This window comes from Bacillus sp. AFS077874 (genome assembly GCF_002566505.1).
In the GTDB taxonomy this organism is placed as follows: domain Bacteria; phylum Bacillota; class Bacilli; order Bacillales; family Bacillaceae_G; genus Gottfriedia.
Genome location: NZ_NUYF01000007.1, coordinates 447,584 through 618,868 on the forward strand (window position 1 = coordinate 447,584; position 171,285 = coordinate 618,868).

The 171,285-nt window shown below is 34.0% G+C and carries 140 protein-coding genes, 4 tRNA genes, 1 pseudogene and 1 riboswitch (1 of these 146 running past the window's edge); of the genes and pseudogenes, 40 read left to right on the forward strand and 105 right to left on the reverse strand.

Annotation, left to right across the window (positions count from 1 at the left end; genetic code table 11):
• The 4 genes from icmF to COJ46_RS08215 form a co-directional block, all read right to left on the reverse strand.
• Nucleotides 1–2,741, reverse strand: partial view of a fused isobutyryl-CoA mutase/GTPase IcmF gene (icmF, locus tag COJ46_RS08200; protein ID WP_097974855.1) — the 5' portion only. It extends 499 nt beyond the left edge of the window; only the first 2,741 of its 3,240 coding nucleotides appear in the window; the start codon lies at nt 2,739–2,741; the stop codon falls past the left edge of the window.
• 128 nt (nt 2,742–2,869) lie between these two features.
• The gene (locus COJ46_RS08205) at nt 2,870–4,000 is read right to left on the reverse strand and encodes an acyl-CoA dehydrogenase (RefSeq protein ID WP_097974853.1); all 1,131 of its coding nucleotides are present in this window, start codon (nt 3,998–4,000) and stop codon (nt 2,870–2,872) included.
• Nucleotides 4,001–4,403: 403 nt separating this feature from the next.
• Nucleotides 4,404–5,585 (reverse strand): acetyl-CoA C-acetyltransferase, encoded by a 1,182-nt coding sequence (locus COJ46_RS08210; protein ID WP_097974851.1) that lies wholly within the window; start codon nt 5,583–5,585, stop codon nt 4,404–4,406.
• Nucleotides 5,586–5,754: 169 nt separating this feature from the next.
• Nucleotides 5,755–7,863, reverse strand: coding sequence for a (Fe-S)-binding protein (locus COJ46_RS08215; RefSeq protein ID WP_097974849.1), 2,109 nt, complete (start codon nt 7,861–7,863; stop codon nt 5,755–5,757).
• 214 nt (nt 7,864–8,077) lie between these two features.
• Between COJ46_RS08215 and cls the strand changes: the two genes are divergently transcribed.
• On the forward strand, nt 8,078–9,271 hold the full coding sequence (gene cls, locus COJ46_RS08220) for a cardiolipin synthase (RefSeq protein WP_097974847.1): 1,194 nt from the start codon (nt 8,078–8,080) through the stop codon (nt 9,269–9,271).
• A gap of 43 nt (nt 9,272–9,314) precedes the next feature.
• The gene (gene uvsE / locus COJ46_RS08225) at nt 9,315–10,271 is read left to right on the forward strand and encodes a UV DNA damage repair endonuclease UvsE (protein WP_097974846.1); all 957 of its coding nucleotides are present in this window, start codon (nt 9,315–9,317) and stop codon (nt 10,269–10,271) included.
• Between the two features lie 500 nt (nt 10,272–10,771).
• On the opposite strand, the gene COJ46_RS08230 is transcribed toward uvsE, so the two are convergent.
• From COJ46_RS08230 to COJ46_RS08250, 5 genes are all read right to left on the reverse strand, one after another.
• Nucleotides 10,772–11,767 carry an anti-sigma factor domain-containing protein gene (locus COJ46_RS08230; protein ID WP_097974844.1) on the reverse strand — a complete coding sequence of 332 codons (996 nt, stop codon included), beginning with the start codon at nt 11,765–11,767 and terminating at the stop codon, nt 10,772–10,774.
• A gap of 2 nt (nt 11,768–11,769) precedes the next feature.
• Nucleotides 11,770–12,498, reverse strand: a complete 729-nt coding sequence (gene sigI, locus COJ46_RS08235; protein WP_286133487.1) for an RNA polymerase sigma-I factor — start codon at nt 12,496–12,498, stop codon at nt 11,770–11,772.
• Nucleotides 12,499–12,681: 183 nt separating this feature from the next.
• On the reverse strand, nt 12,682–13,971 hold the full coding sequence (locus COJ46_RS08240; RefSeq protein WP_098565819.1) for a DUF5667 domain-containing protein: 1,290 nt from the start codon (nt 13,969–13,971) through the stop codon (nt 12,682–12,684).
• A 254-nt stretch (nt 13,972–14,225) separates the two neighbouring features.
• Nucleotides 14,226–15,896, reverse strand: coding sequence for an arginine--tRNA ligase (gene argS / locus COJ46_RS08245; protein ID WP_097974840.1), 1,671 nt, complete (start codon nt 15,894–15,896; stop codon nt 14,226–14,228).
• Nucleotides 15,893–16,330: a YwiB family protein gene (locus tag COJ46_RS08250; RefSeq protein ID WP_176522480.1), complete on the reverse strand. Its 438-nt coding sequence runs from the start codon at nt 16,328–16,330 to the stop codon at nt 15,893–15,895. Before COJ46_RS08250 ends, argS begins: the two co-directional genes overlap by 4 nt.
• A 386-nt stretch (nt 16,331–16,716) precedes the next feature.
• On the opposite strand from COJ46_RS08250, the gene COJ46_RS08255 reads away from it, so the two are divergent.
• Nucleotides 16,717–16,971 carry a hypothetical protein gene (locus tag COJ46_RS08255; protein ID WP_097974836.1) on the forward strand — a complete coding sequence of 85 codons (255 nt, stop codon included), beginning with the start codon at nt 16,717–16,719 and terminating at the stop codon, nt 16,969–16,971.
• 113 nt (nt 16,972–17,084) lie between these two features.
• Here the strand turns inward: COJ46_RS08255 and COJ46_RS08260 are convergent, their stop codons facing one another.
• From COJ46_RS08260 to speE, 5 genes are all read right to left on the reverse strand, one after another.
• The gene (locus tag COJ46_RS08260; RefSeq protein WP_097974835.1) at nt 17,085–18,311 is read right to left on the reverse strand and encodes an MFS transporter; all 1,227 of its coding nucleotides are present in this window, start codon (nt 18,309–18,311) and stop codon (nt 17,085–17,087) included.
• Nucleotides 18,312–18,334: 23 nt separating this feature from the next.
• Nucleotides 18,335–18,757 carry a MerR family transcriptional regulator gene (locus COJ46_RS08265; protein ID WP_097974833.1) on the reverse strand — a complete coding sequence of 141 codons (423 nt, stop codon included), beginning with the start codon at nt 18,755–18,757 and terminating at the stop codon, nt 18,335–18,337.
• Nucleotides 18,758–19,035: 278 nt separating this feature from the next.
• Nucleotides 19,036–20,157 (reverse strand): PepSY-associated TM helix domain-containing protein, encoded by a 1,122-nt coding sequence (locus COJ46_RS08270; protein ID WP_097974831.1) that lies wholly within the window; start codon nt 20,155–20,157, stop codon nt 19,036–19,038.
• A 222-nt stretch (nt 20,158–20,379) separates the two neighbouring features.
• Nucleotides 20,380–21,252, reverse strand: a complete 873-nt coding sequence (speB, locus tag COJ46_RS08275; RefSeq protein WP_069033703.1) for an agmatinase — start codon at nt 21,250–21,252, stop codon at nt 20,380–20,382.
• 12 nt (nt 21,253–21,264) lie between these two features.
• On the reverse strand, nt 21,265–22,092 hold the full coding sequence (gene speE / locus COJ46_RS08280) for a spermidine synthase (protein ID WP_025671010.1): 828 nt from the start codon (nt 22,090–22,092) through the stop codon (nt 21,265–21,267).
• A gap of 313 nt (nt 22,093–22,405) precedes the next feature.
• On the opposite strand from speE, the gene COJ46_RS08285 reads away from it, so the two are divergent.
• Nucleotides 22,406–24,424: a transglycosylase domain-containing protein gene (locus COJ46_RS08285; protein WP_176527929.1), complete on the forward strand. Its 2,019-nt coding sequence runs from the start codon at nt 22,406–22,408 to the stop codon at nt 24,422–24,424.
• 155 nt (nt 24,425–24,579) lie between these two features.
• On the opposite strand, the gene COJ46_RS08290 is transcribed toward COJ46_RS08285, so the two are convergent.
• Together COJ46_RS08290 and COJ46_RS08295 are read right to left on the reverse strand one after the other, a co-directional pair.
• On the reverse strand, nt 24,580–25,092 hold the full coding sequence (locus COJ46_RS08290) for a YwhD family protein (protein WP_097974827.1): 513 nt from the start codon (nt 25,090–25,092) through the stop codon (nt 24,580–24,582).
• 10 nt (nt 25,093–25,102) lie between these two features.
• Nucleotides 25,103–25,771, reverse strand: a complete 669-nt coding sequence (locus COJ46_RS08295; RefSeq protein WP_097974824.1) for a site-2 protease family protein — start codon at nt 25,769–25,771, stop codon at nt 25,103–25,105.
• A 164-nt stretch (nt 25,772–25,935) separates the two neighbouring features.
• On the opposite strand from COJ46_RS08295, the gene COJ46_RS08300 reads away from it, so the two are divergent.
• Nucleotides 25,936–26,121, forward strand: coding sequence for a 2-hydroxymuconate tautomerase (locus COJ46_RS08300; protein WP_025671006.1), 186 nt, complete (start codon nt 25,936–25,938; stop codon nt 26,119–26,121).
• Nucleotides 26,122–26,249: 128 nt separating this feature from the next.
• Here the strand turns inward: COJ46_RS08300 and COJ46_RS08305 are convergent, their stop codons facing one another.
• The gene (locus COJ46_RS08305; RefSeq protein WP_097974822.1) at nt 26,250–27,563 is read right to left on the reverse strand and encodes an HD domain-containing protein; all 1,314 of its coding nucleotides are present in this window, start codon (nt 27,561–27,563) and stop codon (nt 26,250–26,252) included.
• Nucleotides 27,564–28,068: 505 nt separating this feature from the next.
• Nucleotides 28,069–28,296 (reverse strand): YuzB family protein, encoded by a 228-nt coding sequence (locus tag COJ46_RS08310; protein WP_025671004.1) that lies wholly within the window; start codon nt 28,294–28,296, stop codon nt 28,069–28,071.
• A 220-nt stretch (nt 28,297–28,516) separates the two neighbouring features.
• Between COJ46_RS08310 and COJ46_RS08315 the strand changes: the two genes are divergently transcribed.
• Entirely contained in the window at nt 28,517–29,365 is an 849-nt protein-coding gene (locus COJ46_RS08315) for an RsfA family transcriptional regulator (protein WP_097975185.1), read from the forward strand.
• Nucleotides 29,366–29,460: 95 nt separating this feature from the next.
• Here the strand turns inward: COJ46_RS08315 and COJ46_RS08320 are convergent.
• Nucleotides 29,461–30,383 (reverse strand): annotated as a pseudogene (locus tag COJ46_RS08320) (iron-hydroxamate ABC transporter substrate-binding protein).
• A gap of 184 nt (nt 30,384–30,567) precedes the next feature.
• On the opposite strand from COJ46_RS08320, the gene lipL reads away from it, so the two are divergent.
• Nucleotides 30,568–31,413, forward strand: a complete 846-nt coding sequence (lipL, locus tag COJ46_RS08325) for an octanoyl-[GcvH]:protein N-octanoyltransferase (protein ID WP_097974821.1) — start codon at nt 30,568–30,570, stop codon at nt 31,411–31,413.
• A 102-nt stretch (nt 31,414–31,515) separates the two neighbouring features.
• On the opposite strand, the gene pta is transcribed toward lipL, so the two are convergent.
• Entirely contained in the window at nt 31,516–32,487 is a 972-nt protein-coding gene (pta, locus tag COJ46_RS08330) for a phosphate acetyltransferase (protein WP_097974819.1), read from the reverse strand.
• A gap of 235 nt (nt 32,488–32,722) precedes the next feature.
• Between pta and hemQ the strand changes: the two genes are divergently transcribed.
• From hemQ to gerQ, 3 genes are all read left to right on the forward strand, one after another.
• Nucleotides 32,723–33,469, forward strand: a complete 747-nt coding sequence (gene hemQ, locus COJ46_RS08335; protein ID WP_097974818.1) for a hydrogen peroxide-dependent heme synthase — start codon at nt 32,723–32,725, stop codon at nt 33,467–33,469.
• Nucleotides 33,470–33,690: 221 nt separating this feature from the next.
• Complete coding sequence (locus COJ46_RS08340; protein ID WP_097974816.1) at nt 33,691–34,119, forward strand: cell wall hydrolase; 429 nt, start codon at nt 33,691–33,693, stop codon at nt 34,117–34,119.
• 28 nt (nt 34,120–34,147) lie between these two features.
• Nucleotides 34,148–34,534 (forward strand): spore coat protein GerQ, encoded by a 387-nt coding sequence (gene gerQ, locus COJ46_RS08345; protein WP_286133486.1) that lies wholly within the window; start codon nt 34,148–34,150, stop codon nt 34,532–34,534.
• A 51-nt stretch (nt 34,535–34,585) separates the two neighbouring features.
• Here gerQ and COJ46_RS08350 read toward each other — a convergent pair whose 3' ends face one another.
• A complete protein-coding gene (locus COJ46_RS08350) occupies nt 34,586–34,951 on the reverse strand; it encodes a DUF423 domain-containing protein (protein WP_097974814.1) in 366 nt (121 codons plus the stop codon).
• 18 nt (nt 34,952–34,969) lie between these two features.
• A complete protein-coding gene (locus COJ46_RS08355) occupies nt 34,970–35,257 on the reverse strand; it encodes a YwdI family protein (protein ID WP_141437768.1) in 288 nt (95 codons plus the stop codon).
• Between the two features lie 139 nt (nt 35,258–35,396).
• Between COJ46_RS08355 and COJ46_RS08360 the strand changes: the two genes are divergently transcribed.
• The gene (locus tag COJ46_RS08360; RefSeq protein WP_097974810.1) at nt 35,397–36,209 is read left to right on the forward strand and encodes a Cof-type HAD-IIB family hydrolase; all 813 of its coding nucleotides are present in this window, start codon (nt 35,397–35,399) and stop codon (nt 36,207–36,209) included.
• Between the two features lie 57 nt (nt 36,210–36,266).
• On the opposite strand, the gene COJ46_RS08365 is transcribed toward COJ46_RS08360, so the two are convergent.
• From COJ46_RS08365 to COJ46_RS08390, 6 genes are all read right to left on the reverse strand, one after another.
• Nucleotides 36,267–36,935 (reverse strand): uracil-DNA glycosylase, encoded by a 669-nt coding sequence (locus COJ46_RS08365; protein ID WP_097974809.1) that lies wholly within the window; start codon nt 36,933–36,935, stop codon nt 36,267–36,269.
• 76 nt (nt 36,936–37,011) lie between these two features.
• On the reverse strand, nt 37,012–37,995 hold the full coding sequence (locus COJ46_RS08370; protein WP_097974807.1) for a YeiH family protein: 984 nt from the start codon (nt 37,993–37,995) through the stop codon (nt 37,012–37,014).
• A 112-nt stretch (nt 37,996–38,107) separates the two neighbouring features.
• Entirely contained in the window at nt 38,108–39,034 is a 927-nt protein-coding gene (locus COJ46_RS08375) for a glycosyltransferase family 2 protein (protein WP_097974805.1), read from the reverse strand.
• A gap of 108 nt (nt 39,035–39,142) precedes the next feature.
• Nucleotides 39,143–41,290 carry a YhgE/Pip domain-containing protein gene (locus tag COJ46_RS08380; protein ID WP_097974803.1) on the reverse strand — a complete coding sequence of 716 codons (2,148 nt, stop codon included), beginning with the start codon at nt 41,288–41,290 and terminating at the stop codon, nt 39,143–39,145.
• Between the two features lie 198 nt (nt 41,291–41,488).
• Nucleotides 41,489–42,586 carry an ABC transporter permease gene (locus COJ46_RS08385; protein WP_097974801.1) on the reverse strand — a complete coding sequence of 366 codons (1,098 nt, stop codon included), beginning with the start codon at nt 42,584–42,586 and terminating at the stop codon, nt 41,489–41,491.
• Entirely contained in the window at nt 42,583–43,503 is a 921-nt protein-coding gene (locus COJ46_RS08390; protein WP_098565821.1) for an ABC transporter ATP-binding protein, read from the reverse strand. Before COJ46_RS08390 ends, COJ46_RS08385 begins: the two co-directional genes overlap by 4 nt.
• A gap of 361 nt (nt 43,504–43,864) precedes the next feature.
• On the opposite strand from COJ46_RS08390, the gene COJ46_RS08395 reads away from it, so the two are divergent.
• Nucleotides 43,865–44,914: an acyltransferase family protein gene (locus COJ46_RS08395; RefSeq protein WP_097974798.1), complete on the forward strand. Its 1,050-nt coding sequence runs from the start codon at nt 43,865–43,867 to the stop codon at nt 44,912–44,914.
• A gap of 578 nt (nt 44,915–45,492) precedes the next feature.
• Here the strand turns inward: COJ46_RS08395 and COJ46_RS08400 are convergent.
• Nucleotides 45,493–46,032, reverse strand: coding sequence for a PTS sugar transporter subunit IIA (locus tag COJ46_RS08400; RefSeq protein ID WP_335448690.1), 540 nt, complete (start codon nt 46,030–46,032; stop codon nt 45,493–45,495).
• 274 nt (nt 46,033–46,306) lie between these two features.
• On the opposite strand from COJ46_RS08400, the gene COJ46_RS08405 reads away from it, so the two are divergent.
• The gene (locus tag COJ46_RS08405) at nt 46,307–46,804 is read left to right on the forward strand and encodes a precorrin-2 dehydrogenase/sirohydrochlorin ferrochelatase family protein (RefSeq protein WP_097974796.1); all 498 of its coding nucleotides are present in this window, start codon (nt 46,307–46,309) and stop codon (nt 46,802–46,804) included.
• 38 nt (nt 46,805–46,842) lie between these two features.
• On the opposite strand, the gene COJ46_RS08410 is transcribed toward COJ46_RS08405, so the two are convergent.
• Nucleotides 46,843–49,023 carry a DNA topoisomerase III gene (locus tag COJ46_RS08410; protein WP_097974794.1) on the reverse strand — a complete coding sequence of 727 codons (2,181 nt, stop codon included), beginning with the start codon at nt 49,021–49,023 and terminating at the stop codon, nt 46,843–46,845.
• A gap of 347 nt (nt 49,024–49,370) precedes the next feature.
• On the opposite strand from COJ46_RS08410, the gene COJ46_RS24440 reads away from it, so the two are divergent.
• The 3 genes from COJ46_RS24440 (at nt 49,371) to pepT (ending at nt 53,081) form a co-directional block, all read left to right on the forward strand.
• On the forward strand, nt 49,371–50,954 hold the full coding sequence (locus COJ46_RS24440) for a L,D-transpeptidase (RefSeq protein WP_176522478.1): 1,584 nt from the start codon (nt 49,371–49,373) through the stop codon (nt 50,952–50,954).
• Nucleotides 50,955–51,086: 132 nt separating this feature from the next.
• Entirely contained in the window at nt 51,087–51,722 is a 636-nt protein-coding gene (locus COJ46_RS08420; protein ID WP_097974792.1) for a lysoplasmalogenase, read from the forward strand.
• 117 nt (nt 51,723–51,839) lie between these two features.
• On the forward strand, nt 51,840–53,081 hold the full coding sequence (gene pepT / locus COJ46_RS08425) for a peptidase T (RefSeq protein WP_098565822.1): 1,242 nt from the start codon (nt 51,840–51,842) through the stop codon (nt 53,079–53,081).
• 37 nt (nt 53,082–53,118) lie between these two features.
• On the opposite strand, the gene COJ46_RS08430 is transcribed toward pepT, so the two are convergent.
• The 5 genes from COJ46_RS08430 to COJ46_RS08450 form a co-directional block, all read right to left on the reverse strand.
• Nucleotides 53,119–54,315, reverse strand: a complete 1,197-nt coding sequence (locus COJ46_RS08430) for a class I SAM-dependent rRNA methyltransferase (protein ID WP_097975178.1) — start codon at nt 54,313–54,315, stop codon at nt 53,119–53,121.
• A gap of 357 nt (nt 54,316–54,672) precedes the next feature.
• Nucleotides 54,673–55,404, reverse strand: coding sequence for a trehalose operon repressor (gene treR, locus COJ46_RS08435; RefSeq protein WP_217993257.1), 732 nt, complete (start codon nt 55,402–55,404; stop codon nt 54,673–54,675).
• Nucleotides 55,405–55,421: 17 nt separating this feature from the next.
• Nucleotides 55,422–57,098: an alpha,alpha-phosphotrehalase gene (gene treC, locus COJ46_RS08440; protein WP_097974787.1), complete on the reverse strand. Its 1,677-nt coding sequence runs from the start codon at nt 57,096–57,098 to the stop codon at nt 55,422–55,424.
• 69 nt (nt 57,099–57,167) lie between these two features.
• The gene (treP, locus tag COJ46_RS08445) at nt 57,168–58,586 is read right to left on the reverse strand and encodes a PTS system trehalose-specific EIIBC component (protein WP_097974785.1); all 1,419 of its coding nucleotides are present in this window, start codon (nt 58,584–58,586) and stop codon (nt 57,168–57,170) included.
• Nucleotides 58,587–59,038: 452 nt separating this feature from the next.
• On the reverse strand, nt 59,039–60,253 hold the full coding sequence (locus COJ46_RS08450) for an ROK family protein (protein WP_097974784.1): 1,215 nt from the start codon (nt 60,251–60,253) through the stop codon (nt 59,039–59,041).
• A gap of 242 nt (nt 60,254–60,495) precedes the next feature.
• Between COJ46_RS08450 and COJ46_RS08455 the strand changes: the two genes are divergently transcribed.
• The 3 genes from COJ46_RS08455 (at nt 60,496) to COJ46_RS08465 (ending at nt 62,985) form a co-directional block, all read left to right on the forward strand.
• Nucleotides 60,496–61,314 carry a purine-nucleoside phosphorylase gene (locus COJ46_RS08455; protein ID WP_025568336.1) on the forward strand — a complete coding sequence of 273 codons (819 nt, stop codon included), beginning with the start codon at nt 60,496–60,498 and terminating at the stop codon, nt 61,312–61,314.
• A gap of 160 nt (nt 61,315–61,474) precedes the next feature.
• On the forward strand, nt 61,475–62,386 hold the full coding sequence (locus COJ46_RS08460) for an EamA family transporter (RefSeq protein WP_097974782.1): 912 nt from the start codon (nt 61,475–61,477) through the stop codon (nt 62,384–62,386).
• 185 nt (nt 62,387–62,571) lie between these two features.
• The gene (locus COJ46_RS08465) at nt 62,572–62,985 is read left to right on the forward strand and encodes a CBS domain-containing protein (protein WP_286133484.1); all 414 of its coding nucleotides are present in this window, start codon (nt 62,572–62,574) and stop codon (nt 62,983–62,985) included.
• 49 nt (nt 62,986–63,034) lie between these two features.
• Here COJ46_RS08465 and COJ46_RS08470 read toward each other — a convergent pair whose 3' ends face one another.
• The 4 genes from COJ46_RS08470 to pgaC all read right to left on the reverse strand — a co-directional run bounded on the left by COJ46_RS08470 (nt 63,035) and on the right by pgaC (nt 66,990).
• Nucleotides 63,035–63,637 (reverse strand): hypothetical protein, encoded by a 603-nt coding sequence (locus tag COJ46_RS08470; protein ID WP_097974780.1) that lies wholly within the window; start codon nt 63,635–63,637, stop codon nt 63,035–63,037.
• Between the two features lie 9 nt (nt 63,638–63,646).
• Nucleotides 63,647–64,846, reverse strand: a complete 1,200-nt coding sequence (locus tag COJ46_RS08475; RefSeq protein WP_097974779.1) for a ParM/StbA family protein — start codon at nt 64,844–64,846, stop codon at nt 63,647–63,649.
• Between the two features lie 483 nt (nt 64,847–65,329).
• Nucleotides 65,330–65,794, reverse strand: a complete 465-nt coding sequence (gene pgaD, locus COJ46_RS08480; RefSeq protein ID WP_097974777.1) for a poly-beta-1,6-N-acetyl-D-glucosamine biosynthesis protein PgaD — start codon at nt 65,792–65,794, stop codon at nt 65,330–65,332.
• On the reverse strand, nt 65,755–66,990 hold the full coding sequence (gene pgaC / locus COJ46_RS08485; protein ID WP_097974775.1) for a poly-beta-1,6-N-acetyl-D-glucosamine synthase: 1,236 nt from the start codon (nt 66,988–66,990) through the stop codon (nt 65,755–65,757). The genes pgaD and pgaC overlap by 40 nt, the downstream gene beginning before the upstream one ends.
• Before the next feature lie 363 nt (nt 66,991–67,353).
• On the opposite strand from pgaC, the gene queC reads away from it, so the two are divergent.
• The 9 genes from queC (at nt 67,354) to COJ46_RS08530 (ending at nt 75,105) form a co-directional block, all read left to right on the forward strand.
• The gene (queC, locus tag COJ46_RS08490) at nt 67,354–68,019 is read left to right on the forward strand and encodes a 7-cyano-7-deazaguanine synthase QueC (protein ID WP_097974774.1); all 666 of its coding nucleotides are present in this window, start codon (nt 67,354–67,356) and stop codon (nt 68,017–68,019) included.
• Entirely contained in the window at nt 68,012–68,488 is a 477-nt protein-coding gene (queD, locus tag COJ46_RS08495) for a 6-carboxytetrahydropterin synthase QueD (RefSeq protein ID WP_097974772.1), read from the forward strand. The genes queC and queD overlap by 8 nt, the downstream gene beginning before the upstream one ends.
• Nucleotides 68,481–69,197, forward strand: coding sequence for a 7-carboxy-7-deazaguanine synthase QueE (queE, locus tag COJ46_RS08500; protein ID WP_097974770.1), 717 nt, complete (start codon nt 68,481–68,483; stop codon nt 69,195–69,197). Before queD ends, queE begins: the two co-directional genes overlap by 8 nt.
• Nucleotides 69,198–69,202: 5 nt before the next feature.
• Nucleotides 69,203–69,700, forward strand: coding sequence for a preQ(1) synthase (gene queF, locus COJ46_RS08505; RefSeq protein ID WP_088012612.1), 498 nt, complete (start codon nt 69,203–69,205; stop codon nt 69,698–69,700).
• 131 nt (nt 69,701–69,831) lie between these two features.
• Nucleotides 69,832–70,518 (forward strand): response regulator transcription factor, encoded by a 687-nt coding sequence (locus COJ46_RS08510; RefSeq protein ID WP_097974768.1) that lies wholly within the window; start codon nt 69,832–69,834, stop codon nt 70,516–70,518.
• Nucleotides 70,518–71,522 (forward strand): sensor histidine kinase, encoded by a 1,005-nt coding sequence (locus COJ46_RS08515; RefSeq protein ID WP_097974766.1) that lies wholly within the window; start codon nt 70,518–70,520, stop codon nt 71,520–71,522. The genes COJ46_RS08510 and COJ46_RS08515 overlap by 1 nt, the downstream gene beginning before the upstream one ends.
• A 104-nt stretch (nt 71,523–71,626) precedes the next feature.
• On the forward strand, nt 71,627–72,388 hold the full coding sequence (locus COJ46_RS08520; RefSeq protein ID WP_025568323.1) for an ABC transporter ATP-binding protein: 762 nt from the start codon (nt 71,627–71,629) through the stop codon (nt 72,386–72,388).
• Nucleotides 72,378–74,321 (forward strand): FtsX-like permease family protein, encoded by a 1,944-nt coding sequence (locus COJ46_RS08525; RefSeq protein WP_097974765.1) that lies wholly within the window; start codon nt 72,378–72,380, stop codon nt 74,319–74,321. The genes COJ46_RS08520 and COJ46_RS08525 overlap by 11 nt, the downstream gene beginning before the upstream one ends.
• Before the next feature lie 112 nt (nt 74,322–74,433).
• Entirely contained in the window at nt 74,434–75,105 is a 672-nt protein-coding gene (locus COJ46_RS08530; RefSeq protein ID WP_097974763.1) for a YdeI/OmpD-associated family protein, read from the forward strand.
• A gap of 198 nt (nt 75,106–75,303) precedes the next feature.
• Here the strand turns inward: COJ46_RS08530 and COJ46_RS08535 are convergent, their stop codons facing one another.
• The 3 genes from COJ46_RS08535 to COJ46_RS08545 all read right to left on the reverse strand — a co-directional run bounded on the left by COJ46_RS08535 (nt 75,304) and on the right by COJ46_RS08545 (nt 78,751).
• A complete protein-coding gene (locus COJ46_RS08535; protein WP_056469068.1) occupies nt 75,304–75,507 on the reverse strand; it encodes a YbdD/YjiX family protein in 204 nt (67 codons plus the stop codon).
• The gene (locus COJ46_RS08540) at nt 75,497–77,575 is read right to left on the reverse strand and encodes a carbon starvation CstA family protein (protein WP_098565823.1); all 2,079 of its coding nucleotides are present in this window, start codon (nt 77,573–77,575) and stop codon (nt 75,497–75,499) included. Before COJ46_RS08540 ends, COJ46_RS08535 begins: the two co-directional genes overlap by 11 nt.
• Before the next feature lie 285 nt (nt 77,576–77,860).
• A complete protein-coding gene (locus COJ46_RS08545) occupies nt 77,861–78,751 on the reverse strand; it encodes a TetR/AcrR family transcriptional regulator (protein ID WP_097976504.1) in 891 nt (296 codons plus the stop codon).
• A 211-nt stretch (nt 78,752–78,962) separates the two neighbouring features.
• Here COJ46_RS08545 and COJ46_RS08550 point away from each other — a divergent pair, with 211 nt between their 5' ends.
• Together COJ46_RS08550 and COJ46_RS08555 are read left to right on the forward strand one after the other, a co-directional pair.
• A complete protein-coding gene (locus COJ46_RS08550; protein WP_097976502.1) occupies nt 78,963–80,498 on the forward strand; it encodes a DHA2 family efflux MFS transporter permease subunit in 1,536 nt (511 codons plus the stop codon).
• A gap of 301 nt (nt 80,499–80,799) precedes the next feature.
• A complete protein-coding gene (locus tag COJ46_RS08555; RefSeq protein WP_097976500.1) occupies nt 80,800–81,627 on the forward strand; it encodes a hypothetical protein in 828 nt (275 codons plus the stop codon).
• Between the two features lie 122 nt (nt 81,628–81,749).
• Here the strand turns inward: COJ46_RS08555 and COJ46_RS08560 are convergent, their stop codons facing one another.
• From COJ46_RS08560 to COJ46_RS08615, 12 genes are all read right to left on the reverse strand, one after another.
• Entirely contained in the window at nt 81,750–83,354 is a 1,605-nt protein-coding gene (locus COJ46_RS08560) for a glycoside hydrolase family 43 protein (RefSeq protein ID WP_097976499.1), read from the reverse strand.
• A 46-nt stretch (nt 83,355–83,400) separates the two neighbouring features.
• Entirely contained in the window at nt 83,401–84,384 is a 984-nt protein-coding gene (locus COJ46_RS08565) for an aldo/keto reductase (RefSeq protein WP_097976497.1), read from the reverse strand.
• A gap of 39 nt (nt 84,385–84,423) precedes the next feature.
• Nucleotides 84,424–85,923 (reverse strand): xylulokinase, encoded by a 1,500-nt coding sequence (gene xylB, locus COJ46_RS08570; protein ID WP_097976495.1) that lies wholly within the window; start codon nt 85,921–85,923, stop codon nt 84,424–84,426.
• A 95-nt stretch (nt 85,924–86,018) separates the two neighbouring features.
• Nucleotides 86,019–87,353, reverse strand: a complete 1,335-nt coding sequence (gene xylA, locus COJ46_RS08575; protein WP_098565824.1) for a xylose isomerase — start codon at nt 87,351–87,353, stop codon at nt 86,019–86,021.
• Nucleotides 87,354–87,386: 33 nt separating this feature from the next.
• Nucleotides 87,387–88,358 carry an aldose 1-epimerase gene (locus COJ46_RS08580; RefSeq protein ID WP_097976492.1) on the reverse strand — a complete coding sequence of 324 codons (972 nt, stop codon included), beginning with the start codon at nt 88,356–88,358 and terminating at the stop codon, nt 87,387–87,389.
• Nucleotides 88,359–88,390: 32 nt separating this feature from the next.
• The gene (locus tag COJ46_RS08585; protein WP_097976490.1) at nt 88,391–89,026 is read right to left on the reverse strand and encodes a YesL family protein; all 636 of its coding nucleotides are present in this window, start codon (nt 89,024–89,026) and stop codon (nt 88,391–88,393) included.
• A gap of 46 nt (nt 89,027–89,072) precedes the next feature.
• Nucleotides 89,073–89,888, reverse strand: coding sequence for a carbohydrate ABC transporter permease (locus COJ46_RS08590; RefSeq protein WP_286133568.1), 816 nt, complete (start codon nt 89,886–89,888; stop codon nt 89,073–89,075).
• A gap of 102 nt (nt 89,889–89,990) precedes the next feature.
• Nucleotides 89,991–90,866, reverse strand: a complete 876-nt coding sequence (locus tag COJ46_RS08595) for a carbohydrate ABC transporter permease (RefSeq protein WP_097976489.1) — start codon at nt 90,864–90,866, stop codon at nt 89,991–89,993.
• A gap of 85 nt (nt 90,867–90,951) precedes the next feature.
• The gene (locus COJ46_RS08600; protein ID WP_097976487.1) at nt 90,952–92,259 is read right to left on the reverse strand and encodes an extracellular solute-binding protein; all 1,308 of its coding nucleotides are present in this window, start codon (nt 92,257–92,259) and stop codon (nt 90,952–90,954) included.
• 94 nt (nt 92,260–92,353) lie between these two features.
• A complete protein-coding gene (locus COJ46_RS08605) occupies nt 92,354–93,148 on the reverse strand; it encodes a response regulator transcription factor (protein ID WP_097976486.1) in 795 nt (264 codons plus the stop codon).
• A gap of 1 nt (nt 93,149) precedes the next feature.
• Complete coding sequence (locus COJ46_RS08610; RefSeq protein ID WP_098565846.1) at nt 93,150–94,826, reverse strand: sensor histidine kinase; 1,677 nt, start codon at nt 94,824–94,826, stop codon at nt 93,150–93,152.
• 333 nt (nt 94,827–95,159) lie between these two features.
• Nucleotides 95,160–96,842, reverse strand: coding sequence for a long-chain fatty acid--CoA ligase (locus COJ46_RS08615; RefSeq protein ID WP_098565825.1), 1,683 nt, complete (start codon nt 96,840–96,842; stop codon nt 95,160–95,162).
• A 449-nt stretch (nt 96,843–97,291) separates the two neighbouring features.
• Here COJ46_RS08615 and COJ46_RS08620 point away from each other — a divergent pair, with 449 nt between their 5' ends.
• Complete coding sequence (locus COJ46_RS08620) at nt 97,292–98,203, forward strand: Gfo/Idh/MocA family protein (protein ID WP_098565826.1); 912 nt, start codon at nt 97,292–97,294, stop codon at nt 98,201–98,203.
• A 56-nt stretch (nt 98,204–98,259) separates the two neighbouring features.
• On the opposite strand, the gene COJ46_RS08625 is transcribed toward COJ46_RS08620, so the two are convergent.
• Both COJ46_RS08625 and murQ read right to left on the reverse strand, forming a co-directional pair.
• On the reverse strand, nt 98,260–99,672 hold the full coding sequence (locus COJ46_RS08625) for a PTS transporter subunit EIIC (RefSeq protein WP_098565827.1): 1,413 nt from the start codon (nt 99,670–99,672) through the stop codon (nt 98,260–98,262).
• A gap of 21 nt (nt 99,673–99,693) precedes the next feature.
• On the reverse strand, nt 99,694–100,584 hold the full coding sequence (gene murQ, locus COJ46_RS08630) for an N-acetylmuramic acid 6-phosphate etherase (RefSeq protein WP_098565828.1): 891 nt from the start codon (nt 100,582–100,584) through the stop codon (nt 99,694–99,696).
• A gap of 412 nt (nt 100,585–100,996) precedes the next feature.
• On the opposite strand from murQ, the gene COJ46_RS08635 reads away from it, so the two are divergent.
• Nucleotides 100,997–102,298, forward strand: a complete 1,302-nt coding sequence (locus COJ46_RS08635; protein ID WP_098565829.1) for an O-antigen ligase family protein — start codon at nt 100,997–100,999, stop codon at nt 102,296–102,298.
• A gap of 39 nt (nt 102,299–102,337) precedes the next feature.
• Here COJ46_RS08635 and COJ46_RS08640 read toward each other — a convergent pair whose 3' ends face one another.
• The 17 genes from COJ46_RS08640 to COJ46_RS08720 all read right to left on the reverse strand — a co-directional run bounded on the left by COJ46_RS08640 (nt 102,338) and on the right by COJ46_RS08720 (nt 131,787).
• The gene (locus COJ46_RS08640; RefSeq protein WP_097976475.1) at nt 102,338–103,633 is read right to left on the reverse strand and encodes a nucleobase:cation symporter-2 family protein; all 1,296 of its coding nucleotides are present in this window, start codon (nt 103,631–103,633) and stop codon (nt 102,338–102,340) included.
• Between the two features lie 209 nt (nt 103,634–103,842).
• A riboswitch (purine riboswitch) is annotated at nt 103,843–103,946 on the reverse strand.
• Between the two features lie 92 nt (nt 103,947–104,038).
• Complete coding sequence (locus COJ46_RS08645) at nt 104,039–104,851, reverse strand: ABC transporter permease (protein WP_098565830.1); 813 nt, start codon at nt 104,849–104,851, stop codon at nt 104,039–104,041.
• Nucleotides 104,848–105,879, reverse strand: a complete 1,032-nt coding sequence (locus tag COJ46_RS08650; protein ID WP_098565831.1) for an ATP-binding cassette domain-containing protein — start codon at nt 105,877–105,879, stop codon at nt 104,848–104,850. The genes COJ46_RS08645 and COJ46_RS08650 overlap by 4 nt, the downstream gene beginning before the upstream one ends.
• Before the next feature lie 170 nt (nt 105,880–106,049).
• Nucleotides 106,050–108,401, reverse strand: a complete 2,352-nt coding sequence (helD, locus tag COJ46_RS08655; RefSeq protein ID WP_097976470.1) for an RNA polymerase recycling motor HelD — start codon at nt 108,399–108,401, stop codon at nt 106,050–106,052.
• 341 nt (nt 108,402–108,742) lie between these two features.
• A complete protein-coding gene (gene nagA, locus COJ46_RS08660) occupies nt 108,743–109,894 on the reverse strand; it encodes an N-acetylglucosamine-6-phosphate deacetylase (protein ID WP_097976468.1) in 1,152 nt (383 codons plus the stop codon).
• 90 nt (nt 109,895–109,984) lie between these two features.
• A complete protein-coding gene (locus COJ46_RS08665; RefSeq protein ID WP_176522541.1) occupies nt 109,985–110,917 on the reverse strand; it encodes an ROK family protein in 933 nt (310 codons plus the stop codon).
• A 1-nt stretch (nt 110,918) separates the two neighbouring features.
• Entirely contained in the window at nt 110,919–111,854 is a 936-nt protein-coding gene (locus COJ46_RS08670) for a 1-phosphofructokinase family hexose kinase (protein WP_097976464.1), read from the reverse strand.
• Nucleotides 111,855–111,858: 4 nt separating this feature from the next.
• Nucleotides 111,859–112,710, reverse strand: a complete 852-nt coding sequence (gene gatY, locus COJ46_RS08675) for a tagatose-bisphosphate aldolase subunit GatY (protein ID WP_097976462.1) — start codon at nt 112,708–112,710, stop codon at nt 111,859–111,861.
• Nucleotides 112,707–113,918: an SIS domain-containing protein gene (locus COJ46_RS08680; RefSeq protein WP_098565832.1), complete on the reverse strand. Its 1,212-nt coding sequence runs from the start codon at nt 113,916–113,918 to the stop codon at nt 112,707–112,709. The genes gatY and COJ46_RS08680 overlap by 4 nt, the downstream gene beginning before the upstream one ends.
• A gap of 149 nt (nt 113,919–114,067) precedes the next feature.
• A complete protein-coding gene (locus COJ46_RS08685; RefSeq protein WP_097976459.1) occupies nt 114,068–114,787 on the reverse strand; it encodes a GntR family transcriptional regulator in 720 nt (239 codons plus the stop codon).
• Between the two features lie 100 nt (nt 114,788–114,887).
• Complete coding sequence (locus COJ46_RS08690; protein WP_097976457.1) at nt 114,888–116,153, reverse strand: Gfo/Idh/MocA family protein; 1,266 nt, start codon at nt 116,151–116,153, stop codon at nt 114,888–114,890.
• Nucleotides 116,154–116,180: 27 nt separating this feature from the next.
• The gene (locus COJ46_RS08695) at nt 116,181–116,939 is read right to left on the reverse strand and encodes a carbohydrate ABC transporter permease (RefSeq protein ID WP_098565847.1); all 759 of its coding nucleotides are present in this window, start codon (nt 116,937–116,939) and stop codon (nt 116,181–116,183) included.
• Between the two features lie 89 nt (nt 116,940–117,028).
• Complete coding sequence (locus COJ46_RS08700; RefSeq protein ID WP_176522542.1) at nt 117,029–117,967, reverse strand: carbohydrate ABC transporter permease; 939 nt, start codon at nt 117,965–117,967, stop codon at nt 117,029–117,031.
• Between the two features lie 83 nt (nt 117,968–118,050).
• A complete protein-coding gene (locus COJ46_RS08705; RefSeq protein ID WP_097976454.1) occupies nt 118,051–119,301 on the reverse strand; it encodes an ABC transporter substrate-binding protein in 1,251 nt (416 codons plus the stop codon).
• A gap of 407 nt (nt 119,302–119,708) precedes the next feature.
• On the reverse strand, nt 119,709–121,208 hold the full coding sequence (locus tag COJ46_RS08710; protein ID WP_097976452.1) for a malate:quinone oxidoreductase: 1,500 nt from the start codon (nt 121,206–121,208) through the stop codon (nt 119,709–119,711).
• A gap of 626 nt (nt 121,209–121,834) precedes the next feature.
• The gene (locus COJ46_RS08715; protein WP_098565833.1) at nt 121,835–129,880 is read right to left on the reverse strand and encodes a S8 family serine peptidase; all 8,046 of its coding nucleotides are present in this window, start codon (nt 129,878–129,880) and stop codon (nt 121,835–121,837) included.
• A gap of 443 nt (nt 129,881–130,323) precedes the next feature.
• Complete coding sequence (locus tag COJ46_RS08720; protein ID WP_286145496.1) at nt 130,324–131,787, reverse strand: WD40/YVTN/BNR-like repeat-containing protein; 1,464 nt, start codon at nt 131,785–131,787, stop codon at nt 130,324–130,326.
• 769 nt (nt 131,788–132,556) lie between these two features.
• Between COJ46_RS08720 and COJ46_RS08725 the strand changes: the two genes are divergently transcribed.
• Nucleotides 132,557–134,044, forward strand: coding sequence for a DNA/RNA non-specific endonuclease (locus COJ46_RS08725; protein ID WP_176527930.1), 1,488 nt, complete (start codon nt 132,557–132,559; stop codon nt 134,042–134,044).
• A gap of 124 nt (nt 134,045–134,168) precedes the next feature.
• Here COJ46_RS08725 and rlmH read toward each other — a convergent pair whose 3' ends face one another.
• The 22 genes from rlmH to COJ46_RS08835 all read right to left on the reverse strand — a co-directional run bounded on the left by rlmH (nt 134,169) and on the right by COJ46_RS08835 (nt 151,568).
• Complete coding sequence (rlmH, locus tag COJ46_RS08730; protein ID WP_097976445.1) at nt 134,169–134,648, reverse strand: 23S rRNA (pseudouridine(1915)-N(3))-methyltransferase RlmH; 480 nt, start codon at nt 134,646–134,648, stop codon at nt 134,169–134,171.
• Nucleotides 134,649–134,707: 59 nt separating this feature from the next.
• A complete protein-coding gene (locus COJ46_RS08735; protein WP_387325021.1) occupies nt 134,708–134,899 on the reverse strand; it encodes a CxxH/CxxC protein in 192 nt (63 codons plus the stop codon).
• Between the two features lie 206 nt (nt 134,900–135,105).
• Complete coding sequence (locus tag COJ46_RS08740) at nt 135,106–135,900, reverse strand: MBL fold metallo-hydrolase (protein ID WP_097976443.1); 795 nt, start codon at nt 135,898–135,900, stop codon at nt 135,106–135,108.
• A gap of 2 nt (nt 135,901–135,902) precedes the next feature.
• Nucleotides 135,903–136,700 carry a two-component system regulatory protein YycI gene (locus COJ46_RS08745; protein ID WP_097976441.1) on the reverse strand — a complete coding sequence of 266 codons (798 nt, stop codon included), beginning with the start codon at nt 136,698–136,700 and terminating at the stop codon, nt 135,903–135,905.
• A complete protein-coding gene (locus tag COJ46_RS08750) occupies nt 136,687–138,039 on the reverse strand; it encodes a YycH family regulatory protein (RefSeq protein WP_097976439.1) in 1,353 nt (450 codons plus the stop codon). The genes COJ46_RS08745 and COJ46_RS08750 overlap by 14 nt, the downstream gene beginning before the upstream one ends.
• Nucleotides 138,036–139,871 (reverse strand): cell wall metabolism sensor histidine kinase WalK, encoded by a 1,836-nt coding sequence (walK, locus tag COJ46_RS08755; RefSeq protein ID WP_097976437.1) that lies wholly within the window; start codon nt 139,869–139,871, stop codon nt 138,036–138,038. Before walK ends, COJ46_RS08750 begins: the two co-directional genes overlap by 4 nt.
• The gene (gene yycF, locus COJ46_RS08760; RefSeq protein ID WP_097976436.1) at nt 139,871–140,575 is read right to left on the reverse strand and encodes a response regulator YycF; all 705 of its coding nucleotides are present in this window, start codon (nt 140,573–140,575) and stop codon (nt 139,871–139,873) included. The genes walK and yycF overlap by 1 nt, the downstream gene beginning before the upstream one ends.
• A 338-nt stretch (nt 140,576–140,913) precedes the next feature.
• A tRNA-Phe gene (locus COJ46_RS08765) sits at nt 140,914–140,986 on the reverse strand.
• 6 nt (nt 140,987–140,992) lie between these two features.
• Nucleotides 140,993–141,068, reverse strand: a tRNA-Asp gene (locus tag COJ46_RS08770).
• Between the two features lie 23 nt (nt 141,069–141,091).
• A tRNA-Glu gene (locus COJ46_RS08775) sits at nt 141,092–141,163 on the reverse strand.
• A gap of 19 nt (nt 141,164–141,182) precedes the next feature.
• Nucleotides 141,183–141,255, reverse strand: a tRNA-Lys gene (locus COJ46_RS08780).
• 153 nt (nt 141,256–141,408) lie between these two features.
• On the reverse strand, nt 141,409–142,698 hold the full coding sequence (locus COJ46_RS08785) for an adenylosuccinate synthase (protein ID WP_097976434.1): 1,290 nt from the start codon (nt 142,696–142,698) through the stop codon (nt 141,409–141,411).
• Between the two features lie 265 nt (nt 142,699–142,963).
• Complete coding sequence (gene dnaB / locus COJ46_RS08790; protein ID WP_056467182.1) at nt 142,964–144,322, reverse strand: replicative DNA helicase; 1,359 nt, start codon at nt 144,320–144,322, stop codon at nt 142,964–142,966.
• A gap of 27 nt (nt 144,323–144,349) precedes the next feature.
• Entirely contained in the window at nt 144,350–144,793 is a 444-nt protein-coding gene (rplI, locus tag COJ46_RS08795) for a 50S ribosomal protein L9 (RefSeq protein ID WP_097976432.1), read from the reverse strand.
• Nucleotides 144,790–146,766 (reverse strand): DHH family phosphoesterase, encoded by a 1,977-nt coding sequence (locus COJ46_RS08800; RefSeq protein ID WP_097976430.1) that lies wholly within the window; start codon nt 146,764–146,766, stop codon nt 144,790–144,792. Before COJ46_RS08800 ends, rplI begins: the two co-directional genes overlap by 4 nt.
• A 92-nt stretch (nt 146,767–146,858) precedes the next feature.
• Nucleotides 146,859–147,785 carry a YybS family protein gene (locus COJ46_RS08805; protein ID WP_176522539.1) on the reverse strand — a complete coding sequence of 309 codons (927 nt, stop codon included), beginning with the start codon at nt 147,783–147,785 and terminating at the stop codon, nt 146,859–146,861.
• Nucleotides 147,786–147,917: 132 nt separating this feature from the next.
• Nucleotides 147,918–148,151: a 30S ribosomal protein S18 gene (gene rpsR / locus COJ46_RS08810; protein ID WP_025568960.1), complete on the reverse strand. Its 234-nt coding sequence runs from the start codon at nt 148,149–148,151 to the stop codon at nt 147,918–147,920.
• A gap of 80 nt (nt 148,152–148,231) precedes the next feature.
• Nucleotides 148,232–148,717, reverse strand: coding sequence for a single-stranded DNA-binding protein (gene ssb / locus COJ46_RS08815; RefSeq protein WP_025568959.1), 486 nt, complete (start codon nt 148,715–148,717; stop codon nt 148,232–148,234).
• A 34-nt stretch (nt 148,718–148,751) separates the two neighbouring features.
• Nucleotides 148,752–149,042, reverse strand: coding sequence for a 30S ribosomal protein S6 (gene rpsF / locus COJ46_RS08820; RefSeq protein ID WP_025568958.1), 291 nt, complete (start codon nt 149,040–149,042; stop codon nt 148,752–148,754).
• Nucleotides 149,043–149,172: 130 nt separating this feature from the next.
• On the reverse strand, nt 149,173–150,273 hold the full coding sequence (ychF, locus tag COJ46_RS08825; RefSeq protein ID WP_025568957.1) for a redox-regulated ATPase YchF: 1,101 nt from the start codon (nt 150,271–150,273) through the stop codon (nt 149,173–149,175).
• Nucleotides 150,274–150,436: 163 nt separating this feature from the next.
• Complete coding sequence (locus tag COJ46_RS08830; protein ID WP_056467168.1) at nt 150,437–150,634, reverse strand: DUF951 domain-containing protein; 198 nt, start codon at nt 150,632–150,634, stop codon at nt 150,437–150,439.
• A gap of 37 nt (nt 150,635–150,671) precedes the next feature.
• Nucleotides 150,672–151,568: a mechanosensitive ion channel family protein gene (locus COJ46_RS08835; protein ID WP_097976425.1), complete on the reverse strand. Its 897-nt coding sequence runs from the start codon at nt 151,566–151,568 to the stop codon at nt 150,672–150,674.
• Nucleotides 151,569–151,761: 193 nt separating this feature from the next.
• Here COJ46_RS08835 and yyaC point away from each other — a divergent pair, with 193 nt between their 5' ends.
• Nucleotides 151,762–152,349 (forward strand): spore protease YyaC, encoded by a 588-nt coding sequence (gene yyaC / locus COJ46_RS08840; protein ID WP_049813552.1) that lies wholly within the window; start codon nt 151,762–151,764, stop codon nt 152,347–152,349.
• A gap of 105 nt (nt 152,350–152,454) precedes the next feature.
• Here yyaC and COJ46_RS08845 read toward each other — a convergent pair whose 3' ends face one another.
• From COJ46_RS08845 to rpmH, 10 genes are all read right to left on the reverse strand, one after another.
• Nucleotides 152,455–153,291 carry a ParB/RepB/Spo0J family partition protein gene (locus tag COJ46_RS08845; protein ID WP_097976423.1) on the reverse strand — a complete coding sequence of 279 codons (837 nt, stop codon included), beginning with the start codon at nt 153,289–153,291 and terminating at the stop codon, nt 152,455–152,457.
• On the reverse strand, nt 153,284–154,045 hold the full coding sequence (locus tag COJ46_RS08850; protein ID WP_025568951.1) for a ParA family protein: 762 nt from the start codon (nt 154,043–154,045) through the stop codon (nt 153,284–153,286). Before COJ46_RS08850 ends, COJ46_RS08845 begins: the two co-directional genes overlap by 8 nt.
• Nucleotides 154,046–154,172: 127 nt before the next feature.
• Complete coding sequence (gene noc, locus COJ46_RS08855; RefSeq protein ID WP_097976422.1) at nt 154,173–155,015, reverse strand: nucleoid occlusion protein; 843 nt, start codon at nt 155,013–155,015, stop codon at nt 154,173–154,175.
• Between the two features lie 85 nt (nt 155,016–155,100).
• Entirely contained in the window at nt 155,101–155,820 is a 720-nt protein-coding gene (gene rsmG, locus COJ46_RS08860; protein WP_097976420.1) for a 16S rRNA (guanine(527)-N(7))-methyltransferase RsmG, read from the reverse strand.
• A gap of 21 nt (nt 155,821–155,841) precedes the next feature.
• Complete coding sequence (mnmG, locus tag COJ46_RS08865) at nt 155,842–157,728, reverse strand: tRNA uridine-5-carboxymethylaminomethyl(34) synthesis enzyme MnmG (RefSeq protein ID WP_097976418.1); 1,887 nt, start codon at nt 157,726–157,728, stop codon at nt 155,842–155,844.
• Nucleotides 157,729–157,748: 20 nt separating this feature from the next.
• Nucleotides 157,749–159,125 carry a tRNA uridine-5-carboxymethylaminomethyl(34) synthesis GTPase MnmE gene (mnmE, locus tag COJ46_RS08870; RefSeq protein ID WP_097976417.1) on the reverse strand — a complete coding sequence of 459 codons (1,377 nt, stop codon included), beginning with the start codon at nt 159,123–159,125 and terminating at the stop codon, nt 157,749–157,751.
• A 166-nt stretch (nt 159,126–159,291) separates the two neighbouring features.
• On the reverse strand, nt 159,292–159,930 hold the full coding sequence (gene jag / locus COJ46_RS08875) for an RNA-binding cell elongation regulator Jag/EloR (RefSeq protein WP_097976415.1): 639 nt from the start codon (nt 159,928–159,930) through the stop codon (nt 159,292–159,294).
• Complete coding sequence (gene spoIIIJ / locus COJ46_RS08880) at nt 159,927–160,712, reverse strand: YidC family membrane integrase SpoIIIJ (RefSeq protein WP_069033639.1); 786 nt, start codon at nt 160,710–160,712, stop codon at nt 159,927–159,929. The genes jag and spoIIIJ overlap by 4 nt, the downstream gene beginning before the upstream one ends.
• 39 nt (nt 160,713–160,751) lie before the next feature.
• Entirely contained in the window at nt 160,752–161,132 is a 381-nt protein-coding gene (rnpA, locus tag COJ46_RS08885) for a ribonuclease P protein component (RefSeq protein WP_088012678.1), read from the reverse strand.
• A gap of 141 nt (nt 161,133–161,273) precedes the next feature.
• Nucleotides 161,274–161,408 (reverse strand): 50S ribosomal protein L34, encoded by a 135-nt coding sequence (gene rpmH / locus COJ46_RS08890; protein ID WP_097976413.1) that lies wholly within the window; start codon nt 161,406–161,408, stop codon nt 161,274–161,276.
• 744 nt (nt 161,409–162,152) lie between these two features.
• Between rpmH and dnaA the strand changes: the two genes are divergently transcribed.
• The 6 genes from dnaA (at nt 162,153) to gyrA (ending at nt 170,945) form a co-directional block, all read left to right on the forward strand.
• Nucleotides 162,153–163,499: a chromosomal replication initiator protein DnaA gene (dnaA, locus tag COJ46_RS08895; RefSeq protein ID WP_097976411.1), complete on the forward strand. Its 1,347-nt coding sequence runs from the start codon at nt 162,153–162,155 to the stop codon at nt 163,497–163,499.
• A 156-nt stretch (nt 163,500–163,655) separates the two neighbouring features.
• Complete coding sequence (dnaN, locus tag COJ46_RS08900) at nt 163,656–164,801, forward strand: DNA polymerase III subunit beta (protein ID WP_097976410.1); 1,146 nt, start codon at nt 163,656–163,658, stop codon at nt 164,799–164,801.
• 218 nt (nt 164,802–165,019) lie between these two features.
• A complete protein-coding gene (gene yaaA, locus COJ46_RS08905; protein ID WP_069033635.1) occupies nt 165,020–165,238 on the forward strand; it encodes a S4 domain-containing protein YaaA in 219 nt (72 codons plus the stop codon).
• Between the two features lie 17 nt (nt 165,239–165,255).
• On the forward strand, nt 165,256–166,377 hold the full coding sequence (gene recF / locus COJ46_RS08910) for a DNA replication/repair protein RecF (RefSeq protein ID WP_097976408.1): 1,122 nt from the start codon (nt 165,256–165,258) through the stop codon (nt 166,375–166,377).
• Between the two features lie 98 nt (nt 166,378–166,475).
• Nucleotides 166,476–168,395 carry a DNA topoisomerase (ATP-hydrolyzing) subunit B gene (gyrB, locus tag COJ46_RS08915; protein ID WP_097976508.1) on the forward strand — a complete coding sequence of 640 codons (1,920 nt, stop codon included), beginning with the start codon at nt 166,476–166,478 and terminating at the stop codon, nt 168,393–168,395.
• Between the two features lie 69 nt (nt 168,396–168,464).
• Complete coding sequence (gene gyrA, locus COJ46_RS08920) at nt 168,465–170,945, forward strand: DNA gyrase subunit A (RefSeq protein ID WP_141437791.1); 2,481 nt, start codon at nt 168,465–168,467, stop codon at nt 170,943–170,945.
• Nucleotides 170,946–171,285: the final 340 nt, after the last annotated feature.

Consider the following 171,285-nt stretch of genomic DNA (forward strand, 5'->3'; position numbering starts at 1 on the left):
TTTTCCTTTTGAATAATAAGCTGAATCGCCATTGCACGACGCACAGATTCCTCAGTAGGAGTTGTAACAGCCTCATCATATGCATTTGTATGAAGTGAGTTACAGTTATCATATAAAGCCAGTAATGCTTGTAACGTTGTACGGATATCATTAAATGCCATCTCTTGAGCATGTAATGAGCGACCAGATGTTTGGACATGGTATTTAAGTTTTTGACTACGTTCAGATGCACCATATTTTTCTTTCATCGTAACAGCCCAAATTCTTCTCGCTACACGGCCTATTACTGAGTACTCTGCATCAAGTCCATTACTAAAGAAGAACGATAAATTATGTGCAAAATCATCAATTTTCATTCCTCGACTTAAATAATATTCAACGTAAGTGAATCCATTTGATAAAGTGAATGCAAGTTGTGAAATTGGATTTGCTCCAGCTTCAGCAATGTGGTATCCAGAAATAGAAACTGAATAATAATTACGAACACTATTATCAATAAAATACTGTTGAATATCGCCCATCATTTTTAAAGCGAATTCTGTTGAGAAAATACATGTATTTTGCCCTTGATCCTCTTTTAAAATATCAGCTTGAACAGTACCACGAACTTTTTGTAAAGTTACTCGCTTGATTTCTGTGAATTCTTCAACTGTTAAAATTCGGCCTAATTCTTTTTCTTTTATTTCAACTTGTTGATGGATAGCAGTATTTAAAAACATAGCTAAAATAATTGGTGCTGGACCATTAATTGTCATAGAAACAGATGTTGAAGGACTACATAAATCAAAACCATTGTAAAGTTCAATCATATTATCTAAAGTACATACATTTACTCCACTCTCACCAATTTTCCCAAAAATATCAGGACGAATTGCTGGGTCTTCTCCATATAGAGTTACTGAATCAAATGCTGTACTTAAACGTTTAGCTGGGTCATTCTCACATAGATAGTGGAATCGTTTATTCGTTCTGCTTGGAGGTCCCTCACCAGCAAATTGTCTCTTCGGATCTTCATCTTGACGCTTGAATGGGAATACTCCAGCTGTAAATGGGAAATATCCAGGCACGTTTTCTTTCGCTACCCATCTTAATAAATCTCCATAATCTCGATAAGTAGGTACAGATACTTTCGGTATTTTTGTACCCGATAAAGTTGTCGTTGTTAATTCAATTTTAATTTCTTTATCTCTAATTTTTTGAATTAGTTGATCTTGTGAATATGCTTCCTTAATCAATTTAAAATGATTAAGAGCTTGTTTTGTAGATGGAGCAAGAGATTCTTCAAATTTATTTTTCAAATCTACTAGTGTATTTTTTGCATCTTCAATATTTAGTGACTCTATTTCAGACAGTGTTCCTTCAATTTGATAAAGCTTTGAAGCTTTTGCTGCCTCGACTTCAGTATTTTCGTGATAGTTTCTTACAGTTTCTGCAATTTCTCTTAAATAGAAACGACGATTACTTGGAATAATGACATGTTGTTTCTCCACATTACCCGGCTTAATATATGTCGTATTCCACTCATTTGTAGTGTGTTTTTCAATTGATTTTGTTAAAGCTAAAAATAAATTATTAGTTCCTGCATCGTTGAACTGGCTAGCTATTGTTCCGTATACAGGCATTGTAGCGATATCATCATGGAAAAGATGGCGACTACGTTGATATTGTTTTTGAACAAGGCGTAATGCATCTTCTGAGCCTTGACGTTCAAATTTATTAATTGCAATCAAATCAGCAAAGTCAATCATATCAATTTTTTCTAATTGAGAAGGTGCTCCAAATTCACTTGTCATAACATACAGGTGAATATCACTGTACTGAGTAATTGCAGCGTCACCTTGACCTATACCACTTGTCTCAACAAAAATAACGTCAAAATCAGCTGATTTTAAGATTGAAATAGTATCCTCTAATGCATTTGAGATTTCAGATTGACTATCTCGAGTAGCTAAACTTCTCATATACACATTTGGATGGTGAATTGAATTCATACGAATACGATCACCTAATAATGCCCCACCTGTTTTACGTTTTGTTGGGTCAATTGAAACAATACCGATTGTTTTTTCTGGAAACTCTTGAATAAAACGGCGTACTAGCTCATCTGTTAATGAACTCTTACCCGCTCCACCAGTACCAGTCATACCAATTACTACACTTTTACTAGTTTCTGATTTTTCTAATGTTGCGGCCATCTCTAAGCTTGAATCTAGAGAACCTTTATTTTCAGCTAAAGTAATAAATCTAGCAATTTCTTTATGATTTGTAGCAGATAGTTTTTGAATGTTTTCTAAGTCCTTCAAAGGTGGAAGAAAATCTGTGCTTTGTAACATATGATTAATCATTCCTTGAAGTCCCATTATACGTCCATCTTCAGGTGAATAGATTTTAGTAATCCCGTATTCTTCTAACTCCTCTTGCTCTTTAGGCAGAATTACGCCACCGCCGCCTCCAAATAACTTGATGTGAGAAGCGCCTCTTTCTTGAAGCAAGTCGTACATATATTTAAAGTACTCCATATGTCCACCTTGGTAGGAAGAAATTGAAATACCTTGTACATCCTCTTGAATTGCTGCGTTAATAATTTCTTCAACAGAGCGGTTATGGCCTAAATGAACAACTTCAACACCATTTTCTTGCAATAATCTTCTAATCATATTGATTGACACGTCATGGCCATCAAATAAGCTTGATGCAGTAACGAAACGAATCTTGTGCTTAGCTTGATACTTTTCTACCATACTAATCATCCCCCAGAATTATAATTGCCTTTTTTTGTAAAAGAAAACTTGGTAAAGGGCATCCCATATTCCTTGTACCAAGCGATCATAATCATTCGTAATGCGAATAGAAGAATAAATATTATTTTTTATAGCATTCTTGAGATTACTAGTCTTTGAATTTCTTGTGTTCCCTCATAGATTTGAGTGATTTTAGCGTCTCTCATAAAGCGTTCCACCGGATAATCCTTCGTATATCCATAACCACCAAAAACTTGTACTGCCTCTGTTGTAACCTTCATCGCAGTATCTCCTGCAAGTAATTTAGACATAGCAGATTCCTTACCATATGGAAGTCCATTAGATTCTAACCATGCAGCTTGATAAGTTAATAGACGAGAAGCTTCGATACTTGTAGCCATATCTGCAAGTTTAAATGAGACACCTTGTTGAGCAATAATTGGTTTACCAAATTGAACACGCTCTTTAGCATAATCAACTGACGCATCTAAAGCACCTTGTGCAATACCTACTGCTTGAGCAGCGATTCCATTTCTACCACCATCAAGAGTTTGCATCGCGACTTTAAATCCTTTACCTTCTTCACCTAATAGGTTTTCAGCTGGGATACGGCATTCTTCAAAGATAATTTCAGTTGTTGGTGATGAACGAATACCTAATTTACTTTCTTTCTTACCAACTGAAAAACCTGGTGTATCACTTTCAACGATAAATGCAGAAACACCGTGTTTATTTGTAGGATCAGTCACCGCAAATACTACGTAAATTTCCGCTTCTCCACCGTTAGTAATAAATATTTTTGAACCATTTAATATAAATTCGTTTCCTTCTTTTCTAGCAGTCGTTCTCATACCACCAGCATCTGATCCAGATCCTGGTTCAGTTAATCCATAAGCACCAATTTTTGTACCTTGTGCTAACGGTTTTAAGAATTTTTGTTTTTGTTCTTCCGTACCAAATTTATATATCGGCCAACTAGCTAATGAAGTGTGAGCCGATAAAGTTACACCCGTTGAAGCACAAACTCTAGAAAGCTCTTCAACCGCGATAACGTAAGCTAAATAATCACTACCGATTCCACCATATTCCTCTGGGAATGGAATACCTGTTAATCCCAACTCAGCCATTTGATCAAAAATTGAACGATCAAATTTTTCATGCTCATCACGCTCAGCAGCTGACGGAGCAACCTCATTTCTAGCAAAATCTCTTACCATTTTACGAATCATTTCATGTTCTTCACTTAAACGAAATTGCATAGATCATTTCCCCCGATTTTTGCTAGGACAAGGATCACAATCAAATAAGAGGTTTTAATTAAAGATAATTATTTTATATCCTATTCCCCTTAACAAAATTGCTCCCTTATCACTGCCATGTTGTTTTTGTCGATATTTGTAAGCGTTAACAAAATATTTTGTACTTTAACTAAAAAGATAGTCTACTTCGTATAATATTAGACAAAAATCTGAAAATTCCTGTTATTTTTTGTAGAAAAATTTTTAAGTCTGGAAGGAAGGAAAAACAAGATCAAGTTAATAGGCAAAAGTAGAAAAGCAAAAAAAATAACAGCTTAAGGGAGGCAGTACTTAGACAGAAGGATATATTTCCCTCCATACCTTTCCTGCTCTTCCCATACCCTGCTATTCTTGCGTTCCCCTCTTATCGTACCTCTACTAAGACTGCGTCTCCTTGGCCACCGCCGCTGCAGATTGCAGCAATTCCTAGGCCTCCGCCTCTTGCTTTTAGAGCATTAATTAAAGTTACGATGATTCTTGCACCACTTGCTCCAATTGGATGCCCTAGAGCAATAGCTCCACCATTTACATTTATTTTTTCTAAAGGTATATCCGCTATTTTCGCACTTGCTAAAATTACTGCTGCAAATGCTTCGTTAATTTCAAATAAGTCTATATCTGACATCTTTTTATTTGTTTTTTGTAATAATTTTTGAATGACATATCCTGGAGTTTTAGGGAAGTCCTTTGCTTCTACAGCCATTGATTCTGTTGCAACGATTGTAGCTAAAGGTAAGTAGCCATTTAGTTTTGCTTCTTCCTCACTCATTAATAAAAGTGCTGCACCTGCGTCATTTAATCCAGGTGCATTTCCAGCTGTGATTGTTCCGTCGCGATCAAATGCTGGTGATAGCTTAGCTATTTTTTCAATCGTAGTATCTTCCCTTGGACACTCGTCTACTTCTATTTTGGTTACGACTCCTTTTTTGCCAACGGACTCAACCGCTACAATTTCTTCTTCAAATTTACCTGTTTTAATTGATTCAACCGCAAGTTGTTGACTACGAAGTGCCCACTCGTCTTGTTGCTCACGAGATATGTCTTCGATTTTAGCAACTTCATTTCCATATGTACCCATATGAACACCAGTAAATGAACAAGTTAAACCATCTACTAGAAGACCATCTTTTAACTCTGTATTCCCCATTTTATTTCCCCATCTTATAGAGGTTTGATAATAAGGTGTATTACTCATGGATTCCATTCCACCTGCAACAATCCGTTTACTTTCGCCAGATCGAATCAATAAATCAGAAAGCATAACACTACGCATACCAGATGCACATACTTTATTTATTGTTTCTGATCTTGTTTCCCAAGGTAATCCTGCATTACGAAGTGCTTGTCTTGACGGTAATTGTCCTTGTCCACCTTGTAAAACTGTTCCCATTATTACATCATCAATCATTTCTAATGGATGGTTAACACGGTTCAATGACTCTTTAATTGCGATACCACCTAACTGGGCAGCAGTAAAGCCTTTTAAGGCACCTCCAAAACGTCCGATTGGTGTACGAACTGCACTTACTATAACTGTTTTACTCATCCCATTTTCCCCCTTAAAGTTTGATCTATTTCTCCTTTATAATAAAATCCTATAATCAATCAATTCACTAAATAAAAGGCGGTTTAAAACGTTGCCGGGCAGTCTGAAAGGTGTACAAGTTGCACACCTTTCATTGCTATTTTATGAAGATTGAAAAGTTATAGAACTTTTATGAAGCTTGGTTTTGTTTGTCACCAAAAATCGATAACTCTAAAAGCTCTGCTATATCTAGTGTTTTAACATTCTCTTCGACTTCTTTTGCTTTTGTTCCATCTGATAGCATTGTTAAGCAATACGGACAACCTGTTCCAATTACATTTGGACTAACTGCAAGTGCTTGTTCAGTACGTGTTACATTAATACGATTACCAACATGCTCTTCCATCCACATTAATCCTCCACCCGCTCCACAGCACATACCTGTTTCACGCTTACGCTCCATTTCAACTAGTTTGACACCAGGAATTGCACGAAGAATATCCCTAGGAGCTTCATAAACTTCATTGTATCGACCTAAATAGCATGAATCATGGTAAGTAATCACTTCATTTACTTGATGAACCGGCTTTAACTTACCTTCTTTAACCAATTGAGATAATAATTCTGTATGATGATAAACTTCTATTGATAAACCAAAATCAGGATATTCATTTTTAAATGTGTTATAAGCATGTGGGTCAATTGTTACTAATTTAGTTACTCCCGCTTTTTCAATTTCTGCGATATTATTACTTGCTAACTCTTGGAATAAGAATTCTTGACCTAATCGTCTAGGTGTATCGCCAGAATTTTTCTCTTTATTACCTAAAATTGCAAACTTAACTCCAGCTTCATTCATTAGTTTCGCAAATGCTAATGCGATTTTTTGGCTACGGTTATCATATGAACCCATTGCACCAACCCAGAATAAGTATTCAATTTCTTCTCCTGCTTTCTGAGCTTCTTTTACTGTTGGGATATGGATACTTTCGTCAAGTTCTCTCCAGTTTTCACGGTCTTTACGATTTAATCCCCATGGGTTTCCTTGACGTTCGATATTTGTCATTGCACGTTGAGCATCAGGTTGCATCTTACCTTCTGTTAAAACTAAATAACGACGTAAATCAATTACCTTTTCAACATGCTCATTCATTACTGGACATTGATCTTCACAGTTGCGACAAGTTGTACATGCCCAAATCTCTTCCTCAGTAATTACGTCACCAATTAAACTTGGACTATATTCTAATGTTGCTGCTGATTCTTGTTTTCCTTGTGAAGCAAATGCTAATTGATTTCCTTTTGTTTTAGAAAATGCAACTGTTGGAACCCAAGGTGCACGAGACGTTACAACAGCCCCTGTTTCAGTTAAATGATCACGAAGTTTTAAAATTAAATCCATCGGTGACAGCATTTTTCCAGTTGCAGTAGCTGGACATACATTCGTACAACGACCACATTCTACGCAAGCATATAAGTCAATTAACTGTGATTGACGGAAGTCGCTGATTTTTCCAACACCAAATGTCTCTTGTGTTTCATCCTCAAAATCTATTTTTTCTAATTTTCCTGCTTTCGTTAAACGATTAAAATACACGTTCGCTGGACCAGCAAGTAAATGTGCGTGTTTTGATTGAGGTACATATACTAAGAACGTTAAAAGTGAAATTAAGTGAGTCCACCAAGCAACATAAAATAACGAAATGGATAAAGGCTTACTAATACCATTAAAAATCGTTGCAATTAATGATGCGATTGGTTCGTGGAAACTCGTTGCTTCACCATGCCAAATGATTCCCATGCCATTACCAAATAGTGTTGATAACATTAATAAACCAATAAAAATAAGAACTAAACCGCTTTTCCAACCTCTTTTTAGTCGAACTAACTTTTCAATATATCGTCTATGGAAGGCCCAAACAACTGCCACCAATATTAGTAACGCAATGATTTCTTCAAAAAATGTAAATGCACCATACAAAGGTCCAAGAGGTAAATGTGCGCTAGGAACAAGACCTCTTATAATAAAGTCTAAAGCCCCTGCTTGAACTAAAATGAATCCATAAAAGAATAACAAATGAATAAATCCACTTTTCTTATCCTTCAATAGCTTTTTTTGTCCAAAAACATTGACCCAAATTTTTTGAAAACGTTCTTTCAAGTTTCTTTCAAATTCTTCTTTTTTACCTAATTTAATGTAGGCAAGTCTTGTTTGAATCAGGTAAATGAATAAATAAATTGCATAAACTGTAATTGCCACAAACCCTAGTGCGTTCAAATACAAAAGTGCATGATTCATGATGTATTCCTCCCCCAATTTTCCCGGTTATAAAAGAAAACGCTTACTGTTTAAAAATTTATAACCATAATAATATTCAGAAAATATATAATTTAATTATATTATGAATGACTATTCAGTCAAATACTTTTTCATAATAAATTGGCTCTTTTTCATATTCTTCAATGGAAATGGTCATACTATCAACACGTAAAAGGTAAAGGAGTTTAATTATATGATTCTTTGCATTTGCTTAATTGCTCTACTCTTTCTTATACTCCTTGCTAGCTTAGATCTTTATTTTGGCTATAAAGCCTTTCATAAATATGATAAAACTTGTCCATTTAAAAAAAGATATAGCGAAACAATATTAATAACAGATGGTAATGATTTGTACAAGCATCTTCTAGACGACATAACAGAAGCAAGTAGTAGCATTTCTATGCTTTTTTATATTGTTCGAAATGATGATACATCTGAAAAATTTTTATCATTACTTGAAAGAAAAGCTCGGGAAGGATTAGAAGTACGCCTCCTTGTTGATTGGATCGGAAGCTTTAGACTAAAGCGTAAAAGAATAAAAAAACTAAAAGAAAATAACGTGGAAGTACTTTTTAATCGGAGAATTGGATTTCCATATACTCTCTATCGGTTTCAACATCGTAACCATCGTAAAATTACAGTAATAGATCAAAAAATCGGCTATTTTGGTGGTTTTAATATTGGCAAAGAATATATTGGCTTTGATGAAGACTTAGGTTATTGGAGAGATTATCATATTCGAATGACAGGTGAAGGTGTAAAAGATTTACACATTCAATTTTTAATAGACTGGGTTAGAAGTGGCGGAGAATCCTTTGCGCTAATTAATGACGATGAATTAGTAAAAGGAGAAATCGAGCACCACTTCTATTCGTCGGACTTTGTACGCATTGAGAACCTATATAAAGATTTAATAGATCAGGCAAAAAATCATATTTACATTGGTACACCTTATTTTATTCCAACAAAAAAATTGATGAACGCACTTCTTGCAGCTCTTAATCGAGGCGTCCACATATGCGTAATGGTGCCGGAAAAAGAAGATCACAGACTAGTTAAAGAGGCGAGTTTTCCACATCTCCTTTTAATTTTAGAAGGTGGTGGGGAAGTTTTTCATTATCAGAAAGGGTTCTTTCATGCCAAAGTACTACTAATCGATGATCATTACTGTGATGTAGGTTCCGTTAACTTTGATCGTAGAAGTCTTTGCATAAATGATGAATGGAGCTGTATTTTTTCGAGTGAATCTTTCATAATGAAGATTAAAGAAATATTTACAAAGGACTTAGAACGCTCAAAAACTTATCCTACCCAGCATTATAAAAATACAACATTCTTATGGAAGTGTCGTAAGCTTTTATCTAAGCTTCTTTCTCCATTAATGTAGTCCTTTGTACGTATACAAAAATCAAGGAAGAGGTGAACAAAATATGATCATTCGATTTGGGTACGTATCACATGCATTATCATTATATAATTGTTCACCTGCAAAAACTCTTACATATACACGTTATAAAGCCCTTGACCTGGACGAACGTTTAGAGAAATTAATTTATGTTACATCGCAAAATATTGAAAATACGTATAGAGCACTTCATTATAATGTGGGACAACAAATCCCCTTATATAGAATGTCCTCTTCAATGGTCCCTTTGGCGACTCATCCAGATGTAGAATTCGATTATATAAATATTTTTCACAAACAATTTAAAGAAATAGGCGATTTTATCAAAAAGCATGAATTAAGAGTTAGTTTTCATCCTAACCAATTCACGCTTTTTACAAGTGATAAACCTCATATTACTGATAATGCTGTGATTGATATGGAGTATCATTATAAAGTTCTTGAAGCGATGGGTATTTCAGACCAAAGCGTCATTAATATACATATTGGAGGAGCTTATGGCAATAAAGAGCTTGCGATCCAACGTTTTTATGAAAATATAAAAAAGCTCCCTACTCACATAAAAAAACAAATGACGTTAGAAAATGACGATAAAACGTATAATACCGCTGAAACACTAATGGTTTGTAAAAACGAAGGTATTCCGCTCGTATTTGACTATCATCATCATATGGCAAACTTATGCGAAGAACCGTTAGAGAGATTATTACCCCTTATATTCTCTACTTGGGAACATACATATTTGAAGCCTAAAATTCATATTTCATCTCCGAAATCCGATAAAGAGTTTAGAGCGCATTCAGATTTAATTGACCTTCATTTTATTAAGCCCTTTTTTGACATCGTCAGATCAATTGGAAAAGATATCGATATAATGATTGAATCGAAAAAAAAGGATTTAGCTCTATTGCAATTAATGGAGGATATGTCGAAATGGAGAGGTTATAAGCGAATAAGTGGTGGGATGATCGAAGTTATTTAAGTTGAGTTCCAAAGACATAACAGCAAAAATAATGGTGTTAAGAATTATTCTAACGCAGCCCTTAAGGAAGTTTAACTTACCTTGAGGGTTTCTCTTTTGGCTTTAAACTAACTGATTAATTATGGAAAGAAACAATGATATGATGGTTTATAGATGAAATTAAACAGTATTTTTTAAAATGCTTGGAATGTAATTCAAGATGAAGTGTACTCAGCTACAAATGTAAAATGGTTAACTACCGATCATACTTCTGCAACATGTACTTATCAATTGAAGGCTATTTGAAAGGAAACTTTGTAGTCGGCATGGTAGAGCTACCAATGTATTTAGAAAGCCATGGTGTTTGGCTGGTTATTCATGAGCATTTGAACGGTATTTCCTAAGCCTTTATTCTTTTATGGGGTTAGTAATGTTATTTGTATAAAAAAACACTCAGATTATTAATCTGAGTGTTTTTCATTACTATTTTGCCAGCCATCAGTGTTATGTTATCGTTTCCATTATTTTTTATAACGATTATTGCACCCATGACATCCTTCATTATTTTTTCGTTGATCATTATTACTTTTTCTTAATCCGCCGACATCATTATAGTCATTTTTTTTTTTGACTTGATGCTTTTCATTGTTGTTGTATTGTTTGTTTTGATTCAGTGATTCATGATGTTCAACTTGATTTTTATGATTCCATTGACGTTGCTTATTTCCCCAGTGCTCATCTTGATGTCTATTGTTCTGAACTTCTTTTGAATGACCATTAACATTATTTTTTTCTTTTTCGATTGTAGGTGACTTTAAACTAGATTTATTGTTATTAGTTTCGCCTTTTGTCACTTTCGTTGAATTAGAATTAAAACTTTTTTCTGGTTTATTTTGATTTTGGCTTTGGTTTTGAGTTTTAACCTTTGGCTGTTCTAAATTCTTAGAATTTGGGATATTAATATGATTATTACTATCTTGAATATCCTTCAATTCATGATTTAGCTCACTTTGTTTATTTTCAAATTCTTTTCTCATCTCACCAGTTAATTTGATTATTTCATCTGGTTTAATTACTTTAGATTTCTCCATTTCATCAACTAAATCATCCATAACTAAATGTAGGGACTCATTTTTCCAGTTATCCATTTTGTTGATCAATTGTTTACCTTGTTCATTGTGACCTTTTAATGCAATGACCTTTAACTGTTTGTCCAATATTAAAGATACCTTTGCTTCTGAGTCAATTGTAACCTTTCCTGCTGCCAATGCTTCATTGATGTTCAAATTGACAAATATAAAAGAAAAAAGAATCAATCCACTCGCAATTACGACAGGTATCAATTTAGGGATGCTCAATTTCATTTTTTTATTTAAAATGATTGCATTGTTGGGGAACTGAATTTCTTCACCGATCGAATAGGATGACAATAATTTTTTACATTTTAAGTATTCACCGTTAGCTGTTAGTACAACTACGGAAGAATGATTAACTTTTAAAACGATACCATTGTTCATCTTCAGTTCCCCCTCTTTAAATAGTTTTTTAAATAAATATACTCATTGACGATAATGATACTCATGGCAATTATATATTTTCTATGTTTTTCTAGCGATTTTCGACTTATATTAACTTTAGTTTCTAGTTTTTTCATCGGTAATTTTTTCTTTTTATATAGAAAAGTTAACATTTCTTCATCAGATGTAACTAGGTCTACAACTGAAAAAATATGCTCCCTAGTATCTTCATGTTTAGGCGAAACCTCTACTAAAGTTTCTAATGAAATTCCAAATTGTTTAAGCATCTCACTGAAATGAATAATTTCTTCTTTACGATTTACTTCATCAAAGTTTTTTATATAAGAGCTATACACATGGTCATCATATTGTTTATGTATATCATCTGAACCGGTTTGTTCTGAGGTCAACGATTGGTATTTAGATTCCTTGCGAAAATAATCGATTAATTCTCGTTTTATGATCAACTTTGCAAAAGATAGAAATGACGAACCTTTTTTGTATGAATATAGTTTAATAGCTTCATGAAATGCATTTAAACCGATACTAAATTCATCTTCTTGATTAGTAATATATCTTCCACAAATAGTGGAAACAGTTTTGTTTATAAAAGGAGTATATTGAACGATAAAATCATCTAATTCTTTTGATGAAGACTGTTGTATTGTTAATACAATATCTTCAATTTTTTCTTTTCTTTTATAAAGCGTCTGAAAAATTGTAAGTAACAAGACCCGATCTCCTTTCAAAAGAGGATTGCTTAGCCATAAAAACTTAAAGGCGCCTCCACTCATTATATAATTAAATGAATGTATGAGGCACCATTTTAATTTTAACCGTTAAACTTAAGCATATCGCATCTTATGAAATGTTTCATATGATTTTATTGAAAGGTTAATGGAAATAATTACTTATTAGTTTTTACCATGTCCATTTCCATGGTTTTCACCTTGGTTATTTGATTTATTATTCTCTTGCTTTTGATTTCCCTTGTGGTTTCCACGATTTTCATGTTCACCTTGATTTCTATGGTTTGTACCATTTTCGTGCTTTACTACGTGTTTTACTTCATGCTTTACTACATGTTTTTCTTCTTTTTCAACTTTTACTTTTTTAACTTTAACTGGTTTTACTTCTTTTGACTTATGTTGATGTTCTTCCTCATGCTCTACTGTTACAGGTTTTGTAGCAACTTCAGCAGCATCATCTTTGTCATCATTTTCACCTTGTTCGTCTTCATTAACATTTTTCACGTCTGTATCATTTACGTCTTCAATTTTAGTCACTGTTGTAATAACTTCTGGCGTAGCTGACTGATCTGTAGTTGAATCTGGGTATTGAACTGTAATAACTGGTTTTAGAGCAGTTGAATCCTGTTCTGTATGTTTTAAGACTTTCTCTAATCTTTCAGAAATTTTGTTAAAGCTCTTTTCAATATTTTTAGCAATCGCAGCTTTTGCTTTTGGATTTTTAACTTGATCTAAAACATTTGCTAAAACAAGTAAATTGTTATTTAAATGATGCTGAATTTTTGCAATTTCTTTTTGCTCTCTTGTTAATTTTTGTTTTTCATGCTTGTCTGTCTCAGCTTTATCTTGATCTTCTTTTTCTGTGTCTTGTTTGTCTGTTTCAGCTTTATCTTGATCTTCTTTTTCTGTTTCTTGTTTGTCTGTCTCAGCTTTTTCTTGGTCTTCTTTTTCTACTTCTTGTTTGTCTGTATCTTGTTTATCTGTCTCAACTTTTTCTGTGTCTTCTTTTTCTACTTCAGTTGAATCTTCTGCTGGTTTCGTAGTAACAGTACCTTCTGTTGTTGTTTCTGAAGTCGTTGGCTCAGTAACAGTTGGAAGTTTACCATCAATTTGGCCTTGAGCATTGTCCATTTGACTTAAAGCTTCTTTTAATGTTTCTTTTGCTAAATCTTCTTTACCTTCTTTAATTAATTCTCTTGCTTCATGAATGCGCTCTTGAGCAAATTGTGCTAAAAGATCTGCTTCTTTAACTTTGTCTGTTGTTAGTAACAATTGAATTTTTTCTACTGTTGTTTTAACAAAATAGAAGAAATCGCCTTTAACTAATGCTGGTGCTTCTTCCTTTTGATCAGTTGGTGAAACTGTATCATTTTCAGCAGCAAGTACTGAACTAGAGAATCCTAGCTGAGATAATAATAGTGCTGTAGCAGTCGTATGTACTAATAATTTTTTCATTAATTTTTTTCCCCTTTATAAAAAATTTCTTAAATTATTCTCACTATAACTATTCGTAGAGACTTTCATTTTTTAGGGGGTCGTTTTTAAAAAAATTTAAAAAAATGGTGAAACTTGTTATTTTTCCCTATTTACCGACAAAGTTTTATAAAATAACTTACTAAAAAAATACAAAATAATACTTTGGAAATTAGATTAAGTTAACAAAAAAGTACCATACCCTAAATTAGGGCATGGTACTTTTAATTTACTATTTACATTTTTTCTGGTGCAGAAACTCCAACTAAAGCTAATGCATTTTGTAATGTAACTTGAACTGCCTTCATTAAAGCTAGTCTAGCTTTTGACTTTTCAACATTTTCAGCATCTAATACTTTTTCTGCATTATAGAAGCTGTGGAATGTACCCGCTAATTCAAACACATAGTTTGTAATATGATGAGGAGTGCGTTTTGAAGCAGCTAATGAAACCGCTCCTGGGAATTCTCCTAATTTCTTTAATAACTCATATTCTTTTTCAGACGAAACAAGGCTGTAATCCGCTTCACCATTGTAAACGATACCCATTTCTTCACCTTGACGAAGAATACTACATACACGAGCGTGAGCATATTGTGAATAATACACAGGGTTTTCATTTGATTTAGAAACTGCTAAGTCCATATCAAAGTCTAAATGTGAATCACAACCGCGCATTGCAAAGAAGTAACGAGTTGCATCAGTACCTACTTCTTCCATTAAATCACGTAACGTTACAGCTTTACCTGTCCGTTTACTCATTTTAACTTTTTCACCATCTTGATATAACTGAACCATTTGGATAATTTCTACTTCAAGCGTATCAGCATTATAACCTAATGCTTGAATTGCTGCTTTCATTCGAGGAATGTATCCGTGATGGTCAGCCCCAAGAATATCAATTAATTTATCTGCACCACGACTAAGCTTGTCTCGGTGGTAAGCGATATCCGGAGTTAAATAAGTATACGAGCCATCGCTTTTAATTAGTACACGGTTTTTGTCATCACCATATGTTGTAGAACGGAACCAAGTCGCTCCTTCTTCTTCATATGTTTCACCACGTTGGTTTAAATCATCAAGAGCCTCTAACACTTTTCCATTTTGATATAATGAAGTTTCTGAATACCACACATCAAATTCGACTCTGAAATTACGTAGATCTCGTTGTAGTTTTTCCATTTCTAATTTTAAACCGTACTCACGGAAGAACTTGTAACGAGCCTCTTCTGGTTCATTCACATAACGATCACCGAATTCAGCAGCTAATGTTTTACCAATCTCAATAATGTCTGCACCATGGTAGCCATCTGCAGGCATTTCTTTATCCATTCCAAGTGCTTGCATATAACGTGCTTCTACCGAAAAAGTTAAATTATTAATTTGGTTTCCAGCATCATTAATATAATATTCACGAGTTACTTCATAACCTGCTTTATCTAAAATATTGCATAATGAATCTCCAAATGCAGCTCCACGAGCATGACCTAAATGTAAATCTCCAGTCGGATTTGCTGAAACAAACTCAACTAAAATCTTTTCACCGTTACCAAAGTTTGTTTGGCCATATTCATTTCCCGATTTAATAATCGTTGGAATTAAATCAGTAAGATAACTATTATCCATATAAAAATTGATGAAACCTGGTCCAGCAATTTCTACTTTTTTAATGCTTGCTTTACTTTGGTCAAAAGAATTAATTAACTCCTCTGCAATCATTCTAGGAGCCTTTTTAGCAACACGCGCTAATTGCATTGCCATATTTGTTGAAAAATCTCCGTGCGCTTTATCTTTAGGTGATTCTAATACGACTTGTGGTAATTGTTCCTCCGTTGCTAATCCTGCTTTTATTACCGCAGCTTCGATTTCATTTTTCAAACGGCTTTTCACTTGTTCTAATGTATTCATATCGTTGCCTCCTTAATTGATACTGTAATGTTATACGACCCAGCATTTTCATCTCCTACGAATAACTTATATCCTAATTGAAGTACCCCTTTCAAAGGACCTTCAGATACTAGAAATTGTAGTTTTTTTGTATATGCCTTAGTTTGAAATACGCCTAATTCATTTGAGAAAGTACCTTCAGTTGTTTCATTTACTCGGTACTGATGACGCATCATAACTCCGCCATTACGAATAATTGTTACTTCCCCTTTACCTATTTTCATAGTAGCCTTTACTTTTCGGTCCTCGTGATTTTCATCAAATAATAAATATGAAATATCATCTTTTTTATAATATAGGCCATTTGCTTGAAAACTGATTTTATCACGCCCGTGTGGATCTTTTATTAAAGTCTCAAAGTCAATTGAGACAGGTATGCCTTGTTGTCCTTTCACTTTTACACGTCCTTTTCTCCCCATGAACGTAACGAATCACATCCAAAAATCATCTTTTCCCATTTTAGCATAATCTAATAAAAAAAATAAAATAGGTAACAAAAAAATTGTGAAAAATATTCATTAAAGTGAACAAAATAATATGGCTATCTGAAAAATTGGGGTATTTTCTTGTTTCAAAAATATAATGATGAATTTCGGTCATATTTATTTCGACTCATCAAATCTAAAAATGCAGGAACTATTACTCATTGATCGTCATCTGATGTCAGTAGCATCAACATACTAACAAAATAATCTTGCCTTGAAGTAAGGAGGATTTTTGTTTTCAATTGAAAACTGTTTGTGAGACAATAAAGAACATATGAAGAATAAAAGGGGATTTTATGAAAACAATCGCACAACTATCATCTAGCAAACTATTTTTCATTGGACTAGGCATTGGAATCATTTCGTTATCCAGTATTTTTCTCATTTATTTGTACGCCTTTTTCGTGCCATTTGTTGTTGGACTCATTTTGTGGTTCATTTTCAAACGAAAAGCAATCATGTTCGGCAGTTTTACAGCAGCATTAATCGGATTACTCGCACTGATCGGCTTCATCGTTTATCTGATGATGTTCGGTCATTTCGGACCATGAAACCAGCTCGTAAAGGGCTGGTTTTTGTTTGTTTATATTCAAAAAAAAAAAACCGCTAGGAATACGTAATTCCTAGCGGGTTTTCACCAATTATCGAGAAATACACGATCATATTAATGTGCAGACTCTGCTTTATCTATATGAATTAAATGCTTTTTATTAATAAATAAGAAAATTACCGATAGTAATACAAAACATCCACCTACATAGAAAGGTACATGTGGATTATACCATTCAGCTAGTTTACCTGCTAAATATGGTGCAATTGCTCCACCAAGGAAACGTAAAAAGCTATATGCAGCTGATGCTGTTGAACGTTCAACTGGAGCTGCTTGCATTACTGCTGTTGTAATTAATGTATTGTTATTTCCTAAAAATGCACCAGCAATTATTACACAAACAATAATTACACTATTCGTATCAGTTCCAATTCCCATTACGATAAGTGTAATAGCGAAAAGTGCTAACATAGCATACATCGATTTAAGTGTACCGAATTTTTTTTGTAATTTTGGAGCCATAAATACAGATGTAATTGCTAATAAAAGTCCCCATCCTAAGAATACAAATCCTAAACCATGTTCCTTTAATCCCATATAGAATGGTGAGAATGCTAATAAAGTAAAGAATCCAAAGTTATATAAAAATGCTGTAATCCCTAAAGTTAATAATGATCTATGTTTAAGAGCACGGAATGGATCGAGAAACGATGCTTTTTTCGTACTTTGTGTAATAGGTGTTTTTGGCATCATAATGGATAGAGATAAAAATGCAATGACCATTAAACAAGCAACGCCAAAAAATGGACCTCTCCAAGAGATTGAACCTAATTCTCCACCTAATAATGGACCAACTGAAATCCCAAGACCAATCGCAGTTTCGTATAAAATAATCGATTGTGCAACACCTGATCTAGATAATGAAACAATAGCAGATAATGCAGTTGCAACGAATAATGCGTTACCTAGACCCCAACCTCCACGTAACCATACTAATTCCCATATACTGCTTGAGCTACCTCCAAGACCAGCGAAGACTGCAATAATCAGTATGCCTAAAAGAAGTGTCCATTTAATTCCGATACGTGAGGAGATAAAACCTGTTATTAACATCGCGAATGCCATTACTAAATTGTAACTTGTAAAAAGAAGCGTTACATCACTTTTAGAAGCATGCATTTTTTCAGCAATTGCTGGTAAAATTGGGTCAACTAATCCAATTCCCATGAATGCGATAATACAAGCAAAGCCAACAGCCCAAATAGCTTTTGGCTGATTCAAAAGACCAGATTTTTGATTTGCATGTGTCTTTTGATTTTTACGATCTGCCAAGTTTGACATATTTCATCCATCTCCCATATTATTTATTGTTCTAATGCATTTTTCACCCTCTGATACATCTCATTCATTTCATCTCGAATATCGTTCATTTTTTTAAGTTTCTCATCAATCATTTTTAATTGTTGAGCAAGTATCGCTTCTGCTCCTAAAAGATTTTCTTTTCTTTCATCATCATTCATCTTTTCTTTGTTTTCTCTATACTGCAATCGGAATTCTTCAAACGCCTCACCAATTGCCATATATTCCTGTACCTCCTGCAAAGAAAAACCAAGAACATCCCGAACATTCATTATTTTCTTCAATCGTTCGATATGCAGGTCTGAATAAAGTCGAAATCCTCCTTCACTTCTTTCAGGTGGGGAAATTAAACCAATTTCTTCATAATAACGAATCGATCGCTTTGTTAATCCACATTCTTTCGCTACTTCATCTATCTTGTAAAGCAAATCATTGCCTCCTTTCGAAATGAATTTAACTTTTTTATATCACTTATTTATCTTACTCCTAATATATCGTTAACGTCAACGTTAACTTTGTACATATTTCTATTTTTATCTTTCTACAAAATTGTTGTTTTAGTATAAAAACAGTACAAATAATCATATTTTTGCCCTATACAAAAAACCCGAAAGATAAATACGTCTTTTAGCGCATTTTCTTTCGGGTTCTAACAAATGATTCAACCAATGTCGTTAAATCATACCCATATAAAGTTTTGTTCTTCTTATGCTGTTTGCTGTAATTTACTCATTTTTTTAACTTTATTTTTTCGTTTTAACGCCCACATTGTAATTCCAGTTATTCCTAAACCGAGTGGAGCTATTCCAACTAAGGCATAAATTATTTTTACGAACACACCACCAAAAGTTCCTCTATGTAAACTTTCTCGCCAAATAAAGAATTTATCATAGACTGTTTCTGTATTTTTCGAAAAAGTTCCTACATGCTTTCCAGAAAATTGATCGAAAAATTCGCTTGTATTTCCTTTACCTTCAGGGTCGTAACTGCCATCACTTAATTGGGCTTCTATAACCCCTTCTTTATCCGATGGAAGTCTTAACTTGTATAACTCACCTTCCGGGTGTAATTTATTAATTTGGGCAACGATCGTATCCAGTTCTATTTGTTGTTTACCATTATCAACTGATTTAAGTTCTTCAGGATAATTCGTTGTAAATTTCAATTTCAAGGATTCTTCAATCTTTTCTTGGAATGGAAATAGCATTCCTGTTATTGCTACAACAAGCAAAAATGGTAAAGTTATAACCCCTATAAAATTATGTATTGATAGATTTTTTGCCATTTGACTTTTATTCCATTTAATTTTTAGGCTTTTAAACATTCGCTTAATACCTGGATACCATAAATAAATACCTGTAATAAGAATGATAATAAATGCAATTGCAACGATACCAATAATTGTTTCACCAATATCATCTAATAATAAATGTGTATGTAACTCCTTAAAAAAAGAAACGACTGATTTCTCTCTATCGAAATTGCCTAATAATTTGCCATTGCTAGGATCAACATATGCATCAATTTCATTATGTCCTTTTGACATACTTGCATGATATACGTCTGTTAACTTTGAAGGCACATCCATCCTCGAAATTTGAAAACCTTTGTAATGTTCAAGAAAAATCTTTTCTGCTTCTTTAATTCCAATATTTCTTTCACTACTTGCAGGCTTAAAATACTGCGGATTTAATACATGTTCAATCTGATTCCCAAACACTAATACACTACCCGTTGCACAAACAGCAATAATAAAAAGGCCAAAAACTAAGCTGCACACCAAATGTAGAGTTAAAATAAATTTTCTTACCCCTTTTTTCATTTTCATCTTCTATTCTCCTATATTATGATAATAATAATCGTTCTCAATTATAAAGGTAATGATTATCATTATCAATAACATTTTTACATTTTTACATTTTTACATTTTTACATTTTTACATTTTTAGTAAATTATTATTTTAGTGGCCTCAATTGTTTCAATTTCAAATTCAATATAAAAAGGCGATTCTCGTCCTAACGAACGAAAAATCGCCTTTAACAAATCTTATTATTTTACCCAGCCTAATAAGATTTCACGAATAAATTTACTTGCCGCAACTTGAGTTTGCTCTGCATGATCGTAAACTGGAGCTACTTCTACTAAGTCTGCCCCAACAACGTTAATATCACTGTTCGCGATTGCTAAGATGCTATCAAGCATTTCTTTTGATGTAATACCACCTGCTTCAAGTGTTCCTGTTCCAGGAGCATGTGCAGGATCTAATACATCGATATCAATCGTTACATATACTGGACGTCCAGCAAGCGTTGGAAGTACTTTCTTTAACGGCTCAAGCACTTCGAATTTGAATAAATTCATTCCAACTTCTTTAGCCCATTCAAATTCTTCCTTCATACCAGAACGGATTCCAAATGAATAAACATTTTTTGGTCCAATTAAATCACAAACTTTTTTAATTGGTGTTGAGTGAGATAATGGCTCACCTTCATATGAATCACGTAAATCAGTATGAGCATCAAAGTGAATTATAGCTAAATCTGGGTATTTCTTATACATAGCTTTCATTACTGGCCATGATACAAGATGCTCTCCACCCATTCCTAGTGGAAATTTGCCTTCAGCTAATAAGCCGTCAATATAATCTTCAATCATATCAAGGCTTCTTTGAGCATTACCAAATGGTAATGGAATATCCCCTGCGTCAAAATACTTAACTTCTTCAAGTTCTTTATCTTGATATGGACTATATTCCTCTAATCCAATTGAAACTTCACGAATACGCGCAGGACCAAAACGAGAGCCTGGTCTGAAACTTACAGTCCAATCCATAGGCATACCATAAATAACTGCTTTACTTTCTTCAAAGCTTGGATGACTCTTTATGAATACATTTCCAGAATAAGCTTCATCAAAACGCATAATAAAGCCCCCTTATTTAGTAAGATCAGCTACAAATTTTGGTAATACGAACGCTGCTTTGTGTAGCTCTTTAGTATAATATTTTGTCTCAATATCGAAGAAACGATTCTCTTCTACTTCAAGTGGATCATGTTTTTTCGAACCGATTGTAAATGTCCACATTCCACTTGGATATGTTGGAATGTTTGCAATGTATAAACGAGTGATTGGGAAGATTTCTCTTACATCACGTTGAACTTGTGTGATTAACTCAGGAGTAAACCATGGATTGTCCGTTTGAGCTACAAAAATACCATCTTCTTTTAATGCTTTAGAGATACCAGCATAGAAGCCTTTTGTAAATAAGTTAACTGCAGGACCAACTGGTTCAGTTGAGTCTACCATAATTACATCGTATACATTTTCACTATTTGCAATATGCATAAATCCATCGTCTACTTTTACTTCTACACGTGGATCTTCTAATTTCCCTGCAATTTCAGGTAAGTATATTTTAGAGTACTCAATTACTTTTCCATCGATTTCAACTAGAGTTGCTTTCTTTACACTTGGGTGTTTTAATACTTCACGAATAACACCACCGTCACCGCCACCGACAACTAATACGTTTTCAGGATTTGGGTGTGTGAATAAAGGTACATGCGCTACCATTTCGTGGTAAACAAACTCATCTTTTTGAGTTGTCATAACCATACCATCTAAAATAAGCATGTTTCCGAACTCTTCTGTCTCTACCATGTCAAGCTTTTGAAACTCAGTTTGCTCTGTATGTAAAGTTTTATTAATTTTAGCAGTAATTCCAAAGTTTTTTGTTTGTTTTTCAGTAAACCATAATTCCATTTAATGCATCTACCCTTCTTTATCAAGATTTAGTTTGAAACATAAGGATCGTTTTGTTTGAGTTGAACAAGGCGCCTCCACTTTTTCGATTATGTTTCGTATTATCCCCACTCTTCCTAATTCCTATCGGATTTGTGTTGTTACGACAATTTTTTGCCGTACAAAAGAAAAGTATAGAGTAATTTTTGTGAAATGCAAGATTTTTAAAGCTAAATTTTTTGATATTTTTTACTACGGTAATTTGAATAAAATTTCTCCTAATCTACCATACTAGTATTAAATTAGAGAAACGAATCGAGAGGAGGATACATTTTTGTATAATATCAACTACTCTTTTCATTGGCGTACACTTCAAAAGGTCGGTATTTTGCTTACGATTATTTCAATTTCAGGTACACTATTTTTATCTTGTGTCTATCTGTTTGCAGTTACGTCTACAAAACCTTCGTTATTTATTGAATCAAATTCCAGTTATTATGATCACAATCAAAAGCTAATTAGTAAAACTAAGTTACTTCAAAATCGTAAAACACTTAAAATTGCAGATGTCCCTCCAATTGCGATCAATAGTATTTTAGTTTCTGAGGATCGTAATTTTTTTCATCACCATGGCTTCGACTTAAAAAGGTTGGGTTCTGCTATCTTAATTAATATAACAAAGGGACAATACGCTCAAGGCGGAAGTACAATAACTCAGCAACTTGCAAAAAATTTATATCTTTCACAAGAGAAAACGATTAATCGTAAATTAAAAGAGGCTTATTTAACGATGAGACTTGAGTCAGCCTACAGTAAAAATAAAATATTAGAAGCATATTTAAACACTATCTATTTTGGACATGGTATTTATGGTCTAGAAACTGCGGCGAATACCTTCTTAGGAAAAGAGACAAACGAGCTTACAGTTGGTGAATCTACATTTTTATTAAGTATTCCAGCTAATCCTTCAACATATGATCCTTACGTTCATTTTTCATCTGTAAAGAAAAGGCAGCAACGAATTTTATCAGCACTAGAACAGAATAAATTAATCAGCTCAAAAACTGTTAAAAATGCAATTGATGAAACGATAAAGTTAAAACCGATTAAACATACTTCAAATTCTTCATTTACATCCTATTTTCAACAAAGCGTTCAAAAAGAGATTACAACTTCAATTGGACAATCAATCAATAATAATGGTAGTCAAATTTATACAACATTTAATCCCGCTATTCAAAAGCATATTGATCAAGCATTTGATAAATATATTAGACCAAAATCTGATTTACAGGCTAGTGTAGTCGTATTAAATAGTCAAACTGGTGAAGTATTAGGGATGACTGGAGGCCGTGAGAAAGGACAGTTTTTATTTAATCGAGCAATAGCGTCGAAACGACAAGTAGGAAGTACAATAAAACCAATTCTATATTACAGTGCACTTGAAAATGGTTATACCCCATCAACAAGACTTCAAAGTAAGCCTACTATATTTCACTTTGAAAATGGAGATTCATATAGCCCGAAAAATAGTGGCAATCTATACGCACATGATTCAATTACTCTAGCTAAAGCTATTGCTGTTTCAGACAATATATACGCTGTAAAAACCCAACAGGCAGTCGGTACTGACGAATTTATTAAAGCACAGAAGTTATTCCATTTAACCACACCGAATAATAAACTACCTTCAATGGCCCTTGGCACTCAAGATGCTTCATTGCTCGATATGACAAGAGCATATGCTTTAATTGCGAATAATGGTAAAGATGTTATTCCTCATTTCGTAAAAGAGATTAAGACTCAAAATGGAAAGACGATTTATAAAGAAAAGTTTGATAAAAAACAAAGATTAGATAAAGATCAAACCATTATACTGAAACAACTAATGAACGGAATGTTCAACACAAATTTTTCAAGCTACTTGCCAGTAACAGGTACTAGTATTATTCCTGAACTATCAAAAGATTATTATGGTAAAACCGGTACTACGAAAACGGACAGCTGGATGATAGGATTCCATTCAAATCTTATTGTTGGGGTATGGGTTGGGTATGATCATTCAAAAAATTTAACCGTAGAGGAGGGTACACTGTCGAAGAAGGTATGGGCATCAGTTATGACAAATTTATTGGATAAAAATATAGACGCTAAATTACCAAATGATCTAGTTAAAGTTGCTATAGATGAAAAGACTGGTCTTTTGTTTAAAGAAGGCTGTGGCGATAAAATTTCACTTTATTTTCGTAAAGGGACACAACCTACAAAACCTTGTATAAATAAAAAAATAAACCAAAAACATAAAAATGAAAATAAGGACAGTAAGCCTTGGTATTCACAATATTTACTGTAAAAACAAAAGACCTCACCAAATTGGTAAGGTCTTTTGTTTGTCCTAGTCCTAGCTTTGTCCAAGCTATTATTAGTTTACTTTATTTAGTCTTAAATGTAAAAAGATTATTCGACGATTTCTTCAAATTTTTTATATAATTTACCAAAAAAAGTATACTAACCTAAAAGTTCAGTTTTTAATTGTTCAGATGAATTATTCCACATCTCTTCATTGTGCGATTTTAAGAAATTGGCTAATAATTTACGAGACTTTTCATCCATCTGTTCAACCATTATTTTACGTTTCATCGCTTTATCCATTTTATTTACGTGGTCAGGAAGAACCTTATATCCCCTTCTAGCTTCACGATCAACAGTCATGTAGCAACCTGTTACTCCAGCGTAATAAGGACCGCTTTCAGTTCGCTCAGTTGCGACCCACACTAACCAATAAGGTTTTCCATTAGGAACCTCATCCTCATTCGTTAAAAACTTGATCCCCTTTTCAACTGAACTTCTTGCGTGCATTGCACCGATATCTACAAAAACATCATTCTCTTGTATATCAATAAAGACTGGCGAAATATTTTCTAAACTAATTGCTCCAACACCAAATCCGCCATGCCCACTCGTTGAATCATTTTTTAATATATTAAAACCTAGTGATTTCTTTTTTGGTTGATCAGACATTGTGCCCCTCCTAAAAAATTAATGGTGTAACGATTGAATTAATCCAGTGGAAAACTGACGGTATAGCAACCTGGAAAATTGGTTGAATTGTATAGTTATCTAATGGAGTTAATACTAAAACTAAAAATACAAATGCTCCATACTGCTCATATTGTGACATTTTTGCACGAAGATCATTAGGAGCTAAATCCTCTAAAATTCGATATCCATCTAGTGGTGGAAGTGGAATTAAGTTAAATACAAATAATACTATATTCATTTGAACGAAAATATTAAAAAAAGAATCTAAAGTAAGTGATAGTGCTTGTGGGAAAGAATGAAAAAATCCGAATTTATATAATAATGAATAAGCGATTAAACCAAGTGTCGCTAGAATTAGATTACTAATCGGACCCGCTGCAGTAGTTAAGATTCCTGCTATTCTCGGATGCTTAAAATTATGGCGATTTACAGGAACTGGTCTTGCCCAACCAAAGCCTAAAATAATAATCGCAATTGTACCGAAAATGTCTAAATGTCTAAATGGAGAAAGCGTTAATCTACCTTGTCTCTTTGCCGTGTCATCTCCAAATTTATAAGCTGCATAAGCATGTGCAAATTCATGGACTGATAACGAAATTGCAACAACTAATAATATTAATGGTATATCTTTTAATGGATATTGAAAAAATGATCCCATTCTTTGCTCCTTTCGAGAAAAATTGCTGTTTTATGTAACCGAACAGTTAATTTATTAATAGTTTAATTTATTCTTTATGATTTCTTCAATGTTAATTGATTTAATCGTTATTTTTCTGACTTCCTGAGTTATAATAAAAATGATAAAACGAAGGAGGTCATAACATGCCATACGTTACAGTAAAAATGCTAGAAGGTCGCACTGAAGAACAAAAGAAAGCATTAGTTGAAAAAGTTACTGATGCTGTAAGTGAAACAACAGGTGCTCCAACTGAAAAGATTGTTGTTTTCATTGAAGAAATGACAAAAAATCATTATGCAGTTGCAGGCAAACGCCTTAGTGACGAATAGAAATCCTTACATACATCAATAGTAAACGTCAGACTGCCTGCCAAACGCTTTCAATCAGTCTGAAAATCAAGTTTTTAGTACTTTGTCTAAATAATGAGTAAACGGGGGATAACTTCCGTTTACTATTTTTATCTTCTTTTAGCCCCTGCTATTTCTTCAATCATTTCGATTACTTTCTTTTTCTTTTCATCAGGATCGTTATAAATTAAATCGTGAGGAAAATATAACTTAGAATCGAATAACTTTTTACCAGTTATTCCATCTACTAGTTCTGATTTACGCGAAATTTCTTTTAAATCACCGTTCGTTTGTAATAGTAAAATCGGCTTCTTCCCACCTTCTTCACCATACCTAAAGTAATCATAAGCCTCGTCTGAAATTGTATCGATAACTAAATAGTATTCCGGATCTATCTCTATTTCTAAAAATAACTCTTTTAATACAGCAAACTTTTCAGTATGTTTTTGTGTATCAAAGTCTACATATTGAAATAATTTTCGATTTAAGAATCGTTGACATAGATCACTCAAGATTTGGTCAGATTCCTCCTGCCATACTTGGAAATAATACAAAAGGACCGATTCATCTAATTTGATATATTCATCTAAATCAACTTTCCCTTCAAATAAATGACCAAAATGCACTGGTACATAATTAAAATGATAACCTGTTTCATGCAAATATTTAGCCCTTTGTAATATTTTTTGTAAAATGGCTTCCGCACTTCTAGACACAGGATGAAAATAAACTTGCCAGTACATCTGGAATCGACTAATTAAGTAGTGCTCAACAGCATGCATACCTGATTGTTTAATAACAACTCCATCTGGACGAGGACGCATAATTCTCAAAATACGTTCCATATCAAAATTGCCGTAACTTACGCCAGTGTAGTATGCATCTCTAAGGAGATAATCCATTCGATCTGCATCAATTTGGCTTGAAATCATGCTCGTAACTAACTTATTCGCCGATGTTTTCTCAATGACTTCTGATACTTTCTTAGGAAAGTCATCCCCTACTTTTCTTAGGATTTCGTTAATTTCTGTTGAACCCTCAATAATTTCTCTCGTTAATTCCTCATGATCTAAATTAAATATCTTCTCAAATGTATGCGAAAAAGGACCATGACCAACATCATGTAATAATCCAGCACAAAGAGCTAATAAGCGATCATCATCATTCCATTCAGGACGACCAGAAAAAACATCATCTACCATACGTCTTATAATTTCATAAACGCCAAGCGAGTGAGTAAATCGACTATGCTCAGCTCCATGAAACGTCAGATAGGTAGTACCAAGCTGTTTAATTCTGCGTAGTCTCTGAAATTCTTTCGTACCGATTAAATCCCAAATAACTTGATCTCTTACGTGAATATAACGATGTACAGGATCTTTAAATACTTTTTCCTCATAAAGCTTTTGGAAACGATATGACATATCTTGGCCCCCTTTCAATATGTATACTAATTCTTTATATGCTAATTGATTTACTTTCTGAACAGGACTCTTTTATCTTTCCTTTTGTAGCTCGAGGCATTAACCCATCGAGTCATAAGCCAAATTCCAATGAAGGTTAAAACCAACCTTCTGCATTTATTATCAATTTTTATCTCTCAACCCTTAGATATCAAAGTTAAAATAGGTATTTCATGGTGTCTAGTTCCGAAAGCTAGCTCTTCGGTAATATTCCATCCATCTTCGAAGTGGAAAGATCACCACTTCTTCAGCTGAATGGAGATACTCCCTTCAGAGCTGGGCAAGCTTTCTCCACATTTCATATTGTCTAGCTCCAGGCGTTAGCCCCTCGAGGTCATAAGCCAAAGCCCAATAAAGGTTAAAAACCAACCTTCATCGTTCTTCGTCTTATGCTTGTCGGGGCTGAGCAAACGCCTTCCGCATTTCTTATTATATCAAAAAAACGCTCCTAAAGATGAAGGAGCGTTTAATTCTTACCTAGTTTTGACTTTATCTTTACAAGTAGATCATCTTCGTTAGGTGCAGATAGGGGACGATTGTTTACGAAACAAAATGATTTTTTTCGTCCTGGTCCACAGTAAGATTGACAACCAATTTTAATCTCTGCTTCATCATCTATTCTTTTTAAGCGAGGGACTAATGTTTTAATATTTGTCGCCTGGCAGTCATCACATATTCTAAATTCGTTTGACATTTTTTTACAATCCTTTCTGTTCTAAATTGAACATACTCAGCAGTAATTTTACTCGTTCCAAAAAGGACATGCAAGTTTTCCAATTAAATCACTCCAAATAGTATTCTACTATTTTCTATTTTTTGTATAGTTTTCTATTTTTTTGTCCAAACTTCTATTAATTAGCTAGGAAATTAAATCAATTAATTGAATAAAAGAAAGTTGAGGGGAAATTTATATGATGAAATTAAGACAGGATGCTTGGACTGAAGAAAATGATTTACTTTTAGCGGAAACCGTTTTACGTCACGTACGAGAAGGTAGTACCCAATTAAATGCCTTTGAAGAAGTAGGCGATGTTTTAGAACGAACTTCGGCTGCATGTGGTTTTCGTTGGAATGCTGTAGTTCGCTATAATTATGAAAAGGCACTTCAATTAGCTAAGAAATTCCGTAAAGAAAAGCTTCGACACGCTAAAGGTGAAGATGCTAAGAAAAAGTTATTATATACACCTTCTGAATCTAGTTATATACAAACAGATGTATCTAGTAATTTTGATCGTTATTTAAATGATGAACAAGATTTAGAATATGGTGTTGAACTCGATCAAGAATTTGGGTCTTTTGTGGAAACTGATACTGAAAATGATGAGAGTGTAGAAGTAACACATAACGAGGAACCAACGACTGAGATCTATTCAAGTATTCCTTCCGTTCAAAATCAGTATCAATCACAGATTCAGACTCCACCAGCTTCACCAATGAATACAAGAAAAAGTTCAATTACAATGTTTGATGTCATCCAGTTTTTACAAGGTCTTTCAAGCAGTCAGATTGGTAGCGATCGTTTAGTCCGTGAAAATGATCAACTAAAAAGAGAGCTTATGCAATTACAGGAACGAAATTCACAGTTACAGAGACAAGTAGAAAAGCTTGAAAAAGACGCTACTACTGTTCAAGAAGACTATGAAACAATGATGAAAATAATGAACCGTGCTAGAAAATTAGTATTATTTGAAGAGGAAGAGAAACCAGCAGCAACATCCTTTAGAATGGATAAAAACGGAAATTTAGAAAAAATTGCAGAATAACATTGTCAGTTATATTATAGAGGAACTAAATCTTAATTAAGATTTAGTTCCTCTATTTTCATGCATACTAAATTTGAAAATCCCGTTACAATCTATTAATTTCCTAAAAATGATCTTTTAAAGAATGCTAGCTGTTTTTCAAGTGTAACTGGGTCACTGAACGAAGCGCCATTGCCAAGCATTTCATATACACGATTATTTTTTACAGCTGGAATAGATTTATATGTATCTGTTTTCTGGAACGATATATCTACATCTGCATATTTACTTAAAATAATGTAATCTCCAGCATATTGTGGTAGCACTTCTGTAGAAAGTGTATAATAACCATCTTTTAAAGCCACTTCTTTTACTTTCTCAGGCATTTTTAATTTCATTGCTTGGTAGAGTATTTCAGTTCCGCATGCCCAATTATTACCGAATACATATAGCTGTTTATCATATGATTCAAATACTGATACAGTTGCATCTTCACCGATTTTAGCGCGAATTTCATCTCCGGCTTTTTCCGCACGTTGTTTAAAGTCATCAACCCATTTTGTTGCTTCCTTCTCTTTGTTTAACTGTTTACCAATTTCGATATGCTGTGCTAAATAATCTAATTTACCCCTGTGTATGTTACCGTTGGAGCAATCTCTTTCAATTTATCTATATTTTTAATATTTGATAATTCAATTATTAAATCTGGTTTTAATTCAATTATTTTTTCAAAGTTCTCATCCGATACTTCCGCTACATCTTTTAATTCCTTCTTAAAGGTTGGATTATTCTTTGACCAAACATCTACCCCAACAACATTTACTCCTAAAGAAATGACATTACCCGTAAAACCTGAAAGTAAGATTACTCGTTTTGGATGTGTTGGTACTTCAACGGGGCCAGTTTCCGATTGATATGTAAATGTTTGAGGTTGATCGTCCATCTTTGAAGTACTCGCCTTCTTATCTGACGAATTATGGCTACATGCACTCGTAATTAAAACAAAAATAAGAATCAATGGTAATATTAACTTTTTCATTCGAATCTCCTTTTTTTATCGATTTATAATTGATAACGATTATCATTTCCATTAATTTATTTACTATATGTTTGATTCGAATTATTGTCAACTTATATTTACATTCAGAATATGAAGTTTTTTTATTTAGTTTAAAATCATGCTAAAATAGGAAAACAAAAGCAAAACGCAAGGGGCTTATTTAATGAATCAACATTTGAATCGGTTACAAACAGATGAAATACGTTTTATAGACGGATCAACTTTAGGGCCATCCTTTGAGGCGATCCAATCTTTTGCATTAGATGACACATTATGTACAAAAATTGGGAAAATGGAGTCTCCAACGACAATTCGAACTTGGGTACACCACAACACAATAGTTCTAGGAATACAAGATACTAGACTACCGAATTTAACGAGTGGGGTTAAATTTCTTAATGACCATGGATACAAAGCAATCGTGCGAAATTCAGGTGGGCTTGCTGTTGTTTTAGATGAAGGGGTTCTAAATATATCTATTCTCTTTCCAGAGGCTGAACATAAACTGCAAATTAATGATGGTTATGAAACGATGTATGCACTAATACAAGATATGTTTAAGGATTTAACAAATAAAATAGTGGCAAAAGAAATAGTAGGATCATATTGTCCTGGAGATTTTGATTTAAGTATTGATGACAAGAAATTTGCTGGTATCTCTCAACGTAGGATACGTAAAGGGGTTGCTGTTCAAATTTATTTATGTATTAACGAAAGTGGTTCAAAACGTGCTTCAATTATTAAAGATTTTTATGAAATTGCGATTGATAACAAAGAAACTTCATTTAAATATCCTACAATTATACCTGATACAATGGCATCGCTTTCCGAACTACTATCATTAAATCTTACAGTGACGGATGTAATGACAAGACTACTTCAATCATTAATTAAATTAACTCCAAAATTAACACCGAACTCCTTACTTGATGATGAAATAGAATTATATAATTATCATTTGCAACGAATGATTGATCGTAATTCGGATATTAGTTCTATGCAAGAGTGATTATGACATTAATTAAACTAACAAAAAGTGTTCCAATAAAAAAAGAGTGCTCAAAAGTTCATTGACTTAAGAGAGCACTCTTTTTCCTTAACTCTGTCCTAATTATAGTGACTGAGCAGCTGTGATGATTGATAGTTTATAAACGTCTTCACTGTTACAACCACGAGACAGGTCGTTAACAGGCATATTTAAGCCTTGTAGGATTGGTCCGATTGCTTCAAAGTTACCTAAACGTTGAGCAATTTTGTAACCAATATTACCTGCTTCTAAGCTTGGAAATACGAATGTATTAGCATCTCCTTGAATAACTGAATCAGGAGCTTTGCTTTTTGCAACAGATGGAACAAATGCTGCATCAAATTGGAACTCGCCATCTAAAGTTAATTCAGGAGCAAGCTCTTTTGCAATTTTAACAGCCTCAGCAACCTTTTCAGTTTCAGGCGATTTTGCAGATCCTTTAGTTGAAAAGCTTAACATTGCGATTTTAGGGTCAATGTCAAATAGTTTAGCTGTTTTTGCACTTTCAATTGCAATTTCAGCTAAATCTTGGCTATTTGGGGCAATATTAATCGCGCAATCTGCGAAAACGTATTTCTCATCCTCACGAACCATGATAAATACACCAGATGTTTTTGTAACGCCTGGTTTTGTTTTAATGATTTGAAGCGCTGGTCTTACTGTATCGGCTGTTGAATGTGTAGCACCACTAACTAAACCATGAGCAATGTTTGCATATACTAACATCGTTCCAAAGTAGTTTGGATCTAATAATGCTTTACGAGCTTGCTCTTCTGTTGCTTTTCCTTTACGGCGTTCAACAAATGAAGCAACTAATTGATCCATTTCTTCATAAGTAGATGGGTCTAAAATTTCTACTCCTTGAAGTTCTAAACCTAAGCTACTTGCTTTTTCTTTTACGTTTTGTACGTTACCTATTAAAATCGGTTTTAATACATCTTCTTTCGCTAGTCTGTCAGCTGCTGTTAAGATTCTCTCATCTGTACCTTCTGGTAAAACAATTGAAATACCTTTACCTGATACTTTTTGTTTAATGCTTTCAAATAAGTTGCTCATAATTGCCTCCAAAATCTTTAAAATTATTTTATTTGTACATAATTAGAATAAAACCTTTTTAGAATAATGAAAAATATAATATATTTAATAAAGCGCTATCATTTAAAGTAAATTAATTCCTAATTTTCTAACTAAATTTGGATATTGTATAATTTTGTATGTTTTTACAAAATACTTTTATTTGTAGTATGCTATATAAATGAAAATCAATACGATAACGTTTGGGGGATTTAAAATGAGTGAAGCTGCAAAAACTTTAGATGGCTGGTATTGTTTACATGATTTTAGAAGTATGGATTGGCATGCTTTTAAACAATTAGGTAGTGATGAGCGTCAACTAGCGATTACAGAGTTCCAACAAGTTTTCTCAAAATGGAATCAAGTTGCTGATTCTGGTGAAGGTAGCCATGCTATTTACAATATTTTAGGTCAAAAAGCAGACATTATGTTTATGGTTTTACGACCTACAATGGATGAGTTATTACATATTGAAACAGAAATTAATAAAACTACATTATCTCAGTATATGATTCCAACTTATTCATACGTTTCTGTAGTTGAATTAAGTAATTACTTAAGCGAAGAAGATGGCGATCCATATCAAAATCCGCATGTTCGCGCTAGACTTTACCCTGCTTTACCAAAATCTCAATACGTATGCTTCTATCCAATGGATAAAAAGCGTGAAGGCGAAGATAATTGGTACATGCTTCCTTCAGGTGCTCGTAAAGAAATGATGTACAGCCATGGAAAAATTGGTCGTGGTTACGCTGGTAAAGTTAAACAAATTATTACTGGTTCTGTAGGTTTTGATGATTATGAATGGGGCGTTACTTTATTCTCTGAAGACGTACTTCAATTCAAAAAATTAATCTATGAAATGCGCTTTGATGAAGTAAGTGCTCGTTATGGAGTCTTTGGTTCATTCTTTGTTGGAACAATTCTAAAAGAAGATGCATTCTCAAAATATCTTTACGTATAATTGAATACTTAAGAGTATCCACTGAATACGAACAGTCATAGTATATAAATTAAAAGACTTCTCTTTTTTGAGAAGTTTTTTTATTTTCCTGTTGGAAAAGAAGTCATATGTTTCTTTCAATTTTAATATAGTTACAGTAGTGAACGAACTAATTAGTCCTCGCTTTCCGATCACCAATGGGATTCATGCAGAATATTTAATTCGGATGAGGAGGCTTTTTTATGGCTGTAATTCGTTATACTGACGCTGAGGTTGCTTTGCTTGCTAGATTAATGCGTGCTGAAGCTGAAGGCGAAGGTGTAGAAGGTATGTTAATGGTTGGTAATGTATGTGTTAATAGGGTTTTATGTGATTGCTTAGATTTTAGAGACATTCGAAGTATAAAAGATATGGTTTATCAGAATCCAGGTGGATTCGAAGCTGTTCAAAAATCTTACTTTTATCAACGTGCCAGGGACCAAGATATTGAGCTATCTAGAAAAGTAATAGCAGGACAGCGTTTTTGGCCAGCAACTTATGGCCTATGGTTCTTCAGACCTGCAGGTTCATGCCCAGGAACTTGGTTTAACCAAAAACTAGCAGGAAGATTTAAGTCGCATTGCTTTTATCAACCAACTTCTGAAGATTGTCCTAAAGTTTACAGTGTTTAATTTGATTTAACTAAGGGAGGTTTTTTCTTTGAGTAATCCTTACGAATATTATCCAAATCTTTATCGTGCGGCGCAACCTGCCCAAGGGCAAGGACAACAAACCGGACAGGGGCAAGGATTTGCAGCCCCATCAGGCGGTATGATTACCCAACAAGGTCAAGTTACCACCCCGGCTGGTCTTTTTGAACAATCCTATGTAGAAAATATACTTAGAGCCAATCGCGGGAAAATTGCTACGGTTTATATGACTTTCTCTGGTCACCAACAACAAGTATTTGTAGGGTATATTATGGGAGCTGGACGTGATCATATTGTACTCAGAGATGTAAATACAACCAAAACTTTCATACTGTTGACAATTTACTTAGATTACGTCACATTTGACGAAGAAATAGCATTGCCTTATCAACTTTAAAAAAAAGTGTTCAATATAGTGCAATAATTGCACTTTTATTGAACACTTTTCTTATTTCATTACTGAAATTCCTACTAATATCCAAGCTACTAAAAATGCTAAACCACCTAGTGGAGTAATCGCACCTAATATTTTAATTCCAGATACACTTAATATGTACAAGCTTCCTGAGAATAAGATGATTCCAATTATAGATAACCATCCCGCCCACATTAATTGAGTTGTTGAACCAAATTTATCAATTAAAAATGCAATGATAAATAGTCCACCTGTTTGGAACATTTGATATTGAACAGCTTTTTGCCAAATTTGAAGTGATCTTTCGGAAATTTTCCCCTCAAGTCCATGTGCTCCAAATGCACCTAATGCGATTGCTAAAAATGCAAAAATACTACCAAATAAGAAAAATAGTTTCACTTCTTCTCCCCCTTTATCTTAAAAATCTAATAATGATCCACTTTGTTCCGAGTCATCCAATTTAGGCATAGCAGAAGGTCTGGACATAATAGGCTGACTTGGTATTGATTGTACGATACTACTAGTTACTATATTCTTTGGAACCTCAACATTGCTCTCGTCTTCAAGAAGTAACTCACATAAAGAACGAATACTGGCAATTCTTTCTCGAAGCTGTCCAGGTTTTTGCGTACTTACTTTTGCCTTATGTAACTCATTTTCAATTTGCTGGATTACTTTTTCTACACTGATATTCAGATAAATCACCACCAAACTTTATTAACACAATCCAATAAACCCTATTATACTATGGCTTTTTTCTGAAAGCGAATACCAACCAAATTAAGCACTATTTTAATCGAACGGTGGTATACTAAAAAAGTTAATTTTTAGGAGGTAATATAATTTGAACTATAAAATGATCGTTTTGGATATCGATGACACACTTTTAACGGATCAACATGTTATTTCGCAAAAAACGAAGGAAGCTTTACTCAAAGCTCAAGATATGGGTGTAAAAGTAGTGTTAGCTTCCGGTAGACCAACCTTTGCTATGCATAAGTTAGCTGAGGAACTATTACTACATGATTATGGTAGCTATGTCCTATCATTTAACGGAGGAATCATTACTGACTATCGAACAAAAAATAATGTTTATGAATGTACGCTAACAAAAGAGCAAGCACATGAACTTTATGAGATTAGTAAGAAACATAATGTCTTCGTTCATACATATGTTGAAAATGATATTATTACAGAAAAAGGGAATCAATATACTGATATCGAAGGCCAGCTCACAGGCATGCCTATTAAAGAAGTAAGTAGCTTTACTGAGCATGTTCAAAATGACGTTGTAAAATTGTTAATGTTGGAGGATCCAGAAAAATTAGCTCAAGTTGAAAAAATACTTCAAAAAGAGCTGGAAGGTAAAATTAGTGTCATGCGCTCAAAGCCATTCTTTTTAGAACTAACGAACAGTGAAGTAGATAAAGGTAAAAGTCTAAATCACTTAATTCAAATTTTAGGAATTCGACAAGACGAAGTAATCGCTGTAGGAGATGGATATAATGACCTACCGATGATTAAATTTGCTGGACTAGGCGTTGCGATGGGAAATGCTCCTGAAGAAATTAAGCAACAGGCAGATTATGTCACTTCTACAAATAATGAAGATGGTGTCGCTAAAGTTGTTGAAAAGTTTATATTGAGTAATAATTAATAAACACAAGAAAGGGCTGTCTATTAAGACAACCCTTCTTTAAATCTCATTTATTGATTACTCTACTGTCCAGTCAATCGGTTCTAGTTGAAGTTCTACTAGTTTTTGGTTAATTTGTGAAAATGGTTTACTTCCAAAGAATCCTCTACTAGCTGACAATGGACTTGGATGATGTGATTTTAATATTACGTGTTGGTTACTCGTAATCAATTCTTCTTTAGCTTGAGCATGTTTACCCCATAAAACAAAAATAACCGGACGATCTTGCTTATTTAACTCGGATAAGATCGTATTCGTAAATAGTTCCCACCCTTTATTTTTGTGGGAATTTGGTTCCCCTTCCCGAACAGTTAAAACAGTATTTAATAATAAAATCCCCTGCTTCGCCCACTTAATTAAATAACCGCTCGTTGGTATTTCTAACCCTAAATCGCTATTTAACTCTTTATAAATATTTCTTAAAGAAGGAGGTATTTTTACTCCCGGTAATACTGAAAAACTTAACCCATGCGCTTGACCTGGCTGATGATAAGGATCTTGTCCAATAATCACAACTTTACAATCTTCATATGAACACTCGTTTAAAGCCTGAAATAAATGCTCTTTGGCAGGGTATATTGTTTGTTCCTTGTATTCTTTTTCAAGAAATTGCAATAAATCTTTAAAATACGGTTTTTCAAACTCTGGTTTTAATTTTTCTCTCCAATTTGATGATAGTTGAAGCAATGAAATACCACCTTTCCTGACGAAATTTCCCGAGAAATAGCTCTGTTTTGTTGTTTCTTGTCGTTGTTCGCGATTTTTAATAGATTACTTGAATTAGCAAAATTGCGATGATGATTTGAAAACCTACGATGCTTAATGCATAAAGTGAAAGTGACTTCCCTTGTTTAATGATCATTTTTAGATTTACATTTAAACCTATTGCGGCAAGTGCAATAATTTCAAATAAGTGACTGGTCTTATTTGAAATATTCGCAGCCCAACCTGGTAGCAATCCTAAACTATAAAAAACACAAAGGATGACAAATCCAATTACATACCAAGGAAATTGGATTTTTACTTTTTCAATAGATTCCTCTTCTATGTGTCTTCTTTTTATAGTAGATAAGCTAAAAACTACAAAAACTAAAAAAACTACTCGAATTAGTTTAAATAAAGTGGCATAATTCTTTACTTCATCATTCACTAAACTACCACTAGCAACTACTTGTCCCACTGATTGTAATGTACTTCCGATAAGTGCAGAGGTCGGCAATGTTTCTGAGTGATATAATACAGATGCTATTAAAGGCAGAATAAACATTAAGATTGTTCCCATCATATTTACAAGTGTGACAGCCAGTCCCTTTTCTTCTTGTGTGGCTTGTATAGCTGGGGCTGTTGCGCCAATTGCTGATGAACCGCAAACTGCATTTCCACTTGCCATTAAATAGCTAAAATTCAAACCAAAACCTAATTTTTCGCCTAACCAAATCGTAAAAATGATGACTAAACACATTTGTGTCACGATTAACAAAATTCCTTTTAATCCTAGTAGGCTAATCATTTGAATGCTGATCGTTGCTCCTAATAAAAATATTGAGACCTCTAATAATTTACTTTCTGCAAACTTTCTACCGCCTTCAAAATAAGAATTTAAGTGTACTGTATTACCGACAATCAACCCGATTAATATTGAAAATGTTGCTGCTCCAACCGGCAATATATAAGAAAGTGATTCACTAATAAGTGCAATTAAAAGGCAAAGAACTACCCCCGGAATAGCTTTATAAATATTCCCCATTTTATTCTCCAAGCTTTCATAAAAATATTATTCTATCTATGAATATTATGTAACGAAAAAAGAAATTCGACAAGATTCTTGTCGAATTTCCAAATTTATCAAATCGTAAAATTTAATTTTCATCATAGCTTGAAGCCTCAATAATGTATTGGGGTCTTCTTTTGGTTTCGTAATAGATCTTACCTAAATATTCGCCTAAAACTCCAATCATCAAGATTTGAACTCCGCCAAATAACATAATGAAATTGGAAATGGTATATAAACCAGGAATTCTAATCCCAACTAAAAGAACTTTAAAGCTCATCATAATAAAGATTACAATACTTATACCAATTAATAGTAATCCGACTTTCGTTAACAACCTCAATGGTCTTGTATTAAAGCACAGTATATATTCAATGGATCTTTTTATCGAATCTAGTCTTTTTACTTCTGACTCTTTGTTAATGATTCTTGATGTTATTTCATACTCAATCGTTTTTATTTTGTAACCAATCCAGTTAAAAATACCTTTTGAATAGCGGTTTGATTCAGGCATGCTTAAAATTGCATTTACTACTTTTCTGCTTAACAAACGAAAGTCTGATTCGTTTTGCAAAATATCAGGGTCCACAAATTTTTTAATAACCTTCTCAAAAATGCCTTTTTTTGCTTTTTTTAGAACTGAATTCTCTATTTTTTTCGATGCAACTACATGGTTATACCCCTTTTTGTATTCATCCATCATCTCTAAAATAACATTCGGTGGATGTACAAAGTTTCCATCCATTAGGATGACTACATCGCCTTTTGCATGTTCAAGTCCAGCACAAATTGCTCCCTCTCTTCCGAATCGGCGAGTAAACGAGATATATTTTAAATGACTGCTATGATTTGCAACGACTTGAAGTGCTAGTAGTGTATCATCATCACTTCCGTCGTTTATATAAATAATTTCATAATCTTCTTTAAGTAACTTTACTGTATTTGATAAATTAACGTGAAATCTCTCAAAATTTTCTCCATTGTTATAGCAATATACAACAACTGATAATTTCATACAAAACACCTACTTCTCCTAAAGCTATGAAGATATAACTTTTATCTATGTTATAGCACTTGGCAAAACAGTTCAATGATTTTTATATGAATTTATTTTTTCAAACGACTAATGGATGAGTCTACTCTTCTTGGAAAGATCCGCAATTTTACTTGCTCTTTTATTAATAGTTGCTTTAAGAACTCCCCCCACTATGATTGCAATAATGACAAAAAGAACTAGTATTGGAAGGTCCTTATAAATGGTTTCCCAAACGATCCCACCAGTCGCCTCCCTTAATAAGCTTAATGCATAGGTAAAAGGTAGAAACGGATTTATTTTTTGGAAAAATGGCGGAGTTACTTGAATCGGATAAACTCCTCCCGCTCCAGATATTTGGAGAACCAAAAAGATAATACCGATGCCTTTCCCGATATTACCGAAAACTGAAACAAGCGTATAAACAATAAACGTAAATACAATGCTAATCAATAGTGCAAATAAGATAAAATAACCTTTACTTGCTGCATATGTTCCTAGTATTAGGAAGTTACCGGTAGTCACTACTAATGTCTGTAATACCCCAATAGTTATAAAGGTCAATAGTCTTCCAAAATAAACTTCTCTACTTTTATATGGTTTTTCTTCATGAACTTCAGTAGTTAATAACGATACCATTAATAAAGCTCCTACCCATAACGACAAGGTTGTATAAAAAGGAGTCAAGCCTGTGCCATAATTCGGTATCGGAAACATTCGCTCCTTTTTTATTGCGATTGGGCTGGAATAAAAGTCGCTTACCTTTTCGATATCTGTTCGTAGAAAATTTATTAAATCCTCGATGCTTCCTTTTTCTTTAGCCTTTCTAATCTCATTCGCTATTTTTTTTATTTTCGCTTCAATCATTGGTAACTCATTTACTAATTGTTGTATATCACCCTTTTTGGTTGCTAATAAATTTGATGTGTCCTGGAGTACACCTTTTATTGTAGGTATACTCGTTTTTGCATCAGCCAAAACAGTCTGGGTATTTTTTAATGATTCATTCACTAATCTTGAAGCTTCACTTATTTTTGGCGCTAAATCTTGGTCAAAATTTCCAGTTAGATTGTTTATTTTGTTATTTATACTTGCCGCGCTCTCATTCATTTTTTGAAGTAAATCATTCGGTACACCGTTTCCACTTTGTATTGCACTTTTTAATTGAGCATTCTCATTTTGAATCATCATTAAATCTGATTCTAAATCTTTTAATGAACTTACATCTTTACTAAAATCTGCTTTAGTACCTAAGTTACTAAACGATTGAAGAACTTGATTTAAAGAAGTAACCATATTTCTTGAATTCGGTAGTACTTTTCCGATATCATTCGATAGCCTCATGGATTCGTCTTGACTAATCGTTTGATTCTGTAATTGTGATAAAGTACTTTGTATAACAACAGACTGGTTCTGGAGTAGGTTAAGTGTCTCTTTAATAAAAGGAGTTGAATCTTGAATTGCTTTGTTAATTTGATTAAAAAACCCACTTAAGCTAGCCGTTAATTTTTCACCATTTGCTACGTTGTTATTAATCAATTCCATGTCTTTTTTTGTAGATTTAATAATACTCTGTACTTTTTTATAGTCATTTAAGGCTGTATTCACAGTTGTCTTTATTTCGGGTAAATCTTTTTCAAGCTTAAAAACCATTTGCTCAAATTTTTTTATTTCAGGTAAATTTGCTTGTAAATCTATTCCTATTTTATTAAATTCCTGCAATACTTCCTTACTTACGGTCTTTTCAAATTTCTTTGTAATCTCACTCCCAATACCGGTTGCACCTTTTTCAGTATATTTAGGCGCAACAATATTTAGTTTTTCGTTAACTTGATAAACTAGTTCCGGTTTTTGAGGATGATCTGTTAAAACTGTGCTAATTTTAGTTGAAAAATCATTCGGAATTAAAATACTAGCGTAATATTTTCCTTGTTTAACGCCTTCATTTGCGACTTTTTTACTTGTAAATCTCCAGCCTAAAGAAGGATTTTGTTTTAAAGAATGTATTACTTCGTTACCGATATTAATTTTATTGTTTAAGACAGTAGCACCACGATCCTCATTTACTATTGCAATTTTTAAACCCTTTGTATTGCCGTACGGATCCCAAGAAGACTTTATGTTAAACCATGCATACATTGAGGGCATGATAATTAAACCAATGATAATCATCAATGCAGCCCAATTTGTTACAACCCGCTTTACATCACGAAAATAGATTTCAAATATTGAACTCACCTATAACTCACCTAATCTTAATTTTTAAATAGTATGCAATAAATAATGCCTAACTATTCTTAAAGGCAAGAATGGGAGTTGGGATAAAGAAAAGGGAAAATAAAAAAGACTTTCACTAAAATTAGCGAATGTCTTTTCTGATCAAACACTTTAATTTACTTTGTTTCATCTACATTATTCATTATCTAGTTTCTGCAGTTACTCCCATCTAAATGTACGTGCAGCGATTAAGAAGCTTACGACCATCCAGACACATAACCAACCGAAATCTGGAAGTAAATCACCAAATGATGCTCCGACATTCATGATGTCACGCATTGCGGTTGATAAATGCGTAATTGGAATTGTCTTTATAATCGGTTGTAAATATTCGGGCATATTATTTACAGGGAAAAATACTCCACCTAAAAACATTAGTGGGAACGAAATGAAGCCTGCAATTGGTCCAGCACTTTCTGGACTTTTCGCTAAACTTGCTATAATAAATCCAATGCTCATAAATGTTAATGTACCTAATACTACTAACAATACTACTAATAGGAATGATCCTCGAATACTTACGTCGAATCCAAAGTAGCCAATTAAAATTGTTAAGATGGCTTGTAAACTATTCAATATTAGCCTTGCTGTAATTTGCGCGGCAATAAAGGTTGAAGCTCTTAATGTGGTGCCTTGCATTCGTCTTAGTACGCCTCGTTCTCTCCAAGAGGCAATTTGGCCAGCGACACCATTCATATTATTATTCATGATTTGCATTGCAATAATTCCAGGCACTAAAAAGTCTAAATATGAAAGAGTAATACCAGCTACACCTTTAAAGTCTGTTACGATTTTAGGTGTATATCCTGCCATTTGTTTACTAGCGGCATCAACATATGCTGTGATTGTTGCTATTCCACCTTGAAGCTGGCCTGCATTACTTTCATTATAAAGTACTTTTATTTGTGCAGGAGCGGATTTTTGTTTAGTTGTAACTTGATTTTGAAATCCTTTTTTAATGACGATTACAAAATCGGTTTTACCATCAGATAATAATTTCCTAGATTTTAATTCATTTGTTTTTTTATGAATTTTAAGTGACTTTTGTTTCTCTAAAACAGTCGTAATTTGTTTACTAACTTGAGTGTTATCATAATCAATTAGGTTTACTGAATAACTAGTTGTATTCCCATCGTTAAACATTAATCCGAAAATAATCATAAAGAAAAAAGGAAATAATAGTGTCCAAATTAGTGCTTGACGATTACGTACATAAATCCGGAGTTGCGCTAAAGTCAATTGATAATAAGCCTTCATTCTTCACGTAACCCCCTTCCAGTCATATGTAAGAATACGTCCTCAAGAGTCGCAGATCTAGTCGATAAATCCGAAATCGTCATATCTTGTTCTTTTGTATACTCAAGTAAAGCCATTAATGAAGCTTGTAAGTTACGGGTATACAATGTTACGAAATCATGGTTAATCACGACATTCATTACATTGTCTAAGTGTGCGAATTTTTCTTCTTGCTCTGGTACTTTTGTCTTAAATTCAATCGCACTCTCTGCAGAAATTGAACTAACTAGATTATTTGGTGTATCTAATGCAATTAATTTACCTTTATCCATGATACCAATGCGATCTGCTAGTACATGCGCCTCATCCATATAGTGGGTTGATAAAACGACTGTTTTACCTCGTTCTTTTAGTTTTAAGATGATATCCCACAACGTTCTACGAGCCTGTGGGTCAAGTCCTGTAGTTGGCTCATCTAAAAATATGATTTGAGGATCATGAATTAATGCTAATGCAATCGCTAATCGCTGCTTTTGTCCTCCTGATAATCCTTTTACTAGACTATTTTGTTTTTCAGATAAAAGCATTTCATCGATCAACGGTTGAATCGGGATATGACTTGGATAAAAGCTTGCATACATTTCAATGATTTCTTTTACTTTTAACAGTTCAAATAATGATGTTGATTGGAGTTGAATTCCAATCTCTTGTTTGATTTTATATGAGTCTTTACCAATTACATGCCCTGCAATTGTAGCCGTACCTTCATCTGGTTTTCTTAATCCTACAAGCATTTCCATTGTCGTTGATTTACCAGCTCCATTTGGTCCGAGTAATCCAAATACTTCACCTTTTTCAACTTCAAAACTAATTCCATTTACAGCGTAAAAATCTCCATATCTCTTTTTAAGATTTTCAACTTTAATAATTGAGCCCATTGTTTTTCCTTCACCTCGACTAATGAAATGATTATTTAAAAAGTGCACTATCATTTTTAATTCAGCCTGCTAAGTATATAATGTAAAACTTACTATATTTGTCGAAAGAACTGGTTATTAATAATTTTTAATAAAAATTTACATTTTTTACCAATACGTATTATTCAATGCTACACCTAATATCAAAATTTATTTGTTGCATTTATGAAATATTCATTTACATTTTATAACTTGATTGTAACGTCCATGTTGTCACTTTGTAATACTCATCGGTTACAATATGTTGGACATTATTTTTTAAAAAATTGGCTATGGTTGAAGTTTTTTCTCTTTAAGCGAGCCATAAAAACAAGGTGATAAAATGAAAATAGAACGTGAAAAATGGTTGGATGTTGCCAAAATGATCGGCATCTTTTTGGTTGTTTATGGTCATTCTACAGAAGGTCCGAATTCTATTACATTTATTTACTGGTTCCATATGCCTCTATTTTTTATTATTAGTGGCTACTTATTTAAACCGGTCAATTCAATTAATGAACTCAAATTTTTTATAAAAAAACTAACATGTAGATTGCTTGTACCTTACTGTACGTATTTGGTTTTATTTAGTTTATATAACATGACAATGGAGGTAATAGACGGAACCATTAACCAATCAAATTTATCAAAAGAAGTCCTTTCATTGTTAATTGGTGGTAGATTTATTACTGGAGTCCATGGCGTATTTTGGTATGTGACATGTTTATTTATTACTCAAATATTATTCGCGTTAATTTGTTTATACTTTAAAAAGAATAGTACCCGTCTATTCATCATAATTGCTTGCTACTTGCTTGCACATTTTGAAACAATTAAATTAATTCCACAAATTGGTAAAAATACTTTTAATCAAATTTCGATTCCGTGGAATATGGATGTTGCTCTACTAGCTATTTTCTTTTTAGGGTTAGGATTCTTTACAAAAAAATTGATAGCATCCATTTCTAACTTCCTTGGAATATTTTGTATTGCGCTTAGCATCGTTTATATGACCTTATATGAGATGAATAAATTAGACTACCATCTAAGCCTTAAATATTTAAGATATAACCATTTATTTTTAGATGCCTTAATTCCAATAACAATGACGATTGCCGTACTTTATTTATGTCAAAAGCTAGCAAAACTACAATTTATCCAGCCTTGCACAATCTTTGGTAAAGAATCATTAACAATCATGTACATCCACATTTTTGCGAATGCTGTTTTTTCACAGTTTTTCGATTATGGACCGTTATTGTACACAATGATTGGTTTAGCTGTGCCTATGATTGCGAAGAAATTTATTATTGAATCACAACCTACTATAAAACCATTGTTCATTGGTTTAAATGTAAAGCGAAAACAACATTTAAAAGTAAGAACTGCATAAAAAAAATAGCCCTAGGGGCTATTTTTTTTCACGCTGTTGAAAAACAACCATGTCAATTAAATTATCAAATTTTCGTAAAAGGAGTAGAGTGTTGTTGATTTCCACTACAGGATGCTCGCTTTCCATGGGGCGAGACCTGAGCCTCCTCGGCAAGCCTGCGGGGTCTCAGCCTTCCCGCTTATCCCATAGGAGTCGAGCACCCCTCCGTTCCAATCAACTTTATTCAATCAAAAAAAGTCTGCAATAAAAATCTAATCAAATATCCTTTACTTAGAGTATCCTAACAGTTTAATCTCTTTGTAGGTCAATTCAAATGGAACATTAATTAAACTAATCAATTGAATTTGTTTCTCTATAAATTAGCTCATATTATTTTTAACTTCTAAAAAAAATCATTACTAGTATTATTCGAATCATGAAATTGCTCAAACATTTAACCTTTAAAACCATTAATAGATCATCCAAAAAATGATAATTGCGTCATTAAATAGATTAAATGTTCATTTAATGACCATTTACCCTATTGACCATTTTATATTTCAACACTCTGAAAAAAAATAGCCCTAGGGGCTATTTTTTTATTTTAATGTAGCAACAGCTGCATCTGAACCTCTTTGAATTGAGCCAGTTGCTGTAACTTTAATTGTTTCTAGCGCATCTCCATTTGTAAAAATAACTGGAGTAATTGTGCTTTTTGCATTTTCTTTTATATAGTCAATATTGAATGTTAATAAATGATCTCCAGCATTAACTTTTTGTCCTTCTGTTATATGAGCATCGAAACCTTCACCATTTAGTTTAACTGTTTCTAGTCCAACATGAATTAAGATTTCAACACCTTCATTTGAACGGATTCCAATAGCGTGTTTCGTATGGAATACTTGTACGATTTCTCCATCAAAAGGAGCTACTACAACACCTTCTGAAGGTGTAATAGCAAATCCATCACCCATCATTTTTTCTGCAAATACAGGATCTGGTACTTCAGATAGTGGATGTATTTCTCCAGTTAATGGCGCTTTAATGATAACATCCTTAGTTGCTTCTTTAGTTACAGGAGCAGATCCTTGTTGTTGTTCTTCCTCTAAACCGAACATTTTTTTTAATTTGTTAAACATAATACTCACCTTTTCTTTAATTTAGATTCCAGTCTTATCATTATCTTTTCAGAAAAAATAATACTAATTATCCTAACAGAAAAAATACTTTTATGCTAAAGAAAAGATGAACTTTTATTGAATTATTAACAAAACTGTATCATTTTTACAATAAAAGACATAAATAACCTCTAATGGTTCATTAATTAGCTAGTTCTAAAAATTGGTTATACATATGATAAAATGATGGTGCATAAATATTTGTCCCATACAATTAATAGATAGGAGCGATTAGATGTCTGAAATGGTTCCATTAGTTTTCTCACTTCAAAACAAAAAGATTACGATCATCGGTGGAGGAAAAATCGCTTTTCGAAAAGCAAAAGCATTTATAAAAAGTGGTGCTACGATTACGATTATTAGTCCTCAATTATGTGATGAATTTAAACAGTTACCAACAATAAAATGGATAAATAAGTATTTTGAAAAAGCTGATCTAACTGGAGCTCACATCGTTATTGCAGCTACTGACGATAAAAATATAAATACATTCGTCAAAGATTGTACATCTGATTTCCAATGGTTTAATGATGTAAGTGATCAAAATAATAGTGATTTCCATACACCGGCAGTGGTTCGTAGAGGAGACCTTATTGTGTCAGTCTCAACTTCAGGTAAAAGTCCAGTCCTATCCAAAAAGATAAAAAAGGAACTGGACACTTATTTTGACGATCATTATAGTAATGTCGTGGACGAATATGCTATTGAACGAAAAAAACCAGTCATAGAGTAAACTCATATGACTGGTTAGGAGTGCAGGGTCTTTAGCCTTTATTGTTTTTTCAGCTTTGCTAAGGCTTCTGCAAATGGGTTATTAAATGGTTCATCATCTTGTTTGTTCTGTTGCTTCAAATATTTTTGAACGTCTTTTTTAGAAACTTTACTATTTTTTTCTTTCGAACGTCGATCTTTAAAAGTAGAAAGTTTTTCTCTATGTCCACATGCACATGCAAAAATTTGACCTTCTCCTTCGCCTCTTAGCTCTAAACGTTTGAAGCAATTAGGACATCTGGCGTTAGTTGACTGTGAAATTGTTTTACGATGACCACATTCCCTGTCCTGGCAAACTAACATTTTTCCACGTTTACCGTTTACTTCTAGCATAAGCTTTCCGCAGTCGGGACATTTAGTGCTAGTCATGTTATCATGCTTAAATTTTTGTTCAGTTTGTTTTATTTCTTTCACAGCATCTGAAGAAAAACTAATCATTTCACTCATAAATTTAGATTTAGCTAATTTACCTTTGGAGATCGCTTGAAGCTTCTGCTCCCACTCGGCTGTTAGGGCTGGTGACTTCAAGGCTTCTGGAACAAGGTTTAATAATTGTTTGCCTTTATTTGTGATGAAAATATCTTTTCCCTTTTTTTCAATTAAAAAGCTACTGAAAAGCTTTTCAATAATATCCGCTCTAGTTGCAACTGTTCCCAATCCGCCTGTTTCACCTATTGTCTTCTTTAAATCATTACTATTGCCAGACATAAAATGGACTGGGTTTTCCATTGCACTTAAAAGTGTTGCTTCATTAAAGTATGCTGGTGGTTTCGTATGCCCTTTAGTTTCAATAACTTTAGCGATTTCAAAACGCTCATTTTCGTTAATAATTGGTAATCGTTGATCCTCTGTACTCTCAAGATCATCTTCGTCTTTAAAGACTTCTTTCCAACCCAGTGAAATAACCCTTTTACCTTTCGCAACAAATACCTCGTTATCAATTTCTGCGATAACTTTTTCTTGTTCATATACGTACGGAGGTAGTAAGACTGCTAAAAATCTTCTTACGATAAGATCATATATTTTAAATTCTTTTGAAGAAAGTTCACTTATTATAGGTGCCTGCTCTGTTGGTATAATCGCATGGTGATCTGAAACCTTATTGTCATCTACAAATGATTTATTTACTTTAATCGGTTGATTCGTTAACTTCATAATGATTTTTCCATAAGGTTTTATGTTACATGCTAATAAACGTTCTTTTAATGTATCAACTAAATCTGATGATAAGTATCTAGAATCAGTTCGTGGATACGTAACAACTTTATGGTGCTCATATAGCTTTTGCATGATGGATAATGTCTCTTTAGGTGAAAAGTTGAATCGTTTATTCGCTTCTCTTTGGAGCTCAGTTAAATCATAAAGCTGCGGAGCAAAAGATTTTTTTTCAGCAGTCGAAACTTCCTTAATCTTTAGCTGTTTTCCTTTTATCGCTCCAATAATTTTTTGTAATTCATCAGTCGTTTTAATTTTTTGGTCATTGGACTTACGATTTTGCCACGTAAAAGTTACATTATTTGCTAATACTTGTAAACCATAATAAGTTTGTTGCTTAAATTCTTTTATTTCCTTTTCACGCTCTAAAATCATCGAAAGTGTCGGAGTTTGAACCCTACCGCATGAAAGTTGAGCATTATGCTTACAAGTAAGTGCTCTTGTTGCATTAATCCCCACGATCCAATCTGCCTCAGCTCTTGCTACAGCAGAAAGATATAGATTTTCATATTCCTTACCACTGCGTAAGTTTTCAAAGCCTTTTTTTACAGCCTGATCTGTTGCAGAAGAAATCCACAATCTTTTAATTGGTTTATTAACCTTAGCCAATTGAAGTATCCATCTTGCAACAAGCTCACCTTCTCGCCCTGCATCTGTTGCAATAACGATATCAGAAACATCTTTTCTTAATAATTGAGTTTTTACAGCTTGAAATTGCTTGCCTGTCTTTTTAATAACAACAAGCTTTAATTTATCTGGAATCATTGGTAAATCTTCTAAATTCCATGACTTATATTTATTATCATATCCCTCCGGATCAGCCAAAGTCACAAGATGCCCTAATGCCCAGGTCACAATATACTTTTTACCTTCTAAAAAACCGTTACCTTTTTGATTGCACCCTAGCACTTTAGCTATATCTCTAGCAACTGAAGGCTTTTCCGCTAATACTACTGTTTTGCTCATATCATACTCCTTAGTTTATTTACAATTTTCTTATTAACTAACTTTAACATTAAGAACAGGGGAAAGGGAAGTGAACCGAATATAATCAAGGAAAACCTAAATTACAGGATTAGAGAGTGAGAACAAGTTATATGAATATAACATCTTAAAATTACATTAATTCTACAAAATTTTCTATTTTCTCTTTTATTCTACCTAATTTCACTATATTCCCTGTTCTTCCTGTTTTTTCAACAAATGTTCTTTTTTTGCTGAAAATTGACGTTTTATTTTACTAAGAAAACAAAGGAATTCACTCTCCATATGGCAAATTTAGTAATTAATTCCATATAATAAGGAGAGAGACAATGATTAATAAGATTGTATCAGTAATTTTAGGGGTATTTTTAGTACTATTACCCACAGCCAACGCGACTTCTTTTTCACAAAGTTTTAGTGATGATGAATTATCAAATTATATAGATAATCTAAATTTAAACACTACTGAAGCCACATTTGGACAATCTATTGAAGTTGGATTAACGACTAAAGAACATTTCAACAATGTAACTCTCACATTTAAAAACGGGACTAATTTGACGGAAGTTTTACTAAAAAACCTATCGTCTTCAGATCTTTACTATGCTGGAAAAATCGGTGTTACAGCTTCTTTTATAAAAGGTACTTATCAACTAAGTTCAGTTACTCTAGATGATCAAACTCTAGCCGTTTCAGACCAGACGATTAAATTTATGATTAAAGATTTACCAACTCCAAAAATTAACCCAATTACAAATAAATCTACATCCATTACAGGAGCCTTTTTAGCAAACAGTAGCGTCCAAATTTTCAACAATAATAAACTTGTAAGCACTGTACAAACGGATGCAAAAGGTAATTTTCAATTCAATACTAAACCTCTAAAAGAATTTACTAAAATAAATGCAGTTGGTGTTTCAATTGGATTAAAAAGTAAAACTGCTACATCATATGTTTCAGATGTAATCGCACCTTCTATCACTTCCATACCTTCAATATCAGATCAATCACAAAGCATATCAGGTAAATCGGAACCGAATGCTGATATTCTCATTTACTTAAACAAGAAAGTATTAGCAAAAGGTAAAGTTAACTCAGCAGGTAAGTTTACTATTAAAATGGCGAAGCAAAAGGCAAACACAGTTCTTCAAGTCGTTGCAGTTGATAAGAGTAAAAACCAAAGTAAACCTGTTTCAATTCGTGTGTTAGATCGTACTGCACCATCAGCACCTACAATCCAAACGGTTAAAGAAAATGCCACTGTCATTAGTGGAAAAACAGAACCTAATGCTTCCGTTAAACTATATCTAAGCGGTAAATATACAGCTAAAACGGCTGCAACAAAGAATGGTAGTTATACTTTTAAGGTCAGTAAATTAAAAGTATTTACTCCTATAAAGGTACAATCAATTGATGCTGCTGGAAATCAAAGTAAGCCTTCATTTACTGAGGCAAAGAGCTCCCAACCTCTTTCGAATGGGCAGCTAATTATTGTTAATACAAAAACAAATAAACTTTCATATTATAACAAGGGAAAACTAGTAAAAACATTTAGTGTAGCAACAGGAAAAGCCTCCTCGCCTACACCTACTGGAAAGTTTAAAATCTTAAACAAGATTAAAAATAGACCTTGGTATAAGGAAAATATTCCTGGTGGAGCTCCAAATAATCCACTAGGTAAAAGATGGATGGGCTTAAGTATGGGTAGTTCCCCAGGAAACTCATATGGAATACACGGAAATGCTAATGAGAGCTCAATTGGTAAATCAGTTAGTCACGGCTGTATTCGAATGCATAACAGTGAGATTGAATGGTTATTCGATCAAATAAATGTTGGAACGACAGTTATTATTGCAAAATCTTCTAGTACAAATGGGCAGATTGCTCACTCATATGGAATAGCGATCGCGTAAAAAGCAAACCTTCCCGGTTTGCTTTTTTTATAGTTTAATAGATTGTTCTTTCGTTTTTCTAATAGCATTCTTTTCACTTTTCACTGATAATATTTAGTAAAAAGGAAATAGTTAGAAAGGGGTAATTTTATTTTGAAGAGGTATCTACCTATACTTATTTTGTTTTTTGGTATTCTCTATATCTTTTTTATTCCTTCAGAGCCTGTAAGCATAAAAATACTATTTAAGCTTATTCCAATGGTGTTGATTATTAGTTATGCCTTTTCACAAATTCCTTATCAATCAACTAAATATCGCGCTCTTATACTTTTAGGTCTTATTTTTTGTATGATTGGTGACGGAACGTTAATATGGTTTGTTGTCGGTTTAAGTGCTTTTCTAATTGGGCATTTGTTTTACGCTGCTGGTTTTATATCAGGATGGAAATTTTCAATTTATCGTGTACTATCAATTATTCCAATTGCAATTTATGCGTTTTTTCTATGCTCTAATTTAGTAAGCTCTTTAAACGAAAATGGTCAGGAAAATTTAGTTATTCCGGTAATAGCCTATTCAGTTGCAATTTCAATGATGGCATTTACTGCCTTAATGACTGGAAACAAATGGGCTATTTTGGGGAGCCTATTATTTATCATTTCAGATTCGATCTTATCGTGGGACCTATTTGTAGAAAGCGTTAAATTTGGTCACGAATTAATCATGATCACCTACTACTCAGCACAGTTTTTAATCGCTAAAAGCATTTTAAATAGAAATAGAGTTGCGTAATATTTTACTTTCAAATTAAGAAAGAACTACAATATAAATATAGCCTCTTTTCACTAAAAACAAAAAATGAAAGCGCATTACATACAGATTATGAAATGTAAAAAAGGAGATTTTCATATGAAAAATGAGTTAATTAATCGTTTAATTAGTTATGCAAAAGTTGATACACAATCAAATGCAAGTAGTGAAACATGCCCTTCTACACCTGGCCAATTAACTTTGGGCCGCATGCTAGTGGAAGAGTTAAACAAAATTGGATTAGTTGACGTAACAATGGATGACAATGGTTATGTAATGGCTACACTTCCGGCAAATTCCGACAAAGATATTCCGACAATTGGATTTTTAGCACATTTAGACACGGCGACAGACTTTACGGGAAAAAATGTTAACCCTCAGCTAGTTGAAAACTATGATGGAAATGACATCGTTTTAAATGAAAGTTTAAATGTTGTATTATCACCAAGTCATTCGCCAGAGTTAACTAAATATGTAGGTCATACATTAATGACTACTGATGGGACAACATTACTTGGTGCAGATAATAAGGCTGGAATCGCTGAAATTATGACTGCGATGGAGTATTTAGTTCAACATCCTGAAATCAAACACGGCAAAATAAGAGTCGCATTTACACCAGATGAAGAGATCGGTAGAGGCCCACATAAATTTGATGTAAAAGCATTTGATGCTAAATATGCTTACACAATGGACGGTGGTCCACTAGGAGAGCTTCAATACGAGAGCTTTAATGCTGCAGGTGCAATGATTACAGTAAAAGGTAAAAATGTGCACCCAGGTACTGCTAAAGGTAAAATGATAAATTCTATGAAAATTGCCATGGAAATAAATAATTTATTACCTGTAGAAGAAGCGCCAGAATCAACTGAAGGTTACGAAGGCTTTTATCATCTAGTATCAATTGAAGGTGATGTAGAGTTAACAAAAATGCACTACATTATTAGAGATCATGATAAAACAAAATTTGCTAATCGAAAAGAGACATTGTCGAATATTGTAAATCAATTAAAAGAAACACATGGTGAAAACAGCATTATTTTAGAGTTAAAAGACCAATACTATAATATGGGTGAGAAAATCTTACCTGTTAAAGAGGTTGTTGATATTGCTCACAAGGCAATGACAAACCTAGAAATTACACCAATTGTAGAACCAATTCGTGGGGGTACAGATGGCTCTCAGCTTTCATATATGGGACTACCTACTCCAAATATTTTTACAGGTGGAGAAAACTACCACGGCAAATTTGAATACATTTCAATCGACAATATGATTAAAGCAACGAATGTTATGATTGAAGTGATTAAATTATATGAACAAAAAGCAACTTCAAAGTAAAAAAGTAGGACTGACATCTATCTGTCAGTCCATTTTTTCACTTAATTTTACGAATGAATACGACCTTTAAATAGTTACCCTCTTTAAACTGTTTAGTTGTTTTAAAATCATTAGGTAGGCTGAATTCTTCCATTAATTTATATTGCCCGCCTAATTCTTTAAACGCTGTGTCAATAAACCCTTTAAATTTATTCATTCCAAAAGTACTACAGTTCGTTGAAGCAACAATTACACCATCATTTTCTGTAATCGTAATCGCTTCTTTCAACAGGTTCTTATAGTCCTTTTCGGCACTAAAAGTATGTTTTTTAGATCTTGCAAAGCTAGGTGGATCTAAAATAACCATATCAAATGAAAGGTTCTTTTTAACTGCATATTTAAAGTAATGAAATACATCCTCAACGACTATGCTCTGTGTAGCAGGGTCAATTCCATTAATTTTAAATTGTTCTTTTGTTTTATCTAGGCTCCGATTTGCTAAGTCAACACTAGTAGTCTTACTTGCCCCTCCAACAGCTGCAAAGACTGAGAATGCCCCTGTATAAGAGAAAGTATTTAAAACTGTTTTATCGTAAGCATATTTATCTCTAATTAGTTTTCTAACTTCACGTTGATCCAAAAATACCCCTACCATTGCGCCATCATTTAAATAAATAGCGAAATTAACTCCATTTTCCTTTACGATAATAGGAAATTGACCTCTTTCCCCCATCACAAAATCATCTTCTTCAATATACTGCCCTTTTGTATCAAAGCGCTTTTTCTGATAAATCCCTTTGAATTCGACAATATTCTTTATTGCTTGAATAACCCAATCTTTGAATTGATAGATTCCTTCGCTATACCAACTAATCAAATAAAATCCATCAAAAAAATCAATTGTTAACCCACCAATCCCATCGCCTTCTCCATTAAATACTCTAAATGCTGTCGTATCAGAGCTATTGTAAAAATGTTGGCGGTCTTCAATTGCTTGTTTAATTTTATCTTCAAAGAACTTAGGTCCAATCTTTTCATGCTCCTTCAGGCTAAGAATCCAACCTAAACCTTTATTTTGCTTTCCATAGTAACCCTTTCCAATAAAACCATTGCGTTCATCTATTAGATTAATTATTGTTCCTTCATTAATGAAATCTTTACTATTCACGATCGATTCTTTTGAAATTAGTGGATACCCGTTTTTATAATCTTTTACAAACTTTTGTTTAATTTTTAGATTCATTTCTTTATCCATAAGCCCATCCATTCATTCTCTTTTTTACTCATTATTTCCATATTTTTTATATTGTGACCCTTTTAGATAAATTGTTGTTTTAAGTAATCTCTTTATTTTCCTGGGAATACCTACTAAATCTATTTGTTATAGCTTGTTTGGAGACATTATTTCCAGATGAAGATCGCGAATTTTATCTAAAAAACATTATAAAAGGCATCGGTGTAAACCTAGTTCACTCGAATTTTTATGGTACTAATGAGTTATTCGTTTATTTCCTTTATAAACCTGATTAAGCATAGTATACACTTGAATTAATAGCAATTTTTAGCTTAGAAATAATAAAAAAACCTTATCCAATTGAATAAGGTTTTTATTTCATTCATTAACCTGTTGAATTCTCCTTGCAAAATCAACAAATTTGAACTTATCAGGGCGATGTCTCGATTGACCGTATTGTAATAGAGAACCATCATCTAAATAGACGAAAGTATTTACAACTACTACCATATCATAGCCATCTAAATCTAAATATTTTTGGTCATCTTCTGTGCAAGCTTGTACTACAATTTCTTTTTTCGCAAAGCCAATATTTAAGTGTAGAGTATTTTCTATATAGTCAAAAATTGACCCTTCGCAGATTGATCTTGAAAGTTTTTCGACATATGAACTATTGTAATACTCTTTGTCTAAAATTATTTTTTTCCCGTTGATTTTTCGAGCCCTAACCACTTTCCAAATAGCTGTTTGGTCATCTATTTCTAGTTGTTCTTTTATAAATTTACTAGGCCACTTCTTTTCAAGAATTTCTACAATCGTTTCTGCTTCTCTACCAATTTGGTTTGATAATTCTTTAAAACTAATTAAACCTGTTACTGGGAAATTTAATTTTGCAGTGTCTAAAATAAACGAACCTTTACCTTTGACTTTATTTATATAACCGTTTTGCTCAAGCATTTGTAATGATTTTCTAATTGTATCTCTAGAAACATCAAATTGCTCCATTAATGACTTTTCAGAAGGTATTTTACTACCAACAGTAAAAGCCCCTTTTTCAATCTGTTCAATTAACTTATGATAGATTGAAATATACTTTGCGTTCATTTTCATCACCTAGAAAAATTTTATTATATTCTCACATTTTTCTCAAGAAGGTAACAAATAGACTCATATGGGCGCAACGTTAATTCGGTTAAATTCTGACTTGAATCATTATAATTTGAAATTAATATTTGCTTGTCATATTCCTCAATAGCAATATCTTCTGGTAATTTAAAAAGAGTATCTTCACCATAAAAATTATTAACGACTAACAACATTTGATTATCCAGCTTACGAGTGTATGCAAAGATTTGTTCATGATTTAGTAATAAAGAATCATACATACCTGTCGAAATAATGTCGAATGTTTTTCTTAAATTAATTAGTTTTTTATAATGATGAAACACTGAATCTTCATCAACTAGAGACTTTTCAACATTTATTTGTTCGTAATCTTTTCCTGTTGAAATCCAAGGTGTCCCAGTTGTAAATCCTGCATGTATTGAATCATTCCATTGCATAGGCGTACGAGAATTATCCCTTGATTTGCTCTTTAAAATGGCTAATATTTCTCTTTCTGGAACCCCATTTTCTTTTAATATTTTATAATAATTTAAACTTTCTACATCTCGATAGTCTTCAATTGAGTCAAATTTAGGATTAGGCATTCCAATTTCTTCACCTTGGTAAATATATGGAGTTCCCCTTAATAAATGCATTGACGTAGCAAGCATTTTGGCTGATTCTTTATGATATTTTTGATCGTTTCCAATTCGTGAAACAATACGCGGTTGATCATGGTTACACCAAAATAAGGCGTTCCATCCAGTTCCTGATTGCATACCTTTTTGCCACGAATCCAGAATTGACTTAAGTGACATAAAATCAAAATCCATTAATGACCATTTTTGCCCATCTTTATAGTCAATTTTTAAATGATGAAAGCTAAAAACCATCGATAACTCATTCTCAGACGGATTTGAGTATCGAATACAATGGTCGATTGAAGTTGAAGACATTTCACCGACAGTAATGATTTCTTCGTTCTTACCAAAGGTCTCATTATTTAATTTCTTTAAATACTCATGAATTCGAGGTCCGTCTGTATAATATTTTCTGCCGTCACCTGTTTCGTCATCAACCATAACTTCTGGCTTAGATATCAGATTAATTACATCCAAACGAAATCCTTTTACTCCTTTATCAATCCAGAAATTAACGATATCGAATATTTCGTTTTGCACCTCAACATTTTCCCAGTTTAAATCTGGTTGGGTTTTATCAAAGAGATGCAGATAATATTCATTTGAATTCTCAACTTTTGCCCAAGTTGAACCACCAAATTTGGAGATCCAATTCGTTGGCTCTTTTCCATCCTTTTCTTCTCTAAAAATATAATAATTTTTATATTTTTCATTTCCATCGAGGGCTTTCTTAAACCACTCATGTTCTGATGAAGTATGATTAAATACCATATCCAGCATTATTTCTATATCACAACGTTTTGCAGCCTTCACCAGTTCATCAAAATCTTCCATTGTTCCGTATGCTGGATCAATATTTCGGTAGTCCGCGACATCATAACCATTATCATTTTGAGGAGATACATAAAATGGAGTAAGCCAAATGTAGTCAACACCTAATTCTTTTAAATAATCAAGCTTTTTTGTAACTCCTCTTAAGTCTCCAAAGCCATCTCCATTCGAATCATAAAAAGACTTAGGATAAATTTGGTATACGACACTGTTCTTAAAATCCTTCATTGTGATAATCTCCTTGATTTATAAATAAATTCGAAAGGAAGGAAAATAAATTTCCTTCCCCTTAAATAATTATGAGTTTTTCACTAGCAGTTTTTTCTTGTTAAAGATAATCGTTAAAATGAATGGTACAACGACTGCAACTAGCATAGCGATTGAAAACATACCAAAATGCTTAGGCTGAATAGATAAAATTGCAGGAAGACCTCCAACACCAATTGAATTCGCCATTACACCTGAACCAACTGAAACAATAGCAGCTATACCAGAGCCAATCATGGCAGCTAAGAATGGATAAGCATACTTTAAGTTAATACCAAACATTGCTGGCTCTGTAACCCCTAAGAAACAAGAGATAGCAGCAGGAATTGATACTTGCTTTTCTTCTTCATTCTTTCTATTCAAATAAATAATTGCTAAAACAGCTGAGCCTTGTGCGATATTTGATAAAGCGATCATCGGCCACAGATTCGTTCCGTGAAGCTGACTCATTAGTTGAAGATCGATTGCGTTTGTCATATGATGCAATCCAGTTATAACTAGTGGTGCATAGAAGAATCCAAAAACTAAGGCAAATAGCCATCCAAATGAAGACGTTAATCCTGAATAGACTAAATGTGAGATAACTGAACCGATTTTCCAACCAATCGGACCTAATACTACATGTGCAATTAACACTGTTGGTACTAGTGCAAAGAACGGTACCACAATCATTGAAATTGCACTTGGCACGATTTTTCGAAGATTTGTCTCTAAAATCGCTAAAGTGAAACCGGCTAAAATCGCTGGAATAACTTGCGCTTGATAACCAATCATATCGATTTTAGCAAAACCAAAGTCCCAAACTGGTGGTACAGCCCCACCTGCTACTGCGTATGCATTTAGTAGTTGTGGTGAAACAAGTGTAATACCTAAAACAATCCCTAGAATTTGAGTCGTACCCATTTTCTTTGTAATTGACCATGTAATACCAACTGGTAAGAAATGAAAAATGGCTTCACCGATCAACCATAAAAAAGAATGTGTACCTGCCCAAAATTGAGAGGTTTCGACAAGTGTTTTAGTACCATGATCTAGTAGTTTAATATCCCCAATTATGTTACGGAATCCTAAGATTAGACCCCCTACAACAATAGCTGGAATTAATGGTGAGAAGATTTCCGCTAAGTGAGCAAGTATTCTTTGAATCCATGTCATATTTTGCCTTGCAGCTATTTTAGCTTCATCTTTTGAAGTTTCCTCTACCCCAGCTAATTTTACAAATTCATTATAAAAAATAGATACTTCATTACCGATAATTACTTGAAATTGCCCGGCTTGCGTAAAAGTACCTTTAACTATTTTAATTTCTTGAATCATTTTTTCATCAGCTTTTTTAACGTCTTTCAGCACAAAACGCATTCGTGTTGCACAATGAGTTACTGTAGCGATGTTTTCTTTACCACCAATGTACTGAAGTAATTGTTTTGCTTCATCACTAAATCGGCTCATGATATCCCCTCCTCGAGCAATCTATTCTTTATTTAATAATGTTTAAATTCATCCTGTACGTACAAGATTAGTATATTCTTGTACGTACAGGATTGCAAGCGTTTTTTGTAAACGTTCTCACTTCTTATTAATTTCCATGGAAATTGCTAATCAAATTACTAATAAACTTATTAGACTAGTAGCGCATTTTTTCCGAATAAGCAGTATAACGTCTCAAACTCAAGTTCTTGGCCTCAATTTAAAACAACTGTCCTTCATCTAAGTGAAAATTACTATAACCAAGTACTAGCAGACTATACTTTATTTAAGGATTAAAGTCATACTGGAAAGGTACAATCAGGAAGGGTTTATACTATTTATTTTTGAATGTGCCATAAATCATTTTGAGGAATAAAAAACCGTTTAATGCTTATCTGTTCCCAGGTAGAGCATTAAACGGTTTTTAGTTTTTATTAAATAGTTTCCTCTGTAAAGTGATCAAATACGATACATCCAGCTCCTTGTGCAACGATGTTATACGCTGTTGATGATTTAATGATTTGAACAGGACTGTTTGGATAATTTTTCAATCTTCCTTTTGCTGTTTCGCATGCCACATCAAAGAATAATGGCTTTGGAACTAATGTACCTCCACAAATTACAATATCAGGGCGTACGATGTAAATAAGATTAGTCAGTCCAATTCCAAAGTAATTAGCCGCCTCTTTTATGACCTCTAAACAAAGTGGATCTTCCATCTCTAAAGCTTCAAGAATTTGATGATAGCTAATATTTTCGACATCGTTTACTTCAACCATCAAAGAAGTAATCTCACCGCGCTTAACTCGTTTGATTACCTCTTCTCGAATCGCAGGTAAACTACTGTACGCTTGAAGACAACCATATGAACCACATGAACAAAGTTTTCCATGAATATCAACGATCATATGTCCAAAAGCATCGTCCATTTCGTTCTTATTACTTATTAATTTACCTTGTTGAATAATTCCACAACGGATTCCCATATCACTCGAAACAAAAACAATATTTTCGTTTTCTTTACTGAAATTTAGTCTGTACTCTGCTAGGGCAGCTAAATTTGTACCATTATTTAATAATACAGGGCAATGATTAGCTTCTTCTAAGTGCCTAACAATATTTAAATCGTCCCATCCATCTGCTAAAAATGATCCAGATTTAATCATTACGCCCTTTTCTTGATCAATTTGGTCTAACACTCCAATACCAATACCTAATAATTGTTCTCTATTAATCTTATTTTGATTTAATAATTCACTTACACTTTTGGTTACAAAATTTAAAGTGTATTCTCCAGTACTCATGTTGCTCATTTTTAATTTTTTTGATTCGACTATTGTTAGATTTAAGTCAAGCAATAGTACTGTTGTAAATAAATTTGTGATTTCGACACCGACTAAGTAAAAAGCAGTTGGGTTAATCACATACATTGCTGGTCTCCTTCCACCACTAGAAACCCCTAAACCACTGTCGTATATAAGTCCTTCCTGCACTAATTCATCTAATAACCGAACACAAGTAGTATGCTTATACCCCGTCATTTCAGTTAATGTATTAACTTTAATTGGCCCTAATTTTCGTATTAAGCTATATAAAAGCTTTAAACTTTTGATTTTAGGCGACTGATAGCCTATAAATTGCCTGATCATTGACTCCTCCAAAACTCTTATCTTATTTTATATCTATTTAACTTTTTATATTTTATGAATTAAGTATAGCTATTTATACACTATTTTACAGCATTTTAAGTAAAAATGAATAAACTTTTTACCAAAATGATTTTTAGTCTGTTTACAAGTAGTGAGTTATCCATTAGACTTATGGTGAAAGCATTATTATTTATTAGAATTCTTATTACAATCCCTATCGCACATTTTAGGAGGAAAAATAAATGCATAAAACTGAACATATTTTAGAAACAAGAGATTTTATATTAAGTAAAACAAACTACCGTCCAACGGTTGGATTAATATTAGGTTCTGGCTTAGGTACTCTTGCAGATGAAATCGAAAACTCTGTTGTAATCCCTTACAGTGAAATTCCTCATTTTGCAAAGTCTGAAGCAGTTGGACACGCAAATGAATTAGTAATCGGTGAATTAAAAGGCCAAGCTGTTGTAGCAATGAAAGGCCGTTTCCATTATTATGAAGGCTTCACTTTAGATGAAGTAACGTTCCCTGTGCGTGTAATGAAAGCTCTTGGAGTAGAAAAATTAATCGTAACAAATGCTTGTGGCGCTGTTAACACTAGCTTTAATCCAGGCGATTTAATGTTAATTACTGATCATATTAATTTAGTTGGAACAAATCCTTTAATTGGACCAAATAACCCAGAACTAGGAACTCGCTTCCCTGACGTTTCTGAAGTATATAACAAAGAATTACGTAGCCTTGCATTAAATGTTGCTGCAAAACAAGATCTTAAATTACAACAAGGTGTTTATGCTTGGTGGAGTGGCCCTTCATACGAAACACCTGCTGAAATCCGTATGATCCGTACGCTTGGTGCTGACTCTGTTGGGATGTCAACGGTTCCTGAAGCAATCGTTGCTGTTCACGGAAGTATGAAAGTTTTAGGTATCTCTTGCCTAACAAATATGGCTTGTGGCATCCTAGACCAACCATTAAACCACGAAGAAGTAATTGAAGTAGCAAGCATGGTTAGAACGAAATTCGTTAACTTAGTTAAGGGCATTTTAGAAGAAATGTAATTCGAAATACGAAATGCGCAAGGCGTTTGAGTAGCTCTGGAAGAAGTATTACCGGAGAAATATCTCGCTCAACTAGACAGTAACAAAATATGAAATTAGAGATAAGTAAAGAGGTTTTGGTTTTCCCTCTTTACTTCTTTTTATTAAACGGGGTGTTATTTTGAAAGGTATACTATATATCATTATCGGATCTGTTTGTTATGGCGTTTTGTCTACCTTTGTAAAATTGGCTTATGGTGATGGTTTTATTGTAAATGATGTAGTCGGTATGCAAATGTTTGTCGGGGCTATATTGTTATGGTCGATCGTACTTTTTAATAAAAGTAGATCCGCTAAGTCAAATAATCAACAATATTTAAAGCCTACTAAGAAGGATGTTTTATTGCTTGTTGTATTAGGGTCTACTACTGGCTTAACAGGGATGTTTTATTATTTGGCTTTGCAATATATTACTGCATCATTAGCAATTGTGCTGCTATTCCAATTCACTTGGATTGGCGTTTTATTAGAATCAGTAGTCAATCGAAAACTTCCTGAAAAAAGTAAATTACTCTCATTGATTCCGCTCATTATCGGCACGATTTTTGCGACAAATGTTCTAACAGATGGTATTGGTTCATTGAATTGGTTAGGAGTTTTATTTGGGGCGTTTTCCGCGGTTTCGTACAGTACTTTTATATTACTTAGCGGTAGAATCGCTTTAAAAGCAAATCCAATAACAAAAACGGCATTAATGATTACAGGTGGTTTTCTAATTTGTGCTATCTTCCTCCCACCAACATTTTTCACAAATTGGCACTTGTTTGCAGAACTTTCATTAAAGTACGGGCTGATCCTTGGCTTTCTAGGTCCATTTTTTTCTACTTTAATGTTTTCAAAAGGCGTTCCTTTAACAGGTTCTGGTCTTGCCTCTATTTTAGGGGCAGCAGAGTTGCCGACAGCTACGTTAATGTCAGCGATTGTATTAAAGGAAACGGTTGGAGCTCCACAATATTTTGGTATCATTTTAATATTAATCGGGATCGTTTTACCTGAGTTCCTTAAAAGAAAGTCACTTCAATCAGCAAAATAAACTCGTAAAGATACATTATGCAACATAAATTTGATAATGCTCCGAATAATTAAATAGATATTCCAAATAATATTTTAGATGCCAGCAAAGAACTAGCATCAGTCTGAAGATCAATTTATTTGGACTTTATTTAAAAACAAAGATATTCAAAGTTATATCTTTGTTATTTTTTTGGAGGTGTTTTTATGAGAGTAAAAGACGTCATGTCAAGTAATGTTGAATGTTGTTCAAATCAGGATTCTTTACAATCAGTGGCAAGTAAAATGGAAACCTTAAATGTTGGAGCAATTCCAGTTGTTAACAATGGACAAGTAGTTGGAATGATTACAGATCGAGATTTAGCTTTACGTGGTATTAGTCAAGGGGGAAATGCAAATGCTTCCCAAGTAATGTCTAATAATATTGTGACGATTGATTGTAACGCAAGTCTTCAAGAAGCATCAAATTTAATGGCACAGCATCAAATAAGAAGATTGCCAGTCGTAGAAAATGGTAACCTCGTTGGAATACTTTCACTTGGTGACTTAGCAGTACAAGAGCAGTCAGATGAAAGTGCTGGGGAAGCATTGTCTCAAATCTCTCAAAACGATATTCAATAACTAGAAAAATGGGACCGCTTTATATGGTATTCGGTCCCATTTTTATTTTTTATTTATTCATTTGTGCAAGAAAATCTCCGAGTAGACTATCCATATCTTCCTCTTCAATTTCTTCTTTGGCTGCCGAGATTTCGCTTTTGCTTGCAGCTTCCCAATTAAAGTTATCTAAATCATCATCATGATCGGCTTTTCTTACAATATTATCTAAATTCGTTACATTCTGTTCGCTTGTGCGAATTTTTGATTGAACGGGTTCCAATTCTGGCTCTAATTCATTCATTTCTTCTTGAAGATATAGAGCTTCTTCAATTGCTAGACTATTACTATTTAGCGATGTAATAAGAGAAGCAGTTCGAATCGGGTTAGATAATAGTTGGTACACAATACTACCTAATAGTGCCTCAGAATGTTCATGTTTTAACCAATCTCTTTGAGCTTTATCTAGGCTTTTTGGTAGTGGAATTGTTATTGTTTGCCTTTGCTTTGATAATGAGTCATTAACTCCGCTTATTACGTACTCAGCAATCTTACTTGAAAAGTTCCGTCTTTCGCTTTGTTTAAGCTGCTGCAAATGTTTAATTATCTGATCAGGCGTATCAGAAGGGATACGAAATGTAATAGGTTGTCCCCTCGTCAATTCTTTTTCCTTCATGGAATCACCTTATTTTGCTTTAGACATTTTTTGTTCTTCTTTTTCAGCTTGTTGTTCTCTTCTAGATTCTCTTACTCTTTTTATTTCATAATCAGCGATTAGCTTATAATAAGCATTCGCCATCATCCAGATACTTTCCTTCTCATCCTCAAAGAAATCAATATTATAGCCATCTAGGTTATTATTAAGAGTTTTAAGATACTCTTTTAAGATTAGCGATCCCCCACCAATGAAATAGCATATTTCAGTTTGTGAGTTCTTCTGCCAAATATTTCTTAAATGACGATATTGTTTTTTTGCTAATTCTAACAGAATTCGGTCTACAATATCATGAACACTTGTCCGACTACCCTTAACCATAATATGATTTCGATCACTTTTCTTAGTAATGATCTCTACAACGTCTCTTCGACTATCAAGTTCCACTCCATGTCTTGAACGAATCTCTTCACGAATTGCTTCTAGGGACTCTGCCACACCAAGGTTAAAACCTTGAGCTTTATCGTCATCTACCTTTCGATTCCTAATGACCGCAATATCAGTTGATAACCCTCCGATGTCTTGAATAAGGATTTTTTTATCTATAAGGTCTTTATTAATTATGTTTAAATGATTGTCCATAACTAAGTTAATAAAAGCTGCAAATCCTTCAGGATAGACTTTAACTTCTTCAAACTTAATATTAACTTTTAATCCTTGATGTCTTGGTGTTACTAAAAACTCTACTTGGTGAACTGAACCTAGTAATCGGGAACGATAACCAACGTCCTTTCCTTCCTTTACTTCTCTAAGCGGAAGACCAGTTCCTAATACGTATGTTGCCTCAATTACATTATTAGAGTTCTTTACAATCTGCTTATTATCTTCTCTAGCTGCATCTAACGCTAAAGCTGCAAATAACATAATAAGTGTTTGATCCTCTTCAGACTTATTACTCCCAGGATCTAGTTCTGTTGCATTACCACTTTTAGTTGCTAAATTTCCTACACGATAAACAGTATTATTCTCTTTTAAAGTAGGGGAGTGAACGCGAATATGTATTCCATCAACTGGATCTTGGTTGTCTAATTCTTCTATCCCAATGATTGGACGATCTTCTGTATCCCTTGCAATAATATTAGGAATATTAATCTCAGATTCCATCTTCCCAAAAATTCCTTTGAGTGAATCATTTCCTACATCAATAGCAGCTATACGAGCATTTACCACTTAAATCATCCCTTTCGCTAATAGGTTTACATATTAATAGATAATTCTGATATTAGATTATCTAACTTTAGCCATCCGGTCAATGTCCCATGCTGAACTATTATAAAAATGTAACTGAATTGTCATCTTGTATACAAAATTGTAAACACATAAACTTGTATACATTTCTGTGTACATGTGTACAAAAATGCATACAAATGTTTACAAAAACGTTTACTTGTATACAAAAGTGTATACATTCCTTTTTCATTCTAGAATTAATTTCAAAACAACTGTCTCCTACCTGCAAATAAAAAGTATACGTTTTTGTGTACAAGTATACTCTATCGTGTACAACCGTTTACATAATGTATTCTTGTGTACAAATATGTGTACAACTCCTATAGATCGGTTTTCCTCTAAAAATTAAAAAACAGGTAGATGGCTTCTACCTGTCAATATGTGTGTGGATAAGTCCCTTAAATAAACATATCCACATGTGGATTACTTATTTTTATTATGATTAACTAACTCTTGAATAGGATTATTTTCAAAAATTATTATTTTTGAATCCTGTAATTTATTATAATCCTCTTCAGACATAAGCTTTAAATTTAATAGGTCCTCCTTTGTTGTAAATTTTGGATATGACCTTCTCCGTAATGATCCAAATCTTTTTAGATTATAAAATTTCCAACCTAAAAGACCAAAATAAAAAACAATCCACAAAAGGATTACAAATAAAATAAAAAAACGTATGTCATGATTTGTCATTTTGAAATAGGACTTTACTATATTTATATATCGATTATTGTAATTTATTAGCGAAGTAATGAAAAAAGCAATTACAATCATGCAATAGATCCAAACTACTAATGTTGTAATGGTTATCATCACTTCACTTAGCCAATTTTTCTTTGAATGAACGATTACTCCACTTTCCTGTTTCCCCTGTCTGGACTTGTCCATGTTGCATAACCACCTTTTATTCTTGATTTAATTGCTTTAGGTAATGCAAACATTACAATCATTGCATTTAAAACCCAATAAATAACTGGATACCATGCAGCCCACAAGTAATATTTTTTTATGTTATCGTATGTGGAATCCACTCTTATCGACATCCAAAGCTGTATAAGACTCATGAAAACAAGTGAGAAAGAAGAAAAAGTCATCCATATTATTAACTGTTGTACACTGTTAGCAGTTAATAAATAGTAAATTGTCACGAATACCCAAGAAAATGACCATATTAAACTAACCCATTGTTCAAGATAAATTGGCCAGATCCTTCTATGCCGATAGTCCAATAATAAACGCCAATACCGCATAATTACCTCTTGTCCACCCTGTGCCCAACGAATTCTCTGATTCCAAATTCCTTTTAATGTTTCTGGAACTAACATCCAACAAAGAGCACGAGGTTCATAGCGAATATCCCAAAATCTTTCTTGTAGCTTCCAGGATACTGCGATATCTTCTGTAATCATATCTCGGTCCCATAATCCTACATCTACAAGTGCCTTTTTGCGAAATGCAACGACTACGCCTGATACAGTCATTATTTTACCTAGCATTCTTTGGGTTCTTTTTATGGCCCCAATAATAGAAGAATATTCTACTATTTGTAATCTACTCAGTAGCGTATCACGATTTCGAATTCTTGGATTTCCCGTTACAGCACCTAATCTTTCCCCACTATGTAGAAAATGATAAATGAGATACTGTGCAGCTTTAGGCGCTAAAATGGCATCCGAATCAATACAAACTAAAAACTCCCCTTTAGATGCATGGCAAGCAATATGTAAGGCATTTGCTTTCCCTCTATTTTCTCTACAATCAATAGCTTTAACTTCGTGATATTTCTTTGCCATTTTTTCTAAAATTTTAAAGGTTGAATCCTTGCTGCCATCGTTTACAGCAATGATTTCTTTTAATGGATAATCTAGTTCCACTAAATATTTAATTGTCTCTTCAATTGTTTCTTCTTCGTTATAACAAGGTATTAAGATGCTAATTAATGGCCACTCAATCCCTTCAAAATTCACATCTTTTCCTTTTTCTCGGTATCGGAAAAATAGACTGGACCCGGCAACCCAAAATAAAGACATAACCAATGGATACCAAAATACAAACTCCGACAAAATGCTTATGAATTTGTTCAATTTTAATCACCTAATTTATTAAATTCAAAAATGTAACTCCCATGTAAAAACTAGTATCAGCAAATACAAATAAATTAACAGTGTTTTTCTAACCCATATATGTAATTTTTTACTTTCTTACAAAAGTTTTTGTTCTTTTAACATGAAACGATTATAATGGGAATGGTGATTGTACTTCTCTAGTACAATTTATTAGATAGAAAATTTAATAGAAAAAAATCCATAAGCTTAATTGCTTGTGGTAGAGGTCGCAAACTCCCCTCTACAAAAAAATAAGGCGAAAAACAATATTTGTCGTATTGTTTTTATTTTTGTTATTCGGGATGCCCTCTTCTTTTTAATCATGTAAAGGAGAGAAGAAATATGAAAAATGAAAAAGCAATCGTTGTATTTAGCGGTGGCCAAGACAGTACTACTTGTTTATTCTGGGCAATGCAACAATTTGGTGAAGTTGAGGCTGTTACGTTTAATTACAATCAGCGCCATAAACTAGAATTAGATGTAGCTGCAGATATTTGTAAGGAATTAAATATTCCTCACCATATCCTTGATATGTCCTTGTTAAATCAGCTTGCACCAAATGCTTTAACAAGATCAGATATTGATATAACTCACGAAGAAGGCGAACTTCCTTCTACATTCGTTGATGGACGTAATTTATTATTCCTATCTTTTGCAGCAGTACTTGCTAAACAAAAAGGAGCAAAGCACATTATTACTGGTGTTTGTGAGACTGACTTTAGCGGATACCCTGACTGCCGAGATATCTTTGTTAAATCATTAAATGTAACTCTTAATCTATCAATGGATTATCCTTTTGTTATTCATACTCCACTTATGTGGATCGATAAGGCTGACACATGGAAATTAGCTGATGAATTAGGCGCATTTGAATACGTAAAAGATAAAACATTAACTTGCTATAACGGCATTATTTCTGATGGTTGTGGAGAATGTCCGGCTTGTGAGCTTCGTCAGGCTGGATTAGATCGATACCTACAATCGAAGGGAGCCACAAAGCATGTTTGATTTTCGCATCGTAGACAGACTTCATAAAATTGATGAGCATATTAAAAAAGAAGACTTAAAATATCACCATAAACGTGTTCTTGTTAATAAAGAATTTACCTTTGATGCTGCACATCACTTACATTGCTACGAAGGTAAATGTAAGAATTTACATGGACACACATATAAAGTTATTTTTGGAATTAGTGGTTTTGTTGATGAAATTGGCTTAGTAATCGATTTTGGTGATATTAAACAGATTTGGAAGGAAAAAATTGAAATCTATTTAGATCACCGTTATTTAAATGAGATGCTACCCCCGATGAATACAACAGCCGAAAATATGGTTGTTTGGATTTATGAGCAAATGGAAAATGCACTTAAGGATCACACAAATCCTGCGCAAGATATTCGAGTAGAGTTTGTTCGTTTATTTGAAACGCCTACTTGCTACGCAGAAGCTCGTAGGGAGTGGATGATCAATGAGTAAAATTCCAGTACTTGAAATATTCGGACCTACTGTACAAGGTGAAGGAATGGCAATCGGTCAAAAAACGATGTTTATTCGTACTGCGGGTTGTGATTACTCTTGTAGTTGGTGCGATTCTTCGTTCACTTGGGATGGTAGTGAAAAAGAAAATATAAAGTGGATGACCGCGGAAGAAGTTTGGAAGAATTTAACCAACTTAGGCGGCGATACATTCTCTCATATTACGATTTCTGGTGGAAACCCTGCCTTACTTCCATCTTTAGGCCCTGTAGTTGAGTTTTTAAAGGAAAAGAATATGACTTTAGCTCTTGAAACTCAAGGTAGTAAGTGGCAACCATGGTTACCTTCTATTGATGAAGTTACTTTATCGCCTAAACCGCCTAGCAGTGGCATGAATACTGATTTTGATATGCTAGGAAGCATTATTCAAAATTTAGAAAATCATCCAAAGTTTTGCTTAAAAGTTGTTATTTTTGATGAAAAAGATTTAGCTTATGCGGAAACTGTTCATCAAAAATTCCCACATGTTCCTTTCTTTTTACAAGTCGGAAATAGTTGGCTAAATGCGGATGATCGCACTTTATTACAATACATGTTAAATCGTTACGAATGGCTTATAGATGAAGCAATGAAATCAAAAGTCTTTAAAAATGTAAAAGTTTTACCTCAATTACATGCATTTGTTTGGGGAAATAAGAGAGGAGTTTAACCAAAATGGTAGGAAGATCAAAGGGTTCACTAGAAGATGTATCATTACTTGGTAGCAACAACACAAAATATTTATTTGAATACGATCCAGGAATATTAGAAACATTTGATAATACTCACCCAGATCGTGATTATTTCGTAAAATTTAATTTCCCTGAATTTACTTCACTTTGTCCAAAAACAGGTCAACCTGATTTTGCGACAATTTATATAAGCTATATTCCTGAGAAAAAAATGGTTGAAAGTAAATCATTAAAATTATACTTCTTTAGCTTCCGTAATCATGGTGACTTCCATGAGGATTGCATGAATATTATTATGGATGATCTAATCAAATTAATGGACCCTCGTTATATTGAGGTTTGGGGGAAATTCACTCCACGTGGCGGAATTTCAATTGACCCATATTGTAACTATGGTCGACCAGGTACAAAATACGAAAAAATGGCTGAACATCGTATGATGAACCATGATTTATATCCTGAGAAGATTGATAATCGATAAGAACTAAAAGTGCACTGTATAAAATACAGTGTACTTTTTTTATTCAAGTAAATACTATATTCATTTATAGCACTTAATTTGTTTTTAATTTACAATTAATGGAAAGTAAATAAAAAGTGTGGTGCAACCATTTGTTTAAACTATTACTCATTGAAGATGATTCTTCTTTATTCACTGAGATTAAAGATCGCTTATCTGGATGGTCTTACGAGGTATTTGGGATAACAGATTTTAGTAAGGTAATTCAAGAGTTTACAGAAATAAAACCAGATTTAGTCATCATTGATATACAACTACCAAAATACGATGGTTTCCATTGGTGTCGTATGATTCGTTCCCATTCAAATGTACCAATTATCTTTCTATCTTCAAGAGATCATCCCTCAGATATGGTCATGTCGATGCAGCTTGGAGCAGATGATTTTATACAAAAGCCATTCCATTTTGATGTACTAATTGCGAAAATCCAGGCTACCCTTAGACGCGTATATAATTACAATACCGAAAAAATTGCTCTTAAAACTTGGTGTGGTGCAACCGTCGACTATGAAAAAAATACTGTATCGAATGAAACTGGTGCAATTGAACTTACAAAGAATGAGATTTATATTTTAAAACTGCTAATTGAACAAAAAAATAAAATCGTAAGTCGTGAGGAATTAATAAATGCCCTATGGGATGATAAACGATTTATTAGTGATAACACCTTAACAGTAAACGTAAATCGATTGCGTAAAAAACTAGATGAAATAGGATTAGGTCAATTTATTGAAACAAAGGTTGGTCAAGGATATATTGCTTTAGAAGAGGCGATTTAATGATAAAAACATTTCTAATTGAGCGATTTAGTTGGATTCTCTTTTTTCTACTAACACAAGTACTCGTTGTATTTGTTTCATTTATTGATTCGTCAATTCCTTTAAAATCACTACTTTACATTGTCTTTCTATCACTGTTATTGTTTATCATTTTTTTAGTCATTCGATATCCTAAAGAAGTAAAATTTTATAAAAGTCTTATTGAACGTGAAGATAACCTTGACTTGACTGGTGTTGAAGAATCAAATAGTCCATTTGAAGAAATTGTTGAAAACAGCTTAACCAATCAAACGAGCTTATTAAAAAAAATAGCGATTCAAAATCAAACTTATTTAGAGCAAGAAAAAGATGAGCTCCTATCATGGATCCATGAAGTAAAAACTCCTTTAACAGCAATGCACTTAATGATTGAACGTATGAAGGATGAAAAGTTGAAATCAAATTTAACATATGAATGGCTACGTATTCACCTATTATTAGATCAACAGCTTCACCAAAAAAGAATACCTTTTATTGAAAATGATCTTTACATCGAAAAAATTCAACTGGAAGATGTCATTTATCCAGAGATTAAAACTTTGCAATCATGGTGTATACATAAAGGGATTGGATTTGAGATTGAACTAGAGGAGCTAGAAGTATTCAGTGATGCTAAATGGCTATCATATATACTACGACAACTATTAACAAATGCAGTGAAATATAGTCCATCTTCAGACATTCGGATTATAAGTAGGCAAAAAAATGAGCAAGTGATTCTTGAAATTGAAGATTTCGGTCGTGGTATTCATACAAAAGATTTGCCGCGAATTTTCGAAAAAGGATTTACTTCAACGGTTCAGCATCAAGACAATGCCTCTACAGGGATGGGATTATATTTAGCAAAGAAAGCTGCCCAGTCCCTACATATTACGTTCCAAGTAAAGTCTGAGTTAGATAAAGGGTCAATTTTCACACTAACCTTCCCAAAACGAAATGAATTTGTAAAAATAACAGGCATGTGACAAAATTGTCACATGCTTTTGTTTATTGTTCGATTAATCAAAGGAAACGGTCTTGGTAACCATTTATACTAATTTTATCGAATGATAATAAAGGAGTGTACGAAATGAATATTTTAGAAGCAAATAAAATTCATAAAAGTTACGGAAATAAATTTAATAAACAAGAAGTGTTAAGTGGCATTAATATAAACATCGAAAAAGGTGAATTTGTTAGCATCATGGGTCCGTCTGGATCTGGTAAAACTACTTTACTAAACGTTCTTTCCTCGATCGATAAGATTAATAGTGGCACGATTGCAATTGAAGGTAAAGATATTACAGATATGAAAGAAAAACAATTAGCAGAATTTCGTAAATACTACTTAGGCTTTATTTTCCAGGAATACAACTTACTAGACACATTAACTGTAAAAGAAAATATACTTCTACCTTTATCAATAACAAAAACGTCACCAAGTGAAGCCAATCAAAAGTTTGATGTTATTGCGAAAGAGCTTGGCATTTATGAATTAAAAGATAAGTATCCTAACGAAATCTCTGGGGGACAAAAACAGCGTACTTCAGCCGCTAGAGCGTTTATTCATGAACCTAGTATTATTTTCGCAGATGAACCTACAGGCGCATTGGATTCAAAATCTGCTTCAGATTTATTAAATAAACTAAGTGAACTAAATGAGAAAAGAAACGCGACAATCGTAATGGTTACACATGATCCAGTAGCAGCAAGCTTTTGCAATCGCGTTGTCTTTATTAAAGATGGACAAATCTATTCACAACTTCACAAAGGCGACGAAACGAGACAGAATTTCTTTAAAGATATTATGAAAACCCAAGGTGTATTAGGTGGTGTTCACCATGAGCATTAATCATTTAATATTCCGAAATTTAAAAAAGAATTTAAAAAACTATTATCTATATGTTTTTGCATTAATTTTTAGTGCCGCCTTATACTTCTCATTTGTTACATTGCAGTATGATCCATCAATGGAAGCAACAAAGGGTTCGATTAAAGGAGCAGCAGCAATTCGCTCAGCGTCGATTTTACTTGTCGCAATCGTTTCGATTTTCCTTTTATATGCAAATATGATTTTTATAAAAAGAAGAAGTAAAGAAATTGGTTTGTTTCAATTAATCGGAATGACGAAAAATAGGATTTTCGGGATTTTAACAGTTGAAAATTGTATTCTATATTTCAGTTCATTGGTTCTTGGGATTTTAGTAGGTTTTTCGATTTCAAGGCTGATCATTATGATTTTATATAAAATCGTCGGAGTAAAAGCGATTGCTACTTTACATTTTTCTTCACAAGCATTAGTGCAAACACTAATTGTATTTATCGTAATTTACGCGTTCATTATGTTAATGAATTATGCTTTTATTAAAAGACAAACTATTTTATCTTTGTTCCGAGTAGTCTCATCGACTGAAGGAAAGCTTAAAAAAATGTCTGTCTTCGAGATTTCTATTGGAATTTTAGGTATTTTATTAATAATCTCAGGTTATTTTCTATCATCAAAATTATTTGATGGCGATTTTACTACTATGACTGCACTTTTTTCGGTAATGATCTATATTTTAGCGTCAGTCATTATTGGAACTTACTTAGTGTATAAAAGTTCGGTTCGTTTTATTTTAAATATCGTTCGTAAAAAGAAAAATGGCTATTTAAATATTAATGATGTCCTATCTTTATCTTCAATTATGTTTAGAATGAAGTCTAATGCCTTGCTTCTAACAATTATTACAACCGTTTCAGCACTAGCGATTGGCTTATTATCTTTAAGCTATATATCTTATTATTCTGCAGAAAAGACAGCTGAGAGCCATGTCCCTGCTGATTTTTTCTTAAATAATAAGAAGGATTTACAAACTTTCAAATCTGCACTAGATGAAAATGGTATTAATTATACAGAAAAACACACCGAGGTTATTCAAGTTAATGCAAATATAAAAAAAATACTAGATACAGAGTTAAAAGGCATGATGAAGGATGCTGATAAATTCCCACTAGCGGTAGTAAGCGAAAAGTCAGTTAAAATAAACCTTGCTTCAAATGAAGCCTTATTTACTGGATACGACGATATGCTTCAGAAATTTATGACCTTAAAGGATTCAGGGCATATTGAATTAACTAGCAGTAAGAAAAAATTTAATCTAAACTATTTAGGTTTAAAACGTGAAAAGATTATACCTTCCTACTTCACAAATGGGGGATTTCCTACTGTTATTGTAGACGATCAAGTATTTAAAACATTAAAACAGAATCTTGATTCATCAATTCAAAAAGATTCTACTGTCTACAATGGCATTAATATAAGCGATGAAAAACTAATCGAAAAAGCAAATAATATTTATGAGGACCATCAACTTGATAAGAATTATCCTAATGATTCTCGACTTGAAATCGTTAAAAGTCAAAAAGCAAATATGGGACTTATTATGTTCATCGTCGGATTTTTAGGACTTACATTCTTAATGACATCAGGATGTATTTTATACTTTAAACAAATGGATGAGAGTGTTGACGAAAAACCAAACTATACTATTTTACGTAAACTAGGTTTCTCCCGTAGAGACTTATTAAGAGGTATACGTTCTAAGCAATTGTTTAATTTCGGTATCCCATTAGTAGTCGGACTAGTTCATAGCTATTTTGCCGTTCAATCTGGATGGTTCTTATTTGGTACTGAAGTCTGGACTCCAATGATTATCGTCATGGTTTTATATGCTGTTTTATACTCGGTCTTTGGTCTTTTATCGGTTCTTTATTATAAAAAAGTAATTAAAGAAGCTCTTTAGACTAACATTACTACCTACTAAATAATAGAAGCTCTCCCTTTAGCTTCTATTATTTTTTTACTTATTTTGATTTATAATAGCCTTATACATACTACTTTAAAGGTGGATCGGAATGACTAAAACCATTGTTGAAAAGCTAAACTTAAAAAAATATAAAAAAGCTACCGTTTTAAATCAACCAAGTGATGTAAATTATTTTGCAGATCTACCACATTTTGAGACGGATCTACAAAACCATCCTTACGATCTGATATTTGCTTTTGTACTTGATATGGACTCGCTAAAAGAACTAGTCACAAAGATTATCCAGAATCATTATTTAGATAAAAATGGTTATATTTTTATTGCCTATCCTAAAAAAGGAAACAAAGTATATCCGACTTATATTCATCGTGATGATTTATTCGAAGGATTAGGTGCGGATGAGAGCGGCTATATTGGTTCAAGTACAATTAAATTTGCTCGTATGGTTGGGTTGGATGACGTCTTTACAGTTGTTGGATTAAAAGACGAAACAAAAACAAAAGCTGCGAATTCATCGAAAGCAAGTCAGTGTGTAGATGATTATATCGATATGATTCCAAATGTAGAAAAGGATTTAGAAGATTCTCCTGAATTACTTACGATCTATAAGTCTCTAACTCCTGGGTATCGTAAAGATTGGGCACGACACGTCTATAGCGCTAAGCAAGAAGCAACGAAAGCAAAAAGACGTGAAGAAATGAAAATGGTCTTAGCTGCTGGATATAAAACGCTGGATTTATATCGTAGAGATAAAAAATAGGAACAAAAAATCCACAAGATTATTCTTGTGGATTCAAGACTGTTGTCAAACGCTCGCTTTCTTCGTTGCTTCGCCTGTCTGCAGTGCTCATTACCGTTTAAGGTAACTTCGCGCCTCGAAAGACAAGCGCTCGCAATCAGTCTGAAAATCAAGTTTTTAGAACTTTGTCTACACGCTGAATCAACAAGATTATATTTTTTAACAACAACGAGTAACTTTACCACCTTTAGAATTAAAACGTGACTCTTGCGCTTCGATAAAGAACTCTTTTCTAGATTGAATTGGTTGATCAGGGTGTTGTGTTTTCATATGTTCAACATATTTCTCATAGCTTGGTACACCTACTAATAAACTAATAAACTGTTTATAATATTTTTTGAACTCCTTCACTTTATAGTGCATAATTTTTCGGTTCACTTTCATCGCGTTTAATGTACGGAGTTTCATGTAATTTTATCGGTTTATTTGACAATATATTGATCCAATTTCGAATCGAAGCAATTAGAACTAAAAGCACAATCACCATAAACAATCCACAAATTGTTGCGTCAATATAGTCATTTAAAATAATTTGATTCATTTGTGCTTTACTAGCTGCTGGTGCAAGGATTTTGCCAGCATCTAAATCATCTTTAAAAACTTTAGCATGCGCTAAAAACCCTATTTTTGGTAATGCATGAAATAGCTTTTGCCAACCGGCAGTCATTGTAACGATTAAGATCCAGATTGTTGGCACTAATGTAATCCAAGCATATGCCTTTTTCCCCATTTTCAGCAAGATAGTTGTGCCTAGCAATAATGCAATCGCGGCAAGCATTTGATTTGCGATACCGAATAACGGCCATAAAGTATTAATGCCCCCAAGTGGATCAATAACACCTTGATAAAGGAAATAGCCCCAACCGAAAACGCAAATAGCTGTCGCAATTAAATTTGCAGGAAGTGAATCCGTCTTTCCAAATGGCTTATACACATTGCCTAAAATATCCTGCGTCATATAACGTCCAATCCTAGTTCCAGCATCAATTGTTGTTAAAATAAATAATGCTTCAAATAAAATAGCAAAATGATACCAAAAAGCCATTAATGCTTTACCACCAATTACTTTAGAAAAAAGAGCCGCCATGCCGATTGCTAAAGTTGGTGCCCCACCAGTACGAGAAAGAATTGTTTGTTCCCCAACATCTTTGGCTAACGTAGTCAAATCATTTGGAGCTATTGTAAAGCCCCAACTTGAGACTACTTGAGCCACTTGGTTTACATCAGTTCCAATTATGGCAGGTGGGCTATTTATAGCAAAATATGCTCCTGGAGTTAATAAACAAGCGGCAATCATAGCCATTACTGCTACAAAAGACTCCGTTAACATAGCACCATAACCAATAGCACGTGCATGCGTTTCACGCTCAATCATTTTAGGGGTAGTGCCTGAAGCAACTAATGCGTGGAATCCAGAAACAGATCCACAAGCAATTGTTATAAATAAAAATGGAAATAGATTTCCCGCAAATACTGGTCCCGTTCCGTCAATAAACTTTGTAATGGCCGGCATTTGTAAGTCTGGTGCTACAATAATAATGCCAATTGCTAAAGCTAAAATCGTTCCAACTTTTAAAAATGTACTTAAATAATCACGTGGAGCTAATAATAGCCAAACTGGAAGTACAGATGCTATAAACCCATAACCAATCAACATAAGAGCAATCGTTTCTCCCTTAAACGTAAACATTGCCGCTAAAGTTGGACTTTCTGCTACATATTGTCCTGCAAATAAAGAAAGTAGTAATAAAATTACACCAATAAAAGACCCTTCTCCTACTCGACCTGGACGTATGTATCGCATATAAATACCCATGAAAATTGCGATCGGAATAGTTGCTGCAATCGTAAACATTCCCCATGGACTTCCTGCAAGCGCTTTAACTACAACAAGTGCTAATACAGCTAATAAAATAACCATAATTCCTAATATACCGATTAACGCGATGACCCCTGTTATAGGACCAATCTCTTCTTTAATCATTTCTCCAAGCGATTTACCATTTCTACGTGTCGAAGCAGCTAATATGACAAAATCCTGTACTGCCCCAGCAAATACGACTCCTACTATAATCCAAATCGTTCCGGGTAAATAACCCATTTGCGCAGCTAAAATTGGTCCAACTAGTGGTCCAGCCCCTGCGATCGCTGCAAAATGATGACCAAATAGTACCCACTTATTCGTTGGTACAAAGTCTTTACCATCGTTATTAATCTCAGCAGGTGTTTTACGATCTTCGTCCAGCTTAAATACTTTTTCTGCAATAAACTTACTATAAAAACGATAAGCCACTGCATATGTACAAACTGCCGCGGTGAGGAGCCAAATTGCATTTATTGTTTCCCCTCTTTTTAAAGCTAATACAGAAAAACAGAAAGCTCCAAGTATTGAAATTAATCCCCAAACTACTATTGATTTTAAAGATTTCACAACAAAGATACCTCCTTTTTCATTTATAAAAGAAAGTATATCACCAATTCAGAATTTTTTGTCAATTAATGGTAAAAAAAGTATAATAACGACATTTTTACTGATTTCAAGCTGTTTTTTCTTCATAAAAGTAGACGAAAGTTGTATTGAACTTATCTAATTAAAGAATTTCAAGGGAAAATATAACTTTAACTTTCGCAACATTGGAACTAATCATTTTTAAACAAAAGAAAACCATCCTAAGCGTTAAAAGCTAAAGGATGGTTTTCTTTCATATTAATTAAGTTATTTTACATGTTGTATAAAATTAATGTCGATTAGTTCATTCAGCCTTTGTAGTTCTTTTTCTCCTAGTAACGTCTTCCCTTCGTTTAAGGATACTAGAGCACTCTCAATTAAAAATTTTCGCGGTGTTTTAGACTGCAACAATTCGTTTTGTAAAAAATCTAGTAACTCATTGTACTTTTGTTGATCATTACTATTTAATGCTGATTTTTTCATTGTACAAATAATACTACAAAGCTTTTGTTGAAGATTTTCTTCGGTCTTTCTTACTGGTAACCATCTATCTAATAGTTCCAAATTGAATAATTGCTCACCAGATTCCTCAACATCCTCAACAATCTTAATCATACGTTTTACACTATATCGGACGACTTGATCCATACTAATATTCATATCTTTTGCAAGGTCATAGTATCTCACATTATGGTGAATAATTCCTAAAAACATAATGGCACTATCTAATAAAAAATCTTTCTTTTCACTGCCAAAAATGTCTAAGAAACGTGTATACACCCAATTTAATGTCTTAAAATTACCTTCTCTTATGAACTGTTTAATATCTAAGTCATTTATATAAATTACTTCTTCAAATAGAGAAATCAATTTATTATCTCTATTTGCCTCCATTAATAAAGTTATTTGTTTAATAAAAATTTCAATATTTGAAGGGCTCTGTCCGATCAACAACTCATTTCTTTCATGTTCAAGTTTTTTATAAATCATATTAAATAATGCGACTACTAGATCACTTTTAGACGAAAAATAATTATAAAATGTACCTTTAGAAATTCCGCTATAGTCTAAAATGTCTTGAATTGACGTTGCTTGAAATCCTTTTTCAATAAACAATTCATGAGCTATTTTTACAACATGCTGTTTACGATCATTCATATAATCACCTTGGTTCTAGTTAATTACTGCTTAAAAAACATAGTACATTATTTTAACATTTTTAACTAGTAAATATCTGATTAGATTATTAAAGATTTCTAATGGTTATTATAATTGCATCTAATGATTGAATGGTATATCATATTATCTTATATAGAAGATGGAAACGCAGTTCAAAAAATTGAACTAGATGTACAAAGGAGGGGGAATCATGGATCATTCCATGAATAAATCAGTTAATCCGCCATATGGGATTATTACAATCCTAATGATTGGTGCTTTTATTGCTTTCTTAAACAATACTTTACTTAATATTGCTTTACCTTCTATTATGAAGGATTTGGACGTTGAGCCTTCGACTGTTCAATGGCTTTCTACTGGATATATGCTAGTAAATGGAATTTTAATTCCGACTACTGCTTTCTTAATCCAAAAATATTCTGTTAGACATTTATTTTTAACTGCACTACTTTTATTTAATATCGGTACTTTAACAGCAGGATTTGCACATGTATTTCCTTTATTATTAGCGGGCCGTATGATTCAAGCTTCCGGTTCGGCTATTTTAATGCCATTATTAATGAATGTTATGCTAACTAGCTTCCCTGTTGAAAAACGAGGGACTGCAATGGGCTTCTTTGGTTTAGTAATGATGGGCGCACCAGCAATCGGACCAACTTTATCAGGTTGGATTATTGAACATTATGACTGGAGAATGCTTTTCCATGTTGTTTCACCGATTGCATTAACGATTTTAATTATCGGCTTTTTCTTACTTAAAGATAAAAAAGAGAAATCAAACAGTACGATCGACCTTTTCTCAGTTCTTTTATCAAGTATAGGTTTTGGTGGGTTATTGTATGGTTTTAGTACTGCAGGAACAAAAGGATGGGATAGTCCAGAAGCTTACGTTACTTTAATTGTAGGGGTTATTTCATTAGTACTATTTATCTTACGTCAATTAAAACTTGATACACCAATGTTAAACTTTAGAATTTATCGCTACCCTATGTTTGCTTTATCATCAGCGATTTCAATTGTAGTTACAATGGCTATGTTCTCAGCAATGATGCTTTTACCGATTTACACTCAAACGCTTCGAGGCATTAAACCTTTTGATGCGGGCTTAATGCTGTTACCAGGTGCTTTATTAATGGCAATTATGTCGCCAATTACGGGTAAATTATTTGATAAAATTGGTGGAAGAATTCTTGCAGTAACTGGTTTAGCGATTATGACTGTTACTACTTATTTTTTAAGTAAGTTAACAATGGATACAACTTATACGCATATTATTATTTTATACTCATTACGTATGTTCGGTATGTCGATGGTCATGATGCCAGTATCGACAAATGGGTTAAATCAATTACCAAAACGATTCTATCCACATGGTACTGCGATGAATAATACTTTACAGCAAGTATCTGGTGCGATTGGTACAGCTTTACTCATAACAGTAATGTCGAATCGTACAGAATCAAAAGCTAATGAGCTTGCTACTGAAGCAATGAAGCATGTGACTAGTAAACCTACACCTGAAATGCTTGCTCAAATAAAGCAAGAGATCACAATGAAGGCAATGTTAGAGGGAATTAACTTCTCATTTTATGTGACGGTATTCGTTGCCGCAGTTGCACTAGTTCTTGCATTCTTTATCAAACGTTCAACAGCTGCAGAGGAACCTTTAGTGAAAGAAAATACGAATACTAGTACTAACTTTAAGAAAAAGTTAGCAGAGAATTAATAAAGTAAGTCCTTAGACTAAAAAAAGTTCAACCAAAATTGGTTGAGCTTTTTTTGTTACTATCTGTTAAACAAAACGTGATATTAAAGTGTATAGCATCCTTTTTGTTATAAAACATTCTATTTAATCCCTGATTATTAAAGGTTATAATTTAATTAACAAATCATTAAAAAAACTCACCACTACTTAATAATACATACTTATCGGATGGTTTAAAATGCTAAGAAAAATTATTATATGTCTATTAATCGCTTTTCTACTATTTTTCACAGGGAGTAAGTCTACAAAGGAGAATTTCGAAATGGATAAAGTTAAGTTGAATTACGGAAAGTACGAAATCCCTAAAACACTAGTTAATGTAATTAACTTACAAAATCAATTAGATCGTGAATCTGGGTCTTTGGGTGGTTTATATTTCTCTTATGAAAATATCGATACTCGTTATTTAAACACTCCCCTTGATGTTATCCAATTTGCAAGAACTGGTTCAGATGGAGTTCATTTTGGTTTTTTAACTGATTTTGGCCAAGTTGGTGATTTAGAAGATGCTTATATTGTACGTGTTTCACCAATGGACTCTGATGATCCGGTACAAATTGTTGCTAAAAATTTAAATGATTTCCTAAGGTTAATATGCTATGCACCAGGTGCTGTGGAGGTTGTAGATGTCACTACTAATAAGGATACTTTTCAAAAGATCCCTGAAATAAAAGCGACTCAAACTATAGAAGGATATGAAGCTGCAGAAAGAAAGGTGCTTCAGCAAAAATTTTCACTTGAACCGTTTAAATCATTAGAAGATTACTTAATCGGAGTCAAAAATGAGCGAGAAAATCAAATCGTCTTACCGACTGAGGACAGCCTTGGAATACTAAATAAGCTTGTGACGAAAACGGAAGAAACAAAAAATCAAAACTTATTTAAGTTTGAAGAAAATATTATTCTTACTTTAGACACTGATGAAGTAGTACACTTTTTTGAGACCTCATCACTCGAGGCTAAATTAGTATTTTTACGCGAAGCACAATCAAAGGCATTATTCTATGATGATGAAGAAGTAAAAAATTATCTTTCAAAACAACTACGTTTAATGCACTTAGACGATGAAGCCGTAAGAATTTACTATTAATAAAAACTTTACTATCCATTTAGTATCAATAATTAAAAGACATCACTGCAGATTATCTTAAATAATGAAGAAAAGAAAATGTCCCTAAGATTAGTTAAAACAACCTTCAGGGACATTTTTTGTTATCTCTTATAAATAAAATAGTCAAAATCCGCATGGAGCCCTTGACCAGTCGTATCCTGACATTGCATTCCAACGAATGCACCTGTAAAGAATCCCCCGCCTTGAATATAATCATCAGACAGTTTATATGAATAAAGTGCTACAGGTATTTCTGTCCAGTCCTCTCCATCAAATGAGTAAAAGTACTTGTAAACATTCGTTTTCACATCTACTCGAAGATGCACATATTCAACATGTTCTGGAATGATAATTTCGTTACCTTGTAGGGGTTGATCGAACTTAAAATTATCACATGTTACTAACTCAAGAATTCTGCCCTTTTCTTCATTCCAAGTGATTTGACATGAAGTCCAGTTTTGAGTGTTATAGTAATTTACTAAACCAGCTGATTGATGGAATGACTTTGGATTAAATGCTATTTTTGTTTCTGCAGTAAAGTTAAAATCTTGCCAACGTCTTGCTATAAATGACTGAGTAAATTTAGATGTTAGGGATTCTCTTCCGTAAAGACGTAGATGCCCTGGATTGTCTTTTAATGATACGATATTCTCTCCTAATGGAATTCTCAAGTTTTGAAAGTGAGGATTTAAGATTTCTGAGTTAAAGTCATCCACCTCTGGGTAGTCGCTTTCCCATTTTACTTCATCTATTTTTGGACCCTCTATTTCAAGTGATGGACTATTCCCTCCTACGACATACGGCCAATCATTTTTCCACTCAAGCCTTTGAATAGCAGTTTCTCTTCCTAATGGACAGAAACCTCTTGGGTCTAACAATGGTTGACCTTCTCTTGGTAATGGTCTTCCTGTTAAATGCACAAGGAACCATTCATCTGTATGAGTTTGAACAATTGATGCATGTCCTGCTTTTTGAAGGGGAATTCTTGGTGCATGGAATGACGAAATTAACGGGTTTTCTGGGTGTACTTCATATGGACCCTTTAACTGTTTTGACCTTGTAATAGTAGCTTGGTGATCATATTTCGTACCACCTTCTGCCGTTAATAAGTAATAGTATTCATTTATTTTATATAGATGTGGTGCTTCCGTCAGTTTAATATCAGTTCCTTTAAAGATAACCTCTGCTTTTCCGATCAGTTTCTGTTCTTCTACACTGTATTCTTGTAATGAAATGCCATAAAAATGATGATTTCCTATGCGATGATCCCAAACCATATTCACTAAATATTTTTTTCCATCCTCATCGTGGAATAGAGACGGATCAAATCCAGTACTATTTAAATAAATTGGATCTGACCATTCTCCGTCAATCGTTTCACAAGTTGCGAGATAGTTGTGACAATCTTTCCATTGACCTTCAACTACCTTTACATCCGTGTAAATTAACCAAAACTGTCCGTCACGATAAGATATTGCGGGAGCCCAAATTCCACCCGAATCTGGATTACCTGTCATGTTTAATTGACTTAAACGGTTCAAAGGTCTTGATGCTAAGCGCCAGTTCTTTAAATCCTTTGAATGATAGATTCCTACTCCTGGAAACCATTCAAAAGTTGAAACTGCAATGTAATAATCTTCCCCAACTCGGCAAATACTTGGATCCGGATTAAATCCCGGTAAAATTGGATTACTGATTTTAACCATTTTATACTCCTCCATATGCATCTATCTAGTTCAATACATTACTTTTTTAGTAAGCACCTTTGATAAAGTCCGAAACATTTTTTTGATAGAAAAGCTCTAATTGATCTAATTCCGCTTTCGAAAAAGATTGTATATTCATTGCTTCTAAGTTGCCATCCACTTGGCTTTGATTTCTAAAGCCAGGAATTACACATGTAATTTCTTTTTGATCTAAAATCCATCTAAGTGCTGCACTTGCCATCGATGACCTTCCTTCAGCAATCCAGTTAATTCGATTTGCCAATTCTACTCCTTTTTTAAAGCCCAAACCTGCAAATGTTTCTCCGATATTAAAGGCCGCTCCATTTTCATTAAAGTTTCGGTGATCATCTTCCTCAAATATATGATCAGCCTTATACTTTCCAGATAAGAGTCCACTGGCTAGCGGTAATCTTACAAGAACCCCAACCCCACGCTTATAAGCCTCGGGAAGTAATTCTTCTAATGGCTTTTGTCTAAAAATATTAAAGATAATCTGTAAGCTTTTCACATTTGGGTTTTCTAAACAAATCAATCCTTCTTCAACCGTTTCAACACTAACCCCGTAATGGCGGATTTTCCCTTCACTTTTTAAACGGTCAAGTACATCAAATACTTGTCCATCCTTTAAAATTTCAGTTGCTGGGCAATGTACTTGATATAAATCGATCACATCTCGATTTAAGCGTTTTAGACTATCCTCGCAATATGACTTAACCACTTCATATGAGTAATTTTCCGGTGAAAAGATATCACCTTTTCGGCAAAATTTTGTGCCTATATAAATTTTATCTTCAAGTCCTTTTGTGGCTTTAGCCAATAGTTCTTCGCTATGTCCATCACCATAAACATCTGCAGTATCAAAAAAATTTACACCTTGGTCGATTGCGTGTTGTAATGATTTTAAAGCTTCCGTATCATCTGTTTTTCCCCATGCTCCACCAATTGCCCAAGTTCCAAAACTTACCTCACTAATCATTAAACCTGTATTACCAAGTTCTCGATAATTCAAGTAAAACTCCCCCTCTAGTGCTATTTTTAGCGTCTTATACTACTTTCTAAATTCAGATAACATTCTATTTAATCCCTTCGTGTTGGAATAAACTTGCTTATAAATTGAATAAAGCTTCTCATATTGTTTAACATTTTCACTAACTGGTTTATATGAAGTGATTGGCTTTATGAACTCTTCGGCACAAGCCTCTAATGATTCAAACCAATTACATCCATAAGCAGCAATCATTGCCGCACCCATCCCTGGACCTTGCTCGCTTGAAAGCTTAATAATTGTCGCATTAAAAATATCTGCTTGCATTTGAAGCCAAATAGGATTTTTAGCACCGCCACCAATTGAAATAATCGAATCAATCTTTTTACCATTATTTCGGAAAATTTCAATTGACTCATTCAATGAAAAAGTAATGCCTTCCATGACAGCCCTCGCAAAATCACTTCTCTTATGTGCTGCATCCATGCCGATAAAACATCCTCTAATAACTGAATCCGCATGTGGTGTTCTTTCACCAACCAAATACGGAGTAAACATTAAACCATTTGATCCAATTGAAACAGTATCAACATCATCTAATAGTTGTTCGAAATTCACACCCTCAGCAAAGGTATCCTTAAACCAGCTTAATGAAAAACCTGCGGCTAGCGTTACACCCATTGAATAGAAAGCATCTTCTTTACTATGGTTAAAATAATGAACTTTACCTTTGAAGTCGTGTTCTCCATGCTCTTCATAAGAAAGAACAACTCCTGAAGTACCAATACTACATAGCGTATTGCCTTCTTTTAAAATACCTGAGCCGATTGCGCCACATGCATTGTCGGCTCCGCCTGCAAATACTCTCACTTCACGACTAAGTCCTGTCAAATTAGAAACCTCTTTTGTAATAGTTCCAACGCAAATCTGAGACTCGACAATTGGTGGGCAAAGATCAAAAGGAATATCGAGTTTAGTACATAATTCTTCACTCCACTGCTTATCTTTTACGTTTAAAAGTAATGTTCCAGCAGCATCCGAGTATTCAGTATGAATTTCTCCAGTCAGACGATAACGAAGATAGTCTTTAGGTAATAAAAACACTGCTGCCTGATGATAAATCTCAGGTTCAAATTCCTTTACCCATAAAAGCTTCGGTAGAGTAAATCCTTCAAGTGCTGGATTTTTCGTTATTTCCAGTAAACGTTCTTCGCCTACTATTTCATTGATCTTTTCACATTGCTTAGTCGTTCTTGTATCATTCCATAAAATTGCATTACGAAGGTTTTCATTTTCTTTATTCAATAGCACTAGACCATGCATTTGACCTGAGAAGCTAATCCCTTGTATATCATTCGGATGACCATCAAATTCTCTAACTAGTTCGGCAAGTCCATCGATGGTTTTTTCAACCCATTCTTCTGGATTTTGTTCACTATATCCGGATTTCTCTTGTATTAATGGATAGGCACGAGATACTTCTTGGCATACTTCTCCGGACTGATTAACTAACAAAATTTTTACGGCACTTGTACCAAGGTCAATTCCTACTACATATTTCATAACAATCATCCTTTTATTGTTTTTTTTAGCGAATCGATGAGAAAAATGTGCTGGAAATAATGAGTTTTCCAGCACATTTAATGGTCAAAAGATTTTTAAACTGTTGCGAATTCAGCAATCGCTTCTAATAAATATTGGTTTAGCACTGATTTAAGACGTTCTTCACGACCTGATTTATTTTGGATATCACCTAAATTTAATGCATATGCTTCAAGTGTATGGAAACTTGCTTTATTCTCTACGATTTCTTTACCAATACCATAAGTGAAGCTGCTATAACGATCTTCAATAAAGCTTTCAAATACTTTATCTTCAATTAGTTTATTAGCTACTAATGTGCCAATTGCAAAGCTATCCATTCCAGCTATATGTGCATGGAATAAATCTTCTACATCAAATGATCCCCTTCTTACTTTTGCATCAAAGTTCAGGCCGCCTTTTCCTAAGCCACCATTTTTTAAGATTTCATACATTGCTAATGTAGTAGAGTAAAGATCTGTAGGGAACTCATCTGTATCCCAACCAATTAACTTATCACCTTGGTTTGCATCAACTGAACCAAGCATTCCATTAATTCGAGCAACGCGTAATTCATGCTCAAATGTATGACCAGCAAGTGTTGCATGATTCGCTTCAATGTTGAATTTAAACTGTTTCTCTAAACCATTTGCTTGTAAGAACGCTAGTCCAGTTGCCACATCAAAGTCATATTGATGCTTCGTTGGTTCTTTTGGTTTTGGTTCGATTAAGAACTGACCATCGAATCCGATTTCTTTTGCGTAATATACAGCCATATGGAAGAAACGCGCAAGATTGTCTTGTTCAAGCTTCATATCTGTATTCATTAGCGTGTCATAACCTTCACGCCCACCCCAGAATACATAGTTAATTGCACCAAGCTCTTTTGCAATTTCTAATCCTTTTTTCACTTTTGCAGCTGAATATGCAAATACGTCCGCGTTATTAGAAGTAGCAGCTCCATTTACATAGCGAGGGTGAGTAAACATATTTGCCGTATTCCAAAGCAATTTTGTTTTACTTGTTTTCATATATTCTTTTATCATTTCTACAATGACATCTAAGTTTTTATACGTTTCACCTAATGTATTTCCTTCAGGGGCAACATCTGAATCATGGAAACAGAAGAAAGGAACATCCAACTTTTCATAGAACTCAAATGATGCTTCTACACGTGCTTTTGCAAGATCCATTCCCGTTAAGTGGTTCCAAGGACGTTGCATTGTACCTGCTCCAAATGGATCTGAACCATCTGCAGTAAATGTATGCCAGTAAGCAACTGAAAAACGAAGTAAATCCTCCATTTTTTGGCCATTAATTATTCTTTGAGGATCATAATATTTAAATGAAAATGGATTTTTTGATTTAGGACCTTCGAATTTAATTTTGTTAATATTAGTAAAGTAACTCATGTTTAATTCCTCCTAAAATAGTAGTTTTGTATTTTATGACTTATGTGAAATGACAATCCAAGTGCGCAATACTTTCATATCATCTGGCTCAATTCCTTGTAAGCCAGTCAGTTCTCCACTTACTTCAAGATTAGGAGCGTTAGTTACCCACGTGTAGGGCTCGGGGCATAAAAAGCCGCTTCTCCCATCTTTGTTATAAACAACCCAATGCTTAAAACTTTGGTCAACGGTATAATTAATCTCAATTCCTGTTGATTTGTTCGTTATTTGTGCCGTCTGTAGACTACTGTTATTGGGGTTAGATAGAAAAACATCATCTAACTCTAGCCCGAACAGGCTCATTCCTTCACTCAACTCATATTTGTACTCAATATCTTCTAATTCCCCCGTTGGTAAAAATCGATCATTTAGTTTCCAACGTTTATCGACTGGAAGCTTGAAGATTGAAGTTTCTTCTGGGAATACGAAACTAGTATGATATCCAAAGCCAAACGGTAATACTTCATTACTTTTATTAATAATTTCTGCTCTTTTAGCGAATAAGTTATCATTTAGAATAAAGCTCATCCTAATTACAAAGTGATGCGGGAATTGAGCCATTACATCTTCGTGCTTACTTGAATCAAACTCAGTAATAATTTTCACCGTTTGCTCATTAACTTCTACACTCGAGATATTCCACTCCCTTGTGTGAACAAAACCATGAATGTGGTTCTGCTTGTCCATTTCATTAATTTCAAATTGATACGTTCTTTTGCCAAATCGAAACTTACCTTGATCGATACGATTTGGAGGGAACAGGATTGGGGTACCGTAAAGAACTGGGTTATTCAAATACTCCTCGGTTGAGTTAGGCACCCTTAAAAGCTCAGTATTTGATTTTTTATGAACCATGGAAATCAAGTTTGACCCCCATCCGGGAATAATGATAATCTCCAATTCACTATTACTTGCTTTAATCGCTGGTTCATTTAAAAAAGAGATTTCCTCAGCATAAGTATTCATCTAGATTCCCCGTTCTGTCATAATTTCTACACTTAGACTTTACTAATCTTACCTTGTCTTTGGTCTATTCGATTAAAGCTATACATACCACAGAACATGAAAATCCAAGCAATTGACACGACACTAAAGAATGGAATTAGCCCTGGCTGATACAGGAACAGAAATAGTATAGCGATTAGACTAACTAGCATTAGTAAAGTAATGTGAAAATGAAAAACACTTAAAAAGAATGCATTTTTAAAATAGTCTTTTAGTTTAAATTCGTAATGTACATATAGTGGGAAAATATAAAGGAAAACCATTAAATAAACTACCGCAATGATTAATAAAGGAATGATTAAAATAAATTGGAGCATCCCTTCAATCGTTCGAATGTAAAATGCATCAAACGCTAGGAAGATGCCACTACAAATGAATACAAAACCAAGTTTATTGGAACGTTTAAATTCCTTCAGGAAAACAGTTAGAAATGTTCTCCAAATCGAAAGATCTGTTTCTTTTCCTATCCATTTACGAACAATTGTAAAAAGGGCTACTGTAGCAGGGAAAAAACCAAATATGACTAGTCCTGCAATTGTAAAGAGGAACCATAGTAGATTGACATATGCTAATTTCATAACCCACTCACATAGCGTAAACAATTTACCCATCGTTTTTCCGAATATCATTTAATCACCCTCCTTTACAAATTCATCTAAAGCTTATCTAATGTATTTAACCTTTTACTGACCCAGAAGCAATTCCTTCTACAATTCGATTACTTAATATAAGGAAGGCAATTAGGATTGGTAGAATACTAATAACTAACGTAGCTCCAATTGCTCCCCAATCAGTCGTATACTGCCCAATAAAATTTTGAATACCAACCGTGAGTGTTTTAAACTGATCTGAACTAATAAATGTATTAACGAAGACAAACTCATTCCAGTTGTAAATCATATTAATAATTGCCGCTGTAGCAATTACTGGCGATGTCATTGGTAAAGTAATCTTAAAAAAGATATGGTTAATTGATGCCCCGTCCATAATCGCTGCTTCTTCTACCTCTCTAGGTAGAGCTTCATAAAAACCAATTAAAATCATGATCGTAATTGGCAAGTTAAAAGCTGTGTACGTAAGGATTACCGAGAGTGGATTATCAATTAAATTTATTTTTGTAAAAGTATTAAATAAAGGAATCAATGTAGAATGGACTGGAATCATTAAACCTACCATAAATAATCCCAATACCCATTTACTTGCTCTCCAATTCATTCTTGTAATTGCGAAGGTTACCATACTTGCTAATACAACCGTTAAAATAACGGCAGCGATTGTATAAGTTACACTGTTAAAAAAATATTGACTAATGTTTCCCTCAGTCCAAACTTTCGTATAATTCTCCCACTTTGGGCTTTCAGGTAAAGAAAAAGGTGACATATTGAAAACTTCTTGGTTATTTTTTAATGAAAAAAGAAATAGCCATATGATCGGAAATAATTGAAAAATCGCTACAATTATAAGGAAAAGATACATAAATCCGTAAGCAATTTTACTAAAAACACTATTCTTGCTACGGTCAGTTTTCTTTTCAGTTACAATGGCTTGAGATCCTGTAGCTCTTACCGTATCCACTTAAAATCCCCCTTTCTTTTAGTAAATGTCATTATTTGATTCAGTAAACTTACGAATAATCCAAGTAACTACTAAACAAATAACTAATAAGAAAAATCCAATTGCACTTGCATATCCAAAATCAAAACCTTTGAATGCTTTTTGATACATATAGGAAGCCATTACTTCACTTGAACCATTAGGACCCCCACCTGTCATAACATAAATTAAATCAAAGTATTTAAGTGAACCAACGACGGCAAGAACAATCGTTACTTTCACAACATTCATGATTAATGGTAATTTTATTTTTAATGCGATTTGAAGCGGCGTTGCCCCATCGATTCTTGCAGCCTCGATTAGAGAGTCTGGTATATTTTTAAGTGCTGCATAGTAAATCAAAATATAAAAACCGGCGTACTGCCAAATAATTGGAATAATAATCGCATATAATGCTAAGTTTGTTTCGGCTAACCAGGCTGGTGGATTATGAACTCCTAGAGAAACAAGTAAGCTATTTAGAATACCGTTAGTAGGGTGATAAATTTTAAGCCAAAGCTGAGCAATTGCAACAGAAGCAAGCAGCATTGGAATAAGATATATTTTTCTAAGAAGGTCTGCACCTTTAATTTTTCCTGCTAGTATAAATGAGATGAACAAGTAACCAATTAAACTAACTGCCGAAAATATTGCTAATAAAAAGGAGTGGAAAGCACTTTTCCAAAATAGAGGATCATGTAATAAGTGGGAATAATTCTTTAAACCTATGAACTCCTTTTCCCCAATTCCATTCCATTTCATTAAGCCAAAGTATCCAGTTTGTACGATTGGAACGTAAATCAAAGCAAGGATCAGAAAAAGAGCTGGTGTAATATACAAGGCGATTATTTTTTTATTTGACATAGCTTTATTCACTTCGATTCAACTCCTTCCCCTATGTTTAAAAATCAAGGGCATATTATAATGAATCCATATGCCCTTTTCTTTAGTACATCAGAATTTATTTATCTTCTGCCTTTAAAGCTTCTTCATGTTGTTTAGCAAAGTCTTTTGGTTTTACTTCATTTCCAAATAAAGATTGGATTAAGTTTAAGTGAGTTTCTGCTACAGAAGCACTCATTTGAACGTCAGCAAATAATGTTAAGTTGCTAGCTTTATTTAATTCATTTAACACATCAATATATAATGGTGGTAAATTTACTTTTGAAGTATCAACCTTAGTCGCTGGAATTACACCCGCTTTTTCAACAGATTGCTCTCCCCACTTCTCTACAAAGAATTTAACAAAGTCTTTAGCTTCAGCTTTCACTTTTGAATGCTCTGCTACGAATAAACCTACTCCTGGGCCACCAACCCAGCTGTTAATATTTCCTTTTCCACCTTCATAAGTAGGGAATTTAAAGAAACCTACATTGTCACGGAAATCTTTTGGAATTTCTTCGTTTGTCGTAAAGTTTGGAAGCTCCCATGTTCCCATTAAATACATAGCTGCATTTCCATTTAAGAATTCAGATTTACCCTCATCATTCGATAATCCATTAAATCCTTTATTAAATGCATTTTCTTTAACTAGGTTTTGAACCTCTGATGCCGCTGATACAAGTGCAGGATCTTCGAATGTTCCTGTACGGTTAATTGCTTTATTAAGTACATCAGCTCCACCAATTCTGTCTGCCAAATACATATACCAAAGTGAACCTGTCCAACGATCTTTATTTCCTAAAGCGATTGGAGCAACTCCATTTTTAGCAAGTGTTTTAACAACGTTTTGGAATTCACTATAAGTTTGTGGTACTTTAAGGTTATATTTTTCAAAAATTGATTTATTGTAATAAATTGGAGCGATGTTTAGTTCTAGAGGTAATCCATATGTTTTTCCATCGATTGCATATGCTTCTGTTGTTCCGCTTACAAAAGAATCTTTTAATCCGTTATTTAACACATCATCTAAATCAGCAAAAAGTCCACCTTTTACAAATGGTTTCATATATCCTGCTGCCCATGTAAACCCAACATCAGGAAGTTCGTTAGAAGAAGAAAGAACTTTAATCTTATTCTTGTATTGCTCATTTTCAAGAACTTCTACTTCGATTTTTACATCCTTATGTTCAGCCTCATATTGTTTAATAATGTCTGATACAATTAAGTTTTGTTGCTTAGAACTTCCAGCTGGCCAAAGATGCATAAACTTGATCACTTTTTTGGAATCGCTTTCAGTTGACGCGTTATTAGATTTACCACAGCCAGTTAAAGCAACCATTAGAATAAGAACTAGTGCTAACATTAATGAAGACGCTTTCTTAAACATGTCTAACCCCCATTTTTTTGAATTTTTCGTTACAAGTAAATTCTAGCACTAAAAAAAAAACGCGGTAAGGTAACCACGATTGGATAAAATTCCACTATTTTTGGATTAGTGAATCATCAAGTTCCGACACTTTTCTAAATTTACTAGGGGTAATACCCTCGTAATCCTTAAAGATCTTAATGAAATATTTAGCTGTCTGATAGCCTACTTCTAGTGCAATTTCTTCAATTTGCAAATCTGTTGTCAGTAGACGATTTTTTGCAATTTGTAATCTCTTTCTAGTCAAATACTCACTAAATGTTAACCCCACTTGCTCTTTAAATAACACACTAAAATAGCTCGCATTTAGATGTACCGCTTCTGCTACATCCTTTAAAGAAATTTGATTGCTTATATTTTCATTAATAAAGGTCTTTGCTCCGTTAATTGAGTTAGAGCGGTTAGTAACTTGATCTAGTTTTAATAATTTCTGATCAGTCACTTTTTCCATATATTCAATCCGTTCAATATTTGCTTCCTTTTCAAGCGCTTGCTCAATAGCTTCAATTAATTTTTGTTTACTTACTGGTTTTAATAAGTAATTTACAACACCTAGACGAATAGCCTCCTGGGCATATTCAAAGTCAGGGTGTCCAGAAATAATAATTGAAACAAACTTATGTCCTTTATCCTTTAGGTTTTTTAAAAGCTCTAAACCACTCATTTCAGGCATACAAATATCAGTTACTAATAGATGAATTTTTGTTCTGCTCATCTGTTCAACTGTTTCTTGACCATTTGCCGCACTAAGTATTTCAAATTTACCGTTTGACCATTTCTCTAATGTTTTTTTAAATCCTTGTCTAGTCGCTTGTTCATCATCAACAATTAGAATCGTTTTTGTATCCAAATTATTCTCCACCTTTGTCTGGAACTTCGAATAATACAGTTGTACCTTTACCGATCTCACTTTCTAAACGAAGGCCACCTAAATCATATCCTTCGTAATATAATTTGATTCTTTTATTTACATTCGTAAGCGCCATTCCCATCCCTTTAAAGGATGATATATTATCATTTTTAATTGCTAGATTAAGGGCATTAAGGGCTTCTCTATTAATCCCCGGTCCATTGTCCTTAACAGTCACTAATAAATTAGATGAGTCATTAATCCTTTTAATCTTCACTAAAACAATCCCTTGTTCTCGACTACTTTCAATACCATGCATAATGGCATTCTCAACTAAAGGTTGGATTAGCAGTTTAGGTATTTTAATAGCCAATAGATTTGGCTCAACAGATATCTCCCAAAACAACCGTTCTCCTAATCTCATTTTCATAATCTGTAAATATCGTTCAATTTGGTCGAGAGCAGCTTGCATAGTTACCCATTCACTACTGTTTGCATTGCCGATTGTATAGCGAAATAATCCCGACATTGCAATCACTATTTCTGCTAAGTCCTCCTCACCTCGATCATCTAAAGACCAGTAAAGTGCATTTAGCGTATTATAAAGGAAGTGCGGATCGATTTGGGCTTGTAGTGCCTTCAACTCCGTTTGACTACGAAGTAATTCTTTTTCATAAACGACCTGTATTAAATGATTAGTATTTTCTACCATCTGGTTATACGTTCTATTTAATTCAATAATTTCTAATGAAGCTGCGCTTTCCTTGTTAATTTTCAACTCGTCCATTTTCGCGTTCTTCATTGTAATTGTAAGTTTCTTTATCGGTCTTGTGATCATTGTTGCTAGAATAATTGATGATATAACAAAAATGATCAATCCAATCGCACCAGATAATAGGGTCGCTTTTCTTACCGGTGTTACCCGCTCATTTAAAAAGCTTGTAGGTTTTAAAATAACAAGTGTCCAGCCCGTTTTTGTAGATGGTTGCGTAACAATCATATATTGTTTTTTATTTACTTTTATCGATTCGTATCCTTCTAATAAAAACTTTTGAATATCAATGCCGTAGTTATCCGTTATCGGAGTTAAATCCCTATCAAGCAGCATCATATAGTCCTTCTCTCCAGGAGATAAATTACTTTCTTCAACCTGAAAATAACTATTAAGAATTCTTACGACTAAATATCCTCCATTTGAAAACCAACGATCCATTAAACTAACCCTTCTTATTGCATAAGAATAGTTACTATTTTTAGGATCTTTCCCTACCCACACTAACCTTCCTTTCTCGGCTTCTGCTTCCTTTACCCATTTTTCATCGATTACACTAGATAAATTTTTATCACCGAATGGAAAAATACGATTACCCTCTGAAGAATATAGCTCAAAAGAAGAGATTCCATTTGAGTAAGCTAAAAAGTTATTTATGACTCTAATTAGTGATTGTCTTTTTGCAAAATCAACACTTTCTCCGTTTTTCAATCCGAGTAATATTTGTTGAACCGTCTCGTTGGTCATTAATTGATTTGATAAAGTGTCAATTTGCTTATACAAGGTTTCCATTCTTCCATTTGCTTCAATAGCCGTTTGTTTGATTTGCTTTTCTGTTGTATCTTTCATTAAAGTTCCAACTTGGTTATATACCATAATGGATACAATGGATAAAACAATCACCATAACAATCAAGAAGACACCCAATATTTGATTTCGTAAAGTGTTTAATTTTCTTAACCGTAATCTAAATTTGACGATTGTAATCACCTTTTCAGTAGTAAGTTAGTGTAAGGGCTTTCTTTAAAATTTATCATACTATATTTAGTATTAGTCTGAATATTAAAAACAACTATCTAGTAATAACTACCAGGTAGTTTAAGGGCAATATTGGGATAATTGTAATTAGTTTAAATAAAAAATCAACACAAAAAAGAGGAACCTAAACATATGATGTCGAGGCTCCCCTTTTCATTTAGTTACTATTTATTTACCCCTTCCCTGAACTTTTGACTTTTCTCACTCATTAACTTGTTCAACTTTACTCCATTCTGCTTCCTGAAGAGTTCTCCATAAAATTTTCCCACTTGCAGTAGTTGGTAATTTATCAATAAATTCGACGTATCTCGGATATTTATAGTTAGCCATATGCTCTTTTGACCAATCGATAATGTCATCCTCACTTACTTTGCCTAAATAAATCGGATTCAGGATCACATATGCCTTTACAGTTTCGCCCCTTTTTTCATCAGGCTTACTAACAACACAAGCTTGTTGAATGGCCGGATGTTTATAGAGTAGGTTTTCCACTTCGGTTGGCCAAACTTTAAAGCCTGACGCGTTAATCATCCTTTTAACACGATCAACGATAAAATAGTATCCTTCATCATCAAACCGACCAATATCTCCTGTACGGAAAAATCGTTTTCCGTTTATATCAATAAAGGCGTCATTTGTTTCTTCTTGTCTGTTAAAGTAGCCTTTAAATACTTGTGGTCCATTTACAACAATCTCACCAACTTCACCAACACCTAACTGTTTCATTGTTACCGGATCGATAATTCTGGCGTCTACGTCAAATGATGGAATTCCAAGACATTGTAGTTTTGGTCGATCTGGCGGATTAAAATGTGTTTGAGCAATTGTTTCGGATAATCCATACCCTTCTACGAACTTTAATCCTGTTAATTGGAATAGTTGCTCTCCTACTGCTTCTGGAAGAGGAGCCCCACCTCCTGCAATATTTACAAGAGACATGATGTCATCTGTATTTAAAATTGGATTTGCTAAAAAGTCGATTAGCATTGTACTAATATTTACCCAATGGGTACATTGATAGTTTTTAATCAGTTTGCATGCATGGTTTCGATTCCATCTTGTTAGCAATACCATACTTGAACCAGTAAGAATCGGTGTATGCATGCCATGAACCATTCCTGTTACATGGAATAGGGGTAAAGTTGAAAAGCTAACGGCATTTGCAGAAATATTCATCCAAACGGCAGATCCTACTACATTTGCTTGTACCGTTTTATGTGTGTGAATACAGCCTTTTGGTAAACCGGTTGTTCCTGAAGTATATGGAAGGACCGCAACATCATCTGAGTTACCTTCATATAGTGATGGGGTGAGCTGTGTTTGTATTACATCCTCCCAATAAAATAAATTTTCGTTTGGATAGATTTTCTTTGATTCAGTTATTTCAGCCGTTAAATCGGAAACTAAAGGAATGGTTGGTAAGTATTCAGAGTATACTGCAACTACTAAATTCTCTAATCCAGTTGTAGCTTGTAAAGGTTCAATTTGAGGGGATAGTTCTTGGCCAATGATTGCGGTTTTAATTTCACAATCATTTATGTAAAATTCAAGTTCATCTGTGGTGTTCATCGGGTTAATTGGTACTACAATTCCTCTTACTCTTAATATTGCATAAAAGGCGATAACATATTGGGGTGAGTTTTGCATATAAAGCATTACACGTTCACCAGGGGATATTTCTAACCTATGCTCAAGATAACCTGCCAAATGATCAACCTCTTCAAGAAGCTGCTTGTACGTTTTTGAAGCGCCATAATACTCGATTGCAGTTTTATTTGGATACCTTTTTGCCGAAACGACTAAATTATCATAAAGGGTTGTCTCAGGTAAAGTTAAAGATTTAGAAACCCTTTTTGGCCAATACGCAAAATGTGAAGTACTCATAATTTTCCCCTCCGCTTATGAACCTTTTTTATATTAAGTTTTAATACTGACTGCTCGTTCTTGTATGTATGAAAGCATAAAAAATTTAGGGCAATTATTCATATACATTGCCTAATTAATGAATATCTCTCTACCAGAAAACACTTACAAATTATTCGTTTAAAATAGTATCTTTGAAATTAATTGAAAGTAAATTGCAAAATGGGGCAATTGCTAAGTTTAGTGTGGAAAGGAAAAATGGAATAGTAAATCATTATACAATCAACTTTAGACCTTATTATAATGGAAAAGCTTAAATGAATAAATAGTTTTTTGAAAATTTAAAAAACTGTTTGATTTAACCTAGGTATTTGTTTTGAGTAGCGAAAATTTTTTAAGTAAAATTACATACAATTACTTACTTTACGGCTTTTCTATGTTTCAATTAAGAACAAGTGAGGTGTTAGTAGATGAGAATTGGAATAATCGGTTTAGGAGATATAGCTGCGAAGGCCTATCTACCTGTTCTTTCTGAAAAAGAAAAGATCGAGTTGGTGCTATGTACAAGAAGTAATGAGACACTAGACCATTTATCAAACAAATATCGAATCAATGAAACGGTTAATACAGTAGATGAATTGTTAGAAAAGAATATTGATGCAGCATTTGTTAGTACTGCCACGGAAGCTCATTATATGATAACGAAAAAGTTATTATTATATGGTATAAATGTTTATATTGATAAACCTATTTCAATGAATTTCAAAGAGACTGAACAAATTGTAAATCTAGCCAACGAACAAGGAAAAATAGTGATGGTTGGATTCAATAGACGATTTATCCCTAGAGTAAAAGAGCTTACCATGCATGGCAAGGATAGCTTAATAATCATGCAAAAAAATAGATTTAACTTTCCTGAATATACTAGAAGATTTGTTGTAGAGGATTTTATTCATGTGGTGGATACACTTAGGTATTTAATGTCCACTAATGTAGTTGATCTAAAAGTCAATTTCTTAAAAAAAGATAATATGCTCGATCACCTAATCATTCAACTTATAGGTGAGGGATGCACGGCAATTGGAATAATGAACAGAAACAATGGTGTAACGGAAGAAATTATTGAATATATGACACCACAAAATAAATATGTAGTGAGTAGTTTAGCCGAAACAACCCATTATCATAATAAAGAAATCAATATTACAAAATTTGGTGATTGGGAACCAACATTATACAAACGTGGGTTTTACCAAATTGTTGATCACTTTCTTGACTGTATAGAACAGAATAAAACCCCAGACCCTTCAATAAGTGATTCCATAATCACCCATGAAATTTGCGAAAGAATCGTTCAATATATTGATTCCAATGAAAATTGAATAAAAAACCCGAATAGTAGACCTTTCCAGTCTATTATTCGGGTTATATTTGTTATTTATTCTTGTTCAGCCATTGCATCTTTTGGAGTACCGAATAAATACGTTAGGACGAAACCACCGGCATAACCAGCAAGTAATCCGATCACATATTGAAGCCACATTCCGTGCGCAATAAGTGGAACTAACGCTGCTCCTGAAGGACCAATAGCAATTGCTCCAACATTACCAAACATTCCAATTACTGCACCTCCAATACCACCACCGATACATGCAGTGATAAATGGACGACCTAGAGGTAATGTAACACCATAAATTAATGGTTCACCAATACCTAAAATACCTACTGGAAGAGCACCTTTAATCATATTTGATAATGATTTATTCTTTTTGCAACGTAACCATAATGCTAATGCTGCTCCAACTTGTCCAGCACCTGCCATTGCAAGAATTGGTAATAATTCTGTCGCACCAGTTGTATTAATTAATTCGATATGAATTGGTGTTAATACTTGATGTAAACCTAACATTACTAATGGTAAGAATCCCATACCTAAAATAAAGCCTGCAAAAATACCGCCTTTTGCAATAATCCAGTTAATTGAGCCAATTAAGTTATCAGAAATAAATCCTGCGAATGGCATGATGAAGAAAATTGTAAGCAAACCTACTACTAATAATGCAATCATTGGTGTAATAATAATATCTAAAGAATCTGGAATAACTTTACGTAATTGTTTTTCTAAAACTGATAATAAATAGACTGCAAGTAGTACACCAATAATACCACCTTGACCTGGAGCTAATGGATCACCATTAAAGATATTTTTAATTGGTTGATCAGGAAGCATACCTGTTAAAAGTGTTACCCCACCAATTACTCCACCAAGGGATGGTGTCGCCCCGAATTCCTTTGCTGCGTTGATACCAACATAAATCGCTAAATAAGCAAAAATTGCGTTTTTAATTACATTTAAAACCGTAACATATTGTGACCAAGTTGCTGCATCTAGGTTTTGAGCAGTAATATTGTTTGATAGAATCGAAGCAATACCAGCAATTAAACCTGCACCAACGAATGCTGGAATTAATGGAATAAAGATATTACCGACTTTTCGCAAGAAATTTTTAAAAGGTGTGTTATTTTTCTTTTTTAATTCAGCTTTAAGATCTGAGCCTTTTTCTTTTAAAGCCGCTGATGAAGTTCCTTGTTTTCCTGATGAGCTGTTTTTCAGATAACCAAATTGTTCTGCAACTTTAGTTACTGTACCAGGACCTAAAATGATTTGGTAAGTCTCATCATCAACAGTTCCCAAAACCCCGTTAATTTTTTTAACTTGATCTTCATTGATTAAATTACGATCAGCTACATTAACACGAAGTCTTGTCATACAGTTTGTAAATGAAACTACATTATCAGTACCGCCGATTGCATCAGCGATTTCAGAGGCTAATCTTTGATATTTATCCATCTTCTACTCCCCCAACTATTTTTATTTTTGTATTGCTTTTCGAACAAATCCTTCTGATTTTTTCAATTGCTCAATTGCTTGCTCATAACTAAATCCAGTAAGAATCATAACGATTGCTACTTTTGGACTTTGATTCGACTTCGTTAAATACTCTTCTGCTATTTCATACGTACAAGAAGTTGCTTCCATTACAATACGCTTTGAACGCTCAACTAGTTTTTCATTTGTTGATTGAACATCAACCATTAGGTTACCGTATACTTTTCCAATACCAACCATTGATGCTGTAGATAACATATTGCATACTAACTTTTGAGAAGTACCTGCCTTTAATCTAGTTGAACCAGTTAATACTTCAGGTCCATTAACAACTTCAATTGCTATTTCTGCCTCTTGACCAATCTTTGAACCCTTGTTACAACTAACCGCTACAGTAGAAGCACCAATTTCTTTGGCGTATTTTAATCCACCAATGACATAAGGTGTACGACCACTTGCTGCAATCCCGACTACAATATCATTTTTACTTAACTTAATTTCCTTTAAATCTTCAATTGCAAGTTCTTCGCTATCCTCAGCGCCTTCAACTGCTTTAATAAAAGCTTTTTCTCCACCTGCAATTAACCCTACTACCTCTTCTGGACTTGTTCCAAATGTAGGAGGACATTCAACTGCGTCTAAAAGTCCTATGCGGCCACTTGTGCCTGCTCCTATATAAATCAAGCGACCCCCACTTTTGAAAGCAGTTACAATTTTTTCAACAGCTTTAGAAATATTAGGAATTTCATTTCGAACGGCAGCGGCAACTTTAGCATCCTCTTCGTTCATTACGGTTAAAAATTCTTCTATAGACATTTCATCTAAATTCATTGTTTTTTCATTTCTTGTTTCGGTTGTTAAATTCTCAAGCATGTTTGCTTCACCTCAAGTAATTTTTTAAAGTAAATTTAATTTCATATATATTATAACTATCTTTGAAATAAAATTTCAATACTTAAATTCATAAGGAAGAAATTTCATATTATTAAATCGTATTTTTGTTCAAAAAATTGTCATATTCATCAAATCACCACAAACAATTTTTCTTTTAAAAGATGAATAAATTTATAATCTGTACATTAATTTGTCTAGCAAAAAAGTTTAAGCTCAATTTACAATTTCAAAACATAATTAATAAACTCTTGTGGTATTTTAAACCTATGTATTTAAAATATGTTTGTTAATTTGATGACAACTTAACTAAAATACAATTCATTTTAAAGATGAGAAGACAACATCCTCCATATGATTAAGGATATTTATGTCACTTAACTAGGGGTATACAATGAAAAAGTTTATACAGTTTTATAAAAATTTCTCGTTAGTGGAGAAAAGCGCACTTCTCTGCTTTCTCATACCTCCAGTAGGTATTTCATTGCTATTGATCATCGGACTTCGTACACTCTATACTCAATGGTTTATTAATAAACGGTTTATTTATTCGTTTAGTTCGTACTTTTTCTTATGCCTACTTATATCTACTATTGGTGCTGCCCTTTTATTTAGAAATATATTATTTTTATTGGTTAGTATCATGATTCTTGGTTACTGGGGAATCTATTGTAGGATTTTAGTAACTGAGAAAGGTCAATTATTTCAGAGATTTCGCATGATCATAATCTTTGGAGGCGTATATAGTTGTGTAATTGGATGGATATCTAGATGGTTTGTTTTTCCTAAAATTGTTGGTTATTTATTAGGAACAGTACTTTTTGGAGAAGTGGAACCTAAGAATTTTAACCGCCTAATTGGTTGTGCATATAATCCCAATTTTACTGTATTTATTTTATTAATCGCTATTTCCTTTCTCTTTGCCAGTCTACTTTCTAGTTTAGAGAGAAAACACTTTATTAACTTAGCGTGGCAGCTTCCGATCCAACTTCTACTTAGTTATGGAATTTATCTTACGGGTTCAAGAGCTGGCTTTGCGACGATGATTTTGATTTATTTACTTTTTATCTTCCGACTTAATCGAATCTTTTTCTTTGTTTGTACAATCATCGGACTATTCTTTTCGAAATGGTTGCTCTATATAATGCCAAGAGCCGATTCAGTTATTCAAGCAGGGCATAAAAGGTTGGACATTTGGAAAAACGCATATACTATATGGCAGAATCACCCATTCTTTGGTGTGACACCGATCGGATTTGGTCAAGAGTATGTCATACAATATGGTCATTTCATCCCCCATGCACATAATTTATTGCTGGGTATGTTTGCGGAATACGGAACATTAGGAGGATTGGCTTTTATCACATTAATTAGTATAAATATTGTAAAATGCATTCACTTATTCTTTTTTGAGCGCAGTAAAAAATGTTTTTTTAACAGTTTTTTACTCGGCCTACCAATTATTTTGTTTACAGGTGTATTTGATGAGCCGGTGTTCTCTCCACAAATCGGTTTCCTCACAGTCATACTGCTTGGGTGTTGGGATCGATATTCGAAACGTATGCAATTTAATATCGAGATTTCAGCAATTCAAGGCAAATTTATAAGCGTTTATGGGAGCACGGCAAGGTTAGTTGTCAGTTCGTACATGATTTTGCATTATTTAAAATCGAAGTTTATTAGTAACAAGTACTAAAAAGACCCCTATGACTAGATAGGGGTCTCTTTTGTTAGCTTATGATATTTTTTTCGTAACTTGCACTTCTACTGCTACATCTTGTTTTGTTAAGAATAAATTTAAAATAATTGCAGTTAATGAACCCGTCACAATTCCATTTTGCATTAACATTTTAAAAAAGTCAGGTAGTTGGTCGAACATTTGTGGAAGGGTTGCTGAACCTAAGCCTACTGCTATACTACATGCTGCGATTAATAGATTTTCTCCTTTACCTAAATCGACTTCTGAAAGAATTGATATCCCGGCAGCTGCGACAGATCCGAACATAACAATCATTGCGCCTCCAAGAACGGCATTTGGAATAACAGTCGTTAAAGCTGCTAGTTTAGGTAATAATCCAAGAACAACCATGATACTTCCCGCAGCATAAATAACTTCCCTAGATTTAACTTTTGTAAGTGAAATTAAACCAACGTTTTGTGAAAATGCTGTGTACGGAAATGCATTAAAAATACCACCAAGCATAATTGCAAGACCTTCTGAACGCAATCCATTTACGATCTGATCCTGTTTAACCTTTTGGTTAGTCGCTTTTCCGACTGCGAAATAGACTCCAGTTGATTCAACCATACTAACAATACATACGATGATCATTGTGATAATTGCTGTAATACTGATTTTTGGTGCCCCGAAATAGAATGGTTGAGCGATACTAAACCACGATGCTTCTGATACGCTTGAAAAGTGAACGATTCCCATTGCATAGCCGGCAATTGTTCCTACAACCAAACCAACAAGTACGGAAATTGTACGTAAAAATCCTTTAGCCCATCTGTTAACGACTAAAATTACGATAAGTGTAAGGAGGGCAAGTAATAAATTGTGTACTTGACCGAAGTCTGAACTCCCCTGTCCACCTGCTGCATTATTCATAGCTACTGGAATTAAAGAAAGTCCAATTATCGTTACAACTGATCCTGTTACAATTGTAGGGAAAAATTTTAAAAGCTTGCCATAAAAAGGAGCAGCTAATATTACAAAGATCCCAGAAATAATGATTGCACCGTATGCTGTTGGTAAGTTTGAAGATGATGCAATTGCAATAATCGGACCTACCGCTGTAAAGGTACATCCTAAAACGACTGGCAATCTGCTACCAATGTATTTAGTCCCCATGCTTTGCAGGATTGTTGCGATACCGCAAGTAAATAAATCTGCTGCTATTAGATAAGCGATCTGAGTTGGCGTAAGTTTAAGCGCGCCACCTATTATAAGAGGTACAACAACTGCACCTGCATACATAGCCATGACGTGTTGAAAACCTAATGTAAATGCTTTTTGTTTACTTAACAATCTGATTCTCTCCCTTGTCATTGCTTTAATTTATCTAAATTGATTGCGTACAGTTATTACTCTTTATAAAACAAAAAAGGACAGGTTCCACTTGAGTATGTTTCTCTCAAGTGAAACCTGTCCTTCTGGGTTTTTATCCCTAATGGTGTAGCACGTGTAGTACCCACATCGCTCGGACCAGCCATTTTACTTATACAATAATGCGGAACCCTAGATGTGCTTTCACTCATAGTCGGTCGATTATATTGGTCGTCCGGTAGAAACTTATGGGCCATATCCCCATGATTATATGAGTTATTTATATATTTGTACCTAGATTATGTTACACATGCTATTCAATATTTTCAAGTAGAAAATGCTAAGAAAAAGGTGATCCATTAGAAAAAACTAATGGATCACCTTCTATTATGTTCTACGCATATAAGCTTTTACAGTTAGCGGTGCAAAAATGGCTACAATTACAGCAGCTCCAATAAGCGAAATAATTTGATCTGAACCTGCAGTTCCTGTGTTCGTAAGATTTCTTACAGCAGTAATCAGATGTGAAATTGGGTTTATTTTCACAAACCATTGAAGCCAATTTGGCATTGTATCGACTGGTACAAAGGCATTTGAAAGGAATGTTAATGGAAATAGTGCTAGCATAGAAATCCCTTGTACACTTGACGCTGTACGTGCAATTACTCCAAAAAAGGCAAAAATCCAGCTAATCGCCCATGAACATACAATTACAAGTAGTCCAGCTAAGATGACAAAGCCCAAGCCACCTTCAGGGCGATATCCCATTATATACCCCATAGTGAAAGTAAGAACAGTAGCAATCGTATAACGTATCGTATCCGCCAATAAGGCTCCAGCCAGTGGTGCAATTCGTGCAATCGGCAGCGACTTGAATCGATCGAATACACCTTTATCCATATCTTCACGCAATTGGACACCTGTAACAATCGAAGTAGTAATGACCGTCTGTACTAAGATTCCTGGTATGATTACCGGTAAATAACTCTTAACATCCCCAGAGATTGCTCCACCAAAGATATAAGTAAACATAAGTGTAAAAATAATAGGTTGTAACGTAACATCAAATAATTGTTCTGGTGTACGTTTTATTTTTAGTAGACCACGATAAGCCATCGTAAATGAATTTTTTACTGATTGACTAAAGCTAGTTTTATTTTTTAATTCACGATAAGCAGCTCGTTTTATTGAAGTGCTCATACCCTTACTCCCTCCATTTCTTTTGTTTTAGCTGACTCCTTTGATCCATCATCATCTACGCTGTTACCAGTAATCGTAAGGAATACTTCATCAAGAGTCGGCTTTTGTACACTCATTTCAGCTAAATGAATGCCTTCATCACGTAAGGCGATTAGTAGGTCGGTTACTCGGTCAGCATCCGCCATAGGTGCAGTAATTTTTCCTTCTACTAATGTGATATTGGCTTTTACTTTTAGTACATGTTCTACTGTCTGACGTGCCTTTTGAACATCTTTTATATTTTGAATTTTTAATTGTAACGATGAACTACCAACTGAAGCCTTCAATTCATCAACAGTACCTTCCGCAACTACATGACCACGATCTATTACTGCAATTCGATCAGCTAGTTCATCCGCCTCTTGAAGATATTGTGTTGTTAATAGAACTGTTGAACCTTCTTTTACTAAACGACGAATGGTATCCCACATTTGATTTCTAGTACGAGGGTCTAAACCAGTTGTCGGTTCATCTAAGAAGATAAGAGGTGGCTGAGCAATTAGACTTGCAGCCAAATCTAATCTTCGACGCATTCCACCTGAGAAGTTTTTCAATGGGCGTTTTGCTGCTTCCGTTAAGCCAAATTCCTCTAATAAATCAGCTGCTTTTTTTCGTGATTCCGCTCTACTTAGACCTAGTAATCTTGAGAATATAATAAGATTCTCTGTAGCACTTAGTGACTCATCAACGGAAGCGTACTGGCCAGTAACACCAATTAATTGACGCACAATTTGAGCTTCTTTTAAAACATCATGTCCGAATATGCGTGCAGTACCTGCATCTTGTCTAAGTAGTGTAGCCAGCATTCTAATTGTGGTTGTTTTCCCTGCACCATTTGGACCAAGTACACCGTAAATACTTCCAGCACGAACGTTTAAATCCACTCCATCAACTGCACGATTTTCACCAAATATTTTCACTAAACCACTCGCTTCAACAGCTAAATCTCCGTTATTTGGGGTAATTATTTTTTTATTTAAATATTCCAATTTACTTCCTCCTTTACAACTTATTACATGTTGAATATATCGACTAATTATGAATTAAGTATGAACTTTAAATAAAAATTTTCTTTACGAATAGTTACAAGCTAGAGAAACTAGCGTTCACTCTAAAAACAAAAAACTTCCCTTAATATACGTAAGGGAAGTTTTTAAAGTTAATCGTGAGTGATCGTCTGATTTAATAGTAGAAACTCTGAATCTATATCATGTAAAAAAGGAGTCGCTTCGCCTAAGCTATATAAATGTAACTGATGCATTGCTCTTGTACATGCAGTATAGAATAGTCTTCGGAGACGCTCATCTCCATAAACTTGAGCTGATGCATCATAAATAATCACTGCATCGAATTCAATTCCTTTTGCCAAATACGCAGGAATAATGACTACACCTTGTTCATATTCAACTGAGTTTCTCTTCACATGCTTGATTCCTTCTACATCTTTTAATGCTTCATATGCCGCTAAACTTTCTTCAGCAGATTTGCAAATGACAGCAATTGTATTAAATTCACTTTTCTTTAAGTCTTCGATTTTAGATGCAATATGACTATGCAAATCTTCACGATTAGATAACTGCGTTAACACAGGCTTATCCCCAACTCGTTCAAAAGGTGTAATTAAATCACCTCCAGGTATGAGTCTACGTGTGAACTCTACAATTGGTTTTGTTGATCTGTAACTGCGTGTTAGATTGATCACTTTTGTTTCATCTGGCCCATATAATCCTTTAAGGACATCAAAATCTCCCATTTCGCTGGCATGCGCAAAGATCGCCTGATTAAAGTCACCTAAAACAGTCATCTTTGCAGAAGGAAACAATCTCTTCAAAAACTCAAATTGGAAAGGTGAATAATCTTGAGCTTCATCTACGAGTACAAATTTAATCGTAACATTTGATTGGAAGCCTTGAACCAATTCTTTTAAAAGTAAATACGGTGTAGCATCCTCATAAAACAATTTACCTTCATCTAACATATTTAATGTTAACTGACATATGTCCTCCCAATTCTCAGGAGTATCGCCTTCGATCCATTGTTCAATTTGAGTTGGATTGGAAAATAACTGTTTATAAACACCCTTTATGTCAATGAAACGCAATCCTCTAACCCATTCACGTAGTGGCTTTAGTTTTTTACGAACGACCATTCGACCTAATACTTTAGTTTCTTGTTCGTAGTCATCGAATGAGTCCTCTTTAGATTGTTTTTTCTGTAAGTACTTATATGCTTTTTGATAATCATCTTTGCTGAGTAACTCGATTTCGTCCTGTACCCATGTTTTTTTCAATTCTTGCTTTTCCATTTCATTGATTTGTTTGTTTAACCATTCCGTCAACTTCTCTAATCGGTTGTTAAATTTTAAAGAAGTGTCAGTGCTATAAAATCTTTCATATATTTGTTTAGCTGTAACGACTGGTTTGCCTCTAAATTTAAATCCCCTAAAAACCATGCCGGATAATTCCAATGATTGTCTGTATGCCTTAATCGTCTCAAAGAAATGAGTTGAGGCTTTAAATCGAATGCTTGAAGTCCTAGTCTTATAGGAAGGATCATCTATAGCAGTTAGCACATATTCTAGTTGCTCATAATTATCCTCAACTTTGAACGCATCACTAAGCCTATGAACTAAATACTCTTGGAATGTAACTTGTTGCATATTTTCTTCACCTAGTTCAGGTAAAACCCTCGATACGTAGTTATTAAACATTGCGTTAGGAGAAAATAAGATAATTTGATCTGCTTTTATCCAATTTCTATATTTATAGAGCAAATATGCAATCCTTTGTAAAGCTGCAGATGTCTTTCCGCTACCAGCCGCCCCTTGAACAATCAATAATCTACCTTTGTCATAACGAATAATCTGATTTTGTTCTTTTTGAATGCTGGCTACTATGCTTCTCATATGCTTATTTGTACCTTTGCCTAGCACATGCTGCAGAATCTCATCACCTATCGTGAGACTTGTATCGAACATTGATTCAATTACACCGTTCCGTATAATGTATTGCCATTTTTGGTCTAATACGCCACTCACTTTTCCCCCAGGTGTATCATACTCAGCAGGACCTGGTGGATAATCATAGTAAACGCTCGAAACTGGGGCCCTCCAATCATAAACTAAAATATTCTCACCAGTTTCATCCATTAGAGTTGAAACGCCAATATAAATACGCTCCGTTTCAGACATACCTTCTTCTGTAAAGTTAATGCGACCAAAATAAGGGACTTCTTTCATTCGACGAAGTGCTGATAATCGGTTTGAAGATTGCTTATGATTAATTTGGCCGATCGCCAAAAGTTGAGATTGTTGTCTTAAACTAATAACCGTCTCTAAATAGTCATCAAAGCTATCCGTATTAACTTTAACCTCATCCCAAAAGTTTTTACGAACATTGATGACTTCGTTTCTTCGTTGGGCTGTTTCGTCTGTTAATTTACTAATTTTGTCCGTAATTAGATCTAGTACAGCATTTACTCTTACTTGTTCTTTTTGAAGTTCGTTGTTCATTTCATGCACTCCTTTAAAAGATAAAAATGGGGGTTGACTCAAGAGGATTTGTATAGTAAAATTAAAGTAGGGAAAATATGACCTCTATGTTTTTTTCTAATATATATACTGTATTAATCTACCACGTTTTTATCTTTTAGGCAATAGTCCTCGTTTGAAAACATCATTATTTCATCTCAATTACTAATTTTCGCATACTCAAAAAAGCAAAATGACCTACCCAAAAATGATTATTTAATCACTTATAGTAAGGTCATCCTTATTATTTATTAATTTCTTCTATACATACTTCAATTAGTTACCTTTTATAAAATATTACTTCTTTATTAAGAAACCTCATATTATTTATGGACATTCCTAAATACAAATACTCCATTCACAATAGTAGCTTGAACATTAAACTGACGATCAATTAAGACGATATTTGCTTTTTTCCCACATTCTATACTTCCAACTTCATGATCAATATTAAGTAATTTTGCTTGATTAAGACTGACCATCGGTAAAATAGTTTCTAAAGGCAACTCTAAAACGTCTTTTACATTTTTTAAACACTCCATTAAATTAGTCGTGCTGCCAGCTAATGAGCCTGTTTCTACTGTTCGAGCAATTTTATTTTCCACTTTAACATCTAATGTACCAAGCGTATAGGATCCATCTGGTAAATCAGCAGCTGCCATTGAATCACTTATTAAAAATATCCGTTCTGTTCCTTTTGCTTTGTATAGCAGCTTAATTGCCCCCGGGTGGACATGCTGTAAATCTGCTATACATTCACAATAACATTGATCATTTGTTAGAACGGCACCAAGACACCCAGGATCACGATGATTGAATCCTCTCATGCCGTTAAAAGTGTGAACAGAAATTCTTGCCCCATGTTCAATTGCGTTATTCGTTGTGTCATAGTCTGCATTTGTATGCCCCATAGACACGTGGATTCCTTTATCTGTTAGCAATTTAATAGCTTCATCTGCATGTTCTTTTTCTGGAGCTATTGTGATCACTTTAACTGTATTATTAGAAACCTTTATGAGTTCAATTAACTCATCAGTATTTAGTTCACGAATATACTTGACCGGATGAGCACCACGATGCTCAGTTGTAATATATGGGCCTTCAACATACGATCCAATGATCTCCGCTCCTTCTGTCTGTCCTATCGCCTCACTTACGGTCATTACAGCTTTTTTAATTTTTTCGAAATCATGAGTCAGTGTAGTTGGCAAAAATCCCGTAACCCCATGACGTGCAAGCGACATTGACATTTCTTGTAATGAATGGATACTACCATCCATTGTGTCATTTCCAGCAATTCCATGTATATGTAAATCAATCATGCCTGGAATGGCTACAAAACTAGAATAGTCCAAAATTTTGCAGGAGGGTCTGTTCGTTGTTACTCCATTTATTTTTCCGTTATTAATCAGTATATAGCCAGGTTCAATTACTTTATTGGGTGTATAAACTTTTTCTACCTTAATTGCTTTCATAACACTTCCCCCTCTATTGTTCGCAGGAATACTTTTTCTTAAAGAACAATAGGCAACACCAAAATAGGATGCTGCCAGTTTGTTTAAAACTTATACGTGTAGGTAGTTTAATTTTTTTAAAGTTAAATAACATGCTCCATACAGCCCGGCATCATTCCCAAGAATCGAAGGAAATACGATTGTTTCTTGATGATAAATTGGCATGGTTTCCTTTTTAATCTCAGAGTTGATGTCTTGAATAAATCGGTCTCCCTGCTCAGCTATTCCTCCCCCGATAATAATTGCCTCTGGGTTCAGAAGATGGACTATATTTGATAGACCAATGCTTATATAATAGATAAACTTTTTATATACGCCAGTAGCAATTGAATCTCCTTCTTCTACTAGAGCCAAGATTTCTTCTCCAGAGATTTTCTCCATAGCCTCACCATTTTTGTTCTTTTCATCAATAAAATCACTTACTAAGGCTGAAGTAGCAGCGTATCTTTCAAAGCATCCTCTCCGTCCGCAACCACAAGTACGCCCGTTATTAATGATGACGATATGACCTAGTTCACCAGCTAAATGACGAGATCCGCTTACAATCTTCCCATCAATGATAATGGTGCTTCCAATACCTGTTCCTAATGTCAGAAAAACTACATCTTTCTTCCCTTGAATTGCACCTTTCCACATTTCACCGATGCAAGCACTTTTCACATCATTTTCTACACTAACGGGTAATTTAAATAAGTTGAAAAGTATTTCGCCTAGCTTCATTCCTGAATAGTCGGGTATATTGTTGGAGAATAAAATTTCACCTGTTTCATGATTTACAAGACCACATGAGGAGATTCCGATTCCTGCTATTAAAAAATCATTTTGGAGCTTTTTTATTTTCTCAGCTAAAAGTTCAGGAAGCAGCTTTTGTATATTACTTTTAGGTGTCGGTACTTTATCTTTGTAAACGATTTGCCCATTACGATTTATTAGTCCAAATTTGATAAATGTACCCCCGATATCAAAACAAACTATATTTTCCACCTTAATCACCCCCTGTTAACTCCTTCACCTTAATTAGATTAAAATAATGTTGAACTTTTGTTAATTCAACTGATCCAGTCCGCTCTGAGGCAGCATTAGATATTCCGCAGGCACATGACCACTTTAAAATATCTTCAATTGAATAACCTTTCGAATGAGCAAAGGCAAAGCCTGCAAGCATGCTATCTCCTGATCCAACTTGGTGCACATCTGTCAAAGTTGGAATAACCGCCTGCAGTGTGATGTTTTTGCTAATTAAAAGAGCACCTTCTTTTCCTAAAGAAAGTAAAACGTATTGGGTACCCATTTGGCATATTTCTCGGGCGTGCCAGATCATATCCTCTATTGATAATTGGTTTAACCCGATCAACTTGCAAAACTCTTCTCTGTTCGGCTTAATTAAAAAAGGCTTACCCTTTATGCCATGGGCTAGTGATTCTCCACTTGAATCTAAGAGAAAATACTTCCCTTTTTGTTTTGTTTTTTCTATTAGGTCTCTATAAAAATCAGAGTCGATTCCATGTGGTAAGCTGCCAGAACCTACAATATAGTTATTCGATTCTAGAATCGTATCAAAATTTTTCAAAAATTCTTCTCTTTCATTCTCCAATATCGCTGGCCCTTGTTCAAGAATTTCTGTATGGCCTTCTTTAGATTCAATTGCTATACAAAATCTTGTCTCCCCATTTATTCCTACAAAACGATTAATTAAATTGTAATTTTGAAGTTGACCAGCTATCCACTCACCACTTTTTCCGCCTAAAAATCCGGTACAAGTAACTTTAACTCCCAGCTGAGATAATACACGTGAAACATTAAGTCCTTTACCACCAGCTGTTTTATCTATAGCTGTAACACGATTTACGCCATCTAATTGAAAGACGGGAAGATTATACCGAATATCAATAGCTGGGTTTAATGTAATTATGGCAATCATTATTCTAACCCCGATTCACACTACCGCACATTTTAATTTTATCAGCAACAACTATTTTCATTTCTCTTACTGCATCTTTAAAATAATATCTAGGGTCATTGGCATCTGGATGTTCTTTTAAATAACCACGTAATCCCTTAGCAAAAGCTATTTTTAATTCAGTAGCAATATTTACTTTACATATTCCGTTTTTAATTGTTTTTTGTACTAATTCATCTGGTAAGCCCGAAGCTCCATGAAGAACTAGCGGAATATCAACTTCTTTTTGGATTGCACTTAATCGTTCAATATCTAGTTTGGGCTCTCCTTTATAGAGACCGTGGGCGGTTCCAATGGCAACAGCTAACGAATCAATTCCTGTTCTTAAAACAAACTCTTTAGCTTGTGCTGGATTTGTATAAATTTGATCCTTTTCATCTACTTCAAGATCATCTTCTACCCCGCTTAGTCGGCCAAGCTCCGCCTCCACAGAAACTCCAAACGAAGAAGCATAATCGACTACTTCACGAACGATTCGAATATTTTCTTCAAAGTCATGATGAGAGGCATCAATCATGACTGAGTGAATTCCACTATCAATTAGTGTTTTAATATCCTTAACTTTTTCATGGTGATCTAAATGAAAACAAATTGGAATATCGTATCTTTTCTTTGCGGCCTCCATCATACTAATTAGAAACTCTTCCCCCATGTAACTAACTGTACTTGGTGTAGCTGCGATCAAAACCGGTGAACGTAGCTCCTGAGCTGTTTCTAAAACTGTTTTCATTGTTTCTAAGTTATGAATATTAAATGCCGGTACTGCGTAGCCATTTGTTTGTGCATCTAAAAGAATTGTACTTCTTGATGTAATCAAGATAAATCTCCTCCATTCTTCATCTCATTTGCAAAAGGGTGAATCGTAACTCCTTTAACAACTCTGTTAACTACTCCTAATGGAGAAGGGTTATCTGGAGAAAAGCCAAGATTAATAGATTTATACATAGCAAAAGTTTGTGCGTATAAGATAAAAGGGAAAGTTAGAAAAATATCCTCACTAATTTTAGGAAGATCCACATAATAGAAAAGATCACTATATTCTTCAGCCATCTGATCCTTTAAAGATGAAATTGCTACTACTTTCCCTCGATTGGTTTCTTTGTAAATTTCTTCTAAAATGTCGAGATCGTACTGTCTTGTATAAGGGTTAGAAGATAGAAATACAAATACAACAGTATCTTTATCTAAAATAGACTTAGGGCCATGTCTAAAACCTAATGATGTATCAAAAGTAGAAGGTATTGTCCCGCCTGTTAACTCCAATAATTTTAATGATGCTTCTCTTGCCAATCCTTCAAAAACTCCTGAGCCTAAATAAACTACTTTTTGAAAAGACGAATTCGCCAACTGTTTAATACTTTGCTCGCTCCCGCTAATAATTGAATGGCCAGCTTGTATAAGCTCATCAACTTTCTTCTCCCACGTATGAATCTGATCAATATTGAAAAGCAGTAAAGCTGAGAAAAGCATCGTCGTAAAACTACTCGTCATTGCAAATCCTTGGTCATTTGCTTCTTCTGGCATATAGATGACTAAATGATTGTGATCATTTTTTTTCTTTTGAGCCAGTAGCCCATCTTGGTTACATGTAAAAACGATTCCATAAAAATCATCTATAACTTGTTCTCCTAAATGAATAGCAGCCAAGCTCTCTGGACTATTTCCTGAACGAGCAAATGAAATCATAATTGTCGGAAGGTCCTTGCTTAAATAAGAATATGGATTTGACACAATATTTGTCGTAGCAATACTCTCTACTACTATTTTTTTGTTGTTAACGGTTTGTTTTAAATAAGGAAGGACTGTGTCACCAACAAATGCAGATGTACCCGCACCAGTTAAAATAATTCGTAGCTGATCGTGTTTATTTTCAACGCTCTTTAAAAATGTAAGAATTCGGTCTCTATTAAATAAAAGAATATCCTTTGTTTCGTTCCATAATCTAGGTTGCTGGGCTATTTCTTTTGCTGTATGGTTCGCGCCGACATTCATTCTTTCATATTCACTCGATTTTAATAGCTCCATACTATTTCCTCCTATTTTAAACTGTTAATGTCATCATTACCAGTTGGATTAAATAGATACTTCTGTATCTATTTTTAGGTGTAGAAAAAACCATAAAAGTTGGTTTTTAGACTGATTGCAAGCGAGGGTTGGCGACCAGTCCGGTGTGTCTATTTCAACTCTACTGTATAAGTAAATTTATCCCCTCTTGCAATAGAAATTGTATACTCAATTACTTTGCTTTGATCATAGGTTACTCGTTTAAGCATTAGACATGGTGCACCTTCGATTATGTTTAACATTTCTGACTCCACTTTATTTGCACTAACAGCCATAAAGCTTTCTAAAGCGCTAGAAATATTCACATTGTATTGAGTTCTGAAGATTTCATACATCGGCGTATGTTGCAATTCTTCACTCGAAAGATTTTTAAAGTCCTTTACAGGTACATAAGAGGTTTCATATAACATCGGTTCCTGATCTGCAAGTCTTAACCGAACAATCTTAAATACCTCTTCTTCTACCGATAGATCCATGACCTTTGCTACTTTACTGTCACAATTGATTTTTTCAAAAGAAACGACCGTTGTTGTTGGGATTTTCCCCGCTTTTTTCATTTCTTCCGTAAAACTATAGAATTTTACAAGACTTTGGTTATACGTTCTTGGAGAAACATATGTCCCCTTGCCATGAACTTTATAAATATAGCCTTGTTTTTCAAGCTCTTGCATCGTCTGTCTTACCGTTGTACGGCTAACTTTATACGTGTCACATAATTCTCGTTCAGATGGTAGCTGATCGTTTTCAGCAAGTTCGCTTGATTCGATTTTTTCTAATAAAATATCCATTAATTGATAATAAAGAGGAAGTCGGGAATCCTTTTCTACCATGATTAGCTCCTTTAGTGGTATCTTTGTCATAACCAGTTCAATATACATCTATTATACATAATATTGAAAAAGATACCACCTTATGTCGCAACGGAATTTTCTACAAAACTCTCTCTTCTGTCATTCTTAATTTTTTCTCATAATCATCTAGTGAAACCATTGTTCCTGAAACTCTAGATTCTTCTGCAGCATAAGCGATCATATGACTTTTAGCTGATACGATAGCTGATGTTAAGCTGCCTTTGTCCTTCTTAGTAACACGTTGAACGAAATCAGCCATAATACTTGTATCGGCTCCCATATGCCCACCATCTACAGTTGATGGCTTAATTAACTCTTTCTTACCTGAAAAATAATTAATTTCAATTTCATTTTTAGCATCATTTCCAATTATTTCGCCTTTTGTTCCCATAATTTTGAAGTTGCGGAATGTTTCATTTGTAAATGCTGTCATCGTAAATGCAACTGTTACGTCATTTTCAAATAATAAATTGACTACTTGATGGTCAACAACATCATTGTCACAGTGATATACGCAGCGACCATATGGTCCCTCTTGAATTGCCTTAAGTCTACTATCAAGACTTGAACTTGCTGAAATAACATTTGCTGGCCAAACATCACGGTCGTGTAAATACCATTTAGCTGCTGAATAAGGACATTCCTTTTCTACCTTACAACCATCCAAACAGCGATGTGTTGAACCTTCTGGTGCGTTTTCTTTTTTAAAGTAAGTTAAACTTCCATATGAAGATACACTCTTGCAGTCTGTACCAATTAGCCATGCAAGCATATCCATATCGTGGCAGCTTTTTTGTAAGAGCATTGAGCTAGATTCAGACGAATTGTTCCAGTTACCACGTACAAAACTATGAGCTTGATGAAAGTAACCTACATTCTCATTCCACTGGATCGATACGATGTCACCGATTACTTTACGATCAACAACTTCTTTTAATGCTTGATAAAATGGCGCATATCTCATAACATGACAAACTGTTAATAATGTATTATGCTTTTCTGCCGCTTCCGCTATTTCTAACGTCTCAATTGGTTCTGGTGACATCGGTTTTTCTAATAAAATACTATAACCTTTTTCAATTGCCTTCATAACGGGCTTATAATGGTTCCGGTCTGGACTACAAATTAATAGGGCCTCACATAGCTGTTCTTTTTCTAATAACTCAGTCCAGTCTTCAAATCTCATATTCTCAGGGATATTGTGAGCTTCCGCAAACTTTTCTCTTTTTTCTTTATTTGGTTCCGCTACAGCAATGAATTGAATTTCGTGTGGATACTGTAAAGCATATGATCCGTATGCATAAAATCCTCTACTTCCCGCTCCTATTAAAGCTGCTTTCATAATTAGTTTCCTCCAAGAATTGTAAGATTTTTATTTACTTCCTGTAACTGCAATTCCTTCAATAAATTGTTTTTGTAAAATCATAAATAAAATAAGCATTGGTAAAATGGCTAAAAATGATCCTGCCATTAAAATTGGATAGTTTGTTAAATATTGTCCCTGTAATGATGATAAACCGACAGACAACGTCATTGATTCTGGTGAGCTATTAACAATCATTGGCCACATTAATTCATTCCAGCTCCAAAGCGTTGTAAATATACCTAAAGCAACTAGACCTGGCTTTGCTAAAGGAAGCATGATTTTCCAGTAAATTTGGAAATGATTACAGCCATCTAATCTAGCTGCTTCTTCTAATTCCTTTGGTAACCCCATAAAAAATTGTCTTAAAAGGAATGTACCAAATGCGCTAAATAAACCTGGAACGACTACCGCTTGTAAAGTGTTTAACCACCCTAATTTCACCATGATCATATATTGTGGTAATAAAAAGACTTGCCCAGGTACCATTAAAACCGATAATGCGATTAAAAAAAGAATGTTTCTTCCTGGAAATTCAATTCTCGCAAAAGCGTATGCGGCTAATGAACATAATAATAATTGTCCAATTGTGCGAATCACTGTAATGATTAGCGTATTAAACATAAATTTAAAGAATGGTAGTAAATCAAAAACATCTTTATAATTCACCCACTGAAAGTGCTTTGGAACAATAACAGGTGGAACATGAATCGACTCAGCATAAGTTTTTAGTGAAGTTAGTAACATCCATATAAAAGGGAAGACCATCGCCAAGGCGCCGACAATTAGAATTAAATGAATTAAGATTGTTTTACTTGTGATCTGGTATCTTGCTTTCTCCAATGGTTACTCCTCCTTCAATCATAATGAACCCATTTCTTTTGTAAAACCATTTGAATCGCTGTAATGATTAAAATAATGATTAATAGTAAAACTGCAATTGCAGCAGCATAACCTTTATCATTTAACACAAATGCATGCTGATAAAATAAGTACACAATTGATTGAGTATTTTCGAGTGCTGTACTGCTTTTCCCAATCATCATAAAAATTAAATCAAACACTTGGAACGCCCCAATAAAGGACATGATTGTTACGAAGAATATAATCGGGGAAAGTAACGGTAGTGTTATTTTAAAGAAGACCTTGATTGGCCCTGCACCATCTATCTCCGCTGCTTCGTAATATGATTTTGGAATCCCTTGTAGTCCTGAAAGAAAAATAACCATGTTGTAACCAAGTCCACTCCAAATTGCTACTACAATAATTGAATACAGTGCAATTTTTGGATCACTTACCCATTGTGGACCTTTTATTCCAAAGATGGATAAAAGATAATTTAGGAGTCCATAATCAGAATTATATAACCATCTCCAAACCATAGCGATTGCTGCTGGCATGGTAATAACAGGTAAAAAATACAAGGTGCGATAAACAGATTTTCCCTTAATTTTTTGGTTTAAGAGGACTGCTATAAGAATCGATAAAAAAATACCAATCGGAACCGTAAAAACGATATAAATGCCTGTGTTTTTAAACGACTGTAATAGGTTAGAATCTTCTAGCATTCGTCTATAATTGTCTAATCCTGTCCATTCATATTGTCCAAATGCTCCCCATTCTGTAAAACTGAAGTAAATCGTTTGAATGATTGGCCACAAATAGAAAATAGTTAAACCAATCATTGTTGGTGCAATCATACAATATGCCCATAAATAATCTGATCGTTTTCTCGTCTTTGATAAGCTTAGTATTTTTAGTTTACTTTTTGATTTCACTTCAACTTGTAGAGGCATTTCTTTCACTGTATTCACTCCTTTTAAGGGAAATAAAGAGAAGAAGTAATTTTAGCTTCAGAAAGCTTCTTCTCTTCATTTTTTTAGTTCTTAGCTAGTGCCTCGTCTGCCTTTTTCGTTAATTCTTTTGCAGCATCCTCAACACTTTCTTCATTACTCCATGCCTTTTTCAAGATATCTGTTTCATATTGCCAGATTTCTCCGGTATTTTTCACACTAGGTAATGGAACGGAATAGTCAACTCCATCAATAAAGGCTTGTAGATTTAAATTTGGAACAGATTTTAACCAAGCATCTTGTGTACCATTATAAGCAGGGATGACAGTACCAGTTTTCGCATATATTTCCGCTGCTTCTTTAGAACCTAGGAATTGCACAAACTTCCAAGCAGCGTCCTTATGCTTCGTATTTGCCGCAATCACGTTTGATAATCCATGAATAGAAACTGCTCGTTGTTTTCCTTTTGGTACAACAGCTACATTTAAATCTGGATTTTTCTTATATTCTGGAACCATCCAAGGTCCATCAAACATCATTGCAATTTTTCCTGAAGCGAATAACTCCGATGGTGCTGTTTCTGTCATTTGAGCTTGTGTTGGAGAAATGCCTTCTTTTATAAAACTAATGTTGTATTTAAGTGCTTCAATAGCCTCAGGTTGATCAAATCCGACTGATTTGCCATCATCAGAAATAATATGTCCGCCATTTTGCCAAATGAAATCATAATATCCGCCTTGGTTACCCATTAAAGCTGCAAAGCCATAAACACCCTTATCTTTATTAGTAAGCTTCTTCGCTACTTCTTTTAGCTTATTCCAATCCCAAGTATTATCTGGGTAAGGGATACCTGCTTCATCAAAAATCTTTTTGTTATACCAAAATCCAGTTATATCAAAATCTTTTGGGATCCCATAAAGTTTTCCGTCAACTGTATAAAGATTAACTAATGACTTAGGATAATTGTCTAGACTATAGTTGTCCTTTGATGCTAAATCACTAAGAGGGACAATTACTTTACCTTCCGCATATTGGACTACATGTGCCCCATTCATCCAAAAAACATCAGGCAATGCTCCACCCGTTGCAGCTGTTTCTAACTTTTGAAAATACTGTGCATATGGAGTAAGCTCAGTTTTCACTTTAATATTAGGGTACTTTTCATTAAATAATTTTATAATTTCATCAACCGCAGGAACTTGCTTCTTATCCCAAAAACCGTAAGTAATTTCAACCTTTCCATCTTTTGCATCCCCTGATGTATCACTGCTGCCACATCCAGCTAATCCTAGTAAGCCTAAAGCCAAGGTTAATAGCAAAACAAACCACTTTTTCATCCCATTCCCCTTCTTTCTCTTAAAAGTTTAATAGCCTTTTAATCCAGTAGTTGCTCTAAAAGACATGATATGGAATAGTGTGCTCCATAAACACGTTGTCATGATGTTATTACCAGTTAATGTGAAAAGGCTTACAAAAAATATTTAATTTCTAAGGAAACATTCACCCCCAGTTATAACTTTTATAAAATCATATTAGTAATGATGTCATTACCAGTTGTATGTAGTATATCACCTCTTTTTTAAATCATGAACATTTTTTTTCAATTTTTCAAAAAATTTAAATCGACATGATTCATCATGATCTTCGTTTTTTAGCCCTAATAACTTATTTCCTACCATAACAAAAAGAACCTCCAATCCAATTTCAACTGAAGGTTCTTTACTTTAATGTTATTTGAAAAAAATTAACTATAAGCTAACTCTTTTTCGTTTAATCCAAGCGTATTTGAAGTTGAAGCTTGAATTTCTTGTAAAAGTTCTGGATGTTCTTCTAGAGATAAACCAAATGAAGGGATCATCTCTCTGATTTTTGGAGCCCACTCCATCATATGTTGAGGGAAGCATTTCTCTAATACTTCAAGCATTACGTGAACAGCTGTTGAAGCACCTGGAGATGCACCAAGTAATGCAGCAATCGAGCCATCAGCTGCACTAACTACTTCAGTACCGAATTGAAGCGTTCCTTTTCCTGCTGGAGTGTCTTTAATAACTTGTACACGTTGACCAGCAACTACGATATCCCAATCTTCGCTCTTAGCATTTGGAATAAATTCACGTAATTCTTCCATACGCTTTTCATTTGATAATAAGACTTGTTGGATTAAATATTTAGTTAATGACATCTCTTTTACGCCTGCTGCTAACATAGTCATAACGTTATTTGGTTTTACTGAACTAATTAGATCCATATTTGAACCTGTTTTTAAGAACTTTGGTGAAAACCCAGCAAACGGTCCAAATAATAACGACTTTTGGTTATCGATATATCTTGTATCAAGATGCGGAACAGACATTGGTGGAGCACCAACTTTAGCTTTTCCGTATACTTTTGCATGGTGCTGCTTGGCAACCTCTGGATTTTTACATACTAAGAATAGTCCACTTACAGGGAATCCTCCAATATGTTTTGACTCAGGGATACCCGTTTTTTGAAGTAAAGGTAGACTAGCTCCTCCACTTCCAATAAAAACGAATTTAGCAATGTGGGAATCGATATTACCAGTGCTCATATTATACACTTTTACTTCCCACTCGCCATCACTAGTGCGTTTAATGTCTTCAACACTATGTCTATAATTTATCTCTACATTTTTGCTCTCTAAATGCTCAAACATCATACGCGTTAAAGCGCCAAAGTTTACGTCTGTTCCTGAGTCTATTTTTGTTGCCGCTATTGGTTCATTAGATGTGCGTCCTTCCATGATTAGCGGGATCCATTCTTTCAACTTTTGAGCGTCTTCTGAGTATTCCATCCCTTTGAATAGAGGATTTTTAGAAAGCGCTTCAAATCGTTTGTTCAAAAATTCCACGTTTTCTTTACCTTGCACTAAACTCATATGAGGAATTGGCATAATAAAGTCTTGTGGATTACCAATCAGGTTGTTGTTTACAAGATATGACCAAAATTGTCTTGAAAGTTGAAACTGTTCATTAATTTTTATTGCTTTGCTAATATCAATTGAACCATCAGCTTTTTCTGATGTATAGTTAAGCTCACATAATGCAGCATGTCCCGTACCCGCATTATTCCACTCATTAGAGCTTTCTTCTCCTGCTTTTTCTAATTTCTCAAATACTTTAATTTCCATTTCCGGTGCTAATTCTTTAAGTAATGATCCCAAAGTCGCACTCATGACTCCGGCACCAATTAAGATAATGTCTGTTCTAGTTTGTCTGTTGCTCATAATAACCTTCCTTTTCCCCTTTTTTTGCAAAAAAGTAGGTTTTCCTGCTTAGGTGTCACAAAAAGCAAGGCACCACCTAGGAACACACCTTTTCTGTCTCAATTATATCTTATTAATAGTATAACACATTTAAACTACATTTTAATAATAGTATATCACTATTTAATTATATCCAATTAATAGTGTACTTCTATTATTAACACCCCTAAAAAAATTTTTTTCTTTATCTGATAATTATAAACTATTTAAACAATGTACAAAAGTTAAAAATCTATCATTAAGGTCCTTATTTTAGAAAAATAAATTATGACTCGCTATTACTTAGTGAACCCTCCCTCTATATAGTAAGCGCTTATTTTAAGTTTGTCTCGCGTACAATATAAAATAACTGAAGGAAAGATTTGCTTATTATTTTAAAATTATTTAAATGAACCAAATTTTAGTTTAAATTTACTCCGATTTGAATGATTTGTACACAAAAAAAAGACTGCCGAGAAGTTCCCGACAGCCTAGTGCGACTCAAAATGAGCCTTTAATTCCTCGTTCGAAAAAATATATTTTCTATTTATATAACAACACTTATTTTTTTGAACGTCTTACTTTCTTTGTCAATTACTGCTGAATCATTACTTTCCACTGTTACCTTTATGTTTAAACGTAACACTGATTGTATGATTTTTTGTTATATTCGTGAACGTGTACGTATAATTTGTTAGCTTTGTTTCTACTCCGTCTACTTTAAACGAATCAACCTCATAACTACCCTTATCAGGTGTAATTTTGAATGTTTGATTTGCTCCTTCATCTACTGAAAGCACACCACTTGGGCTAATCGTTCCATTGCCTTCAGCTGATGCTACGATTGTGTAAATGATTTTCTTGAACGTTACGTTAATTGTGTGGTCTTTTGTTACATTCGTAAACGTATAAGAGTTATTTGTAAGATTTGCATTCACACCATCAACAGTAAATGTAGCAACCTCATAGCCTTTATTCGGTGTAATCGTAAACGTTTGATTTTTTCCATGGTTTACAGATACATTACCGCTCGGACTAATCGTACCGTTGCTTCCAGCTGCTCCTGAGATTGTGTGTACGATTTGTTTAAACGTTACATTAATCGTATGATCTTTTGTTACATTCGTAAACGTGTACGTATTGTTTGTTAATTGTGCATCCACACCGTCTACTTTAAACGTTGCAACCTCAAAACCATCATAAGGTGTGATTGTAAACGTTTGGCTTGTTCCGTAATTCGCAGTAATTCTGCCATTCGGACTAATCGTTCCGTTAGTTCCAGCTGTTGCCGTAATGATATGAACGATTTGTTTAAATGTCACATCAATTGAATGATTCTTCGTTACGTTTGTAAATGTGTACTCTCCGTTTGTTACTGTTACTTCTTGTCCGTCGACCTTAACGCTTCCAATCTCAAAACCGGTATTCGGTGTGATTTTGTACGTTTGATTAGATCCATGTTTCAACGAAATTACTCCGTCCGGATCAATGTTACCATTGCTGTCCGATGTCGCCGTAATCATATGTGACAAATCATCACTTATGATTACTGTAATAGCAGTGTCAATATAACCAGGTGCTGTAACAGTAAACTCATAGTTACCTAGATCTTTGAATAATGATCTATCAGTAAATGTAATGTCTTTAGCAGTAAGTGTATACTTGCTTGGATCAACTACTTTACCATTTAATGAAACAACTGGATTCGCTGTAATCCACGCTGAATCCTGATCGTGAGTAACAGTAATCGGTGTATCTTCTTGAATATATGCAATTTTTGAAGCAAACACTGGCGGATTGTTCTTAACTACTTGAGTTACTGTTGTATCTGGATAACAATACGCTTTGAATTTAACATCAACATTACCTGTTGCTGGGAATGCAGTGCCTGGCAACGTAATTGTAATTTTGCTTTCATCTGAAGAGATTGTCGCATCCGATTTAACAGATACGCCTCCTACTGTAATATCACCTGTAACTGCTTTTGTAGCATTTGCCCATCTCATGTTTTCATCATTTTTAGGTACAGTCATAATCACTTGTTTACCTACACCATTTGGCGTCAAAACAGGCGTTGGTGCTGTTCTTTGATTAAATGGTTGCGCAATTGTAATTGGTGTAAAGTATGGTGATATGAACTTAACTGTTTTGTTACCTGCTGCTGTATTCGATTGTGTTGCATTTCCACCAATTGATACAAATCCTGTACCATTTGATACAGATGTTGTTACATAAGGTTTTACTGATGTAGTTGATGATAATTGAATTGTAACATCACCATTATCTGTCGTTTGATCTGATGTTGCTGCAAGTAAAATCGAGCTTCTCCACAGTGGATTATCCGAACCGTTAATTGAATAAGTTAGTTTATCACCAAACTGCGGTGTTCCTGCCGGTGCAGAAAGTGTAATAGCAGGTGCAGTTTGAGGTGTAACGGTAGTATTTAAGTTAACGTCAGCATAACCCGGAGCTGTAACGATTAAACTCTTTGAAACAGCTGCTCCACCATTCGTTCTCACCAAATCAAATGGAATAGTCAGTGTTCCCGCAGCTTCGTCAATAATCACTCTTGTTTTTATTGATGGTGAAGATGAAGTACCAAACTTAATATCCCCTCCAGATTTCACTGCAGATATCCAATCCGAAGCAGTTATACCTGGATTAAACGTCATTGCTAAGTCCTTCCCAGCATAAATAGTACCTGTTGGACTAGTAAGTGTTACTCCTTGTTTATAGAAAGCTTGATTAACTGTCGCTATTTGATAATTTGATGCAATAACACTAATTGCTATGCTTCCTGGTGCTGTAATTAGTGACTTATCAATTTTGATTGGTGTTCCAGGAGCTCCTACTGTAATGTTATTCGTTTCAAAATCTACTCTATTAATCGTTATACCACCTACTTGAATAGCTTTAATCGCATCTCTCCAAGCTTGTGTATCGTTCGTTGCTCCAACTCCAATCGAAATTGGATTTGAATTGCTATCATTAAAGTATCGATTTGGTTCAGCTGTCAATGTTGGTGCAGAGAACGCATTAATTCTTTGTAAGAATGAATAAGTAGCGAAATTATCAGCTGCGATCTCAATCTTCCAATCATTAAATCCCCCTGTTCCACTCGGAATCGATGGTGTTGAGAAAACTCCAGCTGGGATTGTAAAGTTAAACGTTGTTGCATTTGCCGGTGTCACTTGATTAAATAGTCCAGCAAGTTCATCCTCTTTGAAGACTTTTGCAACATTACCCTTCGGATCAGTCAAAGTGATTGAAGTAATATTAGGCTGCCAAATATCACGATAATGTACAGCTGTTGAACCAGTCGTGTCTGGGCGACTAAACGTTAGTGCTTTACCAATTGTATTAACATTATTTGGTGCAGTTAGTGTAAAACTATTACCAACACCATCTTGCATTTTAAATTTCATAAATCGATCCATATAGCCTGGAGCTTTGAACACGATCGTGTGAACACCAGATTTTGCGAATAATGTAGGATCAAATTCATATTGGCCTTTGTTAGAAACAACCTTGTCAATAATTGAATTCGTTGATACACCATTATAGATATTCGTAGATGACTTACGATCAATACCATCAATTAAGATTTGCCCTCCAGGCCCATCCACTGCATTTCTCCAAGCCGTATCATCAATTTGTGCAATTGTAGTAGCTCCATTTGCGTCTGGTGTTTTATAACTAATAGAGAACAATTGGAATGGATTTACTTTACCGTAATTAACAAAAGCATTGCTGTCGCTTGTTTTAATATATGGTACAGGTTTAATAACAGTGTTAAATGCAGTTAGATCCGAACCACTTGGTATCGTATTAAATCCTGTTAAAGTAATATTCTTACTTGTAGTCGTTACAATTTTTCCAGCTAATGTGTCTGCATTCGGAGCAGTTGTATTATATTTACCGATATTTTTGATGATATATTCAAAATCAGAATAATCAATTGAGCCATCAAAGTTAAAGTCAGCTGCCCTTGTATAAGTTGATGGTGTTGTAACATAAGCATTGTATGCAGTACTTTCTGCCTCAATGTCTTTCATATCAATTACATCATCACCATTTATGTCACCCGCAAGCATAACTGTACCATTAACAGAATAAGTTCCTCCTGCTGAATAGCCAAATTGTCCTGAGCTTGTCATTGTTAAATTTCCATAGTAAGTGAAGTGTCCTGGTATTTTCATTGTAACATTGTATGGCTTAGTACCTGCTGGCATAGGAAGACTTGTTGTAAATAAGCCCGCTTGAACGATTCCCTGATTTAAACTAGAAGCAGCGCCAGTTGGATCTTGTGCAACTGGTATTGATTTAGAAACACCACCTGTATTAGGATCTTCAAATTTTATCTCGATACCTGATCCATCAGCTGTTATCGGGGTAGTTCTTCCATATACACTCGATGTCGTATAATTTTGGAAGCCTTCTGGTTTAACGGTACCGCTAATAAATGCTCCGCCCCTAACATAAACGAATTTATCTTGGAAAGTAGGGACACGATCAGTTCCGTTCTTGCCATCATTATACGTTGAAATTTCCGGTACAAGAGCAGACCATTGAGGGTACATTGTATCTAGTCCGGCATCGTTCGTTACTTTATGTTTTAAATCAATAAGAGGCATTTCCTGTGCCACTCCACCACTCATAGTATCCTCTGTATTCAATACACCTTGCGCTTGAACAGCTTGGGGAAGATTGAAACTGAAGATATAATCACCATTTATATCGTAATCTTGATGGATCCAACTTTTCTCAGTAGTAATTCCTTTAGATGCTAAAAATGCTTTATATTGATCACTAAAGTCAACATCTGTTAATTCTGCATAGTCAAGTTTATCTACCCAGAATTTACCACCAACGAGATTTTTAGGATATTTGACTGATAGCGTTGATTTAAAGTTATCACCATTCGAAACTAATGTTTTGTCAGCAAGGAAAGCTGGGTCAACTCCATTTAATGTTGTCGATCCTGGTGAATCCAGACGTGAGTATCTATTAACGACATATTCATTTCCTTTTTTTACAAAGTAATAATATTTTGCTGTAGTATCCATATTACCTGCGAAGGAGTAGTCTTCTGAATAAAATCTGAACATAACCCCATAATTTTCCTTCATATTGTCGGCACTCGTATTTACAAGGTCCTCTTTAGATATTCCAAACTTAAATGTTCCGTCATCATTAGGTTTTAAGAAGTAATTGACATAAGGAGCAGAATTTGAATCTCCAAGCATACCATCGATTTGACCTAATGATTGGCTAACTTTCGTATCAGTGTCATAATTTGGTGGTGCAGGAACTGCTGTTTCTTTACCAACGTTCTTCATATAATCAACGTTTGAGTCGTAAGTTTTTCCTGAGAACCATTTCAGTGCGCCGTCTGTTGTAGGGCCATCAGCATCAATTTCATAAATGCCTGGTTCACTGCCTTTATCCATTTGTAATGTTGGAGGTGTATTATCAACATAAACAGTACTGTTTTGTTCATAAAGTTTACCTGTGGAAGCATCTAATGCTCTAAGTTGTATATTGTATCCACCTTCATCAACTGTCTTTTGTGTCTGCATTTGTTGTGTAAGTTTTACAGCTAGGTTAGGGTCATCCTTGGAAATAGGTGCACTATAAGGATAGTAAAATCCGTTTGTCAAAAAAGGTACATACGTTAAATTACCTTGACTAATACTAGCTGGGTTAATAGTGGTAATATAACCAATATAATTTTTGCTGGCTAAATCCATCACATAAAGTCTAATTCCATAGGAAGGGTCAACTTGACTTTTTATTCTAAGTTCTGCCCATGATGTTGGGATTACTGCATACGTATTAGGATTAAAGTTTTTCTTTCCAGATAACGTTATTGCTTTTCTCTGAACCCTGAAATCAACACCTCTATTTTGAACATTAATTGCAAGAGGAATGCGGTACGTTTCATTCGCACTATCCGGGTTAACAAAGTTTATATATGCCTCATAATATCCACTTGCAGCTGAATTAGGAGCAGTGAATTTTACTGTAAGATGAACCGTTTTGCCTGCAGGAACAATGACTGATTTTAATTCCGTTGTAGGCGAAACTACATCACTTAAACTAATTTTCGCTCCCTCCGCCTCACCGTCTTTTCCATCTGTTAAGAAAGCATCCTTGAAGAAAGCGCTCGATGAGTTGAAAGTTTTTGCAGCAGTACCATTATTGGTAATGTATAAATCACCAGTTTTTGAAACGGAACCATCTTCTGAACGTGCTGTATAGCCAAACGAAAATGAAGCTGTAGTGTTTGCAATGGTCACTATATTTGAACTAGATGAATCATCAGTTGATGTACGTGACTGAACAAAGTCCTTTACTTTAAATTGCATATCTGAATGTACGGCTTGATATGGGTCTGTCTTACCAGAACCGATTTGGAATACGCTTTGTTGTTTGTCAATAGGGTCAGCAGTTTGCATCAACGCTGCCTTAACATCTTCAGGCTTGTAGTTAGGATGTGCTGACAAGATCAATGCTGCCATACCAGCAACATGAGGCGTAGCCATTGATGTACCTGACATTGTTTGATAATCATATGAATAATCACCCTTATTATCTGGCTCCCAAATATCATAAGGAGCTGTTGAGAAAATGTCGACACCTGGCGCGACAACGTCGGGTTTAATTGCTAACGAACCTGTAACAGGACCAGTAGAACTAAAGCTAGCAAGTGAATTCCCTGGCATTTCAAAATTACCAGCATTGGAAATAGAGATTTTCTTAATCGTACCGTCTTTAAAAGCATTATAGAATTTTGTTCCATCATTCATGCCTATTTGCAAAGTGTAGACAGAACCACCTGCTGAACCAAAATAAAATGGGTAATAGCCTTGGTCATCAAATAATAGGTCTGGGATATCTGATGGGTTCCATAAAATCATTGCTTTAGCATGTTCATTCGCTGCATACATCATTAGCAAATTAATGGAGGCTGCACCGCGTTTTACAAGTACAACTTTATCTTTAACGCTTATATTTTTGTTACGAAGATTATCATACCAAGCAGGTGTACCGTATCCAGCATCTACAAGGTCGTACTGAGTTGATCCGCTAAGCTTTGTATTTGATTCTGAAAAATCTTTCCCAATTAAGCGAGTATTTGTAATAGCAAATGACTCTGTCTCTGACGTTCCATAAGAATGTATGTCAAAAGTTGGAACTTGTTTTGGTGCAGCAATCGCTCCTACAGTTATTGCTTTTGCAGCTGCAGCCGGTGTTCCCAATGTACCAGCGCCTGGACCAGCGTTACCAGCAGCTACAACAGCCGTAACACCAAGGTCAGTAATATTGTTGATTGCTACTGAATTAGGAGATAACGAATCATTATATTCTGCACCTAGTGATAGGTTAATTACTTGACAACCATCTTTGTACGATTGTTCAATTCCTCCGATAACAGCTTCATCCGTACCACCATGAGGACCTAAAACTCGGTAAGCATATAATTGCACTTCTGGCGCTACACCTCTAAGTGCATATGGAGAACTATTTCTTGATTGACCTGCAATTGTACCTGCTACATGTGTCCCATGAGAAGTAATATAATTATGATAATCTGTCGGGAAGTTTGGATCTTGTTGGTTTGGTGGAAGAGCGTCATTTGCATTCTTTGCAGCAAGCCAGTCAGAATAAACAGTTTCCATCGGATCGTTATCATTGTCTACAAAATCTTTACCACCTTGATACTCACCCGCAAGATCTGGGTGGTGATAGTCAAGACCTGTATCAATAACGCCAACTTTTACGCCTTTTCCTGTAATATTTTCATTTTGAAGGTCGTGGATTTTCATCCAATCGAGAACAGCTGTTTCACCAGATTGTGGGCCTTCTGGGCCTGGAGTTGTGACAGTACCAGACTTAGGTTCGACTGAATTTCCTGATATAGTAGGGCTACTAGTAGTACCATTAGTTGCTTGTGTGGTACTACGTTCCGAGCGTGTATTAGGCAGTAAATTTGGATTTGATTTTTGAGAGGAAACCTTACCGTCACCTGTAACACTATCAGGAACATCAATATTTTGTGAAGCCGGTATTGGAGCATATTTAACATTTTGATAAACACTCTTAACGTATGGTAAAGCCAATAGATCATTGAGTGCTTGTTTTGGTATTTTTACAGCTAATCCGTTAAATACCTGTGTATATTCTCTTCCTATTTTAATTGAGCTAGTCTCACCAGCACTTTTTAATGATTTAGATAAACCACTAACAAAAGACTTAAAATTGCTATGAGTTTCATTAACATTTTGCTGAGCACTTTCAAGTGTGATCGCTGTTGAACTTTCCTTATTAACGGCAATTTTGCCAGATGATTCATTTTTTTGTTGATATAGCATTTGAATTGGAGCTGGATCTACATTAAATTGAACAATTAAGTCTAATTGATCCGATGAATCTAGAAGTTTTGGATTAAACTTAAGTTTCTCCAAGTATAAATTCTGTAATTGTTGCGTTTGAGTCAAGTCAAGTTTGCTATTACTGTCAGATTGGACAGCTTTACTATCATTTGCAGTTGTTCCACCTGTCATGGCAAACGCCGGAACTGTGTATCCTAGCAGTGTGGAAGTTGCAAGAAACGTTGACATGACCATCTTTTTCATTTTACGATGGCTCATACCTTTCTCATTTCCCTTCTTTACTTTAATAGATAGAGCAAAAGCTCTATTCCCCCCTAACCATTTCTCCTCCTTTGATGACTGAATTTTAATAGTTTTTAAAATTTTATGACAAATTAATTGCCATTCTTCATTATAAGTGGGGTATTATAGACAGTAAATTGGGGAAATTTAGCATAAAGTGCAGAAAGAACTTTGTCAGATTTTGTTAAAAATTTGGAGTAATCTTCCCGTTGTTATTGTTTTATATAAGTATTTTATATGAATGGATTTGGGGGAATTTGTGAATTGTCATTCTACAAATTTTATAGATTTACATTTTTGGGATTAAATTAGTAATCCTTTTCAGCTTTTTCCCTTGTGATTCTGTCTCTACTCGCAAGTTAAGAACATAAAAAAGATCTCTCAATTTTTTGAGAGATCTTTCTACATTCTAATTCAATCTATTTTTTTATTTCCTGGACAAATTTCCAAGTTTGCCCTTTATTCTTTGATTGATAACGTTCGCTACTATTCCCGTTATAATCCCCATCTGAACCTTGACCAACCAACATACTTAAAACTCCGCCCATCATAAATGGCATACTTGGTGTGTCAAAAGGTTTTATAGTCTGTTCATTATTTAACTTTACTTCATGAGGTGTATAGTTTATTTTTTTGAAAGTTTTGCCCCCATCATCTGTGCGGTATAATGCGCCTTCATTACCGGAAGGATTTACTGCTCCTAAAAATCCGAGTTTGTCATCCAAAAAGACAATTCCCGAAGCACCTCCAACTGTTCCGCTGTATGGGTCATTATTAATAATAGTCCATGTATTTCCACCATCAGTCGTTTTGCTTAATGAATAAAATGTGCTTCCTAGTGCTTTATCCGCAACATTTAGTTTATAACCAATTTCTTTAGATAGAAAAAACTGTTCTTTTGTATTAGTTTGCTCGTTTTTCTTATCTTCTGAAGTAGCTTGGTTTGGGGTAGTAGATGGTTTGCTCCAATTTGGATTGCCTATTAAGTTATATCTAGCAGGTGTAATTTCTTTATCCACTCCAGGGACAAATAAGGATACTGTATAGCCAATTATTTCAGTACTAGCTGTTTCCGGACTATATTCTTTTCCATCCTTATCGATATTAATGATTCCATTTGGATTGTAGCTCCAATTTCTTTTACCGTAATAGATCAATCCATACTGACTTTCATTCCATTTGCTAACTGCTTTTTTAATTGGAATCACATTAGTAGTTTCAATTAAAGGGTCTAACAGTTTGTCGTCATTATAATTAGGCGCGGCATACCCGTGTAAATATACGGTAATATTTTCTGACTTGTTTTTATCATAAGTTATTAGAAAGCTTTCTTCTTTTCCATTGTCATTCTTTCCATAAACAAATGTATCAAAGGATGTAATTAATCCATCTGAATTAAATTTAAGGGAAAAATTATTTTCCATATATAGTTTTTTGGGCAATGTATGCTTATTATTTATATCTTCAAAAATACCCTCTACACCATATTGATAGATATTGTTATGCTCAAATTTAATTGATCTTTGGTTTTTTAATCGTTCTATATACCACGCAAGTTTACCGCCAAAATTAGTCCCACTTTTATATATGTTCGCTCCGTAAAATAATGTAATTGCAACAAACAAGACAATAGAAATCAATTTCCATGCTTTTAAGTCTGTAAGTTTATCCGGTTTACGCTCGCTACTTTTTACAACTTTTATTATGGTAAATAAAATGACCAATATTAATAAGGCTACGCTTACTAATAAGATAGGTAGATTTTTATCGATCCTTCCATACTTGCATATTGAAGCTAACTTTAGGCCAAAAACCCAATATCCAATTAAGAAAATCGGATTTGTTATGAATGTTATAAGTATTCTTTTTACTTTTCCCTTCAATCTATAGATCCCCCCTAATTGAAATTGTCGTTCTATTCATCCTTTCTAAGTATACTTTGTTTTCCTGAATTTCTGCATGACTCGTAATCTACAGTTTTGTCTCATTAAATAAAAAAAGCACACCTATTTGAACAGGAGTGCTAGATCTGAATTATATTAGATTAAGAAATTAAACTATTATGTTTAGGTATTCGAATCATCGTCTTAAATTAATACAGACTTAGGCTTCTTTTATAATGTTGCCCGCTCGTAATTTCTAAAGGGGATTTCTTTGAATCAATTATTTAAAAATAGCCATTTAATGTACTTAATAAAAGTTAGATATTTATTTACAAATAATTTAAATTTTTCCAAAAAATAATATGGTATTGTAGAATTAGGCTATGAAAATGCAATTCATATTTAAGTCATTCGTAGTTTTTTATGTGAATACGCAATAGTTGGCCCATTTATCTTTGAGCCAAAATTGAATTCGGAAAATACTATTAGGAGGTGCTTAACGTTTTTATTGGTATTTTTTAATAGTTTTTTTGCCCTAATAAACATATTTTTTTATTTTTCTTGTAAAAATTATCCTATTAGCCCATTTTTCTCTATAATCCAGGGTCCACGGTACCACAAGGCTCCTCAACCAGTACACCATCTTTAGGACACCTACTATTTTATTTCCCCCCAAGCATACACGATGAATGGATCAAGTTCTTATTTTTGGGTTGTTTCAATTACTCTGTCAATATTTTTTCAAAACTTAGTAGGAGGTTTTTATTTTATGTTAGAAAGTCGAATGGTACAAAACACAATATTTTCTGAAAAAAATAAGAAAAATTTAAAAAGAAAGACAGCCTACCTCGTTTGTTCTAGTTTAGTTTTTTTTAGTAGTGCTTTAGGAAACTTATTTACGAAACCTGCACAGGCTGCTATTGGAACTCATGTTGTTATCAGCGAAGTTTACGGTGGAGGAGGTAATAGTGGTACTTCCTACAAAAATGATTATATTGAACTTTATAATCCTACAGATTCAAGTGTTAGTCTTTCTGGGTGGTCTATCCAATATGCTTCTTCAACTGGTACATTCAGTAACATTACAAATTTGACAGGTAGTATTGGGTCACATCAGTATTATTTAATTAAAGAAGCAAGTGGTGGTGGCGGAACTGTTGATCTACCAGCTGCAGATGTTACAGGTACAATAAATTTAAGTGCAAGCAGCGGAAAAGTTGCACTAGCAAAAGTTACTACAGCGGTATCAGGTTCGACAAATTCTAATGTGGTAGATTTTGTTGGTTTCGGCTCTGCAAATGATTCTGAAACTACACCAGTAGGTACTCTTTCTGCTACGACAAGTATAGAACGTAAGGACAACAATGGTGGAACTGCCCAAGGCCAAGGGAATGGTTGGGACACGGATAATAATGCAAATGACTTTGTCATTACAAGCAGTCTAGTTCCTCAAAATTCGTCTTCTATAGCGGAACCTTCAACAGAAACACAAACTGGCACTGATAATGATCATATCGGATTAGGGAATCCAAGTGGTGCTACAAATAATATATCTAACTCTAATAATTATTTGATGGTTAAACCTCAGTACGATTTATCTTACAATAATAGCAAACACGAGCCTAACTGGGTTAGCTGGCATGTAGGTTCGTCTGATCTTGGAAGTGCTGCTCGTCAGGATGACTTCCGTGCGGATACTACATTGCCATCAGGGTGGTATCAAGTTACTGCTAGTGAATTTTCAGGAAGCGGATTTGATCGAGGTCACATGTGTCCATCTGCTGACCGTACATCTACTGTTGCTAATAATTCAGCAACTTTTCTAATGAGCAATATGATTCCTCAAGCTCCAAATAACAACGAAATTACTTGGGCTAATTTAGAGGAGTATAGTCGTTCACTTGTATCAGCTGGAAACGAATTATATGTAATATCTGGAGGCTATGGATCCGGGGGCGCTGGGTCTAATGGATATAAGACTACTGTTGGGAATGGCGTTGTCGTACCAGCAAAAACCTGGAAAGTGGTCGTTGTATTACCTAATGGGAATAATGATTTAAGTCGAGTTACAGCTTCTACGAGGGTAATAGCTGTAGTGCTACCGAATGATCAAACAACTTCTAGTCACCCTTGGAGCTACTATAGAGTAAGTGTAGATTCAATTGAGTCTATGACTGGTTATGACTTCCTATCCTCGGTGCCGGCTAACGTTCAAAGTGCCGTAGAAGCTAGCGTTGACAATGGTCCTACAAATTAAGTCTAGATAAGATAATAGTTTCTTCACTTATGATGGAAAATTAGACTAAATACATAGAAAAGGGAATGTGATCCAAAAAACTCTTGGTAGCACATTCCCTTTTCTATTTTAAAATAAACTATTTCTATTTATGATAAGGTTCATTCCTATTAATTCTAAATGAACGATAGATTTGCTCAACTAAAACCAACTTCATTAATTGATGGGGAAAAGTCATTTTTGAAAATGACAATGTATCATCCGCTCTTTTCATTACCGCATCACTTAGACCTAATGACCCACCAATTACAAATGCTACTTTGCTGTTTCCATATGTGGCAAGTTGATCTATTTTTTTGGCTAGTGATTCAGACGTATGTTCCTTCCCCTTAATTGCTAATGCAATTACATAAGCGTCTTCTGCTATTTTACTTAAAATCCTTTCGCCTTCTTTTTCCTTTACGATTAGCATGTCTGCCTCGCTTAAATTCTCTGGTGCCTTTTCATCAGGGACTTCGATTATATCCATTTTGGCATAACTAGATAATCGTTTTATGTATTCATCGATCCCCATCTTTAAATACTTCTCTTTTAACTTTCCAACACTGATAATTGAGATATTCACACTATATCCTCACTTTACGAACAAGTTATACACAAAAGTTATCCACATACCCACAATTTCTATCCACATTTAGTGGGGGAATCTATGTTCGATACAATATATATGGCATCATTTTGACAATATTCACAGGTTGTGGATATATTATGCGTTTTTTCGACTTTATTCAACAGTGGTGTTTCACTGTACTTATCCACAAAATCGTCAAGAGCCCATTCTATATGCTCATCACAGCTTAAAATTATTTTTTCCACTTATACACAGCTCCTTTTTTTAGCACATAAAGAAAACTCGTCCATTGACGAGCCTTTTAGGCGAAGTCAGAGGCGTAGTTGCACTTATACCTAATTCCTAAAATTGGCTACTACGTCGAGTACTACTCCCTGCTGCCCAATTTATAATTTTTTAACGTAAAAAAAAGAGGAGAAAGTAAACTCTCCCCTTAAGTATGCGCTTTGTTTTATACATACACTATATCTGTTGGTTTTTGAGGGTCCGTATCATGAATTTCAAATTGCATCCCAACTTCAAATCCTTTTCCCTCTAATGTTTGTGTAACAGACATTCTGGCAAGCTCTTTCATATTATTATCTTGGCTTAAATGAGCAAGATAAATACGTTTTGTTTTATCTCCAATTACATCTGACATTGCTAGTGCAGCATCTTCATTTGATACGTGACCAACATCGCTTAAAATACGGCGTTTAATGCTCCATGGATATCTACCCATGCGTAGCATTTCGACATCATGGTTACTTTCAAAAATGTACATATCTGCGTTAGAAATGATCCCCTTCATTCGGTCACTTACATAGCCTGTATCCGTAATTGTAACAAATTTTTTCTCATTATGATGAAATACGTAAAACATTGGTTCAGCAGCATCATGTGATACACCAAATGATTCAACTTGTATATCCCCAAACTGAATCGTCGTTTCCATGTTAAAAATGAACTTTTGCTCTGTTGGAATTTCTCCAATTAAATGGTTCATTGCTTTCCATGTTTTTTCATTCGCGTAAATTGGGATTTGATATCTTCTGGCAAGAACTCCAAGTCCTTTAATATGATCACTATGCTCATGCGTGACTAGAATACCGGAAACTTCTTTTATATCCCTGTTGATTTCTTTAAATAAAGACTCCATCGCTTTACCGCTTAGTCCTGTATCAACTAAAAGCTTAGTTTTCTCCGTCCCAACGTATAACGCATTTCCGGTACTTCCACTTGCAAGTACACTAAAATGCAGACTCATCGCTATTCACTCCATTGTTCATTATCTATCTTAATTATTTGTCCCTCAATGGCATTAACAAAGTAATCCTGCTGTTCATTGACAACGATATGCCACGCTGGTGCTATGAATTTAACTCCATTCGATAACGGGATTACTGTATAATAGCCAAAATCAACTTTTGTAATACGATCACTCGGTTTTAATTCATCTTTTACAAATAAATTTTCAATGGCTTTAATTGCCGGTAAAGCTTCTTGCACATTCTTTTTATCGATCATTTCTTTTAAGTTTTCTAAATATCTTTGGCGATACCCGTAAATCTCATTATTATCGTTATACTTTATTTCAACTACTGAGCTTTCGATATTATAAATTAGGCGATCTTTATAGGTTTGACAGAAGTATATCGTTTTTGATGTTGGATCAATTTGACAATAACGATAGTTACCACCATTCCAAACATACTCCTTCACAAAGTTTTCTAAGAAGAGTATTTTATTTGTCTCTGCAATTGGAACTGGTTTTTTCAATTGACTTTGTAATACATCTTTGTAGATTTGTATATTCTGTCCTTTTCTATCAGCAATAGTTTTCTTGGAGAAATCCTTACTATTACCTGATATATAAGATTCCTTTAAAGAATTTTTAGGTAATGTCACATACGTGATATCATTTTCCTTTAATTGCTCCTCAATACTCGATTCTGCCATCGTATCAAACTGATCGCTACTTCGCTTTTGATAATATTGAATCGCTAAAAATAAATCTAATACTAAGAAAGTTAAAATAAATATTGTTTTGATCCTACTCCAATCCAACAATATTCACCCCAGTTCTACTTAGCAAATCTTGATCAATCTTTTTATATGTGTCATCGTAATTTATAATCCAAACAGGTTTTAGCTGGATTGCTCTATTATAGTAAGGCTGATTGATGGTTGATTTATCTTCATCAAATATCGTCTCGTACCCTAAGCTAATATCCTTAATAAGGGATTTATTAATCGACTTATTATTAGAGATGATCTCCATAATTTGAGGACCAGCCATTAATTCCATTTCACTTTCCTTCTTGTCCACCTGAATTCTAAATTTATACAATGGACGTTTAAAGGTTTCTATATCGTCTACTCCCCAACTCGTCGTAATTGTTGAATTATTATACACAGGTAAATTATTTACAAAAAGTCTAAATGAAACTTCATTATTCTCAGGTTTAACCCCAGACAAAATATATCCATCAGTCCAACCACCATGAGCATTAATAAAATCAACACTTCTTTGGACTAATAAATTAGGACTTTGATTATTATTGTTTTCAGGCGTTGTCGGATTAACAAATGAAATCGAACGATTTAATGGTGAAACTGACATTAATCTAGTACCGTCTGTGAATGTATCTCCTGAATCAGTACTTTCTTTTCGGACATTTGAAGGATCACTAAATATTGCATCTTTTAATTTATCAACATCTATATCCGTTGTAAGAAACTCCATCGTAGTTAATTTAATTGGTTTTTTAGGTAAATAAATTATTTTACCTGAATCTAACTTATATCTTAAGCTTTCAGTAAAGCTTTCGTAATTGTCTCTAATCTTTTCAACTGAAGCAATGATTGAAGAGTTATCAAAGGTTGCTCCATAGAGAATATTTTGTGCTTCATTTGAAAAATAGATCCTTGCTGAAGAATCCTGTTTAGTAGATAAATTGATGATTATTCGGTCAAATAAAACATTTTGTAATCGTTTTGCATCTAGATTAAGAACTTTACCTAATGTCTCTACTGGTACTACAGTTGGAAAAATAATTTCTAATTTATTTTTTCCTTTTGTAATTGATTGATAGGCAACTTCAGATGTTTTATTTGTCAGGTTTTCAAAATTTGTGATTTCGGATTTCTGCAATGATCTATAAATTGGTGATATATTACCCTGTTTAGTTGTTTCATAATTTTTATTTGATTCATGCACAACTAATAAATTCGGAATTACTATGTCCTTAAAGTCTCTCTTTGCACCAATCGAAACTTTTTGGACATAGTCTTGATTTTGAAGTACATCGTATGTTGGTTGATATGACCATAAGCTATATGAAAGTACTAAGCTTACTATAACAAGAGTAGTTAATATAACTGATTTTATATGTTCTCTTCTCATTCCCACTCATCCTCTTGGTCATCAGCCACTGGAAGTGTGAAATAGACTGTTGTACCCTTTCCTTCTTCACTTTTAGCCCATATATGACCATCGTGCGCGTAAATCATTTCTTTTGCCAAAGCAAGCCCTAGGCCAGTGCCCCCAACTTGTCTCGATCTAGCTTTATCTACTCGATAGAAACGATCAAATATCTTTGATAGATTTTCTTTTGGAATTCCCATACCTTCGTCAGTAATACTAACTAATATTTGATCTCTAGACTCTTTAATACGATAAGTTACAGTCCCACCCTCTGGTGAATACTTTAGTGCATTTGAAATAATATTATCTAACACTTGTGTAATTTTATCTTCATCTATAAATACAAATCTTGTCTTACTTATGAACTCGCGTTTGAACGATACTTCTTGAGACTTACTCATTTCATGTCGATCAATTATACGATTAAATAACTCTGTAAAGTTAACCCAATCTTTCATTAAACGATACTCTGTACTATCTAACTTAGATAATTGTAATAAGTCATTTACTAATCGAATCATTCGTTCTGTTTCATCTTGAGTTACTTGTAAAAACTTAGGTGCAATTTCTTTATTCTCCCAAGCTCCATCTGACAATGCTTCTAAATAACTCCGCATCGTTGTTAACGGCGTTCTTAATTCATGTGATACATTGGAGACAAAATCTCTACGTTCTTGCTCTATTTTTTCCTGTTCAGTTACATCATAAAGTACAGCGATTAGACCGTTAACTTTACCGGATTCTTTTTGAATAGTTGAAAGACTAGCTCGTATAATCATTGGTCTCTTATTATTACTATAATCTAACATGATTGAATCTGGCTCATCGTATAAATCATCTAAAGTATTAATCTTTTCGATTCCCAATACCTCTAAGATCGATTTATTTAATACTGTTTCACGTGAAACATTAAGCATCGTTTCAGCTGGATCGTTTAAGAGAATAATTTTCCCTCTACGGTCAGTCGCAATAACCCCATCTGACATATGTTCTAGTACTGATTGAAGCTTTCTTCTTTCTCCATCCGTTGAAGCTCTGGCTTGCTGTAGATTACGTGATAGATTATTAAATGATATCGTTAATTCACCAATCTCATCTTCACTATAGGCCTTTAATTTGCGAGAGAAGTTCCCTTTCGCCATTTCTTGGGCCTGTCTTCTTATTTCAGAGATTGGCTTCGTAATTGCTTTAGCCAACAATATACCTAAAATGGATGTAATCGCGACTGCTATAAGTGTACCAGTTGAAAAAATACGGTTAATTAATTCCATTCTTTCATAAGTGCTTTCCATTGAAGCACTTGTGTAAATGGCTGAAACAATTTCGTCACCTTCCATTACTGGGGTAACAATCGTTTTCATTCGATGACCATTTTTAGGATCAATTAACACTTTCTCAGTTCTAGTACCTACTAAAAGAGCTCTTTTTACTAAAATATCAGTAGTTCTTTTACCAACAATAGACCGATTACTAGAATCCGAAGTAGCAATGACTTCACTATTTTGGTTAATAACTCTTACGTCTGATATTCCAATATTCTTTCCGAAGTCTGAAACTATTTTTTGGATATTAGCTTTTACTTCTGGGTCGTCCAGAGTTTTCTTTTTTTCATACTCTATTTTTATATTATAGGCCAGTAGTTTAGCACGTTCGTTTATCGCAACTGTAAAACTGTTTACGAGCTGCTTTTCAAGCTCTCTTGAAAAATAAACGCTAATAATTTGCATAGCTACCAAGATGAGTAAAATATAAACAAGTACAAATTTAAATACAATTGATTTAAATAAACCAACTTTATTATAAGCTGCCATTAATCTTGCTCCGGATCACGCAGGTAATATCCTACTCCTCTTCTTGTTACAATGAAAAGTGGATAACTTGGATTGTCCTCAATTTTTTCACGAAGTCTTCGAATTGTTACATCGACAGTTCGTACATCTCCAAAGTAATCATAACCCCAAACAGTTTGGAGTAAATGTTCTCTCGTCATAACCTGTCCGATATGCTTCGCTAAATAATATAGTAGTTCAAATTCGCGGTGAGTTAATTCGATCTTCTCGCCACGTTTTGTTACGATATAAGCATTTGGATTGATAACAAGTGATCCAATAATTACTTCAACTGACTCCTCTTTTTCAGATGGAGTTCCTGTTTGATGTCTACGTAAATTTGCTTTTACTCTGGCAAGTAACTCACGTGTACTAAATGGTTTTGTTACGTAGTCATCTGCTCCCATTTCTAACCCTAGTACTTTATCTAATTCTGAGTCTTTTGCAGTAATCATAATGATCGGCATTTCATGGTTCTTTCTTATTTCTCTACAAACTTCTAAGCCATCTCTAATTGGTAACATAATATCTAATAAAACTAGGTCAGGAAGAAACTCATCTACTTTTTGTAATGCTTCCTCTCCATCATACGCGCAAACAATTTCAAAACCTTCTTTTTCTAAATTAAACTTCAATATATCAGCAATTGGTTTTTCATCATCGACTATTAATATTTTTTTATTCATTCCCCGCACTCCTTTTCTAGTCAGTTTTTGCTACCGTCAATTCTATACATATCTTTTGCAATTTCATATTAAATTAGGCAACAAATAAACTTATCATAGTAATTTCGTTTTGTGGACTATCTCTCTAAATATAATACGACTACGATCTGACGTGTTATTTTTTTTGTATATAAACACTAGATTTTTGAAAAAAACCTCTAGCTTGTTGCTAGAGGTCTACTCCACTTACTTCTATTTTAAATTAAGTAGGTTTTTTTGTAAAATCGAACTGTTTAATTCTATTTTCAATAAGGTTGATATAAAATAAAAAACTACTGTATATACAGTAGTTTTTATGATGGCTCGGGACGGAATCGAACCGCCGACACGAGGATTTTCAGTCCTCTGCTCTACCGACTGAGCTACCGAGCCATTATATGGCGGTCCCGACCGGGATCGAACCGGCGATCTCCTGCGTGACAGGCAGGCATGTTAACCGCTACACCACGGGACCAAGATAATTTTATTAAAAAAGGATGACCCGTACGGGACTCGAACCCGTGTTACCGCCGTGAAAGGGCGGTGTCTTAACCGCTTGACCAACGGGCCACATTAATTTAAGAAAAGATGAGCCATGAAGGATTCGAACCTTCGACCCTCTGATTAAAAGTCAGATGCTCTACCTACTGAGCTAATGGCTCATAATATGATTAGCTTTATAAAATGATTAACTTCATAAGCTATGTACTAGTTATGACGACAAGATTTATCTTATCATACTTTCTAATAATTTGGCAATAGTTTTTTTAATAATAATAAAAGCCCCTAAATTTTTATTTAAGGGCTTTATTATATTAAGCTCCGTAAACGTTACGTACGATATTTGTTTGGTTACGATCTGGACCTACTGAGAATACAGATAACGGAATACCGACTAATTGAGACACACGTTCTACATAATGTCTTGCATTAACTGGTAGTTCATTAAGAGTTTTTACTCCTGTAATATCTTCTGTCCAACCTGGAAGTTCTTCATAAACTGGCTCACATTCTGCAAGTTGTTTTAAGCTAGCAGGGAACTCAGTAATTGTTTCTCCACGGAATTTATAAGCAACGCAAATTTTAACAGTCTCTAGACCTGTTAATACGTCGATTGAGTTAAGTGATAAATCAGTAATGCCACTAACACGACGAGCGTGGCGAACTACTACACTATCAAACCAACCTACACGTCTTGGTCTTCCAGTAGTTGTACCGTACTCACGACCTACTTCACGAATTGTATTTCCAATTTCGTCGAAAAGCTCAGTTGGGAATGCACCTTCACCAACACGAGTAGTGTAAGCTTTACATACACCAACAACATGATTAATTTTTGTTGGACCAACACCAGATCCAATTGTTACTCCACCTGCAACTGGGTTAGAAGAAGTAACAAATGGGTATGTACCTTGGTCGATATCTAGCATTACGCCTTGTGCGCCTTCAAATAATACGCGCTTTCCACCATCAATTGCATCATTTAATACAACAGAAGTATCACACACATATTTTTTAATTTGTTGTCCGAACTCATAATATTCTTCAAAAATCTCTTCGATATTTAATGAATTTGAATCATACATTTTTTCAAATAAATTATTTTTCTCTTCAAGATTACGTTTTAATTTTTCGTAAAACTCTTCTTTATCTAAAAGGTCTGCCATACGGATTCCCACACGAGCAGCTTTGTCCATATAAGCTGGTCCAATACCTTTTTTAGTAGTACCAATTTTATTATCACCTTTACGCTCTTCTTCTAACTCATCTTGTTTTAAATGATAAGGTAAGATAACATGAGCACGGTTACTAATACGTAAGTTGTCAGTTGAAACACCTTTATCATGTAGGTATGCTAGCTCTTGAACTAAAGCTTTAGGATCTACAACCATACCATTTCCAATAACACAAATTTTATCTGAGAAGAAAATACCTGATGGAATTAAGTGAAGTTTGTACTTTTCACCATTAAATACGATTGTATGACCTGCATTGTTACCACCTTGATATCTAGCAACTACTTCTGCCTGTTGTGATAAAAAGTCGGTAATTTTTCCTTTTCCTTCGTCTCCCCATTGAGAACCAACTACTACTACTGATGACAATGTACTGCACCTCCGATTAAATTACGCTATTTCCGAACTAAAACCAAAACTAGTATATCAAACTTACGGAATTTGTCAATAAATCTCTTTAAATAATTCCATTCTAAGTTTTATTTGTTCGTAAATACAAACTAAAGAATTTGATAAAAATAGTTTGCCCTAACAAAAAAAAATAATCACATAGATTCACTATGTGATTATTTTTTAGATGAGATCCCAATCAGACGATTGAAGATATTTGCGCCTGTCTGATTCCAAACTATTTTTAGGCACCTGGTGCTTGCTCATCAAACCTTCGTTCTAAGTTTACGAACTTGTTATATTCTTTTACGAATGCTAATGAAACAGTACCTACTGGACCATTCCTTTGTTTAGCAATAATGATTTCAATAATATTTTTATTCTCTGATTCTTTATCATAGTAATCGTCTCGGTATAAGAACGCAACAATATCCGCATCTTGCTCAATACTTCCTGATTCACGTATATCAGACATCATTGGACGTTTATCCTGTCTTGACTCAACGCTTCGTGATAGCTGAGATAAGGCTATTAGAGGTACTTTTAATTCCCTCGCTAGTCCTTTAAGAGATCGTGAAATTTCCGATACTTCTTGTTGACGATTTTCTCCACTTTTACCGTTACCTTGAATAAGCTGCAAGTAATCAATTAGGATCATTCCTAAGCCATGCTCTTGCTTCAGCCTTCTACACTTAGCACGTATGTCATTTACTCTAATACCAGGTGTATCATCGATATATATACCTGTACCAGCTAAGCTACTAGCAGCCATCGTAAGCTTATTCCAATCCTCTTGTTCAAGATTACCTGTACGTAGTGCCTGTGCGTTAATATTTCCTTCCGCACATAGCATACGCATAACAAGCTGATCTGATCCCATCTCGAGACTGAAAATTGCTACGTTTTCATCTGTTTTAGTCGCTACGTTTTGTGCGATATTCAACGCAAAAGCTGTTTTACCAACTGAAGGACGGGCAGCTACTATAATTAAATCATTGGGCTGAAATCCCGCTGTCATACGATCTAAATCAGTAAATCCTGTCGGTACACCTGTGATTTCGCCACGTTGATTAAATAAAGTCTCAATTTTACTAAATGTAGTAAATACTACATCTTTAATACTTTGAAAACCAGAAACGTTTGTGCGCTGAGCTACTTTTAAGATACTTTTTTCAGCCTCGTTTAGTACAACATCCACTGGAGTATCTGGTGCATAGCTTTCCGTTACAATATTTGTAGCGGTTCTTATTAATCTTCTTAAAGTAGATTTTTCTTCAACGCTCTTCGCATAGTATTCAACGTTAGATGCCGTTGGTACTGAAGCCAGCAAATCATTTAAGTATGATACTCCTCCTACTTCTTCTAACACTCCTTGATTAGCTAGTTCAGAAGTTAGCGTGATAACATCCAGAGGCTCATTCCTTGAAGCAATCTTAAGCATCGCTTCAAATATTTTTTGATGGGCAGCTCGATAAAAGTCATCTGGTAAAAGCCGTTCTGAAGTTGATATCAGCGCCTCTGAATCTAACAGTATGGCTCCTAATACAGCCTGTTCAGCTTCTATATTCTGTGGTGGAGTACGATCATTTAGCAAATCACTCATTTCTAGTCCTCCAGATGCTTGTTTTTCTTATTGTTCTTTAACGTGTACTTTTAAAGTTGCACTTACTTCAGGATGCAATTTTACTTTAATATTTGTTACACCTAGTCCTCTAATCGCATCATTCATTTCGAATTTACGCTTATCTAGTTTAATACCATGTACTTTATTAAGCTCATCTGCAATTTGCTTGCTTGTGATTGACCCGAAAAGACGACCGCCCTCACCTGATTTAGCTTTTAGTTCTACTGTTAAAGTTTCAATTGTTTCTTTTAGCTTTTTACAGTTTTCTAATTCGATTTGTGCATCTTTTAATTCTTTATTTTTTTTCGCTTCAAGAGTTTTCATATTACCTGCAGTAGCTTCAATAGCATCTCCATTTTTGATTAAGAAGCTTGCATAGCCATCTGCGATATTTTTAGTTTCTCCTTTTTTACCTTTTCCTTTTACATCTTTTAAGAAAATTACTTTCATTTGTTTGTTCTCCCTTCAATATATTCATCGATTATTCTCAATAAATGTTGTTCAACTTCTCTGATTGAAGAAGATTCAATTTGCGCAGCAGCATTTGTTAAGTGACCGCCACCACCAAGCTCTTCCATTATTAATTGAACATTTATATTCCCTAATGAACGACTGCTGATACTAACAACATTATCTGACCTTTTCGCAATAACAAAAGATGCAATGACATCAGTCATCGTTAATAATGTATCTGCAGCCTTGGCGATTAAAACTTGATCATAGTTTACATTGTCTTTCCCAAAGCTAATCGCAAAGCCCTCTTTGTACATATAGGCTTCCTCTATCAATTCTGCTTTGCGAATATATTCATTCATATCTTGTTTTAGTAAATTTTGAACGAGGATCGTATCTGCACCGTTAGAACGCAAGTAAGAGGCTGCGTCAAAAGTTCGTGATCCTGTTCGGAAAGTAAAACTCTTTGTATCAACAATAATACCTGCAAGTAAGGCTGTTGCCTCAAGCATGCTTAATTTTATTTTCTTAGGTTGGTACTCCAATAACTCAGTTACTAATTCTGCAGTAGAGGAAGCGTACGGCTCCATATAAACGAGAATTGCATCCTTAATGAAGTCCTCTCCTCTTCGATGATGGTCTATCACAACAATTTTATCTGTCTCATTTAAAAGTGATTCTTCTTCAACCATTGTAGGTCTATGAGTATCTACTACAATTATTAATGTATCTTCAGAAATAAGTTCTTTTGCTTTGTCGGGTGTAATAAAACAAGACATAAATTGTTCATTTTTAGACATTTCCCTCATCAAGCGATTAACACTTTTATCTACTTCATCTTTATCAATTACTACATAACCATCCACTTCATTATGCATTACCATTTTTAAGATACCGACTGCTGAACCAAGAGCATCCATGTCAGGTAACTTATGACCCATTATCATAACATTGGTGCTACTCTTCATTAAATCTCTTAATGCATGCGAGATTACCCTCGCTCTAACCCTCGTCCTCTTTTCTACAGGGTTTGTTTTTCCACCAAAAAACTTTACTTTACCGTTAATATTTTTAACAGTTACTTGATCTCCCCCGCGCCCTAGTGCTAAATCTAAACCAGATTGAGCTAGTTGGCCAAGTTCGGTTAAATTCAAACTACCTACTCCGACACCGACGCTTAGAGTAAGAGGTAAATTACGCTTTGTAGTCTCTTCCCTTACTTGGTCTAATATAGAGAATTTGTTATTTTCTAATGCTGCCAGAATTCCTTCATTTAAAACTACACTATATCGATCGGATGAAACACGTTTCAAGAACATACCATGGCTATTAGCCCAACTATTTAACATGGTTGTTACTGCACCATTTACACTAGAACGCTCCTGATCATCTAAGCCCTGAGTCATTTCATCGTAATTATCTAGTAAAATAATTCCGATTACTGTTCTTTGGTCTTCATATAACTTCTCTAGTTGCGCCTGTTCTGTCACATCAAATAAGTAAATGTATCGCTCTTCCCTTTTAATAACCACTCGATATGTTCTTTTACTTATATTTAATACATCTTCCTTTTTCTCTTTTTTCGAAATTAAAGCCATTAATCCTTCAGATAGATCATATATGTGTTTACCAATTAATGAACGATCGTCTAAAATATTTAAAATATATTGATTGCCCCATTCAATATGGTACTCTCTATCATAAAGTAATACTCCAATTGGCATTTCTGTAATTGCTTCGTTACTTAAATTCTTCACTCTCGACATAACTGATTCTATATACATATCTAAAACATAGCGATACTTAATTTCTAACTTTACAACTAGAAAAATAACGCATAAAAAGATAACGATAAAAATTATCCCTATTTTAGGTTGAATATAGACCACAGTTCCGATCAGAAACACTGAAAGAGCAGTTAAAAGATAGACGGGTATAAGAAACATCTGTTTCTTATGAAAATCTTGCATATGTTCAACCCCTAAGCCAAATAAAATCTAACTTACATATTAAAGTTTATTCACTTTTTCACAACAAATTAGTAACAAATATGTTTTTATGTTTAAATTTTTCTTCTATTAAATATTCCAATCGAGACAATTCCAATTAGCAAAACAATATAAATTAATGGTTGAATGATAAAACTTGCGATCAATATAATAATTGGTACCGCTTTAGAAAAATGTTTTAAATAACTAAAATAAAAGATCGATGCGTAACCTTGAACGAGCAGTAAAATTTGAAGTACATATGTTAAGTTAATCACTGCTGTGCTGAGGAAACTACTTTGTTTCAAATTGAAGAATGAAAAGAGCATTACAATTAAAAAGAACCACATGAATCCTACTGGGAGTCTAAACTCTCTAAATGGCTTAAATTTCGGAGTTTTATAACCTAATCTCCTTATTAATGGAAAAGTTACTAGTTGTGTTAAAAAAGCAAGTATAAAACTAACCATTAACAATAATGAAGGAATTAATGTAGGGATTAATTTAATAGCATTTGTAAGACTATCTAATGCCTTTTCATTAGCGTTTGTACCAAGACTAGCACTTAGTTCCTTACTTTTTTCTATAGCCTCCGTTGCCAAGTCTATATTCTCTTTAACGAAATCAATATGAAAAACAGCTTTGAATAGTATGTACGATAGTACTGTATGTATTAAATATAAGAAAGTACTAGTAAGTAATATCTCGCCTTTACTTCGCTCATTTTTCAATAGATAACCAAATGCTATACCAACTGTTGAGTACATTAAAGTAACTGGAAGTAAATTAAATGAGGTAATCACAATCGTTAATCCCAGCGCCACACAGCAAAGTAAAAGTGATTCTTTAATTGAGTATTTAATACTTAGAATAATAAACGGCAGCGGCATAAGGAATGCCATAAATATTGAGAGAAACGGTACAAATCTAAATATTAACAGTAGTACTGAGTAAATAGCTAATAGTACTGCACCCTCGGTAATAAATCGAGTCGATTTCAAAATAAAGCTCCTTTCAACTACCTCTACTTATTTCGCGATAAGCATACTATTTCTTATTTTACCATAAAACTTATTTTTTCATAAATACAAAAAAAGTACAGCACGAGAATGCTGTACTTTTTATTACTTAGCTTATTCAGCTACGTATGGTAATAAAGCCATTTGACGAGCGCGTTTGATTGCGATCGTTAATTTACGTTGGTATTTCGCAGAAGTACCAGTTACACGACGAGGTAAAATTTTACCACGCTCAGAAACGAAACGTTTTAATAACTCAGTATCTTTGAAGTCGATTGTAGTGATGCCATTTGAAGTAAAGTAACAAACTTTACGACGTTTAGCGCGTCCACCTTTACGTCCACCCATTGCCATTGTTATTTCCCTCCTCTACTTAAAAATTAGTTTTTTAGTAATGCTAACCGTTCAGCATTACACTGTTTTTATTATTAGAAAGGAAGATCGTCATCAGTAATATCAATCGTTTTGCTTGTCCCACCAAATGGATCATCATTAAAGCTAGGCTTTTGAGATGGTGCTTCGAAAGGATTTCCAGCGTTAAAACCTTGATTTTGTTGATTCATACCGAATGAACCACCTTGGTTACCTGATGCATTTCTTGGTTCTAAGAATTGAACAGAGTCAGCTACAACTTCAGTTACATATACTCTCTTACCATCTTGACCATCAAAACTTCTAGTTTGAATACGCCCTTCAACGCCAGCTAAGCTTCCTTTTTTCAAGAAGTTTGCTACGTTTTCAGCAGGCTTTCTCCAGATAACACAGTTAATAAAATCTGCTTCTCTTTCGCCTTGCTGATTTGAGTAGGTACGATTCACCGCTAGAGTAAATGTTGCAACGGCAACCCCACTTGGCGTATAACGTAAGTCCGGATCCTTTGTTAAGCGACCTACAAGTACAACACGATTAATCATCTGATTCCTACCTCCCTAAAGCATTTAAAAAATATTATTTTTCTTCTTCACGGATAACGATGTGGCGGATGATATCTTCGCTGATCTTCGCTAAACGATCGAATTCTTGTACAGCTTCTGGCTTAGCAGAAACGTTTACAAGCATGTAGTGTCCATCACGGAAATCGTTAATTTCATAAGCTAAACGACGTTTACCCCACTCTTTAACGTTTGTGATTTCAGCACCTTGTTCAGTTAAAACGCCGTTGAAACGCTCAACTAATGCTTTTTGTGCTTCGTCTTCCATGTTTGGTCGAACGATGTACATGATTTCGTATTTATTCATCACAATGTCACCTCCTTTTGGTCTAACGGCCCAATTAAGGGCAAGGAGCAATTTAATTAATCACTCACGAGTTAAAATTATAGCATAGTTTTTTTAAGATAGCAAATCAATAATTGAGTTGCTATTTTCATTAAACATTAAATCGGAAATGCATTACATCTCCATCTTGTACGATATACTCTTTACCTTCAAGACGTACTTTACCTGCTTCTTTTGATGCTGTCATGTTACCATAAGTCGCTAAATCTTCAAAAGAAACTGTTTCTGCGCGGATAAAGCCACGTTCGAAGTCGCTATGAATTACGCCAGCACATTGTGGAGCTTTCATACCTTTTTTAAATGTCCAAGCTCTTACTTCTTGTACACCTGCAGTAAAATAAGTTGCCAATCCTAATAAAGAATAAGCTGCACGAATTAATTGATCTAAACCTGATTCTTCAATTCCAAGTTCTTGAAGGAATGTACGTTTCTCTTCATCATCTAACTCAGCAATTTCTTCTTCAATTTTTGCACTAATTACAATAACTTGAGAACCTTCTTTAGCTGCAAATTCTCTTACTTTTTCAACGTATTCGTTTGATGAAGCATCTGCAATTTCATCTTCGCCAACATTAGTGATGTAAAGCATTGGCTTAGTCGTTAATAAGTGTAACCCTTTTACTACTTTCATTTGTTCTTCTGTAAACTCTACTGAACGAGCTGGCTTGTCATTTTCAAATGCATCTCTTAATTTTACTAAAATTTCATGTTCATAAGATGCATCTTTATCTTTTTGTTTTGCTAATTTAGCTACACGATCAATACGTTTTTCAACTGATTCTAAGTCTGCAAGAATTAGTTCTAAGTTAATTGTTTCAATATCTGCAATTGGATCTACTTTTCCAGATACGTGAGTAATATTATCATCTACAAAGCAACGTACTACTTGGCAAATTGCGTCCACTTCACGAATATGAGATAAAAACTTATTTCCTAACCCTTCACCTTTACTTGCACCTTTCACGATCCCTGCGATATCAGTAAATTCAAAAGTTGTTGGAACAGTTTTTTTGGGTTGAACTAATTCAGTTAATTTTACTAAACGGTAATCTGGTACTTCTACCACACCCACGTTTGGATCAATTGTACAAAACGGATAGTTTGCTGATTCAGCACCCGCTTGTGTAATTGCATTAAATAATGTTGACTTCCCTACGTTTGGTAATCCTACGATTCCTGCTGTTAATGGCATATTTTCCACTCCTATACGAACTTAGTTAATCTTTCACAATTATATTGATTTCAAAAAAAAATAACAAGAAAATCTGAATATTAATTCTAAACATACGAAAGGTATCTAATATGAGCGATCTTTCAAATTGCTCTACTAGATACCCATTGATTTAAAAATTGTCCTACTCTTCAGATCGAACTAAAACCTTTTTTAATTTTCGTGTGAACTCTCTGCGAGGTATTAAAACGCTATGCTCACATCCCTCACATTTTAATCGAATGTCCATACCCATTCGAATAATTTTCCATCTGTTCACTCCACAAGGATGAGGTTTTTTCATTTCTACTATATCATTTAGGCTAAATTCTTTTTCTTCCATGTAAAAACTTCACTTCCTTAAAATAGTAGCATACAAACTAAACATTCGCATTTTCATTTTTAGTTTCTGGTTGTTTATATAATACCATCTTTGGATAAGAAATTTCTATGTTATTTCTTTCAAGTACTTCCTTAATTTCTTTTCGAATTGCTCTAGAGATTTTAAACTGTGTCATCGCTCTAACTTCTGAAGAGATTCGTAATGTTACTTCGGATGGTCCTAAGTTTTGTATCCCAAGAAACTCAGGAGGTTTTACCATTTCTTCGTATCTAGCTGGCATAGTTTCTAAATGCTCTTCAATTACATTTTGCGCATGTTCAATATCGCCCTCATATGAAATACTAACATCGACCATTGCCACGGCATTATGTAATGAAAAATTGGTTACTTCAGTAATCATTCCATTTTGGATGATATGAAGCTCACCTGTTCCGCTTCTAATTTTAGTTGTTTTTAAACCAATTGATAGTACTGTTCCTTCGAAAGTTTGAACTCTAATGTAGTCACCAACTGAAAACTGATCTTCAAACAAAATAAAAAATCCAGAAATGATATCTTTTACTAAGCTTTGTGCACCAAAACCAATTGCTACGCCACCTATTCCTGCTCCTACTAAAAGCCCTTTTATTTCCACACCAAATATCGGGAGAATCGTCAAAGCAGCAATAAAGAATATTACATATGCAAGTACATTTTCCATCAATTTAATAAGTGTTACTGATCTTCTTTCTGATACTTGTAACGGTCCTCTAGCATTAACCTTTAAGAGATTACGGATTAACTTTCTTCCGAGTTTTACAGCCAATACTGAAACGATAATAATTAGCGCTATTTTTATTGATGAATTTAATATTGTGTCCCATTGTTCTGGCGTCAGCATGCTTTTCTTTATTACTTTTTCAGCATGTTCTATTTTATTTGCTGCATTATTCATACTGTCTTTTTCCCCCTATCTATTTTCAAGTGACTTCAAACGTAATACTAAACGAATTATCATTTTAAAACTACAAATATGAACAAATGTAATAATAGTTTAATTTAATAACGAAGATCGCAGACGAAAGTATAAATTGTTTAAATTTTGCATAAACTAATACTACTCTCTTAAATGAAAAGTAGGCGATATTATGCAATTTTCAGCAAATCCTTTGCGTAACCTATTCAAGGATGATTATTCTGTATTTCTAGATGACGAAAACGCTATTAACAGATTTGCAGATCGTTTATGTAAGTCGCTTCCAAGTGTACACACTAAAGAAATTGTTTTTGTATGTATCGGAACTGACCGTTCTACGGGAGACTCTTTAGGTCCTTTAGTTGGAACCATGTTAGGAGAATTAAACTTAAGTAGGTTTCATTATTATGGTACTCTTGATGAGCCAATTCATGCGTTAAATCTTTCAGAACAACTTGAAAGAATTAAAGGCAAGTATAACAATCCATTTATCATTGCTGTAGATGCCTGTTTAGGTAGAGTAAAAAGTATTGGTAGCGTTCGTTTATCCAATGGTCCGTTAAAACCTGGTGCAGCAATGAAAAAAGAATTACCTTTAGTTGGCGAGATTAATTTAACTGGAGTTGTAAATGTTAGTGGATTTATGGAATTTTATGTTCTACAAAATACTAGATTAAGCCTTGTAATGAAAATGGCTAAGTTTATTGCAAATTCAATTAAAGAAACTGAAAGAAAATTTACGTGCCAATTAGATTTTTAACATACTAGTTTCCTAACTTTCAATTATAAAAAAGGTTAGATAAAAACAAAAAGGGAGTATTAACTGCATTGGAAGCCAACACATTTAATATTCCCTATGAGTCACTCATTTTATAATTGAAAGGATTCTCTCCAAATCCTCTTTGTTAAAGAATTGGATTTCTATTTTCCCTTTATCTTTAGCCGATTTAATTTTAACTGATGTTCCGAACTTTTCTTGTAAAAGATCCTCATACTCACTAAAAAATATATTTTTAGTTGGGGTTTTCTTTGATGTTTCACGTGAAACATTTTCATTTAGATCATTGACTAACGTTTCAACCTCACGAACGCTTAGATTTTTTTCAATTACTTTTAGTGCGGTACCTTCAATTAACCCTTTTCGTTTTAGTCCTAAAAGTGCTCTTCCGTGTCCCATAGAGAGAGTGCCTTCTTCAACCATTTTTTGAACAGAGTTAGGTAAAGTTAAAATTCTTAAATAGTTAGCAATATGTGGACGACTTTTTCCAAGTTTCTTTGCCAGTTGTTCTTGTGTTAAGTGTAATTGTTCAATTAAAGTTTGATATGCTTCAGCTTCTTCAAGAGGATTTAAATCATCTCGCTGTAAATTTTCTAATACAGCTAACTCCATCATTTGCTCTTCAGTAAGGTCTCTTACAATAACTGGAACTGTATTTAAACCCGCATTTTTTGCAGCGCGATATCGTCTTTCTCCAGCAACGATTTGGAAACCTTTTATGCTTTTTCTAGCAATGATTGGTTGTAGAATTCCATGTTCAATCACTGATTGAGTTAATTCTAACATTGCAGTCTCATCAAATACTTTGCGAGGTTGGTATGGGTTAGGTCTAAGTTCTTTTAGATCAATTTCCTGAACTAACTCTTCTTGCTGATTTATATCTTGAAAAAATGCTCCAATACCTTTACCTAAACCTTTAGCCATTATCAATCACTTCCTTTGCTAGATCGAGATATACTTCTGCACCTCTTGACTTTGGATCATATGTAATGATCGGTTTACCATGACTTGGTGCTTCACTTAAGCGTACATTTCTTGGAATAATTGATTTATAGACGCGATCTTGAAAATATTTTTTTACTTCTTCTATAACTTGGAGCCCTAAATTTGTACGAGCATCTAGCATTGTTAACAATACGCCTTCAATTGCTAAATTTTTATTTAAATGTTTTTGTACTAAACGTACAGTACTTAATAGCTGACTTAAACCTTCAAGTGCGTAATACTCACATTGAACTGGAATAATAATTGAATCAGATGCAGTTAGTGAGTTTAAAGTTAATAACCCTAGTGATGGAGGACAATCTATTAAAATATAATCATAGTTACCTTTTACTGTATCTAAAGCACGCTTTAATCGTACTTCTCTAGAAATAGTAGGTACTAATTCAATTTCTGCTCCAGCAAGTTGAATTGTTGCTGGAATAATATCAAAATTTGGAATAGCAGTGTTTAAAATGACATTTTTCGCCTCAACATCATCAACTAATACATTGTAAACACACTGATTCACATCAGCTTTCTCAATTCCAATACCACTAGTTGCATTACCTTGAGGATCTATATCGACTAGTAATACTTTTTTTCCTAAATGAGCTAAACAAGCACTTAAATTTACAGATGTTGTAGTCTTACCAACACCACCTTTTTGGTTAGCTATAGAGATTACTTTAACCACTATGTAATCTACTCCTTCCACAACAAACAATTCTTACTTTCTATTTTACCATGAATAGATTCATCGTTGTGCCTAGATTTAAAAATGAAAAAAAAAATTCACCACTGAAAAGAGGTGAATTTAATGTTTATTTTTTTGGTATTTTAATTGTTATCTGATAATAGTCATCATGTTCTTCTTCTTGACTATCAATATTCATACCTGTTTTAGTAACCATTTGTAAAGATTCTCGGATCGTATTCATCGCAATTCTAATGTCTTTACTTATGGCCTTAAATTTACGTTTAGCCTTCGGTTTTTTCTCAGTAAGTAGTGTAACTACTCGTTCTTCTGTTTGTTTAACATTCAACTGTTTTTCAATTATTTCGTGAAGAAGAGTAATTTGTAATTGAGGCAACTTTAATGGAATAAGTGCTCGTGCATGACGTTCCGTAATCGACTTATCCAATAATGCTTGTTGTATTTCCCCAGGAAGTTTCAACAATCTCAGCTTATTTGCAACAGTCGATTGACCTTTACCTAGTCGCTGAGCTAGAGCCTCTTGAGTTAAATTATGTAGATCAATTAGTTTTTGGTAAGCTACGGCTTCTTCAAAAGGAGATAGTTCTTCACGTTGTAAATTTTCAATCAGAGCGACGGAGGCAGTCTCTGTATCGTTAAACGTTTTCACAATTGCAGGAATTGTACCCCAACCTAAAGATGAAACAGCCCTGAATCTTCTTTCCCCGGCAATTATTTCATAAAAGTTTGGTCTAATTTCCCTAACAACAATTGGTTGAATAATACCATGAGTTCGAATCGTTAGCGCTAGTTCTTTAATTTTTTCATCATCAAAGAATGTTCTAGGCTGATACTGATTCGGTACAATGTCCGATACTGGAATTTGGCGAATAACTTCATTACTCGAAACCGAATCTTCATTAATTTCTTTTTCTGATAAGCCAAATAACCTAGATAATGTGCTTTTCAATGTGATTCCCACCCTTTTAGAATTTCGTTCACAATAGAATAAACATAACAAATGTTTCACGTGAAACATTTGTTAGTTTATCATATTAAACCTCTAATGGTTCTTTACCAGGGGTACCCGGTTTGCGAGGGTACTTAGTTGGCGTTTTATGTTTCTTTTCTACTATAACAATATTTCGATCACTATCTTCGCTTGGGAGAGTGAAGTGATTAATTGATTTGACTTCTCCACCAAGTGTTTTTATAGCATAATTTGCTTTTTCCAACTCTTCTTGACCAGCAGCACCTTTAAGTGCAACAAAATGGCCATTTTGTCTAACAAGTGGTAAGCATAATTCAGTTAACACAGACATTCTAGCAACTGCTCTAGCAGTTACAACATCGAAAGATTCTCTCATACCAGTTCTTTTAGCAAAAGTTTCTGCTCGATCATGAATAAATGATACATTCTCTAATTGTAATTCCTTCGCTAAATGGTTTAGAAATGTAATCCTTTTTTGAAGGGAGTCTACGATCGTTAATTTGATAGATGGGAAACATATTTTAATTGGGATAGAGGGGAAGCCCGCTCCTGCACCAATGTCACATAAAGTAATTTCATCAGCGAAGTCGAAATAAAAAGCAGCGCTAATTGAATCATAAAAATGCTTTAAATATACTTCGTCTTCTTCTGTAATAGCAGTTAAATTCATTTTATTATTCCACTCAACTAATGTGTGGAAATATATATCAAATTGTTTTAATTGAAAATCAGACAAATGGATTCCTTTATCTTTAAGAGCAGCGATAAATTGTTCTTTATTCACTAGTAATACCCCTATCTATTATTAGTTCGATATTCTTGCAATTTTTCCTTGTTCTAAATAAACAAGTAGAATTGAAATATCTGCTGGATTAACACCAGATATACGAGAAGCTTGACCTACTGATAGAGGACGCACTTGCTCAAGCTTTTGTCTTGCCTCAGTAGCAAGGCCGTGAATAGCTTGATAATCGATATTTTCAGGAATTTTCTTTAAATCCATTCTTTTCATACGTTCTACTTGATTTAATGATTTTTCAATATAACCTTCGTACTTAATTTGTATTTCAACTTGCTCTTTAACATCTGAATGTAAGTCTTTTTCAGATGGAGCAATAAGATGAATATGTTCATAAAGCATTTCAGGACGACGTAAAAGATCTGCTGCACGAATGCCATCTTTCAGTTCGCTACCACCATTTTTTGCAATTAATTCCTGTACTTCTTTTGTCGGTCTTAATTGCGTTGCTTTTAAACGCTCTATTTCTTCTTCAATTAACATTTTCTTTTGTTCAAACTCTGCATATCTTTCATCATTTATTAAACCAAGTCTTTGACCGATTTTAGTTAAACGTAAATCAGCATTATCGTGACGTAATAATAATCGATATTCTGCTCTAGAAGTAAGAAGACGGTATGGTTCATTTGTCCCTTTCGTTACTAGGTCATCTATTAAAACACCAATATAAGCTTCAGAGCGATCTAAAATTAACTCTTCTTTATCTAGTGAACGACATGCAGCGTTGATTCCTGCGATTAAACCTTGACCCGCTGCTTCTTCATAACCCGAAGTTCCGTTAATTTGACCAGCAGTATACAGGTTCTTAATTTGCTTAAGTTCCAATGTTGGACGTAATTGAGTGGGTACAATCGCGTCATATTCAATTGCATATCCAGTTCTCATCATTTGAACATTTTCAAGACCTGCAATCGAACGGAGCATCTTTTCCTGTACATCTTCAGGTAAACTAGTTGATAATCCTTGTACATAAACTTCTTGAGTATTTCTTCCTTCTGGCTCTAAGAAAATTTGATGTCTCGGTTTATCATTAAATCGAACAACTTTATCCTCAATAGAAGGACAATAGCGTGGCCCAGTACCTTTAATCATACCAGAGTACATCGGCGAACGGTGTAAGTTATCGTCGATGATTTGATGTGTAGTTTCACTTGTATAAGTTAACCAACAAGGAATTTGTTCTGTTTCAACCGGTTCTGTTTCGAATGAAAATGCACGAGGTACATCATCACCAGGTTGTATTTCTGTTTTTGAATAATCAATACTATGACTATTTACACGAGGAGGTGTACCTGTTTTAAAACGAACAAGTTCAATTCCTAATTCCTCTAAGTGCTCGGAAAGCTTAATTGCTGGTTGTTGATTATTAGGACCACTTGAGTATTTTAATTCTCCTACAATAATTTCTCCGCGTAAGAAAGTACCAGTTGTAATGACAACTGTCTTTGAACGATAAATTGCACCAGTTTGTGTAATTACACCTGTGCATTGTCCATCTTCTACAATTAATCTTTCTACTAAACCTTGCTTTAGTGTAAGATTCTCCGTATTTTCAATGGTTTTCTTTAATTCGTGCTGATAAGCAAATTTATCCGCTTGAGCACGCAATGCGCGTACTGCCGGACCTTTACCTGTATTTAACATTCTCATTTGAATATGTGTTTTATCGATATTTCGACCCATTTCACCGCCAAGTGCATCAATTTCACGTACAACAATCCCCTTGGCAGGACCACCTACTGATGGGTTACAGGGCATAAATGCGACCATATCGAGATTTATTGTCAGCATTAATGTTTTTGCACCCATTCGAGCAGATGACAAACCGGCTTCACATCCAGCATGACCAGCTCCAATAACGATTACATCATAATTGCCTGCTTCAAAACTCATTTTTTCTCCTCCTAACCATTTTATTTTCCTAAACAGAATTGAGAAAATAGCTGGTTGATTAAACTTTCCTGAACTGTATCGCCAACGATTTCACCTAACAATTCCCATGCTCTTGTTAAGTCAATCTGTACTAAGTCAATCGGCATACCATTTTTCATTGCCTCAATTGCATCATTAATTGTATGTTCTGATTGTTTTAATAGCGCAATATGTCTAGCATTAGATAAATAAGTTAAATCTTGTGCCTCAATTTGCCCTTCAAAATATAAGTTGGCTATTGCTTTTTCTAAATCATCAATTCCTTTTTCTTCTTTTAAGGAAGTCGTAACAATTGTAGCATTACCAACTAAAGCTTTTACTTCATTCAGATCAAGCTTTTGTGACAAATCTGTTTTGTTAATGATCACAATTACATCTTTACCGCTCATTTCGGCAAATAATTTACGGTCTTCTTCACTTAATTGCTCATTATTATTTAAAACAAATAAAACTAAATCAGCCAAATTCAATACTTTTTTAGATCTTTCAACACCGATTGCTTCGACAACATCCTTAGTTTCACGAATACCGGCTGTATCTATTAGGCGTAATGGTACACCTTTTACATTTACGTATTCTTCAATAACATCACGCGTTGTACCTGGAATATCAGTAACAATTGCCTTGCTTTCCTGAACTAGTGTGTTTAAAAGTGACGATTTCCCAACATTCGGTCTCCCTATAATGACAGTAGATAGTCCTTCACGTAAAATCTTACCTTGTTTTGATGTTTCTAGCAGTTTTTGTATTTCAACTCGAACTGTTTTTGCTTTTTCAATTAAAACAGTATTGGTCATTTCTTCAACATCATCATATTCAGGGTAATCAATATTTACTTCAATATGAGCTAAAATCTCAAGTAATGTTTGCCTTAAGCTATTAACTAACTTCGATAATCGACCTTCTACTTGATTCATTGCGATCGCCATTGCCCTGTCAGTCTTTGAACGAATTAAGTCCATTACTGCTTCTGCCTGAGATAGGTCGATTCGTCCATTAAGAAATGCTCTTTTTGTAAATTCACCAGGCTCCGCTAATCTAGCCCCTTGTGATAGTACTAATTCAAGTACTTTGTTAACCGAAAAAATTCCACCATGACAATTTATTTCGACAACATCTTCACGTGTAAACGTTTTTGGTGCTCTTAAGATCGAGACCATAACTTCCTCAACAGTATTACCGGAACTTGGATCGACTAAATGTCCGTAATGAATTGTGTGTGAATCTACTATATTTAAATCTTTTTCTTTAAATAATTTATTCGCTATTTGAACAGCTTCATCGCCACTTAATCGAACGATGGCAATTGCACCTTCGCCTTTTGGGGTCGATATGGCTGTAATTGTATCGAATTCCATCAAAAAATCACCTCGGAGCATGTTAAACTAAAGTTAACATGTTACTTCTAAATCTATAGCATAGCATAAAGAATTTTATAATTGAATGTTTTTATATTATAACCGTACGAAAGTACAAGTAAACTTAAATGACTTGAATGAAGAACATTAAAAAACCAATTAAGGCTCAGCCCTTAATTGGTTTCTTTAAATCTATAACTAATTGACGATGCGGATCTTGCCCTACAGACTTTGTAGAAATATTTGGCATATCTGTCAGTATATGATGTATTATTTTTCTTTCGAAAGAAGGCATTGGCTCTAAAGAGATCGCTTTTCTTGTTTTTAAAACTGTTTGAGCAGTCCTTTTTGCAAGAATTTCTAGTGACTCCTTACGTTTTAATCGATAATTCTCTGCGTCAACGACAACATGAATCAATTGTTTTGAATGACGATTTACAAATGTTTGAACTAAGAATTGAAGAGCATTTAAAGTATTACCTCTTTTTCCAATAATAAGGGCAACTTTATCACCCTTTACTGTAAATAAGAAGGTTTGTTCCTTCGTACCTTGCAATTCGAAATTTACATCTGCAGTTTCATCAAGACTTTTAACAATATTTAAAAGGTAGTCGTATGCTTTTTCGATTAAAGTCTTCTTTTTAACAACTAATACTTTAGCAGGTTTAGCACCAAATCCTAAAAATCCTTTTTTGCCGTCTTCGATTACTGTAATTTCTACGTCTTCTTCTGTTGAACTAAGTTGCTGAAGTGCTATTTGAACTGCTTGTTCGATTGTTTGACCAGTAGCAGTTACTTCTCTCACTTACTAGCCCCTCCTACATTGTTATTTTTAACAGTAGTATTACCTCTATTAACAAATAATGTTTGAAGAATCATAAATGTATTACCAACTACCCAATATAAAGCTAAAGCAGATGGAAGTCTAACAGCAAATATTAAAATCATGATTGGCATAACATAAAGCATGATTTTCATTTGTTGAGCAGCAGGTCCCGTCATTGAACCAGTACTCATTGATACCTTTTGTTGAATGAAAGTTGTAATACCAGCGATGATTGGTAAAGCATAAATTGGATCCGGATGTCCTAATTGGAACCATAAGAAGTCATGGGCTTTAATTTCCATTGTTCTCATAATTGCATGATAGAAAGCAATTAAGATTGGCATTTGAATAAAAATTGGTAAACAACCAGATAGTGGGTTTACACCATGTTGTTGGTACAACTTCATTGTTTCTTCATTTAATTTTTGGACAGTTTTTTGGTCCTTAGAAGAATATTTTTCTTTAAGTTTGGCCATTTCAGGCTGGATTGACTGCATCGCTTTCGTGCTTTTAATTTGTTTAATCATTAACGGTAGTAATGCTAAACGGATTAAAAGTGTTACGACGATAATCGACATTCCATAACTTCCACCAAAAATTTTAGATACAGCTGTGATTAACCATGATAGTGGATAAACGAAATACTCATTCCAAATCCCCGTACTTTCAGATGTAATCGGTTGGTTTGTTTGCGAACATCCAGCTAACACGACTACTAATAAAAGAACTGTAACTAGCAATTGGTACTTCTTAGTCTTCAAACTAGTTCCTCCTTTAAGAAGTTACATTTAAATATGTAATTACTTAATTTGATTTTTATCTAATTTATGTTTTGAATCACGTATTTTAAGCGCTTCCGCCCTTTTCAACACATGAATTAAACTTTTTTTAAATTCATTAAAAGGTAGTTCAGTACAGGGCTTTCTTGCGATTACAACATAATCCATATTCACACGAAGATCATCACTTAATTCAGTAAGAGCTTGTCTTATATACCGCTTAATATGATTTCGCTCTACAGCATTACCTAACTTCTTACTAACAGATAATCCTATACGAAATTGCTTTTGATCTTCCTTTTTTAATGTATAGATTACAAATTGTCGATTTGCAGTTGACGATCCCTCTTGAAAAACGCGACTAAAATCTGCATTCTTTTTTATTCTGTTTTTCTTGTTCATGTTCTACTGACACCTCAAATGATTCCTTCAATTATCATAACAATTTTTTTATAAAAAATGAGGCCTTTTTTACTTACAAATTGTGACATAAAAGCAAAAAAGGCCTTCTTATTAGTGAAAAAGACCACTGTTGACAGTGGCCTACGCAGATAATACTTTTCTTCCTTTACGACGACGAGCAGCTAGAACTTTACGTCCATTTGCAGTGCTCATACGGTTACGGAAACCATGTACTTTGCTGCGTTTACGTTTGTTTGGTTGAAATGTTCTTTTCATTATATGACACCTCCCTGAGGAATTACTGTTATAGACAGTCCTATAAATTATAAAGAATAACTACTATTAATGTCAATGTAAGATGTTAAATCATGATGAATAATTATTTCCAATTTATGAAGAATGGTTGATCCAGTGAGTTTTAATAGGAAAAAAATAAAATAAAGTCACCTATTTAATATAAGAAATGCGATTTACTCCTATCATTTCCCTTCAATAAATTTATAAACGATTAATCTAAGCAAAAAAATGGTGTCGAAAGATTTTTTGAAACGTGCTTTTAAGTGAATAAAAAAATCTACAAAAAACTACTACTTTCCCTTTTCTTAAAATTGTTAAGTGCTCTGTGGATAATATTTTTCAACATATTTTTTACCCACAGCAGTTACTGACAACTTTTACACAAGTTCTTTTTCTGTGGACAATTTTTTTAAACAAGTGGATTAGCATGTGGATAACATTAACTATTCATTGAAATAGCTAAAGATTTTTGATATTATTAATTTGTTTTCCACTTTGGACAAGTTGTTTATTATTTTTATTTGTCCACAGATGTTAATAACTTGTGGACAGGTTTTACACTTGTACCATTTTAAAGTTATCCACATGGGTGAATACTGTCAAATAAAGTGGTTTTTTGCAGTTTTATAAAATAACGCATATTCAAAGACATGAATAAAAATAAATACTTAATTTGTGTGCTTGTACAAAAGTTGAACAAGCTTTGTAAGGAGGGATTACTGTTTGGAGAATATAGGGGATCTGTGGTCCAGGGTTCTAGCAGAAATAGAAAAAAAAATAAGTAAACCAAGCTTTGAAACATGGCTAAAATCAACAAAGGCATTTTCTTTAAAGAATGATACTTTAACAATTATTGCCCCAAATGAATTCGCCCGTGATTGGCTTGAGTCAAAGTATTCATCATTGATAATGGATACAGTTTTAGAAATAACTGGAGCCGAATTAGAAATTAAATTTATCCTTCCTCAAAATCATGTAGAAGAAATAGAGATGAATATACCGGCAGTTAAAGCAAAAGTAAAATTTGAGGAACCAGTAGAGTTCAATCAAAGTATGTTAAACCCTAAATATACTTTTGATACTTTCGTAATTGGTTCAGGTAACCGTTTCGCCCATGCAGCATCATTAGCGGTTGCTGAGGCACCTGCAAAAGCCTATAACCCATTATTTATATATGGGGGCGTTGGGTTAGGAAAAACCCACTTAATGCACGCAATTGGACACTATGTACTTGAGCATAATCCAAATGCCAAAGTCGTTTATTTATCATCAGAAAAGTTTACAAATGAGTTCATTAATTCAATTCGTGATAATAAAGCAATTGAATTTAGAAATAAATATCGTAATGTAGACGTACTACTTATAGATGATATTCAGTTCTTAGCTGGAAAAGAACAAACACAGGAAGAATTTTTCCATACGTTTAATACTCTTCATGAAGAAAGTAAACAAATCATTATCTCAAGTGACCGACCACCTAAAGAAATTCCTACATTAGAAGATCGACTTCGTTCACGATTTGAATGGGGCCTTATTACAGACATTACACCACCGGATTTAGAAACTAGGATAGCGATCTTACGTAAAAAGGCTAAGGCCGAGGGGTTAGATATTCCAAATGAGGTAATGTTATATATAGCAAATCAAATTGATACAAACATCCGTGAATTAGAGGGAGCACTTATTCGCGTAGTTGCTTATTCATCGTTAATTAATAAGGATATTAATGCTAGTGTGGCCGCTGAAGCCTTAAAGAATTTAATTACAGCAACAAAACCTAAAACAGTATCAATACACGATATTCAACGAACAGTTGGAGAATTTTTTAGTATTAAATTAGAGGATTTTAAAGCAAAGAAACGTACAAAATCCGTAGCCTTCCCAAGACAGATTGCAATGTATCTTTCAAGAGAGCTTACAGACCATTCTTTACCTAAAATAGGAGAAGAGTTTGGAGGCCGCGATCATACAACTGTTATTCATGCGCATGAAAAAATTTCAAAATTAATTGAAACTGACTCACAGCTGCAATCTCAAATTAAAGAAATCAATGAAAAATTAAATCAGTAGAGTTATTTACCTGTGCATAACTTTCTATCTTTTTTACACAGTCTATCCACATGTTGATAGACTTATTTTTCTTTAATAAAATAGAGTTATCCACAAATTCACAGGCCCTACTACTATTACTATATTATTTTATAAATTATATAAGGAGTACAAACAATGAAATTTACTGTACAAAAAGATCATCTTGTTAAAGCTGTACAAGAGGTTATGAGAGCTGTTTCATCAAGAACAACTATTCCAATCTTAACTGGTATTAAACTAGTCGTTACAAATGAAGGACTAACTTTCACAGGTAGTGATTCAGATATATCTATAGAATCTTATTTACCAACAGTATTAGATGACCAACAACTAGTTGATGTAAAACAAACTGGAAGCATTGTATTAAATGCTCGATATTTTAGTGATATTGTAAAAAAATTACCTTCAGATTTTGTCGAACTAGAGTCTGATAATAATTATGTAACAACAATAAAAGCCGGAAAAACTGAATTTAGCTTAAATGGCTTTGATTCTGAGGAATATCCACTACTTCCTCAAATTGAAGAACATGAAACAATTTCTATTTCTGCAGATTTATTAAAATTTATGATTCGTCAAACAGTTTTTGCAGTATCAACTTCAGAAACTAGACCAATTTTAACCGGTGTAAACTGGAAAATCGAAAATGGTGATCTAACATGTATAGCGACAGATAGCCACCGACTAGCTTTAAGACAGGCTAAAATTGACGGAAGCTCTACAACAAGTGAATTTAAAGCTAGCGTAGTAATTCCTGGGAAAAGTCTAAATGAATTAAGTAAAATTCTAGATGACAATGATGAAAAAGTTGAAATCGTCTTAACAGAACATCAAGCTTTATTTAAGACAAAACATCTATTATTCTTTACCCGATTATTAGAAGGAAATTATCCGGATACATCAAAGTTAATTCCAAGTGAAAGTAAAACGGAACTAACTGTAATGACCAAAGAATTCTTACAAGCTATTGATCGTGCTTCCTTATTAGCAAGGGAAGGTAGAAATAATGTTGTTCACCTAGAAACGGTTGGTAACTCAGTGGTCAATGTTTCTTCGTATTCTCCTGAAATCGGTAAAGTAGTAGACGAGATTGTTTGCGAGGATATTAAAGGCGAAGAGTTAAAAATTTCTTTTAGTGCGAAATATGTTATGGATGCATTAAAAGCAATTGAAAGCCCAGAAATTTATATTCAATTTACGGGGGCTATGAGACCATTTTTAATTCGTACTGTAAATGATTCAAGAACATTGCAATTAATTTTACCAGTTCGCACATACTAGTTAGTAAATACTATCGAAAGGGGCTGACCTAATAGAATGTACTAGCAATCTCCAACCAGCAGAATGAATAAGGAATTTATTCTACAAATTTGTTTGGGGAGTGCATAGTACATTTAGGTCAGTCTTTTTGTACTTAATAGACAAAATAAGGGTTAAGTGTTTTTTTTCTTACAGAAGTTTAGTACAATTAAGGAATGGATAAATGAGGGTGATAAAAAATGAAAACAGAAAAAGTTAAAATAAATACAGAGTATATTACATTAGGTCAATTTTTAAAGCTTGCGGGTGTAATTGATACAGGCGGAATGGCTAAATGGTTTCTATCGGAGCATGAAATTTTTGTGAACAATGAACCTGAGAACAGAAGAGGAAAAAAATTAGTCCTAAATGATACAATTTCTATAACTGGAAAAGGTTCGTATATTATAACTTCATAAGTTTTGGGGGAATCCCATTGTATATTAAAGATTTACAACTAAAACAATATCGTAATTATGAAAAACTTGAATTAAATTTTCAAAATAATGTTAATGTCATTATTGGTGAGAATGCTCAAGGTAAAACAAATTTAATGGAATCCATTTATGTGCTAGCTTTAACAAAGTCTCATCGAACAAGTAATGACAAAGAAATGATACGTTGGGATGAAGAATATGGTACAATAAAGGGTACGTTACAGAAAAAAAATCAGCAAGTAACACTACAGCTAATCCTCTCAAAGAAAGGTAAGAAAGCAAAGCTGAACCATCTTGAACAGATGAAGTTAAGTCAATATATAGGCGTGATGAATGTCGTTATGTTTGCACCGGAAGATTTACACTTAGTAAAAGGTAGTCCGCAAGTGCGTCGTAAATTCCTAGATATGGAACTAGGACAAGTTTCGCCTGTTTACCTACATGAACTGAGTCAGTACCAAAGAATCCTCCAACAGCGAAATTCACTACTAAAAACATTACAAACTAGCCGAGATCGGAACTATTTAATGCTTGAAGTCCTAACATCTCAGCTTGTAAAACATGCCGTAAAAATAATTGAAAAACGAATTTCGTTCATCAAATTACTACAGGATTGGGCATCGCCTATTCATAGTCAAATTTCTAGAGAGACCGAAAAGCTAGAAATTATATATAAACCAAGCATTAATGTATCAGATTTAACACATTTGACGAAAATGGAAGATGAGTACATAAAACAATTCGAAGCTGAAAAAGAGCGTGAAGTATCAAGAGGTACTACATTGCTTGGTCCGCATAGAGATGACCTAGTTTTTATGGTAAATGATAAAAACGTTCAAACTTTTGGATCGCAAGGACAGCAGCGGACAACAGCTCTTTCATTAAAACTAGCAGAAATTGAACTGATTAAAGAGGAAGTTGGAGAATATCCTATTCTTTTATTAGATGATGTTCTTTCAGAGCTAGATGACTATCGTCAAACACACTTATTAAATGCAATTCAAAATAAAGTACAGACTTTTGTTACAACAACAAGTGTCGACGGAATTCAGCACGAAACGATAAAACAAGCTAATATTATAAATGTTTCACATGGAACAATTATAAGTACTTCTCGATAAATAATTTATGAAATTTCTACTACGCCGCCTAATAAGCATAGCTGAAATTTACTAATTCTTTTATGTAAAATAAAAAAAGTAGGTGAGTGTTCATGACAATGGATCAAAAAATGCAAGAACATAATTATGATGAAAATCAGATTCAAGTTCTTGAAGGTTTAGAAGCCGTACGTAAAAGACCGGGTATGTATATCGGTTCTACGAGCGGAAAAGGATTACATCACTTAGTATGGGAAATCGTTGATAACAGTATTGATGAGGCATTGGCTGGATACTGTGATGAGATTAATTTAATAATTGAAGAAGATAATAGTATTACAGTTAAAGATAATGGCCGTGGGATTCCAGTAGGTATCCATGAAAAAATGGGTAGACCTGCACTAGAAGTAATTATGACGGTACTTCATGCGGGTGGAAAATTTGGCGGTGGTGGATACAAGGTATCTGGTGGATTACACGGGGTAGGTGCATCAGTAGTAAATGCTTTGTCTACTTTGCTAGAAGTTCATGTACATCGTGAAGGTACTATTTATTATCAACAATTTTCTAAAGGTATACCTGTTGCAGATATGAGTATCGTTGGTGAAACTGATGTTACGGGTACAATTACTCATTTCAAACCTGATGCAGAAATTTTCACTGAAACGACAGTTTATGACTTTGATACATTAGCAAACCGTTTAAGAGAATTAGCGTTCCTTAATAGAGGTATTCGCTTAACAATCGAAGACCGTAGAGAAAACAAACAAAAGAAAGAATTCCATTACGAAGGTGGAATTAAATCTTACGTTGAACATTTAAATCGTTCTAAAGAAGTAATACATGACGAACCAATTTTTGTGATTGGTGAAAAAGATGGAATTAGTGTAGAAATTGCACTTCAATATAACGAAAGCTATACAAGTAATATTTACTCATTCACGAATAATATTAATACACACGAAGGTGGTACGCACGAGGTTGGGTTTAAAACAGCTTTAACTCGTGTTATTAATGATTATGGTCGTAAGAATGGTTTAATTAAGGAACAAGATAGCAACTTATCGGGTGAGGATGTACGTGAGGGATTAACGGCGATCGTTTCTGTTAAACATCCAGATCCACAGTTTGAGGGACAAACAAAAACTAAGTTGGGTAATAGTGAAGTTCGTACGATTACAGAGCAAGTTTTTGGAGAAAACCTTGAAAAGTTTTTATTAGAGAATCCGACAGAGGCTAAAAAAATAGTTGAAAAAGGTTTAATGGCGGCTAGGGCTCGAGTTGCTGCTAAAAAGGCTCGTGAATTAACAAGAAGAAAAAGTGCTTTAGAAGTATCAAGTTTACCTGGGAAATTAGCTGATTGTTCTTCAAAAGATTCTTCTATTAGTGAAATTTATATCGTTGAGGGTGACTCAGCGGGTGGAAGTGCTAAACAAGGACGAGATCGCCACTTCCAAGCAATTCTTCCTTTACGTGGAAAAATTATTAATGTAGAAAAGGCTCGACTTGATAAAATTTTATCAAATAACGAGGTTCGTTCAATGATTACTGCTTTTGGTACTGGAATCGGTGATGATTTCGATATCGAGAAAGCACGATATCATAAAATTATATTGATGACGGATGCTGATGTAGATGGTGCCCACATCCGTACTTTATTGTTAACGTTCTTATATCGTTATATGCGTCAAATCATTGAAAGTGGTTATATTTATATTGCTCAACCACCTTTATATAAGATCCAGCAAGGGAAAAAAATACAATATGCTTATAATGATCGACAAATGGATGAAATTATGTCGACTTTAAATGCAGTACCAAAACCTGTTATCCAACGATATAAAGGTCTAGGTGAAATGAACCCTGAACAGTTATGGGAAACTACAATGAATCCAGAAACTAGAACGTTACTACAAGTTAACCTTCAAGATGCAATCGAAGCGGATGAAACGTTTGAAACATTAATGGGTGAAAAAGTAGAGCCAAGACGTAACTTTATTCAAGATAACGCTAAGTATGTAAAGAATTTAGATATTTAATAAGTATTTGTAAGGAGCATTATGCTCCTTTTCTCAGGTAGATACGGAAACTAAAGGGAGGTGCCGATGTTGAGTGAAAATCAACAAATTAAAGAAATAAATATTAGTCATGAAATGCGTAATTCCTTCCTAGATTATGCAATGAGTGTAATTGTTTCTCGAGCGTTACCAGATGTACGAGACGGCCTTAAGCCTGTACATAGAAGAATTTTATATGCAATGAATGATTTAGGTATGACAGCTGATAAAGCCTATAAAAAGTCAGCGCGTATCGTTGGTGAAGTAATTGGTAAGTATCACCCACATGGTGACTCTGCTGTATATGAAACAATGGTACGTATGGCTCAGGACTTTAACTTCAGATATATGTTAGTAGATGGCCATGGGAATTTTGGATCAGTCGATGGAGACGCGGCAGCGGCGATGCGTTATACAGAGGCTAGAATGTCTAAAATTTCGATGGAATTGATTCGTGATATTAATAAAAACACGATTGATTTTCAAGATAACTACGATGGTTCAGAAAGAGAGCCAATCGTTCTTCCTGCACGATTCCCTAACTTGTTAGTAAACGGAGCAACGGGTATAGCGGTTGGTATGGCCACAAATATTCCTCCGCACCAATTAGGTGAAATAATTGATGGTGTTCTTGCATTAAGTAAAGAGCCAGAAATCACTACACAAGAATTAATGGAATATATTCAGGGGCCAGATTTTCCTACATCAGGTATGATTCTAGGTAAAAGCGGTATCCGCAAGGCCTATGAAACTGGTAAAGGCTCTATCATCATTAGGGCAAAAGTTGAAATTGAAGAAAAAGCAAATGGTAGACAAACAATAATTGTTACAGAGTTACCATATCAAGTAAATAAAGCTAAGCTTGTTGAACGAATTGCTGAACTAGTTCGAGATAAGAAAATAGAAGGTATTACTGATTTACGCGATGAATCTGATCGAAATGGTATGCGTATTGTCATTGAAGTTAGAAGAGACGCTAACGCAAATGTACTTTTAAATAATCTATATAAACAAACTGCTCTTCAAACAAGTTTTGGTATTAATTTATTAGCACTTGTAAATGGTGAGCCAAAAGTTCTATCCCTAAAGAGCTGTTTAAAACACTATTTAGACCATCAAATTGTTGTTATTAAACGTAGAACACAGTTTGAGTTAGAAAAAGCAGAAGCGCGTGCACATATTTTAGAAGGTTTGAAGGTTGCTTTAGACCATTTAGATGAGGTAATTAGTTTAATTAGAGCTTCTCAAACAGGAGAAATCGCTAAAAATGGTTTAATGGAAACTTTTAATTTATCTGAAAAGCAAGCACAAGCAATTTTAGATATGAGGTTACAACGTTTAACAGGTTTAGAGCGCGAAAAAATTGAAGAAGAATATCAAGAGCTAATCAAGTTAATTGAAGAATTAAGAGCAATTCTTGCGGATGAGGAAAGAGTTCTTGAAATAATTCGAGAAGAATTAACTCAGCTAAAAGAGCAGTATAATGATAAACGAAGAACAGCAATTGTTCCTGGTGGACTTGAAATCATTGAAGATGAAGACTTAATACCAGTGGAGAATATTATTGTAAGTTTAACTCATAATGGATATATTAAACGTCTTCCAGTTTCTACTTACCGATCTCAACGTAGAGGTGGACGTGGTATTCAAGGAATGGGTACTAATAATGATGACTTCTTAGAACACTTACTAACACCTTCAACACATGATACAATTTTATTCTTTACGAATAAGGGAAAAGTATACCGTTCAAAAGGTTATGAGATTCCAGAGTTTAGTCGTACTGCTAAAGGATTACCGATCGTAAACTTACTAGAAATTGACCGAGATGAAAATATTAACGCTATTATTCCAGTAAGTGAATTTTTAGAGGATTGGTACCTATTCTTTACAACAAAACAAGGAATAGCAAAACGTGTACCTTTATCTGCCTTTGCAAACATTCGTACTAACGGGTTAATTGCAATTAATTTAAAAGAAGATGATGACGTAATATCAGTACGTCTAACTGACGGAACAAAAGATATTGTTGTCGGTACTTCAAAAGGTATGATGATTCGCTTTAATGAAGACGATGTTAGATCAATGGGAAGAACGGCAACGGGTGTTAAAGCAATTACACTTTCTGATGATGATTATGTTGTTGGAATGGAAGTTGTTGAAGAACACTTAGATATTCTTGTTGTTACGGAACTTGGTTATGGTAAGCGAACTGCACAGGAAGAATACCGTATTCAAAGCCGTGGTGGTAAAGGTTTAAAAACGCTTAATGTTACAGATAAAAACGGTAAAATGATTTCATTAAAATGTGTAAGTGATGAACAGGATTTAATGTTAATTACTGAGTCTGGTGTAATGATCCGTATGCCAATTGAGCAAATTTCACGTTTAGGTCGAGTTACCCAAGGTGTTAAATTAATAAAACTTGATCAAGAAGGTCATGTTGCGACTGTAGCAATTGCTGCAAAAGAAGAAGAGGTAATTGATGAAGAAGCTGAAAATGAAGATGAAATTGAAACAACAGAAGAATAATTGAGCGGTTACTAAAAAAGAGAGGACAATTAGGTTCTCTCTTTTTTTTTTGACTGTATACTGATGAATCATTAAAGCTAGAAAGAGTAAGCGCCGGAAACACTTTCCACAATTTGTTTTTGATCTTACTTATTTTATTTTGATTAGTATACCTACATTATTTGTACTACTTTAGACAAGGGGGAAAATGCTGTCGTGAAGGGGATTTTAATGAAGCACAATGTTTTGTTTATTTTTTTTGAAATTATATTATAAAAACTATTGACCAAGGTTGTTGGATTTGTTATTATATAGAAGTCGCCAAGAGATACGGACGACAAAATGAACTTTGAAAACTAAA

Excerpts from the sequence above, each read along its gene's own strand:
- COJ46_RS08205 (WP_097974853.1), bottom strand. The coding sequence starts at position 4,000 with ATGCAATTTCGTTTAAGTGAAGAACATGAAATGATTCGTAAAATGGTA.
- COJ46_RS08210 (WP_097974851.1), bottom strand. The coding sequence starts at position 5,585 with ATGAGTAAAACAGTTATAGTAAGTGCAGTTCGTACACCAATCGGACGT.
- COJ46_RS08215 (WP_097974849.1), bottom strand. The coding sequence starts at position 7,863 with ATGAATCATGCACTTTTGTATTTGAACGCACTAGGGTTTGTGGCAATT.
- cls (WP_097974847.1), top strand. The coding sequence starts at position 8,078 with ATGATTCTTTGCATTTGCTTAATTGCTCTACTCTTTCTTATACTCCTT.
- uvsE (WP_097974846.1), top strand. The coding sequence starts at position 9,315 with ATGATCATTCGATTTGGGTACGTATCACATGCATTATCATTATATAAT.
- COJ46_RS08230 (WP_097974844.1), bottom strand. The coding sequence starts at position 11,767 with ATGAACAATGGTATCGTTTTAAAAGTTAATCATTCTTCCGTAGTTGTA.
- COJ46_RS08240 (WP_098565819.1), bottom strand. The coding sequence starts at position 13,971 with ATGAAAAAATTATTAGTACATACGACTGCTACAGCACTATTATTATCT.
- argS (WP_097974840.1), bottom strand. The coding sequence starts at position 15,896 with ATGAATACATTAGAACAAGTGAAAAGCCGTTTGAAAAATGAAATCGAA.
- COJ46_RS08255 (WP_097974836.1), top strand. The coding sequence starts at position 16,717 with ATGAAAACAATCGCACAACTATCATCTAGCAAACTATTTTTCATTGGA.
- COJ46_RS08260 (WP_097974835.1), bottom strand. The coding sequence starts at position 18,311 with ATGTCAAACTTGGCAGATCGTAAAAATCAAAAGACACATGCAAATCAA.
- COJ46_RS08270 (WP_097974831.1), bottom strand. The coding sequence starts at position 20,157 with ATGAAAATGAAAAAAGGGGTAAGAAAATTTATTTTAACTCTACATTTG.
- speB (WP_069033703.1), bottom strand. The coding sequence starts at position 21,252 with ATGCGTTTTGATGAAGCTTATTCTGGAAATGTATTCATAAAGAGTCAT.
- speE (WP_025671010.1), bottom strand. The coding sequence starts at position 22,092 with ATGGAATTATGGTTTACTGAAAAACAAACAAAAAACTTTGGAATTACT.
- COJ46_RS08290 (WP_097974827.1), bottom strand. The coding sequence starts at position 25,092 with ATGTCTGATCAACCAAAAAAGAAATCACTAGGTTTTAATATATTAAAA.
- COJ46_RS08295 (WP_097974824.1), bottom strand. The coding sequence starts at position 25,771 with ATGGGATCATTTTTTCAATATCCATTAAAAGATATACCATTAATATTA.
- COJ46_RS08300 (WP_025671006.1), top strand. The coding sequence starts at position 25,936 with ATGCCATACGTTACAGTAAAAATGCTAGAAGGTCGCACTGAAGAACAA.
- COJ46_RS08305 (WP_097974822.1), bottom strand. The coding sequence starts at position 27,563 with ATGTCATATCGTTTCCAAAAGCTTTATGAGGAAAAAGTATTTAAAGAT.
- COJ46_RS08310 (WP_025671004.1), bottom strand. The coding sequence starts at position 28,296 with ATGTCAAACGAATTTAGAATATGTGATGACTGCCAGGCGACAAATATT.
- COJ46_RS08315 (WP_097975185.1), top strand. The coding sequence starts at position 28,517 with ATGAAATTAAGACAGGATGCTTGGACTGAAGAAAATGATTTACTTTTA.
- lipL (WP_097974821.1), top strand. The coding sequence starts at position 30,568 with ATGAATCAACATTTGAATCGGTTACAAACAGATGAAATACGTTTTATA.
- pta (WP_097974819.1), bottom strand. The coding sequence starts at position 32,487 with ATGAGCAACTTATTTGAAAGCATTAAACAAAAAGTATCAGGTAAAGGT.
- hemQ (WP_097974818.1), top strand. The coding sequence starts at position 32,723 with ATGAGTGAAGCTGCAAAAACTTTAGATGGCTGGTATTGTTTACATGAT.
- COJ46_RS08340 (WP_097974816.1), top strand. The coding sequence starts at position 33,691 with ATGGCTGTAATTCGTTATACTGACGCTGAGGTTGCTTTGCTTGCTAGA.
- COJ46_RS08370 (WP_097974807.1), bottom strand. The coding sequence starts at position 37,995 with ATGGGGAATATTTATAAAGCTATTCCGGGGGTAGTTCTTTGCCTTTTA.
- COJ46_RS08375 (WP_097974805.1), bottom strand. The coding sequence starts at position 39,034 with ATGAAATTATCAGTTGTTGTATATTGCTATAACAATGGAGAAAATTTT.
- COJ46_RS08385 (WP_097974801.1), bottom strand. The coding sequence starts at position 42,586 with ATGAAGGCTTATTATCAATTGACTTTAGCGCAACTCCGGATTTATGTA.
- COJ46_RS08390 (WP_098565821.1), bottom strand. The coding sequence starts at position 43,503 with ATGGGCTCAATTATTAAAGTTGAAAATCTTAAAAAGAGATATGGAGAT.
- COJ46_RS08395 (WP_097974798.1), top strand. The coding sequence starts at position 43,865 with ATGAAAATAGAACGTGAAAAATGGTTGGATGTTGCCAAAATGATCGGC.
- COJ46_RS08400 (WP_335448690.1), bottom strand. The coding sequence starts at position 46,032 with ATGTTTAACAAATTAAAAAAAATGTTCGGTTTAGAGGAAGAACAACAA.
- COJ46_RS08405 (WP_097974796.1), top strand. The coding sequence starts at position 46,307 with ATGTCTGAAATGGTTCCATTAGTTTTCTCACTTCAAAACAAAAAGATT.
- COJ46_RS08410 (WP_097974794.1), bottom strand. The coding sequence starts at position 49,023 with ATGAGCAAAACAGTAGTATTAGCGGAAAAGCCTTCAGTTGCTAGAGAT.
- COJ46_RS24440 (WP_176522478.1), top strand. The coding sequence starts at position 49,371 with ATGATTAATAAGATTGTATCAGTAATTTTAGGGGTATTTTTAGTACTA.
- pepT (WP_098565822.1), top strand. The coding sequence starts at position 51,840 with ATGAAAAATGAGTTAATTAATCGTTTAATTAGTTATGCAAAAGTTGAT.
- COJ46_RS08430 (WP_097975178.1), bottom strand. The coding sequence starts at position 54,315 with ATGGATAAAGAAATGAATCTAAAAATTAAACAAAAGTTTGTAAAAGAT.
- treR (WP_217993257.1), bottom strand. The coding sequence starts at position 55,404 with ATGAAAATGAACGCAAAGTATATTTCAATCTATCATAAGTTAATTGAA.
- treC (WP_097974787.1), bottom strand. The coding sequence starts at position 57,098 with ATGAAGGATTTTAAGAACAGTGTCGTATACCAAATTTATCCTAAGTCT.
- treP (WP_097974785.1), bottom strand. The coding sequence starts at position 58,586 with ATGAGCCGATTTAGTGATGAAGCAAAACAATTACTTCAGTACATTGGT.
- COJ46_RS08450 (WP_097974784.1), bottom strand. The coding sequence starts at position 60,253 with ATGATCAGGCAATTTATAGGCTATCAGTCGCCTAAAATCAAAAGTTTA.
- COJ46_RS08455 (WP_025568336.1), top strand. The coding sequence starts at position 60,496 with ATGCATAAAACTGAACATATTTTAGAAACAAGAGATTTTATATTAAGT.
- COJ46_RS08465 (WP_286133484.1), top strand. The coding sequence starts at position 62,572 with ATGAGAGTAAAAGACGTCATGTCAAGTAATGTTGAATGTTGTTCAAAT.
- COJ46_RS08470 (WP_097974780.1), bottom strand. The coding sequence starts at position 63,637 with ATGAAGGAAAAAGAATTGACGAGGGGACAACCTATTACATTTCGTATC.
- pgaD (WP_097974777.1), bottom strand. The coding sequence starts at position 65,794 with ATGGACAAGTCCAGACAGGGGAAACAGGAAAGTGGAGTAATCGTTCAT.
- queC (WP_097974774.1), top strand. The coding sequence starts at position 67,354 with ATGAAAAATGAAAAAGCAATCGTTGTATTTAGCGGTGGCCAAGACAGT.
- queD (WP_097974772.1), top strand. The coding sequence starts at position 68,012 with ATGTTTGATTTTCGCATCGTAGACAGACTTCATAAAATTGATGAGCAT.
- queE (WP_097974770.1), top strand. The coding sequence starts at position 68,481 with ATGAGTAAAATTCCAGTACTTGAAATATTCGGACCTACTGTACAAGGT.
- queF (WP_088012612.1), top strand. The coding sequence starts at position 69,203 with ATGGTAGGAAGATCAAAGGGTTCACTAGAAGATGTATCATTACTTGGT.
- COJ46_RS08515 (WP_097974766.1), top strand. The coding sequence starts at position 70,518 with ATGATAAAAACATTTCTAATTGAGCGATTTAGTTGGATTCTCTTTTTT.
- COJ46_RS08520 (WP_025568323.1), top strand. The coding sequence starts at position 71,627 with ATGAATATTTTAGAAGCAAATAAAATTCATAAAAGTTACGGAAATAAA.
- COJ46_RS08525 (WP_097974765.1), top strand. The coding sequence starts at position 72,378 with ATGAGCATTAATCATTTAATATTCCGAAATTTAAAAAAGAATTTAAAA.
- COJ46_RS08530 (WP_097974763.1), top strand. The coding sequence starts at position 74,434 with ATGACTAAAACCATTGTTGAAAAGCTAAACTTAAAAAAATATAAAAAA.
- COJ46_RS08535 (WP_056469068.1), bottom strand. The coding sequence starts at position 75,507 with ATGCACTATAAAGTGAAGGAGTTCAAAAAATATTATAAACAGTTTATT.
- COJ46_RS08545 (WP_097976504.1), bottom strand. The coding sequence starts at position 78,751 with ATGAATGATCGTAAACAGCATGTTGTAAAAATAGCTCATGAATTGTTT.
- COJ46_RS08550 (WP_097976502.1), top strand. The coding sequence starts at position 78,963 with ATGGATCATTCCATGAATAAATCAGTTAATCCGCCATATGGGATTATT.
- COJ46_RS08555 (WP_097976500.1), top strand. The coding sequence starts at position 80,800 with ATGGATAAAGTTAAGTTGAATTACGGAAAGTACGAAATCCCTAAAACA.
- COJ46_RS08560 (WP_097976499.1), bottom strand. The coding sequence starts at position 83,354 with ATGGTTAAAATCAGTAATCCAATTTTACCGGGATTTAATCCGGATCCA.
- xylB (WP_097976495.1), bottom strand. The coding sequence starts at position 85,923 with ATGAAATATGTAGTAGGAATTGACCTTGGTACAAGTGCCGTAAAAATT.
- xylA (WP_098565824.1), bottom strand. The coding sequence starts at position 87,353 with ATGAGTTACTTTACTAATATTAACAAAATTAAATTCGAAGGTCCTAAA.
- COJ46_RS08580 (WP_097976492.1), bottom strand. The coding sequence starts at position 88,358 with ATGAATACTTATGCTGAGGAAATCTCTTTTTTAAATGAACCAGCGATT.
- COJ46_RS08585 (WP_097976490.1), bottom strand. The coding sequence starts at position 89,026 with ATGATATTCGGAAAAACGATGGGTAAATTGTTTACGCTATGTGAGTGG.
- COJ46_RS08600 (WP_097976487.1), bottom strand. The coding sequence starts at position 92,259 with ATGTTTAAGAAAGCGTCTTCATTAATGTTAGCACTAGTTCTTATTCTA.
- COJ46_RS08610 (WP_098565846.1), bottom strand. The coding sequence starts at position 94,826 with ATGGTGATTGTTTTATCCATTGTATCCATTATGGTATATAACCAAGTT.
- COJ46_RS08615 (WP_098565825.1), bottom strand. The coding sequence starts at position 96,842 with ATGAGTACTTCACATTTTGCGTATTGGCCAAAAAGGGTTTCTAAATCT.
- COJ46_RS08620 (WP_098565826.1), top strand. The coding sequence starts at position 97,292 with ATGAGAATTGGAATAATCGGTTTAGGAGATATAGCTGCGAAGGCCTAT.
- COJ46_RS08625 (WP_098565827.1), bottom strand. The coding sequence starts at position 99,672 with ATGGATAAATATCAAAGATTAGCCTCTGAAATCGCTGATGCAATCGGC.
- murQ (WP_098565828.1), bottom strand. The coding sequence starts at position 100,584 with ATGCTTGAGAATTTAACAACCGAAACAAGAAATGAAAAAACAATGAAT.
- COJ46_RS08635 (WP_098565829.1), top strand. The coding sequence starts at position 100,997 with ATGAAAAAGTTTATACAGTTTTATAAAAATTTCTCGTTAGTGGAGAAA.
- COJ46_RS08645 (WP_098565830.1), bottom strand. The coding sequence starts at position 104,851 with ATGAGCACTTCAATAAAACGAGCTGCTTATCGTGAATTAAAAAATAAA.
- helD (WP_097976470.1), bottom strand. The coding sequence starts at position 108,401 with ATGAACAACGAACTTCAAAAAGAACAAGTAAGAGTAAATGCTGTACTA.
- nagA (WP_097976468.1), bottom strand. The coding sequence starts at position 109,894 with ATGAAAGCAATTAAGGTAGAAAAAGTTTATACACCCAATAAAGTAATT.
- COJ46_RS08670 (WP_097976464.1), bottom strand. The coding sequence starts at position 111,854 with ATGATTGCCATAATTACATTAAACCCAGCTATTGATATTCGGTATAAT.
- COJ46_RS08680 (WP_098565832.1), bottom strand. The coding sequence starts at position 113,918 with ATGGAGCTATTAAAATCGAGTGAATATGAAAGAATGAATGTCGGCGCG.
- COJ46_RS08685 (WP_097976459.1), bottom strand. The coding sequence starts at position 114,787 with ATGGTAGAAAAGGATTCCCGACTTCCTCTTTATTATCAATTAATGGAT.
- COJ46_RS08695 (WP_098565847.1), bottom strand. The coding sequence starts at position 116,939 with ATGGTCTTCCCTTTTATATGGATGTTACTAACTTCACTAAAAACTTAT.
- COJ46_RS08700 (WP_176522542.1), bottom strand. The coding sequence starts at position 117,967 with ATGCCTCTACAAGTTGAAGTGAAATCAAAAAGTAAACTAAAAATACTA.
- COJ46_RS08705 (WP_097976454.1), bottom strand. The coding sequence starts at position 119,301 with ATGAAAAAGTGGTTTGTTTTGCTATTAACCTTGGCTTTAGGCTTACTA.
- COJ46_RS08710 (WP_097976452.1), bottom strand. The coding sequence starts at position 121,208 with ATGAGCAACAGACAAACTAGAACAGACATTATCTTAATTGGTGCCGGA.
- COJ46_RS08715 (WP_098565833.1), bottom strand. The coding sequence starts at position 129,880 with ATGAGCCATCGTAAAATGAAAAAGATGGTCATGTCAACGTTTCTTGCA.
- COJ46_RS08725 (WP_176527930.1), top strand. The coding sequence starts at position 132,557 with ATGTTAGAAAGTCGAATGGTACAAAACACAATATTTTCTGAAAAAAAT.
- COJ46_RS08740 (WP_097976443.1), bottom strand. The coding sequence starts at position 135,900 with ATGAGTCTGCATTTTAGTGTACTTGCAAGTGGAAGTACCGGAAATGCG.
- COJ46_RS08750 (WP_097976439.1), bottom strand. The coding sequence starts at position 138,039 with ATGAGAAGAGAACATATAAAATCAGTTATATTAACTACTCTTGTTATA.
- walK (WP_097976437.1), bottom strand. The coding sequence starts at position 139,871 with ATGGCAGCTTATAATAAAGTTGGTTTATTTAAATCAATTGTATTTAAA.
- yycF (WP_097976436.1), bottom strand. The coding sequence starts at position 140,575 with ATGAATAAAAAAATATTAATAGTCGATGATGAAAAACCAATTGCTGAT.
- dnaB (WP_056467182.1), bottom strand. The coding sequence starts at position 144,322 with ATGAGTGATTTGCTAAATGATCGTACTCCACCACAGAATATAGAAGCT.
- rplI (WP_097976432.1), bottom strand. The coding sequence starts at position 144,793 with ATGAAAGTAATTTTCTTAAAAGATGTAAAAGGAAAAGGTAAAAAAGGA.
- COJ46_RS08800 (WP_097976430.1), bottom strand. The coding sequence starts at position 146,766 with ATGCAAGATTTTCATAAGAAACAGATGTTTCTTATACCCGTCTATCTT.
- rpsR (WP_025568960.1), bottom strand. The coding sequence starts at position 148,151 with ATGGGTGGACGTAAAGGTGGACGCGCTAAACGTCGTAAAGTTTGTTAC.
- ssb (WP_025568959.1), bottom strand. The coding sequence starts at position 148,717 with ATGATTAATCGTGTTGTACTTGTAGGTCGCTTAACAAAGGATCCGGAC.
- rpsF (WP_025568958.1), bottom strand. The coding sequence starts at position 149,042 with ATGAATAAATACGAAATCATGTACATCGTTCGACCAAACATGGAAGAC.
- ychF (WP_025568957.1), bottom strand. The coding sequence starts at position 150,273 with ATGCCATTAACAGCAGGAATCGTAGGATTACCAAACGTAGGGAAGTCA.
- COJ46_RS08830 (WP_056467168.1), bottom strand. The coding sequence starts at position 150,634 with ATGGAAGAAAAAGAATTTAGCCTAAATGATATAGTAGAAATGAAAAAA.
- COJ46_RS08835 (WP_097976425.1), bottom strand. The coding sequence starts at position 151,568 with ATGAATAATGCAGCAAATAAAATAGAACATGCTGAAAAAGTAATAAAG.
- yyaC (WP_049813552.1), top strand. The coding sequence starts at position 151,762 with ATGCAATTTTCAGCAAATCCTTTGCGTAACCTATTCAAGGATGATTAT.
- COJ46_RS08845 (WP_097976423.1), bottom strand. The coding sequence starts at position 153,291 with ATGGCTAAAGGTTTAGGTAAAGGTATTGGAGCATTTTTTCAAGATATA.
- mnmG (WP_097976418.1), bottom strand. The coding sequence starts at position 157,728 with ATGAGTTTTGAAGCAGGCAATTATGATGTAATCGTTATTGGAGCTGGT.
- mnmE (WP_097976417.1), bottom strand. The coding sequence starts at position 159,125 with ATGGAATTCGATACAATTACAGCCATATCGACCCCAAAAGGCGAAGGT.
- rnpA (WP_088012678.1), bottom strand. The coding sequence starts at position 161,132 with ATGAACAAGAAAAACAGAATAAAAAAGAATGCAGATTTTAGTCGCGTT.
- rpmH (WP_097976413.1), bottom strand. The coding sequence starts at position 161,408 with ATGAAAAGAACATTTCAACCAAACAAACGTAAACGCAGCAAAGTACAT.
- dnaN (WP_097976410.1), top strand. The coding sequence starts at position 163,656 with ATGAAATTTACTGTACAAAAAGATCATCTTGTTAAAGCTGTACAAGAG.
- yaaA (WP_069033635.1), top strand. The coding sequence starts at position 165,020 with ATGAAAACAGAAAAAGTTAAAATAAATACAGAGTATATTACATTAGGT.
- gyrB (WP_097976508.1), top strand. The coding sequence starts at position 166,476 with ATGGATCAAAAAATGCAAGAACATAATTATGATGAAAATCAGATTCAA.